Annotated in this window: 210 protein-coding genes (1 of these 210 cut by a window edge); 113 read left to right on the top strand and 97 right to left on the bottom strand. The window is 59.9% G+C overall.

What is annotated here, in order from left to right:
- The 3 genes in view from ACZ5FP_RS23975 to ACZ5FP_RS23965 are tightly spaced (at most 34 nt apart) and all read left to right on the top strand, a layout consistent with a single transcriptional unit that may run on beyond the window.
- A protein-coding gene (locus tag ACZ5FP_RS23975) for an SDR family NAD(P)-dependent oxidoreductase (protein ID WP_464664554.1) crosses the window boundary here: on the top strand, positions 1–149 show its 3' portion. 655 nt of this gene lie to the left of the window's left edge; 149 of the gene's 804 nt are visible here — the last part of the coding sequence; its start codon lies off the left edge, out of view; it ends in the stop codon at positions 147–149.
- Positions 142–999 (top strand): PCC domain-containing protein, encoded by an 858-nt coding sequence (locus tag ACZ5FP_RS23970; protein ID WP_464664553.1) that lies wholly within the window; start codon positions 142–144, stop codon positions 997–999. Before ACZ5FP_RS23975 ends, ACZ5FP_RS23970 begins: the two co-directional genes overlap by 8 nt.
- A 34-nt stretch (positions 1,000–1,033) precedes the next feature.
- Positions 1,034–1,801 carry an SDR family NAD(P)-dependent oxidoreductase gene (locus tag ACZ5FP_RS23965; protein WP_464664552.1) on the top strand — a complete coding sequence of 256 codons (768 nt, stop codon included), beginning with the start codon at positions 1,034–1,036 and terminating at the stop codon, positions 1,799–1,801.
- Between the two features lie 12 nt (positions 1,802–1,813).
- Here ACZ5FP_RS23965 and ACZ5FP_RS23960 read toward each other — a convergent pair whose 3' ends face one another.
- Complete coding sequence (locus ACZ5FP_RS23960) at positions 1,814–2,860, bottom strand: LacI family transcriptional regulator (RefSeq protein WP_223614869.1); 1,047 nt, start codon at positions 2,858–2,860, stop codon at positions 1,814–1,816.
- 350 nt (positions 2,861–3,210) lie between these two features.
- Between ACZ5FP_RS23960 and ACZ5FP_RS23955 the strand changes: the two genes are divergently transcribed.
- From ACZ5FP_RS23955 to ACZ5FP_RS23930, 6 genes are all read left to right on the top strand, one after another.
- On the top strand, positions 3,211–4,455 hold the full coding sequence (locus tag ACZ5FP_RS23955; protein WP_464664551.1) for an ABC transporter substrate-binding protein: 1,245 nt from the start codon (positions 3,211–3,213) through the stop codon (positions 4,453–4,455).
- Between the two features lie 75 nt (positions 4,456–4,530).
- The gene (locus ACZ5FP_RS23950; RefSeq protein WP_464664550.1) at positions 4,531–5,424 is read left to right on the top strand and encodes a carbohydrate ABC transporter permease; all 894 of its coding nucleotides are present in this window, start codon (positions 4,531–4,533) and stop codon (positions 5,422–5,424) included.
- 2 nt (positions 5,425–5,426) lie between these two features.
- Positions 5,427–6,323, top strand: coding sequence for a carbohydrate ABC transporter permease (locus tag ACZ5FP_RS23945; protein ID WP_403182564.1), 897 nt, complete (start codon positions 5,427–5,429; stop codon positions 6,321–6,323).
- A 50-nt stretch (positions 6,324–6,373) separates the two neighbouring features.
- Positions 6,374–7,474, top strand: a complete 1,101-nt coding sequence (locus ACZ5FP_RS23940; RefSeq protein ID WP_464664549.1) for an ABC transporter ATP-binding protein — start codon at positions 6,374–6,376, stop codon at positions 7,472–7,474.
- Between the two features lie 22 nt (positions 7,475–7,496).
- Complete coding sequence (locus ACZ5FP_RS23935) at positions 7,497–8,243, top strand: sugar phosphate isomerase/epimerase family protein (protein WP_464664548.1); 747 nt, start codon at positions 7,497–7,499, stop codon at positions 8,241–8,243.
- Positions 8,244–8,257: 14 nt separating this feature from the next.
- Positions 8,258–9,397 carry a Gfo/Idh/MocA family protein gene (locus ACZ5FP_RS23930; protein ID WP_464664547.1) on the top strand — a complete coding sequence of 380 codons (1,140 nt, stop codon included), beginning with the start codon at positions 8,258–8,260 and terminating at the stop codon, positions 9,395–9,397.
- A 58-nt stretch (positions 9,398–9,455) separates the two neighbouring features.
- On the opposite strand, the gene soxR is transcribed toward ACZ5FP_RS23930, so the two are convergent.
- Entirely contained in the window at positions 9,456–9,926 is a 471-nt protein-coding gene (gene soxR / locus ACZ5FP_RS23925; protein ID WP_464664546.1) for a redox-sensitive transcriptional activator SoxR, read from the bottom strand.
- A gap of 149 nt (positions 9,927–10,075) precedes the next feature.
- Here soxR and ggt point away from each other — a divergent pair, with 149 nt between their 5' ends.
- Complete coding sequence (gene ggt, locus ACZ5FP_RS23920) at positions 10,076–11,821, top strand: gamma-glutamyltransferase (RefSeq protein ID WP_464664545.1); 1,746 nt, start codon at positions 10,076–10,078, stop codon at positions 11,819–11,821.
- 39 nt (positions 11,822–11,860) lie between these two features.
- Here the strand turns inward: ggt and ACZ5FP_RS23915 are convergent, their stop codons facing one another.
- Both ACZ5FP_RS23915 and ACZ5FP_RS23910 read right to left on the bottom strand, forming a co-directional pair.
- Entirely contained in the window at positions 11,861–13,036 is a 1,176-nt protein-coding gene (locus ACZ5FP_RS23915; RefSeq protein WP_464664544.1) for an aminotransferase, read from the bottom strand.
- 11 nt (positions 13,037–13,047) lie between these two features.
- A complete protein-coding gene (locus tag ACZ5FP_RS23910; RefSeq protein WP_464664543.1) occupies positions 13,048–14,094 on the bottom strand; it encodes a LysR substrate-binding domain-containing protein in 1,047 nt (348 codons plus the stop codon).
- Positions 14,095–14,317: 223 nt separating this feature from the next.
- On the opposite strand from ACZ5FP_RS23910, the gene speB reads away from it, so the two are divergent.
- From speB to ACZ5FP_RS23860, 10 genes are all read left to right on the top strand, one after another.
- Positions 14,318–15,382, top strand: coding sequence for an agmatinase (gene speB / locus ACZ5FP_RS23905; RefSeq protein WP_464664542.1), 1,065 nt, complete (start codon positions 14,318–14,320; stop codon positions 15,380–15,382).
- Between the two features lie 76 nt (positions 15,383–15,458).
- Positions 15,459–16,268, top strand: a complete 810-nt coding sequence (locus tag ACZ5FP_RS23900; protein ID WP_464664541.1) for a transporter substrate-binding domain-containing protein — start codon at positions 15,459–15,461, stop codon at positions 16,266–16,268.
- A gap of 3 nt (positions 16,269–16,271) precedes the next feature.
- On the top strand, positions 16,272–16,940 hold the full coding sequence (locus tag ACZ5FP_RS23895; protein WP_162800200.1) for an amino acid ABC transporter permease: 669 nt from the start codon (positions 16,272–16,274) through the stop codon (positions 16,938–16,940).
- Positions 16,937–17,584 (top strand): amino acid ABC transporter permease, encoded by a 648-nt coding sequence (locus ACZ5FP_RS23890; RefSeq protein WP_464664540.1) that lies wholly within the window; start codon positions 16,937–16,939, stop codon positions 17,582–17,584. Before ACZ5FP_RS23895 ends, ACZ5FP_RS23890 begins: the two co-directional genes overlap by 4 nt.
- Positions 17,585–17,661: 77 nt before the next feature.
- Positions 17,662–18,741 (top strand): ABC transporter substrate-binding protein, encoded by a 1,080-nt coding sequence (locus tag ACZ5FP_RS23885; RefSeq protein ID WP_464664856.1) that lies wholly within the window; start codon positions 17,662–17,664, stop codon positions 18,739–18,741.
- A gap of 129 nt (positions 18,742–18,870) precedes the next feature.
- Complete coding sequence (locus tag ACZ5FP_RS23880) at positions 18,871–19,908, top strand: ABC transporter ATP-binding protein (RefSeq protein ID WP_464664539.1); 1,038 nt, start codon at positions 18,871–18,873, stop codon at positions 19,906–19,908.
- Positions 19,905–20,759 carry an ABC transporter permease gene (locus ACZ5FP_RS23875; protein ID WP_464664538.1) on the top strand — a complete coding sequence of 285 codons (855 nt, stop codon included), beginning with the start codon at positions 19,905–19,907 and terminating at the stop codon, positions 20,757–20,759. The genes ACZ5FP_RS23880 and ACZ5FP_RS23875 overlap by 4 nt, the downstream gene beginning before the upstream one ends.
- Positions 20,756–21,556: an ABC transporter permease gene (locus ACZ5FP_RS23870; protein ID WP_464664537.1), complete on the top strand. Its 801-nt coding sequence runs from the start codon at positions 20,756–20,758 to the stop codon at positions 21,554–21,556. Before ACZ5FP_RS23875 ends, ACZ5FP_RS23870 begins: the two co-directional genes overlap by 4 nt.
- The gene (locus ACZ5FP_RS23865; protein ID WP_464664536.1) at positions 21,553–22,332 is read left to right on the top strand and encodes a carbon-nitrogen hydrolase family protein; all 780 of its coding nucleotides are present in this window, start codon (positions 21,553–21,555) and stop codon (positions 22,330–22,332) included. The genes ACZ5FP_RS23870 and ACZ5FP_RS23865 overlap by 4 nt, the downstream gene beginning before the upstream one ends.
- Positions 22,329–23,453 carry an NAD(P)/FAD-dependent oxidoreductase gene (locus ACZ5FP_RS23860; RefSeq protein ID WP_464664535.1) on the top strand — a complete coding sequence of 375 codons (1,125 nt, stop codon included), beginning with the start codon at positions 22,329–22,331 and terminating at the stop codon, positions 23,451–23,453. Before ACZ5FP_RS23865 ends, ACZ5FP_RS23860 begins: the two co-directional genes overlap by 4 nt.
- Here the strand turns inward: ACZ5FP_RS23860 and ACZ5FP_RS23855 are convergent.
- Entirely contained in the window at positions 23,435–24,346 is a 912-nt protein-coding gene (locus ACZ5FP_RS23855) for a LysR family transcriptional regulator (protein ID WP_223614849.1), read from the bottom strand. The two genes, ACZ5FP_RS23860 and ACZ5FP_RS23855, sit on opposite strands and share 19 nt — an antisense overlap.
- Positions 24,347–24,649: 303 nt before the next feature.
- On the opposite strand from ACZ5FP_RS23855, the gene ACZ5FP_RS23850 reads away from it, so the two are divergent.
- The 8 genes from ACZ5FP_RS23850 (at position 24,650) to ACZ5FP_RS23815 (ending at position 31,593) form a co-directional block, all read left to right on the top strand.
- On the top strand, positions 24,650–25,855 hold the full coding sequence (locus ACZ5FP_RS23850; protein WP_464664534.1) for an ABC transporter substrate-binding protein: 1,206 nt from the start codon (positions 24,650–24,652) through the stop codon (positions 25,853–25,855).
- A gap of 83 nt (positions 25,856–25,938) precedes the next feature.
- Positions 25,939–26,682 (top strand): ABC transporter ATP-binding protein, encoded by a 744-nt coding sequence (locus ACZ5FP_RS23845; protein WP_223614942.1) that lies wholly within the window; start codon positions 25,939–25,941, stop codon positions 26,680–26,682.
- Positions 26,675–27,385, top strand: coding sequence for an ABC transporter ATP-binding protein (locus tag ACZ5FP_RS23840; protein WP_464664533.1), 711 nt, complete (start codon positions 26,675–26,677; stop codon positions 27,383–27,385). The genes ACZ5FP_RS23845 and ACZ5FP_RS23840 overlap by 8 nt, the downstream gene beginning before the upstream one ends.
- 3 nt (positions 27,386–27,388) lie before the next feature.
- Positions 27,389–28,276, top strand: coding sequence for a branched-chain amino acid ABC transporter permease (locus ACZ5FP_RS23835; RefSeq protein ID WP_223614846.1), 888 nt, complete (start codon positions 27,389–27,391; stop codon positions 28,274–28,276).
- Between the two features lies 1 nt (position 28,277).
- Positions 28,278–29,261: a branched-chain amino acid ABC transporter permease gene (locus tag ACZ5FP_RS23830; protein WP_346306040.1), complete on the top strand. Its 984-nt coding sequence runs from the start codon at positions 28,278–28,280 to the stop codon at positions 29,259–29,261.
- A 1-nt stretch (position 29,262) separates the two neighbouring features.
- Entirely contained in the window at positions 29,263–30,855 is a 1,593-nt protein-coding gene (locus ACZ5FP_RS23825; RefSeq protein WP_464664532.1) for a GMC family oxidoreductase, read from the top strand.
- A gap of 61 nt (positions 30,856–30,916) precedes the next feature.
- Positions 30,917–31,156: a FitA-like ribbon-helix-helix domain-containing protein gene (locus tag ACZ5FP_RS23820; protein WP_464664531.1), complete on the top strand. Its 240-nt coding sequence runs from the start codon at positions 30,917–30,919 to the stop codon at positions 31,154–31,156.
- A complete protein-coding gene (locus ACZ5FP_RS23815) occupies positions 31,156–31,593 on the top strand; it encodes a type II toxin-antitoxin system VapC family toxin (RefSeq protein WP_464664530.1) in 438 nt (145 codons plus the stop codon). Before ACZ5FP_RS23820 ends, ACZ5FP_RS23815 begins: the two co-directional genes overlap by 1 nt.
- A gap of 20 nt (positions 31,594–31,613) precedes the next feature.
- On the opposite strand, the gene ACZ5FP_RS23810 is transcribed toward ACZ5FP_RS23815, so the two are convergent.
- The 6 genes from ACZ5FP_RS23810 to ACZ5FP_RS23785 form a co-directional block, all read right to left on the bottom strand.
- Entirely contained in the window at positions 31,614–32,477 is an 864-nt protein-coding gene (locus tag ACZ5FP_RS23810) for an energy transducer TonB family protein (protein ID WP_464664529.1), read from the bottom strand.
- Complete coding sequence (gene exbD, locus ACZ5FP_RS23805) at positions 32,477–32,926, bottom strand: TonB system transport protein ExbD (RefSeq protein WP_223614843.1); 450 nt, start codon at positions 32,924–32,926, stop codon at positions 32,477–32,479. The genes ACZ5FP_RS23810 and exbD overlap by 1 nt, the downstream gene beginning before the upstream one ends.
- Positions 32,927–32,937: 11 nt before the next feature.
- Positions 32,938–33,801 carry a tonB-system energizer ExbB gene (gene exbB, locus ACZ5FP_RS23800; protein WP_464664855.1) on the bottom strand — a complete coding sequence of 288 codons (864 nt, stop codon included), beginning with the start codon at positions 33,799–33,801 and terminating at the stop codon, positions 32,938–32,940.
- A 294-nt stretch (positions 33,802–34,095) separates the two neighbouring features.
- Positions 34,096–35,190, bottom strand: coding sequence for a DUF2218 domain-containing protein (locus tag ACZ5FP_RS23795; protein ID WP_464664528.1), 1,095 nt, complete (start codon positions 35,188–35,190; stop codon positions 34,096–34,098).
- 156 nt (positions 35,191–35,346) lie between these two features.
- A complete protein-coding gene (locus ACZ5FP_RS23790) occupies positions 35,347–36,543 on the bottom strand; it encodes an RHE_PE00001 family protein (RefSeq protein ID WP_464664527.1) in 1,197 nt (398 codons plus the stop codon).
- Between the two features lie 74 nt (positions 36,544–36,617).
- The gene (locus ACZ5FP_RS23785) at positions 36,618–38,708 is read right to left on the bottom strand and encodes an FUSC family protein (protein ID WP_464664526.1); all 2,091 of its coding nucleotides are present in this window, start codon (positions 38,706–38,708) and stop codon (positions 36,618–36,620) included.
- Positions 38,709–38,922: 214 nt separating this feature from the next.
- On the opposite strand from ACZ5FP_RS23785, the gene ACZ5FP_RS23780 reads away from it, so the two are divergent.
- The 4 genes from ACZ5FP_RS23780 (at position 38,923) to ACZ5FP_RS23765 (ending at position 42,325) form a co-directional block, all read left to right on the top strand.
- Positions 38,923–39,624 (top strand): acid phosphatase, encoded by a 702-nt coding sequence (locus ACZ5FP_RS23780; RefSeq protein ID WP_105733456.1) that lies wholly within the window; start codon positions 38,923–38,925, stop codon positions 39,622–39,624.
- Between the two features lie 263 nt (positions 39,625–39,887).
- The gene (locus ACZ5FP_RS23775) at positions 39,888–40,235 is read left to right on the top strand and encodes a hypothetical protein (protein WP_464664525.1); all 348 of its coding nucleotides are present in this window, start codon (positions 39,888–39,890) and stop codon (positions 40,233–40,235) included.
- Between the two features lie 18 nt (positions 40,236–40,253).
- The gene (locus tag ACZ5FP_RS23770; RefSeq protein WP_464664524.1) at positions 40,254–41,687 is read left to right on the top strand and encodes a sensor histidine kinase; all 1,434 of its coding nucleotides are present in this window, start codon (positions 40,254–40,256) and stop codon (positions 41,685–41,687) included.
- Positions 41,684–42,325, top strand: coding sequence for a response regulator (locus ACZ5FP_RS23765; protein ID WP_464664523.1), 642 nt, complete (start codon positions 41,684–41,686; stop codon positions 42,323–42,325). The genes ACZ5FP_RS23770 and ACZ5FP_RS23765 overlap by 4 nt, the downstream gene beginning before the upstream one ends.
- 18 nt (positions 42,326–42,343) lie before the next feature.
- Here ACZ5FP_RS23765 and ACZ5FP_RS23760 read toward each other — a convergent pair whose 3' ends face one another.
- The 3 genes from ACZ5FP_RS23760 to ACZ5FP_RS23750 all read right to left on the bottom strand — a co-directional run bounded on the left by ACZ5FP_RS23760 (position 42,344) and on the right by ACZ5FP_RS23750 (position 46,003).
- On the bottom strand, positions 42,344–44,095 hold the full coding sequence (locus ACZ5FP_RS23760; protein WP_464664522.1) for a cation:proton antiporter domain-containing protein: 1,752 nt from the start codon (positions 44,093–44,095) through the stop codon (positions 42,344–42,346).
- A 192-nt stretch (positions 44,096–44,287) separates the two neighbouring features.
- Positions 44,288–45,214: an SDR family oxidoreductase gene (locus ACZ5FP_RS23755; protein ID WP_464664521.1), complete on the bottom strand. Its 927-nt coding sequence runs from the start codon at positions 45,212–45,214 to the stop codon at positions 44,288–44,290.
- 48 nt (positions 45,215–45,262) lie between these two features.
- Positions 45,263–46,003 (bottom strand): SDR family oxidoreductase, encoded by a 741-nt coding sequence (locus tag ACZ5FP_RS23750; RefSeq protein ID WP_464664520.1) that lies wholly within the window; start codon positions 46,001–46,003, stop codon positions 45,263–45,265.
- 113 nt (positions 46,004–46,116) lie between these two features.
- On the opposite strand from ACZ5FP_RS23750, the gene ACZ5FP_RS23745 reads away from it, so the two are divergent.
- Positions 46,117–47,007, top strand: coding sequence for a LysR family transcriptional regulator (locus ACZ5FP_RS23745; RefSeq protein WP_464664519.1), 891 nt, complete (start codon positions 46,117–46,119; stop codon positions 47,005–47,007).
- Here ACZ5FP_RS23745 and gloA2 read toward each other — a convergent pair.
- Both gloA2 and ACZ5FP_RS23735 read right to left on the bottom strand, forming a co-directional pair.
- On the bottom strand, positions 46,991–47,407 hold the full coding sequence (gene gloA2, locus ACZ5FP_RS23740; protein ID WP_464664518.1) for an SMU1112c/YaeR family gloxylase I-like metalloprotein: 417 nt from the start codon (positions 47,405–47,407) through the stop codon (positions 46,991–46,993). The genes ACZ5FP_RS23745 and gloA2 overlap by 17 nt on opposite strands.
- A gap of 55 nt (positions 47,408–47,462) precedes the next feature.
- Complete coding sequence (locus ACZ5FP_RS23735; RefSeq protein WP_223614829.1) at positions 47,463–48,143, bottom strand: outer membrane protein; 681 nt, start codon at positions 48,141–48,143, stop codon at positions 47,463–47,465.
- A 221-nt stretch (positions 48,144–48,364) separates the two neighbouring features.
- On the opposite strand from ACZ5FP_RS23735, the gene ACZ5FP_RS23730 reads away from it, so the two are divergent.
- The 3 genes from ACZ5FP_RS23730 (at position 48,365) to ACZ5FP_RS23720 (ending at position 52,922) form a co-directional block, all read left to right on the top strand.
- Positions 48,365–49,423 (top strand): histone deacetylase family protein, encoded by a 1,059-nt coding sequence (locus ACZ5FP_RS23730; protein ID WP_464664517.1) that lies wholly within the window; start codon positions 48,365–48,367, stop codon positions 49,421–49,423.
- Between the two features lie 288 nt (positions 49,424–49,711).
- Positions 49,712–52,426: an ABC transporter transmembrane domain-containing protein gene (locus tag ACZ5FP_RS23725; protein ID WP_464664516.1), complete on the top strand. Its 2,715-nt coding sequence runs from the start codon at positions 49,712–49,714 to the stop codon at positions 52,424–52,426.
- Between the two features lie 46 nt (positions 52,427–52,472).
- Complete coding sequence (locus ACZ5FP_RS23720; RefSeq protein WP_105733445.1) at positions 52,473–52,922, top strand: cyclic nucleotide-binding domain-containing protein; 450 nt, start codon at positions 52,473–52,475, stop codon at positions 52,920–52,922.
- 18 nt (positions 52,923–52,940) lie between these two features.
- Here the strand turns inward: ACZ5FP_RS23720 and ACZ5FP_RS23715 are convergent, their stop codons facing one another.
- On the bottom strand, positions 52,941–54,710 hold the full coding sequence (locus tag ACZ5FP_RS23715; protein WP_464664515.1) for a metallophosphoesterase: 1,770 nt from the start codon (positions 54,708–54,710) through the stop codon (positions 52,941–52,943).
- Positions 54,711–54,910: 200 nt separating this feature from the next.
- On the opposite strand from ACZ5FP_RS23715, the gene ACZ5FP_RS23710 reads away from it, so the two are divergent.
- On the top strand, positions 54,911–55,741 hold the full coding sequence (locus ACZ5FP_RS23710; protein WP_463013201.1) for an MBL fold metallo-hydrolase: 831 nt from the start codon (positions 54,911–54,913) through the stop codon (positions 55,739–55,741).
- Here the strand turns inward: ACZ5FP_RS23710 and ACZ5FP_RS23705 are convergent.
- Both ACZ5FP_RS23705 and ACZ5FP_RS23700 read right to left on the bottom strand, forming a co-directional pair.
- On the bottom strand, positions 55,738–56,508 hold the full coding sequence (locus ACZ5FP_RS23705; RefSeq protein ID WP_464664514.1) for a polysaccharide deacetylase family protein: 771 nt from the start codon (positions 56,506–56,508) through the stop codon (positions 55,738–55,740). The two genes, ACZ5FP_RS23710 and ACZ5FP_RS23705, sit on opposite strands and share 4 nt — an antisense overlap.
- Positions 56,505–57,596, bottom strand: a complete 1,092-nt coding sequence (locus ACZ5FP_RS23700; RefSeq protein WP_464664513.1) for a glycosyltransferase family 4 protein — start codon at positions 57,594–57,596, stop codon at positions 56,505–56,507. Before ACZ5FP_RS23700 ends, ACZ5FP_RS23705 begins: the two co-directional genes overlap by 4 nt.
- 265 nt (positions 57,597–57,861) lie before the next feature.
- On the opposite strand from ACZ5FP_RS23700, the gene ACZ5FP_RS23695 reads away from it, so the two are divergent.
- Positions 57,862–59,595, top strand: coding sequence for an adenylate/guanylate cyclase domain-containing protein (locus tag ACZ5FP_RS23695; protein ID WP_464664512.1), 1,734 nt, complete (start codon positions 57,862–57,864; stop codon positions 59,593–59,595).
- A 29-nt stretch (positions 59,596–59,624) separates the two neighbouring features.
- Here ACZ5FP_RS23695 and ACZ5FP_RS23690 read toward each other — a convergent pair whose 3' ends face one another.
- Complete coding sequence (locus ACZ5FP_RS23690; RefSeq protein ID WP_464664511.1) at positions 59,625–60,104, bottom strand: class I SAM-dependent methyltransferase; 480 nt, start codon at positions 60,102–60,104, stop codon at positions 59,625–59,627.
- Positions 60,105–60,427: 323 nt separating this feature from the next.
- Between ACZ5FP_RS23690 and ACZ5FP_RS23685 the strand changes: the two genes are divergently transcribed.
- Positions 60,428–60,946 (top strand): sigma-70 family RNA polymerase sigma factor, encoded by a 519-nt coding sequence (locus ACZ5FP_RS23685; protein ID WP_463013204.1) that lies wholly within the window; start codon positions 60,428–60,430, stop codon positions 60,944–60,946.
- Here ACZ5FP_RS23685 and fhuB read toward each other — a convergent pair.
- From fhuB to ACZ5FP_RS23650, 7 genes are all read right to left on the bottom strand, one after another.
- Entirely contained in the window at positions 60,933–62,930 is a 1,998-nt protein-coding gene (gene fhuB, locus ACZ5FP_RS23680) for a Fe(3+)-hydroxamate ABC transporter permease FhuB (protein WP_464664510.1), read from the bottom strand. The genes ACZ5FP_RS23685 and fhuB overlap by 14 nt on opposite strands.
- Positions 62,931–63,803, bottom strand: coding sequence for an ABC transporter substrate-binding protein (locus tag ACZ5FP_RS23675; RefSeq protein WP_464664509.1), 873 nt, complete (start codon positions 63,801–63,803; stop codon positions 62,931–62,933).
- Positions 63,804–63,817: 14 nt separating this feature from the next.
- A complete protein-coding gene (locus tag ACZ5FP_RS23670; RefSeq protein ID WP_464664508.1) occupies positions 63,818–64,597 on the bottom strand; it encodes an ATP-binding cassette domain-containing protein in 780 nt (259 codons plus the stop codon).
- A 13-nt stretch (positions 64,598–64,610) separates the two neighbouring features.
- On the bottom strand, positions 64,611–66,773 hold the full coding sequence (locus tag ACZ5FP_RS23665; protein WP_464664507.1) for a TonB-dependent siderophore receptor: 2,163 nt from the start codon (positions 66,771–66,773) through the stop codon (positions 64,611–64,613).
- 185 nt (positions 66,774–66,958) lie between these two features.
- The gene (locus ACZ5FP_RS23660; protein ID WP_464664506.1) at positions 66,959–68,146 is read right to left on the bottom strand and encodes a PLP-dependent transferase; all 1,188 of its coding nucleotides are present in this window, start codon (positions 68,144–68,146) and stop codon (positions 66,959–66,961) included.
- Positions 68,143–69,537, bottom strand: a complete 1,395-nt coding sequence (locus tag ACZ5FP_RS23655) for an MATE family efflux transporter (protein WP_464664505.1) — start codon at positions 69,535–69,537, stop codon at positions 68,143–68,145. The genes ACZ5FP_RS23660 and ACZ5FP_RS23655 overlap by 4 nt, the downstream gene beginning before the upstream one ends.
- A gap of 20 nt (positions 69,538–69,557) precedes the next feature.
- Positions 69,558–70,499 (bottom strand): GNAT family N-acetyltransferase, encoded by a 942-nt coding sequence (locus ACZ5FP_RS23650; protein ID WP_464664854.1) that lies wholly within the window; start codon positions 70,497–70,499, stop codon positions 69,558–69,560.
- Between the two features lie 260 nt (positions 70,500–70,759).
- On the opposite strand from ACZ5FP_RS23650, the gene ACZ5FP_RS23645 reads away from it, so the two are divergent.
- The 3 genes from ACZ5FP_RS23645 to ACZ5FP_RS23635 are packed head-to-tail and all read left to right on the top strand — an operon-like array spanning position 70,760 to position 76,372.
- Positions 70,760–70,966 (top strand): MbtH family NRPS accessory protein, encoded by a 207-nt coding sequence (locus tag ACZ5FP_RS23645; RefSeq protein ID WP_464664504.1) that lies wholly within the window; start codon positions 70,760–70,762, stop codon positions 70,964–70,966.
- A 39-nt stretch (positions 70,967–71,005) separates the two neighbouring features.
- The gene (locus tag ACZ5FP_RS23640; RefSeq protein ID WP_464664503.1) at positions 71,006–74,989 is read left to right on the top strand and encodes an amino acid adenylation domain-containing protein; all 3,984 of its coding nucleotides are present in this window, start codon (positions 71,006–71,008) and stop codon (positions 74,987–74,989) included.
- A gap of 36 nt (positions 74,990–75,025) precedes the next feature.
- Positions 75,026–76,372, top strand: coding sequence for a lysine N(6)-hydroxylase/L-ornithine N(5)-oxygenase family protein (locus ACZ5FP_RS23635; RefSeq protein WP_464664502.1), 1,347 nt, complete (start codon positions 75,026–75,028; stop codon positions 76,370–76,372).
- Here ACZ5FP_RS23635 and ACZ5FP_RS23630 read toward each other — a convergent pair.
- Positions 76,369–77,136: a 4'-phosphopantetheinyl transferase family protein gene (locus ACZ5FP_RS23630; RefSeq protein WP_464664501.1), complete on the bottom strand. Its 768-nt coding sequence runs from the start codon at positions 77,134–77,136 to the stop codon at positions 76,369–76,371. The two genes, ACZ5FP_RS23635 and ACZ5FP_RS23630, sit on opposite strands and share 4 nt — an antisense overlap.
- Before the next feature lie 27 nt (positions 77,137–77,163).
- Complete coding sequence (locus ACZ5FP_RS23625; RefSeq protein ID WP_464664500.1) at positions 77,164–78,063, bottom strand: alpha/beta hydrolase; 900 nt, start codon at positions 78,061–78,063, stop codon at positions 77,164–77,166.
- A 390-nt stretch (positions 78,064–78,453) separates the two neighbouring features.
- Here ACZ5FP_RS23625 and ACZ5FP_RS23620 point away from each other — a divergent pair, with 390 nt between their 5' ends.
- The 11 genes from ACZ5FP_RS23620 to ACZ5FP_RS23570 all read left to right on the top strand — a co-directional run bounded on the left by ACZ5FP_RS23620 (position 78,454) and on the right by ACZ5FP_RS23570 (position 91,368).
- Positions 78,454–78,726: a hypothetical protein gene (locus tag ACZ5FP_RS23620; protein ID WP_464664499.1), complete on the top strand. Its 273-nt coding sequence runs from the start codon at positions 78,454–78,456 to the stop codon at positions 78,724–78,726.
- A 505-nt stretch (positions 78,727–79,231) separates the two neighbouring features.
- Entirely contained in the window at positions 79,232–80,209 is a 978-nt protein-coding gene (locus ACZ5FP_RS23615) for a helix-turn-helix transcriptional regulator (RefSeq protein WP_464664498.1), read from the top strand.
- A gap of 114 nt (positions 80,210–80,323) precedes the next feature.
- Entirely contained in the window at positions 80,324–81,475 is a 1,152-nt protein-coding gene (locus ACZ5FP_RS23610) for a polysaccharide biosynthesis/export family protein (RefSeq protein ID WP_464664497.1), read from the top strand.
- A gap of 106 nt (positions 81,476–81,581) precedes the next feature.
- Complete coding sequence (locus tag ACZ5FP_RS23605; protein ID WP_464664496.1) at positions 81,582–82,445, top strand: FkbM family methyltransferase; 864 nt, start codon at positions 81,582–81,584, stop codon at positions 82,443–82,445.
- A gap of 48 nt (positions 82,446–82,493) precedes the next feature.
- A complete protein-coding gene (locus ACZ5FP_RS23600) occupies positions 82,494–83,822 on the top strand; it encodes a glycosyltransferase family 4 protein (RefSeq protein ID WP_464664495.1) in 1,329 nt (442 codons plus the stop codon).
- Positions 83,823–83,845: 23 nt separating this feature from the next.
- Positions 83,846–85,000 (top strand): hypothetical protein, encoded by a 1,155-nt coding sequence (locus tag ACZ5FP_RS23595; RefSeq protein WP_464664494.1) that lies wholly within the window; start codon positions 83,846–83,848, stop codon positions 84,998–85,000.
- A 147-nt stretch (positions 85,001–85,147) separates the two neighbouring features.
- Positions 85,148–85,852, top strand: a complete 705-nt coding sequence (locus tag ACZ5FP_RS23590; RefSeq protein ID WP_464664493.1) for an outer membrane protein — start codon at positions 85,148–85,150, stop codon at positions 85,850–85,852.
- 61 nt (positions 85,853–85,913) lie between these two features.
- Positions 85,914–87,095, top strand: a complete 1,182-nt coding sequence (locus ACZ5FP_RS23585) for a Hint domain-containing protein (RefSeq protein WP_464664492.1) — start codon at positions 85,914–85,916, stop codon at positions 87,093–87,095.
- Between the two features lie 211 nt (positions 87,096–87,306).
- The gene (locus ACZ5FP_RS23580) at positions 87,307–89,574 is read left to right on the top strand and encodes a glycosyltransferase family 4 protein (RefSeq protein ID WP_464664491.1); all 2,268 of its coding nucleotides are present in this window, start codon (positions 87,307–87,309) and stop codon (positions 89,572–89,574) included.
- The gene (locus ACZ5FP_RS23575) at positions 89,552–90,532 is read left to right on the top strand and encodes a hypothetical protein (protein WP_464664490.1); all 981 of its coding nucleotides are present in this window, start codon (positions 89,552–89,554) and stop codon (positions 90,530–90,532) included. The genes ACZ5FP_RS23580 and ACZ5FP_RS23575 overlap by 23 nt, the downstream gene beginning before the upstream one ends.
- A complete protein-coding gene (locus ACZ5FP_RS23570; protein WP_464664489.1) occupies positions 90,529–91,368 on the top strand; it encodes a tetratricopeptide repeat protein in 840 nt (279 codons plus the stop codon). The genes ACZ5FP_RS23575 and ACZ5FP_RS23570 overlap by 4 nt, the downstream gene beginning before the upstream one ends.
- 30 nt (positions 91,369–91,398) lie before the next feature.
- Here the strand turns inward: ACZ5FP_RS23570 and ACZ5FP_RS23565 are convergent, their stop codons facing one another.
- Positions 91,399–92,493: a KpsE/RkpR family capsule polysaccharide export protein gene (locus ACZ5FP_RS23565; protein ID WP_464664488.1), complete on the bottom strand. Its 1,095-nt coding sequence runs from the start codon at positions 92,491–92,493 to the stop codon at positions 91,399–91,401.
- Between the two features lie 328 nt (positions 92,494–92,821).
- On the opposite strand from ACZ5FP_RS23565, the gene ACZ5FP_RS23560 reads away from it, so the two are divergent.
- Both ACZ5FP_RS23560 and ACZ5FP_RS23555 read left to right on the top strand, forming a co-directional pair.
- On the top strand, positions 92,822–93,544 hold the full coding sequence (locus ACZ5FP_RS23560; RefSeq protein ID WP_464664487.1) for an ABC transporter permease: 723 nt from the start codon (positions 92,822–92,824) through the stop codon (positions 93,542–93,544).
- Between the two features lie 53 nt (positions 93,545–93,597).
- Positions 93,598–94,356: a class I SAM-dependent methyltransferase gene (locus ACZ5FP_RS23555; RefSeq protein WP_464664486.1), complete on the top strand. Its 759-nt coding sequence runs from the start codon at positions 93,598–93,600 to the stop codon at positions 94,354–94,356.
- A 17-nt stretch (positions 94,357–94,373) separates the two neighbouring features.
- Here the strand turns inward: ACZ5FP_RS23555 and ACZ5FP_RS23550 are convergent, their stop codons facing one another.
- Positions 94,374–95,120 carry an ABC transporter ATP-binding protein gene (locus tag ACZ5FP_RS23550; RefSeq protein WP_463013221.1) on the bottom strand — a complete coding sequence of 249 codons (747 nt, stop codon included), beginning with the start codon at positions 95,118–95,120 and terminating at the stop codon, positions 94,374–94,376.
- On the bottom strand, positions 95,117–96,319 hold the full coding sequence (locus ACZ5FP_RS23545) for a KpsE/RkpR family capsule polysaccharide export protein (RefSeq protein ID WP_464664485.1): 1,203 nt from the start codon (positions 96,317–96,319) through the stop codon (positions 95,117–95,119). The genes ACZ5FP_RS23550 and ACZ5FP_RS23545 overlap by 4 nt, the downstream gene beginning before the upstream one ends.
- A 477-nt stretch (positions 96,320–96,796) precedes the next feature.
- On the opposite strand from ACZ5FP_RS23545, the gene ACZ5FP_RS23540 reads away from it, so the two are divergent.
- The 5 genes from ACZ5FP_RS23540 (at position 96,797) to fae (ending at position 103,043) form a co-directional block, all read left to right on the top strand.
- The gene (locus tag ACZ5FP_RS23540) at positions 96,797–98,044 is read left to right on the top strand and encodes a capsular polysaccharide export protein, LipB/KpsS family (protein WP_464664484.1); all 1,248 of its coding nucleotides are present in this window, start codon (positions 96,797–96,799) and stop codon (positions 98,042–98,044) included.
- Positions 98,041–100,164: a capsular polysaccharide biosynthesis protein gene (locus ACZ5FP_RS23535; protein ID WP_464664483.1), complete on the top strand. Its 2,124-nt coding sequence runs from the start codon at positions 98,041–98,043 to the stop codon at positions 100,162–100,164. The genes ACZ5FP_RS23540 and ACZ5FP_RS23535 overlap by 4 nt, the downstream gene beginning before the upstream one ends.
- An 11-nt stretch (positions 100,165–100,175) precedes the next feature.
- Entirely contained in the window at positions 100,176–101,426 is a 1,251-nt protein-coding gene (locus ACZ5FP_RS23530) for a glycosyltransferase family 4 protein (protein ID WP_464664482.1), read from the top strand.
- A gap of 264 nt (positions 101,427–101,690) precedes the next feature.
- Entirely contained in the window at positions 101,691–102,488 is a 798-nt protein-coding gene (locus tag ACZ5FP_RS23525; RefSeq protein ID WP_464664481.1) for an FkbM family methyltransferase, read from the top strand.
- Between the two features lie 72 nt (positions 102,489–102,560).
- Entirely contained in the window at positions 102,561–103,043 is a 483-nt protein-coding gene (gene fae, locus ACZ5FP_RS23520) for a formaldehyde-activating enzyme (protein ID WP_223614787.1), read from the top strand.
- A 14-nt stretch (positions 103,044–103,057) separates the two neighbouring features.
- Here fae and ACZ5FP_RS23515 read toward each other — a convergent pair whose 3' ends face one another.
- From ACZ5FP_RS23515 to ACZ5FP_RS23500, 4 genes are all read right to left on the bottom strand, one after another.
- Positions 103,058–104,164, bottom strand: a complete 1,107-nt coding sequence (locus tag ACZ5FP_RS23515; protein ID WP_464664480.1) for a (5-formylfuran-3-yl)methyl phosphate synthase — start codon at positions 104,162–104,164, stop codon at positions 103,058–103,060.
- Positions 104,165–104,266: 102 nt separating this feature from the next.
- Positions 104,267–105,304, bottom strand: coding sequence for an L-threonine 3-dehydrogenase (tdh, locus tag ACZ5FP_RS23510; RefSeq protein WP_223614785.1), 1,038 nt, complete (start codon positions 105,302–105,304; stop codon positions 104,267–104,269).
- 10 nt (positions 105,305–105,314) lie between these two features.
- Entirely contained in the window at positions 105,315–106,505 is a 1,191-nt protein-coding gene (locus tag ACZ5FP_RS23505; protein WP_464664479.1) for a glycine C-acetyltransferase, read from the bottom strand.
- 79 nt (positions 106,506–106,584) lie between these two features.
- Positions 106,585–107,763 carry an ROK family protein gene (locus ACZ5FP_RS23500; protein ID WP_464664478.1) on the bottom strand — a complete coding sequence of 393 codons (1,179 nt, stop codon included), beginning with the start codon at positions 107,761–107,763 and terminating at the stop codon, positions 106,585–106,587.
- A 124-nt stretch (positions 107,764–107,887) separates the two neighbouring features.
- On the opposite strand from ACZ5FP_RS23500, the gene ACZ5FP_RS23495 reads away from it, so the two are divergent.
- The 3 genes from ACZ5FP_RS23495 to ACZ5FP_RS23485 are packed head-to-tail and all read left to right on the top strand — an operon-like array spanning position 107,888 to position 110,868.
- Positions 107,888–108,625 carry a glucosamine-6-phosphate deaminase gene (locus ACZ5FP_RS23495; protein WP_464664477.1) on the top strand — a complete coding sequence of 246 codons (738 nt, stop codon included), beginning with the start codon at positions 107,888–107,890 and terminating at the stop codon, positions 108,623–108,625.
- Positions 108,622–109,641 carry an amidohydrolase family protein gene (locus ACZ5FP_RS23490; protein ID WP_464664476.1) on the top strand — a complete coding sequence of 340 codons (1,020 nt, stop codon included), beginning with the start codon at positions 108,622–108,624 and terminating at the stop codon, positions 109,639–109,641. Before ACZ5FP_RS23495 ends, ACZ5FP_RS23490 begins: the two co-directional genes overlap by 4 nt.
- 30 nt (positions 109,642–109,671) lie before the next feature.
- A complete protein-coding gene (locus ACZ5FP_RS23485; RefSeq protein WP_464664475.1) occupies positions 109,672–110,868 on the top strand; it encodes an ABC transporter substrate-binding protein in 1,197 nt (398 codons plus the stop codon).
- Between the two features lie 4 nt (positions 110,869–110,872).
- Here ACZ5FP_RS23485 and ACZ5FP_RS23480 read toward each other — a convergent pair whose 3' ends face one another.
- Positions 110,873–112,723 (bottom strand): ABC transporter ATP-binding protein, encoded by a 1,851-nt coding sequence (locus tag ACZ5FP_RS23480; RefSeq protein WP_464664474.1) that lies wholly within the window; start codon positions 112,721–112,723, stop codon positions 110,873–110,875.
- A 40-nt stretch (positions 112,724–112,763) separates the two neighbouring features.
- Positions 112,764–113,975, bottom strand: coding sequence for an aminotransferase class V-fold PLP-dependent enzyme (locus ACZ5FP_RS23475; RefSeq protein WP_464664473.1), 1,212 nt, complete (start codon positions 113,973–113,975; stop codon positions 112,764–112,766).
- Between the two features lie 113 nt (positions 113,976–114,088).
- On the opposite strand from ACZ5FP_RS23475, the gene ACZ5FP_RS23470 reads away from it, so the two are divergent.
- Positions 114,089–114,922, top strand: a complete 834-nt coding sequence (locus tag ACZ5FP_RS23470) for an IclR family transcriptional regulator (RefSeq protein WP_374042759.1) — start codon at positions 114,089–114,091, stop codon at positions 114,920–114,922.
- Between the two features lie 2 nt (positions 114,923–114,924).
- Here ACZ5FP_RS23470 and ACZ5FP_RS23465 read toward each other — a convergent pair whose 3' ends face one another.
- The 7 genes from ACZ5FP_RS23465 to ACZ5FP_RS23435 form a co-directional block, all read right to left on the bottom strand.
- Positions 114,925–115,422 carry a RidA family protein gene (locus ACZ5FP_RS23465; RefSeq protein WP_288194274.1) on the bottom strand — a complete coding sequence of 166 codons (498 nt, stop codon included), beginning with the start codon at positions 115,420–115,422 and terminating at the stop codon, positions 114,925–114,927.
- 9 nt (positions 115,423–115,431) lie between these two features.
- Positions 115,432–116,643: an amidohydrolase/deacetylase family metallohydrolase gene (locus ACZ5FP_RS23460; protein ID WP_463013234.1), complete on the bottom strand. Its 1,212-nt coding sequence runs from the start codon at positions 116,641–116,643 to the stop codon at positions 115,432–115,434.
- Between the two features lie 2 nt (positions 116,644–116,645).
- Positions 116,646–117,515: an ABC transporter permease gene (locus tag ACZ5FP_RS23455; protein WP_105733398.1), complete on the bottom strand. Its 870-nt coding sequence runs from the start codon at positions 117,513–117,515 to the stop codon at positions 116,646–116,648.
- On the bottom strand, positions 117,515–118,456 hold the full coding sequence (locus ACZ5FP_RS23450; RefSeq protein ID WP_464664472.1) for an ABC transporter permease: 942 nt from the start codon (positions 118,454–118,456) through the stop codon (positions 117,515–117,517). The genes ACZ5FP_RS23455 and ACZ5FP_RS23450 overlap by 1 nt, the downstream gene beginning before the upstream one ends.
- 87 nt (positions 118,457–118,543) lie before the next feature.
- On the bottom strand, positions 118,544–120,073 hold the full coding sequence (locus tag ACZ5FP_RS23445; protein ID WP_464664471.1) for an ABC transporter substrate-binding protein: 1,530 nt from the start codon (positions 120,071–120,073) through the stop codon (positions 118,544–118,546).
- A gap of 143 nt (positions 120,074–120,216) precedes the next feature.
- The gene (gene rhaI / locus ACZ5FP_RS23440) at positions 120,217–121,509 is read right to left on the bottom strand and encodes an L-rhamnose catabolism isomerase (RefSeq protein ID WP_464664470.1); all 1,293 of its coding nucleotides are present in this window, start codon (positions 121,507–121,509) and stop codon (positions 120,217–120,219) included.
- Between the two features lie 22 nt (positions 121,510–121,531).
- Positions 121,532–123,622 (bottom strand): bifunctional rhamnulose-1-phosphate aldolase/short-chain dehydrogenase, encoded by a 2,091-nt coding sequence (locus tag ACZ5FP_RS23435; protein ID WP_464664846.1) that lies wholly within the window; start codon positions 123,620–123,622, stop codon positions 121,532–121,534.
- Positions 123,623–123,836: 214 nt separating this feature from the next.
- Here ACZ5FP_RS23435 and ACZ5FP_RS23430 point away from each other — a divergent pair, with 214 nt between their 5' ends.
- The 7 genes from ACZ5FP_RS23430 to ACZ5FP_RS23400 all read left to right on the top strand — a co-directional run bounded on the left by ACZ5FP_RS23430 (position 123,837) and on the right by ACZ5FP_RS23400 (position 130,974).
- Positions 123,837–124,649 (top strand): DeoR/GlpR family DNA-binding transcription regulator, encoded by an 813-nt coding sequence (locus ACZ5FP_RS23430; protein WP_464664845.1) that lies wholly within the window; start codon positions 123,837–123,839, stop codon positions 124,647–124,649.
- A 44-nt stretch (positions 124,650–124,693) separates the two neighbouring features.
- Positions 124,694–125,689, top strand: a complete 996-nt coding sequence (gene rhaS / locus ACZ5FP_RS23425) for a rhamnose ABC transporter substrate-binding protein (protein ID WP_105733393.1) — start codon at positions 124,694–124,696, stop codon at positions 125,687–125,689.
- A 68-nt stretch (positions 125,690–125,757) separates the two neighbouring features.
- A complete protein-coding gene (locus ACZ5FP_RS23420; protein WP_464664844.1) occupies positions 125,758–127,278 on the top strand; it encodes a sugar ABC transporter ATP-binding protein in 1,521 nt (506 codons plus the stop codon).
- 11 nt (positions 127,279–127,289) lie between these two features.
- Complete coding sequence (locus tag ACZ5FP_RS23415) at positions 127,290–128,288, top strand: ABC transporter permease (protein ID WP_464664853.1); 999 nt, start codon at positions 127,290–127,292, stop codon at positions 128,286–128,288.
- Positions 128,285–129,286, top strand: a complete 1,002-nt coding sequence (locus ACZ5FP_RS23410; protein WP_464664843.1) for an ABC transporter permease — start codon at positions 128,285–128,287, stop codon at positions 129,284–129,286. Before ACZ5FP_RS23415 ends, ACZ5FP_RS23410 begins: the two co-directional genes overlap by 4 nt.
- The gene (gene rhaM / locus ACZ5FP_RS23405) at positions 129,283–129,606 is read left to right on the top strand and encodes an L-rhamnose mutarotase (RefSeq protein WP_464664842.1); all 324 of its coding nucleotides are present in this window, start codon (positions 129,283–129,285) and stop codon (positions 129,604–129,606) included. The genes ACZ5FP_RS23410 and rhaM overlap by 4 nt, the downstream gene beginning before the upstream one ends.
- A 6-nt stretch (positions 129,607–129,612) precedes the next feature.
- Positions 129,613–130,974, top strand: coding sequence for an FGGY-family carbohydrate kinase (locus ACZ5FP_RS23400; RefSeq protein WP_464664841.1), 1,362 nt, complete (start codon positions 129,613–129,615; stop codon positions 130,972–130,974).
- 49 nt (positions 130,975–131,023) lie between these two features.
- Here the strand turns inward: ACZ5FP_RS23400 and ACZ5FP_RS23395 are convergent, their stop codons facing one another.
- Positions 131,024–132,349, bottom strand: coding sequence for a dicarboxylate/amino acid:cation symporter (locus ACZ5FP_RS23395; RefSeq protein ID WP_223614765.1), 1,326 nt, complete (start codon positions 132,347–132,349; stop codon positions 131,024–131,026).
- Positions 132,350–132,581: 232 nt separating this feature from the next.
- On the opposite strand from ACZ5FP_RS23395, the gene ACZ5FP_RS23390 reads away from it, so the two are divergent.
- Both ACZ5FP_RS23390 and ACZ5FP_RS23385 read left to right on the top strand, forming a co-directional pair.
- Positions 132,582–134,453, top strand: coding sequence for a sensor histidine kinase (locus ACZ5FP_RS23390; RefSeq protein ID WP_464664840.1), 1,872 nt, complete (start codon positions 132,582–132,584; stop codon positions 134,451–134,453).
- A 2-nt stretch (positions 134,454–134,455) separates the two neighbouring features.
- Positions 134,456–135,820: a sigma-54-dependent transcriptional regulator gene (locus tag ACZ5FP_RS23385; protein ID WP_464664839.1), complete on the top strand. Its 1,365-nt coding sequence runs from the start codon at positions 134,456–134,458 to the stop codon at positions 135,818–135,820.
- On the opposite strand, the gene ACZ5FP_RS23380 is transcribed toward ACZ5FP_RS23385, so the two are convergent.
- Entirely contained in the window at positions 135,789–136,940 is a 1,152-nt protein-coding gene (locus ACZ5FP_RS23380; protein ID WP_464664838.1) for a LacI family DNA-binding transcriptional regulator, read from the bottom strand. The genes ACZ5FP_RS23385 and ACZ5FP_RS23380 overlap by 32 nt on opposite strands.
- A gap of 176 nt (positions 136,941–137,116) precedes the next feature.
- On the opposite strand from ACZ5FP_RS23380, the gene ACZ5FP_RS23375 reads away from it, so the two are divergent.
- From ACZ5FP_RS23375 to ACZ5FP_RS23345, 7 genes are all read left to right on the top strand, one after another.
- On the top strand, positions 137,117–138,097 hold the full coding sequence (locus tag ACZ5FP_RS23375; protein ID WP_403182079.1) for an ABC transporter substrate-binding protein: 981 nt from the start codon (positions 137,117–137,119) through the stop codon (positions 138,095–138,097).
- A gap of 103 nt (positions 138,098–138,200) precedes the next feature.
- On the top strand, positions 138,201–139,739 hold the full coding sequence (locus ACZ5FP_RS23370) for a sugar ABC transporter ATP-binding protein (RefSeq protein ID WP_464664837.1): 1,539 nt from the start codon (positions 138,201–138,203) through the stop codon (positions 139,737–139,739).
- The gene (locus ACZ5FP_RS23365; RefSeq protein ID WP_464664836.1) at positions 139,736–140,737 is read left to right on the top strand and encodes an ABC transporter permease; all 1,002 of its coding nucleotides are present in this window, start codon (positions 139,736–139,738) and stop codon (positions 140,735–140,737) included. Before ACZ5FP_RS23370 ends, ACZ5FP_RS23365 begins: the two co-directional genes overlap by 4 nt.
- Positions 140,734–141,711, top strand: coding sequence for an ABC transporter permease (locus ACZ5FP_RS23360; RefSeq protein WP_464664835.1), 978 nt, complete (start codon positions 140,734–140,736; stop codon positions 141,709–141,711). The genes ACZ5FP_RS23365 and ACZ5FP_RS23360 overlap by 4 nt, the downstream gene beginning before the upstream one ends.
- A 2-nt stretch (positions 141,712–141,713) precedes the next feature.
- Complete coding sequence (locus ACZ5FP_RS23355; RefSeq protein WP_464664834.1) at positions 141,714–142,736, top strand: aldose epimerase family protein; 1,023 nt, start codon at positions 141,714–141,716, stop codon at positions 142,734–142,736.
- 340 nt (positions 142,737–143,076) lie between these two features.
- Complete coding sequence (locus tag ACZ5FP_RS23350) at positions 143,077–144,393, top strand: NAD(P)H-dependent oxidoreductase (RefSeq protein ID WP_464664833.1); 1,317 nt, start codon at positions 143,077–143,079, stop codon at positions 144,391–144,393.
- Positions 144,394–144,636: 243 nt separating this feature from the next.
- Positions 144,637–144,996 carry a hypothetical protein gene (locus ACZ5FP_RS23345; protein ID WP_464664832.1) on the top strand — a complete coding sequence of 120 codons (360 nt, stop codon included), beginning with the start codon at positions 144,637–144,639 and terminating at the stop codon, positions 144,994–144,996.
- A 12-nt stretch (positions 144,997–145,008) separates the two neighbouring features.
- Here the strand turns inward: ACZ5FP_RS23345 and kynA are convergent, their stop codons facing one another.
- Genes kynA through ACZ5FP_RS23330 form a run of 3 tightly spaced genes read right to left on the bottom strand, consistent with a single transcriptional unit; the run spans position 145,009 to position 147,846 of the window.
- A complete protein-coding gene (kynA, locus tag ACZ5FP_RS23340; RefSeq protein WP_288192070.1) occupies positions 145,009–145,848 on the bottom strand; it encodes a tryptophan 2,3-dioxygenase in 840 nt (279 codons plus the stop codon).
- A complete protein-coding gene (gene kynU / locus ACZ5FP_RS23335) occupies positions 145,845–147,080 on the bottom strand; it encodes a kynureninase (protein ID WP_464664831.1) in 1,236 nt (411 codons plus the stop codon). The genes kynA and kynU overlap by 4 nt, the downstream gene beginning before the upstream one ends.
- Positions 147,081–147,102: 22 nt before the next feature.
- Positions 147,103–147,846: a GntR family transcriptional regulator gene (locus tag ACZ5FP_RS23330; RefSeq protein WP_464664830.1), complete on the bottom strand. Its 744-nt coding sequence runs from the start codon at positions 147,844–147,846 to the stop codon at positions 147,103–147,105.
- Between the two features lie 117 nt (positions 147,847–147,963).
- Between ACZ5FP_RS23330 and ACZ5FP_RS23325 the strand changes: the two genes are divergently transcribed.
- The 4 genes from ACZ5FP_RS23325 to ACZ5FP_RS23310 all read left to right on the top strand — a co-directional run bounded on the left by ACZ5FP_RS23325 (position 147,964) and on the right by ACZ5FP_RS23310 (position 151,659).
- On the top strand, positions 147,964–148,938 hold the full coding sequence (locus tag ACZ5FP_RS23325; protein WP_464664829.1) for an ABC transporter substrate-binding protein: 975 nt from the start codon (positions 147,964–147,966) through the stop codon (positions 148,936–148,938).
- A gap of 110 nt (positions 148,939–149,048) precedes the next feature.
- Positions 149,049–149,831, top strand: coding sequence for an ABC transporter ATP-binding protein (locus tag ACZ5FP_RS23320; RefSeq protein WP_464664852.1), 783 nt, complete (start codon positions 149,049–149,051; stop codon positions 149,829–149,831).
- Positions 149,832–149,836: 5 nt separating this feature from the next.
- The gene (locus ACZ5FP_RS23315) at positions 149,837–150,751 is read left to right on the top strand and encodes an ABC transporter permease (protein WP_464664828.1); all 915 of its coding nucleotides are present in this window, start codon (positions 149,837–149,839) and stop codon (positions 150,749–150,751) included.
- Between the two features lie 83 nt (positions 150,752–150,834).
- Entirely contained in the window at positions 150,835–151,659 is an 825-nt protein-coding gene (locus ACZ5FP_RS23310; protein ID WP_464664827.1) for an alpha/beta hydrolase, read from the top strand.
- An 89-nt stretch (positions 151,660–151,748) separates the two neighbouring features.
- On the opposite strand, the gene ACZ5FP_RS23305 is transcribed toward ACZ5FP_RS23310, so the two are convergent.
- The gene (locus ACZ5FP_RS23305; protein ID WP_105733374.1) at positions 151,749–152,015 is read right to left on the bottom strand and encodes a helix-turn-helix domain-containing protein; all 267 of its coding nucleotides are present in this window, start codon (positions 152,013–152,015) and stop codon (positions 151,749–151,751) included.
- Between the two features lie 265 nt (positions 152,016–152,280).
- Here ACZ5FP_RS23305 and ACZ5FP_RS23300 point away from each other — a divergent pair, with 265 nt between their 5' ends.
- Positions 152,281–152,466, top strand: coding sequence for a hypothetical protein (locus ACZ5FP_RS23300; RefSeq protein ID WP_464664826.1), 186 nt, complete (start codon positions 152,281–152,283; stop codon positions 152,464–152,466).
- A gap of 412 nt (positions 152,467–152,878) precedes the next feature.
- Positions 152,879–153,511, top strand: coding sequence for an outer membrane protein (locus ACZ5FP_RS23295; protein ID WP_346305360.1), 633 nt, complete (start codon positions 152,879–152,881; stop codon positions 153,509–153,511).
- Positions 153,512–153,766: 255 nt separating this feature from the next.
- Here the strand turns inward: ACZ5FP_RS23295 and ACZ5FP_RS23290 are convergent, their stop codons facing one another.
- The 5 genes from ACZ5FP_RS23290 to ACZ5FP_RS23270 all read right to left on the bottom strand — a co-directional run bounded on the left by ACZ5FP_RS23290 (position 153,767) and on the right by ACZ5FP_RS23270 (position 158,612).
- Positions 153,767–154,966 (bottom strand): ABC transporter permease, encoded by a 1,200-nt coding sequence (locus tag ACZ5FP_RS23290; protein WP_464664825.1) that lies wholly within the window; start codon positions 154,964–154,966, stop codon positions 153,767–153,769.
- A gap of 2 nt (positions 154,967–154,968) precedes the next feature.
- Positions 154,969–155,688: an ABC transporter ATP-binding protein gene (locus ACZ5FP_RS23285; RefSeq protein WP_464664824.1), complete on the bottom strand. Its 720-nt coding sequence runs from the start codon at positions 155,686–155,688 to the stop codon at positions 154,969–154,971.
- Complete coding sequence (locus ACZ5FP_RS23280; RefSeq protein WP_464664823.1) at positions 155,685–156,893, bottom strand: efflux RND transporter periplasmic adaptor subunit; 1,209 nt, start codon at positions 156,891–156,893, stop codon at positions 155,685–155,687. Before ACZ5FP_RS23280 ends, ACZ5FP_RS23285 begins: the two co-directional genes overlap by 4 nt.
- Before the next feature lie 329 nt (positions 156,894–157,222).
- The gene (locus ACZ5FP_RS23275) at positions 157,223–157,864 is read right to left on the bottom strand and encodes a 3-oxoacid CoA-transferase subunit B (protein WP_463012673.1); all 642 of its coding nucleotides are present in this window, start codon (positions 157,862–157,864) and stop codon (positions 157,223–157,225) included.
- A 1-nt stretch (position 157,865) separates the two neighbouring features.
- On the bottom strand, positions 157,866–158,612 hold the full coding sequence (locus ACZ5FP_RS23270) for a CoA transferase subunit A (protein WP_464664822.1): 747 nt from the start codon (positions 158,610–158,612) through the stop codon (positions 157,866–157,868).
- An 82-nt stretch (positions 158,613–158,694) separates the two neighbouring features.
- Here ACZ5FP_RS23270 and ACZ5FP_RS23265 point away from each other — a divergent pair, with 82 nt between their 5' ends.
- Positions 158,695–159,282, top strand: coding sequence for a LuxR C-terminal-related transcriptional regulator (locus ACZ5FP_RS23265; RefSeq protein ID WP_464664821.1), 588 nt, complete (start codon positions 158,695–158,697; stop codon positions 159,280–159,282).
- Here ACZ5FP_RS23265 and ACZ5FP_RS23260 read toward each other — a convergent pair whose 3' ends face one another.
- On the bottom strand, positions 159,283–159,831 hold the full coding sequence (locus ACZ5FP_RS23260) for a cupin domain-containing protein (protein ID WP_223614742.1): 549 nt from the start codon (positions 159,829–159,831) through the stop codon (positions 159,283–159,285).
- A 150-nt stretch (positions 159,832–159,981) separates the two neighbouring features.
- Between ACZ5FP_RS23260 and aptA the strand changes: the two genes are divergently transcribed.
- Positions 159,982–161,310, top strand: coding sequence for an omega-aminotransferase AptA (gene aptA / locus ACZ5FP_RS23255; RefSeq protein ID WP_464664820.1), 1,329 nt, complete (start codon positions 159,982–159,984; stop codon positions 161,308–161,310).
- Here the strand turns inward: aptA and ACZ5FP_RS23250 are convergent.
- A complete protein-coding gene (locus tag ACZ5FP_RS23250) occupies positions 161,307–162,521 on the bottom strand; it encodes an ROK family protein (protein ID WP_464664819.1) in 1,215 nt (404 codons plus the stop codon). The genes aptA and ACZ5FP_RS23250 overlap by 4 nt on opposite strands.
- A gap of 222 nt (positions 162,522–162,743) precedes the next feature.
- Here ACZ5FP_RS23250 and ACZ5FP_RS23245 point away from each other — a divergent pair, with 222 nt between their 5' ends.
- The 6 genes from ACZ5FP_RS23245 (at position 162,744) to ACZ5FP_RS23220 (ending at position 168,818) form a co-directional block, all read left to right on the top strand.
- The gene (locus ACZ5FP_RS23245; protein WP_464664818.1) at positions 162,744–163,982 is read left to right on the top strand and encodes an extracellular solute-binding protein; all 1,239 of its coding nucleotides are present in this window, start codon (positions 162,744–162,746) and stop codon (positions 163,980–163,982) included.
- Between the two features lie 77 nt (positions 163,983–164,059).
- A complete protein-coding gene (locus ACZ5FP_RS23240; protein ID WP_464664817.1) occupies positions 164,060–164,941 on the top strand; it encodes a carbohydrate ABC transporter permease in 882 nt (293 codons plus the stop codon).
- On the top strand, positions 164,941–165,786 hold the full coding sequence (locus ACZ5FP_RS23235) for a carbohydrate ABC transporter permease (protein WP_464664816.1): 846 nt from the start codon (positions 164,941–164,943) through the stop codon (positions 165,784–165,786). Before ACZ5FP_RS23240 ends, ACZ5FP_RS23235 begins: the two co-directional genes overlap by 1 nt.
- Positions 165,783–166,805 (top strand): SIS domain-containing protein, encoded by a 1,023-nt coding sequence (locus ACZ5FP_RS23230; protein ID WP_464664815.1) that lies wholly within the window; start codon positions 165,783–165,785, stop codon positions 166,803–166,805. Before ACZ5FP_RS23235 ends, ACZ5FP_RS23230 begins: the two co-directional genes overlap by 4 nt.
- Before the next feature lie 4 nt (positions 166,806–166,809).
- Positions 166,810–167,745, top strand: coding sequence for a PfkB family carbohydrate kinase (locus ACZ5FP_RS23225; RefSeq protein ID WP_464664814.1), 936 nt, complete (start codon positions 166,810–166,812; stop codon positions 167,743–167,745).
- Entirely contained in the window at positions 167,742–168,818 is a 1,077-nt protein-coding gene (locus tag ACZ5FP_RS23220; RefSeq protein WP_464664813.1) for an ABC transporter ATP-binding protein, read from the top strand. The genes ACZ5FP_RS23225 and ACZ5FP_RS23220 overlap by 4 nt, the downstream gene beginning before the upstream one ends.
- Here ACZ5FP_RS23220 and ACZ5FP_RS23215 read toward each other — a convergent pair.
- The 13 genes from ACZ5FP_RS23215 to ACZ5FP_RS23155 form a co-directional block, all read right to left on the bottom strand.
- Positions 168,815–169,717: an AraC family transcriptional regulator gene (locus ACZ5FP_RS23215; protein ID WP_105733355.1), complete on the bottom strand. Its 903-nt coding sequence runs from the start codon at positions 169,715–169,717 to the stop codon at positions 168,815–168,817. The genes ACZ5FP_RS23220 and ACZ5FP_RS23215 overlap by 4 nt on opposite strands.
- A 136-nt stretch (positions 169,718–169,853) precedes the next feature.
- Entirely contained in the window at positions 169,854–170,780 is a 927-nt protein-coding gene (locus ACZ5FP_RS23210) for an ABC transporter ATP-binding protein (protein ID WP_464664812.1), read from the bottom strand.
- Positions 170,777–171,592, bottom strand: coding sequence for an ABC transporter ATP-binding protein (locus ACZ5FP_RS23205; RefSeq protein WP_464664811.1), 816 nt, complete (start codon positions 171,590–171,592; stop codon positions 170,777–170,779). The genes ACZ5FP_RS23210 and ACZ5FP_RS23205 overlap by 4 nt, the downstream gene beginning before the upstream one ends.
- Positions 171,589–172,467, bottom strand: coding sequence for an ABC transporter permease (locus ACZ5FP_RS23200; protein ID WP_223614936.1), 879 nt, complete (start codon positions 172,465–172,467; stop codon positions 171,589–171,591). The genes ACZ5FP_RS23205 and ACZ5FP_RS23200 overlap by 4 nt, the downstream gene beginning before the upstream one ends.
- A gap of 15 nt (positions 172,468–172,482) precedes the next feature.
- Positions 172,483–173,460, bottom strand: a complete 978-nt coding sequence (locus tag ACZ5FP_RS23195) for an ABC transporter permease (RefSeq protein WP_464664810.1) — start codon at positions 173,458–173,460, stop codon at positions 172,483–172,485.
- Positions 173,461–173,515: 55 nt separating this feature from the next.
- Positions 173,516–175,168 carry an ABC transporter substrate-binding protein gene (locus ACZ5FP_RS23190; protein ID WP_464664809.1) on the bottom strand — a complete coding sequence of 551 codons (1,653 nt, stop codon included), beginning with the start codon at positions 175,166–175,168 and terminating at the stop codon, positions 173,516–173,518.
- Positions 175,169–175,201: 33 nt separating this feature from the next.
- On the bottom strand, positions 175,202–176,227 hold the full coding sequence (locus ACZ5FP_RS23185) for a glycoside hydrolase family 3 N-terminal domain-containing protein (protein WP_464664808.1): 1,026 nt from the start codon (positions 176,225–176,227) through the stop codon (positions 175,202–175,204).
- A gap of 38 nt (positions 176,228–176,265) precedes the next feature.
- Complete coding sequence (locus ACZ5FP_RS23180) at positions 176,266–176,745, bottom strand: GNAT family N-acetyltransferase (RefSeq protein ID WP_464664807.1); 480 nt, start codon at positions 176,743–176,745, stop codon at positions 176,266–176,268.
- A 251-nt stretch (positions 176,746–176,996) separates the two neighbouring features.
- Positions 176,997–177,368: a YbaN family protein gene (locus ACZ5FP_RS23175; protein ID WP_464664806.1), complete on the bottom strand. Its 372-nt coding sequence runs from the start codon at positions 177,366–177,368 to the stop codon at positions 176,997–176,999.
- A 95-nt stretch (positions 177,369–177,463) separates the two neighbouring features.
- Positions 177,464–177,889 carry a hypothetical protein gene (locus tag ACZ5FP_RS23170; protein WP_223614728.1) on the bottom strand — a complete coding sequence of 142 codons (426 nt, stop codon included), beginning with the start codon at positions 177,887–177,889 and terminating at the stop codon, positions 177,464–177,466.
- A gap of 166 nt (positions 177,890–178,055) precedes the next feature.
- A complete protein-coding gene (locus ACZ5FP_RS23165; RefSeq protein WP_464664805.1) occupies positions 178,056–178,754 on the bottom strand; it encodes a hypothetical protein in 699 nt (232 codons plus the stop codon).
- 414 nt (positions 178,755–179,168) lie between these two features.
- A complete protein-coding gene (locus ACZ5FP_RS23160; RefSeq protein ID WP_464664804.1) occupies positions 179,169–180,215 on the bottom strand; it encodes a glutamine synthetase beta-grasp domain-containing protein in 1,047 nt (348 codons plus the stop codon).
- A gap of 364 nt (positions 180,216–180,579) precedes the next feature.
- A complete protein-coding gene (locus tag ACZ5FP_RS23155) occupies positions 180,580–180,834 on the bottom strand; it encodes a hypothetical protein (RefSeq protein ID WP_223614725.1) in 255 nt (84 codons plus the stop codon).
- A gap of 238 nt (positions 180,835–181,072) precedes the next feature.
- On the opposite strand from ACZ5FP_RS23155, the gene ACZ5FP_RS23150 reads away from it, so the two are divergent.
- From ACZ5FP_RS23150 to ACZ5FP_RS23140, 3 genes are all read left to right on the top strand, one after another.
- Positions 181,073–181,630, top strand: a complete 558-nt coding sequence (locus ACZ5FP_RS23150) for a TetR/AcrR family transcriptional regulator (protein WP_223614724.1) — start codon at positions 181,073–181,075, stop codon at positions 181,628–181,630.
- Between the two features lie 297 nt (positions 181,631–181,927).
- A complete protein-coding gene (locus tag ACZ5FP_RS23145) occupies positions 181,928–182,860 on the top strand; it encodes a helix-turn-helix domain-containing protein (protein WP_223614723.1) in 933 nt (310 codons plus the stop codon).
- Positions 182,861–183,453: 593 nt separating this feature from the next.
- Positions 183,454–184,542 carry a porin gene (locus ACZ5FP_RS23140; protein ID WP_464664803.1) on the top strand — a complete coding sequence of 363 codons (1,089 nt, stop codon included), beginning with the start codon at positions 183,454–183,456 and terminating at the stop codon, positions 184,540–184,542.
- 81 nt (positions 184,543–184,623) lie between these two features.
- On the opposite strand, the gene ACZ5FP_RS23135 is transcribed toward ACZ5FP_RS23140, so the two are convergent.
- The 3 genes from ACZ5FP_RS23135 to ACZ5FP_RS23125 are packed head-to-tail and all read right to left on the bottom strand — an operon-like array spanning position 184,624 to position 189,937.
- Positions 184,624–187,713, bottom strand: a complete 3,090-nt coding sequence (locus ACZ5FP_RS23135; protein ID WP_464664802.1) for an efflux RND transporter permease subunit — start codon at positions 187,711–187,713, stop codon at positions 184,624–184,626.
- Positions 187,710–188,795 (bottom strand): efflux RND transporter periplasmic adaptor subunit, encoded by a 1,086-nt coding sequence (locus ACZ5FP_RS23130; RefSeq protein ID WP_464664801.1) that lies wholly within the window; start codon positions 188,793–188,795, stop codon positions 187,710–187,712. Before ACZ5FP_RS23130 ends, ACZ5FP_RS23135 begins: the two co-directional genes overlap by 4 nt.
- Positions 188,792–189,937, bottom strand: coding sequence for an efflux RND transporter periplasmic adaptor subunit (locus ACZ5FP_RS23125; protein ID WP_464664800.1), 1,146 nt, complete (start codon positions 189,935–189,937; stop codon positions 188,792–188,794). Before ACZ5FP_RS23125 ends, ACZ5FP_RS23130 begins: the two co-directional genes overlap by 4 nt.
- Before the next feature lie 103 nt (positions 189,938–190,040).
- Here ACZ5FP_RS23125 and ACZ5FP_RS23120 point away from each other — a divergent pair, with 103 nt between their 5' ends.
- The gene (locus tag ACZ5FP_RS23120) at positions 190,041–190,700 is read left to right on the top strand and encodes a TetR/AcrR family transcriptional regulator (RefSeq protein WP_464664799.1); all 660 of its coding nucleotides are present in this window, start codon (positions 190,041–190,043) and stop codon (positions 190,698–190,700) included.
- A 32-nt stretch (positions 190,701–190,732) separates the two neighbouring features.
- Here ACZ5FP_RS23120 and ACZ5FP_RS23115 read toward each other — a convergent pair whose 3' ends face one another.
- The 6 genes from ACZ5FP_RS23115 to ACZ5FP_RS23090 all read right to left on the bottom strand — a co-directional run bounded on the left by ACZ5FP_RS23115 (position 190,733) and on the right by ACZ5FP_RS23090 (position 196,603).
- Positions 190,733–191,707 (bottom strand): beta-ketoacyl-ACP synthase III, encoded by a 975-nt coding sequence (locus ACZ5FP_RS23115; RefSeq protein ID WP_464664798.1) that lies wholly within the window; start codon positions 191,705–191,707, stop codon positions 190,733–190,735.
- On the bottom strand, positions 191,704–192,984 hold the full coding sequence (locus ACZ5FP_RS23110; protein ID WP_464664797.1) for an adenosylmethionine--8-amino-7-oxononanoate transaminase: 1,281 nt from the start codon (positions 192,982–192,984) through the stop codon (positions 191,704–191,706). The genes ACZ5FP_RS23115 and ACZ5FP_RS23110 overlap by 4 nt, the downstream gene beginning before the upstream one ends.
- Entirely contained in the window at positions 192,981–193,619 is a 639-nt protein-coding gene (gene bioD, locus ACZ5FP_RS23105; protein WP_464664796.1) for a dethiobiotin synthase, read from the bottom strand. The genes ACZ5FP_RS23110 and bioD overlap by 4 nt, the downstream gene beginning before the upstream one ends.
- Positions 193,616–194,761: an 8-amino-7-oxononanoate synthase gene (locus ACZ5FP_RS23100; protein WP_464664795.1), complete on the bottom strand. Its 1,146-nt coding sequence runs from the start codon at positions 194,759–194,761 to the stop codon at positions 193,616–193,618. The genes bioD and ACZ5FP_RS23100 overlap by 4 nt, the downstream gene beginning before the upstream one ends.
- Positions 194,758–195,762: a biotin synthase BioB gene (bioB, locus tag ACZ5FP_RS23095; RefSeq protein WP_464664794.1), complete on the bottom strand. Its 1,005-nt coding sequence runs from the start codon at positions 195,760–195,762 to the stop codon at positions 194,758–194,760. Before bioB ends, ACZ5FP_RS23100 begins: the two co-directional genes overlap by 4 nt.
- Positions 195,763–195,934: 172 nt before the next feature.
- Positions 195,935–196,603, bottom strand: a complete 669-nt coding sequence (locus tag ACZ5FP_RS23090; protein ID WP_464664793.1) for a GntR family transcriptional regulator — start codon at positions 196,601–196,603, stop codon at positions 195,935–195,937.
- 292 nt (positions 196,604–196,895) lie between these two features.
- Here ACZ5FP_RS23090 and ACZ5FP_RS23085 point away from each other — a divergent pair, with 292 nt between their 5' ends.
- The 3 genes from ACZ5FP_RS23085 (at position 196,896) to ACZ5FP_RS23075 (ending at position 198,973) form a co-directional block, all read left to right on the top strand.
- Positions 196,896–197,972, top strand: coding sequence for a porin (locus ACZ5FP_RS23085; RefSeq protein WP_464664792.1), 1,077 nt, complete (start codon positions 196,896–196,898; stop codon positions 197,970–197,972).
- Positions 197,973–198,134: 162 nt separating this feature from the next.
- Positions 198,135–198,629, top strand: coding sequence for a hypothetical protein (locus ACZ5FP_RS23080; RefSeq protein ID WP_464664791.1), 495 nt, complete (start codon positions 198,135–198,137; stop codon positions 198,627–198,629).
- Positions 198,605–198,973, top strand: coding sequence for a sensor histidine kinase (locus ACZ5FP_RS23075; protein WP_464664790.1), 369 nt, complete (start codon positions 198,605–198,607; stop codon positions 198,971–198,973). The genes ACZ5FP_RS23080 and ACZ5FP_RS23075 overlap by 25 nt, the downstream gene beginning before the upstream one ends.
- A 71-nt stretch (positions 198,974–199,044) precedes the next feature.
- Here the strand turns inward: ACZ5FP_RS23075 and ACZ5FP_RS23070 are convergent, their stop codons facing one another.
- The 15 genes from ACZ5FP_RS23070 to ACZ5FP_RS23000 form a co-directional block, all read right to left on the bottom strand.
- The gene (locus tag ACZ5FP_RS23070; protein WP_223614705.1) at positions 199,045–201,195 is read right to left on the bottom strand and encodes a carboxy terminal-processing peptidase; all 2,151 of its coding nucleotides are present in this window, start codon (positions 201,193–201,195) and stop codon (positions 199,045–199,047) included.
- Positions 201,196–201,390: 195 nt separating this feature from the next.
- Complete coding sequence (locus ACZ5FP_RS23065) at positions 201,391–202,290, bottom strand: ribokinase (RefSeq protein ID WP_464664789.1); 900 nt, start codon at positions 202,288–202,290, stop codon at positions 201,391–201,393.
- 18 nt (positions 202,291–202,308) lie between these two features.
- The gene (locus ACZ5FP_RS23060) at positions 202,309–202,956 is read right to left on the bottom strand and encodes a TenA family protein (protein ID WP_464664788.1); all 648 of its coding nucleotides are present in this window, start codon (positions 202,954–202,956) and stop codon (positions 202,309–202,311) included.
- A gap of 4 nt (positions 202,957–202,960) precedes the next feature.
- The gene (locus tag ACZ5FP_RS23055) at positions 202,961–203,803 is read right to left on the bottom strand and encodes a BtpA/SgcQ family protein (RefSeq protein WP_464664787.1); all 843 of its coding nucleotides are present in this window, start codon (positions 203,801–203,803) and stop codon (positions 202,961–202,963) included.
- A gap of 53 nt (positions 203,804–203,856) precedes the next feature.
- Positions 203,857–204,621: a glutamine amidotransferase gene (locus tag ACZ5FP_RS23050; RefSeq protein ID WP_346307996.1), complete on the bottom strand. Its 765-nt coding sequence runs from the start codon at positions 204,619–204,621 to the stop codon at positions 203,857–203,859.
- Between the two features lie 42 nt (positions 204,622–204,663).
- Positions 204,664–205,686 carry a phosphotriesterase family protein gene (locus ACZ5FP_RS23045; protein ID WP_464664851.1) on the bottom strand — a complete coding sequence of 341 codons (1,023 nt, stop codon included), beginning with the start codon at positions 205,684–205,686 and terminating at the stop codon, positions 204,664–204,666.
- A gap of 50 nt (positions 205,687–205,736) precedes the next feature.
- Positions 205,737–206,741 carry an ABC transporter permease gene (locus ACZ5FP_RS23040; protein ID WP_223614700.1) on the bottom strand — a complete coding sequence of 335 codons (1,005 nt, stop codon included), beginning with the start codon at positions 206,739–206,741 and terminating at the stop codon, positions 205,737–205,739.
- Positions 206,738–207,553 carry an ATP-binding cassette domain-containing protein gene (locus ACZ5FP_RS23035; RefSeq protein WP_464664786.1) on the bottom strand — a complete coding sequence of 272 codons (816 nt, stop codon included), beginning with the start codon at positions 207,551–207,553 and terminating at the stop codon, positions 206,738–206,740. Before ACZ5FP_RS23035 ends, ACZ5FP_RS23040 begins: the two co-directional genes overlap by 4 nt.
- Positions 207,550–208,503 (bottom strand): ABC transporter substrate-binding protein, encoded by a 954-nt coding sequence (locus ACZ5FP_RS23030; RefSeq protein WP_346306291.1) that lies wholly within the window; start codon positions 208,501–208,503, stop codon positions 207,550–207,552. The genes ACZ5FP_RS23035 and ACZ5FP_RS23030 overlap by 4 nt, the downstream gene beginning before the upstream one ends.
- 39 nt (positions 208,504–208,542) lie before the next feature.
- A complete protein-coding gene (locus tag ACZ5FP_RS23025) occupies positions 208,543–209,565 on the bottom strand; it encodes a LacI family DNA-binding transcriptional regulator (RefSeq protein WP_346306290.1) in 1,023 nt (340 codons plus the stop codon).
- A 185-nt stretch (positions 209,566–209,750) separates the two neighbouring features.
- Entirely contained in the window at positions 209,751–210,248 is a 498-nt protein-coding gene (locus tag ACZ5FP_RS23020) for a GAF domain-containing protein (RefSeq protein ID WP_403181894.1), read from the bottom strand.
- 179 nt (positions 210,249–210,427) lie between these two features.
- Positions 210,428–211,600 carry an ABC transporter permease gene (locus ACZ5FP_RS23015; RefSeq protein WP_464664785.1) on the bottom strand — a complete coding sequence of 391 codons (1,173 nt, stop codon included), beginning with the start codon at positions 211,598–211,600 and terminating at the stop codon, positions 210,428–210,430.
- Positions 211,601–211,794: 194 nt separating this feature from the next.
- Positions 211,795–212,814: an ABC transporter substrate-binding protein gene (locus tag ACZ5FP_RS23010; protein ID WP_464664784.1), complete on the bottom strand. Its 1,020-nt coding sequence runs from the start codon at positions 212,812–212,814 to the stop codon at positions 211,795–211,797.
- Positions 212,815–212,857: 43 nt separating this feature from the next.
- Entirely contained in the window at positions 212,858–213,724 is an 867-nt protein-coding gene (locus tag ACZ5FP_RS23005; protein WP_223614693.1) for an ABC transporter permease, read from the bottom strand.
- Positions 213,725–213,738: 14 nt separating this feature from the next.
- Positions 213,739–214,515 carry an ABC transporter ATP-binding protein gene (locus ACZ5FP_RS23000; protein ID WP_105733316.1) on the bottom strand — a complete coding sequence of 259 codons (777 nt, stop codon included), beginning with the start codon at positions 214,513–214,515 and terminating at the stop codon, positions 213,739–213,741.
- Between the two features lie 115 nt (positions 214,516–214,630).
- On the opposite strand from ACZ5FP_RS23000, the gene ACZ5FP_RS22995 reads away from it, so the two are divergent.
- Genes ACZ5FP_RS22995 through ACZ5FP_RS22980 form a run of 4 tightly spaced genes read left to right on the top strand, consistent with a single transcriptional unit; the run spans position 214,631 to position 218,184 of the window.
- The gene (locus ACZ5FP_RS22995) at positions 214,631–215,296 is read left to right on the top strand and encodes a response regulator transcription factor (protein ID WP_464664783.1); all 666 of its coding nucleotides are present in this window, start codon (positions 214,631–214,633) and stop codon (positions 215,294–215,296) included.
- Positions 215,283–216,674: a sensor histidine kinase gene (locus ACZ5FP_RS22990; RefSeq protein ID WP_464664782.1), complete on the top strand. Its 1,392-nt coding sequence runs from the start codon at positions 215,283–215,285 to the stop codon at positions 216,672–216,674. Before ACZ5FP_RS22995 ends, ACZ5FP_RS22990 begins: the two co-directional genes overlap by 14 nt.
- Positions 216,675–216,692: 18 nt before the next feature.
- Entirely contained in the window at positions 216,693–217,229 is a 537-nt protein-coding gene (locus tag ACZ5FP_RS22985) for a DUF1003 domain-containing protein (protein ID WP_464664781.1), read from the top strand.
- Between the two features lie 19 nt (positions 217,230–217,248).
- On the top strand, positions 217,249–218,184 hold the full coding sequence (locus ACZ5FP_RS22980) for an alpha/beta hydrolase (protein WP_464664850.1): 936 nt from the start codon (positions 217,249–217,251) through the stop codon (positions 218,182–218,184).
- A gap of 22 nt (positions 218,185–218,206) precedes the next feature.
- On the opposite strand, the gene ACZ5FP_RS22975 is transcribed toward ACZ5FP_RS22980, so the two are convergent.
- Together ACZ5FP_RS22975 and ACZ5FP_RS22970 are read right to left on the bottom strand one after the other, a co-directional pair.
- Entirely contained in the window at positions 218,207–220,507 is a 2,301-nt protein-coding gene (locus ACZ5FP_RS22975; RefSeq protein WP_464664780.1) for an FdhF/YdeP family oxidoreductase, read from the bottom strand.
- Between the two features lie 260 nt (positions 220,508–220,767).
- Positions 220,768–221,286, bottom strand: coding sequence for a DUF992 domain-containing protein (locus tag ACZ5FP_RS22970; protein ID WP_223614686.1), 519 nt, complete (start codon positions 221,284–221,286; stop codon positions 220,768–220,770).
- Positions 221,287–221,587: 301 nt separating this feature from the next.
- Between ACZ5FP_RS22970 and ACZ5FP_RS22965 the strand changes: the two genes are divergently transcribed.
- From ACZ5FP_RS22965 to ACZ5FP_RS22930, 8 genes are all read left to right on the top strand, one after another.
- Positions 221,588–222,496, top strand: coding sequence for a LysR family transcriptional regulator (locus ACZ5FP_RS22965; protein WP_288192119.1), 909 nt, complete (start codon positions 221,588–221,590; stop codon positions 222,494–222,496).
- Between the two features lie 184 nt (positions 222,497–222,680).
- Positions 222,681–223,625 carry an ABC transporter permease gene (locus tag ACZ5FP_RS22960; RefSeq protein ID WP_464664779.1) on the top strand — a complete coding sequence of 315 codons (945 nt, stop codon included), beginning with the start codon at positions 222,681–222,683 and terminating at the stop codon, positions 223,623–223,625.
- Entirely contained in the window at positions 223,622–224,440 is an 819-nt protein-coding gene (locus tag ACZ5FP_RS22955) for an ABC transporter permease (protein ID WP_464664778.1), read from the top strand. The genes ACZ5FP_RS22960 and ACZ5FP_RS22955 overlap by 4 nt, the downstream gene beginning before the upstream one ends.
- A complete protein-coding gene (locus ACZ5FP_RS22950) occupies positions 224,437–226,068 on the top strand; it encodes an ABC transporter ATP-binding protein (protein ID WP_464664777.1) in 1,632 nt (543 codons plus the stop codon). The genes ACZ5FP_RS22955 and ACZ5FP_RS22950 overlap by 4 nt, the downstream gene beginning before the upstream one ends.
- A 22-nt stretch (positions 226,069–226,090) precedes the next feature.
- On the top strand, positions 226,091–227,635 hold the full coding sequence (locus ACZ5FP_RS22945; protein WP_464664776.1) for an ABC transporter substrate-binding protein: 1,545 nt from the start codon (positions 226,091–226,093) through the stop codon (positions 227,633–227,635).
- A 57-nt stretch (positions 227,636–227,692) separates the two neighbouring features.
- Entirely contained in the window at positions 227,693–229,144 is a 1,452-nt protein-coding gene (locus ACZ5FP_RS22940) for a M20 family metallopeptidase (protein WP_464664775.1), read from the top strand.
- Positions 229,145–229,326: 182 nt separating this feature from the next.
- Positions 229,327–229,956 (top strand): DedA family protein, encoded by a 630-nt coding sequence (locus ACZ5FP_RS22935; protein ID WP_464664774.1) that lies wholly within the window; start codon positions 229,327–229,329, stop codon positions 229,954–229,956.
- Positions 229,957–230,022: 66 nt separating this feature from the next.
- A complete protein-coding gene (locus ACZ5FP_RS22930) occupies positions 230,023–230,685 on the top strand; it encodes a GntR family transcriptional regulator (protein WP_464664773.1) in 663 nt (220 codons plus the stop codon).
- Position 230,686 lies beyond the last annotated feature (1 nt).

The following is a 230,686-nucleotide window of genomic DNA, read 5'->3' as shown; positions in this document are numbered from 1 at the left end:
ATCGCCTTGTTCCGCTGGGGCAGATGGGCAGTGCGTTCGATGTGGCCAATGCCGCCGTCTTTCTTGCCTCGGACGAAGCAAAATTCATCACGGGTGTCTGCCTGCCCGTCGATGGCGGACAGAGCTGTTCGGCGGTGGTCGGTGCCTGAGCGCCGGTTGCAGCAACCCGGCCCGGCGGCGGCGGAACGGTTCGAGAGTTTCCTCGGCACCGGGCGTACATTCAGCTTCGAGCTCCAGCCGGGTCTCAGTCTCAACGACGCCATTGCCATCCCGCTTGCCGCCGCCAATCTGCGCGCCGCATCGCTTGTCATCGAAGGCGGCGCCTTTGCTCCGTTCCATTATCTCATGCCGGCACTCTCGACCGATGGTCTTCATGCGGCATGGTACAGCGACACCTTCGCACCGGCAGGCGAAACCGTAATGGAACGGGGCAATGTCACGTTCGGCGAGCGCGACGGCGCAGCCTTCATCCATTGCCACGCCACCTGGATCGAACCGGATGGCAGGCGTTGCGCCGGCCACATCCTGCCGCACGAGACAATCGTCAGCCGGCCGATCCGCGCCACGGTGTGGGGTGTCGAGACCATCCGCATGGTGTCGGAGCCGGATGCAGAAACGGCATTCACCATTTTCCATCCCGTGCCGGTCAGCGCACCTGCGGCCGATGACGCCGGTCCGCGGACAGTCATCGCCCGTGTCTGCCCGAACGAAGACATCACCGGCGCGCTGGAAGCGATCTGCCGCAAGCACGGTATTGCCGGGGCGCATCTGCGCGGCGGCGTCGGCAGCCTGATCGGCGCCCGATACGCCGATGGCCGCCGCGTCGAGGATATCGCAACGGAAGTGTTCATCACCGGCGGGTTTGTTTCGGCAGATACCAGCAGGACCCGCATAGAGATCACCATGGTCGATACCAGAGGCGGCATCACCCGCGGCGATCTGGTGCGCGGCGACAATCCCGTCTGCATCACCTTTGAACTGTGTCTGGAAGAGGCCTGACCACCTCTTCTTCCGCAACAGAGAGGACCACGTCATGACGACATTCGATAGCGGCGAGCGCACCGCCCTTGTCACCGGCGGCGCATCGGGGATAGGCCTTGCGACGGTCCATGCCCTGGCCGGCGACGGCTGGAAGATTGTCGTTGCTGATCGCGACGTGAAGGAAACGGTGAAGGCAGACCTCGGCAAGGCCCATCCCGGCCGCATCCGCTTTGCCCAGCTCGATGTCACCGACGAGCACGCGGTCGAGGCACTCATGGCGGAGACGGAAGCAGGGTTTGGTCCGATCAGGGGGATTGTCTGTTCGGCGGGAATCGGCCGCGATACGCCGTTCTTCGATACCACGGCGGACATGTTCCGGCAGATCCATGAGATCAACGTCATCGGCACATTTCTGGTCACGCAGGCCGGTGCGCGCATCATGGCGGCAAGCGGCGGCGGCGCCATCGTCAATCTCGCCTCGATCTCCGGCATGCGCGGCAATATCGGGCGGGCGGCCTACGGTGCGTCAAAGGGGGCGATCATCAATCTGACCCAAGTGATGGCGGTCGAGCTTGCGCCCTACAACATCCGTGTCAATGCCATTGCGCCCGGCCCGGTCGAGACACCCCTGGCCGCCGCCGTGCATACGCCTGAAATACGCGAGGGCTGGAGCAAAACAGTGCCGCAGCGGCGTTACGGCCAGCCGGAGGAAATCGCCAGCACGATCGCCTTTCTTCTCGACGAAAACCGTTCAAGCTATGTGACGGGCCAAACGCTTGCCGTCGACGGCGGCTTCACGGCCGGTGGCCTCATCGGCTAGCAAACCGCTGGCTTACTCGGCCTCCGGATAGCTCAGGCTCTGCAACTGCGTCGGGTCCGCTCCTTCGATGCGCCGCAACACGGCCCGGGCAAGTTCGCGCCCGGCATGCCGCACATCTTCGTTAAACACAATGATTTCCGGGCGGAACCATTGCAGGAAATGCGTCGTCTGCTTCGACACCAGATCGATGTCCCGGCCAAGTTTCATGCCCGTTGCCTCGATACCCGCGACAACAGCGACGGTCAGGCCGCCGGTACAGCAGATGATGCCATCCGGCGGATTGGGCTGGCGCATGAACATTTCCGTCCGGTTGCGCACATCGTCCAATGAAATGCTGCCGTTCCAATGGTCGAGCATAACGGGCACTGCCCCGCTTTCCTGCAGGCCCCGCCTGAAACCATCGTCGAGATGCCAGTAATAGGTATGGGCCGGGCCCGGCCCCGCAACCATGGCGATCCGGCGGCGCCCGCGCTCAACCAGGCTTTTCACCGCCGCATAGGCATAGGCTTCGTTGTCGAAATCGTGGAAGGGATGCTCGATACCCATTCGCGTCCGCCCGTGCGTGGCGAAGGGAAAGTGATGATCTGTCAGATAACGCACGCGCGGATCGGACGGCTGGGTCTGGGACATGATGATCCCGTCAGCCGATCCGGTTTCAATGATGTAACGGATGGGCTGCATCGGATCGTTCTCGGGCGAGTATGGCGTCACGATGAGATGGTATGGCGTTTCAGCCAGGACTTCGGAAATACCGTAGACGAGATTGGAGGTCAGCCCCATGATCTCGCTCTGCGCGTTGAGCACCAGACTGATCACATTCGTCTTGCCGGTCCGCAGGCGCACACCCGCGCGATTGGGCCTGTAGCCGATCTGCTTGGCGATCAACTGCACCCGGGTCTTGGTTGCCTGTCCGATTTCCGGCGCATCCTTGAGCGCGCGTGAAACGGTCGTCACCCCGAGCCCGGCCATGAACGCGATGGTTTTCAGCGTCGGCCTCTCGCCGTCCGCGAGCGCCGCCACTTTTTCCCCGTCGTCAGGGTGATGCTGCTTGTCGTTCATGTCAATTCAACCGGTTAACCGAATTATTCTCCCTGTATGGACCCGCCAAGAGCGTTCTTCAAGATACCTTCCTCCAGTTTCTGTATCGTTTCAGGTTTTTCATATTTCCAAGTTGTTGCAATGCACCACAGGCTCAACCGCCGGACCGGTCCTCGCCCTGCTTTGCATAAAAGTCGATAGGCTGTAGACGGGAATTCTTGACATTAACCTCGTAACTAATTGTTTTTATTGCACACGAAGGAGGGTCCTGTGGATTATATCGATGATCGAAAAAAATCAGAGACGCATGATTGCCTCATTCAAAATTTTCAATTACCGTACCTGTAACGTTTCAGATTTGGGAGGATACGATGCGTTACCGGACATCTCTGGCCATATTGGCTGCATCCACATTGTTATGGACAACCGGCATTGCCGGCGCCGTGGACCTGGAGGTCACCCATTGGTGGACATCGGGCGGCGAGGCAGCTGCGGCCAAGGTGCTTGCCGAATCCTTCGACAAACAGGGCGGTGACAAATGGGTTGATGGCGCGATTGCCGGCAGCGGCTCGACCGCCACCCCGATCATCGTCAGCCGCATTCTTGGCGGCAACCCGATGGGCGCAACCCAGCTCAATACCGGCCGCGATGCGGAAGACCTGGTCAAGGCCGGCATGATGACCGACCTTTCCGATCTTGCCGCCAAGGAAGGCTGGGCCGCTTTCATCCGCCCGGCAAAGCTGCTCGACGCCTGTAAATATGACGGGAAGATTTATTGCGTACCGGTCAACATCCATTCCTGGCAGTGGATGTGGATCAATCCCAATACCTTCAAGGATGCGGGTCTGCCCGTTCCGGCGAACTGGCAGGAATTTGTCGCGGCGGCGCCCAAGCTGAAGGAAAAGGGTATCATCCCGCTAGCCACTGGCGATGCCTGGCAGGTCACCGGCATTTTCAACGTCATGATCCCCTCGCTCGGCGGCAAGGATCTGTTCCTGAAGGTCTATCAGGACAAGAATGCCGAAGCCGCCGCCGGTCCGGAAATGAAGGCGGTGTGGGAAGCGTACGCACAGGCCCGCAGCCTGGTCGATCCCGGCTATGTCGGCCGCTCCTGGAACGAGGCAACCACGCTCGTCATGACCGGCAAGGCCGGGGCACAGGTGATGGGCGACTGGGCTCAGGGTGAGTTCGGCGTGGCGAAAAAGGTCGCCGGAACCGATTATGACTGCCTGCCCGGGCTGGGCGGCAACGCCATTCTCGATACGGGCGGCGATGCCTTCTACTTCCCCAAGAACCAGAACCCCGAGGTGACCAAGGCGCAGCTGAAGCTGGCGAGCCTGCTTCTTTCCAGGGAAACGCAGGTTGCCTTCAATCTGGCCAAGGGCTCGCTGCCGGTGCGCGGCGATGTCGATCTCGAAGCCGCCAATGCCTGCATGAAAAAAGGCATCGAGATTCTGAAAAAGCCGGAAAACATCCTGCCGTCGCTGAACCAGAACCTGACCGCGGACACCAAGGGGCAGATCGAGGATCTGACCAAGGAGTTCTTCGCCGACGCCCACATGTCCGTCGATGATGCGCAGGCGCGCTTCGTCGCTATCATCAAGCAAGCCCAGTAGAACCGACCTTCCTCCAGGCACCCCGCCGGTCGCGCAAGCGATTGGCGGCCGTGCCAAGAGTTGACGGAGAACGCCATGAGTTCCACCGCGCGTCCCAACACATTGTTCAAGAACCTGAACGCCAAGGTTGCGGCCCTGCCGATGATCGCAACCGTTCTGGTGGTCTTCATCGGCTGCACGCTGTGGACTGTCGTTTATTCCTTCACCGCGTCGCGGGCATTGCCGGAGCTGACATTCGTCGGGTTCGACCAGTATACCCGCCTCTTCAACACGCCGCGCTGGAATATCTCCGCTGTCAACCTTGCGATCTTCGGCGTCTTCCTGCTGTTCTTTTCATCGGTCATCGGCTTCATTCTCGCGGCGCTGATGGACCAGAAAATCCGCTTCGAGAACACGTTCCGCACCATCTTTCTCTATCCCTACGCCCTCTCGTTCATTGTCACGGGGCTGGTCTGGCAATGGATACTCACGCCGACCTACGGCATCCAGCGGGTGGTGCGGGATCTCGGCTTTGAAAACTTCACCTTCTCGATTCTGAACGACCAGCGCTATGCCATCTATGCCATCGTCATTGCCGGCCTCTGGCATGGTACGGGCCTTGTCATGGCGCTGATGCTGGCAGGCCTGCGCAACATCGACGAGGAAATCTGGAAGGCCGCGCGGGTTGACGGCATCCCGATCTGGAAAACCTATCTCTTCATCATCATTCCGATGATGCGCCCCGTCTTCATCACCACCATTGTCCTTATCGCCGCCGGTATTGTCCGCGTCTACGACCTCGTCGTCGCCCTGACCGATGGCGGTCCCGGCAATGCCAGCGAAGTACCGGCCAAATATGTCTACGAATTCATGTTCCGCCGCGCCAATCTCGGACAGGGCCTTGCCGCGTCCACCATCATGCTGACCACCGTTCTCATCGTCCTCATTCCCTGGGTTTTGATGGAATTCCGCGAGGGCAAACGCAAATGACCATGGCAAGCCAGACCGCCGCCGAACCGCGCGGCAAACGTCCCACGACGACCTTCGCGCCGTCGACAATCATGATCTATGGCGTCCTGCTGGTGGCCGCGATCTACTACCTGCTGCCGCTCTACGTGATGATCGTCACTTCGCTGAAGGGCATGCCGGAAATCCGTCTCGGCAATATCTTCTCGCCGCCCGTGGAAATCACCTTCCAGTCGTGGAGCACGGCTTGGGACAGCGCCTGTACCGGCCTCTACTGCGAGGGCCTGAAGGTCGGCTTCATGAACTCGGTGAAGATCACCATACCGAGCGTCATCGCTTCGATCCTCATCGCATCGGTCAATGGCTATGCGCTGGCCAACTGGCGCTTCAAAGGTTCGGAGGTGTTTTTCAGCATCCTCCTGTTCGGCGCCTTCATTCCCTATCAGGTGATGCTGTATCCGCTCGTGATCATCACCCGCAATCTTGGCATCTTCGGAACGCTGACCGGCGTCATCGTGATCCACACCATCTTCGGCATGCCGATCCTGACCCTGCTGTTCCGCAACTACTTCGCCTCGCTGCCGGCGGAACTCTTCAAGGCGGCCCGCGTCGACGGGGCGGGTTTCTGGCGCATCTTCTTCCAGATCATGGTGCCGATGTCCGCGCCGATCTTCGTCGTCGCGATCATCCTGCAGGTCACCGGCATCTGGAATGACTTCCTCTTCGGTGTCGTCTTTGCCGGCACGAAAAACGTGCCGATGACGGTGCAGCTCAACAACATCGTCAACTCGACGCAGGGCGTCAAGGAATACAACGTCAACATGGCAGCCACCATCCTCACCGGCCTGGTGCCGCTGCTCGTCTACTTCTTCTCAGGCAAATATTTCGTCAGGGGCATTGCCGCTGGCGCCGTCAAAGGATGATCGCGGATGCAGCCAATCTTTCTACAACAGTTTCACGGGAGCGGATCGGTATGACCCAGCAGAGCCCCAGCGTTTCGATCAAGGATCTTTCGCTCAATTACGGTTCGGTGAGCGTGCTCAAGGAGCTCAATATCGACGTTGCCGATGGCGAGTTTCTCGTGCTGCTCGGACCATCGGGCTGCGGAAAATCGACCTTGCTCAACTGCATCGCTGGATTGCTTGAGATCTCGGACGGGCAGATTTTCATCAAGGACAAGAACGTCACGTGGAAGGAGCCGAAAGATCGCGGCATCGGCATGGTGTTCCAGTCCTATGCGCTCTATCCGCAGATGACGGTCGAGAAAAACCTTTCCTTCGGCTTGCGGGTAGCGGGCCTGCCCAAGGCGGAGATCGACAAGCGGATCGCCAATGCTGCTGATATTCTGCAGATCGGGCCGCTCCTGCAACGCAAGCCCGGCGCGCTTTCCGGCGGCCAGCGCCAGCGCGTCGCCATCGGCCGTGCCCTGGTGCGCGACGTCGACGTATTCCTGTTCGACGAGCCCCTGTCCAATCTGGATGCCAAGCTGCGCTCGGAGCTGCGTGTCGAGATCAAACGCCTGCACCAGAAGCTCGCCAATACGATGATTTACGTCACCCACGACCAGATCGAGGCCCTGACGCTGGCGGACCGTATCGCCGTCATGAAGGGCGGATTGATCCAGCAGCTGGACGAACCGCTCACCATCTACAACAAGCCGCGCAACCTGTTCGTCGCCAGTTTCATCGGCTCGCCGTCGATGAATTTCCTCAAGGGCGAGATTGCAGAGAAGGACGGCAAACCCGTCTTCCGCATCGCCGACCTCGATATCTCCCTGGAAAACTACGTGGCACAAGAATCTCTGCAGATCGGGCGGTCCGTCATTTTCGGCCTGCGTCCCGAGCACATCACACTCGGCGATCAGCCCGGCCCGGCAGGCCGCTCATGCAAGGCGACCGTCGATCTCGACGAGCCCATGGGCGCCGACAGCCTTGTCTGGCTGAAAGTCGCCGGCAAAGCCGTGTCGGTGCGCGTGGATTCCGGCCGCCGCTACCAGAACGGCGAAACCGTGCACCTCACCTTCGATCCAGCCCTCGCCTCGCTTTTTGACTCCCAGACTGAAGACCGCATCTGACAAACCTTATGGAGTACTGACCGTGACTGACTTTTCCTACCAGCTCTACAGTTCCCGCAACTTTCCCCCGCTCGATAGAATTCTTCCGATCCTGCAGAAGAATGGTTATGCGCAGGTGGAAGGTTATGGCGGGCTTTACGCGGATGCAGCGGCAACCCGGACCGCGCTCGATGCCCATGGCCTCACCATGGCATCCGGCCATTTCAGCATCGATCTTCTGGAAAACGAGCCGAACAAGGTGCTCGATATTGCCGGAACACTGGGCATGAAGGCCATCTATTGCCCGCATCTGGCCGTCGAGCAACGCCCCTCGGACGCGTCCGGCTGGTCGGATTTCGGCAAGCGGCTCGAAGCGGCGCATACCACCTACAGCAAGGCTGGATATATTTTCGGCTGGCACAACCATGATTTCGAGTTCAAGGCACTGCCTGACGGCTCGATCCCGCAGAAGCTCATCCTCGATGCCGCGCCGAGCATTTCCTGGGAGGCGGACATCGCCTGGATCATCCGCGGCGGCGCGGACCCGTTCCAGTGGATCGGGGATTACGGCTCCCGCATCAGCGCCGTTCACGTCAAGGACATCGCACCGGCTGGCGAAAACACCAATGAAGACGGCTGGGCGGATGTCGGTTACGGCACAGTCGACTGGAAAGCACTCTTTGCAGCGCTGAAGGGCACATCGGCCCGGTATTTCGTCATGGAACACGACAACCCGTCGGATGACGAACGGTTTGCCCGCCGTTCCGTCGCCACGGTCAAGGCATTCTGAAGAAAGACAGCATCATGGCAAAAACACTTGGTATTGGCATCATCGGCGCCGGCAACATTTCCGCCACCTATCTGAGGCTCGGCCCCCTGTTCAAGGGCATCGAAATCCGTGCCGTCGCTGACCTCAACAAGAAGGCGGCGGAAGCGCGCGCCAAGGAATTCGGCATCGAGGCACGCAGCATCGACAAGCTGCTTGCAAGCGATGACATCGACCTTATCGTCAACCTGACGGTGCCGGACGCGCACTTTGCCGTCTCGCACCAGATCCTGTCGGCCGGCAAGCATCTCTATTCGGAGAAGCCGCTGACCCTGTCGCTCAAGGATGGCCTTGAGTTGCAAAAACTCGCCAGCAAGAAGGGGTTGAAGGCCGGCTGCGCGCCGGACACCTATCTGGGCGGTGCGCATCAGCTGGCGCGCAAAGCGGTGGATGACGGCCAGATCGGCACGATCACATCGGGAACCGCCCATGTCATGAGCCACGGCATGGAGCACTGGCATCCCAATCCGGACTTTTTCTTCCGTCCGGGCGGCGGCCCGATCCTTGACCTCGGCCCGTACTACATCGCCAATCTCATCAACCTGATCGGACCGGTGAAGCGGGTGGCCGCCCTGACATCGATGGCTACACCGACCCGCACCATCACCAGCGAACCGCGCCGGGGTGAAACCATCGCGGTGACGACACCGACCACCATTCAGGCCCTGCTTGAATTTGCCAGCGGCGCGTCCATCACCCTGTCGGCAAGCTGGGATGTCTGGGCGCATCATCATCCGAACATGGAGCTCTACGGCACGGATGGCTCGCTGTTCCTGCCCGATCCGAATTTCTTCGGCGGCGATGTCAAACTGGCCAAGCCGGGCAAGAAGGCGAAATCACTGAAAAGCTGGGCGCATCCTTTCGGCATTCCCAACCAGAAGCATTCCGTCGGCATGATGGCCAATTACCGCACGGCCGGGCTGGCGGACATGGCGGCAGCGATTCTCGAGGGCCGCGATATCCGCTGCTCCATCGACCGGGCGCTGCACGGTGTCGATGTCATGGTTTCGATCCTGCGCTCCGGCGAAGAAAGGAAGTTCATCGACATCAAGACCAGCTGTACCCGCCCCGAAGCACTTGGGATCAAGGAAGCCAAATCCCTGCTGAGGAAGAAATAAGCCTCCCAAGGCTGTTCACCCCCTCTGCCCCGTGCGGCAGAGGGGCCCGGCCCGTGCTTTAATCGGCGCTTGGTGCTGGATCGAGCAATCGCGGTCCTGGTCCCTGCTCGGACAGCTCATCCCAGGGGTTGCGTAAGGGGCATTCCTGCATTGACAGGCAACCACACCCAATACAGCAGTTCAACTGATCGCGCAGGCCGATCAGTTTGTTGATCCGGTCATCCAGATCCGCCTTCCAGCCTGCCGAGAGCCGCCGCCAGTCCGCCGGCGTCGGAGCCCGTCCCTGCGGCAGGGTCGACAGGGCTTCGGCAATCGATGCCAGCGGTATGCCCGTCCGTTGCGCCACCTTGATGATGGCAACACGCCGCAGAACCTCGCGCGAGTAACGGCGCTGGTTGCCACGGTTGCGTTCGCTGTGGATAAGGCCCTTGCTCTCGTAGAAATGCAGCGTCGAAACCGCCACGCCGCTGCGTGCCGCCACTTCCCCCACCGTCAACTGCCTGTGCCGCTCACTTGGTTTGATTGTCATCCGCTCAATCCATACCTTAACATTACTTCAGGTTTATAGCGGCCTCCGCAAACTTTGTAAAACTTGCGTACAAGTCGCTTTCATACTGGACATCACATGCGGGAGAGGTTCCTCTAGCCGTTCCCGAGATTGCCAGCAGGAGGAAAAGTATGCAGACCCGTTTCACAACGGTGGTTTCTTTCACCGTTTCCCTCGCCTTGAGCACAATCCCCATCACCACAGCCTTTGCAGCATCGCCTGAACCGGCAAAAGCCGAGCATGGCATGGTCGTATCAGCCCAGCATCTGGCAACGGAAGTCGGCGTTGACGTTTTGAAAAGTGGCGGCAATGCCGTGGACGCGGCGGTAGCGGTTGGTTATGCGCTCGCTGTGCTTTACCCTACGGCAGGCAATATTGGCGGTGGCGGATTCATGACGATTCGCCTCAAGGACGGTAAGACCACCTTTCTCGATTTTCGCGAGCGCGCTCCGCTGGCGTCCACCAAAACCATGTATCTCGATGACAAGAGCAATATCGTCAAAGGTCTAAGCCTCGACGGATATCTGGCGGTTGGCGTGCCGGGAACCGTTGCAGGATTCGAACTGGCGCGTGAGAAGTACGGCACCAAAAAACGCGAGGAATTGCTGGGACCGGCGATCCGTCTTGCGCGGGATGGTTTCGAGCTGGTTCAGGGCGATATCAATTCGTTTAAGGCCGGCAACAAGCGGCTTGCCAAGGATCCGGCTGCTGCCGCGATTTTTCTGAAGCCTGACGGCAAACCCTATGCGGTTGGCGAAACGCTCGTCCAGACCGATCTTGCCGCGACCCTGTCCGGCATCTCCGACAAGGGGCCTGATTCCTTCTACAAGGGCACTACTGCCGATGCCATTGCAAAAGCCAGCCAGGACAAGGGCGGCATTCTCACCAAGCAGGATTTCGAGCAGTATTCGGTGCGCGAGCTGGAGCCGGTGAAGTGCAATTATCGTGGTTATGACATCGTGTCGTCGCCGCCCCCAAGCTCCGGCGGCGTCATCATCTGCGAAATCCTCAACGTGCTCGAGGGCTATCCGCTGTCCTATCTCGGTTATGGCTCCGCCGAAACCGTGCATGCCATGGTCGAGGCCATGCGCTACGCCTATGTCGACCGCAACTCAGCACTTGGCGACCCGGATTTCGTCAACAATCCAGTCTCAAAATTGCTCGACAAGGCCTATGCCAAGGAAATTCGCGAGAAGATCAGCCCGTTCAAGGCCGGTGTATCGAAAGAGCTGATGCCGAAAGGCCTCGGCGAGAGCACGGAAACAACGCACTATTCGATCATCGACAATGACGGCAATGCGGTTGCCGTCACCTATACGTTGAACGGCTCCTTCGGCGCGGGTGTCGTGGCGCCTGGGACCGGCGTGCTTCTTAACAATGAAATGGACGACTTCACCTCCAAGCCCGGCGTTCCCAATCTGTACGGGCTGGTACAGGGCGAAGCCAACGCCATCGCGCCGAAGAAGACGCCGCTCTCCTCGATGAGCCCGACGATCATTTCCAAGGATGGCAAGCCATTCATGGTGATCGGCAGCCCCGGCGGTTCGCGCATCATCACCATCACGCTGGAAGCGATCCTCAACGTCATCGATCATGGCATGAACATCCAGGAAGCCATTGATGCACCGCGCGTCCATCATCAGTGGCTGCCCGACAAGGTTTACATGGAGCCCTATGCCCTCTCGGCAGATACGCGCAAGGTATTGAGCGATATGGGCCACACCGTCCAGATCGACAAGAATTGGTCGATCTGGGGCCAGGCCGCAGGCATCCTCGTCGGCGGCGCGAGCCTTTCCGACATCGAAAAGGGTGACGGCGCGCGGTATAACGGCGCCATCGACAGCCGCGCCAGCTCAGGCGAAGCAAAAGGCTACTGAAACTCCAGGGGCTGGCAACGATGTTGCCAGCCCCTGTTGTCAGATGCTGAAATCGACCATGCGGCCACGCAGCTGCCGAATAGTTGCGGCATCTGCATTGGCAAAGGCAAAGCGCAGGAACTGCGTGTGTCCGGCGCCGAAATATTCACCGGGAATGGCCAGTATGCCCGCCTGTCTGGCCAATTGCTCGGCCACTTCGACTGAGGTCTTGCCCGGGAAGGGATGGCGGACAAACGCGAAGTAGGCACCGACGGCTTCGAGCTTCCAGCCGCCAAGACCGGACATGGTCTCACGCAGGGCCTGGGCACGGGTTTCGATTTCCAGCCGGTTGGCGGCGCGCCAGTCGCTCAATGCGGGAAGCGCATGCGCTACGGCAATCTGCGGTGCGCGCGGCGCGCAGATCTGCAGATTGTCCATGATCTTGGCAATTTCCGTGACAACGGTTTCACCCGCCGTTACCGCCCCCAGCCGGTGTCCCGGAATGCAGAAGGATTTGGAAAAGCTGTAGAGCTGGATGAGGTTGTCTTCCCAGCCGCTTTCATTGAAAAGACCATGCGGTGCGCCGGAGCCATCGGCCAGAAAGTCGCGGTAGGTTTCGTCCAGAATGAGCCAGATGCCATGCTTCCTGCAAACCTCGAAAATTGCGCGGAGCCGGTCAGGTGAATAGACCGCGCCGGTCGGATTGTTCGGGGTGACCAGCGCCAGGGCACGCACGCCCGGCACCAGCGCTTTTTCAACCGCCTCCACTGTCGGCACGAAACCGTCTGCCGCACCGCAGGCGACAAACCCCGTCGTGATACCAAGCATCGACAGCGTGGTTTCATGGTTGAAGTAAAAGGGATCGGTGACAAGCACCGTTTCGCCCGCGGCGGCCACGACCATGGCGGCACAGATGAAGGCCTGGTTGCAGCCTGATGTGATGTGGATGTTCCGGCCGTTGATTCCAGCGCCATAAAGCGCCGACACATGCGCGGCATAGGCATCGCGCAGAACCGTCTCGCCCTCGATCGGCCCGTAATTGGCATAAGCAACCGAAGACGCCGCTTCGCCGAGCCAGCGCAGCATGTCCGGATGGGGCGGATAGCCCGGAACCGCCTGCGACAGGTCGATCAAGGGGCCATGTCCGCCGGCATAGGCCCGGCCCCAGGCCTGCACGGCCGGAATGGGCGGAGGAGACAGGCGGGTGACGAGCGGGTTCAGCACAGCAGCAGTCATGGATGATCGTCCTATCGGGTATCGGCCTTGGCACGCCGCTTCTGCGTGCGGTCAGGCCTTTTGGCTCGTGTTGTGGGAATGGATGGCGGCGCCGCCGCGCGCTCGGGCGCACTGATCTTGCCATTGCGCCGCCGGATGATCCGGCGGGCCGAGGTCTGCGGTTCCGTGATGGTATCGGTTTCCAGCGATGCGAAGAACCAGTCGATGAAAACCTTGACGATGGGCGCATTGCGCACCTCGTTGCGGCAGGCGACATGGAATGCGTCATTGGCGGGCACGGTCAGGTCGAAGGGAACGATGAGTTCGCCCTTGGCGATCAGGTTGCTCGCGGTAATCGTATCGCCAAGCGAAACGCCCTGCCCGTAAAGCGCAGCCTCCGTCGAGAGCCGCGCATCGCTCATGAAATGCTGGGCGCCGCGCGCAAGATCCGTGGCATCAGCTGCTGCCAGCCAGGTGTTCCATTCGCGCCCGTCATCGCCATGCAGGAGCACATGGTTGCGCAGGTCGCGGACCGAGCGCAGCGGGCGGCTGTTGAGCAGCGTCGGGCTGGCCACCGGAAAAAGCTTCAGCGTGCTCCACAAACGCGACCAGCAGTCCGACCATTTGCCATCCCCGTAGAGCACGCAGACATCCACATCGGGCGACTGGAGATAATGCGCCTCGTTGGTGGCAATCAGTGTCAGCCGGATATCGGGATATTGTTCGGTGAACTGGTTCATGCGGGGAATGAGCCAGAGCGACAGTAGTGCCGGCACGCAGGTCACCGTCAATTCGCCCTTGGTCGTGGGGCGTTTCATCAGGGCCGTTGCCGTCGCAATATCCTCGAATGCCTTGGAAATGGTCGGCAGCAGCAGCGCGCCCTGCGCCGTCAGTTTCAGCCGCTGCGCACCGCGCTCGAACAGTTGCACATCGAGCGTTGCTTCCAATGCCTTGATCTGGTGGCTGATGGCACCGTGGGTCACGTTGAGTTCGCGGGCAGCGGCAGTCACGGAACCGTGCCGCGCCGTCGCTTCGAAGGCGCGCAGGGGATTCAATGGAGGCAACCGGCCAAGCGTCATGGGAGACTCCAATAGACATCAAATTCGGATTTGTCATGTGAGATTTTCTCACACTAATCCCTACAACAATGTCAATTGCTTTTCCATCGCCTTTGCATCGATAATATGGCCAACGAAGGCGAAAAGCCCAGGGGAACTGACAGAAGCGGATCACATCGGACAACCCTTGCAAGGGCAATCCCTCCCGCGTTTCCCCCGAGCTTTCAGAGAACGGGATAGTGTCATGACATCGTGGGATGAGAAGAAGCTGAGCGATCTGCGGGCTAAGTATGGCGAAAGCCATGGCGGCGAACTGTTCGATCCAACCTTCCGCAAGGTTGCGGACAAGATTTTCTCCAAGAGCGGCACGCGGCTTGCACCCTATGCGGGCATTCCGACATTCCTCACCGCGCCCTATATGCCGGTCGATGCAGCGACACCGGATTTCGGCAATCTGCAGGTGGCCATTGTCGGCGTCCCGATGGACCTTGGCGTGACCAACCGTCCCGGCTCGCGCTTCGGTCCGCGCGCCGTGCGCACCATCGAACGCATCGGACCGTACAACCATGTGCTCGGCTGCGCGCCCGTTTTTGACCTGCGCGTTGCCGATATCGGCGACGTTCCCTTTGCCAGCCGCTACCGGCTGGAACAGAGCCATGACGATATCGAGCGCCGGTTCAACCAGATCGTCGACGCCGGCGTGGTGCCGCTTGCCGTCGGCGGCGACCATTCGATCACCCATCCTATTCTCAAGGCCGTCGGCAAGAAGCGTCCGGTCGGCATGATCCATATCGATGCCCACTGCGATACGGGCGGCGCCTTCGACCAGACGAAGTTCCATCATGGCGGGCCATTCCGCAATGCGGTGCTCGACGGGGTCCTCGATCCGACCCGCACGGTCCAGATCGGGATTCGCGGCGCGGCGGAATATCTGTGGGAATTCTCGTACGAATCCGGCATGACCGTCATCCATGCGGAAGAGGTAACCGGCCTTGGCATGCCCGCCATCATCGAGAAGGCCCGCAAGATCGTCGGCGACGGTCCGACCTATCTGTCGTTCGACATCGACAGCGTCGATCCGAGCTTTGCGCCGGGCACCGGCACGCCCGAGGTGGGCGGCCTGACCACCCGCGAAGTGCTCGAACTGATCCGCGGCCTCAAGGGCATCAACCTGGTGGGCGGCGACGTGGTGGAAGTGGCACCGCAATATGATGCGACCACCAACACCGCCCATGCCGGCGCGCAGGTGCTGTTCGAAATCCTGAGCCTGATGGTGTTCAGCCCGTTCGTTGCAGGAAAACGCGACTGACACGTATCAATAGACCTGACAAACGGTGCGGCGATATCATTCCGCACCGTCACATAATAACAAGAAGGGGACTGCCATGACATTCAAAACCACGCTCAAATCATCCTTTGCCGCGCTTCTGCTGCTGGGTGGTGCAACCATCGCCATGTCGGCAACGGCGGCGCGCGCCGACGCCATCGACGACATCACTAAAGCCGGCGTTATCAATGTCGGTGTCTTTGCCGACTTCCCGCCCTTCTCGTCGGCAAGCGCCGACATGACCCTGAAGGGTTATGATATCGACGTGGCCCAGGCTCTTGCCAACGCATTGAAGGTCAAGCTCAAGACTGTCAGCGTTACCGGCCAGAACCGCATTCCCTACCTCACGGAACATCGCGTCGACCTGCTGATGAGCGTCGGCTACAGCAAGGAACGCGAACAGGTCCTCGATTTCGCCGCGCCTTACGCTCCGTACTACATCGCGGTGATCGGGCCGAAGGCGCTTGAGATCAAGAACAAGGACGATCTCGCCGGAAAGAGCATTGCCGTCAATCGCGGCACGCTGGAAGACACATCCCTGACTGCGGCGGCACCGGCTTCAGCCGACGTAAAGCGCTTCGACAATTACAACGCCGTCATCCAGGCCTTCATCTCCGGCCAGACGCAGCTCATGGTGGTCGGCAACGATGTGGGCGCGCAGGTGCTCGCGCGGCAGGAAGCCCTTGCGCCGGAACAGAAATTCCAGCTTCTGACGTCTCCCTCGCATATTGCCCTGAACAAGAAAGAGGACCGTCTCAAGCAGGCCGTCAACGATGCCGTCGCGAAGATGCTGGCGGATGGCTCGCTCAACAAGAGTTCCGAGGCCTGGCTGAAGACACCGCTCAATCCTGCCAATCTCAAGGATTGACCTGTGGGCTATGCGCTCGATTTCGGCTGGTTGAACGATGCGCTCGGCATGATTGCCAGCGGTGCGGCCATGACGGTCTTTCTGATCGTCGTGACCTCAGTCGCTGGCACATTGCTCAGCATCTTCGGCGCCATCGGGCGCCGCAGCCGCCATGCGATCCTGCGCAAGCTGGTTGCCGGATACGTCGAGCTCATCCGCAACACACCGTTTCTGGTGCAGCTGTTCTTCATCTTTTTCGGCCTGCCGCGCCTCGGCATCCGCCTTGACCCCGTTGCGGCAGCGATCCTTGCCATGACCCTGAACATGGCGGCCTACAGCACAGAGATCGTTGGCGCCGGACTGGATGCCGTTCACAAGGGGCAGACCGAAGCGGCGAAGGCGCTTGGCCTTCGCCCGAGGATCATCTTCATCAAGATCGTACTGCCTCAGGCGCTAAAGGTTATCTTCCCTGCCCTGACCAGCCAGATCGTTATCATGATGCTGGAATCCGCCGTCGTTTCGCAGATCGCCGTGCGGGAGTTGACCTACGAGGCCGACATGCTTCAGGCGCGCACCTTCCGCGCTTTCGAAACCTATTTCATCGTGACCCTGGTCTATCTCGGGCTCAGTATCGCCCTGCGCAGGCTGCTCTATGCGGCCGGACGCCGATCGATTGCCGGAGGCATGGCATGATCGAGTTCACCTTCTGGGACATAGCGCGCAATCTGCTGCTGGCGGCCCGCTGGACAGTATTGCTTTCCATCGTCGCTTTTACCGGTGGTGCCATCGTCGGCGTGGCTATCCTTCTGGCACGTATCTCGAAACGCAACTGGCTGCGCCGCAGCGCCCAATATTACATCGGCCTGTTTCAGGGAACGCCGCTGCTGATGCAGCTGTTTCTGCTGTTCTTCGGCCTGCCGCTGCTCGGCTTCCGTATCGAAGCCTGGACGGCCGCAGTGCTGGGTCTGACGCTTTGCGCCAGTGCGTTCCTCGCCGAAATCTGGCGGGGCGGCGTGCAATCGCTGCCAGACGGACAGTGGGACGCCGGCAGCAGCCTTGGCCTGCATTATTTCGCGCAGCTGCGGCTGGTCATCCTGCCGCAGGCCTTTGCCATAACACGGGCACCGACGGTCGGTTTTCTCGTGCAGTTGATCAAGAGCACGGCTTTGACGTCGATCATCGGATTTGAGGAACTGGTCAGGACGTCGAACGCCATCAACAATGCAACTTTCGAACCTTTCACCGTCTATGGGCTGGTGGCATTGATCTATTTTGTTCTGTGCTATCCGCTGACGCGCTACACTAAGAAACTGGAACTTCGTACCGCACAGCGCTAGAGCGCGCGCAGTGTTGGTAAAAGAGTGGGAATCAGCCAGAAACTGGCCAACAAGAAGGAGATCGGACTATGGATACAATGATCAAAACAGCCGTCAACCGGCGTACCGTGCTGGCTGCCGGGGCTTTGGGCACCGCAATGCTTGCCATGCCGTCCGTGCTGCGCGCACAGGACAAGTCCCTGAAAATCGGCGTCTATGGCGGCTACTTCAAGAATTCGTTCGACAAGAACATTTTCCCCGAATTCACCAAGGCAACCGGCATTGCCGTTGAATCCGTCGCAGAACCGACGGGCGAAGCCTGGCTGGTTCAGCTTGAACAGGCTGCCAAGGCCGGTGCTGCCCCTGCCGATATTTCGATGATGTCGCAGGTTGCCATGATCAAGGGCCAGTCGACCGAACTCTGGACGCCGCTTGACACGGCGAAACTGCCCAACGCGAAGAACCTGCTCGACCGTTTCATCAACAAATATCCCGATGGGCGCATCGCCGGTATCGGCGCGGTGGCATGGTATATCACGCTCGTGACCAACACCGATGTCTACAAGGAAGCGCCGACATCCTGGCAGGCCTTCTGGGATCCGGCAAACGCCGACAAACTCGGCCTGCTTGCCCTCGTTTCCAACTCGTTCCTTCTGGAAGTGACGGCAAAAACCTTCTTCGGCGGCACCAATGCCCTCGATACGGAGGAAGGCATCCTCAAGGTCTTCGACAAGCTGGCCGAAGTGAAGCCGAATGTCCGGCTATGGTACCGCGACGAAGCGCAGTTCGAACAGGCGCTGAAATCAGGTGAAATCCCGATGGGCCAGTATTATCACGACGTTACCGGCCTGGCAGCGTCCGAGGGGCATCCTGTCCGCTCCACCTTCCCGAAGGAAGGCGGCATCCAGGATTCAGGCTGCTGGGCGGTGTCACGCGCATCAAAGAAGATCGACGAAGCGCATATCTTCATCGATTACATGAGCCAGCCAGCCATTCAGGCAACCCTGTCCCGCAAGGTGGGCACGGCTCCGACGGTCAAGCGCGAACTGCTCGACCTGAATGAAAAGGAGTTCGCGGCTGTATCGTCGGATATCGAACCGATCCTGCCGCGCTACGACCTGCTGACGACCAAGGCCGACTTCCTCAACCAGAAATGGACCGAGCTGATCGTTGGCTGATCGCGTTTGCCGCCGGTTGCGGATAGGCTTTCCGGAACCGGCGGCAGCCTGCCGGATTGTACAAAGGTGAAACCCGGCCTATTGCGAACCGGGTTTCTTTTTAACGATGACGAATGAAACGAGGGCTCGATGTCCGGACTGGTATTGAACGGTGTGACCAAGCAATTTGGTACATTTACCGCCGTGGAGAATGTGCAGCTTTCCGTGCCGCACGGCACGTTTGTATGCATGCTCGGGCCATCGGGCTGCGGCAAGACCACGCTCCTGCGGATGATTGCCGGGCTCGACGACCCGACCGGCGGCTCCATCCTGCTCGACGGCGAAGACATCACCAAGGTCCCGACCCACAAGCGCAATCTGGGCATGGTGTTCCAGTCGCTGGCCCTGTTCCCGCATTTGAGCGTGGGCGAGAACATCGCCTACCCCCTGCGCATTCGCGGCAAAGGCCGCGAAGACCAGAAAAAGCGCGTCGATGAACTGCTGGCCCTGATCCACCTGCCCGGCTACGGCGACCGGCCCGTTTCGAAACTGTCCGGCGGCCAGCGCCAGCGCGTGGCCATCGCCCGCGCTTTGGCGCTTTCGCCCAAACTGTTCCTGCTGGACGAGCCGCTCTCGGCGCTCGATGCAAAGCTGCGTGAAGCGATGCAGGTGGAACTGCGGCAGCTGCAGCAGAAGCTCGGCATCACCACCATCGTGGTGACGCACGACCAGCGCGAAGCCATGACCATGGCCGATACGGTGGTGGTCATGAATGGCGGACACATACGCCAGGCCGCCTCGCCGATCGAAATCTACCGCAAGCCCGCCGATACGTTTGTCGCCGACTTCATCGGCTCGACAAATCTCATCGAAACGACGGCCGACAGTTCGGGCGCCGCCACCATCTTCGGGCACAGCGTGCCCGGTCTGGTCCTGCCTGCAGGACTGCAGAAAGCAACGATTTCCGTGCGGCCGGAAGATGTGCACCTGACAGCGCCGGGCAACGGCGCCATCAACGGCACCGTGACCTTCGTGCGCGATCTTGGCGGCACGATCGAAACCTTCGTGGAAGCGGGTGGCAAGCAGATCGTCGCCGTCTCGACGCCGCGTGCCCGGCCTGAGGTGACAGCCGGACAACAGGTCGGCATCGTGCTCGCCCCCGATGTCTGCGTGGTGCTGAAACAATGAAGCGCGAAGCCCCCCAATCCATAGCCGATTACGGGCCGCTGTTTTTCCCCGCGGGCATGCTGCTGGTGTTTTTCGTGGTGCCGTTCGGCACCATGATCGCTGTGAGTTTCTTCCAGCGCCAGCAGGGCGGCTTCTATACGCCTGCCTTCGTCTTCTCCAATTACGAGCGCTTTCTCAGCGTCTTCTTCGGCGGCGTTCTCGGCTTCTCGCTGATGCTGGCCATCACCGTCGCCATCTGCTGCGTCGTTCTTGCCCTGCCCTTCACCTATCTCCTGTCCAAGCTGCCGCGCCGGTTGCAGGTGATCTGGCTCGTGGCCTTGCTCTCCGTACTGTCGCTGTCGGAAGTCATCATCGGCTTTGCCTGGTCCACACTGTTTTCGCGCACGGCCGGGATCACCAACATTCTTGTCCAACTGGGGTTGATGAAACAGGCCGTCGCCCTGTCGCCGAGCTTTGGCGCTGTGCTGACGGGCATGGTCTATCAGGCGCTGCCCTATACGGTGCTTGTCCTTTACCCCGCCCTTGTCCGGCTCGATCCCACCCTGATGGAGGCGGCGCGGACATTGGGTTCGTCGCCGGTGCGCGCCTTCTTCAACGTGCTTGTGCCGGCGCTGCGCAACACGATCATGGCGACGCTGATAATGGTGTTCATCTTCGCGCTGGGTTCGTATCTGCTGCCGCAGATTCTTGGCAGGCCGCAGCACTGGACGCTCTCCGTCCTCATCACCGATCAGGCGATCTACCAGTCCAACATGCCGTTTGCGGCGGCCATGGCCGTGTTTCTGGTGCTTGTGACGCTTGGTCTGGTGGCCCTGACATTGCTGATCGGACGCAAGGGAGAAAAGGCATGATGACCACCCTCAGACGCCTTTATTTCTTCCTCGTCGGGCTGTTTCTCGCCCTTCCGCTGATCGTGGTTGCCGGCGTGTCGGTCAACGCGAAGCAGACGCTTGCCTTTCCGCCGCAGGGCTTTTCGCTGGCCTGGTACGGCGAAATCTTCCTCAATCCGGAATGGCGCAGTGCTCTCATTGCCTCGGTCGTCCTCGCCACCACATCAGCGGCTTTGGCCGTGCTGATTGCGCTGCCGCTTGCATGGTTCCTGTGGCGGCGCATTGCACCGTGGGCGAACATCTTTCAGGTCCTCGGCATTGCGCCGTTCACGCTGCCGCCGGTCATCACCGCGCTCGGCCTTCTGACATTCTGGGCCACCACCGGCTTCTATGGCCAGCCATGGACCGCCGTGATCGGCCACGCGATCTTCTTCGTCACCCTGCCGCTGGTGACGCTATCGCTCGGCTTTTCATCCATCGACCGCTCCTTCGTCGAGGCTGCGGCCACCATGGGCGCGAGCGATCGCACCATTTTCCGCACGGTCATCCTGCCGCTGATCCTGCCCTATCTGGTTTCCGGCTACGCCTTCGCTTTCGTCTTGTCGCTCAACGAGTATATCGTTGCCTACATGACCGTCGGCTTTACGCTGGAAACGCTCCCCATCAAGATTTTCAATGCACTGCGCTACGGCTATACGCCGACCATGGCCTCGGTGACCATTCTCTTCGTCGCCACCGCCGCCGTGATCTTCTCGCTGGTTGCAAAATTCGGCGACCTGCCCAAGCTGCTTGGTGCCATGGCCACGGACGACAAATGATGCGGATGGCAGCACTCCAGATGCAGGCGGTTTGCGGCGATGTCAGCGCCAATCTGGCACGCATCGGGCAAGCCGCGAAAGCTGCCGCCAAAGCCGGTGCCGACCTGCTTGTCGCCCCGGAACTCGCCCTGACCGGTTACGGTGCGGGAGAGACGATCACGGGATTGGCAGAGCCGGCCAATGGCGAACAGATCGATCGGCTGCAGGCCATATCCAAGGCCAACGCCATAGCCATCATCGCGGGCTTTGCCGAACGCGATGGCGATCACATTTACAATAGTGCGGCCTTTGTCTGCGGCGATACCCAGCCTGCCATCTACAGGAAATCGCATCTCTATGGCGATTATGAGCGGGCCCTGTTTACCCCGGCAAAACCGGCCAGCTGCATTGTCCCGCTTGCCGGGCTGAAGCTGGGCATGCTGATCTGCTACGATGTAGAATTTCCGGAGAATGTCCGCCGCCTGGCGCAGGCGGGCGCACAGATGATCCTCGTGCCGACGGCGCTTCCCGCGGGCCCATCCGGAGAATTCATCGCCGCGCACATGATTCAGGTACGCGCGTTCGAAAACCAGATATTTGTCGCCTATGTCAATCACGCCGGCAGCGACGAACGCTTCACTTTTGCCGGCCTCTCCCGTATAGCCGCGCCGGATGGCAGCCTCGTCGCTGCCTGCACGGATGCCAATGAACACCTGGTTTTTGCCGACATCGACCGGCACGCCTTTGCAGCATCGATTGACAGCAATCCCTATCTGAAAGACCTGACGCGGATATGACCGACATCATCGACACCGACATTCTCATCATCGGCGCCGGCATTGCCGGCGTTGGCGTAGCCGCCGAGCTTGCCCATACGCACAAGGTCATCATACTCGAACGGGAGAGCCAGCCGGCCTACCATTCGACGGGACGCTCAGTTGCCATATTCCTCCCCAATTACGGCAACGATGTCATTCGTGCGCTCAATCATTTCAGCGCGCCCATGTTCATGCAGCGTGACACGAACCTGTTTCCCGAACCGCTGCTGACACCCCGTGGTGCCCTCACCATCGCCGATGAAACCGGCATTGCAAGCTGCGAAGACATGATCAAAAACGGCGTCAATGTCGAGGAGATCAGCGTAGACCGGGCCGTGGAAATGGTGCCGATCCTCAACCGCGATCATATCAAGGCTGTCTGCTATCAGGCTGAAGCGCAGGACATCGACGTGAATGCCCTGCATCAGGGCTGGCTGCGCAAGGCGACGGGCCTCGGCGCCGAACTTCGCACGTCATGCGAAGTCATCCGCGCGAGCCGGGTGAACGGCTTTTGGCTGGTCGAGACGCCGGGTCAGACATTCCGCGCCCCTACGGTCATCAACGCTTCCGGCGCATGGGCCGACGTCATAGCAGGCATTTTCGGCGGCAAGCCGCTTGGGTTTACCCCCTTGCGCCGCTCGGTCGCCGTGCTGCCCGCGCCGGAGGGATACGACACCCGCAGCTGGCCGGTGGTCGACGATGCCAATGAGAGCTGGTACCTCAAGCCTGACGGCGGACGATTGTTCGTCTCGCCCGGTGATGAAACCCCGGTGGAACCGCATGACGCCTATGTGGACGACATGATCCTCGCCGAAGGCCTCTACCGCTATGAACAGGCGGTCACGATACCGGTCAACCGTGTCGAACGGAGTTGGGCCGGTCTGCGCACCTTCGCGCCGGACCGTACACCCGTTACGGGATTCGACGCGGAACTCGACGGGTTCTTCTGGCTCGCCGGACAGGGCGGATATGGTATCCAGACTGCTCCGGCGCTATCGCAGCTTGCTGCCAAGCTCATCCGCCAGCAATCCTTGCCGGATGGTCTGGCAAACATCGCCCCGCGCCTGTCTGCTGCCCGCTTTCAATCAAGCAGGGGATAGCCGCCAAAAATCGCCGTCTGGCTGCCAACCTCCGAGCGGATGAAATCGCTGAGCACGCGGATGCGCGGCGTGTTGACGATATCCTCATGGCAGATCAGCCAGTAATCGCGATTGAGGTGCATTTCCTTTGGCAGCACCGGCACCAGTTCCGGATAATTGTAGGCAATGAAGTAGGGCAGGATGCAAAGGCCGAAACCCGAGCGGGCAGCGCTCAACTGGGCAAAAATGCTTGAGCTCTGGTAGGCCGGCCGCAGACCGGGAAGAATCTCGCGCATATAGTCGAGCCCGGGCGTGAAAATCATATCCTCGATATAGCCAATGAAGCGGTGAGCGGAGAGATCAGCGCGTTGCCGGATCGCCGGATGCCGGGCGAGATAGTCTTTCGCCCCATAGATGAACAAGCGGTAGGGCATCAGTTTTTCCTGATGATAGGGGCCCGTGCGTGTCGGATTCAGCGTGATCGACAAATCCGCCTCGCGGCGCGACAGCGAGACAATCTGCTGGATCGTCACCATTTCCACGGAAAGACTGGGGTAGGACTGCGCCATGATGGGCAGGCGGTTCGCCAGAAAGAAATTGGCTATCCCCTCCAGAATGCTCAAGCGCACGACACCGCTGAGCGAGACCGTTCCGCCGGAGGCTTCATTCTGAAAGCGCTCGGCTTCGCGCTCCATGATTTCAGCCGATTCAATCAGCTTCTCGCCAAGTGCCGTCAGAATGTATCCACGCGGATTCCGCTCGAAAAGACGCGCCGAAAGTGCCTCCTCCAGCCTGTCGATCCGCCGGGAGACGGTGACGTGATTGGTGCGCAGGCGACGCGCTGCCGTCGTGAGCTGACCGGTCCGCGCCACCGCCAGGAAATATTGCAGATCGTCCCATGTGTATTGCCGCAAGGCGCACCCATATGTACGTATTTGTACCTATTCTGTGCGAAAATAGGTGTTTGTGTACTTATTTGTCAATGCTACAGTTTTTTCAACGAATGGTTGCCTGCTACGAGAAACGGGACAATCATAGGGGCAAGAATTATCCGGCAGAGAGGAATGGCTGACCGGATTGAGGAGGAGAACCGAACCGATTGGGCGCAGACATCTCTGCGTCATGGCTTTGGGTCATTTTCAGCCGAGACGATCAAGTCCGCGACGGTCCATCATACGATGATTCTGTGAGCGGCGTTTCTTTGGGAGGAGAACAGAATGAAATTATTGGCAATTGCAACCGCTGCCCTGATGGCTGCAACCGTTATGCCCGCTGCGAGTGCAGGCATTTCGGACGGCAAAGTCAAGATCGGCATCCTGAACGATCAATCCGGTGTCTATGCGGATTTCGGCGGAAAGTGGTCGTTCGAAGCGGCGAAGATGGCCGCCGAAGACTTTGGCGGCAAGGTTCTCGACGCGCCGATCGAGGTCATCACCGCCGACCATCAGAACAAGCCGGACATTGCCTCCAATATCGCCCGCCAGTGGTATGACACGGAGCAGGTCGATGCGATCATGGAATTGACCACCTCGTCCGTCGCGCTCGCCGTGCAGGGCATCTCCAAGGAAAAGAAGAAGATCGATCTTGTGACCGGTGCGGCCACGGCCGAACTGACCGGCAAGCAGTGCTCGCCCTATGGTTTCCATTGGGCCTATGACACCCACGCTCTCGCTGTCGGCACCGGCGGTGCGCTCGTCAAGCAGGGTGGCGATACCTGGTTCTTCCTCACCGCCGACTATGCCTTCGGCTATTCCCTGGAAGAACAGACGACCAAATATGTGACGTCGAAGGGCGGTAAAGTGGTCGGCTCCGTGCGTCATCCGCTGGCAACAGCCGACTATTCCTCGTTCCTGCTGCAGGCGCAGTCATCCGGTGCCAAGGTGATCGGTCTGGCCAATGCCGGTCTCGACACCGCCAATGCCATCAAGCAGGCCGCTGAATTTGGCATCGTATCGGGCGGCCAGCGTCTGGCAGCCCTGCTCTTCACCCTGGCGGAAGTGCACGGCCTCGGCCTTGAAGCAGCCCAGGGCCTGACCCTGACGGAAAGCTTCTACTGGGATCGCGACGACCAGTCCCGCGAGTTCGGGCGCAGGTTCTTCAAGCGCACCGGCCGCATGCCGAACATGATCCAGGCCGCGACCTATTCCGGGGTCACGCAGTATCTGAAAGCCATTCAGAAAGCCGGCACCGATGACACGGAAAAAGTTGCCGCTGCCATGCATGAAATGCCTGTCGATGACGTCTTCGGACGTGGCGCCAAGGTCGGTGCCAACGGCCGCCTGATCAGCGATGTCTATCTGATGGAAGTCAAGAAGCCATCGGAAAGCAAGGAGCCATGGGACTATTACAAGGTTCTGGCCACGGTTCCGGGCGATGAGGCCTATATAAAGCCAGCCGAAAGCGGCTGCGATCTGGCCAAGTAGTCCGGATGACAGCTTCGTTGAGCAGTACGGCATTCGGGGGAGGACATACTTCCCCCGGCAGCGCCGGTAACGCCGGAGCCCGGGTGGTTCTCTCCGCCCGCGGCCTGCGCCGGGATTTTGGCGGCTTCATCGCCGTCAATAATGTGGATCTGGATATCCATCATGCGAAAGTCCACGCACTGATCGGCCCCAACGGCGCGGGAAAGACCACGGTTTTCAATCTCCTTACCAAGTTTCTGCAGCCGTCGAGCGGCACGATCACCCTGCTCGATCAGGACATCACCAGAACCGACCCGGCGAAAGTCGCCCGTATGGGGCTGGTTCGCTCGTTCCAGATTTCTGCGGTTTTCCCGCATCTCACCGTTCTCGACAATGTGCGCGTGGCCCTGCAACGCCCGGCCGGCCTGTCGACGCAGTTCTGGCTGCCGACCAGCGCCCTCAACCGGCTGAATGATCGGGCCATGGAACTGATTACGGCCGTCGGATTGCACGACGCCCACAATAAACTGGCCGCTGACCTCTCCTATGGCCGCAAGCGCGTGCTGGAGATCGCCACAACGCTGGCGCTCGATCCCAAGGTCCTGCTTCTGGATGAACCCATGGCGGGCATGGGCCACGAGGACGTGCACATCGTTGCCGAGATCATTCGCGAGGTGGCCCGCGACCGGGCAATCCTGATGGTCGAACACAATCTGAAGGTCGTTGCCGATCTTTGCGACCAGGTCACCGTCCTGCAGCGCGGCGAGATTCTCATCTCCGGCGACTACCAGACGGTCAGCCAGGATGAACGGGTGCGCGTTGCCTATATGGGGACCGAACATGAGTGATCCAAAACCCCTCCTCGCCGTCCGCGATCTCCATGCCTGGTATGGCGAAGGCCACGCGCTGCATGGCGTCCATCTCGATATCCATGAGGGCGAAACCGTCACCCTGCTTGGCCGCAACGGCGTCGGCAAGACCACGACCCTGCGTTCGATCATGGGCATTATCCGCAAGCGCACCGGCAGCATCGCCTTTGACGGCAGGGATATGATGCGCGTTCCCCTGCACCGCACGGCCCATGCCGGCATCGGTTTCGTGCCGGAAGAGCGCGGCATCTTCGCGACGCTCTCCGTCGATGAGAATCTCAACCTGCCCCCCATCGTTGCCAAGGGCGGCATGTCGATACCGGAGATCTATGATCTTTTTCCCAATCTGAAAGAGCGGCGCAACAGTCCCGGAACCAAACTTTCCGGCGGCGAGCAGCAGATGCTGGCCATTGCCCGCATCCTGCGCACCGGGGTCAAACTGCTGCTGCTTGACGAGCCGACCGAAGGCCTTGCCCCGGTCATCGTGCAGCGCATCGGCGAAGTGCTGGTGACGCTAAAGCAGCGCGGCATGACCATTCTGCTGGTCGAGCAGAATTTCCGTTTCGCCAGCAAGGTCGCGGATCGCTTCTACGTGGTGGATCACGGCAAGATCATCGATAATTTCCACGTCCGGGAACTGCCGGAACGCATGTCCATGCTCAACGAAGCGCTGGGAGTCTGACCCATGACCATGATCTTCGGCGTTCCCCTGCAGGCCTTCCTCGGACAGTTGCTGATCGGCCTCATCAACGGTTCCTTCTACGCCATGCTCAGCCTTGGCCTGGCGATCATCTTCGGCCTCTTGCGCGTGATCAATTTCGCCCATGGCGCGCAGTATATGCTGGGTGCCTTTGTCGGGTATCTCCTGCTTGCCCAGCTCGGCATCGGCTACTGGCCCGCCTTGATCCTTGCGCCCGTCATCGTCGGCGTCGCCGGTGCGATCGTCGAACGCGTCGCACTCTCGCGTCTCTATAATCTCGATCATCTCTATGGCCTGCTCTTCACTTTCGGGCTTGCGCTGGTGATCGAAGGGACCTTCCGCTATTACTACGGTGCGGCGGGACAACCCTATGCGGTGCCCGCCGCTCTCACCGGCAGCTATAATCTCGGCTTCATGGTCCTGCCGAAATACCGTGCCTGGGTGGTGCTGGCATCCCTTGCCATCTGTCTTGCCACCTGGCTTCTGATCGAGAAAACCCGGTTGGGTTCCTATCTGCGCGCGGCGACGGAAAATCCGACACTTGTTAGGGCCTTCGGCATCAACGTGCCGATATTGCTGACCTTTACCTATGGCCTCGGCGCCGCGCTTGCCGGGCTTGCGGGCATCATGGCGGCACCGATCTATCAGGTGAGCCCGCTCATGGGCACCAACCTGATCATTGTCGTGTTCGCCGTGGTGGTTGTCGGCGGCATGGGTTCTATTCTCGGCGCCATCGTCACCGGTTACATGCTCGGTATTTTCGAGGGCCTGACCAAGGTGTTCTACCCCGAGGCCTCCAATATCGTGATCTTCGTCATCATGGCGATCGTTCTGCTTGTCCGTCCGGCAGGCCTGTTCGGAAAGGAGGTCTGACATGACCGATACGACAGTTTCCCCAGGCCAGAAAAGCAGGTTTCTCAATCTTGAAATGCTGCTGATCCTTATCGGCGTCGCAGCGCTCATTCTCGCGCCCTTCCATTTCTACCCGGTCTTCCTGATGAAGGTGCTGTGTTTCGGGCTGTTCGCCTGCGCCTTCAATCTGCTTCTCGGCTATACCGGCATACTCTCTTTCGGCCATGCGGCATTCTTTGGCGGAGCCGCCTATTTTACCGCCCATTCCGTCAAGGAATGGGGCTTTCCGCCGGAGCTCGGCATCCTGCTCGGCGTCTTCGGCGCAACGATCCTTGGACTGATCATCGGTTTCTTCGCCATCCGGCGTCAGGGTATCTATTCGACGATGATCACCCTCGCCCTGTCGCAGATGTTCTTTTTCTTCTGCCTGCAGGCATCCTTCACCAAGGGCGAAGACGGCATTCAGGGTGTGCCGCGCGGCAAGCTCCTCGGCTTCATCGATCTGAACGATCCGCTCAACATGTATTTCTTCGTGCTGGCCGTTTTCCTCATCGGTGTCTTCATCATCTGGCGCATCATCAATTCGCCCTTCGGCATGATCCTCAAATCCGTCCGGGAAAACGAGAACCGCGCCATTTCGCTCGGTTATTCCGTTGCCCGCTACAAGCTTGCGGCCTTCGTCATGTCGGCAGCGCTCACCGGCCTTGCCGGCGGCTTGAAGGCGATTGTCTTTCAGTTTGCAACGCTGACCGATGTCAGCTGGCAGATGTCCGGCGAGGTCGTGCTCATGACCCTGCTTGGCGGCATCGGCACGCTGGTCGGCCCGATCGTCGGGGCCGGATTCATCACGGCGCTGGAAAACTATCTCGCCACGTCGGAATTTCCGGTCACGGTGATCACCGGCATCATTTTCATGGTCTGCGTCCTCGTCTTCCGCCGCGGCATTATCGGCGAGCTCTACGCCTCGCGGTTCGGCAAGAAACTCGAGAGCAGCTCCGGGCACTGACATGACAGCCAGCTATGACTACATCATCGTCGGGGCAGGCACGGCAGGCTGCACCTTGGCCAACAGGCTGTCGGAAGACCGGAACGTGTCGGTCCTCCTGCTCGAGGCCGGCGGCAAGGACAATTACCCCTGGATTCACATTCCGGTGGGGTATCTCTACTGCATCTCCAATCCGCGGACGGACTGGTGCTTTTCGACCGAGGCTGAACCTGGCCTCAACGGCCGCGTCCTCAACTATCCGCGCGGCAAGGTGCTTGGCGGCTGCTCGTCGATCAACGGCATGATCTATATGCGCGGGCAGGCGCGCGACTACGATCTGTGGCGGCAGGATGGTTGTGCCGGATGGGGCTGGGATGACGTCCTGCCCTATTTCCGCAAGTCGGAAGATTACTATCTCGGCAGCGATGAATTTCACGGGTCGGGCGGCGAATGGCGCGTGGAGGAAGCGCGCCTGCACTGGGATATTCTCGATGCGTTCAGGGATGCTGCCGAAGCGGCGGGGATCCCGCGCACCGACGATTTCAATCGCGGCGACAATGAAGGAAGCTCCTATTTCAAGGTCAACCAGAAACGCGGCATCCGCTGGAACACGGCAAAGGCGTTTCTTCGCCCGGCAATGAAACGGGCGAACCTGACGGTGGAAACGGGAGCCCATGTCCGCAAGCTCGTTATCGACGGCCTGACAGCCGGGGGCGTGGAGATCGAACAGGCGGGAACCATCCGCACGATCCACTGCCGCCGCGAGGTGATCCTGGCGGCAGGCGCCGTCGGCTCGCCGCAGATTCTTGAATTGTCCGGCATCGGCCGCGGCGACGTTCTGCAGAACGCCGGAATCACTCCGGTTCTTGAACGGCGCTCGGTCGGTGAAAACCTGCAGGATCACCTGCAACTGCGCTGCGCCTATAAGGTGACGGGCATTACGACGCTCAACGAAAAGGCCAACCGACTTTTGGGCAAGGCATCGATTGCCCTGGAATACCTCATCAACCAGTCCGGCCCGATGTCGATGGCCCCAAGCCAGCTGGGGGTCTTCACCCGCTCCGATCCGTCTTTTGCGACGGCGAACCTGCAATATCACGTGCAGCCGCTATCCCTGGAAAAGTTTGGCGAAAACGTCCACCCCTTCCCAGCCTTTACCGCCAGCGTCTGCAATCTGCGGCCGGAAAGCCGTGGTTCCGTTCACATCAAATCACCGGATTACCGGGCCCATCCGGCCATCCGGCCGAATTACCTGACAACGGACAGCGACCGCCGTGTCGCGGCGGATTCAATCCGCATCACCCGCAACATCGTGGCGCAAAAGCCGCTGCAGCGCTACAGGCCGGAAGAATTCAAGCCGGGGCCGCACTATCAGAGCGAGGCGGAGCTGATCGAGGCGGCAGGCGCCATCGGCACGACGATCTTTCATCCCGTCGGCACCTGCCGCATGGGCGCCGATCAGGAATCCGTGGTCGATCCCCAGTTGCGCGTGCGGGGCATAAAAGGATTGCGCATCGCCGACGCATCCATCATGCCGACCATCACGTCGGGCAATACCAACGCGCCGACGATTATGATTGCGGAAAAGGCGGCGGAAATGATCGCCCGCACCTGAAAGCCAATCTGCTTGAACCGCTGTGATCTCTTTGCTATCATTGAGATCAATGGAGGTACGCATGGCCGGAAACCTGCACGTCAGAAATCTCGATGATGATCTCATTGTAAAGCTCAAGTTGCGCGCAGCGCGCCACGGCCGCTCAACGGAAGCGGAACACCGCGAAATTCTGCGCCAGGCTTTGGCGACCGAGATCGAGCCTTCCTTTGATGATCTTGCTGTCCAGTTGCGCAAACTGACGATGAACCGGAAGCAAACGCCTTCGGAAGAACTGCTCCGCGAAGGACGCGACGAGCGTTGATGGAAACCCTGATCATCGATGCCAGCATCGCCGTCAAATGGGTCATTCAAGAGGAAGGGACGGAGCAGGCGCTGAGACTGCGCGGCCGCTATCATTTCGCGGCGCCTGACCTTCTCGTCGCCGAGTGCGCCAACATTCTGTGGAAGAAAGTGCAGCGAACCGAGCTGACGCTGGAAGAGGCCCAATTGGCCAGCCGGCTGCTGCAACAGGCAGACATTGAACTGATCGGCATGCGCGGGCTTCTGGAAGAGGCGACAAGGCTGGCAATTCTGCTTGGCCACCCTGCCTATGACTGCATTTATCTCGCGCTTGCGAAACAACGGCAATGCGTGTTTGTCACTGCAGATGAAAGACTACTTCGCATCGTCCAGCAGAAGGCAGTGGGCACAACCTTCCCGCGATGCATGACGCCCCTTCAGGTTAGTGAGCGCACCTGAATTCATCGTCATTCTCAGGATCATTGAATGGAAATGGGGATGGACAGGGATTGACTCCCGCCCTGAAAATCATCCGGCGCCGAGGGGACGGGCGACGCACGGCGGACCAGATCGAGGACATACTGGTCAAGCCCCGGATTTCCAGAACTGCCGACGATCCTCGAAGCAATGATATTGCCATCGCGCGTGACCGTAAACGCCACGCTCGCCCTGCCGGAACCATGACCGCCGCCACGGGCACGGCGGGAATAACGTGCCAGATAGGAGTTGATCTTGTCTTTCCAGCTGCGGGCAGCACTGGCAGAACTGGCCCGTGACACGCTTGGCTGCTGCCTGGCTTCCACAACGGTATCGCTCTTCACGTCCGTGACCTGTGTCTTCACCGGTTTGCGCACAACCTTCTTCGGCATGTCCTTTTTAGGCACATCCGGCTTTTTCTGTTCGGGGCGGACAATAGGCAACGGCACTTCCGCCTTCGGCAGTTCAACCGTTTTTTCCGGCTGCGGCTCCTCCGGGACCACCTGCTCTTCCGGCACCGGCTGTTCGACAGGCTGCGGCTCAGGTTCGGGTTCGATCGGCTTTTCCGGCGGCATGTCGGGCGCCTTGGCCTCCTGTTGGACAGGCTCCGGTGTGATCTTCTCCGGCTCGACCGGCGGCAGCTCGGCAACGGCTTCCGGAATGACGGGAGCCGGCAGCGGCTCCATATCGATCATCACAGCAGCGGCAATATCTCCAGCCTCCGCTTCCGGCTGATACCTGTATCCGTACCATCCCGCACCGGCATGCAAGCCGGCCATCACAATGCCGGCGGCGGACCACAGGCCTATTTCGCGCCAGTTCAGCTGAAACCGTCCCGCCCCGCGTGCTGCTGGCTCGCCCGACATCACTGCGCACTTCCAGCGGGCACCGACGGGGCACTTTCGAGTCCGACGAGGGCGATCTTGAGATAGCCATTGTCACGCAGGGTGTTCATCAGATCCATCAGCGCGCCATAGTCCACGGCCCGGTCGGCACGCAGGAACACACGCGTTTCCTTGTCGCCCTGCGTCTTCTGGTCAAGGAAGGCGCCCAGCGTTTCCTTCGTCACCGTGTCATTGACGATCGCGATGGTATGATCGTCCTTCAGTGTGAGATAGAGGGGCTGGTCTGGTCGGGTGGCTGGCGCCGCCGTCGACGCCGGCAGGTCGACATTGATATCGACGGTGGCGAGTGGTGCCGCCACCATGAAAATAATCAGCAGAACCAGCATGACGTCGATGAATGGCGTCACGTTGATTTCGTGGTTTTCCTGCAATTCGTCGTCGGAAACATTGTGCCTGATACCGCCGGCCATGATCTCTACCTCTACTCCGCCGCAGCGGCACGGGGCTGATGCACCGGCGGCACCAGCGCAAAATCCACGTCGCGGCTGACAAGCCGTTCAACACCCGCCGAGGCATCCGCCAGCAACTGGCGGTAGCCGGTGATGGATCGGGCAAACACGTTGTAGATGACGACTGCGGGGATCGCGGCGACAAGACCGATGGCCGTTGCAAGCAAGGCTTCGGCGATGCCCGGCGCGACAATGGCAAGATTGGTCGTCTGCGATTCCGAAATGCCGATGAAGGAATTCATGATCCCCCATACCGTGCCGAAGAGACCGACGAACGGTGCCGTTGAGCCGATGGTCGCCAGCACGCCCGTGCCCCGGCTCATGCGGCGGCCGGCCTGCGCCTCGATGCGCGACAGGCGGGAGGAAACACGCTCCTTCAAACCATCAGCACCCGCATAACTCAGCGCTTCCTGCGACAGGCGCACTTCCTCGCGTGCGGCATTGACCAGCTGAGCCCCCGGTCCGCCGCGGCCTTCCAGTGCCTGTTCGGCATCGCGCAGGGTGCGCGCACCGCCGATAGCGTTGAGGGCGCGATAGGCGCGGACCCTCGCCCCGGCCAGTTCCAGCGTCTTGGCCAGCCAGACAGTCCAGGTCACGAGCGACGCGAAGGCCAGTCCGATCATCACCCCCTTCACCACCCAGTCCGCCGCCATGAACATGCCCCAGGGGGACAAGTTGTGCGGGAGGGTTGCCTTGGTGACGGCGGCCGGTGCGGACGGCGCCGGAGCAGCCTGGAGAACAGGCGCAGGCGCCGCTTGAGGTGCCGGGGCGGCTTCAACCGGGCTTTGCTGGATGGTCTGAGGCTGCGCCGCCTGCGGCGCGCCTTCTTGCGCCATCACTGGAGAAGCCAGCAACAACAGGACCGGAAGGACGACCGTTCCTGCTCTGATACGCCCTGAAACATTCCGCTTCACTGGAAATCCGCCTGTGCTTTTGCGCATGACTTTTATCTTTCGCTTCTTCCGCCATCTCAGCCATCGGGCCGGAAAACTCTGCCGGCTCTCAGCGGGTCCGATGCGTGGCATTTGATCTGGTGGAGCGGCTGTAATATTGTTGAGTATAATAATCAACAATTAACTTCTGCAACCCCAAGTTTTATGGCAAGGGCATTTTTGGGCATTTTGCGCGTCTCAATCGTCCCGCCTGGCGTTGTCGCCGTCAAAACCGCGCCGCCAGTAGGCCACAACAAGATGCTTGGAGCGCTCATGTTTTCGCTCCTTGCGCAGATGCGCCCGGATTTGCTTGAAATCGGCGAACTCACAGCCGGCCCAGACAAAGGTGTCGGGGGAAATGACGGAGGAGTCGAGGCCTTCAACGATCCCGGCAAGCCCGCCGGTCGTCCCGGCGGGTGCGCCATCGCGATACACCCAGCGAACATCGAGTGTTGCTGCGGATTGCAGAGGCTGCCTGTCAGCGGGGCTGTCGATTTCAAGAATGACGGTTGCCTCGGCCTCCGCAGGCAGTGTTTCCAGAATCCGGCCGATTGCAGGTAGCGCCGTTTCGTCGCCAACCAGGAGATATCGCCGCGCGTCTTCCACGCCACCACCACCGGGGCCTGTCATTCCGACAATGCCGCCCGGTTTGGCATTCAAGGCCCATGTCGATCCCGGCGTATCGTTGCCGGGATGAACGACCATGTCGATGTCGACTTCGCCGCGCTCAATGTCGATGGTGCGGATGGTATAGACGCGGGCGGTCAGCGCATCGTCCCCCTCCGGCCAGACCGGACGGCCATCGCGCCCCATGGTCGGCCAAACCGGCTTTCGGCCTTCCGGCGCGAACAGCAGCCGGATATGCAGGCCGCCAATCGCAAACCGGGCAAGATTGGAACCGCGCAAGCGGATGCGCCGCATATGGGGCGTGAGGTCGCGGGCGTTCACCACCCGCATCTCGCGAAAATAAGGCAGTTCGGCGCTGTCCAGACCATCGCCCACCCATGACAGTTGCGGTTTCTCCGTGCCGGCGAAGCCCAGAAGACTATCGGCCAGCACCATGCGGACATAGGCCAGCGATGTTTCATCATCGGCCTCGACATCGAGAGACAGGATATCGCCGGCAATTGTCAGATGCGCCTTGCCATAGGGCGTTTCAATGCGCCCCTCCGCGTCATCACGTTCGACGCGCGCATGCTCGGAAAAGACGTTGCAGAGCTTGTCCAGCATGTCCTGCGGCGCCTGGAGTTTAACCGTAGCGGAGCTGCTCAGAACGGTCGGCATGGCAGACATGGGTATTCTCCTGGCATTGCGCTTCCGCCGTCCATCCATTGCGGATGACCATGCGGGGCCGCCGGGACCATATTAAAATATGAATAATTGAGTCAAGTATTAAAGCGAAAATTTCCGCGGCATGAAGGCAAGCCTGCCTGCCCCCTTCAGGGATCGTCAGACGATACCCCAGGCACGGTAGCGGCCCCGCCCGGTCATCTCCCGCACACCCAACTCGGCAATGAGATTGAGCGCGCCCCGCGGCGTCACTTTCAGCTCCTTGGCAATCAGCGCCGTTGAAACCATCGGCCGTGACAGAATGAGATCGATCATGCCGGGCAGGCTGGAGGTCGAGCGGCGGTCCTTCAGCTTGCGTTCCATCTGGACGCGGGCGAGGCTCAACCGGTCGATCTCTTTCAGACTGGCAATGGCCGATGATTGCGCGGCTTCCAGAAAGGCCGTGAGCCGCGTGTTGCGGTCACGGGCGCGGCGGCGATCGCGCGGTATCGCGCGCAACCCGGCATTGAAGACCGCCAGATGCGCCCGCGTCTTCATGCGCTCGCGCAACATGGAGGCGACCAGCATGGGGCCAAGCCAATGCTGGTGCTGCAGTGGCTCGATTTCCTCCCACGCATCCCAGAGCAGAGCCGCAGCCAGCATGGGCGGCAGATCGCGGGAGCGATCCATGACCGCAAACCACTCCTCCATCCTGCCGTCTTCATCCCAGTCCGGATCGTAAATCAGAGAATCCCCATCCGGCGTCAGATGACCGGGAGAGATTGCTTCCGCTCTGGCCGGCGGCGTGTCACGCGTTTCCTTGGGCTGCTTCAGCAGGCGTTCCGAACGGTCGAGCAGCGCGTCCAGCCTTGCCAGTTCTTCCTCGAAAGCGCTTTCCGCTTCTGACCCTGGCTCGGGGGCAGCCTCGATATCGAACCCGCGCACCGGTTCGCTGATAATCGGCGCGAGAAGCGCATCGCTACCCCAGCGACCGCGCAGGCTGGCAATGCCCTTCGGGCTCAGTGCCCATTGTGCGGGACTGGAGGCGATCTGACGCCGGGTTCGCAGAATTGCGTGCGCCCGGGTCAATTCATGGGTTGGCGTCCTGATATCCATGCGGGCGTCATGCAGGACAAGGTCCTCCACATGAACAAGTTCACCCGCCAGCCACAGCGCATTGCAGGCTTCCATGAAATGCGACCGGGCAATCCAGCCTTCGTTTTCGCGCAACAAGCCGTCTTTGGACTGGCGGCTGCCCAGCGCACCGAAATCGCCCTTGCGCGCCACCCGTTCATCCAGCCGTGCAAGTGCATCTTCCGCGGCGACAACCGGGCGAAGCAGGTCTTTCAGGGAATAGTTCGTAGAATCATAAGCCATTGAAATCATGATAGGGGAATAGTGAAAGTGAAGCTATTGCCCGAGATGGAAAACGGCGTCCATCGATCCGGACATCAAAGAATGCCGAAGCGGAAGGCGCCCTTTTTATCCCCGCTCGACCGGGCGCGCGCGCCGAGAACCAGAGAGGGATGGTCCTCGATCATGACGGCGATGAGCCGCAGCGACGCTGCGGCCTGCAGGGCCAGCGGGCGCGCCGACATCCCGGGAATGTCCGCTGCCATTGACCGGGCGGATGCGACATAGCCTGCGACGGCTCCGGTATCCTGCGTCTGCAAGCTTATCATTTTCGCCAATTGCGCGAGGTTTTCCGAAACGCGATCGGCAATATCGTGCTCCAGTCGCCCCCATGACAACAGCCGCCGCAACCGGATGATTTCCGCCCCGAGGGTGACCGATGACAGGGCGTCGTCCAGCAGGGTCTCCCCCGCCTCCCGCATGGTCCTGAGAATCGGCATCAACTGGTTGATGCGGTCATAGGCAAGGCTGTTGAATGCGGACGGGCTCGGGACCCGGTCACGCAGACAGAGCCGGACAATATCCGTTCGCAACGCGCCCATCATCCGGTTCACCGTCACCTGCGGCCGCTTCGGCAGAACAACAATGAAGACGAGAAGTCCGATGAGGATGCCGACCAGAACCGACAGCGAGGTTTCCATGAAAACCTGCGGTTCAAACACCATCGCCTCATGCGGTTTGAGGAAGACGATGAAATTGATGGCGAAAGCGGTTGCCGGCCCGACATGGCGCGGATCCGCCATCAGCAGCGCCGCCGGTACGAGGATGGGAACGATGAATAGGGCAAACCAGAACAGACCGGGGAAAGACGGCAGGATCAACTGCCCCAAAACAAAGGCAAACGGAACGGCGTATAACGTGCCCTTGAAAAATCCCCAGCTCGTCTGCAGCGGGTTGGGCATGGATGCGAACAGGCTGCACACCACTGCGACGATAATCGCCGCCGCCGCCGCATCCGCATGCCGGCTTTCCATCCAGTAGGCCGTCATCAGGGCTGTCGCGACAACAGCGCGAACCGCATTCACCAGGGCCGTGCTGTGATCCCGGTAGACCGGCAATGCCGGCGGCTTCCTGCTGCCGGCCATATATTGCGAGCGGCTGCGCAATGCCGAAAGACCGTTCAACGTTGCCTTGAGCCCGTCGAGAAACTCACCCAGCAGCGTCAAACGGGCCATCATGCCGATGCTGTCGTCGCCCCACGGCCTGCCTTTCAGCTCCGCAATTTCGGCTGCGATGATATCCACCCTGCCGAGCCACGGCTCAACGGCGTCAACCTTGAAGTCGCGTGCCATGTCATCGAGCAATACCCCGAGTTTGTCACGCAGGCTGCTCCATGTCCCGTCGGACGAGACCCGATGCGCGACAAGGATGTTCACAATCGACAAGCATGACATGAGATGCCCCACCGTATGGCGGGAATGGCGGCCATGCGTGACAAGGCTGGGGGCTTCCAGCCGTGCGTGAGCCCGCATGGCGGCAAGGGCCTGCGTGTCCGCGATCAGCTTCCTGTGCGCCGTCTTCAGGTGCCCGGCATCGCGCCCGGCAATCGCATCGCTGGTATAGCGCGCCAGATCGGCGATGCAGTTTTCCAGGCCTTCCACCAGCGCCGTTCGTGCAAGCTGCGGTTGAAAAAAGCGGCTGGCCACACCGGCACAGACGATGCCGAGCATAATCTCGGTGCAGCGCGCATAGGCAAATTCGGCCAGGAGATGCGGATGGCCAAACGCCGGGAGTGCGATAATGACGGCGGTATAGCCCGCAAGAGCCGCACCGTAGGATTCCGGGTTCCGCAACATCGAGGCCGCGTAGGTGCACAGTGCCACCCACAGGGCGATCGACGCCACAAACAGCCATCGCATATCACCTGTCGCGGCGGTGATGGCCATCGCCGCCAAAGCCCCGATCAGTGTTCCGGCCAGACGAAACAATCCCTTGCTGATGACCATGCCGGCGATCGGTTGCGACACGATAAAGACAGTCATCATTGCCCATTGCGGCTGCTGCAGGTTCAACGCAAAGGCTGCCGTGAGGGCAAAAAGCGCCGCGACATTCGTTCTCAGCGCAAATACCCAGGCCGTCCGGCCGGGCCATGCGGGATGTTGCATGATGGTGTGGATGGATTGAAACATGGCGTCCGATCTGGCAGCTCCCCGCCCTCAATATATTTCACAGGCAGGTGGCACAACGGAAAGACGCCTCAGGACCGTGCGTCTTCTTGCCACCTCGGCTTCATCACAACCTTTGCCGTGCAAGACCGCCTTCAATGACCCCATTGTGTCACAAACGTGACATCCAACGAGCGCATGATCCAATGGCGACCATCACCCTAACGAGGACCATTTTATGCGTAGATTGCTCAGTCTGCTGACAGCGTTTGCTTTTGTTGGCCTTACCGCCGCCTATGCCGGCGAGGTCAAGCCTTTCAGCGATAGTAAGGAAATCGACCTCCTGACCATTTTGCCCCCGCCTCCCGCCAATGATTCGGCACAGACCAAGGCAGAAATCGGCGAAGTTCTTACCTTGCAAGTGACGCGGACACCGGAAATGGTTGCCCGCGCCCAGGCCGATGCCGAGGAAAATGTCTGGCGTTTCGCCGACGTTCTGGGTCCGGATTTCAACAAGGACAAATTGCCGAAGCTTGCTGCCTTTTTCGACCGGGTTGTTGAAACCGAAGGCGCTGTCGTTGATCCGGCAAAGGATGTTTTCAAGCGTCCGCGTCCGCATCAGCTGAGCGAACTCGTGAAGCCGGCCGTCAAGCCGTCCAATTCCGGTGCATGGCCCTCCGGTCACACGACCGTTGGCACGCTGATGGGCATCGTTCTGTCCAACATGGTTCCGGAAAAGAAGGCTGAAATCATGGCCCGCGCCTGGGAATACGGCAACAACCGCATCGTTGGCGGCATTCACTACCGTTCCGACGTGGAAATGGGCCGCATTTCCGGCAGCGTCATTGCCGCGACAATCATGAAGCATGATGACTTCAAGGCCGAATACGAGCCTGCGAAGGCTGAACTGCGCGCTGCCTTGGGTCTCGGCGGCGCCTGATAGCATCTGCGCCGGCCATTTCCCCGACAATGCCCGCCATGCGTGTTCTTCGCGCATGGCGGGTTTAACCGTCTACGACTTTGGTCGTACGTGCGAGCCTGACCTTCGCCCGATGCAGGAACGACGGAACAGGGTTACTTTCCGGCCCAGCGCTTCACGAAAGCGTGATAACTGGAAGAGACAGCTATGTTCAGACCAAACCAGATGTGGCTCGCACCGCAGGTTGAACCCGATGTTCCTGGCCACGCATCAACGACGGCCGCATGATCATGCGTTATCAGATACAGTTGCTTTCCGTTGAATATTTTGCCCTGTCGCTTCTGCTTGGCCTCGTGCTGATACCCCTTCTCTCGTCTGATTTCTGGAACGCCTTGCGCGATAAAGTGATGATCCTGTTGAATTTTGCAGGCGGATGGAGAAAGGGGACAGCCGCGCGACAGGATGAATCCGCCAATCAGACGGAACCGGCGTCAATGCGCACCCATCCGTCCTATCGATTGCCTGAGGGTCAACGCGCAACGCCGAAGCCCCGTTACAAGAGCAAGGGTGGCATTCGCTCCGCCGAGTGGTATGGAACAAGGAACCGGCCAGTGAGACGTCGGCTTAAATAACCGGCGAGGAATGAAAACGTGAGTTTTTTGCATGCTCTTCGTTTGCGTGGTCTGTTCGTCAAACTGGTGTTGATGTTCATGATCGTCGGCTTCGGCGCGCTTTTTCTCGTCAGTATCCTCATGAGCCAGTTTTCCTCCGGCCGCTACGAGAGCAGCATCCGCAGCTTCTTCAATGGCCTCGATCAACAGCAACTGACCGCTCTGGCGTCGGGAACAGATCCGCGCGACAAGGAAGCCTGCACCGTTCTGGCCAGCAAGATATTCTGGAATGTGGTTCGATCCGGCGTCACGCGGGTATCCGATTTCGGCATCATGTTTTCGTTTTTTCACAGCGGCCGGATGCAGGTCCGGATCATTGATGACAACGGCATGGTGTGTGCCACCCAGCCGGACGCGACGCCCCTGCTCGGCAAGGCGCTGAGCGCGGCGGTGCATGCCGAACAGCCGAATTTCATTCAAAGGGACAATGACGACTGGGCCATGGTCAAGCGGGTAGCACTGCCGCTGGCCAACAACACCCAGGCGTTGATCGGGCTTCATTACTGGTCGCAATGGGAGCTTTACGACGAAGTGCTCGATGCCACCGTTTATGACTATATCCGCACATTCATCCTGATCAATTCGATGGGGGCCAGCGTTGCGGCGTTGTTCGTCTGGCGGCTGTTCCGGCGAATCAAGCGGGCGACAAACGCCGCGGACCAATGGGCCGCAGGCGATCTGCGGGCCCGCATCAAGGACGGTTCAAGGGATGAATTCGGGCGGCTGATGCAACGCTTCAACAGCATGGCGGATGCAATATCCAAGAGCTTTGATACGCAGAAGGCGCTGGCCATATCGGTGGAACGCAACCGCATCGCGCGCGACCTGCACGATACCGCCAAACAGCGCAGTTTTGTGCTGGGTCTGAAGCTCACCGAACTGGAATATGAGGCGCAGGGGCACGCGCCGCTGCTGCCGACGGTGGAATCGGCCCGGCGTCTGGCCGATCATTTGCAGCAGGACCTGGAGAACGTCGTTTCCGGCTTCAACCTGCCCGCGATTGCCGATTACGGCCTGTATGAAACATTGTTGCGCAGTGTCCGCGATCTGCTGGCGGGATCAGGCGTGCAATGGTCGATCAATTGGCCCGAAGGCGCCCGTTCCGCTTTTGACGGCGTCCCGGAAATAGCCCAGGAATTGCTCATGATCACCCACGAAGCCGTGGCAAACGCCCTGCGCCATGCGCAGTGCCGCACCATTCGCATCGACTGCAATCCCGGCGCCCGCTGGCACTGGAGTATTACCGATGACGGCCAGGGTTTCGATATCGGCAAGGCTCCTTTTGGCATGGGATTGTCGAACATGCGCTGGCGTGCAAACACATTGCCCGGCGGCATTATAACAATCCAATCGGAAGCAACCGGCACATCCGTCGATGTGTCGTTCAAGCTACCCGTGGCAGGGCAATCATGAGCACAACAATAGTCATTGCCGATGATCATGCCGTGGTACGCGAAGGCATTCGCGGGCTGCTGCGCATCGATCCCGGTTTCACCGTCCTTGCGGAGGCCGAAAACGGTGAGACCGCCATATCGATGGTGCGCGAACACCGCCCCGACGTTCTCCTGCTGGATCTGATGATGCCGGGAATGGGCGACGCTGCGGAAGCCATGATCGGCCTCATCCGCAAGGCGAGCCCCGAAACCCACATCATGATTTTGACATCCAGTGACGACGACCGGCTGGCTTTCAAAGCCATTGAGGCCGGGGCCCATTCCTTCCTGCTGAAATCCATGCGCGGCGAACATTTGATGAATGCGATTCATGCGGCCAGCAAGGGGACGCCGACACTGCACCCCCTCGTGGCACAGCGCCTGCTGAACTCCATCCGCAATCCGCAGCCGCGCCAGTTCGAGGATCTCACGGCCCGCGAGCTTGAAGTTCTGCGCTGCCTGGCCGAAGGCGGCAGCAATGCAAGGATCGCCGCCCAGCTCAACATCACCGAAAAGACGGTGAAGGCCCATCTGGGAAGCATCATGTCAAAGCTGGACCTGACCGACCGCACCCAGGCGGTCGCCCTCGCCTGGCGCGCCGGCCTGATGAAGCAATAACGCGAACGGAAACCCGGCTCAGGCGGCGCCGGATGTCCGGTCCGGATTGCGCCGCAAGGTGTTCATTTCCGCTCTTTCCCGCGCCATGTTGCTGACCGCCGCCCGCAGGGTCGGATGCCGCGACATGAAGACGTTGAAATCACGGCGATCAAGCACAAGAAACTCGCAGAAATCGATGGCGACGACATCCGCCGTGCGCCGTCCGCCGCTCAGCAGCGCCATTTCCCCGAAGAATGCTCCGGGCTCCAGCCGCACCGGTTCGCTGTCGAGCTGGACCTCCACCACGCCTGACGCAATGAAATACATTCCATCACCGCGATCGCCGATCCGGATGATCCGTTCGCCGGGCGATGCGGATTTGGGTTTGAACAGCAGCAGGAGTTCCTCCTGCGCGTGCTCATCCACTTGCGCAAACAACGGGAAAGTGTCGATCAGCTGCTGCATCTTGAGCTGGTGCTGCCGGTTGCGCTCCTCATTGATCGCCCGGATATCGCCGAGTTCACGCGCCAGCGCTTCCTCCCGGCTTTTGCCGTAGCCGGCAAAAAATACCGGCCACCGGCGATGGATGCTGTTCTCCACCCCCTCGGCGGCCAGAAACACCAGCGGATTGATGGTGATCGAGAGGATTGCCCCGGCCAGAATGATATCCTGGCCCTCCCTTGGCAGCAGGCCGAGCGTTACACCGAGACCGGCGAGAATGAACGAGAATTCGCCGATCTGCGCCAGGCTGGCCGCGACCGTCAGGCCCATGCCCACGGGGAAACGCAGCAAAAGCACGATGCAGAAGGCAATCAGCGACTTGCCGAAAATAATCAGCGCGAGCGCACCCAGCACGGCCATGGGTTCGCGCAGCAGGATGGACGGGTCGAACAGCATGCCCACGGAAATGAAGAACAGCACCGAGAATGCATTCTGCAGCGGCAGCGAGTCCGCCGCCGCCCTGTGACTGAGATTCGACTCACTCATCACGACGCCGGCAAAGAATGCTCCAAGCGCAAAGGACACGCCAAAGATCTCCGTCGCTCCGAACGCAATACCGAGGGCAATGGCAAGAACCGAGAGGGTGAACAACTCCTGCGATCCCGTCCGCGCCACCAGGGTCAGCAGCCACGGCACAACCTTCGGGCCCAGGAAGATCGCCATGACGGCGAAGGCCCCGACCTTGAGCAGCGTGATCGCAATGGTCAGCACCAGCGGCATTCCGCCCGCAGCGGCCTGTCCGGCCACACCGCCGGCATGCGCACCCAGAATTTCTGCGAGGGCCGGCAGGAGCACCAGCGCCAGCACCATCGCCAGATCTTCCACGATGAGCCAGCCGACGGCGACGCGCCCGTTGGCGGAGTTGACGAGATTGCGCTCTTCCAGCGCCTTCAGGAGCACAACCGTGCTGGCGACCGAAAGGCTCAGGCCCAAAACCAGCCCGGCACCGATCCCCCATCCCCACAGCGAGGCCAGGCCGACACCAAGCACGGTCGCCAGCACGATCTGTGCAACCGCACCGGGCACAGCGATACCGCGGACAGCCAGCAATTCGGAGGCGGAGAAATGCAGGCCGACACCGAACATCAGAAGGATGACACCCATCTCGGCAAGCTGCGACGCAAGCGCAGCGTCGGCGATAAAGCCCGGGGTAATGGGCCCCATCAAAATTCCGGCGACGAGATAACCGACCAGCGGCGGCAGACGCAGTCGATCCGCGAGATAGCCGCACACGGCCGCAAAAACAAAACTGACCGCCACAGTGGCAATTAAGGAAACTTCGTGATGCACGTCCGCCCTTCGGTTCTTATGAGTTCCCACTCCGTCCAGGCACGGTTGGCCCGGCTCCAACCCATACAAGCTAGATTGCTCCGAACATAGCCCAATTTCGCACTGGACAGACCAAAGATCGGCGGTTCGGGCAAGCTGGAATCGTCTGGCAACGTCCGCGTGGTGTCTGGCCGGGCCGCGGCGAAAGGATGCCTACCGGATCGAACGGGGCGGACGACCCTGCGCGCCCTTCGGCTTCAGCAGGTCTTCAAGACCAATGCGCCGGAACATCTCGGCGCGGACGCGGTCCGCAACGCCGTTGACGATCTCGGCGCCATCCTGCGACGGATCGATATGCGTGCGGAACGGGCGGGTTCCGAACGGCATGCCAATCACATCGACAATCGCCGTGGCGACGGCACCGGCATCCGCGTCGGCGGGCTCCAGCGCAGCGAGGCCTTGCAGGGCCTGTTCCGAAACACCGGCATAGGGCCCTTCATTGTACTCGGCCGCCCGTTCCCTGTCAGCGGGCGAACCGGAATGGGCAAAGTGATTGGTGCCCTTGGTGAAGGCGCCGGGAACGATGATCGCCGTTTCAATGCCCCAGCGGCTGAGTTCCGCCGCATAGGATACGGCGAGCGAATCCATTGCCGCCTTGGCAGCGAAATAGGGCGACAGGTATGGCGGCGTGCCGCCACGGGTGCTGGACGAGGAAACCCAGACAACCAACCCCTTTTCCTGCCTGCGCAGATGGGGGAGTGCCGCCCGGTTGACCCGCTGCGTCGACAGCACGTTGATGTCATAGAGTTCGGCGAACTGTTCCGGTGTGAATGCCTCGGCGGGACCGAAAGACATATGACCGGCATTATGTATGACCACGTCGAGACGGCCCGCCTCGGCAATGATTTTGGCTATACCGGCTTCCACGGATACGTCGGAAGCAACGTCCAGTTCCACCGAACGCAGATCAACGCCATGTTCAGCGGCGAAGGCGGCTGCCTCGGCGACCTGCGGCGCGTTGCGCCCCTCTGTCGCCCGCATTCCTGCGTAAACCGTATGGCCTGCCTTTGCCAGGGCACGGGCCGTGAGAGCACCAAAACCGCTGGACGCACCGGTGACGACGATAATTTGCTTGTTCATGATCATGATCCTTCTTGTTTCGTGATGGTTGTCTGCAGGAGATACAGGTCAGGCGACGCCGCCATTGGCGCGCAGGATCTGGCCATTGATCCAGCCGGCGTCCGGGCCGGCAAGGAAGGCAACGACGCTGGCGATATCGTCCGGCTGGCCCAACCGCTCGAGCGGCGGCATCTTGGCAAACTGCGCGACAAGCTCGTCGCTCTTGCCATTCAGGAACAGGTCGGTGGCGATCGGTCCGGGAGCCACGGCATTGACGGTGATGTTGCGGCCGCGCAGTTCCTTGGCAAAGACGTGGGTGAACGCTTCGACGGCAGCCTTGGTGCCGTTGTAAACGGCGTAACCCGGCATGTTCAGCGCGAGGGTAGTGCTGGAGAAATTGACGATCCGGCCACCATCATTCAACCGCCTGGCGGCTTCGCGCAGGGTATTGAACGTTCCCTTGACGTTGATGCCGAAATGGCGGTCAAACTCCGCATCGCTGGTTTCGGCGAGCGGAAGCGTCTTGAGAATGCCGGCATTGTTGACCAGCACATCGACACTGCCGAACGCGGCTTCGGCCGCATCGAACATGCGCGCAACCGCCTGCGCATCGCTGACGTCGGCCTTGGCGGTCAAAGCCCTGCCGCCGCTCGCTTCGATCCGGCGAGCCAGTTCTTCAGCTGGCGCAGCTTCGCCGGAATAATTGATGACGACCGTGAAATCATCCGACGCCAGGCGCCGGGCGATGGCTGCACCGATACCGCGCGATGCGCCGGTGACGATTGCGATCTTCTTTTTGGTTTGTGTCATGGTCTTTCTCCTTCATGCCTGCGCCGCAGCGCTGTTGATGAAGGCACCATGCATCATTTATTTTTCGGGATAATCATGCAATAATTGACATCACTATTCGAGATTTGAGAACAATGGACACATTGGATGCCATGCGGGTTTTTGCCCGCGTCGTCGAGCGCCGCAGTTTCACGCTGGCGGCGGAAGATATCGGCTTGCCGCGTTCGACCGTGACCAATGCGGTGCAACAGCTGGAAGCGCGGCTGGGCACCGGCCTGTTGCAACGGACCACCCGGCATGTCAGCCCGACGCTGGATGGCGAGGCCTATTACCAGCGGTGTCTCGCCATTCTGGCTGATATCGAGGACGCCGAAGGTGCGTTTGCCGGAGCAAAACCGAAAGGGCCGCTGCGGGTGGATGTGCACGGAACGCTGGCCCGGCACTTCCTTCTGCCCGGACTGCCGGCATTCCTGCAGACCTATCCCGGGATACAGTTTTATATGAGTGAAGGGGATCGCCTCGTTGATCTCGTGCGCGAGGGTGTCGATTGCGTGCTGCGCGTCGGCGATCTCGCCGACAGCGATATGATCGCCAGGCGCGTGGGCATGCTCGACGAGATCACGCTGGCCTCACCCGGCTACATCGAGCGGTTCGGCATGCCGGAGCATCCGGATGAACTCACCGGGCATCAGATGGTTGGCTTTCGTTCAACCGCGACAGGCACGATCCTGCCGCTCGAGTTCCTGGTGGAAGGCACCATTCGCACCATCACCCTGCCCGCACCCGTCTGGGTCAACGCGGCTGAGAGCTACGTCACGACCGCAAGGCTTGGGCTGGGGCTGATCCAGATCCCGCGCTATCACGCCGAAGCCGACCTGGCCGCAGGCACGCTCGTCCACGTTCTGTCTGATTTCCCGCTCTCACCGACCCCGGTTTCCCTGCTCTATCCGCGCAACCGCCAGCTTTCGCCAAGGGTGCGCGTGTTCATTGACTGGATATCACAGAGGTTTACGCACCTTCCCTGACTACCGGGTCCTGCCCCTGACCAACCTCATAAACTTCTATGGGAAGTCCATCCGGATCGGCGAAGAAGGCGAATGCGCGCTTGGTATAGGGATCAATCCGCACCGGTTCGGTTGCAACGCCCCGCGCGTGCAGCCAGGCCAGTGTGTCCTCAACGGAGGTGACGGCAAAAGCCAGATGCCGCAGCCCGCAGGCTTCGGGGCGCGACGGACGTGCGGGAGAATGCGGAAAATGAAACAGTTCGATCTGGGTATCGCCGGATCTCAGGTCGCACTTCCATGACTGGCTGTCCGGGCGCCAGTTTTCAGCGATGATCCCGTAGCCAAGCTTCTCGGTATAAAACTGCTTCGAGCGGTCGTAGTCACTGCAAATGACGGCAACGTGATGAAAGCGCGAGAACATTGGTTTCCTATCTGCTGTCCCGGAAAGCGGTGGCAAACCGGTATGCCAGTGCGGATCACCAGGTGTTGAAGCGAACACCCGCCCGGATCTGATGGGTTTTGATGCCATCGTCGCGGATGGTCACATCGCCATTCTGATACAGGTCCTTGCCGCCGATATCCGCATAGCGATAGCCCAGATCCAGCTTGAGGCGCGGGGTTATATCAACCGCAATACCGGCCATGAGCGCCCATTCAAAGCGGTTTGTGCCACCGGATTTAAGCCGCGCATCGACGGGCCCCTGATAGTCGTAATTGACATTGGCAAAGCCGATGCCGCCGCCCACATAGGGTGTAATTCCGTAGTAATTGCCAAGGTCGACATAGGCGTTCGCCATGGCTTCCCACAGATCCGTCGTCGTTTCATAGTAGTTGCTGTCGCGCTGACTGTAACCGACGGTTGCGTCCGCACGCAGGTAGTTATTGAACTGATAGCCCACGCCGATGAAGGGCGAGAAGCCCCGCTTCAACTCATATTCGCTCGGCGTACTGCCGCCGGGATAATCAACATGAGCCTTAACCGTTGACGAAAAATTGTAGGCAACGTCGCCGCGGAGATACCAGCCTGATGCAGTCTCAACCGGCATATACGGCGCCCGTTCCGGAAAAGTCGCCGGACCAAGATCAGCCGCAAGAACATGGCTGCCAAGCAGAGAGAAGAAGGAGGCAGCAGAAAGGAACGTTTTCGTATAACGCATTATCTATCCCCAAGGTGAATAACTCTGGGGACCCCGCCCCTTATCACTACCTTAGGATGAGCCCGTTAAGTTCCGGTTAAGCATGATCAGTAAAAGCAAAGCCCCGTGAAATACCAATCAGGGCGGGGCTGGTTCGGTTGCGGCAAGACTTCCCGGATTGCATTGCCTGCGGCAGCGAATAAGCTTTCGCTACGACTCACCGCGACAAAGCGACGGAACGCATGAAACTGTTCTTTGACAGCCGGCAGATGGCCCATCAACCCAAGCAATACATGATCAATGGCAGGATCACCGACCCGCTTGAGAACTCGGCACGCGCCCATACCCTGATCGATGCTCTCGCCGAACTTGGATTGGCGCAGGAAGAGCCGGGCGATGCGGGGCTCGATCCCATCCTTGCCGTCCATGCCGATCACTACGTCGCATTCCTGCAAACCGCCTATGACAGGTTCATGCAACTGCCCAACCACGGGCCGGAGGTTTTGCCCAATGTGAATTCCTATCAGGGCGCCGGCCGGGATTTCGGCGTGCGCGCACGTCCGCGCCCGACAGGCATTCTGGGTCAGGCGGGCTGGTACATCAACGGCCTGTCCTGCGCGATGATGGAGCACACCTACCCGGCTGCCTATGCCTCGGCCCAGACGGCCATTGCCGCCGCCGATGCCGTCCTGAATGGCGCGCGCCAATCATTCGCCCTTTGCCGCCCGCCCGGCCATCACGCCTATGCGGACCGCGCCGCGGGTTTCTGCTATTTCAACAATGCAGCCATTGTCGCCCAGCATCTGCGCAAGCGCCATGATCGCGTTGCCATCATCGATTTCGACACCCATCACGGCGATGGCACCCAGGCCATTTTCTACACCCGTGACGACGTGTTCTTCGGCTCCACCCACACCGATCCATCCAACTACTATCCGCACTACAGCGGCTATGCCGACGAAACGGGAGCAGGCGCGGGCCAGGGTGCCAATCTCAACCTGCCTCTGTCCGAAGGCAGCGGCGACGCGGCATTTATCGACGCCAACCGTCGGCTGGCCGCCGCCGTGGCGGCGCATGGATCGACGGCGCTGGTGTTATCGGCGGGCTGGGACGCCCACCACGACGACCCGCTCTCACGCTTGAAGGTGACCACGGACGCCTATGCGGAAATCGGCGCTCTGTGGGGGGCTGTCAATCTGCCTGCGGTTATCGTGCAGGAGGGCGGCTATTCGCTGAGCGCCGTTGCCGAAGCGGCTCCCCGTTTCATGGCTGCTTATCGGGCATCGCGGAGCGAGGCGTAAACGAAGACATTTCCGCCGTGCTGAGCGGGAACTGAAAAACGTCCGTGCTCCAGCCCCCGGATATCCATACAATTGGGCGTGACCATATAGCGTTCGGCTACCCTGTGTTGTAAACTGAACAGTTGAAAGGTTCGGGGGATTCCTGCCAATCCCGGAAGATATAGACACTACCATCCATTTTTGCCCTCCACGTCATTGCACCGAACGGTTTCAAAAGGAGGCTCTCACCGGAATACAACCTATTCGAATTGTTCAGAATTCAGCTTATTTGACAGCTTACGGTTACCCATGGAAAAAAGTTTAACGCGCTATATCTGGTCGAACACGCGGTTCCAGCAAATATGGATATTGATGGTCGTTGCGGCCTCGATGATCCCGTATTTCCTGTCGTTCGATTTGCCGAAACAGATTGTCAACGGCCCCATACAGGGCACGGGATTCGAAGTGGAAGGCGCAACGCAGACCTTCATGCGCATCCAGTATACGCTGCCCTATTTCGGCAAGGTGATGTTCTTCAAAGGGCTCCAGCTGACGCGCTTCGAAATGCTGATGGCGCTGAGCCTTGTGTTTCTGCTGCTTGTGGTGATCAACGGCCTCTTCAAGCTCTACATCAACACCTATAAGGGCCGGCTCGGCGAGCGCATGTTGCGCCGCATTCGCTTTGAATTGATCGATCGCGTTCTGCGGTTTCCCCCGAGCCAGTTCAAAAGGGTGAAATCGGCCGAAATTGCAACGATGATCAAGGATGAGGTGGAGCCGATGGGCGGTTTCACCGGCGATGCGTTCGTTCAGCCGGCCCTCCTCGGCGGACAGGCCATCACGGCGCTTGTTTTCATCATTCTGCAAAATTTCTGGCTTGGCATGATTGCCGCCGGGATTGTTGCGGTGCAGGGCGTCGTCATTCCGCGCATGCGCAAACGATTGCTGGATCTCGGGCGGCAGCGTCAGCTGACGGCACGCGAACTTTCGGGCCGTGTCGGTGAGATCGTCGATGGTATCGGCACCATTCATGGCAACGACACGTCCAATTATGAGCGCGCGGATATTGCGGCACGTCTGGGGCTGATCTTCTCCATCCGCTACGATCTTTACCAGTGGAAATTCCTGGTCAAGTTCATCAACAACTTCCTCGCACAGATCACGCCCTTCCTGTTCTATTCCATTGGCGGCGTTCTCGCGCTGCAGGGCCGGCTGGATATCGGCCAGCTGGTTGCGGTCATCAATGCCTACAAGGATTTGCCCGGACCGCTGAAGGAACTGATCGACTGGGATCAGTCGCGCCAGGACGTGCAGGTGAAATATGCGCAGGTCGTCGAGCAGTTCAATGTCGATATGCTTGTCGATCCGCATATCCAGGCGGTTGTGTGCGAACCGGTGGGAAAACTGGAACATTCGCTGAATGCGGTGAACCTCACCCTCTCCGACGATAGCGGCGCACGCCTTGTCGAGCACGTCTCGCTTGAGATCAAGCTGGGCGAGACGGTGGCCATCGTCGGTGCAAGCGGCGGCGGCGGCGAGGCGATAGCGGAAGCCTTCGGCCGCCTGATCTGGCCTGACTCGGGCCGCATCACCATTGACGGCACCGATATTCTCGAGCTGCCAGAATCGATCACCGGGCGGCGTATCGCCTATGCCGCCTCCGATGCCTATTTCTTCCACGGAACGCTGCGCGACAACCTTCTCTATGGCCTCAAGCATGCGCCCCTGACCAAGGTCGAATATGACGGGACCAAGTCCGCCAAATACAAATGGAACATCAACGAAGCGCGGCTTGCCGGCAACCCGGACCTTGATCTCAACAGCGACTGGGTCGACTACCAATCTGCCGGTGTCACGGGACCGCAGGATCTTTTCACGGTCGTGCGGCCGGTGCTCGAAGCGGTCATGATCTCGCAGGACATTGTCGATCTGGCGCTTCGCTCGCAGGTGGACACAGCAACCCATTCCGACCTGACAAGCCGCATCGTCGAACTGCGGCAGGCCCTGCGCAAAACCCTCCAGGATGAAAACCTTGACGGGCTGGTCGTCCCGTTTGAACCGAAGGTCTACAATCCGCAGGCAACCATCGGTGAAAATCTCCTCTTCGGCACGGTGAAGCGGCCGATGATGACCAATCTTCGACTTGCCGCCCATCCCTATTTCCGCGCGATCCTGCGCGAGAGCGGCCTCAATGTCGATCTGTACAAGATGGGTCTGGAAATTGCGGCGAACGCCATCGAACTGTTCGAGGACCTGCCGCCGGACCATCCGTTCTTCCAGCAGCTGACCTTTATGACGGCGGACGATATTCCGGCCTATCAATTGCTGTTGCAAAAGCTGCAGGGCCGCGATTTTGACGCCGCCTCGCCCGACGAACGATCGAATATCATCCGTCTGAGTTTTGCTTACATCGAGCCGCGGCACCGCTTCGGTCTGTTGACCGATGAACTCATGGCAAAAATTGTCGAGGCACGGCTTCGCTTCCACAAGAATTTGCCGGATGATCTCAAGGCCGTCATTGAACGCTACGATCCCAAGAAGTTCATTACTTCGGCTAACCTGATGGACAATGTTCTGTTCGGAAGGATCGGATACGCGCAGGCCGATGGACCGGATCGAATTCGCGTCATCCTGCGCAATCTCTTTGACGAACTCGGGCTTTACGACAGCGTCTTGTCCATCGGCCTTGATTTCGATGTCGGATCAGGCGGCAAACGCATCACCAATGTGCAAAGGCAGAAGCTGAATGTCGCCAGGGCCCTGCTCAAGCGGTCCGATTATGTGATTTTCAATCGCCCGCTGCCTGCACTCGACCAGCGTGTCCAGGATCAGATCACGCGCAATATTATGCAGGATCTGCATGAGGAAGGTCACGCGCCCGCGATTATCTGGGTGCTGGCTAATTCTTCACTGGCAAACCTGTTCGATCGTGTCCTTGTATTCGATCGCGGGGCCTTGGTCGAAGATGGAACACACGCGACTCTTTTGGAGAAAAACGGTATATTCAAAGAGCTGGTATCGTAATACTCTATGTCTGGGTAGAGTGGCACTTGTGGGGTATTGGACGTTCATGCTTCTGAAAGACGAAGTCGAAATGTTGCGGCGGATTCCGCTGTTTTCCGGTGTGGCGCCAGCGAAGCTCAAGCTTCTGGCCTTCACGTCCGATCGCGTCAGCTATCGCGCCGATCAGGCTTTGTTCCGGCAAGGCGACATGGGCGATGCCGCCTACGTTATTCTGTCGGGTACGGCCGAGGTCAGCGTCGATACGCCCAACGGACAGATCAAGGTCGCTGAAGTCGAGCACGATTCCATCGTCGGCGAGATCGCGATCCTTTGCGACGTCCTGCGCACGGCCACGGTTACGGCCTCAACCCCGCTTGAAGCCCTGCGCATCAGCAAGGAGCATTTTCTCAAGCTGCTGAGCGACTATCCCGAGATGACCATCGAAATCATGCGGGTTCTGGCCAGCCGGCTGAGCCATACGACAGCGGAGCTCTCGGAAGAGCGCAGCAAGCACTGACCGGCATTTTTCAAATTATCAGACTTTTTCGATGCTGCCGGTGGCAAGATCGACCCTGAAATGGCGCGACGGCAATCCTGAGAGATAGCAGCCCATCATGCGCACAATCCGGGCAAACAGCGCCTGCGCGCCGCCCATTTCCATTGCATCGGACACGGCAAAAACATCGATCAGGATGTGATAGATGGCCAGTCTTCCCGCTGGTATGCGATCGAGCGCCATTTCGCTGCCCATTCTGAGGCGGTACCAGTCGCCCAGAAATTCCTGCACCGTGATCCCGTCGAAAGACTTGAGGGTAACCTCCCGGCCCGCCAGCAAGGCATCCAGCCTGGCTTTGGTCTCGGCACGCCCGCGCTCGGCATGGACAAGGATGATGGTCGCATCCATATCCACCGGTTGGTCCAACAGGCTGAGTGTGAGCAGGTCACCAAGGGTGAGCAGCGGCAGAACCCGCGCCATGTCTTTGGGCCACTCGCGCCGTAGGTACCGGTGCACCACCAGCTGATCGACGTGCTCGGAGATGAAGGCTCCGTAATCCGCGGCATCGAGCATCTTTCCGATCTTCTTACCGGTCAGATCGATTTCGGTCCGGTACAGGGCGTTCAGGCGCGGATCGATCGCCTGTCGGTCAATCCCGACGGTTTCAACTTTAAGGGTCTGCGCCTCGAAGGTGACGACCTTGAACGCGGGCGGAAATGCCACCAGCGACGGCACACCGATATTGATCAGCCAGGACGCATCCTGCGCAACCCTCGCGGTATCATTGACATGCAGGTGGCCGCTGAAATGTATCCTCATCCCGGCATCCATCATCGCGGCGGCAACATCGGGCAGCGGCATCCGCTTGACCGAACCCGTGTTGCCGATGACCTGCCTTTCATCGTCATGCGTGCCATCCAGGATATCCAGCATCGGGTAGTGCGAGAATGTAAGCAGCTTCTTACCTTCCAGCTCCGCCCGCCTCGTGACATTCTTGATCCATTCGATGACAAACCGCTTGTGCCGCAGCATGGCATTCCAGCCGGCATTGGTGCTGTCGATGAACGCGCCGGAACTGCCGCGCTCGAAATCGCCGTCACGCGGTTCGAAAACATTGGCGTCGATCATCAACAGCCAGAGGCCCGCCACCGGCTCGACAAGATAGGATGCATCCATCAGGTGGTATTCGTTGGTGCCGTCTGCCGAGCGCACCGGATAGAGCCGCTGTTCCGGCGCATCGTCCGGCCCGAAGGGCGTTTCCCAGTGCAGATCGCCCGCGCGGCGAAAGAACCCGAGATCCGGCAGAGCCCGCAATCCCTCGGGATAGCCTGCGCAGAACATCTTGTCCGTTACGACCATCCCGTCCGCATCCTCGTCAATGAATGCGCTGTCACTGGCGACGATGGTGTACGTGCCGTCGGGATTGAGCAGGCGCTTGGCATGATGCCGCCCTTCGGGGCCGAATATGTCGTGGTTTCCCGGAGTAGCGGTAAAGACCAGCCCATGCGCCTCGGTGTAGCCATCCAGCAAATGCCGAAGTGCGTTCAGCGTCGCAACCTGCCCGTCATCGGAATAGTCCCCGAGCAGGACGACCTGCTTGATTCCCCGCTGCACGACCTCGTCAAGGGCCGTGCGCAGGGCAAAATAGCTTTCGTTGAAAACCCGGGTGGAGCGCACCGTATCCGTCAGGCGCCGCGCTGTCATGCGCCGGCCACCGGCCTCTACCCCAGCAAAATCATAATCGCCGTAAAGATCATGAAAATGGGCATCTGCGATGATGGCGACAGGCGGAAATGCGGATGAGGACATGAATCAGACGTTCCGATGATTTTATACATTTGTATCAGCGATTGTCATAAAGCTTAAAAAACAAATCGCTATCGCCTACATATGCTGAATGGCAGACTTTTATTGCGCACTTAGCCAATAAAACAAAATCCAAGCCTCGCATAACGTCTGCAGTTTGGTTACGATGACCAAAAAAACGGGGAATTGGGTGTGAGAAACGTATGAGTGAAGAGATATTTCGGGTGAAATTCTGGGGAACGCGTGGCAGCGTACCAGTTTCCGGCCCCGAATTTGAACGCTATGGCGGAAACACGTCATGTATCGAAGTGCGTTGCGGTGAACATAGAATGATCTTTGACGGGGGCTCCGGCCTGCGTCAGGCGGGTGATGCCCTGTCGGTGCAAGGCGTCGACCAGATCGATATTATTTTCACCCACAGCCATTATGATCACATTATCGGCCTGCCGTATTTTGCCCCCCTCTACAATCCGATGATGAATGTACGGCTCTGGTCCGGCCACCTCGCGGGGATCATGACCACCCGGGAAATGGTCCGCCAGTTCATGCGGCCGCCCTGGTTCCCCGTCGAGCCGGATATTTGCAAGGCAAGTCTCGGCTTTCGTGATTTCCGCTCCGGCGATGTGCTGACACCGCGCGAGGGCGTCACCATCCGGACGGACAGCCTGAACCATCCCGGCGGCTGTATCGGCTATCGCATCGAATGGGCAGGCAAGGTGCTCGCGCTCATTTACGACACGGAACACGAAGCCGGTATCCTCGACCCGGCCGTGCTGCGCCTGATCGATGGCGCCGATCTCGTCGTCTACGACTGTACCTACACGGAAGACGAGATGCCGCGGCGCTTTGGCTATGGCCATTCCACATGGCAGCACGGTGTCAAGCTGGCGGCGGCCGGCAAGATCGGCAAACTAGCGCTCTTCCATCACGCGCCCTCGCGCACCGATGACGAGATCGACGCATTCGAGACATTGGCCAGAGAGCGCTTTAGCGGGACATTTGCCGCCCGTGACGGCCAGGTCATCGATCTCTAACCCCCTGGCTTCTGGCTCTTCATCAGATCAGTAACAGAGAGCCAGCGCCCGCCCGGTGTTCGTGCAACGACCTGAAAGAGCTTGGTCAGGAATACCCAAGCCGACTCGTCGTGAACAAGATGATGGGTCAGAATCCCGATTGGCTCACCGCTTCCGTCAAACCGCAGCCGCAGCTGTTCCACGATGGCGCCGACCAGTTCCGCGTGGTCGCGGCAGCCTCGCGTGCCATGCCAATCCATCAGATCGACATGGGTGTTGATCTGCGGCACCGAAGTTTCCACCGGCTTGGCCGGGCCAAACACGGAGAGCGCCTTGAACCCGCACGCTTTGAGATAGGGCAGGAGTGCCGCATCAATCCGGTTCCAGGGCGGCACAAGAACGGGCACAAACCGATCAGGATACAGTCTGGCGAGCAGCACGCATCCCTCGCGCAATTGCCGCAGCACCAACTCCTGAGGCCGGTCAGGGCCAAGCTCCTGCTTCTTCCGGTCCTTCGGCGCATGGTTTTCATGCGACCAGCCGTGAACCGCAACGCAGATCCGGCGCTCCGCCGCAAGGCGCTCCGCCAGCGCCTCGCCGGTATGGGCTGGTATCACCGCGAGCGTCACCGGCACGTCAAAATCGTTGGCCAGGCCGATGAGGCGGTCCAGCGCGGCGGTCGGCTCGACCGCGTCGTCATCGCGCAACCAGAATTTTGCACTGCGGCTGGCATGGATCCAGCGCGCGAGTTCCGCCTGCAGAGGCTGCCAGATTGGGTCTTCCGTCATCGGCTCCGTCCCATGAATTGTGTCAGCACAGCATCCAGTTGTCGTACCGCATTCTCCAGCGACCGCTCCTCCAGAACAAACCGCCGCGCCCGCGCTCCCATGGACTGCCGCAGATCATTGTCATCCAAAAGGCTGGCGATGGCGGCGGCGTAAGCCGGCACATCATCGTCCCGCGTCAGGAAACCGGTCACACCATCCTCGACCACTTCGGGAACGCCAGCCGTTGCCTGCGCAACAACCGGCAAACCCGCTGCCTGTGCCTCAAGATAGGCGATGCCGTAGGCTTCGCCGCAACCGGGCCAGACATAGGTACCACCCTGACGCAACAACGCGGCAATGTCACCGGCGTTCCGCTGTCCGAGCCACTGGATGCGGTCACCGAAAGCGTCAAACAGCGCCTGCACGTCATTGCGGGCCGGACCGTCGCCGACAATCGTCAGAGTCCAGGGCCGTCCGACAATCCGTGACAGAGCCTTGGCCAGCATTTCATAGCTGCGAAACTTGTCACCCGGCCGCATCATCGCCACGGTGACCAGCCGATGCGGATTATGCCCGATGCCGCTTTCACGAAAAGGCGCGGTATCGATAAACGGTTGCAACCGGGCAAGGCGCGCGCCGGGAATATTGCTTGCGAGCCCATCCATGTCGCGCTGCGTAAAACACAGGTTGACCGCTGCCGCGCGCACCGCCTCCGCCACGAGAATTTGCGTCCCGGCCCAGCCAAGCGCATTGCGGCGCGGCGAATAGGATGCTTCCGCGGTGATGTAGGGAATATCCATCGCCGCCGCCATGACGGGACCGATCAGGTCCGGCGCCTTGTAATAGGGGTGATAACAGAACCAGAGATCGGGTTTTCGTCCGGTCTGCCAGAGGCCTGTGAGGCGCTCAACCTCGGCGCGCGCCGCCGCGGCAATGGGTTCGCGCTCTTTGATTGCGGGCGATGCGCTGAAGCTGCGCAGCTCCGACACGACTTCGACCTGGTGTCTGGCTTTGCGCAGCGCTGACATGAGCAGCCGAGCCATCTCACGATCGCCCGACGGCGTCGCGTGATTGGGTGATTTCAAGGGCGCGTAAAAGGCAACCTGCATGCGCACGCAATCCAGTATTTCACAATCGTTTCAACCATTTCGGCGAACGCTTGCCGATTCCGGCAAATCTATAGCCGGTTCCTGACGTCTGACACTAACAATCTTTTGATCTGTACCGCCATGATTGTTTGTCAAAAAGCCATCATTGCGCTTGATCGCTCGCCTCCCGCTCGCCAAATCAGATGGGCTCGCATAAGCTTTGCACGGCGACGGAGGACAGGGGAAACCATATGGCTGACAAGATGCGGGAATTGATGCGGTATTCATGACGATAACAACGATAGCACCCATGCTTTCCGAGCGGTCCCTGCGCAGGGCGCGGCTGGTATCGGGCTTGATCATGCTCACATTCCTGACCTTGCATCTGACCAATCATGCGCTCAACCTCATCTCGCTTGCCGCCGCCGAGGAAGGACGCCGCTGGTTTCTCGCCATCTGGCGCAATCCCGTCGGCACCACCCTTTTCTACGGCGCTGCGGTCACGCATGTCATGCTCGCGATGCGGTCACTCTACCTGCGACGGACGTTCTACATGCCGGTGGGTGAAGCGCTGCAGATCATTCTGGGGCTGGTAATCCCGCTGCTCATCATCGACCACGTGGTCGGCACGCGCATCCGCCATGAGCTATCCAACTACTACGACAGCTACGAAGCGATCATACGCGGTTTCTGGATCACCTCGCCCTTCAACGGCGTCAAGCAGACCCTCGCCCTGATCGTCATCTGGTGCCACGGCTGCATCGGCATCCATTTCTGGCTGCGCTACCGGCAATGGTATCAAAGCGCTGCACCGGTGCTGTTGACCGTCGCCATCCTGTTGCCGGTGCTCGCCCTGCTTGGTTTTGCCAATACCGGCCGGACCATCGCCAACATGTCGCCCGCCTCGGGCTACGGCGAGTTTCCTTCATCGGGCTATCAGGGTCACAAGAACTTCAATGCCACGCGCTACGCCTCCCCGGCCGAACGCGCCGAGGTCAAGCAAGACGAGTTTCTGATCAAGACCGGATTGTATGGCGCCTTTGGCGGCGGGCTGGCGCTGGTTGTCGCCTTGCGAATCCGCCGCCGCTGGCGCGAGCGCGCGACCCAGATTGAAATCCGCTATGCCGATGGCGAAAGCGTGCGCGTTCCCCTCGGGTTCAGCGTCCTTGAAGCCAGCCGCCTCGGCGGCATACCGCATTACGCGGTCTGCGGCGGCAAAGGCCGGTGTTCAACCTGCCGTGTCCAGGTTCTGGAGGGCGCCGAGACGCTGCCTCCGCCCGAACCGATCGAGCAGACCACCCTCACCCGCATCGGGGCGGATTATGGCGTGCGTCTCGCCTGCCAGTTGCATCCAACCGCCAATATCAGTGTTGCACCGCTTCTTGTACCCAGCCTTGAAAGCATCGTACCGGCAGGCAGCCAGCAGGCGAGCCCCGGACGGGAACGCGAAATCGCCATCCTGTTTTGCGATATCCGCAGCTTCACCATGCTGACGGAAGCCCGGCTGCCCTATGACATCGTTTTCCTGCTCAACCGGTACTTCGCGATCGTCGGCCAGGCCGTCGAGCGTTCGGGGGGACGGCTCGACAAATTCATCGGCGATGGGGCAATGGCGCTGTTTGGCCTGACGGGTTCTGCCGCCGACGGTTGCAAGAACGCGTTGAAGGCGGCTGCCATCATCGTCAAGGAAATCGAACGGCTGAACGATGAACTGGCGGGTGAGCTGAGCATGCCCCTGCGCGTTGCCATCGGCATTCACACCGGTCCGGCCATTGTCGGCGCGATGGGGTACGGGGCGGTGAAGAGCCTGACCGCGATTGGCGACACCGTCAATGTCGCCAGCCGGCTGGAAGCCGTCGCGAAGGAATTCGACGTAACCCTCGTGGTTTCAGAACCGGTCGTCGCCCTCGCCGCTTCCGATACCGCGGGGCTTGAGGTCAGGGATGTCGCCATTCGCGGGCGGGCGCTTCCGCTTCGGGTCTACATTGTTCCGCAGGAAAGCAGCATTCGTTTCGGGTAAAGCGTGCGGCGCATGCCCTTTGGCGCGGATCAGCGGCGGCGATAAAGGAAGTAACGTCCCGGCTTGACGCTGGCAGGCAAGGGAAGCAGTTCAAGCGCGGGATGATCCAGCGCCAGGCCACTGGCGACGATACCGTGACGGGCCAGTAGTCCAGCGGCCAGCTGCGGCAGCCATGTCTGAGTAATGGCATCCTGCTCCGGATAGCCCGTGCCGATGTCCGCATGCACCAGTGCCGCGTCGATGCCGAGAAAGCTTTGCGCGGTTTCCCTGATTTCCCCGATAATCATGTTTTCCGGATCGGGCGTGGAAGCCTTGTAGGCATGGGATGCCCGATCAAACGCAATGATCCGCCGATCCGGAAACCGCTCGCGCAAATGATCGTAGGTGCGGCCATTGCCGAGACCCAGCTCCAGCACCGGCCCCGGCAATTCCCTGACCGTGTCGCTGATATGGTTGAGAACATCGCGCTGGGCCGTCACGCGGCGGATGAAGCTGTCAAGACGGCTCATGATGATCGGGTATCCACTGTCAATTCACTACAGGCTTGGCTTAGCAGGCCGCCGCAGCCGGGTCGACCGCGCCAGGCGACATATCCGGTAGATTCTTTTTGATCGCTTCGGGCGGAACCACCCTCGAATCCCCCGCTTGCCGCCGCCTCGAAGGCGCCTCCACAAATCGCATTTTCTTTAACTTGACTCTTTTTCTCAAGTTCTTGTATAGCTGCACTCGCGATAGTTGCAAAGCTGGATATTTCAAAATTTGAAATATTTCTGGCCGTATCTCATGTTGCCATGAGCGGCAATACAATCCTATGCAAAAAAGAATAAAGATCATGCCAAAAGAAAAGAGTCTTCATGATGAAAATGTTCTTATTGATGCACTGGTTAAATATAAAAATAAACTGATATCTATTGCCGAAAGTGTATTGCACTCCCATGCACAAGCGGAAGATATATTTCATGACGCCATCGTCAAAGCTTGCACCATGCAGACAAATTGCATTCATTGTCCGGTCGGATATGCCTGCCGCATGGTCTATAATCTTGCGCTCGATGAGGCGCGGAAGCGGCAATACGAGAAGAAGAATCTCATGCCGATGGACGGCGTGGATTCCGTGCCGGCGCCGTGCGTCAACGCGCTTGATTGCATCGTGATGACAGAGGCGCTCAACCGGGTCATGGCCTCATTGAACGATCTGCCCAAGCGCACCCACGACGCGTTCATCCGCCACCGCATCGAAGGTGTTCCGCAGAAGGACATTGCGGAAGAACTGGGCGTCTCGCGCACCCTGGTGAACTTCATGATCAAGGATGCCCACCGCTACTGCGAGCAATCACTCAAAGTCGCTTAGCCGCCTTGCGCGGGCGCAGGAGCAGCAGCGCAAACACCGGACCGCCCAGAAGCGTCGCGATCAATCCCGTCGGCAATTGCCACGGGAAATACGCCGTGCGGCCGATGAAATCCGCGACCGCCATCAACAACGCGCCAAACAGAGCCGTACCGAGAAGATGCGGAAATCCGCGTGTCAGTCCGATGCGCTGGGCAAGGTGCGACGCCATCAGACCGACAAAGCTTAACGGCCCGACGACGAGCGTCGCGACAGCCGTCAACAGGGCGGCAAAACCGAGGATAAGGATGCGGAATGTCCTGACATTGACGCCATGGGAATGGGCGGACATTTCGCCCAGCGCAAAATGCTGCAAGGGCCGCAGGAAGACCGGCACCACCGCCATTGCCGCTACAGCGCAGGCCAGCGAGATGACCGCCGCGGGGCCGGTGACACTGTAGGTCGATCCCGTCATCCAGCTGATCAGCGACATGGCGCGCGGATCGCCCGATGCCAGGATGACTGAAATTAGCGCCGTCAGGAACGCACTCAGCGAGACGCCGATAATGAGGAACTGGTTGCCCGACTGCGCTTTGCGCCAGCTCATGGCAAACAGCGCCACAAGCACGGCGGATGCGCCGAGAAAACCGCCCAGCAACCTGCTGATATAATCGGGTTGCGCCACGACAAACAGGACGCACAGCAGCCCAAAGGCCGTACCCGCGCTGACGCCGAGCACCTCGGGGCTGGCAATGGAATTGCCGGTCAGCCGTTGCAGCAGGCTGCCGGCAAGCGCCAGCATTGTTCCGGCAGACAGCGCCGCAATCAGCCGGGGCAGCCGCCACGGCAGCAGGGAGTCCAATGTGGCGCCGGTATGAATGGCCCAGGCCGTGTCGATGCCGCGGCCGACAAAGATGGCGGCAATGCAGGCAAGCAGCAGCAGACCGGCAAGAGCGGTCAGGATCAGCGCCGGATGCCGGCTCCTGCGCACCGGCGATGCGGCAGCTGTCGGCTGCCCCGCGGCCTTGCGGCGCAACATGACGATCAGCAATGCCGGCACCCCGATCAACGCCGTCACGGCGCCGGTCGGCAGCAGGATGCCGGTCATGGCCGCCTGCATCTGCAGCAGCTGGTCGATCAGGACAAGCAGTCCCGCACCGACAAGGGGCGCGACGATCAGCCGGTCCTTGATGCGCCGCGCGCCGATCGCTCTGGCAATGGCCGGCGAGGCGAGGCCGAGGAAGCCGATGATGCCGACCACGCTCACGGTGAATGTCGTCAATGCGACGGCAACGATGAGCGTGAGGGCACGCGTGGTTTGAAGCTTCATGCCGAGCCCCTGCGCCGCGTCGCCAAGGGTCAGCACATTCAGTTGCCGGGCGAGAAGAAACGCCAGAAACGTGAAGCAAGCGATTTTTGGCAGGAGTGCGCTCACATCGCGCCAGTCGTTCTGATTGAGCGAACCGCCGCCCCAGACGAACAGGCCGGCGAGATAATGATTGTTCATCAGCACCAGAATGGTCGTGATTGCGGTGCAGTAAAGCCCCATGACGAGACCCGCCAGGATGACGGTGACAGGCTGGAACTGGAAACGCCACGCCACAGCGAAGACGACGGCCATGGCCGCGAACCCGCCAATGGCCGTGGTGAGGTCCCGGCTCCAGCCAAGCAAGGCCGGAAACCACAGGATCGCCACGCCAAGCGCCAGTTGCGCCCCGGCCTCGATACCCAGCGTCGAGGGCGATGCCAGCGGATTGCGCAGCACATGCTGGAAAAGCGTGCCGGACAGCCCGAGGGCAAAGCCGCAGATGACGGACATGGCCAGACGCGGCAGCAGGCTGTAGTGCAGGAGAACCGCCTCACCGTCGCTTGCCAGCGGAGGCAGGAAAACGGCATCAAGACCGAGCTTGCCGATCGTCGGCCACAGATTGAAAGCAGCAACGCCGAGCGCAACCAGCCACAGGGCACCTGTCCAGATCAGACGTTGAGATGACGACGTACGCAACATCTAGACTTTTACCTCCGCCAGAAGACGGGCGAAGCGGGAGACCGACGGCAAGGCGCCGAACATCAGCACACTGGCCATGCGCTCGGCATGGCCCCTTTGAACAAAGGGCATGGCCTGCCATAGAGGACTTCCCGCCAAGCCGGCCAGAACATCCGGCGGAACCGGATCCATGTAGAAAATGCGGCTGTCGCCAATGGCAATGAGATCGGCAAGCCCGGCATCGCTGAAACCCCATTCATTGGTTCGCCTCGTCCAGGCATTTTGCAGGTCGAGCCGGTCGAGAACGTCCTGAAAGATACCGCCAGGGCCATAAACCCGAATGTTGCGGGCGTCCAAAAACGTCATGATGGCCAGTTTCTGCTCGGCGAGACGCCGGGTTGCCGCCTTTGCCGCCAGCAGGTCCCGCTCGGTGCGGTCAATCAGGGCCTGCGCTTCCTGCGGCTGCCCGATAATCTGCCCAAGCTCCAGCGTTGCAGCAACGATGTGCGGATATGGCGAAGATCCGAGTGCATGGATGGGAAAGGATTTAACCGGCGCGATTGTCTCGAGCTGCGGCCTGATCCATTCGAGATAGGGTGTCGAAATGATCAGATCGGGCTGCAGCAGCTGCAGCATTTCCATATTGATCTCATAGTTCGAACCGACATTGGCAATGCCCGGCGGCAGGGGCGGCTCCATGACCCAGTCGTACCAGCCCTGTGTGTCGATCAGGCCAACGGGCGGCGTGCCGAATTCGATCAGCGTCTGCGCCAAACCGTAGTCCAGCGAAATGATGCGCGGCGTCGCAGCCCTGGCAGCACGCGCGAGCAGCGGCGATGCGAACAGAAGGCCTGAGCCGAACAGAAAATCGCGGCGGCGCAGCGCGGCCATCATCAGAATCCCGATCCTTAGAGAACGTAGCTTATGGGCGACTGTGTTTCCGGATGGCGGAAAATACCCATGCGGACCCCGTAAATGGCGTTGAGCTTGTCGGCCGTGATCAGCGCATCGGTCTCGTCATGGGCCACAAGCCTGCCGCCCGACAGGGCGATCAGCCGGTCGCAGAAGCGCGCGGCCATGTTGATATCGTGCAGGACAATCAGGACCGAGCGATCATGCTCATGCGCCAGCATGCGTATGAGGCTCATCACTTCGATCTGGTGGTTGATATCGAGCGCCGAGATCGGCTCATCCAGCAGAAGACATTCCGTATCCTGCGCAATGAGCATGGCGAGAAAGGCGCGTTGCCGTTCGCCGCCGGACAGCGTGTCCACGATACGGTCGGCAAACGGTGTCAGTCCCGTCAACTCCAGGGCTTCGGACACTTTGGTGCGGTCGGTGAGCGAGAAGCGGCCAAGCGCCCCGTGCCAGGGATAACGGCCGAGCGAAACCACTTCCCTGACCGTCATGCCATCGGTGTCCGGCGTCTGCTGCGGCAGATAGGCAACCTTCTTGGCATAGTCCTTGGGGCGGAACGAGGCGAGCGGCTGGCCGTGATAGTCAGCCTGCCCCCGCGTCGGCGCCTGGAACCGGGCCAGGATTTTCAGCAGCGTCGACTTGCCTGAACCGTTGTGGCCCAGAATGCCGACCACTTCCCCTTTCGGAACGTCCAGTGTCAGCGGATGAAGCAGCGTTCTTCCGTCGATATCGAAACTGACACCACTGAGGGAAAAGGACGTTCCGTTCATTTGATATTTGACCTTAGAATTTGACCGACAAGGTACCCTTGATTGTCCGGCCTTCGCCGTAGATACACATCGGTGCATTGTCATAGTCGGTAGAGCAGGTGGAATAGTAGCCCTTGTCAAAGAGATTGCTGACCTTGAGCGCGCCCTTCCATCCATTCTTCTCATAACTGACGGCCGCATCGACCAGCGTATAGTCAGGAACGTTCACCTGCTTGCCACTGGCACCGCTGCCAACGGAACTGCCGACATAGCGGATACCGGAGCCGATGTTCAGCCCCTGAAGCAGGCCGGAGTCAAAGGTGTACTTGGCCCAGAGCGAGGCCTGGTTCTTGGGCACCATCGGCGTGCGGTTGCCGACTTCGGGCAGAGAACTGGCCGTGATTTCAGCGTCGAGGTAGGTGTAGCTGCCTGTCAGGCTGACATTGTGGAAGAGGTCAACGGTGGATTCGAACTCAAAGCCACGATGGCGCACTTCTTCGATCTGGCGATATGCACCGTCGCTGACAAAGGCCAGCACATTGGTTTTCGTGATGTCGAACAAGGCAGCGGTGAAATGCGCCGGCATGAAATCGGGATCATACTTGACGCCGACCTCGTATTGCCGCGCCTTTGACGGCGCATAAGGGGAACCGGTCAGGGCATCCTGGCCGATATTGGTCACGAACGACGTGGAGTAGCTCGCATAGGGTGTGATGCCATTGTCGAAGAGATAGCCGAGGCCGACGTTGCCGGTGAAGGCATTGTCCGATGTATCCGTTCTCGTATTGCTCAGGCGGTCATCCGTCTTTTCCTCGAACCAGGACTGGCGCCCGCCGAGATTGAGCAGCCAGCGATCGTTGATCTTGGTCTGTGTCTGCGCATAGATGCCAACCTGGTCGGTCGTGGTCTTCCGGTCGACAATCGTTCCCGGCATCGGCACATCGATGCCATAGACCGGGTTCTCGAAATTGAGACCGGGTCCGGGTGCATATCCGTTGTGGCCATCAACCGTGTAACGGCTGTAGTCGACGCCCATCAACAGCGTGTTCTTGATATGATCGGACTGGTAGTCGTACTGCGCACTGTTGTCGACGCTGAAGATGGTCGCCGTTTCATCGACCGTGAAGGCGGCTCTGCCCAGGGTCTGCTCATCCAGCATCTGGGTGTAATAGAGGTGCCGGTAATCCGTGTCCTGCGACGTGTAGCGAAGGTTCTGGCGAACCGTCCACGCATCGTTGAAACGATGCTCGAAGGAATAGCCGATCGAGCCATGATTGGCGTTGAAGCGGTCAAAATCCGGATCCGACGTTGTGAAGCTGCGCGAGAACTTCGGCAGATTGGGATGAAGCGGGCTCGCAACAGGCAGGAACGTATTGGGCGGAAGCTTATCCCACTGATAGTTGGCAAAGACCGTCAGAGAGGTATCGGCGCTGGGCGACCAGGTGATCGCCGGTGCGATGAACACACGGTTGTTCTTGGAAAAATCAATCGCCTCATGTCCCTCGCGGAACAGACCCGTCAGGCGGTAGGTCCACACGCCTTCCTTGTCCAGCGGACCGCCGGCATCGAGACCGACTTCATAGGTGTTGTGCGAGCCGTAGCCGGCATAGGCACTGTACAGCGGGTCCTTGGTTGGCCGCTTGGTTGTCAGGTTCACCAGACCATCGGCACCGTTCTGACCATAGAGTACCGAGGCCGCCCCCTTGATGATCTCAATACGCTCAAGTCCGTAGGGCTCGGCCTTGAAGCCGGAGAAATCAATCGTCCGCTGCGGCAGCCCGTCGCGAGACACCGCATAAGGGCCGACGTCGAAACCACGGATCATGAATTGATTATAGCGCTCGTCAACACCCCAGGGCGAGCTGGTCACCCCCGCCGTATAGGCCAGCGCATCCTCGATTCGCTGCGACGGACGGTCATCCAGCTGCTCGCGCGTGATAATGGAAACAGAACGCGGAACTTCGCGCAGCGGCGTGCTCGTCTTTGTTCCTGTCAAGGTGCTGTTGGCGAGATAACCATTGCCGGGGCCGGTGGCATCGTCGCCGCTGTTGATGACAATCGGATTGAGCTCGATGGTCGGCGCCTGCTGCGCATAGGCGAGATTGGCAGTCATGAGCGTTGCCAGCGATGTGGTCATCAGCAGACGTTTGTGCGAACGCTGCTTGCGCCCGGCTGAATTGACCCCGTTCCAAATCATCGTCCTGCAACCCCGCATGACCAAACCCCCGTTAAAACCCTGAGACTATTCGATATTTAATATGAGTATTATTCTCATATTCAAAACATGACTACATTTGTCATGTTGTCAGAGTCAAGGCGCGTTCGACGAAATGTCCGTCTTTTTCACCCGCCTTGACCAACTTTGTTTTGCCTGTGTCCTGCCTACAACCTGGCGGCGTGGAGGGCCTGCTGGATGTCGTTCCAGATGACCTCGGGCTCCTCCAGACCGACAGCGAAACGGATGGTCTGCGGATTGACGCCAAAGCGTACGAAGGAGGTCATCCGGTCAGGAATCTGCAAGGCGGCTTTGGCAGGAACCACCAGCGTTTCCGGTCCGCCCCAGCTGACGCCAAGGCGGATATGGCGCAAGGCGTTGACAAAGCGCGCAACATCGATGTCCGGGTTCAGATCGAAGGCAAAGAGGCCGGAAAAGCCCGTCAGCGTCTTCTTGCCCGGATGATCCGAAAAAGCGGGATGGCGGACAAGCGCGATATCGTTGTGCTGCTGCAGGTGCTTGGCGAGGACGAGCCCGTTGTGCATGTGTTCCTTGAGCCGCACTTTCAGCGTACGCATGCCGCGCAGCAGCAGCCACGCTTCGAACGGCGAGAGTTTTGCGCCGATATAGGGATAGGTCGAGCTGTTGATCTTGGCGATCAGGTCACGCGGCCCGACGACAACGCCCGCGACCGTATCGCTGTGGCCGCCGAGATATTTCGAAGCGGCGTGGATGACGATGTCGACGCCGTGATGGATCGGCTTCTGGAAGAGAGGCGTCGCCCAGGAATTGTCGATGACAGTCGTCACGCCATATTCCTTGGCCATGGACGTCAGGGCTTCGATGTCCTGCAGTTCGAAAACCATCGATGTCGGATTTTCCAGATAGAGCAGCTTCGCACCGGGCAACGCCGCGCGCACCTCGTCGTGGTTGGACGGATCGACGAAATCCACCGTGACGCCAAACCGGGCAAGCAGCTTCACGAACAGCCGGTAGATGTCGTTGTAAAGATGCTGGACGGCAACCACGCGGTCACCGGACTCGACGAGGCTGAGAATGGTCGCGGTGATTGCGGCCGTACCGCTGGAGAAGCCGCGTCCGTCTTCCGCACCTTCCAGGCGGGCGGTCAGCAGTTCGAATTCGCGCACCGTCGGGTTGTCGCCGCGCGAATAGATGTAATTGCGCGCACGCCCGGCAAACACATCTTCCATGGCTTCATAAGTGTCGTAGGTGAAGAGCGACGTCTGGAAAATCGGCGGCGACACCGCATTGAAGGCGGCCGCATCGACCGGCGAAAACAGGTCGTCCGGCATTTCCATTGGATCGAATTCATGGGGTGGCATGGATTTGTTCATGATGCCCTCTCAGACACGGTGTTGTTGAAGGTTGCGACGGGAAGATCGGTATCGGCGCGCAGCGTGGTGAAAAGAATGACGGCGGACAGAAGTGCGGTCAGCGTTGGAGCCAGGAACAGGCTGGCAAGAAGGCCGTCAAAGCCGAGGAAATGCGGCAGGACAAACAGCAGTGGCAGGAGGAAATAGCCGTTCTGCGCGATGCTGATCGTGGCGGCGAGCCGCGCCCTGCCCTGTGCCTGCAGGAGCACGACAAGGATTTGCCGCATGCCGAAAAAGATGAAGGGAACATGGGTGACGATGATGGTCAGCGTGGCGATCCGGGCGATCTCCGGATCATCGGTGAAAATGGCTGCAATGGGATAGCGCAGAAGAACGGCGCCAAGCCCGTAGGCCACGGAAAAAGCCGAGGTCAGCATCAGGAGCAGGTTCGATGCCGCCAGCAATCGCGGCGTCTTCCCCGCGCCCCAGGCGAAGCTCAGGACCGCCTGGCCGCCCAGCGACAGACCGACGATGGGAAGCATGCCCAGAGTGAGAACCCGCAGCGCGATACCGACACCGGCGATGCCGCTGTCGCCGCGATAGAACCCGGCATAGGTAAACAGCACGGCGAAACTGATGCTGCTCAGCATGCTGGTCAGCGTCGTCGGCAGGCCGATGGAGAATACCGGTTTCAATATATCCGCCCGGAACGCGGCAAAGCGCGCCGACAGGTGCAGTGTGCCCATGCGCTTGCGGAAATACAGCGCGTATGCCGCAATCGCCGCGATCTGGGACAGGATGGTTGCCATGGCGGCGCCCGCAAGCCCGAAGCCAAACCCGAAGATCATGATCGGATCGAGAATGATATTCAGGGCAAAACACCCGAGCAGCGTCCACATACTGAAACGCGTATTGCCTTCCGAGATGGCGATGAAATCCGACACTATCTGGAGCATCGTCAACGTCACCGAAAAGGCGACGATGATCAGATAGTGTTCGGCAAGCGGCATGATCGCTTCGCTGGCACCGAACAGGCCGAGCAGTTCACGCCGGAAGACAAGGATGCCTGTGGTGAGCACGATACCGAGCGGCACGGTCAGAACCATGAGTGTCGATGCCGTCACATTGGCGCGCTGCGGGTTGGCGCTGCCCAGGGCACGCCCGACGGCGGTCGCCACACCGACGCCGAGCCCCTCGCCGATGGCGCCGATCATCATCAGGATCGGCAGGACAACCGTGATGGCGGCAATTTCATGGGCGCCGATCATGCCGACAAACACCATGTTGATCGTGTGATGCACCGCATTGATCGACAGGCCCGCCACGGCCGGCAGGCCGAGCCGGAAGATCAGGCGCGTCAGCGCCGGATCGTTGAGATCGTCGGGCGCAAAATAGGCGCGCCTTGGCTTCACTTGCCCGATTTCCTCGGGATTCATGGTGCCGGCACCCAAAGCCTGTCGTCGAAAAAGCGTTCGCGCAGCAGCATGACCAGCATGGCCCTTTTATGCGGGAAATCGAAGTGCTTCACCTTGGAAAAGCCCGAGCGGTCGAGATTGCGGATCTGCTGCTCATGGCTGGCGCGCGGCTCGCCGACAATGCGCTGGGTGCGCGGATCATCGAGAAACATGAAATGCATCAGCGACGGCAGCCACGCCGTGATCCACTGCTTGCCGCGATAGGCCGGCTCGCCGATGGCCACATGCCAGCCACGGTCGTAATCCTGCGCGTCGTAATAGGGTCCAAGCCGGTTTTCCCTAGCCCAATAGACCTCGAAATAGCCGAACGGCACGCCGTTGAAACAGCCGATCAGCGCCAGGACATGCGGATCATGCAGCCGCTCCTCGAGAATGGCCGCGTGCTTCTCCCTGTCGCCACCGTCTTCCCAGATCACATTGACCTGCTCGTCATTCATCCAGCGATGGAAATGCCCAAGATCCGTTTGCGGATCCGCAGCCCGGAACGAAAGCACCTGATCGAGCCAGGGAATGTAGCGTTCGTAGACAACGCCGACCGGCTTGCGCGGGCGTTTGGGATGATACTGGCCATTGGTCATGACGTGCACCTGCGGGTGCGGCCAGGCGGGATTGGCAATCCATGGCATCGACCATTGCCAGAATTCCCTGGTATCGACGGTCAACGAATTGCCGCTGTGCGTCCCCAGCGGAAAATCCGATGGCTGCACATTGTCGACTTCAACCAGACTGATATTGCGCGACTGCGCCGACAGAAATTCGATGGCCGAAGCCAGAACCGAAACGGTTTCGTCGGCATTCAAATCCGGCAACCGAACGCGGACACTTCCAGCCCTTGGCTCGACATCTGCGAGATAGCGTCCGGCCACGGTCGAAATCAGCATCTGACCCGGCGTTTTCATTTCGGCGGATTTCAGGAAGCACGACAGACCTGAAGCTGGAAGCGGCGAAACATTGGCTTCTTGGGAGATATTGGAAACAAGGGTCATGGTGCGCTCCGCAGCTTGCTCGCTGGCAAGTTTTGACAAGATGGTTGCTACAGAGACGGTCGGCACACCGCTCGATTTAGCCAAAACTTTGAAAAATTTTTCTCCCGTTCCGCTTAAATCGGGCGCGGGTTCATCCGTCTCTTGGTCATGTCTTTATTCTGCAAGGAGCCCGCATGATGTCGAATGCCGAGACGTCGCCTGAGACCTGGAGCATCGTTCGCGATCAGGAACACCGCTATTCCGTCTGGTCCAATGACAAGGCTCTGCCCGTCGGCTGGAGCAAGGAAAGCTTCAGCGGCACCCGCGAGGAATGCCTGGTTGAAATCAAGAAAATCTGGGTTGATCCGCGGCCGCTTGCCCTACGGCAGGCCGTGGCGTGATTGCCGGCTATCCCTTTCAGACAACAGATCGGTGACACCATGAACAAACTCTTCGCTCAACCCGAACCCAATGAACCGGTTGCCGTGGACGGCATCGCCAGCGGTGCGGCCGAAAGCTTTCCGCTGACGCTGGCGCAAAAGCGCATCTGGTCGCTCGAGCAGATCGGCAACGCAACGGTTTTTCCCTTCCAGGTGCTTTCCCTGCATTGGGAGAAGGGCATTACACTTGATCAGGTGCAGGGCGCCCTCGACCGGCTGGCGCAGCGGCACAGCGCCTTGCGCACGCGCTTTCGCCGCTTTGCCGGCGGCCGTATTGAGCAGTTTTCCGTTCCGGGCGACGTTCCCTCCAATGAGATTGTTGGTAGTGACAGCAATCCTCTGAGCGCGACAGAAGCCGAAACGGAAAAGGCGGGCTTCGTTGCCCGCCCCTTCGATCTCCTGAACGGTGTTTCCGCCCGCTATCAATTGATTGCCGGAAATAACGGCCAACTGATCTCGACAATCGTGCTGCACCCCATCGTCTGCGATGAGGCAGCGCTTGCCATTCTGCGCAGCGATCTCATCGCGCTCGCCGAGGGCAGGGAATTGCCCGTGCTTCCCGGCGACAGCCTGCAGCGCGGCATGCGCGAAGAAGAAGCGCTGGAAACGCCGCAATTTGCGGCAGCCCTTGCCCATTGGCGCGATCTGATTGGCGAGGAGTACAATGCGACAACCCTGCCCACACGCTTCAATGCTGCCGGATATGCCGGTGCTGCGCGCAAGCGCGTGCCATTCACACTCGATGCGAAGCTTTGGACCGGCATCCAGTCCTATGCAACGCTGAAAGGGTTGAAGATTGAAGAGCTGCTTGCCGCCGCCTTTGCTGTTCTCCTGGCCCGCTACAGCGGCACCTATTCGCTGCAGTACGGAACTCTGCTTGGATCCACGAGCCAGGAGAGCATAGCGCGCAGCGAGCAAATCCTGCCGCTGAAGCTTGAACTGACGTCGCGCACGGCCTTCCTGGATGTTTGCAAAGCGCTTGCATCGGCGGTAGCCACAGGAACGGAATATCTCGTTCCGTTCGAGCGTCTCGTGCAGGAAATCCAGACGCATGAGGAACGGGAACAGGACGCGATCGTCAAATCCCTGTTCGAATTCCGTCAGCCGCCCCGGCATTCCACATTGGCGCAAGACCATGTGCCGGCCGTCGCGCCGCGCTCGGATGCGGAACTGGCACTGGTGCTGACCCCGAAGGCGGACGGCGCGCTCGCCGGCCTGTTCGACTATGCGGAAGACATCTATGAGCCGGCACTGATCGAGCGCGCCGCCATTCATTTCCAGCGCGTTCTCTCCCAGGCCATTGCCGGGGAACAGGTCCGCATCAAGGATATCGACCTCATCGCCGAGGATGAACTCGATGTTCTCTCGGCTCCCTATGAGGATGACACTATCAACGACGACCGGGCGGTGCATGAACATATCGCCGCCCATGCCCAGCGCACGCCTGACAAGACCGCCATCATCTTTGCTGACGAAGTCTGGAGCCACGCCAAGCTTGACCGCAGCGCCAACCGGCTGGCGCACCGGCTGATCAAGCTCGGCATCGGTGCCGACATCAGTGTGGCGATTGCCGTCAAGCGTTCTCCCGAAGCCATCGTCGGCATTCTCGCCACGCTCAAGGCGGGCGGCGCCTATATCCCCGTCGAGCCGGATCATCCCACCAGCCGCAACCACCACATTCTGCGCGATGGCGGCGTGAAGGTCATCCTCACCCACAGCTGGCTGCTTGACCGCATTCCGGAGGGTCTTGATGCGGTCATCCTCGAACTCGACAAACTCGACCTGTCGGAGGAGCCGGACAGCGTCCCCGACGTCAAGGTCCACAAGGACCAGCTCGCCTACATCATGTACACATCCGGTTCGACCGGCCTGCCAAAAGGCGTTGCCGTCGAACATGGCCCCTTGACCCATCACATGCAGAACACCTCGCGCGTCTACGGCATGAGCGCTGAATCGCGCGAACTGCCGTTCCTGCCTTTCAGCTCCGATGGCGGACACGAACGCTGGATGAACCCGCTGATGGAAGGCGGCAGCATCATTCTGCCGGACCAGCCCCTGTGGACCCCGGAGGAAACACTGACCGCCATGCGCAAGCACGGCGCCAACAATGCCAGTATTCCCACCACCTATCTGCAGCAGTTGGCGGAATGGGCCGATCTCACCGACAGCGCGCCGCCGATGCGGCTCTATTCCTTCGGCGGCGAAGGACTTGCCCAGCAGACCTTCGATCTCCTGTCCACGGCTTTGAAGTCCGAATGGCTGATCAACGGGTACGGCCCGACCGAGACCATCATGACCCCGATGGTCTGGAAAGTACGTGCCGGGCAGAAATTCGAAGGCACCTATGCACCGATCGGCCGTGCTGTCGGCAATCGCCGCGTCTATGTCCTCGATCCCGACCTCAACCCCTGCCCCATCGGCGTGACGGGCGAGCTTTACATTGCCGGTGAAGGCATGGCCCGCGGCTATATCGGCAAAGCCGATACGACAGCCGACCGTTTCATTCCCGACCCGTTTTCCAAGGAGGGCGGCCGCCTCTATCGCTCCGGCGACCTGACCCGCTGGCGCGAAGACGGCACGGTCGAGTTTGTCGGCCGCGTTGACCATCAGGTCAAGCTGCGCGGCTACCGCATCGAGCTCGGCGAGATCGAAGCGGCGCTGCTCCAGCTCGACGGTGTCGGCGAGGCGCTCGTGGTCCTGCGGGACGACGAAGCCACCAGGCAGAAGATGCTGGTGGCCTATGTCGTACCGAAACAGGGTTTCGAGCTCGATGTGACGCAGATGCACGCGGCGCTGGAACGCATGCTTCCCGCCTACATGGTGCCTTCGGCCATTGTTCCGCTGAAAGCTATGCCGATCAATCCCAACAGCAAGCTCGACCGGTTCGCCCTGCCCGCGCCAACACCCATGAAGCGCAACATTGTCGAACCGGAAAACGCCGTCGAGGCAGAAATCCGCGATATCTGGCAGGACATCCTGAAAACCAGCCCGATCAGCGTTGAGGACAATTTCTTCGCCATCGGCGGCAATTCCCTTGGCGCCATTCGCATCCTCACCGCCCTGCGGCAGCGCAAACCGCAGAACCGCACGACGATTGCCGATCTCTTCAACAATCCGACGATCCGCTCGTTCGCGCAGGTCGTCGAAAACGGCAACAGCGAGGCGGGCAGCGAAGTGATTGTGCTGCGCGCATCGGGAACCAAGCCCGTGCTCTATTGCTTCCCCGGCCTTCTCGTCAGCACGCGCGAATATGTCAAGCTGGTCGACTATCTCGGCGCCGATCAGCCCGCTACCGGCTTCATCTGCTATTCACTCTCCGAACAGAAGGAAATCGGCTCATCCGTCGACGATATCATCCAAGGCTATGTGGATTACATCCGCCGCGAGAGCAAAGGCCAGCCCTGCTATTTCCTCGGCTGGTCGTGGGGTGGACTGCTCGCCTATGAAACCGCGCGCAAGCTCGGCGACGAGATCGATCTGCGGCTGATCACCATGGTCGACGTCTGCGATCTCGGCACTGAGTTCGCCATTGGTGCCAAGCCGCGCTTCAAGCCGGGCGAACGCGACCAGTTGCACGCGACCGTGCAGGAGTGGTTGTCGCGCACCGCCATGCGCGCCGAATGGGACCGCCTGCTCAACGTCATGGACGAGGATACCTATGAGCAGTTCCTGCGCTTTGTCGGCGATGAGAAAGACGAGCTGCCGACGGATGGTCCGGACATCAGCAGCCGCGAACACACGTTCTGGATCCTCATCGACAACGCCCTGATTTTCAGGCGTCACGAACTGAAGCCGCATGACGTGCCGATCCATTCCTGGGCGGCCGACGACAGCCTGAATCGGGGTCTCAACCTGATCGACTGGCGGCGCTACTCTCCCCGGGCCAATCCGGCGGAAATCATCTCTGGCACCAACCATCTGCACGTAATCGGATCACAGGCATTCCACAGCCGCCTCTCCCACCGGCTGGACGAGGCCCGATAGGGCCCTTTGGAATCAAGATCACGGAAAGGAATTCTGATGACTGCCATGTTTGTGAACAATGATCATACGCGCCAGCCGAACGAGACCCTCGATCTGGCGGGTATCGGTGTCGGACCTTCCAACCTGAGCCTTGCGGCACTGCTCGACAGCGTCGGCGGCCTCAAGGCGCATTTCTACGAACGCCGGACAAATTTCGACTGGCATCCCGGCATGATGCTGCCCGATGTCGAATTGCAATCGTCCTATCTGAAGGACCTGGTCACACCCGTCATGCCGACCAATCCATGGTCGTTCGTGTCCTATCTCGTGGCCCATAAGCGCCTCTATGCGTTCCTCAACGCCCATTACGATGCCGTGCCGCGCCGGGAGTTTGCGCAATATCTCGCCTGGGTCGCCGGACAGCTCGACAATGTCTCGTTTGACGCTGCCGTGCGCGAGGTCAAACACGACAAGGACAGGTTCGTGGTGCAGCTCGACAACGGCAGTGTGGCGGCAAAGAACATCGTGCTGGGAACAGGAACCACGCCCTTTGTCCCTTCATGGGCGACACCGTTCCTCGGCGAACGCTGCTTCCACAATTCCGAAGCAAAATTCCGGCTGCCGGACCTCAATGCAGCCCGCATCGCGGTGATCGGCGGCGGCCAGAGCGGCGGCGAAGTGGTTGAATCCCTGCTCAACTCCAAAGCCAATCTGAAAGAGCTCAACTGGTTCAGCCGCCGGCACAATTTCGAACCGATCAACGACACCGCTTTTTCCAATCAGGTGTTCTCGCCGGAATATGTCTATGCCTACCTCAACCTCAACAATGACCAGAAGCTCGAAGCATTGAAAGCTTCGATCCTGACCAGCGACGGCCTTTCCCTGTCGACGATCAATGCGATCTACCGCCGGCTTTACAGTCTGCGCTATCTGGAAGGCCGCAGCATCGAGGCAAAGCTTTCGCCCAATCGCGATGTGATTCAGGTGGAAGCGGACAAGGACGGCTATCGGCTGATCGTGCGCAACCGCTTTGACGGCGGTGTCGAGGTTGCCCATGCCGATGCCATCATTCTTGCCACAGGTTACCAGTTCAAACTGCCCGAGGCCCTCTCCGGGTTGCAGGACCGTATCCAGTTCGACCGTCACAGCCGCCCCGCCCTCAATGACGAATACTGTCTCAACTGGAGCGGTCCGAAGCAGAACCGCATCTTTGCCCAGAACGCCGGGCGCTACAGCCATGGCATCGCCGATTCACAACTGAGCCTGATGGCATGGCGCAGCGCCCACATCATCAACACGCTTACAGGTCACGAGCACTTCGATCTGGAGCCGCATGACTCGCAGGTCAACTGGCTGTCGAGCGGGCACGAGACCGTCGGCCAGTCCATCGCCGTAGATTATTAGAACCGGAAAATCGGATCGGGCAGGCTCTGCTGGCGGAATTCCAGTTCTGTCCGATCCGATTGCGCGCAAACCGCAATCATGTGCCCGCTTGGGGACAGAAGCAGCCGGTGGCACCAGTAGCCCCGATCTCCAGGCAGATCATGGTCCACGCGGATTGCCCGGCTTACCGGATCAACCCGCACAGTCAGCCGATGCGGCTCGACAGCCAGCCCGTGGCCTGTCGCCTTCAAAAAGCTCTCCTTGAGTGTCCAGAAAGCGAGCAGCAGCGCCTGACGTTCGGCGCCTTGAAGCATGGATAACATCGCAGACTCAGCGGCGGAGCAGATGAGTTGCGCCGCCCCGGCCTCAAGTGTCGCCGAGCGCATCTCGGCATCCACGCCAACAGCCGTACATGCGCGGCTGACTGCAAGCACCGCCAGACCATTGGTATTGCTGAGATTGAATGCCAGCGCCGTTTCGCCGGCAAGATACGGTTTGCCGTGTTCGCCGGCAGCGATGTTCAAGTCCTCCGCCGCGGCTCCGGTGTAGAGCGACAGGACGCTGCGCTGGAGGTAACGCCCTGCCATGAACCCGATGGCATCCCGGTCGAACCTGAACGCAGCCGCCCGCTCCTGTTCGGGCAGCGTGAGTGCCGACCTGACCTTTGCCCAATCCGTTTGGGCTTCAGTAAAGGCCCACCACCAGATATCAATCGCAGCAGGATGCCCAAGGGTCCGGGCCGGGCTGGCCTCCGGCAAATCCGTGAGACGATCGTATGGCAGCATCGGGCCTCTCCCTTCCCCCGGCTGTGTTCAACCGTCCTGGCGCGGCTTTACAACGGCGAAGGCAGCCTGAATGGCACGATTGACCGCCACCGGCAGCAGAGACATGTGGTTTTCACCGGCGTGAATCTCGAACTGCGTCCGGACCGGCCGGTCAGGCAGGGCGTTCAACCGGCGCATGAGTTCGACGGAATGAACATCATTCAATGTGATTTTCTTCTGTGCCAGCCGGTCAGCCTCGTCGGCCGCACCGCGCTGGAATGGTGCCAGCTTGTCCGTCTCGTACTCGCCGCAGGAGAGATAAAGCGCCGCCCCCGGCCGTGTCGCATGCGCTGCTTCGAAGTGGGGAAGAAAGGCATTGATCGCACAATTTTCCCAATAAATCGACGCACTCGCCGCAATCCATGTTGTGAAGGCCGATGGGCGGGTGAAGAGACTGTAGAGTACGAAGAGGCCGCCGAAGGAATGACCGAAGATCGCCTGGCGATTGCGATCAATGGGAATGTCCGCTTCGATCATCGGCTTGACCTGATCTTCGATGAACGTCAGGAACTCCCCGGCCCCGCCGGTCCTGACTTCAGGGCTGTTTTCATAGAAGGGCGGATAGACCTGTCCGGGGGGTGGCCCGAGATCCCAGGAGCGTCGCAAGGGATCATAGGCGCCGTCCACGGGATAGCCGATGGTGACAATCACGCCATAAGCCACATTGGTGCCGCTGGGATAACTCGCCTGCGCCCGCATCGCGTCGACGGCGGTACCGATCACCACATTGCCATCGGTCATGTAAAGCACCGGCCATCCATCGCTTGGCGGCTCCCCGCCGGGGCGGTAGACGAAAACGCGGTACACCAGGCCATTCTGGTTCGAGACCACGTCATGAAAGGTGGTGTTGCCAATCATGGCCGGTGATGAATTGGAGAATGCTGTCATTGGTCCGTATCTTGTGAAGGGAAGGAGAACCCTTCCGCCATCGGAGCAGCTTGCATAGCGCAAATCCGGCTACCCTGTTATTAAACATGACTATAATGGTCAATATTTATTATCCGCTGGCGCTGGAAGGACCGTTGCGACGCAGCGCCAAGCGCTGGAATTCATCATCGCCAAACGGGTGCGGGACCATAGGCTCTCGGCCTGCAGGAAAGCTGCGCTAACCATATATTCCATTTCCCCTGGAACAATTATGGAAAGCCCCTTGCAGCAACGCAGTTAATTTCCGATGTTTACTCAGATACCGGAATTCTCTCTCTTCATATGTATAAGTAAATTACATATTGATCGTTCTTTTTGCCTTGGAGTTATCAAAGAAGTGAGAAGAAATATATGAATGCACACGAAAAGCTAATCGAATCCATGGCAAAGGCTATCCACGCCCAGAAATATACTGGAAACCAGAGCTGGGACAGCATTCCGGATTTTGTCCGTCAGACATACCGGGAATATGCCAAGGCGGCCATTCCGATCGTGTATAATGTCTTGCGTGATCCAACCAACGAAATGATCGATGCCGCCAACCGAGCGCGCCCATCCGTCACGTCAAGAACGATTCAGGCGGCTGTCGATGCATCGCCCCTCAATCCGAACGGTAAAATATAGCGTATTTTCCGCTGGAATCGGTACCGTGGGGGGCCGCTGCCCCGTCAAGGACACCCATAATTTTGTCGTGAAGTGCCTTCGGGTGATCGCAGTGCGATCCCCCGGGTTGGTTCGCCGCGGCGTTTCATCCATACAAGGTGCCCTCCGCCCCCGGGCGTGCGTGATTTGGCATCACGCGTGTAAATTATACACATCACGACAAACATATATAATAAACGTCAATTTATTCTCGCTTACGTCAATATATATATTGAAAAAAGTGTTCAAAAATCTCACGACTTGAACAATTGTTTTGTATTGTACGGGGTACGTAAACTTGTATTTAAATTTTGAATTAATCAGAATAAGTGAAAAACTTGTTATGACAATTTCTTTAGTTGCTATTTCTGTAAAACTTCTCGTAGTCTGAACTTCCTTGAACGTCTAAAGTTGATCTTGAACTTCCGTTGTAGAAGTTGCTTGAGGTATTTGGGTTTTTTGGGGGGAGTGAATGTATAAGAATCCGATGGAACGTTCTGAATACAGATCTCTTCCGAGCTCAAGCGGCGACATATCCGGCAATGTTGAAAAGATGGACGGGAATTGGCGCTGGTCGGGCTTCCCCGATGAACAGGGACGTTATGGCTTCAAACGCCAGGTGTGTCCATTACATCAGACATCCATCGTTTATGGTGAAACAAGCGGCCGATTGGAAGTTGCGTCCAATGGTATTGGTGCAACGTTAAGCTTTGTATTCGTGCTCAAGGGCGCGGTTGATCTCATCGATACCAAGAACCGCAAGATACAGAATATTCCGGCGGGAACCGCCACCGGCGTGTTCGACCGCCCGGGGGTCAAGGCGAAACTTTATCCGGCCAGCTCCTGGGTGAGTTATCTTGTGCCCGTACCCACATTGCGTGAACACTTCGAACGCCTGATGCGGCGCCCGTACTTTCAGGAGCTCGCATTTTCGCCCCTGCATGATTTCCGCACCGGCAGCGCTTCCGCGCTGTACCAGACGCTTTGCTACGTGAGCGAGGATATAGCGGCGGCAGCGGGTTCAGGCCGTGATGTCCTGGCGGGCGTGTATGAACGATTGCTGCTCGCCAAGCTGTTCATGACCAGGCCTGACAACGTCAGCGCCCTGAGCAACCAGTCCTCCCGGAGAATTTCACCGCGCTATCTGCAGAACGCCGAAGCATTCATGCGTGAGAACATTCACAATTCGATCACGCTCGATGAAATTGCGGCGGCGGCAGGCTGCAGTTCCCGCGCCCTGCAGCGTATGTTCAAGGAATATCGCGATACCAGCCCCATGCACATTCTGTGCGCGTACCGATTGTCGGCGGCGCATGATGCAATCGTCAGCGGCAGTGCGCGCAATGTCACCGACCTGGCCATGCATCTGCAGTTTTCAAATCCGGGACGTTTCTCGTCGCTGTATCGGAATGCCTATGGAATGAGCCCGTCGGCAATGATGCGATTTCACGAAAAGAGCACGTAAGACATGCTGAAGAGGCAAGCTGGACCTTCACTGCCAAGCATCGTGATGCCGCTCTATCCCTTTCATCGGTATTTGGAGCCGAGACGATCCGCATCGGCGGGGCTGGTTCTCACCATGATGTCTGCAATTGCCCTTTCCGGCTGCGCACTTCCCGGTTCGGGTCCTTCAACCGCGCAGATCGTCGAGCAGCGGAAAACGGAAACGCGCACCAACTACGCCATGGTCGACGTGAACGACGCCGTGCTTTCCTATGCGGCGACGCGGCCGCGCGAAAGCCTCGTCAATCGCTTTGGCGCCGGGCCGCGCACAAGCGACCTGCGCATTGCAGTCGGCGATGTGGTTGGCGTCAACCTGTGGGAAGCGCCGCCCGGCAGCCTGTTCGGCAGCAACATCACCGCAGCAGGCTTTCAACAATCCTCCGGCGGATCGACAGTCATTCCGCCGCAAACCGTTTCGGGCGATCGCACGATCGCCGTGCCCTATGCCGGACGCATTGCCGTTGCCGGGCGGACTCCCTCCGAAGTGGAGCGCCAGATCGCTGCGGCCCTTGACGGCAAGGCCGTCCAGCCCCAGGCGCTTGTCACCATTCAGCGCAGCACGGCCAATTCCGTCACCGTTACCGGTGAAGTTGCCTCCGGCGCGCGGATTTCCCTTTCGGGTGCTGGCGAACGCATACTGGATGCCATCGCTTCGGCGGGCGGTATCCGGGCAGCAGCCAGCGAGAGCATCATCCGGTTGACGCGCAATGGCGTGACTGCCCGTATTCCGTTCGACGTGCTTATCGAAAATCCGGCGGAAAACATACGCCTGAAATCCGGGGATCTCATCACCGTCGTGCGCGAACCGCGCACCATTCTTGTGTTGGGTGCGGCTGGACGCAATGCCGAAATTCCGTTTGAAGCATCCCGGATTTCCATGGCCGACGCGCTGGCCAAGGCGGCCGGCCTGAACGACAACCGCGCTGATGCCAATGGCGTCTTCGTCCTGCGCTACGAACTCGCCTCCGTTGCCAGACGCTTTCTTCCCGCCGGCAACCCGCTTCTCAACTCCGGCGAATATATCCCCGTGGTGTACCGCTTCAACATGAAGAACACGAGCACGATGCTGGCAATGCAACGATTCGAAATGCAGCCGCGCGACGTCATTTACATTGCCAATGCATCAGGGGCCGAATGGCAGAAGGTCATGGCAATCTTTCAGGGTGTCGCATCCCCTGCTCTGTCCGCCACCTCGATCGGCATAAGCGCGGCTGCGGCAACGAAATGAAACTGGCAAGAAAGTAACGTCTGATCCGCCGAAATGCGGAGACTTGAACAACGAGACCATTACCGCCCTATGCTTCCCTTGGGAGCAGCTGCCGTGAGAGTAAACAATGCCATCCCAATCGTTGCTTCACCTCCATGAGATTGCAAGCTTCAAGCGCCCGGATCTGGAGTTGGCCGTTCAAAACCTCGCACGCAGCGCCTATCTCGGCGACTACACAGCGGTTGCGCGCATTCTGGGCCGCTACAAATTCTATATCGACACCCGGGATCGCGGTTTTGGATCACACCTTCTCCTGGACGGGTACTGGGAAATCTGGCTGACCCAGTTTTGTGCCCGGAACGTACGCGCCGGCATGGTCGCCGTCGATGTGGGGGCAAATTTCGGTTACTATTCGGTCCTGCTGGCGGAGCTTGTCGGTGCGTCGGGGCAGTTGCTTGCGATCGAACCCAACCCCCATGCCATGGATTTTCTCAGGCGCAGCATCGATCTCAACGGTTTTCTGCGTCGTACCCGCCTCGAACAAATCGCACTCAACGATACCAACGACAAGCTTGTCTCCCTCTACATCCCTCACAATGAGCCCAAAAACGCGGCAGTGGTGGAGCCCGGCTTCGTCGCGGATGCTGTCTCGGGATCTCTCGTCAATGTTCGCACGGCGACGCTCGATCAGCTGTGTCAGTCCTACGCGCGGGTGGACTTCATAAAAATCGATGCGGAAGGCGCGGAGGAACATATTTTTGATGCGATGCAAGAAACCATAAAACGCCATAAGCCCATGATTGTCATGGAGTTTAATGCGCTCCGGTATGCAAACAGCGTTGAATTCATTCGCCGGTTGACGGCGGTCTACGGCACGTTGCGGCACCTCGATTTCAAGGGGCAGACACATGTTGTGACCGCTGACGAACTGGCGAATGAAAATATCGGCGAAGATTGGCTTTTAGTCATTTCCGCCGGCGATCCATATTGAGAATCCAGTCGCAATCGAACCCGCTACGCTTCGAAAGAACACGTCCTCATGGTCAAGACAGTTTTCTACGACGGCCTGAATATCTCACTCAAAAAGGGCACAGGCATTGCAACATATGTGCGGGGTCTTATTCAGACAGCGCAAAACATAGGCCTTACAACAGGGGTCGTTCATTCGATCCAGGGCAATCTGCCCAAGGCCCCACTGCTGAGGGAAGTCGCACTGTTTGACGATAGCGCGGCATACACACTCAGCAAAATGGCCAATACGCGCAGGTGGATCCGCCGGCGCATTGCAGCACCATTTGGCGTGAAACCGGCACTGATTCCATTGACGGGAACGGTTATTGTAAAATCGCAACAATCCAATCTTGGTGGTGCTGATCTCCTTTATGCGAGCAATGATGTTTTCCAGCTGGCGCGCAAACACTTCAAACTATATGGCGACAGCCTGAAGTTAAATTTTGATCAGAAGCCCGATCTTTGGCATTGCACCTATCCCATGCCGATAAAGGTTCGCGGCGCGCTGAACATCTGCACAATACACGATCTTGTTCCACTGCGTTTGCCATACCTGACCGAAGACAATAAGCGGTATCATTACAACTTGCTGCGGCATATCGCGAAATCGGCCGACCATATCGTTACTGTGTCCGAGCAATCACGCAGGGATATCATCAGCATTCTCGATATCGAGGAAGACCGGGTTACGAATACCTATCAATCCGTCCATATACCGCTTAGCGTTCGCAGCAAATCGGACGACGTCGCCGCCGATGAAATCGCTGGAATTTTCAATCTTACCTGGAAAAAATACTTTTTGTTTTTTGGTGCGTTTGAACCGAAAAAGAACCTGTCCCGCCTCATCGAGGCTTATCTGTCCGCCAAACTTGACTTGCCCCTCATTATTGTTGGAGCGCCCGGCTGGCAAGGTGATCAAACGCAGCAACTGATCGATGACGAACGGTTCCGGTTTTACTCCAGAACTCAGGACAGGATCATACCGGGGCGCCAGATTCATCGTTTTGATTTCGTCTCCTATCCATTGCTCGTGAGCCTGATCCGCGGTGCGAGAGCGGTCCTGTTTCCATCGCTTTATGAAGGTTTTGGGCTGCCAATCCTGGAATCCATGCAACTCGGAACCCCAGTCCTTACGTCCACCGAAGGGTCGGTTCCGGAGGTGGCAGGGAATGCAGCCCTCATGGTGGATCCCTATGACACCGACGCGCTGCGTAAAAACATCAGGGCCCTTGCGTGTGATACCGACCTTTGCAATCATCTTTCCCTGGCTGGTCCAAAGCAGGCAGAACGCTTTTCTCCAGAGCGCTATCAACAAGCTGTTGGATCGCTTTACGATCGTCTCTTCAATGGCACATAGCCTATAGGGAGTGAACGAAATCGATGACGCTCTTGGTTGCGTTTGGAACACCGGGACATATGTCAACTTGGGGTATTACAGCGCTTCAGGCCATCGTGCGCGAGGCCTATCCAGATTACTGTTTCTTCCCCATTGAAACCCTGCCCGATCTAAAAAACGCCTGGAGCACTAGAACGAGTGACACCGTCATCGTGTTCGCACATCATCCCGATGCCGCTCTCTGTGACTTCTTTCTTCGATCCAAAACGCCTTGCATTGTCTTTAGCGAAGATGTGCTGGACTCCGTGTTTTATCTTGTTCAGCATTTGAGCCGACAGGACAGTGGAATTACCCAGGCTGTATCAGCAAGTATTGCTTGTCTTTCGCAAATGAAATCGCACCCATTGCTCGTTTCAATTGAACGTCAACGATTTGGCGCGACGCAAATTCATCTTGTTCTCGCTTACATCTGCCGAAAATTGGGAATATGCCTGACGACGACGGCGATGGCCCGGTGTTTGAAGCTGCTGGGAGCCGATGCCGGTGGGTTGATTACCCGCATCGATCAGATACCAACCCTTGAAGAATCTGCCGCGAAAATGAATCACTTCTATGCCGCTCCCGGCGTTGGCCGCGACGCCATCGCCGATGATCTGCGGGAAATAGCGCTCAAGGTTCTCGAGCCATTCAACGGCAAAATATTGAGGGATCGGGTGTCCTCGCTTGTCTGGCCACAGGAAAGCTTCCTGCTTGCCGACAAGGGAGGCGAGCCAGCGACAGGTGAAATCGACCTCGTGGGACAGGCCCGCTGCCTCGTCTATGGTCCCTACTTCCATCTTCCGGCCGGCGAGTGGAACGTCCGGTTTTTCCTGGATATTGATCAGAATATCTACGGACAGATTTTTACGATCGAAATCTACAGCGAGGACATACTGGGTAAAATCCGCGTTCGCCCGTCCGGAACAGGGTCGTTCGCAGCGGAAACGACCTTCCGGGTTGAACGGCCTAAAATACCGATTGAAATTCGCCTCTTTACAGAAACAGGCTCCATCGAGGGCTCAATCGCGCACTGGCACGTCGAATTAAGTCCGGTCCATAGCGAGATTGGCACTCCCGAAGATTACCAGTCCGGTTCGGATCCGCAGCCCGAACAGGATGCGGTCGCAATGAAACTGGAATCCGTTAACCATCAGGACTGAAGCGATATTTCCCATTGCAATACAAAACGCGACAAACACAGACATCTGGCGACTATATTTAGATAAACCAATGTAATTAAAGTATATATCGTAATTATAATCTATGGCAATCTTCACCTCGAAGTTGGTCTTTTGAAGGTGAAAGTTATGCAGAAACTTGGTGCTATCGGTCTATTCTTTGCAGCCGCAGTTTTATCGGGCAATGCTTATGCCGCCGATGCCGTCACTGATACAGCTCCGCCGGAAGCAGTGTTCACGGCACCGGCTTTTACCTGGACGGGTTTTTATGCCGGTGTGAACGCCGGCTATGCATTTTCTGGAAATGACCGCGTTGGATTTCGCGAAGGCGGCAATTTCCTCGGCAGCATCGGCACCCTGGAGGATAACGGCTTTCTCGGCGGCGCCCAGATCGGTTACAACTATCAGATCAACAATTTCGTTCTCGGCCTGGAAGCGGATTTCCAGGGCGGCGACATCAGCGACAGCATTTCCGGTCCGCTTGGCCGCGTGAACTTCGATGCCCACTCAAAGATCGACTGGTTCGGCACCGTTCGTCCGCGCCTCGGATATGCATTTGACCGCACGATGATTTACGGAACGGGCGGCCTGGCCTACGGCAATGTCAAATACTCGATTTCCGACAGCATCGGCAACGCCGCCAGCGAGAGCAAGACCCGGGCCGGCTGGGTCGCGGGCGCCGGTATCGAACATGCCTTCACAGACCACCTCACAGCCAAACTCGAATACCAATACATCAATCTCGGCACGCATACGGTCGGGAATGACTTTATTTCGACAGACGCAACGTCTGATTTCCACAGCGTGCGCGTCGGCCTGAACTACAAGTTCTGATCCGCCCCACTCTGGGAATGCAAGCAACGAACACCGAGCTCTTAACAGAGAGGGATTTGTCATGACTTTGCTAAACGTTCAACTTGTATCCAACACCAACCAGACCATCAATTCCAGCAACGCCAGTAACGGCGACACGGTGAATTTGGGCCTGGTTTCAAACGGCATCCTCACTGTGGATGGCGTCAATGTCACGCTGACCAATGTCGCGGGTGCCGGTGTTGTCACCAGCACGACGATCAATCTCGTGAACAACGCCAATCTTACGGTCAATACGGCACTTCTCAGTGTAACGGCAGGTTCAACATTCCATTACAATATTGGCGCGGGTACCAATCTGACAATCCTCGCCGCTCCCATTGCTGCCAGCCTGTTGAACGGCACCACAATCGACTTCGCTACCGCCGGCGGCACCGGACATTTCACATACAACCCAGGAACCGTAAACCTCAATCTCAGCACTCCGCCAAGTATCATCAATGTGGACAATGGTGACAAGGTAACGGTCGTCAACGCGGCCAGCGTGCAGCTCAGCGGAAATACGCTTACATTCTACGGCCCTCTTGGTGTCTTGCAACCTCTTGCATCTTACCAGATTCCAGCAGGGGCAACCTACCAGTTCACCAGCAGTGACAACACTGTCACGTTCCTTACTCCGTGCTTCGTTCGCGGAACGCTCATCGCAACACCTGGCGGCGAAGTCGCCGTCGAATTCCTGAAGATTGGCGACATTGTTCTCACCGTGAACAATGGTGCAGTCCCGATCAAGTGGATAGGAAGCCGGAAGCTCGATCCGAAGGCCATGGATAAACCTCGCGACGAGTTACCCATTCGAATCCGCGCCGGAGCAATATCGGAAAACCAGCCGTCAAGAGACCTCTTCGTCTCTCCTGATCATTGCATGTTTATCGAAGGCTCGCTCATTCCTGCAAAACTGCTGATCAACGGCACAACAATTTTGCAGGAGATCATTCTCAGTCCAATTGACTATTTCCACCTCGAACTCGAAGAGCATGACGTGATCTGGGCGGAAGGCGCACAGGCCGAGAGCTATCTCGACCTCGGCAACAAGAGCGCGTTCCTTGAGCCAGGCGTTCTCCAGTTCACATCCCCCAAGGCGAAACAGGCGAAGGCTTGCTATCCCTTGGCTTACTGGGGCCCCGCCGTTGATCAAGCACGCGCATTGATCGCCGAACGTGAAACCGCTCTTGGCTACACCACGGATGAAGCAAAAGCGTCTTGATATAAAAACATAAACACAGATTGCAGCGATATACGTCGCTGCAATCTGTAATATTAACCACGCATGACAATAATATACTTTCGATATATAATATATTTCATTTACAACTCTATTTTTCATTATGGAATAAGCTTCAAACGCACTTGGAGAGCAGTGAATGCGCAGTGAATTATTTACTTCACCTTATTCGCTCGATGTAGATATAGACGATATGAGAGGTTTGCTTGCCAGGTTTGCAGGCAAGCGCATTTTCTTTGATGGCGTGTTCAAGGGTGACTACAGCCTGGCCATCGTCAATCGTTTCCTGGCACAAGCACTGATTGCATCAGGCGTTGAAATCGTCTGCTACACGCACGAATCCGATTGGCAAACCGATTCCCGCCTGAATGCCATGCCGGAGGTCAAGCGCCGGCTGCTTGCCCATTATCCAGCCGGCGAAACATTCGATATTCACCTGCGCAATACCTGGCCGCCGGCGACCCATGACATGCTTGGACGCTTCAACGCCTATGTCAATTTTGCCTGGGAAGAGCTGGAAGTACCGCAATATCTTGTCTCGCGTTTCAACCGCGATCTCGATCTCTTGATGGTAACGTCCAATTTCGTCAAACAAGCCTTCGTACAATCCGGATTGACCATTCCTGTCGAAGTTGTCGGCAACGGGACGGACCATATCCAGGCCCATGCGGGACTTGCCGCGGAATCGCCGCTGCCGCCGCATGGCAAGGCACGGATTCTGCACGTGTCATCCTGCTTCCCGCGCAAGGGCGTGGATGCGCTTGTCGAGGCCTACGCCAGGACATTCAAACAGGATGAGCCGGTTGAGCTCGTCATCAAAACCTTTCCCAATCCAGACAATATCCTCAAATCCGTCATGGCCCGCTTCGAAGAGCAGCTGAAACAGGCGCCACCCGTCATTCTGATCGAGGATTATTGCGATCCCGAGCAATTGCTTGCGCTGTACCGGACCGCATCGCTTGTCGTTGCGCCGAGCAGGGGCGAAGGGTTCGGCCTGCCCCTGGCGGAGGCAATGCGCCTGGGAATCCCCGTCGTAACCACCGGCTACAGCGGCCAGGTGGATTTCTGCACCCCTTCCACCGCATGGCTGGTTGACTACCACATGGCGCCGTCGCTGGCTCATGTATCGGGTTCATTGAGCTTGTGGGCCGAGCCTTCCACCCTGCATCTTGGCGCGCAAATGCGCGCAGCGCTCTACAATGAGGAGGAGGCGCGCATGCGCAGCAAAAATGCGCAACGTTTTCTGGACGCGCATACCGGATGGAATTCGGTGGCTGCCAGGGTTCTTGCGGCCATCGCCAAACCGGTAAAACTGATCGTCTCCCCCAAGCGGCCGTGGACTGTCGACCTCGTTTCGTCGTGGCAACAGCAGTGTGGCCTTGCGACCTATGCCGGGCACCTATTTTCCACCCCGGCACTGGCCGGCCGTTTCTCGCATATCTATGCGCGCCGCATTCTCGATGATGCCTTGCCGGACAGCGCAGCCGCCAGGACGGCCGAAACCGCTGATATCACATCGCGGCCGTGGGGCTATGATCTTACCTCGCTCATGCGGTTCATTGCGGAAATCGAGGAGGCAAAGGGCGACGTCCTGTGGATGCAGCATCATCCCGGCCACTTCTCAACATCAGACATGGAACTGCTGTTGAAAACCCTGCTGCAGATCAACCACAAGCTGCGCGTGATAACCATGCACAGCGTGAAGGAAACGCTGCGCGGCGGCAATCTGGACTGGACGAAGAGCTTCGATATCGTGTTTGTCCATTCGGCAGAGGACGCGGGGCTCCTGGCCAAGGCGGGACATCCCAACGCCATTGTTGTTCCCCACGGGGTGCGCGAGGCGACGGGCGGGGGTGCGCAACCCGATCCATCCGCGTTCACCATCGGTTCGTTCGGCTTTTTGATGCCGCACAAGAACATCGACATATTGGTGCAGGGATTTGCAAAGGCGCGGCTTTTCGAACCGCGACTGCGCCTCAAACTGCTCAATTGCGTGGTTCCGAACGATGAATCCCGGGCGTCCAGGGTGCTGATCGAGAATCTCCTGACCCATTTTGACCTGCATGACGTTGCAACAGCCCGCTTTGATTTCATCGACGAGAATGAGCTGAGCGACGAGCTGGCCCAATGCAACCTGCTGGCCTTTCTCTATGGCGCCTCGACCGAGACGGCGACCGGCGCCGCGCGGATTGCCATGACGGCGGATCGTCCCCTCCTGTGCTCCCGTTCATCGGTGTTGCGGGACATGTGGCCCATCAGCCATGTCGTGCGCTCGGTGGACGTGGATTGCGTTGCCGAAGCTCTTGTCAGTCTCGCCCAGAACCCGGACCTTCTGGGTTTGCGTGACGCCGACCGCCGGCAGGCGGCGGAATGGAACTCCTATCCGCGCGTGGCTGCGCGGCACGTTGTGATGATCGAACAGATGTTGGGACGCAAACATGACAATCGCCGAGCTGCATAAGATACCGCTGCAAGCCCTGCCCAAGGATGTCTTTTCCTTGCCGGCCGACGCTTTTGTCGACGCTTGGGCCGCTGCCTTCAACCTGGCCGAAACGGATCTGAGCGCGGACGACCGGCATGATCTGGCGCAGGCCATTCGCAATGGAACCAACAGGATGAAAGTCATCGACGCCCTTCGGTCCGTTGCCCCCGAGACCACCGAGAAGATTGGCGACTTCTCGGCACAGGTCATACGCCGACCCGCCGATCAGTTCGCGCTGCTTGAAAATTTTGCCCGTTTTGCGCCTGACAGCGACGTGGCATTTCTGCGGTACGGTTTTTCCAAGATTCTCGGGCGCGAGCCCACCGACAAGGAGCGGCTCGCATTCGAGTTCGACCTGCGGCGGGGCACGATGGCGCGCGAGGAGGTCGTCAAGACGATTGTTGGAATTGCCCGCCGCGAAGGCCGGGTGTCGCTTTGGGATACGCTGGCGGAATCGGGCCAGGCGCAAGGCGTGCAGGACGACAGCAGTGCGGCGCGGAGCATGCCGGCTGGCCTCTCCTATGATTTGAATGGTCAGGAGACGCTGATTTTCGTGCGCGAGGTACCGGGGTCCGGCTGGATGATCGGGCCGGACCTGTTGCGCCAGCCGGTCAATGTTGTCGACAATGGATGGAAGGTCAGCCCTGGCTGGCTGCTCGTCGGGCCGAAGCGCAGCTTTCAGACGGGGTCGTGGCGTATCCAGATCGATCTGGTGCAGGAAATGAATGCCAAGCTGGCCATACAGCTGGTTGCCAATTCCGGCCTCGATATTCTTCAGGAAGTGACGATAGCAGGCTCTTTCTCCGGCAATCTTTCAACCGAGATCCGTGCCGAACACCGCTTCGTTGAACTGCGTGTAAAGATTGTCGATACACACAGCGAGACGTCGTGGGTACGGCTGCGCGATCTATCGATGGTTCGCGAGGCACAGTCATGATCCGCCTGCCATTCTCGGGGCAAGCAGCCAAGCGCCAGCCGAAACCGGCAGACAACGGTGCTGCGGTTGAGACACAGCTGTCCGCCGGGGCACAGGCGGATGCCGCCCGCAATCGCGGTGACTGGCAAAGCGCAGTCACCTTTTACCGGCGCGCCATTGCCGATAGCCCGGCACGCACAGACTTGCTTGTGCAGCTTGGCCACGCCGAAAAGGAACTCGGGAACCACGATCGCGCAGAAACGGCCTACCGCAAATATCAGGGCCTGCATCCCCGCAATGTCGATATTCACGTTCAGCTCGGCCACCTCTTCAATCGCAAGGGCGACTTGAAGGCGGCGTTCGTCTGGTATGAAAAAGCTCTTCAGCTTGCCCCCGATGACCGGGAAATCGCCCGCCACGTCAATATCGCGCGCAACGGTTCCAGCCGCCCCGGCCTCGACCAGAGCCGCCGCGATGCCATGCGGCTCGTGGAGGAAAACAAATGGTCACAGGCCCGCGCCGCCCTGCGTGCACTGGTCGTCGACAATGGCCAGACCGACATGATTGCCGTCTTCGCCAATGTCACGAAGGAAGACGGAGATTTCGACGCGGCGCTGAAGCTCTATGACCAGTACCGCGATTATGCCAATGCCTTCAACCCTGACAGCCTGGAAGATGTGGAGGTTCAGCTCGGGCATCTGCACAAGATTGCCGGCGACTATCGAACAGCGCTCACCCACTACATCAGGGCGCGGAACCATCACTTCAAACGTTCCGGCTACGTTGACGCAACCTCATCGCATGAGCGCGAAATTCAAGCCTGCATCAGCGAGATATACACCTGCTTCTCCGCGTGAACGATGGCAGGCGGTTCAGCCCAATACACCCTAGTTGCTGTGATCCCGGATTGCGGTGAGCAGCAGCCAGGCGAGCAGATAGCCGATGGACGTCACCAGCAGAACAATCGTGATGTTCCGTATGGCCGTCGGCAGTTCCGCCTTGTCAGGACGATTGGCAGGCACGACAACCTCCAGATAAAGCTGCTGCCGCCGGGCATCCGCCCTTGCTGTCTTCAGCGAATCGAGCGCGGACAGGAGTGCCTTGTTGGAAAATTCCCGCTGCAGGATCAGCCCTTCATAATCCGCAATTCTGGGGGCGATGGAGCTGTCCGTTCCCGCAACTTTTTGCTGCTCGAGTTTCAGTTGCTCTTCCAGGGCGCTGATACGGCTGGTGATGAAAGGGATCGAACTGGAATCCGGCGCCGTTTCCCGCGTTTCGGCAAGACTGGCGCGCGAAGCGGCCAGCTCGGCGCTCAGCCGGCTCATCAGTTCAACCAGCGATACGGAGTTCTGCCCCGGATCGATCATCAATTCCCTGTTGCGGAAAAGCGTGATCGCCTTCTGCGCATCGATCATGCGCTGCTCGGCATTGCCCACCTCGGTGGTGGCGAAGCGAATGGCATCGCCGCGCGCCCGCTCATTCATTTTCAGAAGCCGCTCGCTGCCGAGTTCAAGCAGCTTCTGGTTCATCTCATAGGCATCGTCCGGCCGGAACGCCGATGTCCGGAGAACCGTGATGCCGGTTGTGTCGTTGTGAATGACCTGCACCCGCTGCGAGAAATACCGGTAGAGCTCTTCGAACAGGCCGGTTTGCCACGGTGCCGGGAAGCGCGCAAAAACATCCGCCTCCGGACGATCGAAATAGGTGCGGATGGGCAGGTCGTCACTCATCCGCTGCAAGGCGTCGCGGGACCGGATATATTCCTGCGCGGAGAATGTGTCGTCCTGGGATCGGGTAATGCCGCTGTTCTGCAGCAGGTTGCCGAAACTTGACGACGAGGGTGGTGCCGAGACACGCACGACAAAGGACGATTGCGAAACATAAATCGGCGCCGCGATAAATGCGTAGTAGACGCTGACCAGCAGAACGGGAAGCACGATGACGACCAAGGGCAGCCGTATCTGCCAGAGCCTGGCAAACACGCCCCATTTCCTTCCCCTTGAGGACGGAACAAAAGAATTATGCGCCAGACTATTTATGATTCTAATCCTTTGCAGCAAAGAAATTGAATATTGCACGCCTCATTTCATTCAAACTGAAACAAAAAGAGTATATGTCTAAAATATATGGCTTGTGAAGTATTTAGATCGCTCTTGCACCGATGAAAAGAACGTATAAAGTTTCATTTGACGTTCAGTGGATATAACTTGAAGAAGACATTCAATGAAAGCTGTCTTGCCTCAATACAACACGAGATCCCGCTTTTTTACTGGCCTGCGCGCGCAGGGGCGTGTTTTGGGCGCATTGGTCATGCGGGAGATGATAACCCGCTATGGACGCGAAAACATCGGCTTCCTCTGGCTGATACTTGAACCGATGATTCTGACATGCGGCGTCATGTTGATGTGGACCCTGATGCGTCATGAAGCGCACGGGCTGACAGTCATTGCCTTCGTTCTGAGCGGCTATATGCCCCTGACCCTGTGGCGGCACGTGTCGTCCTACATGGTGAGCTGCATCCGTCAAAATCTGCCTTTGATGTATCACCGGCAGATCGGCCTGGCCGATGCGCTGATGTCCCGGGCTTTGCTGGAGATCGGCGGAACCACTTTCGCCCTGCTGGTTGTCTATCACGGCGCCTATCTGGCAGGATTTATCGAACCGTTTGCCGATCTTGGCCTCGTCCTGGCCGGCTGGCTGTTCATGGCATGGTTTGCCTTTTCCGTCGGGCTCGTTCTGGCAGCGCTGGCGGAAATATTTGAGGTTGTTGAAAAGCTGGTCGCGCCGCTTCAGTATCTGATGCTGCCTATCTCCGGCATGTTCTTCATGGTGTCCTGGCTGCCCCACGAAGCCCAGAAACTGGCGCTCTACGTGCCGACAGTGCATTGTTACGAGATGTTCCGGGCCGGTACCTTCGGCAATACGATCAAGCCCTTTTATGATGTCTCATACGTTTTTTCGGCTTGTCTGCTCACAAATGCCGTGGGCTTTTACCTCATTGAACGCGTCAAAGGACACGTCAAGTTTGAATGAGAGCAAAGGCTGCCGTTTACCAAACACTCGGACCAGCAACAGCGGAGGATCCCATGCGCGATACAAGTGAAGATTGGGAAAAACTGGCGCAAGACAATGCCTATTGGGCGGTTCTGACCGAGGACGAATTCAAATCAAAGAAACTGACCAAAAAACATCTGCAGACGTTTTTTGCGCGGGGCCGCGCCGATGTAGCGAACCTCCGGGCAAAGATCAAAAGTCTTATTCCCGGTTTTTCGACGCCAACGGAATCCGTCATCGATTTTGGCTGCGGCGTCGGCAGGCTGCTCATTCCATTGGCCGAGCAGGCCAAGAACGCCATCGGCATCGACATATCGGAGACAATGCGCTCCATCACCCTGCAGAACGTTGCCCGTCATGGCCTTGATAACGTCCGATGTGTTGAAAGTGCTGAAACGCTCGTCAAGGAAGGCGTCAAAGTCGATTGGCTGAACAGCTACATCGTGTTGCAGCACATCGAGCCGCGTCGCGGCTATTTCATCATCAACGATCTGTTGCAATGTGTGAAAAGCGGGGGGATCGCCTCACTGCACATCCCGCTGTTCAAGACGGCGAACAAGGCCGAGTATTACAATGACCGGGTCATGTATTTTCGCAATGACTACTACAAGAACGAAACAGTCTTTGTTGACCGGGATAATTACAGCCATCCGGACATACAGATGTATGACTATGATGCGAATACGGTTTTGGCTCTGTTCCACAAGAACCAGATGACGAATGTCCATCTTCTCCACGATCAGTCGGCAACGGGTATTCATGCCTATTACTTCATCGCCAGGCGCGATTGAACGACCGCCTGCACAATCTATAGCGAAGCGTAAATACTGAACGCAAACTTGACGTCGTCGAAGACCCGGCCCCTTCCGCTTTTCAGGACAAGCGCCGATTTGCACTGGTCGGCGATCATATCAAGGGTATGGCCAACGATGATCATCGCCCGATCCCTGCGCTTCACAAACAGCTCGTCAAATGACCGGCGCTGAAAGCGCTGGTCGCCAACCGCGATGACTTCATCGATCAGGTAGCAGTCGAAATCGATCGCAAGGGACAGGCCGAACGAGAGGCGCGCGCGCATTCCGGATGAATAGGTTTTAATCGGCATCTGCAGATATTTGCCGAGATCGCTGAAGGTCTCGACGCTGTCGCGTATCTCATCGAGCGGCCTGTCATAGATGCGTGACAGAAACCGCATGCAGTCATATCCGGTCATCGATCCGCCAAAACCACCGCTCAAGGCGATGGGCCATGAAAGCGACATGGACCGTACGACCCGGCCGGCCGTTGGTTTTTCAATGCCCGCGATCAACCGGACCAGCGTGGATTTGCCCGCACCATTGTGGCCGAGTATCGCGATCTTCTCCCCGGGGCGCACTTCGAAAGTGATATCGTCAAGCACGCGCCGGGTTCCGCCATGGACCGGATATTCCTTGACCAGGTTATACACGCCGATGGTGCCGTCTTTCGGCAATCCGTCGGGTGACGGGATGTTCGCGGTGAATGCAGGCGGAGCACCACCGGGATGGGTGAACGTCAGTGTGTCCGAATTGCTCATGTCTCTGCGTGCTCGTAAATCTGGTTGAGCATGAAACGGACGATCCAGAATGCGGCAAAGCACATCACGAAGGTCAGCAGGATCGACCACAGACGCCTTGGATACAAGGCATGGTCAGGGCGGTTGGGATTGACGATCCGCTCGAGATAAAGCTGCTGCCGTTGCGCCTCGATCTTTGCATTCTCGAGCGACGTCGATGACGATTCCAGCATCCGCATGCCGAGTTCGCGCTGCAGGAGCAATTGCTCATACTGAGCAATCAATGGCGCCATGGAAGTATCTCCGCCAACAACCCGGGCCCGCTCCATGCTGATCTGCGTCTCCATGGCATCGATGCTGCTGCGAAGCGACTGTATCCGCGGGCTTTGCGGCGCCTGCTGGATCAGCGCCGTATATTGGGCCTTGTTCTTCGCCACCTCGTCCGACAACTTCGCAATCATGTCGAGCATGACCGCCGACTGCTTGCCAGGGTCGATCATAGCAACCTTGTTGCGGAATTCCGTCAGCGACTTCTGCACCTCCGCCATCCGGTTTTCGCTGTCGGCAACCTCGAGCTTGGCGTAGCGTATGGCGTCCTGGCGCGCCCGCTCATTGAGCTGGTTGATCAGCGCTTCTGCGCCGTCGAGCAGCACTTCCGTCAGTTTTTGCGCGTCCTCAGGCCGTGCCGCGCGCACTTCAAGGGTGGTGATGCCGCCGCCCGAATCCGTACCGACTTTCATGATTTTGAGATAGTGCTTGTAAAGCGCCTCTTCCGTCGCATCGCCCCAGATGCGGGGAAAGCGCGTCAGAAAATCGATGTCGGGCCGGGACAGTATCGCGCGCAGATCGGTTTTCGCTTCCAGTGTGGCAACGGCGGCGCGCGATTCAATATATTCCATCACAACATAGCTGTCGTCCTGGGCGCGAACGAAGCCTGTACTTTGCAAAAATCCGCTGAGCAGGCCCGCTGCATTTCTGTTTGGGCTGCGCACCACAAAGCGCGTTTCCGATACATATTGGGGCGAGGCAATGACCCCGTAATACACCGTGGCAAGCGTCGTCGGGAGAATGACCATCAGGATAAGCAGCACATGCCGGCGCAACAGCGCCATCAGGCGTATCGTCCAATGGTCTTTGCGCGCTTTCTCAGCTTCGGACTGGCTGAGATCAACCAGCGTCAGGTAGTCGATGAATTCGTCGTTGGGACTAAGCCGCGTCATGCCAAGACATGCCCGGTTGTCGCTGCATCGGGTTCAGAATGTTTGCCGGATAATGCCAAACTCATATTCATCTCCGCCAGCGGCCTGATGCCATCCACTACAACGCCAAGATATAATTAAAATAAATATTCTGCAATTACAACTGAATACAACTATTGATATAATCAAATATGATAAAATACAAATGTTCATCAACAACAATGAAAAGACAAATACACATCTTATTGTCGTAAATATACTTGTTCTGGCGGAATTAGTATAGCGCCGCAAAAATCCGAATGAAATAACTACCTGAAATTGCGTTTGTTTTGGGTTCTGCCGACATAACGTCAATGCGGAGCCGATTGCGAAGGGGCTTGACGACCTGTGGAGGAGAAATCCGGGCAATCTGGCACAATCGTTCCTTTTCCGATCCGCGGACGGGCAAACCGTTGCATCTCCTCGCAAAAGCCTCTTGTCCTGTTGCTTCAGGGCCCCGTGGGCCCATTTTTTCGCATCCTCTCCGGTACATTCGAAACACAGGGCTTTGATGTCCTCAAGATCAACTTCAACGGCGGAGACTGGCTGTTTTCGCATGGTCCAGGCACGCTCAACTTCTGCGGTTCCATGGATGCCTGGTCGGATTGGCTGGACGCGTTCATACGCAGCAGGCGGCCGGAGGCAATCATCCTGTTCGGCGACAGCCGGCCCTACCACCGCCAGGCGATCATGGTTGCGCTGCGCGCCGGCGTGCCCGTCTCCTGCTTTGAGGAAGGCTATATCCGCCCCAATTTCATTACCTGCGAATGGGATGGCAACAATGCGCTGTCGCCCCTTCGCAGGCCCCAGCCGGCGCGGCCTGCATCGTCGCCGCTCCCGATAGAACAGGTCAAGGGCAACCTTTTCCGCGCCATGACCCTGTTTGCCGTCCGCTACTACCTGGCAAAGACGGCTGGCGCCGTGTTCTTTCGCGGCAACGTCCATCATCGCAGCCGGGGTATTCTGTCGGAAGCTGTTCTCTGGACGCGGAATTTCTGCCGGAAAATACGCCACTATCCCGCGAACAACGCGATGATGCTCAATCTGATCGAGAATCTGGAGAACCAGTATTTCGTCATTGCATTGCAGGTGCACGACGATCAGCAGCTGCTGCGGCATGGCCGCGGCTGGACAATGGAAAAGCTCATCACCGAAAGCATCCGCTCATTCCGGCGGCATGCCGCGCCGGCGCACCATCTGGTGATCAAGGTGCATCCGATGGACCGCGGCCACAAGAGCTACCGGCCATTTGCCATGGAACTGGCACGGATCGCCGGCTGCGCGGAGCGGGTCCATGTCGTCGATGATGGCTCCATCGGCTTGCTGATACGGCACTCCCTGGGGCTGATAACGGTCAACAGCACCTCGGGATTGCTGGCCCTGAACCACGGCAAACCCGTGCTTTCCCTCGGCGAAGCAATCTACAACAAGCGCGATCTGGTTTGGGGCCGCCGACATGGCGGCGAGCCGGGTGACACCGCTGGAATGGATGGCTTCTGGACATCGCCGGTTCCGCCGCGCCGCGACGCCGTCAAGGCATTCAATGCGCGCATGCACGAGGAAAGCCTCGTCAACGGCAGTTTCTACCTGCGCAACCTGACCGAAGCCACAAGCAAACGCGTCGTGCAACGCATCCAGCGGGACCTGAAGATGATTGCGGTCAATATTCCCGCGCTGTCGCCCGACATTCCGAACGGAACGCCATGAGTTTCGCCCGATCACTCCCCCTTCAGGCAACAGGCCCGGCAAACGCTGGCGCGACTGCAATTGGAGCGGCAGAGCAGGCGAATTGGCTGCCGCCGCAGGGCGCCGCGCTGCTGGCATTCCTGCCGACGAGGCTGCGGTTTCCCCTCATTGGACCAGCGCTCGGCACCACCGCGATAAGGTCGGCGGAAATGGCCTGGAACCGCGCCGACGGTGTTGTCGGTTGGGGTGAAAAGCCGCTTGCCCGGCTGGGAAAGGGGTTGGCCGCTATGCGCGGCATTCCCTATTGGTCGCTGGAAGACGGCTTTCTCCGGTCGGTTGGGCTTGGCAAGGCAGGGGCACCGCCGGTGTCGATGGTGGCGGACGATCTCGGCATCTATTTCAATGCCGCCAGGCCATCGCGCCTGGAAGAATTGCTGCAGTGGGGTGCCGACAAGCCGGATCTCGCCCGCGCCCGCACGCTGCACGCCATGATCGTTGAACACCGGCTGACGAAGTACAATCACTTCCCGGACCGTCCGGTCGCCCTGCCCGCAACCCATGGCCGGCGGATCCTGCTCATCGATCAGGTGGCCGGTGATCATTCGGTGAGGGGAGCGGGTGCCGATGACCACGCGTTCCGGCATATGGCCAATGAAGCCTGCGCCGTGCCCGGGGCAACCGTTCTGGTCAAAAGCCATCCGGATAGTGTTGCCGGTTATGCCAGGGGGTATCTCAGCCAGCTCGCGGGAAGGCGCAATATCCGCTTTATCGACGAGAACGTATCGCCGCATGCCTTGCTCGATGTCGTCGATGAAGTCTGGACGGTATCCAGCCAGTTCGGTTTCGACGCGCTGTTGCGGTCAATCCCCGTCACGACGTTTGGCGTTCCGTTTTATGCCGGCTGGGGTCTGACACGGGACTGGGCCGACGGCCCGGTTGCCAATGCCGCTTTGAACCGCCGCACACACCGGGTGAGTCTCGATGCTTTTGTCGCGGCAACATTGCTTCAGTACGCCCTCTATGTCGACCCCGTGACAAGGCGGCAAACCACGGCCGAAAAGGCCATCGACCGGCTTGTCGCCTGGCGGCACCACGCGCTGGAACGGCGCGGCAACTATCTCTGCGCCGGCTTCTCGCGCCATAAGCGGCCGACAATCCGGCGTCTGCTGCAGGGACCCTGGTCCAGCGTCAGTTTCTGCGGTGAGGTGCCGACGAAAAAACAGCTGGCACAGGCCGACTGTCTCGTGCGCTGGGGTCAGAATGCCGACGAACCCCATCGGGGGAATGCCCTCCCAGCACCGTTGCCGGTTCTGCGCATCGAAGATGGTTTCATCCGGTCTGCGGGGCTCGGCGCCAACCTGACGCCCGCCTCCTCGCTTTGTATCGACCGGGAGGCGCTTTATTACGATGCCACCCGCGAAAGCGGTCTGGAGAGGCTGCTGCGCACAGCATCGTTCGGCCCGCTGCTGCTCGCCCGGGCGGCCCGCCTGCGCCAGCGGATCATTCAATACGGGATCAGCAAATACAATCTCGACGTCACCCCATCGCCCGACTACCGCACGCTCGCCGCCGGCCGCCGCATCGTCACCGTTGCCGGACAGGTGCCGGACGATGCCTCCCTGCGGCTTGGCCTCACCGGCGGCATCTCCAACCTCCAATTGCTGCAGATGGTGCGCACGCGCCGCCCGGATGCCTTCGTGGTGTACAAGGAACATCCCGATCTGCTGGCGGGAAAGCGGCAGGGCCTTTGCGATGCCGCTGCACTTGGCAAGCTGGCCGACCTTGCCGTCGGCAATGTCGCGCTCGACACCCTGCTTGATGCGAGTGACGAGGTGCATGTCGCCACGTCGCAGCTGGGCTTCGAAGCCCTGATCCGGCAACGGCCGGTGTGGTGCTACGGATTGCCGTTTTATGCGGGCTGGGGCCTGACCCATGACGCCGTCACGCCGCTTCGCCCGCGCCGCACACTGTCGCTCGATGCGCTCATGGCAGGCGTTCTCATTCTCTATCCCCGCTATCTCTCCGGGAACACCGGTCTGCCCTGCGAGGTGGAAGACGTTATCGATGAAATTCACGCAACGCGACACAACAAGACCGGCGTGTTGCGCCGGTCATTACGCCGGATTGGGTGGGCACGATGAATGCAATAGCCATGGACATCTCCCGCCTGATCGGACGCGCGCATTATTCGACGCCAACGGGGATTGATCGCTTTGAACTGCAATACGCCCATTGGGCCAGGGAACGCAGTTCGCTTTTTGTCGAAATGGGGCGGAACAAGCCGATTGCGATCAATGAGGGCCGTGCAGCGGGATTGATAACCGACCTGAGTGCGCGCTGGTCCGGCACGGCGCTGAGCCCGAGGCAGTCTGCCGAGCTGGAAGAGATCTATGCGGCCATCGATGGACGGATCTCCTGGTGTGATATCAGGCCCGCCCCGGCCGGATCAAAGCCGGCAAAGGTGAAACAATGGGGTCTGGTCGCCGGAAAGGCCCTGCGGACCCTGTTTCCGGCCGGGCCGATGGCGCGCAACACCCCTTTCGTCCATGTCTCCCATACGAACCTCGACAGGCCTGCCGCCTTTTCATGGCTTGACGGAAAGCGCCGCAGCGGCGTTTTCTACGTCCACGACCTCATCCCCGTCACCCATCCCGAATTTGTCCGCAGGAAGGAGCCCCAGCGCCACCTGCAACGGATGGAGACTGTGCTGCGGCATGCCGGTCTTATCCTGTGCAATTCCCAGACAACGGCGCGTTCGCTGCGGTCATTTGCCGACGAACGCGGACGCGTGGCACCGCCCATGGCGATTCTGCCTCCGGGCATCGAGAACAGCTTTCGCCAGGTCCGCCGCGCGGGCATGCCCCGCACCCAAAACCCCTATTTCGTCATTGTCGGAACCATTGAACCGCGCAAGAACCACATCCTGCTCCTGCAATTGTGGCGCTGGCTCGTCGAGCGCGATGGCGACAGCGCGCCGCGCCTGGTGATCGCGGGCAAGCGCGGCTGGGAAAACGCGCAGGTCTTTGCCACGTTGGACCGGTGCCCCCAGCTGCGCAACATGGTGCTCGAAGTGCCGGATCTGGGCGATGCCGCATTGGCCGATCTGATGTCCGGTGCCGCCGCCCTGCTCGCCCCCTCCTTCGTCGAGGGATATGGCATGCCGGTTGCCGAAGCCATGGCGACGGGAACGCCTGTCATCGCGTCGGACATTCCGTCCCATAAGGAAATTGTCGGCGACCAGGCAACGCTGCTCGATCCCTGTGACGGCCTTGGCTGGCGGGCGGCAATCGAAGCGCATGCCGGCGAGTACCGAAGTAAATCACGACACACTCCACAAGATTGGAGTGGACATTTTGAAGTATTGGATGAATTGTTAGCAAATGCCGTGCAAGTTGTACGGTAATAGCACGAATTTCTCCTGATGTATCTGATACACTCCAATGAATGTGAAGGCGTCATGACGAGTTACAATGACATTATGAGTTGCTACAAATTTATTCTTGGACGCGACGCAAATGCTGAAGAGATAAATGCAATTTCCGAGAATTTACTCGATATCTCGGATATCCCGTTCGGGGAACATCGAAGAATGTTCCTGTCATCCGATGAATTTCACCATAGACACGCAGAAGTTATCTTCGGCAATTTTGTTCGAAAGAGCATCGAAGTGCTCTATGAAACAAAGCAAAAATTCAAGATTTATCTGGATTTGCGCCAATACCACATGACATTTGGCATCTTTAGCGGCCAATATGAGAAGTTTGATATCGACATCATAAAGGCCGTGACGCCGGACAACGGCGTATTTTTCGATGTCGGCGGCAATGTCGGATATTACTCGCTGTCCGTGGCAAGCAAACCCAATTTCTCCGGCAAGGTTGTTGCTTTCGAGCCGCTCCCGCATCTGTGGAACCTGTTCAATAAATCCATCTCGGAAAACAAGCTTTCGAAAACCGTCAAAGTTCACAAACTGGCGCTTGCCGATGCTCCGGGCATCATGGAGCTCAACACTGCCGAACACACGGTCAATGCGGGCGCAACCAGCCTGATTGCCGGCTCCGGAAACACCACGTCCGAGCGCAGCACGAAGGTTGAAACGTTGGACCGCATCGCAAAAGGCCTCAAGCCGGATTCGATAAAGGTCGACATTGAAGGCGCCGAAGAATTGTTCTTCGCCGGGGCTGCCGAAACCATTACGGCATCGAAGCCGACAATGCTGGTCGAGGTCAACCGCGAGGTCCTCGCGACGCTGTCGAAAACCACTCCGGGCCGTATATTCGACCGGCTGTCCGGCTGGGGCTACGAGGTCTGGGAAGTTCTTGAAGACACGATCAGACAATTGCCGACAGGCCCTGCAACCGACACGGCTTTTCCCGCCGGACGGGTCGCCAATATCCTTGCCGTCCATTCCGACCGCAGACAGGATGTCGCGCATCGGCTGAAAGCGCTCGATCTGACACTCTGACGGGCCGCAGAATACAATTCTTTCCCCGCTTCCGCATCTTGGGCTATAGCTGCGCGAGATGGAGGAATCGGCATGCAGATCATCAACAGAGTCATGGTGGGCGAATCCCTGGTCGGCGAAGGCAATGAGGTTGCCCATATCGACCTGTTGATCGGCCCGCGCGGCAGCGCGGTGGAAACCGCGTTCTGCAACGCCCTGACCAACAACAAGGACGGTTTCACCTCGGTTCTGGCCGTGATCGAGCCGAACCTGCCCTGCAAGCCCAATACGGTGATGTACAACAAGGTCACGATCCGCGGATCCGGCCAGGCCATGCAGCTGTTCGGGCCGGCGCAATCGGGTATTGCCAAGGCAGTGCGCGATTGCGTGGCGGAAGGCGTGATCCCGCTCGAGGAAGCCGACAACCTGTTTATCTGTGTCGGTGTTTTCATTCACTGGCAGGCGCGCGACGACAGCAGGATACACGATTACAACTACCAGGCGACAAAAGAGGCCATTCAGCGCGCGGTTACCGGACGGCCGACGGCCGCGGAGATACTCGGCCTGAAATCATAACCGCCGCCCGATGATCAGTGATCGCGCCTGCGATGCGATACGGGTGCGTTGGCAGGCAGGACCGGCGCGATCTGTGTCTCGCGCCTGCGCTCGATCTCGACGCCCACGCCCCCCGGCCCCAGTTCCAGCTTTTCCGCCCGCACCACCACGCGGGTGACACGCGGATTCTCGAGGATGAACGCGGCGATGCGCTCGGCCAGCGTTTCCGACAGCTCGATATGGCCGCGCGCGACGATGGCGCGAATACCGTCCATGATCAGATCATAGGACACGATGTGGCGCATGTCCTCGGGATTGCGGGTTACCCGCAGGACATCGGCGGTGACGTCGAAACGCATCTTCTGGGCAATGCCGTGCTCGAAACTGTACGCGCCGATATGGACGGGCAGGACGAAATCACGGACGAAAATCTTGTCCGTCCCAAGCCCTTCTTCGGCCGGATCGGGGAAATAGCCGCGCGCTGCCAGCAATTGATAATCGACGCCGGGCGCAAGACTGTCCCGCCGCTCTGGAGGAATGAGCTCGCGGATTTGCGAAGCCGCCTCAACGTTGATCGTGCCCGCATGGGCATTCTCGAAAAATGCCTGCCTGAAACCCAGAATATCCAGCTGAAAACTGAGAAGGCGCGGAATATCCGGCGTTTCAAGCGCACCGGCGATGCCGACCAGGATCGAAAGCGCGTGGCACTCCCGGACATAGGCATCGATTCGGGCGAGCGACACATGGTTCAACAGCCGCGATCCGTTGCTCGTATCCAGCATGATCACGGCAAAGCCCTGGGACGACAGGCTGGACACGTCGGGCAACGCGCTCATCAGGTCCACATGAACGACCGCCATCCACTTTGCCGGAGCGGGCAAGCCGGGGAGGGCGTGAAGCGGCGTGGACGTTTCGACCGGAATGCCGATGAACCCAAGTCCTGCACCCGCCAGTTCCCCGGCACGGGATGCGAGCGCCGCCTCTGGCAATGTTGCGGACAGCACGGCCTTGCCGCGCGCGGCTTTTGCATAGGGCTGCAACGCTTGCAGATCAGATGCCGGTACATCGATGATGTCGGCGCCGCACTGAAGGACGATGTCCGCCTCTTCAGGGCTGCGGACAATGGCAAGCATCTTGGTCATGGGCAAAAACCTCCGGATGCACCATGAACTACATGTATCGGCGCATGTCCGCGCCGATCATGACGCCATGAAATGGCGTCATTGCGAAACAGGGCACCTATTTCAGTGCCAGCTCAGAACAACCTTGCCCGAGCTTCCGGAGCGCATGGCGTCGAAGCCCGCCTGGAAATCATCGATCGGCAACCGATGGGTGATGATCCGGCTCAGATCAAGCCCCCCTTGCACGAAGGCAATCATCTTGTACCAGGTCTCGAACATTTCCCGGCCGTAAATGCCCTTCAGGTTGAGCATCTTGAAAATGACCTTGTTCCAGTCGATCTCGAAGCCGGTCGGCGCGATGCCGAGAATGGCAATCTTGCCGCCATTGTTCATCTTGTCGATCATGTCGCGGAAGGCCGGCGCGGCGCCGGACATTTCGAGGCCGACGTCAAACCCTTCGGTCATGCCGATCTGGCGCATGACATCTGCAAGGTTTTCCTTCGACGCATCGACCACGTGATCGATGCCCAGCTGCTTGGCAAGCGCAAGGCGGGACGGGTTGATGTCGGTGATGACGACCTTGCGGGCGCCCGAGCGCTTGGCAACCAGCGCACCCATGATGCCGATGGGCCCGGCGCCCGTGACCAGCACGTCCTCGCCCACCAGATCGAAACTCAGCGCGGTGTGAACCGCATTACCGAACGGATCGAAAATCGCGGCAATCTCGTCGGAAATATCGTCGGGAATCGGCACGACATTGTATTCCGGAATGCACACATATTCACCAAACGAGCCGGGACGATGCACACCGACACCCAGCGTGTTGCGGCAGAGATGCCCCCTGCCCGCCCGGCAGTTGCGGCAGGTGCCGCAGACAATATGCCCCTCGCCGGAAACCCGCTGCCCGACCTTGTATTTGGTGACCGCCGAGCCGATGTCGGCAATCTCGCCGCAGAACTCATGCCCGACAACCATCGGTACGGGAATCGTCGCCTGCGCCCACTGATCCCAATTGTAGATGTGAACGTCAGTGCCGCAGATCGCAGATTTTTTCACGCGGATCAGCACATCGTTGGGACCGGGCTCCGGCACGGGAACATGCTCCATCCAGATGCCGGGTTCCGCCTTGGCCTTTACCAGTGCCTTCATCATGTTCGACATGGTGTTTTTCCTATTTGATGATGCCGAGATCACGCCCGACTTCGGCAAAGACGTCTATAGCGCGGGCGACATCTTCCGTGGTGTGGGCAGCAGACATTTGGGTGCGGATGCGCGCCTGGCCTTTCGGCACGACCGGGAAGGCAAAACCGATGACATAGACGCCCTTGTCCAGCATGCGCGCCGCCATTTCCTGCGCCAACGATGCGTCGCCCAGCATGACGGGGATGATCGGATGATCGGCACCGGCAAGGGTGAAGCCAAGCTTGCTCATATCCTTGCGGAAATGCGCGGCATTGGCGCTGAGGCGCGCCCGCAGGTCGGCACCCCGGTCGATCAGGTCGAAGACCTTCAGCGAGGCTGCCGCGATGACCGGCGCCAGCGTGTTGGAGAACAGATAGGGCCGCGACCGCTGGCGCAGCCAGTCGATCACTTCGGCCTTCCCCGAGGTGTAGCCGCCCGATGCGCCGCCCAGCGCCTTACCCAGTGTGCCGGTGATGATATCCACCCGGCCTTCGACGCCGCAATGGTCGGCGGAACCACGGCCATGCCTGCCGACAAAGCCGACCGCATGGCTGTCGTCGACCATGACCATGGCGCCGTATTTTTCGGCGAGATCGCACACACCCCCGAGATTGGCGATAATGCCGTCCATGGAAAAGACGCCGTCGGTGGCGATCAGCTTGAACCGGCTGCCTTCGGCTTTCTTCAGTTCTTCCTCCAGCGCCGCCATATCGTTGTTGGCATAGCGGAAGCGCTTTGCCTTCGACAGGCGCACGCCGTCAATGATCGAAGCATGGTTCAGCGCATCGGAAATGATCGCATCCTCTTCGCCCAAAAGGGTCTCGAACAGGCCGCCATTGGCATCGAAGCAGCTGGAATAGAGGATCGTGTCTTCCAGCCCGAGAAAACTGGAGATGCGCGACTCAAGCTGCTTGTGCTCTTCCTGCGTGCCGCAGATGAAACGGACCGAAGCCATGCCATAGCCGTAACGGTCGAGTGCGGCTTTTCCGGCTTCCGCCAGCTCCGCATTGTCGGCAAGACCGAGATAATTGTTGGCGCAGAAATTCAGGACCCTGGCACCGCCGGAGACCTCGATTTGTCCGGCCTGCTTGGAGGTGATGACACGTTCGGACTTGTAAAGCCCGGACTCCTTCAAGCCTTTCAGCTCGCTCGTGAGGTGATCGATGAATTGCTGGGTCATGATCGGTATGGTGTCCTGCTGTGTTCTTCCGGCGGGGCCGTGGCGTTGGTGCAATCGGATATTCGCAGGCTGTGTCATCTCACGATCGGATGAATGTCTCAAGCCCCAGATTGAACAGCGGCCGGACGGCACCGAGAATGGCGAACTCCTCGCTTGATTTGTCCGCGATCAGAACCGGCAGTTCCAGCGTTCCGATCAGGCCTTCCGCCTGGAAAGCCTGCTCGAACGCCTGCCAGACATCCGCATTGGCAATGAATGGTCCTGTCACGATAACCCGCTTGGGAAAAAGCAGGCGGCAGACATTGGCGAGGGATCGCGCCATGAGCTCGACCCCGGTGCGCATATCTTCCATGTCGAGCAGGGGCCGCCGGGCCATTTGCCCGGCCAGCACTTCCTCGTTCTCGGACAGGGACGGCCATCGTTCGAGCATCCGGGGCAGCAGCGCCCACAGAGACGCTGCTGTTTCAAGACAGCCATGATTGCCGCAGCCGCAGGGGCGGTCTTCCAGCAGGTTGAAACGCCAATGGCCGATTTCGCCGAACGGTCCGCCCGCACGGATGAACGGATCGCCATTCACGCTGTAGGCCAGGCCGATGCCCCAGCCCCAGTGCAGGAGCAATGTATTGTCGGTGCCGTAAACCGGGTCCTGCAGCATGCGGGCATTGAGTTCGGCATCGAGGTGCCGGCAGACCAGAACCTCCGGGGTGACCGGCGCCAGCGCCGCCGCCAGGTCAAAATCGCGGATCTTCGGCCAGCGCGAGGTGAGCAGCCAGGTGCGGCTTTCGACATCGACAACGCCGGATACGGACACGGATGTCCCGATATGCTGCATTCCCGCCGGACACTTGTCCGCCAGAAGCGTGACCAGATCCTGCATGGCGGCCGTCATCTGGCCGCAGTCGGCGTCGGCCCGCATATCGAGACTGAAGCGTTCCAGCGTCCGGCCGCCGAAATCCACCAGCGTGCCGCGCAGGGAACGGCTCGACACGTGAATGACCGTTGCGGCGAAACGCTGCGTGTTGAGGCCGATCCGGATGGCGGGGCGGCCCCGCCCGCTTTTTTCGCCGGCCGTTTCCACCAGCAGGCCGCGCGCGATCAGGTCCCCCACCACTTTTGACGTGGTGGTCGAGGTCATGTCGAGCGCTTCGGCAATGCCGGGGCGGGAATGCTGGCCGCCGTCGGAGACAAGCGCCACGACCCGGGCGCAGTCACGCTGGTGGGCATCGTCATAATGCGTCTCGTCAACGGTCAGAATCATGCGGGAACGCCCTCGTTCTTATTTTTGAATAATATTATTCTAAAATACCTTGCAGTGCCATGGACAGCTATGCTTACAATGGCGGCCACGGTGAAAAGCATATGCAAGAAGGTTGGTAAAGCCCATGGTCGATACGCGTATTTTATCTGACAAGCAGGTCCTTGGCGCGACCGGCGCTGCGCTTGGCGCGGCGGCGATCCGCCAGGCGATTGCGCAAAAGGGCAAGGCGTCGATCATTGTCGCCACGGGCGCCAGCCAGTTCGAACTCCTGCAAAATCTCGTTGCGGCGGAGGACATCGACTGGTCACGGGTCACGGCGTTCCATCTTGATGAATATGTCGGCATGGACATCACCCACCCCGCCAGCTTCCGCAAATATCTGCAGGAGCGGTTCGTTGCGCCGCTCGGTGGCAATGTAACGTTTCATCCGGTCAATGCCGAGGGCAATCCGCAGGCCGAAGCAAAGCGACTCAGCGCGGTGATCGCCGAACACGATATCGATGTCTGCTTTGCCGGTATCGGCGAAAACTGCCATCTGGCCTTCAACGATCCGCCCGCCGATTTCGATACGGAAGAGCCCTATATCGTGGTGACGCTGGATGAGGCATGCCGCAGGCAGCAGATGGGTGAAGGCTGGTTCCCGTCGCTGGACGCCGTGCCTGAGCAGGCCATTTCGATGAGCATCCGGGAAATCCTCAAAAGCCGCCTCATCATCCTTTCCGTGCCCGACGCGCGCAAGGCACAGGCCGTCAAGGACGCACTGGAAGGTCCGGTCGACCCACGTCATCCCGCCTCGATCATCCAGACCCATCCGCAGACAATCCTGCTGCTCGATCCGGACTCGGCGTCGAAACTGTCATGATCACATCGGGCCTCGTCGATATCCAGGTCAACGGGTTTGCCGGGGTGGATTTCAACGCCGCCAGCGTGACACCGGAGGCGTTGGACCGCGCCTTGGAGGCCATGCTGGCAACGGGCGTCACCACATGCCTGCCGACGATCATCACCGCCTATCCCGATGAACTGGAAGCACGCTTTACCGCGCTCGACCGCTGCGTCAACGCCAGCCGTCTGGGTCCGCTGATGTGTCCGGGATACCATCTGGAGGGGCCGTTTCTCAATCCGGCACAGGGCTTTTCCGGGTGCCATCCCGCACAGGCCATGACATCGGCTGATCCCGCCCTGGTCACGCGTCTGCAAGACGCGATCAAGCGGCCGATTCTTCTCGTGACCGTCGCGCCTGAGATATCCGGCGGCCTCGATTTCATCCGGGCCATGGCGGCACGGGATATTCTGGTTGCAATCGGCCATTCCGCTGCGGATTTCGCCATGGTGGAGGCCGCGGCGCTGGCCGGGGCGAGCCTGTCGACGCATCTCGGCAACGGCCTGCCGCAGATCATGCCCAAGCTCGACAATCCGCTCTTTGCCCAGCTTGGCGAAGACCGGCTGCTGGCGACCTTCATTGCCGATGGTATTCATCTTCCACCCAAGGCGCTGAAATCGCTGATGCGGGCCAAGGGTTTCGAACGCTGCGCCCTGGTGACCGACGCTGTCGCCGCAGCCGCCGTTCCCGCAGGCACCTATGATTTCGCCGGCATGCGTATCGAGCGCACCGCAGACGGCACCGTGCGCCTGCCCGGAACGACGGGGCTGGCCGGATCGTCCCTTTGTCTCGATGACGGGGTGCGCAACCTTGTCCGTTGGGGCATCGCGTCCTTCGAACAGGCCGTTGAAATGGCATCGACGCGATTGCTGGTTGCACTGGCACCGGCCCTGCGCGCCCGCAACATCACCCTGCCGCATGCGGAAATCGACTGGTCGGACAGCATGGCCATCCGCAGCGTCCGCATTGGCGACGAGATCAGAAACTGCAACTGAAACATCCAAGAACAATAAAGGGGAATGCAAATGGGAAATGACCAGTTTCGAATGAGCCGCCGGGTGCTGCTCGGCGGCATGACCGCATCGGCAATGGCGGGCGCGATGCCCGCCTGGGCCAAGACACCCGCCCTGCCCTCCGCGCCTGTCGTGATCACCGTGATGGACGTGGGCGGTGCGCTGGCGCTGATCCAGCCCGCATTCGAGGAATATGCCAAGACCTATCCGGAACGGGCATCGCGGATCATCTTCACCAAGGCGCCGGTGACGGAGCTCGCCGGCAAGCTCAAGGCGCAGCAGAGCGCTGGCCGCATCGATATCGATATCGTTCTGACCGGCAGCGACGGATTGGCGGCCGGGCTTGCCAATGAAACATGGCTGAAAATCCTGCCGGATTTCGCCGACAAGTTTCCGGGGATCGAGGAAAACTACGAACCCGCCGCGCTCGCCCTGCACAAGGCGCAGGGCGACGGCTACGGCGTCGTCGTCAATTATTACCCCTCGGGCCCGCTGATCGAATATGATCCGGAACGGGTCAAGAAGGTCCCGACCAGCGCGGAAGAACTTCTGGCCTATGCCAAGGAAAACCCCGGGCGCTTCATGTATGCCCGCCCGACCAATTCCGGTCCCGGCCGCACCTTCATGATGGGGCTGCCCTATATTCTCGGCGACAAAGACCCGCAGGACCCGATCAATGGCTGGGACAAGACCTGGACCTATCTCGCCGATCTCGGCCAGTACATCGATTATTATCCGGCTGGAACCGGCGCGACGATGAAGGAATTCGGCGAAGGATCGCGCGACATCATCATCAGCACCACCGGCTGGGACATCAATCCGCGCGCGCTCGGCATCGTGCCCGAAACGGCAAAGATCGGCACCCTCAAGGGTTTCCACTGGGTTTCCGACGCCTTCTTCATGTGCATGCCCAAGGGCATCGCCGACGACAAGGCGGCTGTCGTCCTCGACCTGATGGCCTTCCTGCTCACCCCCAAGGCGCAGGCCTATTCCTATGACGAGGGCTATCTCTATCCGGGTCCGGCAGTGAAGAACGTGCCGCTGTCCATGGCACCGCAGCACAGCCAGGACGTGATCAAGCAGTTCGGCCGGGAGGAATATGCCGGGCTGATCGCCAACAACCCGATCGAACTGCCGCTGAAGCCGGACAAGATGGTCATCGCCTTCCGCAAATGGGACGAACTGGTCGGTTCCAAGAAAGCGAAGTAAGGGCTTACTGCACCTGAACCAGGTGCCCCGCCGAGACTTCATTGTATTGCCGCACAGGCACGATGAAGTCCGGCGTGCGCACCGGGCTCTTGATCTCGTCATTGGAGACCGGCCGCTTGATGCCACGCCGCGACGGATCGGGCACCGGCACGGCTGAAATGAGCTTGCGCGTATAGGGATGCTGCGGGTTCTCGAAGATGGCTTCGCGCGATCCGATCTCGACGATCTCACCGAGATACATCACCGCGATGCGATGGCTGACCCGTTCCACCACGGCGATATCGTGCGAGATGAAGAGATAGGCAAGGTTGAGGCTCGCCTGCAGATCGAGCAAAAGGTTGATGACCTGCGCCTTGATCGACACGTCCAGCGCCGAGACGGATTCATCGGCGACGATCAGTTTCGGATCGAGTGCGAGTGCGCGGGCAATGCACACGCGCTGCCTTTGACCGCCGGAAAATTCATGCGGATAGCGGCTTGCCATATCCGCCGTCAGCCCGACCCGTTCCAGAAGATCGGCAACACGCTCCTTTGCCTGCGCGCGCGTTCCAAGCTTGTGTTCGAGATAGGGTTCGGCAATCGCAGCGCCGACGGTGATGCGCGGGTTGAGACTGGCGAACGGGTCCTGAAAGATCATCTGCATGGTGCGGCGCATATCGCGCAGCCGCTTCGGCTCCATGGTCAGCACGTCTTCCCCGTTCAGCAGCACCTCGCCGCTGAGCGGCTGCACCAGACGCATGATCGAGCGTCCGGTCGTCGACTTGCCGCAACCGGATTCACCGACGAGCGACAGGGTCTCGCCCGGCTGCAGGGTGAAGGACAGATTCTCCACCGCATGCACGCGGCCTTCCAGTTGTCCGAACATCCCCGAGTGAATATTGAAGCGGGTGGTGAGGTTCTTCACCTCGAGCAGTGGCTTTACCTGCGATTTGACGGTGTCGGCGGCCTCGACAGGCACATCCGACGTGCCGGTTGCCCGGTCCACCACCGGAAACCGCAACGGACGCTTGTGTCCCTTCATCGAGCCGAGAATGGGAACAGCGGAAAGAAGCGAGCGGGTATAGGGATGCTGCGGACGGGCAAAGATGTCCTCGGTCCTGCCGGTTTCCACCGCCTCGCCATTATACATGACGACGGTGCGGTCAGCGATCTCGGCAACCACGCCCATATCGTGGGTGATGAAGAGGACGGATGTGCCCTCCTCTTCCTGCAGCAGCTTGATCAGATCGAGAATCTGGCCCTGGATCGTCACGTCTAGCGCCGTCGTCGGCTCATCCGCGATCAGCAGCTTCGGCTTGCTGGCCAGCGCCATGGCAATCATCACGCGCTGGCGCATGCCGCCGGAGAAGCGGTGCGGATATTCGTCGAAGCGCGATTGCGCGGCGGGAATGCGCACCTTCTCCAGAAGCCGGATCGTTTCGGCCTTGGCCTCCGCCCGCGACATGGCGGAATGGCAGAGCAGGGCTTCGCTGATCTGCTGGCCCACGGTGAACAGCGGATTGAGCGAGGTCATCGGCTCCTGAAAGATCATGGCGACGTCATTGCCGCGCACCGCCCGCATCTGGCTCTCGGGAAGCGCAAGAATGTCCTTGCCGTCCAGCATGATGCGGCCTTCGATTCGGCTCTTGTCCTTCTGCAACAGCCGCATGATGGACAGCGATGTCACGCTCTTGCCCGAACCGGATTCGCCGACGATGGCCACCGTCTCCCCCGGCGCCACGTCGAACGAGACATTGCGCACAACCGGCCGCCATCTGCCGTCGGACTGGAAGGATGTCGTCAGATTGGCGACCGACAGGACCGGCGCGGGGGCATTGCCCCTGTTGCCGGGATGGGAAGGCTGACGATTGTCCATGAGTACAAATCCTTTCCGTTGGCAGGTGGCGATGCGCCGGTCAGTCGGGCCAGCGCATGAGACCGGCCATGCGGCGCGCATAGCGGTTTTCAACCGGGGTCGAGATGATCGCGTTGGACGCACGCGCCTTGCCAAGCTCTTCCGTCAGACGGCTGGCCACAATGGTTTCTTCTCCCGGATGCAGATTGCACGGGTCCATATAGAAATAGCCGTGTTCGACCTCGTGGTCCCGGACGATCACCGGGCGCGCGCCCTGTGCCAGTGCATCGGCGAGATCCCAGGCGGAGATATGGGCGGCCTGCGGTTCGATGGTGACGCGCAGGCGGTCGAGCGGATTGTGTGTCGGGTCGGGCTCGATGACTGCCGTGACGCCCGGCTTGCCCGCAAGCGTCTGCTGCCAGAGGTTGAGATAGCCGGTTTCCCGCTCGCGGATACCCGCATGGTCGCGCTTTTCCCAGGCTTCCAGCGCAGCGATGATTCCAAGGATGCTCTCCTTGCCCACTTTCATGCCGCGGCCAATGCCCATATTCTGCAGGAAGGTGTTGCGGACGAAATCCTTGGCGCCGGCGACGATGCCGCCGGTCGGACCGCCCAAAAACTTGTGCGCGGAATAGAGCGCGATGTCGGCCCCCTGCTCCAGAAAGATCTTCAGATCATATTCGGACGCCGCATCGACGATGACTGGCACGCCGCGGGCGTGGCAGACTTCGGCAAATTTCTGCAGGGCAACGAGGCCGTACTGAACCGTGTGATGCGAGACAACAAAGACGGCTGCGGCGGTGCGCTCGTTGATTGCCCCATCGAGATGATAGGGGTAGCAGGATGTCGCCTGACCGACCAGAACGGCCTTGGCACCGGCGAGCCGGATACCCTGATCGACCGGCGCGCCATAGCTGACCACGTGGCCCATCTGGATGATGACTTCGTCCTTCAATCCCGTGGTGTCGGGCAGGCGTTCGATGGCGGCAAGATCGTTCCCCGTCATGGCCGCAGCCACCGCGAGGCTGATGCCGGCGGAGCAGGACGCCGTGACAAAGCCGGCCTCGCCGCCGGTCAGCCGGGCAATCACCGGGCTCGCCTTCTTCTGCAGGTCGTTGACCTCGACGAACTGCGGCAGGATTGCCGTCATGGCGGCGACCGCTTGCGGAACCACGATCGACGCCCCCAGCGAGGTCATCGTGCCGGACACGTTGATAACGGGTCGCAACCCGAGCGTTTCGCGAATATCGTCGGGGTTGTGAGAGTCTGTCATGCTAATCTCCTCGAAATGTTGCCGCTTGCAACACATTCCATTTTCTAGGCATATATGCCATTATAATGTAATAAACTGTTTGAACATCAATCGAGCCTGCCAGGAGCCTGAACGTGGACGCAAAGACATCAGACATGGGCGCTGCCCCCGGTCTTGAGACAACCGAACAACCGGAAGCGACGGGCCGCCGTTCCCGTGTCAGCGGCATCGACCGCGCCTTGCAGGTTCTGGACTATCTCTACGAAACCGGCAGCCCGGCCGGTGTCTACGGCATTGCCAAGGCCATCGGTGCGCCGCTGTCGACGGTCTACGTCATCATTGACGATCTGGTTGAGAAGAACCTTCTCTCCCGCAACAATGACGGCTCCGTCTGGCTGGGCGCACGGCTTTACCACTACGGTCTCGCCTATGCCCGCTCGCTGGATTTTCTCGACGTCGCCAACCACGAAATGCACAATCTCAGCCGCGTATCGGGTGAAACGGTGCAGGTTTGCGGCCGCGACGGCGATCACATGATGGTTCTGGCCATGGCCGATGGTCCCGGCCATTTCCATGTCACGTCGCGCGTCGGTACGCGCGTACCGCTGAACTGGACCGCATCCGGCCGCCTGCTTGTCGGCCATCTGCCCGAAGCCGAACGGCTGGATCTGTTCAAGCGCTGCGCCAAATCCTCGCCCACTGGCCGCGCCGTCATCGAACCGGCAGCGCTGTCGAAAGCCGCTGCCGAGGCGCTGCAATCGCGCATTTCCATCCAGGCGGGCGAATCCGACTACGCCGTCGCCTGTGTTGCCTCGCCCGTATGCGACGACAAGGGCACCTGCGTTGCCACCATCTCCATCGTTCTGCCCGAGCAGAAGATTGCCGATGACCCCGAGCGCTACACGGCCGAGGTCAAGGCATCTGCCGAACGGATCGAAACGGTGATGGGCTGGCGCAGTCATTCCTGATCCTAGTCCCTCAAGGCGATGATCGCCTCGATCTCCACGGTGATGTTGCCCGGTAGCGAGCCGAAGCCCACGGCCGAGCGGGCATGCTGCCCCGCATCGCCGAACACGTCGATCAGCAGATCGGAGCATCCGTTGATAACAAGCGGATGATCGGCAAAGTCAGGCACGGCATTGACCATGCCGAGCAGCTTGACCACCTGCTTGACACGGCCAAGATCGCCCAGGGCGGAATGCAGGACCGCCAGCAGGTTGATGCCGGTCAGCCGGGCATGGGCGTAGGCGTCCTCGACGCTGACGTTATCGCCCACCTTGCCCGTATGCATGAAGCCGTCATCCTCGCGCGGGCCCTGGCCCGAGAGGTACAGCATGTTGCCTTCCTGGATGTGGGTAACGAAATTGGCAATCGGACGCGGTGCCGGCGGCAGCACGATGCCCAGCGCCTTCAGCCTGGTGTAAGGAGATGTGCCGGCGTCGACAGCCGGACTGGATGAAGGATTCACGCGAGCTCCTTAGCGGTATGAATGGGTATGGCGGTGATTGACCAGCTCGGGCTTCACCGGTTGATAGCGGCTCGCCGCGATGGTTTCGGTGCCCAGAACCACCATGCGCGGTTCGAACAGTTTGTGCAGCGTCGCTTCATAGCCCAGCGAATCGATGACGCTGAGATCTGAATCAACCAGTTCAAAGATGGTGAACTCGGCCGGCTTGCCGACGGAGAGGAGATTGTCGGTCGGCAGGCCGATGGCCGATGCCGGCGAGAGCGTCACGGCCTCGACGACTTTGTCGAACGGCATGCCGACGCTCAGCAGCTTCGACATCGTCGTTCCCAGATCCCACACGGAATAGTTCAGGCTGTGCAGGTGGATGTCGGTCGAGATGGAGAAAGGCAGCAGGCCGCGGCTGATGGCGACTTCCGCCACGCGGAACGAGAACGATGCGCCGCCATGGCCGATATCGAGCCGGATGCCTTCACCGGCGCAGCGTTCCGCCAGTTCGAACAGATCCTCGTCTTCGATGATGCTGGCGCCGACCTTGCCGTTGAAGCAATGGGTGATGATGTCGCCCGGTCCCAGAATCTCCAGCACTTCGTCATAGAGCGCAGGCGGTTCGCCCACATGCACCATCATCGGCAGCTTGAGAATTTTTGCCACCTTCTTGCCGACCTTGACCGGAGTCACGCCCCAGGAGCCGGTGATGACATGGCTGGCACGCACCTTCAGGCCGACAATGTGGTCGCGGTTTTCGTTGACGCAGGCGACCGTGCGGTCGAGATCGATGGAGCGGATATCGCTGAGTTCGCTGACGCGGTTGCAGGCGACAAGGCCAATCGAGCCGAGATTGAGGAAAGCCTTGATGCGTTCCTTTGCCGGTTCGATGATATATTCGCGCAGGCCGTGGAAATTCGCTTCACCTGCCGAGCCCGCATCGACGATGGTCGTCACGCCGCGCTCGACACCGCAGATTTGCGGGCGAACCGAGATATCGGTTCCGCCATGCCAGACATGGGCATGCAGGTCGGTCCAGCCGGGCGAAATCCAGGCGCCCTTCATGTCAATGCGCCTGGCATCGCCGGCGACGTTCAGGGAGGGGCCGAATTCGGCGATTTTTCCATCCGCACCGATCAGGATATCAATGGTGCCGGAGGGTGTATTGGGGCCAAAGGCAACCGGCTTGACATTGGTCAGCAGCAAACGGCCGTCGGTTGCGGAGGGGGCGGGCATGATCAGAGATCCTTTCTGAGGCGGGGGTCTAGGAGGTCGCGGAAGCCATCGCCGACCATTTGCAGCGAGAGAACGGAGAGCACGATGGCAATGCCGGGAAACAGGGTCATCCAGTCGGCCTGACCGACATATTGCCGGCCGGCGGCAATCATCGTGCCCCAGGTCGGCACTTCAGGGCTGACGCCAAGCCCGAGGAACGACAGGCCGGCTTCCGCCAGCATGGCATGGGCAAACAGGAACGTTCCCTGGACGAGGATGGGCGAGAGCAGATTGCGCAGGATATGGCGCGTCAGGATATGCGGCGTCGAAATGCCAAGCGCATGGGCGGCTTCCACATAGGGCAGTTCGCGGATGACCAGTGTCGAGGCCCGCACCACGCGGGCAAGCCGCGGCGCGTAGACGATGCTGAGCGCGATGATCACCGTCGTCAGCGACGGACCGAGCGCCGCAACCAGCGCAATGGCAAGCAGGATATCGGGGAATGCCATCATCGCATCGATCAGCCGGGTGATCGGCGCATCAAGCTTGTGGAAGAAACCGGCGAGAATACCGAGGGTCACGCCAATAAGCGAGGCGAGCACCACCACGGCAAAACCAACGAGCAGCGACAGCCGGGCGGAATAGATCGTGCGCGAAAACACGTCGCGTCCGAATTCGTCCGTGCCGAATATCCATTGGGCGCTCGGCGGCTTCAGCCGGTTGACGATCGACAGCTTGTTCGGCGCATAGGGGGCGATGAGCGGCGCGAGAATGGCAAGCGTGATGAAGATTGCCAGAACGATCAGGCCGAACAGGACGGTCTTGCGGCGCAGGAGAACGCGCAGGAATTTGCTGCGCTCGCTGGCGGGAACGGGTGAAACGATATCGGTCATCAGTAGCGCACCCTTGGATCAACGACGAGGTAAAGCATGTCGATGGCGAAATTGATGAGGACGTAGAGCCCGGCGATGATGAGGAGTGCGCCCTGAATAACCGGGTAATCGCGGCGCAGCACGGCCGAGACGACGAGATTGCCGACACCGGGCAGGCCGAACACCGTCTCCGTCACCACCGCACCGGAGATCAGCACGGCGGCCGTCAGGCCGACGACGGTGATGATCGGAATCAGCGCATTCTTGAAGGCGTGCTTGAGCACGACACTGCGTTCGACAACGCCCTTGGCCCGGGCGGTGCGGATGTAGTCATCCCCCAGCACATCCAGCATCGAAGCGCGGGTAAACCGCATGATCAGTGCCGATGAAACGATTCCCAGCGCAAAAGCCGGCAAAACGAGATGATACAGCCGCTCGCCCAGCGTCGTGTCCGGTCCGCCATAACCCGAGACCGGGAAGATGCCGAAGCGGACGGCAAACACCTGCATCAGGATCAGGCCGAGCCAGAAGCTGGGAATGCTGGCCGCCAGCATGGCAAGCGCCGTTGCGGCCTGATCGAAGACCGATCCGCGCCGGTACGCGGCATAGACCCCGATGGGGATCGCAATGACACTGGCAATCAGGATCGAGAAAACCGTGAGGAAAAATGTCGGCTCGGCGCGCTGCGCCAATGCCGTCAGCACTGGCTGGTCGAGAAAGATCGACCGTCCGAGATCGCCCTGCAGCAACTGGCCGATGAAATAGACGTACTGGACGAGGATGGAGCGGTCGAGCCCGAGGGTTGCCCGCAACTGCGCGATATCGGCAGCGGTCGCTTCCGGTCCGAGCATGACGGCCGCCGGATCGCCGGGCGTGACACGGACGATGATGAACACGATGGTCACCACCAGAAACATCACGACAATCATGCCGATAAAGCGTTGGAAGATGTAACGGAGCATGGGCCGGTTGGATCCTGCTGCGGGAGCTACGATACGAAGGGACCGGCGGCAGGCGGCTTGCGGCCGCCCGCGCCCGAACGCTTCAGATTACTGCTTGAGCGACACGTTCCAGAAATAGGGCCAAGGCGCCGGAGTAAAGTGCTCCAGCTTGGGCGATTTGGCCGACAGCGCGTTGAAATCGCCGATCTTGATGATCGGCGCTTCCGCGTAGATCACCTTCTGAACGTCCGCCCACAGCGCGATACGCTTCTTCGGGTCCGTTTCGGCATTGAAGGCATCCACCGCCACCTTGCGGGCCGGTGTATCCCAATTGCCCGGCGCACTGGTCGACAGGGCGCCGATCAGCGCGGGTTCCGGCAGAAACGGGCTGTGGCTGATATAGATATCCCAGAGTGCCGGGTCGGCGCGGCGCTGCGTCAGTGTTGCCCAGTCGACCACCTGCAGATCGACATTGATCCCGGCGGCCTTCAGATATTCCGCTGCGACCTGTGCCATCTTGTAGTGGAACTCATACTGGCGGCTGGTGAGAATGCGCACCGGCTTGCCGTCGTAATTGGCTTGCTTCAGAAGCGTCGCGGCCTTTTCGGGATCGCCGATATTATAGCCATCCTTGACGCCCGCATCGCTCGCCCAGCTATAGGATGCCGGATAGAACGATCCATTGAGCGCATAGAAGTCCTTGCTGCCGAAAGCGGCGGCCAGCATGTCTTCCACGTTGAGCGCAGCGCGGATCGCCAGGCGCATATCCTGGTTCTTGGTCAGGCCCTGCGCCGTGTTCAGCACGAAGACCGGCCAGCCGAAGGGCTTCAGCAGCACCGGCTCGGTGACCTTCTGGCCCTTCAGGCGGTCATAGGCCTCGACGGGCAGACTGTCGGCATAGTCGAACTGGCCGGAAATCGCGCCTTCGACCCGGGTATTGGCATCAGGGACAGGAACGAAACGGATTTCGTCGAGATATTGATGACGGGCGCCGCCATAGCCATTCTCGCGCCCTTCCGGAGACTTGTAGCCGTCAAAGCGCACGAGCTGGATATACTGGTCGGCCTTGCGCTCCTTCAGCTTGTAGGGGCCCGTGCCGACCGGGTCGGTCATCGGGTTCTGCTGCTTTTCACTTGGGAGGATGATCGCCGCGGCATTGTTGAACGCCAGCAGCGACAGCAGCGGTGCATGCGGGGCATTGAGCGTGATGCGGACGGTCGAGGCATCCACCGCGTCAATGGATGTGATCAGAGGCGCGACCTGCTTGCCGCGCGAGGCGATCTGGGTCCAGCGCTTCAGCGAAGCCACGACATCGGCGGAATCCATGTCGGTGCCGTCATGGAACTTGACGCCGGTGCGCAGCTTGATCGTGTAGATTTTGCCATCCGCCGAAATCTCCGGCAGGCTTGCCGCCAGCAGCGGGGTCGGGTTCCAGTTTTCATCGAAGGTGTAGAGTGTCTCGAAAATGTGCTGGGAAACAATGCCGACCAGATCGGCCGTCGATGCCATGGCGTCAAGTGTCGGCGGCTCGCCGATGGTCGCGACATTGATGACGCCGCCCTTGGTCTGGGCAAAGGCCGCAGGGCTGAGGGCAACCAGCGCCGAACCCAACAGGAGTGCGAGTTTCAGTGATTTCATGACAGTTCCCTTTGTTATTCTATTATTATGTTATATAATGTTTTATAGTAGAATAAGACCAAATGTATCAGGCGCTGTCAAACAAAAAAGAAAAGGCAGCGCGAGGGGCGCTGCCTTGATCATGCAACCGGCCGGCAATCCGTTCAGATAATGCCGCCGCTGCCGCCCGTGCTGGCCGGCCGGATTTTTCCGACCTTTTGCCGATAGCCGCTGGCCCGGTAGGCGGCGATGGGATCGATGGCGCCCCCCGCCCGGCGGCGGGCTTCGGCCAGTATCGGCTCGACATCCGTTCGGTAGGCGCGCTTCAGCGCATCCGATGCCATCAGCGCGTCATTGCCGTCCTGATAGCCGTCCAGAGCCGCCCGGTCGACCAGCAGGGCCTGCGCATAGGCGCGGCGGATTTCATTGGCACTCGAGATCAGGCTTTCAATAGGATCGGTCACATTGTGCGACTGATCGATCATATGCGCGGGATGGAAATTCTCGACGCCGCGCGCCTCCGCATCGACCAGTTCGTTGAAAACCAGGAACAGCCGGTACGGATCGATGGAACCCGCATCCAGATCGTCATCGCCATATTTCGAATCGTTGAAGTGGAAGCCGCCCAGTTTCTTGAACTGGATCAGCCGCGACACGATCATCTCGATATTGGTGTTCGGCGCGTGATGGCCGAGATCAACCAGGCAGAAGGCTTTCGGCCCCAGCGTCTGGGCGATCAGATAGTTGCTGCCCCAGTCCTGCACCACGGTCGAATAGAAGGCGGGCTCGAACATCTTGTGTTCGGAGAAAATGCGCCAGTCGTCAGGCAGCGCCTTGTAGACCTGCGCCATGGCATCGAGATAGCGCTCGAACGACCGGGCAAAATGGCTCTGGCCGGGAAAATTCGATCCATCGCCGATCCACACCGTCAGGGCCTTCGAGCCGATGGCGTCGCCGATTTCGATGCACTCGATATTGTGCGCGATGGCCTGCTTGCGCGTCGCCGCATCCGCATGGCTGAGCGAGCCGTATTTGTAGGAATGCGCCTGATCCGGCGCATCGGAAAAGGTGTTGGAATTCATCGCGTCGAAGCCGAGGCCGAGCGCCTCCGCATGGGCTTTGAGCTGTTTCGGGTCCGCCTTGTCCCAGGGGATGTGCAGCGAGACGGTCGGCGTCGCGCGGCTCAGCTGGTGGATGACTGCGCAGTCATCGAGCTTGTCGAAAATGCCGCGCGGCTCACCCTGCCCCGGAAACCGGGCAAAGCGCGTACCGCCGGTACCGACGCCCCATGAGGGAACCGCGACGAAGAAATCAGCCACCTTGGCGGTGATCGCCTCGATATCGATGTTGCGGCGGGCAAGATGCGCGCCCAGCGCCTCGAAATCGCTGTTATGCGCCGCACCGCGCTTGTCGTTCTCGGATGCGATCAGATCGCCGGAAATATGCTGTTCAGCCATGTTGTCCTCCCCCGGACTGCCTTTATCGCGTGAAGCTCTGCACGTTGCCAGCGTCAACATTGATGATATTGCCCGTTGATTTGGCGGACGCATCGGAGGCAAGGAAATAGATCGCCTCGGCAATGTCTTCCGGCAGCACGTTGAGCTTGAGCAGCGACCGCTTGCGGTAATGCTCTTCCAGCTCATCCACCTGCAGGTTGGACGAGGCGGCACGCTGTTCGCGCCATTCGCCGTTCCAGATTTTCGAGCCGCGCAGCACGGCATCGGGATTGACGGTGTTGACGCGGATACCGGCTTCCGCCCCCTCCAGCGCGAGGCAGCGGGCGAGATGGATTTCCGCCGCCTTGGCAGCACAGTACGCGCTGGCATTGGGCGAGGCGGCAAGCCCGTTCTTCGATGCGACGAAGACCACGTTGCCGCCGATCTTCTGGCGCCGGAACAGGCGGAAGGCTTCGCGCGATACGAGGAAATAGCCTGTCGCCAGTATGTCCATGTTGCGGTTCCACATGGCAAGCTCGGTTACCTCTACCGGGGCGGACGAGGCGATGCCGGCATTGGAAACGAGAATATCGATGCCGCCGAATTCGATCGAGGCCTCGGCGAAGCTGGCGATCACTGCAGCCTCATCCGTCACATTGAGCTGCACGCCGCGCACCGCATCGGCGCTGTACCGCCCGGCAAAATCCTGATGGGCGGCCTTCAGGGCCTCCGCATCGATATCCGCAAGGACGACACAGGCGCCCTGCCCGAGCAGCCGTTCCGCCGTGGCACGGCCGATGCCGCCGGCACCGCCCGTGACAAAAGCCACGCGGCCCGCCAGGGATTTCGGCTTCGGCATGCGCTGCAGCTTGGCTTCCTCGAGCAGCCAGTATTCGATATCGAAGGCCTCCTGTTCCGGCAGTCCCTGATAGTCCGAGACAGACGATGCACCGCGCATCACATTGATGGCGTTGACATAGAATTCCCCGGCAATGCGGGCCGTTGCCTTGTCCTTGGCAAAGGACAGCATGCCGACACCGGGAATGAGGAAGATGACCGGGTTGGGATCGCGCATGGCAGGCGAGTTGTCATGTTTGCACGCGTTGTAATAGCGGGCATAGTCGGTGCGGTAGGCTTCCAGCGCCGCATCGAGCGCTTCGACAGCGGCGTCCGGATTGGCCGCATCGACATCCAGCACCAGCGGGCGAATTTTCGTGCGCAGGAAATGATCGGGGCAGCTGGTCCCGAGCGCCGCCAGAGGATGCAGGTTGCGGGAATTGACGAATTCCCGCACCGCCGGCTGATCGTCGAAATGGCCGAGCTTGCGTTCGGCTACACCGATCTTGCCGCGGATTTCCGGCATCAGCCGCGCGGCGATGGCGCGGCGCGCCGATGCGTCGAGGCTCGCCGTTGCTTCCCCGCCGAATGCGGGTTTGCCCGCCGTCTTGGCGTCGAACCAGACAATCGCCCTGTTGATGATATCGAGAGTCAGCTCGTAGCATTCCTTGGCGTCATCGGCCCATGTGAACAGGCCATGGCTTTCCAGCACGACACCCTTTGAATTCGGATGCGCCGCCGCATAGGCGCCAAGATCGAGGCCGAGCTGAAAGCCCGGACGGCGCCAGGGCAGCCAGCCTATTTCGTCGCCAAAGACCTCTTTGGTCAGTTCACGCGAATTCTTTGATGCGGCAATGGCGATGATCGCATCGGGGTGCATGTGATCCACATGCCTGAACGGCACGAAACCGTGCAGGGGCGTATCGATCGATGCGGCGCGGCCGTTGAGATTGAAGGTGCAATGGGGCAGGAAGCCCACCATGCGGTCTTCGTCCGCAACACCTTTGTAGATGGACTTCAGCGATTCCAGCTTTTCCATATAAAGCGTGGCGAAACCGTCGAGCTTGATCGTGCCGACATCGCCGCCCGATCCCTTCACCCACAGCACCTCCACCGGCTTGCCCGTAAGCGGATCGGTTTCCGAAACCTTGGCCGAGGTATTGCCGCCGCCGTAATTGGTGATGCGCTTGTCGGCACCCAGCAGATTGGAGCGGTAAAGCAGCTTGCCGGGCTCATCCAGCGCGGCAGCCTTTTGATCATCCCAACGATTATCCAGAAGTTGGACCTTGTTCGCCATGCTTGCCTCCCGAAGACGATCTGATGGCCTGACAACACGCCGCAGCCATGTGAATTTTCTCTAGCTATGAAGCAGGGAGTGATTTGCTGTCAATCATAAATGATCAAATTCAATCATAAAATTGCAATTGTGCAGTGCAGTATGAATAATTTTGACTGAAGTTGATTGACAGCACCGTGTTATTTGCGCAATGTTCGCAGCAGTGGAGGGAAAAATGCACGAACGTGAGCGCCAACGAATTATCCTGAGTGCCGTTCAGGAAAAGCCGTTCATCACCATTCAGGACATTGCCGAACTGACGGAAGCGTCGGAAGCAACGATCCGTCGTGACATCGCCTCCATGCACGTCCACGGCAAGTTGCGCCGGGTGCGCGGCGGCGCGGAAGCCATTCACCCGCCGCAGCAGACCGCGCTTGCCGGCCGGCCATTCCGCGTCTCGGAAGCCGAGAACATCGACAAGAAGCGGGCGATTGCCCGTGAAGCCGTGGGCCTGTGCAACGAGGGCGACGCCATCATCCTCAACGGTGGCACCACGACATTCCAGATGGTGCATTATCTCGCCACGCGCCGCCTGCAGATCATGACCAATTCCTTCGCCATCGCCGAACATCTGGTGAAGAACTCCAAGAGCACGGTCATTATTCCCGGCGGCATGATCTATCGCGAGCAGAGCATGATCCTCTCGCCGTTCGACAATGACGTGACCCGCAATTTCTATGGCAAGCGCATGTTCATGGGCGCCGTCGGGGTCGGTCCGTTCGGCGCGATGGAATCGGACCCGCTGATCATTCAGGGCGAGCAGAAGCTGATCAATCAGGCGGATGAACTGGTGCTGCTGGTGGATTCCAGCAAGTTCGAGCGCCGGTCGAGCCTGATCCTGTGCCCGTTGCAGCGGGTTGCAACAATCATCACCGATGACGGCATTGCGGATGCCGACCGGAAGATGGTGGAGGATGCCGGGGTTGAGCTCATCGTCGCAAAGGTGGGAGCTCAGGACAAGTCAAGGGATTCCGCTTCGATCGCATAAAAACCAGGCGCCGAAGCGGCGTATTTCAATCTAGGGAGGATGAAATGAAACTGTTGAAGACACTCGCACTGGGATCGGCCTTGGCCCTTGCCATGCTCGCATCGCATGCACAGGCGGAAACGATCAAGATCGGTCTCGTCGCCAAATCACTCGGCAACGGCTTCTTTGAAGCAGCCAACAAGGGCGCGCAGGAAGCAGCCAAGGAGTTGGGCGGCGTCGAAGTCATCTATACCGGACCGACATCGACGACGGCCGAAGGCCAGATCGAGGTCATCAATGCGCTGATCGCGCAGAACGTCAATGCCATCGCCATTTCCGCCAACGACCCGGACGCTGTCGTACCGGCTCTGAAGAAGGCCATGGCGCGCGGCATCAAGGTCATCTCGTGGGATTCCGCCGTGGCCAAGGACGGCCGCATCGTCCACCTCAACCCGTCGTCGAACGAGCTGATCGGCAAGATGTGCCTGCAGCTTGCCGCTGCCCATCTGCCTGATGGCAAGGGCGACTTCGCCATCCTCTCGGCCACGACCACATCGACAAACCAGAACACCTGGATTGCCGAGATGAAAAAGCAGCTGCCGAACTTTCCCGGCCTCAACCTTGTGACGACAGTCTATGGCGATGACCTCGCCGACAAGAGCTACCGCGAAGCGCAGGGCCTCCTGACCTCGCAGCCGAATGTGAAGGTCATTGTCGCGCCGACCACGGTTGGCGTATTGGCGGCATCCCAGGCAGTATCCGATGCCAAGAAGATCGGCACGGTTTACGTGACCGGCCTCGGTCTGCCGTCGGAGATGGCCGGCGCCATCAAATCAGGCGCCACCAAGGAATTCGCCATCTGGAATCCGATCGATCTCGGCTACTCCGCCACGCAGATCGCCTATCATCTCGTCAAGGGTGATACCGACGGCAAACCCGGCAGCGACATCAGCGCCGGCCGCATGGGCAAGATCAAGATCGGCGACAATGGCGAAGCGGCCATGGCTGATCCCTTCGTCTATGACGCGAAGAACATCGATCAGTTCTCCAAGATTTTCTGATCCGGCAATCGCGCCGCAAAGCCCGGCAGGCCTTCTGCCGGGCATTTTTTAACCCTTCGGTATTGCCCATGATGACCGCAGCCCTTGCTGACTCACCCCTCGCAACCCCCATTCTGGAAATGCGGGCCATCTCCAAGACCTTTCCGGGTGTGAAAGCCCTGAATGACGTCAACATCGCCCTGTTTCCCGGCGAGGTGACGGCGCTCATCGGCGAGAACGGTGCGGGCAAATCCACGCTCGTCAAGATTCTGACCGGCATCTACCCGTCCGACGAAGGCGAGATCCATATCGACGGCAAGCCCGTCACCTTCGGCAATGCGCAGGATGCCATCGATCACGGCGTGACCGCCATCCATCAGGAAACGGTGCTGTTTGACGAACTCTCGGTTGCCGAGAACATTTTCATCGGTCATGCGCCGAAGACATCGCTGGGTCTGGTCAACTGGAAGGGCGTCAACGCCAGGGCGCTGGCCCTTCTCCATTCGCTCGAAAGCAATATCGATCCGCGCACGCGGCTGAAGGACCTGTCCATCGCCCAGCGCCATCTTGTTGCCATTGCCCGCGCCCTGTCGGTCGATGCGCGTATCGTCATCATGGACGAGCCGACCGCCGCCCTGTCGCGCAAGGAGGTGGACGACCTCTTCCAGATCGTCAAGCGGCTGAAGGCGCAGGGCAAGGCCATTCTCTTCATCAGCCACAAGTTCGACGAGGTCTACGAGATCGCCGACAATTACGCCGTGTTCCGCGACGGCAAGGCCGTGGGCAGCGGGGTTCTCGCCGAGATCAGCCAGAACGACATTGTCCGCCTCATGGTCGGCCGTTCCATCGAGCACGCCTTTCCGAAAGTCGACATCCCACTCGGCGAAACGGTGCTCAAAGTCGAGAACTATAGCCATCCCACCGAATTCCGCGACATTTCCTTTGCCCTCAGGAAGGGTGAAATCCTCGGCATCTACGGGCTGGTCGGTGCGGGCCGCTCGGAAATCTGCCAGTCCCTGTTCGGCGTGACCTGGCCGTCCGGCGGCAGGCTGGAGCTGGACGGCAAGGAGATCCAGATCCGCTCGCCCGGCGATGCAATCCATGCGGGCATCGTCTATGTGCCGGAGGAGCGCGGCCGCCACGGTGCCGTGCTGCAACTGCCGATCTACCAGAACATTTCATTGCCGTCGCTTGGACGGACATCCCGTTCGGGTTTCCTGCGCGCCGCCGAAGAACTGGCGCTGGCGCGAAAATACGCCGAACGCTTCGACCTCAGGGCCGCCGCACTCTCGGTGCCGGTCGGCACGCTCTCCGGCGGCAACCAGCAGAAAGTCGTCATCGGCAAGTGGCTCGCCACACAACCGAAAATCCTCATTCTGGATGAACCGACCAAGGGCATTGATATCGGCTCGAAGGCGGCGGTCCACGCCTTCATCAGCGAACTTGCCGGCGAAGGCCTCAGCATCATCATGGTATCGTCGGAACTGCCGGAAATCCTTGGCATGTCGGACCGCGTGCTGGTGATGCGCGAAGGCCTGTCCGCCGGTCTCTTCGAGCGCGCCGACATGAGCGCCGAGACGCTGGTTCGCGCCGCAACGGGCAACGCGTGAGGATCGGGATGATCAAGCAACTGTTCAAGTTTCGCGAAATGCTGCTGGTGGTGATCATCGCCGTGCTGCTCGGCGTTTTCTCTTCCCGCTCGCCCGGCTTTGCCAGCCCGTCGAACCTCTCGAATATTTTCAACGACACGTCGATCCTGATCATTCTGGCCCTCGGGCAGATGACCGTCATCCTGACGAAATCGATCGACCTTTCCGTCGCGGCCAATGTGGCCTTTACCGGCATGGCCGTCGCCATGCTCAACGCCGCGCATCCCGGCCTGCCGCTGGCACTGATCGTTCTCATCGCGCTTGGCATCGGTGCGGTCCTCGGGGCGATCAACGGCCTGTTCGTCTGGAAGCTCGGCATTCCCTCGATTGTCGTCACGCTCGGCACGCTCACCATCTATCGCGGCATGGCCTTCGTGCTTTCCGGCGGCGGCTGGGTCAATGCCCACCAGATGACCGAGCCTTTCCTGCAGACACCGCGCCAGCTCTTTCTCGGCCTGCCCGTGCTCGGCTGGACGGCCATCGTCATCGTCGCCATCATCTATATCGTCATGTCGCGCACCTTCCTCGGCCGGGCAATCTACGCCTCCGGCGGCAACCCGACGGCAGCGGTCTATGCCGGTATCGATGTCGGGCGCACGCGCTTTTTCGCCTTTGTCATATCGGGCACGCTCGCCGGGCTCTGCGGCTACCTCTGGGTATCGCGCTATGCGGTGGCCTATGTGGATATCGCCGCAGGCTTCGAACTCGACAGCGTCGCCGCCTGCGTCATCGGCGGCATCTCGACCCTTGGCGGCATCGGCTCGGTGGCCGGAGCGGTGCTGGGCTCGCTGTTTCTCGGCGTCATCAAGAATGCCCTGCCGGTCATCAACATTTCGCCGTTCTCGCAAATGGCAATTTCGGGCGGCGTGATCATCGCCGCCGTGATCTTCAATGCGCGGCAGGAACGGCGGCGCGGCCGCATCATCCTGCGTGACCGCGGGGCATCGGAAACAATCGAGGGTATCGCATGAGTGTGGTCAGCGAAAAACGTCATATCCCGGACCGGCTCGGCACCTCCGCAACGCGGCTGTTTGCCAGCTGGGAAGCGCTGCTGCTGGTTGTCGCGATCCTGATCTTCATCGCCAACTCTTTTGCGTCCCCCTACTTCCTCAACGCATGGAACCTGTCCGACGCCACGTTCAACTTCACCGAGAAGGCGATGGTGGCCTTCGCCATGGCGCTCCTGATCATCGCCGGTGAAATCGACCTGTCCGTCGCGGCGATCATTGCGCTTGCCTCGACGGCCATGGGCGCTGCGGCCCAGATGGGCGTGGGCACGCCGGGCCTTGTTGCCATCGGCCTTGGGGTCGGCATCGGCTGCGGCGTGGTCAACGGCATTCTCGTCGCCGGGCTGCGCCTGCCGTCGATTGTCGTGACCATCGGCACGATGAGCCTGTTTCGCGGCATCGCCTATATCGTCCTCGGCGACAAGGCCTATGGCGGCTATCCCGCCTCCTTCGCCTATTTCGGCCAGGGCTATGTCTTCTGGGTCATTTCGTTTGAATTCGCCCTGTTCGCCGCCCTGGCCATTCTCTTTGCCATTCTCCTGCATGCGACCAATTTCGGCCGGCGCGTCTATGCCATCGGCAACAACGAGTTTGCCGCGCGTTTCTCCGGCATCCGCGTCGAGCGCATCAAGTTCACGCTGTTCCTGATGACCGGGCTGATGTCGGGCATCGCCGCGGTCTGCCTCACGTCACGCCTCGGCTCGACACGGCCGTCCATCGCGCAAGGGTGGGAACTCGAAATCGTCACCATGGTGGTTCTCGGTGGCATCTCCATCCTCGGCGGCTCGGGAACCATCGGCGGCGTGGTCATCGCCGCCTTTGTCATGGGACTGGTGACATTCGGCCTCGGGCTGCTCAACGTGCCGGGCATCGTCATGTCGATCTTCATCGGCCTGCTCCTGATCATCACCATCACCCTGCCGATCATCATCCGCCGCTTCAGGCACAGGAAACACGCATGAGCACCCAAGAGACCTATGCGTTCAAGATGACCCTCCATCCGGGCATGGAAGACGAATACCGCCGGCGGCACGATGCCATCTGGCCGGAACTTGCCGATCTCCTGCACGACGCGGGCGTGCAGAATTATTCGATCCACCTTGATCGTGACACCCACACGCTGTTCGGTGTCCTGACCCGCCCGAAGGAACACGGGATGGCTGATCTTCCCGATCATCCCGTGATGAAGAAATGGTGGGCGCACATGGCCGATATCATGGTGACGAACCCCGACAATTCACCGGTGCAGTCCGATCTGGTCTGCCTGTTCCACATGGCTTGAGCTGGCATGACCAAGCCGCGCCATATCGCTGTCATCGACGTCGGCAAGACCAACGCCAAAGTCGTCGTCGTTGATGCGGCGAGCGGCGTGGAACTTGCAGCGCGCAGCACGCCCAACGGCGTGGTCACCGGCGGCCCCTATCCCCATTATGACGTCGACGCACTCTGGACGTTTTTTCTGGCCTCCCTGACGGAGCTCGCTGCAACGCCCGGTTTCGACGCGATATCCGTCACCGCCCATGGCGCAGCGGCAGCCTTGCTCGGCGACGACGGCCTGGCCATGCCCGTCATCGACTATGAACACAGCTATCCCGATGCAGTACGCCGCGCCTATGCGGACCTGCGGCCGGACTTTGCCGAGACCGCCTCGCCCTATCTGGCGGGCGGACTGAATGTCGGCGCGCAAATCCATTACCAGAAGACGCAGTTTCCCGAACGGTTCCGGGATGTCAGAACCATCCTGACCTATGCGCAATACTGGGTATGGCGGCTGACCGGTATTGCGGTCAATGAAGTGACGTCGCTCGGCTGCCATACGGATCTGTGGAATCCGCGGGAAGGTGATTATTCCGGCCTTGTCGACACGCTGGACCTGCGCCCGTTGCTGCCGCCGATCCGTAGGGCATTCGATCATATCGGCGATTTGCTGCCCCCTCTTCAGCATCAGCTGGGCGTCAGGAAATCTGTGCCGGTCTTTTGCGGCATTCACGATTCCAATGCATCGCTGCTGCCGCATCTGATGACGCGCAGCTCGCCATTTTCCGTGGTCTCCACGGGCACGTGGGTTGTGCTGTTTGCCGTGGGCGGGCAGCTGGATCAGCTCGATCAGGAGCGTGACACGCTTGCCAATGTCGACGCCTACGGCAAGCCGGTGCCCTCGGCCCGGTTCATGGGCGGCCGGGAGTTTGACCTTTTGACCGGCGGCAATGCCGCCGCGCCCGATACCGCAACGCTCGACCGCGTCATCCGCGATCACATCATGCTGCTGCCCAGTCTTGTCAGGGGAACGGGCCCCTTTCCGCACCGGGAGGCCGTATGGCCGAACTGCGAGGCCCGGACACCGGCCGAACGCACAGCCGCAGCCTCGCTCTATGCCGCGCTGATGACTCATGTCAGCCTCGGGCTGATCGGGGCGGCAGGCACCACGATTGTCGAAGGTCCCTTCGCCCGCAATACGGTGTATCTGTCTGCACTGCGCAGCCTGACAGGGCGTGACGTGGCCGCCCTGCCCGGCTCAACCGGAACCAGCCTTGGCGCGGCCCTTCTGGCGGGCGCGACAATCCCCGTGCAGGCAAAGACCGGAAATGTACAGCCGCTCGATGCCGCATTCGACACATATGAGGCGATATGGCGGGACCACCTCGCATGAAAAAGGCGGGCTGAAAAGCCCGCCTTTCCCTTTCAGTCGTTACCGGCTGTCAGCCGGCATAGGCAAGGGCTTCGTCTTCGCTGACGCCGCCATGCAGGGCGCGGTCAAGCTGCCCCTTGTCCAGTTCGCCTTCCCAGCGGGCGACAACGATCGTTGCCACCGCATTGCCGACAAGGTTGGTCAGGGCACGGCATTCCGACATGAAGCGATCGATGCCGAGGATCAGCGCCATGCCGGCGACCGGCACGGCCGGAACCACGGACAGCGTTGCCGCCAGCGTGATGAAGCCGGCACCGGTGATACCGGCAGCGCCCTTGGAGCTGAGCATGGCCACCAGCAGCAGCAGAACCTGATCCGTCAGTGTCAGCGGCGTGTTGGTTGCCTGGGCAATGAACAGCGCAGCCAATGTCATGTAGATATTGGTGCCGTCCAGGTTGAAGGAATAACCGGTTGGGATGACGAGGCCGACGACGGACTTCTTGCAGCCCGCCTTTTCCATTTTCGCCATCAGCGTCGGCAGGGCGGCTTCGGAGGAGCTGGTGCCGAGAACGAGCAGCAGTTCTTCCTTGATGTAACGGATCAGGGCGAAAATCGAGAAGCCGTTGTAGCGGGCGACGGCGCCGAGGATGATCACCACGAAGAGGATCGAGGTCAGGTAGAAGGTTCCGATGAGGAACAGCAGGTTGGCGACCGATGAAATGCCGTACTTGCCGATGGTGAACGCCATGGCACCGAAGGCACCGATGGGAGCAGCCTTCATCAGAATGGCGACCAGCTTGAACACCGGTGCCGACAGCACATGCAGGAAGTTGGTGACCGGCGCGGCGCGCTCGCCGACCATGGCCAGCGATACACCGAACAGAACCGAGAAGAACAGCACCTGAAGAATGTCGCCGGAAGCAAAGGCACCGACGATGGTCGTCGGAATGATGTTCTGCAGGAAGCCGATGACGCTCTGTTCATGCGCCTGCTGCGTGTAGGTGGCGACCGAGGCCGGATCGAGCGTTGCCGGATTGATGTTCATGCCGGCACCGGGCTGCACGACATTCGCAACGATAAGGCCGACGATCAGCGCCAGTGTCGAGAAGGTGAGGAAGTAGATCATCGCCTTGCCAGCGACGCGGCCGACTTTCTGCAGATCGCTCATGCCGGCGATGCCGGTCGTCACGGTCAGGAAAATGACCGGAGCAATGATCATCTTCACCAGCTTGATGAAGGCATCGCCGAGCGGCTTCATGCTGGTGCCGACATCGGGATAATAGTGGCCAAGCGCGATGCCGATGGTGATGGCAACGATGACCTGGAAATACAGATGGGTGTAGATAGGTTTCTTGACGCGCGGCTGCGGTGCTGCGCTGATGGTCACAGGACTCATGTCTTCCTCCATGGTGCGAGCCGCGTCTGGCAGAAACCCTGTCAGCCTCCCGGGCCCTTCTTGTTCTCGAGAACAACGCATGCGTTCTCTGGAAAGGCATAAGCAAGCACCGTGCCAATCTTGATTTATTTGATAATATATTGATTTTATTGCATATTATTTTTATCCTTCGGGCGCGGGATATAAAAACGTGCGGAATTTCGCACAAACAGATTGTCAATCGTGCGGATATATGCACAAATCAGCCATGGACCGCCCCCTGCCAAACGATGCCGATATGCTGCCCCGGATCGGGGGATTCAGCACCATGGGCAAAATCGTCTATGGCGCCCTGGCCGTTTTCATCATCCTCGGCGCCCTGCTGGCCGCCAATGATTACGGCCGCAACCGTGCCTATGTCGCGCTGGAAACCCGGGCCAGAAGCGCGGCTGAACTCAATGCCGTCCTGCTGCGGACCGTGCTGGAGAAGCAACGCTCCCTGCCCTTCGTCCTCTCGCAGGACCGCGACCTCATCAGCGCGCTCTCATCCCGCAGCGAAAGCATGCTGCATCTTGTCGACCGCAAGCTGGAAAGCCTGATCGAAGGCACGCACGCGTCGGTCATCTATCTCCTCGATGCGAAGGGCACGGCCCTGTCGGCCAGCAACTGGCAGGAACCGACCAGCTTTGTCGGCGTCGACTACAGTTTCCGCCCCTATTATCTGCGCGCACTCGCCAATGGCAGCGCCGAGCACTATGCGCTCGGCACGATCAGCAAACGGCCGGGCCTGTATATTTCGCGGCGCATCGACGGTCCGAACGGCCTGCTTGGCGTGATTGTCGTCAAGGTCGAGTTCGATGAACTGGAGGCCGACTGGCGCCGGAGCAGCGACCCGTCCTATGTCCTTGATCCGCGCGGCATCGTGCTGATCACCAGCTTTCCCGAATGGCGCTTCATGGCGCAGGCACCGATCCCGGCCGAACAGCTCGGCCCGATCCGGGAAAGCCTGCAGTTCGGCAATGCGCCGCTCGAACCTTTGAGCGTCGCGCCCGCCTTGACAACCGCGACGCCGGACAGGGTAACCGCCCAATTGCCGGGTTCCAGCCAGGACGCGGAATATGTCCGGGTCCGCGTTCCCGTGCCGACAACCAGCTGGACGCTGCAATTGCTGACCCCGGCCGGCGCGGCGGTGAGCGAAGCCATCCGTGCCGCGCAGCTCGCCGCGCTGGCGGTCATTGCGCCTGTCCTCGGGTTCACCGCCTTTTTCCTGCATCGCCGCGGCCTGGCGCTGCAGCGCCTGCAGGAGCAGGAACTGGCGCGCCGCGAGCTGGAGCGCCGTGTGGCGGAACGCACCGAAGCGCTGAGCACCGCGCATGCCGAACTGGTGATGCAGGCGGAGGAGCGGCAGAAAACCGAAAACAAGCTGCAGACCGTGCAGCAGGAACTGGTGCAGGCCAACCGCCTTGCCATTCTCGGGCAGGTGACGGCGGGCGTTGCGCATGAGATCAACCAGCCCGTGGCGGCCATCCGCGCCTATGCCGACAATGCCGGGACGTTTCTGGCGCGCAATCAGGTCGAACCGGCCAGGGAAAACCTGTCGGCCATCGCGGGCCTCACCGAACGCATCGGCAGCATCACCGATGAACTGCGCACCTTCTCGCGCAAGGGCACCGGCGATGCCGGTCCGGCTGACGTCAGCGACGTCATCGAAGGCGCGCTGCTGCTGCTCGGCAGCCGCTTCCGTCAGACCGTCGGCAAGATCACGACCGAGACGCCGCCGGCCGGGCTGAAGGTGCATGGCAACCGCATCCGGCTCGAACAGGTGCTGATCAATCTGATGCAGAACGCGCTGGAGGCAACCGAAGGCGGGCCATCCAGCCGGATCAGCGTCGGCTACGCCGTCGCCGATGACGAGGTGCAGCTGACCGTGGCCGATAACGGCCCCGGCATTCCCGATGACATCATGCAGGCGCTGTTTACCCCCTTCAATACCTCCAAGGACCGCGGGCTCGGGCTTGGCCTGGTCATCTGTCATGACATCGTCGCCGAGTATGGCGGACGCATCGAAGTGGACAGCAGCAGCGCCGGAACCCGATTCACCGTCCACCTCAAAAGGGTTGCCTGACCATGGGATTCCAGCCGCAAATCGCCTTTGTCGACGATGATGACGACCTGCGCAACGCCAACAGGCAGACGCTGGAACTTGCCGGGTTCAGCGTGATTCCGTTCGCCGATGCCATGAGTGCCCTGCGCTTCCTGACACCGGAATTCGCCGGCGTCGTCGTCAGCGATGTCCGCATGCCGCATGTGGACGGGCTGGAATTTTTCCGGCGCCTGCGCGCGATGGACGCGGATCTGCCCGTCATCCTGATCACCGGGCATGGCGATATCGAAATGGCCGTCGAGGCCATGCAGGAAGGCGCCTACGATTTCATCGCCAAACCCTATCCGGCCGAGCGCCTCGTCCAAAGCATCCGGCGCGCCGCAGACAAGCGCCAGCTTGTCATGGAAAACCGCCAGCTGCGGCAATTCATGGAGGCCTCCGACGAAACGGTGCCGCTGATCGGCCAGACACCCGTGATGCAGAATCTGCGCAAGACACTGCGTCATGTGGCCAATGCCGATGTGGATGTGCTGATCGCCGGCGAGACCGGCAGCGGCAAGGACGTGGCCGCCGGTCTCCTGCATGAATGGAGCCGCCGCAGGCAGGGTAATTTCGTTGCGCTCAACTGCGGCGCCCTGCCGGAATCGGTGATTGAAAGCGAGCTGTTCGGCCACGAGGCCGGAGCCTTCACCGGCGCGCAGAACAAGCGTATCGGGCGGATCGAACATGCCAGCGGCGGCACCTTGTTCCTCGACGAGATCGAAAGCATGCCCTTGGCCACCCAGGTCAAACTGCTGCGCGTTCTGGAAATGCGGGAAATCACGCCGCTTGGCACCAATGAGCACAGGCCCGTGGACCTGCGCGTCGTCGCCGCCGCCAAGGTGGATCTCGGCAGCCCCGAACAGCGGGCGAATTTCCGCGAGGATCTGTTCTACCGTCTCAATGTCGTCACGGTCTCGATCCCCCCCTTGCGCGAGCGCAAGGAGGATATTCCGCTGCTGTTCACGCATTTCCTGCACCGCGCCGCCATCCGCTTCAAGACGGAACCGCAGGACATAAACGCTGCAATGCGCGCGCGGCTGATGGATCATGACTGGCCCGGCAATGTGCGCGAACTCGCGCATTTCGCCGAGCGGGTTGCGCTGGGTCTGGATGAAATGACCAGTGAACACACGCCGTCGCAGACCAGCACGCTCACCCTGCCCGAAGCCATGGAACGCCATGAGGCAAGACTCATCCGCGAGGCCCTGACGGGCAACAATGGCGATGTGAGGACGACAATCGAGGCCCTGGGCATTCCACGCAAGACATTCTACGACAAGCTGCAGCGCCACGGCATCGACCGGGCTGATTATGTCAAAGGAAAGTCACCCCCGGACCAGATCTAGCACTGTTCACCCCGGCGTGCGCCGCCACCGAGAGACGCTCGACCAGCGGGCATTCGAGCTTGGTGATGGGGTAGCGCGTTCCGCTCCCCGGGGCATAGCTGTCGAGCTGTTCGATGGCCCAGCGGCCCATGGCCCGGTGCGGCAGGACGGATGTGGTCAATTGCGGGTGCAGGTGCCGTGATATTTCTTCATCGTCATAGCCGATGACTGAAATATCCTCCGGGATGCGGATGCCCGCTTCCTTCAGCGCTTCGTAGCAGCCGATGGCGGTCCGGTCATTCTGACAGAAAATGGCAGTGGGCCTGTCCTTCAGCGCCAGCAGCGTTTTCGTCGCCTTGTAGCCCGCGCTTGCCGACCAGTCGCCCTCGATCACCAGTTCCGGATCGAAGGGGATATCGGCGGTCGCCAGCGCCCGGCGATAGCCGCGCAGCCGGTCCTTCGCCGCCTCCATCCACGGCTCGCCGGTGATGATGCCGATGCGCCGGTGGCCGTGCTGGATCAGGTGGCGGGTCGAGTGCTGGCCGCCGGCAATCTCGCTCGGAACGACCGCCGGAAAAGCATAGTCGGCGGTATAGCAGTTGAGGAGCACCAGCGGGATATCGAGATTGTAGAGATAGTCCGGCAACGTCACCTCGCGGGTAAAGATCGCCATATAGATCAGCGCGGAAATCCCCTGCTCGCGCAGGGCGCGGATGGTGCGCGGCTCCATCTCGGGGTCATTCAATGTCTGGGCAACCAGAATGATGTTGCCCGCATTCCACGAGGCCTGCCGCGCGCCCTCAATGGCAACGACTGCTTCGGGACTGGTTGCCAGCTGGTCGACCACGAAGCCGATCTTGCCGTCGACCGCAGGCGCATAGGCATCATGGCTGTCCAGGTGGGCAAAGTTGGGCGCGGCATAGCCGAGCGAGCGGGCAGCCTCGATCACGCGTTCGCGCGTCTCCGCCGCCAGCTTGATGCCCGGCGTCTTGTTGAGCACGAAGGAAACCGTTGCCTGCGAACAGCCGGCAATGCGCGCGATATCGGTCATCGTCACGCGCTTGTTGACGCGTTTGCGCCGGGCCGTGACCCGGACGGGCTTTTTCTTTTCAGTGGTCACATCATCCACTGTGTCATTCATTCGAAAACAGCCCTTTGCCACATGCAAGCACGGCTGAATCAATCAAACCGCGTGGGAATGATTATGCAGCGAAACACCGGCTAATCAACATAAATAATTATTGACTAATTTTTATAAATGAAGATGATCAGACCAGTGGAATTTCCACGCTCTGAATTTCTGGGAGGAAAATTCGTATGTCCATCACCCGTCGTACCCTATTGCTCACCTCGGCCGCCGGCCTCGTCGCCGCCATGGCTGCAGGCAGTGTTTTCGCCGCGTCGCCGCCGCTGAAGAAGAAAGACACCTACAAGGTCGGCTTCGCTCAGACGGAAAGCAACAATCCGTGGCGTCTGGCCCAGACGGCCAGCATGCAGGAAGAGGCCAAGAAGCGCGGCTGGCAGCTTGTCTACACGGATGCGGCAAGCTCCGCGGCCAAGCAGGTCGCCGACGTCAATTCGATGATCGCACAGGGCGTCGACCTGATTTTCCTTGCCCCGCGCGAGGAAAAGCCGCTGATTCCGGCGATCAAGGCCGCCAAGAGCGCCGGCATTCCGGTTATCCTGCTTGACCGCAGCGTCGATCCGTCCCTCGCCAAGGCCGGCGACGACTATGTGACTTTCATCGGCTCCAACTTCATCGAAGAGGGCCAGCGCATCGGCGAATGGCTGGTGGCCAATGCCAAGGGTAAGACCAAGATCATCGAACTGGAAGGCACGACAGGCTCGTCGCCGGCCAACGACCGCAAGAAGGGCTTTGACGACGTCATCGCTAAGCATTCGGATTTCTCGATTGTTGCCTCGCAGACCGGCGATTTTGCCCGTGACAAGGGCCGCCAGGTCGCCGAAACCCTGCTGCAAGCGCATCCCGACGCCAATGTCATCTACGCCCACAATGACGAAATGGCGATCGGCGCGATTTCCGCCATTGAGGCGGCAGGCAAGGTGCCCGGCAAGGACATCCTCGTCCTGTCGATCGATGGCGGCAAGGAAGCGGTCCAGGCCGTGGTCGACGGCAAGATTGCCGCGGTGGTCGAATGCAATCCGCGCTTTGGCCCCAAGGCCTACGATACGGCAGCCGCCTATGCCGCCGGGGAGAAAATCGCCCCGAAGATCATCAATCCGGACCAGTTCTACGATGCCGGCAATGCGGCAAAATTGTTGAGCTCCGCCTATTGATATCTGATCAAGCCAGCGCTTCCATGGAGCGCTGGCTTTTTCATGTCTGGTGCAACCCTGCATCCAGGCAAAAGCTCCGGATGATTTCAGAAACGGCTTTGCAATGGACACCGATATTCTTCTGTCGATGACAGGCATCGACAAGCGCTTTGCGGGTATCCCTGCCCTTTCCGCCGCCTCGTTCACCGTGGCCCGCGGCGAGGTGCATGCGCTGATCGGCCAGAACGGCGCGGGAAAATCGACGCTCATCAAGGTGCTGACCGGCTATCACCGGCGGGATGCGGGCGACGTGACGTTCGACGGCAAGCCGTTTGAAGTCGCCTCGCCGCAGCAGGCGCAGGCGAACGGCATCAGCACCATCTATCAGGAAATCAATCTGGTGCCCTACCGTTCCCTGACGGAGAACATCTGCCTTGGACGGGAGAAACGCCGCTTCGGCCTGCTCGACTGGGCCAGCATGCACCGGGAGGCTGAAAACCTGTTGCGGCGCTTCAATATCCGCGCCGACGTCCGCCGCCCCCTGATGGAATTCAACACGGCAACCCAGCAGATGGTGGCCATTGCCCGCGCCATCGGCTTTTCCGCCAAGCTCGTCATCATGGATGAGCCGACCTCCTCGCTCGACGAGCGCGAAGTCGGCGTCCTCTTCAACGTCATCCGCCAGTTGAAACAGGACGGCGTTTCCGTGGTGTTCGTCAGCCACAAGCTGGATGAACTCTATGCGGTGTGCGACCGTGTGACGATCATGCGCGACGGCCGGACGATCAGGACCGCACGCATGGATGGAATTGAAAAGATCGAGCTCGTCTCGTCCATGCTGGGGCGCAGCATTGAAAAGACCGAGGGCCACGCCACCGCCTTTACCGCGCGCGATGAAAAGAACATCGGCAAGGTCCTGCTGTCCGCCGACAATCTCGCCGTGGGGCAGATCGTCCAGGATGTCTCCTTCACCATCCGCAGCGGCGAGATCGCCGGCTTTGCCGGACTGCTCGGCGCGGGCCGCACCGAAACGGCGCGGCTGGTCTTCGGCATCGACCGCCCGAAGGCGGGCGCCATGACCTATGGCGACAAGACGTTCGAACCCCGGCGGCCCTCCGACGCCATCGCCGCAGGCATGGGTTTCTGCACCGAAGACCGCAAGAGCGAAGGCATCGTGCCGGATATGAGCGTCGCCGAAAACATGATGCTGGCGCTGATGCCGAAACTCGCCAAATCCGGTGTTATCGACGAGAAGGCGCAGCAGGAGATCGTGAAACGTTTCATCAAGCAGCTTGGCATCAAATGCTCCGGACCGGAGCAGAAGGTGCGCGAGCTTTCCGGCGGCAATCAGCAGAAAGTCCTGCTTGGCCGCTGGCTGGCGATGAATCCGCGCCTGCTCATTCTCGACGAACCGACACGCGGCATCGATGTCGGCGCCAAGGGCGAAATCCAGTCGCTGATCAAATCGCTGGCGGACCAGGGACTGGCTGTGTTGATGATCTCCTCCGAGCTGGAAGAGGTCATCGAGGGCGCCGACCGGGTGTTCGTCCTGCGCGACGGCATCAGCGTCGCCGAATTCGGCCGCGCCGCCGCCACCGAAGACGCGCTCATGGGCGCCATGGCCCATGGCAATGCGCCCGCTGTCGAGGAGGCCCTGATATGACCGGCACACCCCAAATGGCGCGCACGACAGCCCGGCGTTTCGATCCCTTCGATTTCCTCGCGCGCTACGGCACGCTGATCGCGCTGCTGCTGCTGATCCTGTTCAATCTGGCGTTCACCCGCAATTTTGCAACGATACAGACGCTGAATGTGAACCTCACCCAGGTCTGCACCATCGTCATCGTCGCGGTCGGGATGACGCTGGTCATTGCCACCGGCGGCATCGACCTCTCCGTCGGGTCGCTCATGGCCATCTCCGGCGCTCTGGCGCCGATGATCTTCCTCGGCAAGATCATGCCCATCGGCAATATCTATCTCGCCGTTGCCGCTGCCATGCTCGTTTCCATCGCCGTTGCCGGGCTGTTCGGCCTGTTCAATGGCTGGCTCATCTCCGCCTTCCGCATCCAGCCCATCGTTGCCACGCTTGTTTTGTTCATTGCCGGGCGCGGCATCGCGCAAGTCATGACCAACGGCAATCTGCAGACATTCCGCGTGCCGCAGTTCCAGTTCATCGGGCTTGGCCGAGTGCTCGGCATTCCGGTGCAGGTGATCCTGATGCTGCTGATCGTCCTCGCCGCCGCATGGATGCTGAAACGGACGGTGTTTGGCCGCCAGATCATCGCCATCGGCGGCAATGAGCGGGCGGCAGAACTGTCCGGCATTGCCGTCGCCAGGGTCAAGCTGCTGGTCTACGCCATCAGCGGCCTGTGCGCCGGGCTCGCCGGGCTAGTCGTCATCGCCATCAACTCCTCCAGCGATGCCAATCTGGTCGGACTCGGCATGGAGCTTGACGCCATCGCCGCGGTCGCCGTCGGCGGCACGCTGCTGAGCGGCGGCAAGGCCACCATCATCGGCACGCTGATCGGCGCCATGACGATCCAGCTGGTGCGCTACACGCTGCTCGCCAATGGCGTGCCCGATGCCGCCGCACTGGTGGTCAAGGCGGGGATCATCATCCTGGCCGTCTGGATCCAGCAGCAAGGCAGGGCGCACGCATGACCCGGACACGATGGATATCCCTGCTCGGCAGGTACGGCGTGGTGGTCGCGCTGCTGCTGCTCGTCCTGTTCGGCTGGCTGCGCTACGATTATTTCCTCGGCTTTTTCAACATATCGAGCGTGCTGCGCTACAATTCGATGTTCGCGCTGGTGGCGCTTGGCATGTGCTTCGTCATCATGACCGGCGGCATCGACCTCTCCGTGGGGTCGACCGCAGCGCTCGGCAGCGTGGTCGCCGCGCTCTTCAGCCCGCAGGGCGCATGGATCGGGCTTGGTGCCGGCGTCGGTGCCGGGCTCTGCGTCGGTCTCGTCAATGCCGCGCTGGTAACCCGGCTGAAGATCATGCCGTTCATCGCCACACTCGCAACCATGCTGGCGGCCAGCGGCACCGCCCTGCTGCTCGCCGACAACCAGTCGGTTTCGGTCTCCTATGACAGCGGCTTTACCAGCATCGGCCAGGACAACTTTTTCGGCTTCCCCATCCCGGCATGGATAGCGCTTGCCGCCTATGTCGCCGGCTGGATCATCCTCAACTTCACCAGCACCGGACGCGGCGTGCTGGCCGTCGGCGGTAATGAGGATGCGACGCGCATGATGGGCCTGCCGGTCAGCCGGATCAAGTTTCTGGTTTACCTTGCGAGCGGCGGGCTTGCCGGCCTGGCCGGCGTCATCCTCGCCTCGCAGTTCGGCGCGGGCCAGCCGATTGAGGGCGTCGGCTGGGAGCTCTTCGCCATTGCCGCCGTGGTCGTCGGCGGCACCCTTTTGACCGGCGGCGTCGGTTCGGTCGGGGCAACGCTGGCGGGCGTGCTGCTCCTCGGCATTCTCTTCAACGTTCTCAATTTCGAGAACGGCAAAGGCTGGATTTCGCTCTCCGCCTACTGGCAGTCGGTCATTCGCGGCCTGTTTCTGCTCATCGTCGTTGTCCTGCAGGCGAAGCTCGCCGCGCGCGGCAATGCAGCCGTGCGGGACCACTGAGCGTGCGCGCGCTGCTCGGCCCCCAGCCCTTCGGAATGTTCGCCGGGGAACCGGTGTTCCAGGCGACGATCCAGTCGCCATCCGGTGCGCTGGCGCATGTGCTGAACTGGGGCGCTGTTATCCGCGACCTGCACATCCCCCTGGCGGATGGCACGCCGCAACGGGTGGTGCTCGGCTTCGACCACTTCGATCCCTATCCCGTCCAGTCGCCCTATTTCGGCGCGCTGGTCGGGCGCTACGCCAACAGGATCGCCCATGGCCGCTTTACCCTTGACGGCAGGGAACACCAGCTCGACCGTAATGAAGGCGGGAAACAGACCCTGCATGGCGGCGCGATGGGGACGTCGCAGCGCCTGTGGACCATCGCCGACTGGAGCGCCTCGTCAGTCACGCTCGCCTTGCGGCTGCCCGACGGCGATCAGGGTTTCCCGGGGGCAATGGAGGTGCGCTGCACCTACCGTTTCACCGCGGATTCGACGCTGTGCATGGACATCACAGCGACCACCGATGCGACGACGGTCGCCGGTTTTGCCCAGCACAGCTATTTCAATCTCGACGCGTCCGACGATATCCGCAGCCACCGGCTGCAGATTTTCGCCGACAGCTATACGCCGGTCGCCGACGACCTCATTCCGACCGGCGACATCCTGCCGGTCGACGCAACACCTTTCGAATTTCGCGCGTCGCGCCTGATCGGCGCGCACCCGTCCGCGGCCTATGACCACAATTTTGTGCTGAGCGGTGCACTCAGGGACGGCCTGCGCCATGCCGCGTCGCTTGCCGCCGACAATGGCCTTGAACTGCAGGTTCATACGAGCGAACCCGGCCTGCAATTCTACGACGGCCGGATGATCGCCCCCGGACTGACCGGCCTTGGCGGCAGACGCTACGGGCCGCATGCGGGCCTGTGCCTGGAAGCCCAGCACTTTCCCGACAGCCCCAACCAGCCGCATTTCCCCGGCACCGTGCTGCGGCCCGGCGAGACCTACCGGCAGCAGACGGAATTCCGCTTCCTGCAGATCTAGAGCGGTTTGCGGCCATATTGGATCAGTTCTGTTTCCCGGATGGCGAGACAATCCACGCGGAAGGTAGCAAGGCCGATGTTTATCCATCGGACGAAGCTGCCTGACAAAGTGGGTGTCCGCCAGCCGGAAACCCGAAGGGCCGGGTGAATTTGGCCCAATTCCTGCGGGTTTTGACTTCGTCCGATGGAGAACATCGGTCTCGTCAAACCCCTTGACCTTGTCCGCAAATTCCCGCCGGCAGAACGATTCAATATGGCCGCAAACCGCTCTAGCCTGTTGCCAAGCGCCCGCTCCCGTCCTATGCCGGAACGCAAAGCAGCCGGATGAGGAGCGTTTTGGTATGGCGAGCAATGTGGCATTGACGGGATTGGCGCGGGACATGCAGGCGCGGGCGGATGCGGGCCGTCCGATCCGCATCGGGCTGATCGGCTCGGGCGAGATGGGCACGGACATCGTCACGCGGGTGGCGCATATGCCCGGCGTCGAGATCGGCGCGATTTCCGAACTGAACCTGCCCAATGCACTGAAAGCCGTCGATATCGCCTATCAGGAGCCGGGCCATGCGCAGGAAGTGACCACCGCCTCGGCCCTGACCGCGGCGATGGAGGGCGGCCGGATCGCCGTCACCGACAATGCCGACCTCATCCTCGAAAATGACCTGATCGACGTGGTGATCGATGCGACGGGCGTTCCGGCGGTCGGGGCCGAGATCGGCCTCAGAGCCATGGAGCACGGCAAGCACCTCGTCATGATGAATGTCGAGGCGGATGTGACCATCGGGGCGTATCTGAAAAGCGAGGCGGACCGCCTCGGCGTCACCTATTCGCTGGGGGCGGGCGACGAGCCGTCCTCCTGCATGGAACTGATCGAGTTCGTCTCGGCCATGGGCCATCCGATCGTGGCCGCCGGCAAGGGCAAGAACAATCCGCTCAACATCGACGCCATTCCCGACGATTACGCGGAAGAGGCGGCACGGCGCCACATGAATGTGCGCATGCTGGTGGAATTCGTCGACGGCTCGAAGACCATGGTGGAAATGGCGGCGATCGCCAATGCGACGGGGCTGGTGCCCGACAAGGCGGGCATGCACGGCCCCGCCGCCACGCTGGACCAGCTCAACAAGACGCTGATCCCGCAAAGGGATGGCGGGCTGTTGTCGCGCGTCGGTGTGGTCGACTATTCCATCGGCAAGGGCGTGGCGCCGGGCGTGTTCGTGGTCGCCGACATGTCGCATCCGCGCATTTCGGAGCGGATGGAGGATCTGAAGATGGGCAAGGGCCCGTATTTCACCTTCCACCGGCCCTATCACCTGACCTCGCTGGAAGTGCCGCTGACCTGCGCGCGCGTCGTGCTCTACGGCAAGGCGGACATGGTGCCTTTGGCCAAGCCGGTGGCGGAAGTCTGCGCGGTGGCGAAGAAGGACCTGAAGGTCGGCGACACGCTCGATGCGATCGGCGAATACTGCTACCGCGCCTGGATCATGACGGCGCCGGAGGCACGCGCCGCCGGAGCCATTCCCTGCGGCCTGTTGCAGGGCGGCACGGTGACGGCGCCCATCGCCAAGGGTGCACTCATCACCAGCGCCAATGCCGCCCCCATCCCCGGCTCGAAGATCGTCGAGCTCAGACAGCGGCAGGACAAGCTCGTCTATGGCTGATTCGCGTCAAGCCGATTGACGCCACATTTGCGCCGTTCTGCCCCGGAGGGCGGGACGGCTTTTTATTTCGGCCATGGAACAAAATAACTTTATCATTAGAAAACAAAGACTTGATGAATGTGCGGGCGATAAAAACCGCCCGCAAATAAACCTGTATAAAACCTGCATCTCCTTGAAAAAGCCGTGTCAAGTGCCAATATTAATAAATGGTTAACGACTGAGTCTTTGGTGCAGGAGAATGAAGTGCCAGCGTATCAAGTCAAATTTGCCTATCTGACCAAATACAAACAGACACGTCATCTGTTTCATCAGCTTGTCATTGCCGAAGACGAGGCCACGGCGCTTACCGAAGGCCGCAAGATGATGAACAGGCGCTCCCCCAATGCCCGAATCATGCATGAGTCCTGCGTGCTGCGCCCTGACAGCCAGGACGTCGAAAGCGCCACCGCCCAGGGCTGGGTGCTCAACGACAACTGGTGGTCACGGCCGATCAAGCCGGACGACGATCTGGCAGCCATTGCCAGGCACGGTTTTGCGCACAGCAACCACATTCACGCCAAATCGGCGATGGACTGCGTCGCCATCGACAAATACGCCGCCTGATGCAATGCGGACCTAAAGTTCGGTCCGCATGCTCCACAATTCCGGAAACAGCACGACATCGAGCATCTTGCGCAGGTAATTGACGCCGGATGTTCCGCCCGTGCCGGTCTTGAAGCCGATGATGCGTTCCACCGTGGTGACATGATTGAACCGCCATCGGCGGAAGTAATCCTCGAAATCCACCAGCTTTTCCGCCAGTTCATACAGCGGCCAGTGGGTCTCCGGCGAGCGGTAGACCACCAGCCAGGCATCGCGCACGCTGTCATTGGCCTCATAGGGCAGCGCGCAATCCCGCTCCAGCACCGCCGCGTCGATGGCAAAGCCCTTGCGGGCCAGCAGACGGATCGACTGGTCGTAAATGCTGGGCGCACGCAGGATACCCTCCAGCCACGCATGAATATCGGGTCTGTGCGCATGCGGGCGCATCATGGCGGCATTCTTGTTGCCGGCCAGAAATTCGATGGCGCGGTACTGGAACGACTGGAAACCCGATGACATGCCGAGCGCCTCGCGGAAGGTCGTGTACTCGCTCGGCGTCATGGTCCGGAGCACGTCCCAGGCGGAGTTCAGCTGGTCGAGAATGCGCGAGACGCGGCTGAGCATCTTGAACGACGGCGCAAGATCGTCTTTGGCAATGTGTTCGCAGACCGACATCAACTCATGGATGACCAGCCGCATCCAGATTTCCGACGCCTGGTGCTGCACGATGAACAGCATCTCGTCATGGGCGTCGGAGAGCGGGGCCTGTGCCGTCAATATCTTGTCGAGACGCAGGTAGTCGCCATAGGACATGCGCCCGTCGAAGGACATCTGCGCGCCTTCCGTCTCCGGATTGTAGGGTGTGCGGCTCATGTGACGGCCTCCCTCACCTTGTATTTCGGCGCATCCCAGGCCCGTGTCGACAGAATGTCCCGCAGGATGGCAACCGCTTCGGACACTTCGGCAAAGCTGAGATAAAGCGGCGTAAAGCCGAAGCGGATGATATCGGGCGCGCGGAAATCGCCGATGACGCCGCGGGCGATCAGCGCCTGCATGATGGCATAGCCATAGTCGCAGGAATAGGAAACCTGGCTGCCGCGCTGATCGGGGTTGCGCGGCGTGACCAGCGTCAGGCCGAATTCGCCGGCAAAACCGTCGACTTCCTGAATGAAGAAATCGCACAGCGCCACGGACTTGGCCCGCAGCGCATCCATGTCCACGTCGTCCCAGAGCGCCAGCGCCTCATCCATCGCCACCATGCCAAGCACGGAGGGCGTGCCGCACAGATACTGGTCAATGCTGTTCGACGGTGCATAGGATGATTCGAAGGCGAAGGGCGCGCGATGCCCGAACCAGCCGGACAGCGGCTGGCGAAAGCCGCCGTGATGGCGCGGATTGACATAGAGAAACGCCGGGGCGCCGGGACCGCCATTGAGATATTTATAGCCGCAGCCGATGGCAAAATCCGCGTCCGCTCCCGAGAGATCAATCGCCATGGCACCGGCGGAATGGGCGAGATCCCAGATGACGAGAATGCCCTTGTCATGCGCCGCTTTGGTGATCGCGGCCATGTCGTGCCGATAGCCCGTGCGATAGTTCACATGGGTCAGCATGAGAACCGCGACATCGTCCGCCAGCATCGCCGGGATATCGGCAGGCTTGTCAGCCAGCACAAGCCGGTGGCCCTGACCGATCTGCCTGGCGACACCCTCGGCGATATAGAGATCGGTCGGAAAATTCTCCCGTTCCGAGACAATCTTGCTGCGGCCCGGATTGAGGCTGAGCGCGGCGGACAGCACCTTGAACAGATTGATGGAGGTGCTGTCGGCCGACACGACGGTGCCCTCCTGCGCCCCGATCAGGCGGCCGATCCGGCCGCCGACCTTTTGCGGCAGATGCACCCAGCCCGCCGTATTCCAGCTGCGGATGAGCTGATTGCCCCATTCCTCGCTGATGGTGTGGGCCACGCGGGCTTTCACCGTCTTCGGCAGGGCGCCCAGTGAATTGCCATCGAGGTAAATCACCCCATCCGGCAGATCGAACCGCTCGCGGAAATGGCGCAGGGTATCCGTCTCGTCCGAATGTGTTGCATTGATCCGTGTCATCGTCACTCTTCTCTTTGATCTGTCAGGCGGCCGTATCAAAACCGGCGATGCCGCTGGCTTTGGCAAGTTTCAGAAAGGCGTCCTTGGCAAGCCGCACATGGTCGAGCATCAGGACCGCCGCCCTGGCCTTGTCGCGGGCGAGCGCCGCTTCCATCAGGGCCGTGTGGGCATCGATCCCCAGCGCTTCACGCGACAGGTTGCCGAGCGACTTGTCGCTGTTTTCCTGCGCGACACGGGTCAGGTGATCGATCCGCAGGATGATGTGGCGGCGATAGCGGTGCAGCTGGGCATGCAGCTGCTGGGCAAAGTTGAGCAGCCACTTGGATGACGCCCCGGCGATGAGCGCCATGTGAAATTCGGTGTGGGCGACATCCCAGACATCGATTGCCTCGAACTGCGAAAAGGAATTGGGCACTTCGCAGGTCGACAGCCGGTAGTGCGCCCCGACGAGATTGGCCTCCCAGTCCCGGTCGCCGTTCTCGATGGAACTGACGAGGAGCTCGGTTTCGATGACGGACCGCGCCGCTTCGAGATCCTGCAGTTCCTCCAGGGTGACGATGGCCACGCGAAAGCCCTTGTTGGCCTCGGTGGTTACAAAGCTCTCCGCCTGCAGCCGGTTCAGCGCCTCCCGGACCGGCGTGGCACTGCTGCCGAGTTCCGCGGCGAGCGTGCGCAACCGCAGGGATTGTCCTGGTTGCAGGTCGCCGTTCAGGATGCGCGAGCGCAACGCTGTATAGAGGTTTTCCGACTTGATGCTTTCGGCCATTGCGTTCCCTCGGCCTTTGCCATTTTCTGTTTGTATATCATTTCACGTTTGTTATATTATTTTCAAGCCTGAGGAGGCGAGGCCAATAAAAAGCCAACAAAAAATGGAGAACAATCGATGATCGGTGCAAAATACGTCGTGCGGACAGCGCTTGCTGCAGCACTGGGAATGGGGCTTGGGCTCAGCGCAGCCTATGCGGAAACGAAGATCGGCATTGCGCAGTTCGGCAAGCATCCGCAGCTGGACGAGACCGTCACCGCCTTCAAGGCCGAACTGGTCAAGCTCGGCATTGCCGATGCGGTTTTCGATGAGCTGCAGGTGAATTTCGATGCAACGCTCATCCCGCAAATGGTGACGAAACTGGCTTCGGCTAATCCGAAACTGATCCTCGCCGTCACCACGCCGGTGGCACAGGGTGCCCGCCAGATCGTCGGCAACACCGGCACGCCGGTTGTTTTCGCCGCCGTGACCGATCCGGTCGTCGCCAAGCTGACACCCTCCTGGGAAGCCGGCGACAAGAACATGACCGGTGCGTCCGACCTGCAGGACGTCAACTCCGTCGTCAAGTTCATCAAGCAGCTGCTGCCGGATGCCAAGCGTCTCGCCTATCTCTACAATCCGGGTGAAGACAATGACGTTGCCGTGCTGAAGCTGGTCAAGGAAGCTGCCGCAGCGCAGGGCCTGACCGTCGTGGAAGTCGGTCTCGACAATACCAATGACATCCCGATGCGCGTGAGCTCGCTCGCCGGCAAGGCCGATGTCATTTACGTACCGGCCTCGAACCTGGTGCAGCCGGCCGTTCCCGCCGTTGCCGCCGCAGCGCTCAGCATCAATATCCCGATCGTCAATGCCTCGGCCCAGGCCGCGCGTGACGGCCTTGTCGCCGCTGCCTTCGAAGTGTCCTACACCAAGGTTGGCCAGAACGCCGCCAAGCTTGCTGCCGAGATCATTGCCGGAAAGTCCGCTGCCAGCCTCGCACCGATCAAGCCGTCCTATGCGGATCACGCGGCGCTGATCAACGAGAAGGTCCTGGAGAAAACCGGGCATAAAGCCCCGGACTCCCTCAAGGATTGCGGCTGTTTCGTCAAATAAGCCTTCTCCTATCGTCTGCAAACATATAGTTCCTGCGCCATCACAGGCGCAGGAACTTTTGACACGGGGCGCTTCGTCCTGGTTTGAGGGGCTCAAACATGACTACCAACATGCTTGCCGTAACGGGCGGCACAAAGATTTTCTATCGCGGCACACTGGATGAACGCCGGGCGCTTGATGGCTTGAACATCGCGCTCAAACCGGCCGACTTCTGCATCGTCATCGGCAGCAATGGCGCGGGCAAGTCCAGTTTTCTCAACGCCGTTTCCGGCAAACTGCCGCTCGATGCCGGACGGATCACGATTGACGGCCAGGATGTCACCAAGCTGAACGCGCATCGCCGTGCCCAGTTCATTGCCCGCGTGTTCCAGGACCCGATGATCGGCACCGCGCCGACCATGACCATCGGCGAGAACATGCTGCTGGCCGAATTGCGCGGCAAGCCGCGCGGCTTTTCCTACGGGCTGACCGCGCCGCGCAAGGCCAAATATCGCCAACAGCTCGCCGAGCTCAATCTCGGCCTGGAAAACCGGCTGGACATGCCGGTCGGGCTTTTGTCCGGCGGCCAGCGCCAGTCGCTGTCGCTGGTGATGGCGGTGTCGACCCGGCCCAAACTGCTGCTGCTCGACGAGCATACGGCCGCGCTCGATCCGCGCACCGCCAAGCTGGTGATGGACACCACCGTGCGCGCCGTCGAGGAACTGAAGCTGACCACGCTGATGGTCACGCACAATATGGAACATGCGATCAAGTACGGCAACAAGATCGTCATGATGGATGCAGGCAAGGTTCTGCTTGAGATCGGACAGGAGGAGAAACGCGGCATTACCGTACCTGACCTCATTGACCGGTTTCACACCAAATCCGACGCCATCGCATTGCAGGGGAGTTGAGCAGCATGCTGGACATTCTTACCAGTTTCTACGGTCTCATTCCCGTCACGATAGCGCAGAGCCTGATCGTCGCCTTCGTGGTGCTCGGCGTGATGCTGCCGTTCCGCATCCTGAATTTCCCGGATCTGACATCGGAAGGCGCCTTCCCGCTCGGCGGCTGCGTCTGCGGCACGCTGATCAGCATTGGCGTCAATCCGTTTCTGGCCTGCGGCGTCGCACTTGTCTGCGGCTTTCTCGCCGGCTGCACCACGGCATTCATCCATTTGCGCTTCAAGATCAACACGCTGCTCGCCGGCATCCTGGTCATGACGATGCTCTACAGCATCAACCTGCGCATCATGGGCCGCACCAACATTCCGCTCTTCACCTATGACACGGTCTTCACCATTCTTGCCGGCCCGTCGGCCAACGTTCCCTGGGTGAAAATCCTGATCGTCGGCGCGCTGATTGCCCTGGTTGTCGGCCTGATGCTGTATTTCTTCATGTCGGAAAAGGGCACGTCGATGCGCGCCGTCGGCGCGAGCCCTGACATGGCAGAAGCACAGGGCATCAATGTCGGCATCGCCACCATCATGGGCGTCGGCGTTGCCAGTGCGCTTTCTGCAACCGGCGGCAGCATCATGGTGCAGACGCAAGGTTTCGTCGACGTCAACATGGGCTTCGGCATCCTGATCAACGGCCTTGCGGCGCTGATCATCGGCGAAGCGATCACCGGACGGCAAACCATCCTGCGCCAGGTCATGGCGCCGGTGGTCGGTTCGATCGTCTATTACCAACTGATTTCCTTCTGCCTGACGCTTGGTCTGGCCCCGGCCGATCTGAAATTCGCCACCGGCGCATTCGTTCTGCTGATGCTGGCCTTGCCCAACCTGCGCAAATCGGGTTCCGGTACGCAGATTCGCGAAAAGATACGGGAATAGACAACCCGCAGGACGAACCAGGCATTTTGCGCCGGGTTCGTCCTCTGGTAGTCTTGGGCAACGGCATCGATGGGGGAACCGTCATGAGCGCGAAATTCGACTGGGACGCCGCCTATTCCAATGGCGCCTACATCCCCGGGGGAAATGATTTTCCACCGAAATGGAAGGCGCTTGCCGCGGACTTTCGGACGGAAATGACGACCGCCGGCCGGCTGAAGGCCGATATCGGCTACGGTCCGCATGAACGCAATGTCCTCGATCTCTTCATGCCGCGCGGCGAGGCGAAGGGCCTCGTCGTGTTCGTGCACGGCGGATTCTGGATGAGTTTCGACAAGTCGGCATGGTCGCATCTGGCAAAGGGGCCGCTCGCGCACGGGTTTGCCGTCGCCATCCCATCCTACGTGCTGTGCCCGCAGGCCCGCATCAGCGACATCACCGTGCAGATTGGCACCGCCATTACCCATGCCGCGGCAGAAGTCCCCGGACCGGTTCACCTGACGGGCCATTCGGCGGGCGGGCATCTCGTCGCGCGGATGGTGTCATCCACCTCGCCGCTCGGGCAGCCGATTCGCCATCGCATCCGCAAAACGGTGCCCATATCGGCGCTCGGCGACCTGCGCCCCCTGATGAAGACGCGGATGAATGAAACGTTTCATCTCGATGCTGTCGAGGCGCGGCTGGAGAGCCCTGCCCTGCTCGAACCGCAGGAAGGCATTGATGTGACAGCCTGGGTCGGCGGCGCGGAACGGCCGGAATTCGTGCGCCAGAGCACACTGCTGGCCAATATCTGGTCAGGCTTCGAGTGTCAGGCGGATGTGGTGGAAGAGCCGGGAAAGCATCATTTCGATGTGATTGACGGTCTGGCCGACGGCGAGCACCCGCTGACGCGTACGCTGCTCTGCCTGTAGTCAGGGAATCACCAGAATCAAAAGACTGCCAGAGTTGGGATTTGGCTCTGGCAGTCTTTTGGATTTTTTGATTTAAAAAATCAATTATTTCATGCGCTTAAACGTTTTGAGACGTCAGGCGTCATGGCATTTGCCGGCAGCCCGAGGGCATGGGCAATGCGTTCCAATTTCGTCGGGTCGGAATTCTGCCCGCTTTCAATTGTATCAATTTCAAGGGTTGTAAGACCGCACGCAACGGCCAAATCCTCTACGGAATATCCGAATTGTTCGCGGAACGCCCTAACAATGTTTGTACCATTGGCTATCGCCGTGGAAATGGCTTCTGGCAATGAATAGTCGCCGACGGTTGTGCTCATCGCTTTGCTCCTAACGTGAATGGTTGGTTAACAAATCGGAAGGCAGAACTTATACGTCCATCGTCTTCGATCAAGCCTTTTATCAGCGATCACCAAAAACGTGATCGCAAAGCTCCATCCGAACATGCCTTATTTAGGCACCAGATGTCAGTAGAATACTGTAATTCGCGGAATGTTAACTCGACCAATTCCTAAAGAATATCAGTGGATTGTTACGCCACTGTGTCACTTGTGACAGGCTATATATAGGAAAGATGCGGCGGAAATGAACCATCACCCCCTGAAATATTTCAAACCGGTATTTTTGACGCTGGCCGCAGGCCTTCCCCTGCTGACGGGATGCGCAGGCGGTGTCTATTACGATGCGTTCCGGTATGACGCGACCTGCGTCGACACGGATTCGCGCCATCCGGAGCGGGGTCCGGTCTGCGTGGTGGAAAAGACCCGCTAAGCCCTTCCGGGGATAACAGCCCCGCCGGACCGGCATACCGGCAAACAGCGGCTGACGCGCCGAATGCCGTTTTTGCTTAAGAAACCGTAAACAAAAACGCTATAAATTATTGAAATATATAATAAAATTTCTCATTTTCCCAAACTGTGCAATGTGGATGCAATCTTCAATTGCAAAATAAACCATGTCTTCCGGCGCAATAGGTATTGCCGGAAGTGGGGTGGTCGATTGCAGGGGTTTTGCGTCAGTTTCGGTGGCCATTTCATGGATCGGGCGATCATCGCGCCGGAAGACATCTGTACCAGAGCGTGATCAACCCAAGTGTATCAGGCTCTCAGGAGTTGAACCCGCGCATCAACATGTCGCCGGACAGTTCGGTGGATCATGCGCTTGTATGTTTGGAGTAATGCGAATGTCCTCTCAGAGAAAGACTGTCTTGCTCGCCGGCGCCTTTGCGCTGGCAGCCTTATCAACCGGGACGGCGATGGCCGCCGATCTCTACAATTCCGCACCGGCCTATCGTGATCCGCCCGCCTCCCAGTGGAGCGGCGCGTATATCGGCGCCCATGGCGGAACCGCCTTTACCAAGTTTCCCAACCCCTTCGCCGACAGAAACGGCTGGAGCGGCGGCATCCAGGGCGGCTACAACTACCAGATGGGACCGGCTGTCCTCGGCGCCGAAGTGGAGGGCTCCTATCTCGGCGGTGCCGAGCACAAGGTCCTTGGCGGCAAGGTCGAAGAAAAATGGCGCGCCGCCGCCAAGGCCAAGGCGGGCCTGACCTTCAACCAGACGCTTGTCTTCGGAACGGCCGGCGTGGCCATGACCAAATTCGATTCAGGCGACAAGGTGCGCGACACCAGCGGCTGGAAGACCGGTTATCTCGTCGGCGCCGGCGTTGAACAGGCCTTTGCCGGCGGCCTGTCGGCCAAGATTGAATACAACTACATCCACACGCCCAATGTGAAGGCAACGTCGGCTCTCGGCCGCAGCGAGACCGACATTGGCAGTCATGAGCTTAAAGCCGGTCTCAACTACCGGTTCTGACGACGACGCATGATCCCGGTGGTGCAAAGGCCGCCGGGATCGTGTCCGACCGCATTCCGCAGCGACCCGTGGATTTCAGTCCCGTCCACGCGCTTGCGGTGTAGAAGTGCCTATCCATCATGGGCACTGTTCGGAGAGAGAATGGTCAAGGCACTTGCAGGGATCCCGCCCATCAGTCCCTGCCGCCAAGACTGTTTTCTCTCCGTTCTGTTTAGGGGTCTTTCCTGCTCAAACAGGACACAGGGCTACCGGCGCTTACTCATAGCGCAGTGCGTCGATGGGATTCATCCGCGCGGCACGGCGCGCCGGGAAATAGCCGAACACCACGCCGATCAGGGCGGAAAAGCCGAAGGCGATGAGGACGATCGACGGATCGAAGACGAACGGTACCCCCATCAATGTCACCGCGGTAAAGGCAAGCGACAGGCCGATCACCGTGCCGATCAGGCCGCCGAACAGGCAAAGCACGATGGCCTCGACCAGAAACTGTGTCAGCACCTGCCCTTCCGTGGCGCCGATGGCCAGGCGCACGCCGATCTCGCGGGTGCGCTCGGTGACGGAGACCAGCATGATGTTCATGATGCCGATGCCACCGACCAGCAGGCTGACGGCAGCGATGGACGACAGGAGCCCGGTCAGGATCACGGTGGTCATGGAAACGATGCCGAGAATCTGGCTGAGATCGGTCACCTCGAAATCCCGGTCGCCCGACTGGCGGATTTTACGGCGCTCCTTGAACAGGTCCTCAAGCGCCGTCTTGACCGGTGCCGTTGCCCCATCCCTGGCCGAAACCGTTATCAGGGACACGTCGGTCGACCCGGCGATGCGCCGCTGGAACATGCGGAATGGAATGAGGACCATATTGTCCTGATCCTGTCCGTCGATTGCCTTGCCCTTGGAGACCAGCGTACCGATGACTTCGCAGGAAATGCGGTTGACGCGGATGCGCTCGCCGTCCGGAATGCTGTTGCCGAACAGAACCCTTTGCACCGTCGCACCGATGATGCAGACGGAGCGGCCGCTGCGTTCCTCCGATTCCAGAAAATTGCGGCCTGTGGCGAGCTGCCAGTTCATGGTGGTGAAGTAATCGTTGGTGGAACCGACGATCGATGCCGTCCGGCTGTTGCCCTCGCGGATGGCGGTGCCCGAGACTTGGCCGAGCGGTGCCACAGCGGCCACGCCCGGCACTTGGTCGCGGATCGCATCGACATCCCGGATGTCGAATGTGCGTGGCGGCAGGGTCGACCGGCGCTCCGGATTGCCGGGCGACACGAACAGCAGATTGGTGCCGAGCTTGGAGATTTCGCCGGTCACCCTCTGGCGCGTGCCATTGCCGACGGTGACCATCGCGATCACCGCGCCGACGCCGATGACAATGCCCAGCATCGTCAGGAAGGAGCGCATCATGTTGCGCGACATGGAGTGCAGTGCCAGCCGGAACGCTTCAAGCAGCATGGTCATATATCCTGTCTGCGTTCGTCGCTTTGGATGTGACCATCGACAAAGCGGATGATGCGCTTGGCATAGGCGGCGATATCCGGCTCGTGCGTGACCATGATCACGGTGATGCCGCTGTCGCGGTTAAAGCCGGAGATCAGTTCCATGATCTCGACACTCGTCTTCGTGTCGAGATTGCCGGTCGGCTCGTCGGCGAGCAGCACCTGCGGGTTGGTGACGATGGCGCGGGCAATCGCTACACGCTGCTGCTGGCCGCCCGACAATTCCGAAGGGACATGATTGGCGCGTGCCGCCAGCCCCACCTGCCGCAATGCTTCCAGTGCGCGCTTGCGCCGCTCCGCAGCGCCCATGCCGCGATAGATGAGGGGCAGCTCCACATTCTCCACGGCGGATGTGCGGCGCAGGAGATTGAACCCCTGGAAGACGAATCCCAGCAATTCGCGCCGCAGCGTCGTCTGCTGATGCCGGTCGAGCTGGTCGAGGCCGGTGCCGCCGAACAGATACTGCCCGGTGCTTGGCCGGTCGAGACAGCCGATCAGGTTCATCGCCGTCGACTTGCCGGAACCCGACGGCCCCATGATGGCAACGAAATCGCCCCGTTCGATGGCAAAGTCCACCCCGGCCAGGGCGTGGACCGCCGCCTCGCCTGCTCCATAACTCTTGGTGATCCGGCGGAATTCGATCAGCGGCACGGCTTTTTGCACGGACTGGATGGTCATTTGGGCGGCGCGCTCGCTGCCACGATGACCTCATCGCCTTCCTTGACGCCGCCCGAGAGCACGATGGTGTTGCGTCCGTCCGTCGCCCCGGCGCGCACCTCGATTTTTTCCGGCTTGCCGGCACGAAGCACCCAGACGGACCGCTGCACGCCGGCTTCCTTCTTCACCGTGTCGGGGATACTTGCCGTCTGCTCGGGGCTTTCGGCTGCCTCGGTTTTCGCCGGCGCGTTGGGCGGCGCAAAACGCAGGGCGGCATTCGGCACCAGCAGGGCATCCTTGACCTCCCTGACCTTGACATAGGCTGTCGCCGTCATGCCGGGACGCAGGGCAAGGTCGTCATTCTCGACGGCCAGCATCGCCTTGTAGGTCACGACATTCGATACGGTTTCCGGCTGGAACCGGATATTGACGATCTTCGCCGGGAATGTCCGGTCCGGATAGGCATCGACGTTGAAGGTCGCGTCCTGCTGCGGCTTGACCAGACCGACATCGGCTTCGTCGACATTGACCTGCAGCTGCATCTTCTTCAGGTTGCCGGCGAGTTTGAACAGCACGGGCGCCTGGAAGGCGGCAGCCACCGTTGCCCCCGGATCGACCGAGCGGCTGAGCACCACGCCGTCGATCGGCGAAACGATCTTGGATTTGCGCAGGGAGGTCTCGTTGACCTGCAGTTCCGCTTCCGAAACGGCTACTTCCGCATTGGCAACGTCGAGCGCGGCGACGGCCGAGTCATATTCCGACTTGGCCACATCCAGCTCGCGCACCGATGAAACCTTGCTGTCCTGCAGCGATGTCATGCGCTCGAACGCGTTCTTCTTGGCCTCAAGCGTCGCCTGCGACTGCACGACCCGCGCACGCGATGCCAGAAGTTTTGACTTCGAGCTTTCGATGTTGGTCCTGATCGTGTCGATATCCAGCGTTGCCAGCACGTCGCCCTTGGCGACAAAACTGTTGTAGTCGACCAGAACGGTGCGCACGGTGCCGGAGAGCTCGCTGGACACATCCACCTGTTCGGTCGGCTGAACGGTTCCGGTCGCCGATACGGTGATGGAAAGCGTGCCCCTGGTCAGCGGCTTCTGGGTGTAGTCATAGTGGGTCCCGCGCGAAAACCAGCTCACCGCCGCCAAAGCCAGGATGACGAGAAGCCCGCCGCCAAACAGAAAGGGATGCCTGCGAAAGACGTTCCGCCGGCTCTTATTGTCCACAATGGAAGCCAGAGTCTTGCTCAGATCGGGTTGGTTTGTTGAGGAATCCACGCCGTTACGCCATTCGCTTGATCGGTTGCATGATACGCCAAAGCGCTTCGGGTGAGATAAGCGCACAAAAAACAGACTTCAATGCGATGGCCTTTTTACTATTGACCGCCCGGGGGCGGTCGTCATTCATCCTGGCCCCGATCATCGCAGGACGAGATTGCGTCAGCATTGCAGACCAATTGCCGATAAAACGGGGGGAAAATGGCCGCGCGCCCGCCGAAAAGCAGCGAGCCGGCAGAGGATCACACTCTGCCGGCTCGCATGACAGGTAAAATATCTTACAGGGCGACGTCGAATGCCGCCTGTGTCTTTGCCTTGATTTCATCGACCGTCACGCCGGGCGCTATCTCGATGAGCGTCATCTTCGGTTCGCCGCGCCGCTCGATCGTGAAGACGCCAAGATCGGTGATGACGAGATCGGTGACGCGCTGTCCCGTGAGCGGAAGCGTGCATTCTTCCAGAAGCTTGGCCTCGCCCTTGGCCTCATGCTCCATGACAACGACGACCTTCTTGACACCGGCCACCAGGTCCATGGCGCCGCCCATGCCCTTGACCATCTTGCCCGGAACCATCCAGTTGGCCAGATCGCCATTGCGCGCCACCTGCATGGCACCAAGGATCGACAGGTCGATGTGCCCGCCGCGGATCATGCCGAAACTGTCGGCACCGGAGAAATAGCTGGTCGTCGGCAGTTCGGTGATGGTCTGCTTGCCCGCATTGATGAGGTCGGCATCCTCCTCGCCCTCATAGGGGAACGGGCCCATGCCGAGCATGCCGTTCTCGCTCTGCAGCTGGACGCTCATGCCGGTCGGGATGTAGTTGGCGACAAGGGTTGGAATACCGATGCCGAGATTGACGTAGAAACCGTCCTGCAGTTCTTTTGCGGCCCGTTCGGCCATCTGATCACGTGTCCAGGCCATCTCAGTTCACCTCGTTTGCAGCGACAAGACGCGGACGGGTCGTCCGTTGTTCGATATGTTTGACAGGGTTCGGCACATGCACGATGCGCTTGACGAAAATGCCCGGCGTATGGATATGGTCGCCGTCGATCTTGCCCGCATCCACAAGGTTTTCCACTTCGGCAATCGTCACCTTGGCGGCTGTCGCCATGATCGGATTGAAATTGCGGGCGGTCTTTCGGTAGACGAGATTGCCTTCGGTATCGCCCTTGAAGGCGTGAACGATGGACAGGTCGGCAAACAGGCCGCGTTCCATCACATAGGACTCGCCGTCGAATTCGCGCACGTCCTTGCCGTCGGCAATGATGGTGCCGACGCCGGTCTTGGTGAAGAACGCCGGAATACCCGCACCACCGGCGCGGATGCGCTCGGCCAGCGTGCCCTGCGGATTGAATTCCAGCTCCAGTTCGCCGGAAAGATACTGCTGGGCGAACAGTTTGTTCTCGCCGACATAGGACGAGATCATCTTGCGGATCTGCCTGGTTTCCAGAAGCACGCCAAGACCGATACCGTCAACGCCCGCATTGTTGGAGATGACCGTCAGATTCTTCACGCCGGAATCGCGGATCGCATAGATCAGGGCTTCCGGAATGCCGCACAGGCCAAAGCCTCCCGCCATGATCGTCATGCCGTCAAACAGCACGCCATCCAGCGCATCGCTTACATTTGATCGTACTTTTTTCAAGAACACTCTCCCATTGTTCTGCATCCTCTGCGGCAGGGTCTGAACGCTGCCATTGCCGCAACGGTATGGCTTGTCTTGATGGCACAGGTAGTCGTATTAATACTGCATGACCACACCCGAGTTTCCTATCTCCGACATTGCCGTTTCAGGAAGCGCAAAACGCTTCGTGCTGACCGACATGCCGGTGCCGATGGTCTATGCGACACACCGTATCATACGCGATTGCAATTTCGAATTCGCCGAGACCTTCGGCTATGAACGCGGCGAACTGATCGACCAGAGCTTCAGCCGCCTCTATCCCAAGATCACCGACTTCGTGCGTACAGGAGAAATGTGGCGAACGAATTTCGCCGGCGGGCGCGTCTATTACGACGAGCGGGTGATGCGGCGGCGCGACGGCGCCAGCTTCTGGTGCCGGGTGCGCGGACGCAGCGGCAACCACGCCGATCCCTTTGCCGAAGCGCTCTACTGCTTCGAGCCGATGAACCGGACGGTGGCAGGCAATGCCAGCCTCATTTCCGACAGGCAGAAACAGGTGCTGACGCTTGTTTCCCAAGGCAAGACCAATGCGCAGATTGCCCTGGAAATCGGCCTGTCGAAACGCACCATCGAGGCGCACCGCGCCCGCATCATGCGCGCGTTCGGGCTGCACAACAGCGCCGAACTCATCGCCTGGTTTTCATCCCTGCGCTGATCAGAATGTCGGCGGCGTGCAAGCGCTGACGACCTCGCAGGGATTGGGGCCGACACAGCGGAAGCGGTGCGGCTGGCGGCTTTCGAAATAATAGGCATCCCCCGGGCCGAGAATGCGCCGCTGGTCGTCGACGGTCACTTCAATCCGCCCGCTGATGACGACACCGCCCTCCTCCCCTTCATGCACCAGCATGACCCGGCCCGTATCGCCGCCGGGTTCATAGCGCTCTTTCAGGATCTGCAGGGCACGGCCGAACAGGTTCTCGCCGATTTGCAGATAGGAGATGTTGCCCTTGCCGATTTCGACCAGCTCACCCGCCTCGTAGAACACCTTCTGCTTGCGGTCCGGTTCAAGGGCGAAGAATTCGGACAGGCCGATGGGAATGCCATCAAGAATGCGCTTGAGCGCACCCACCGAGGGATTGGTCTGATTGGACTCGATCAGCGAGATGGTGGAGTTGGTCACGCCCGCCCGTTTGGCCAGTTCGCGCTGCGACAGGTTGTGCCTTTGCCGCAGGAAACGCAGACGCCCGCCCAGATCAATTTGCATCGGATGCCCCTCCGGCTGTTCTACATGTTCGATATAATGAATTTATGAATGACGTATTTAGTAAAATCAATGCTTTATGTGAAGATAGAAAAGGACTTGTTGGTGAATAGAAAGCATGGCTCCCTGTGATGAGAAGAGGAGTCGCCCCACATGCTCATGAGCAATACACCATCACTCGAAAATTATTGGATGCCGTTCACGGCGAACCGGCAGTTCAAGGCAGCGCCGCGCCTGCTCGCCTCCGCCAAGGGCATGTACTACACCGATGTCGATGGCGGACAGGTGCTGGATGGCACGGCTGGCCTCTGGTGTGTCAATGCCGGGCATGGGCGCGAAAAGATCGCCGACGCCGTGGGGCGCCAGTTGATCACCATGGACTACGCGCCGTCGTTCCAGATGGGCCACCCCCTCGCCTTCGACTTTGCCGAAAAACTTGCGGCGCACGCCCCGGGCGGCAAGAAGGCCGGCCTGACAAAAGTATTCTTCACCGGCTCCGGCTCGGAATCCGTCGATACCGCGCTGAAGATCGCCATCGCCTATCAGCGCGCCATCGGACAGGGCACGCGCACCCGGGTCATCGGCCGTGAGCGCGGCTATCACGGTGTCGGCTTCGGCGGCATTTCCGTCGGCGGCCTCGTCAACAACCGCCGCGTCTTTCCGCTCCTGCCAGGCACCGACCATATCCGCCACACGCACGATCCCGTCCGCAACGCCTTCGTCAAAGGCCTGCCTGAACACGGCGCGGATCTGGCCGACGATCTGGAGCGGCTGGTTGCGCTGCACGGCGCCGAAACCATCGCCGCGGTCATCGTCGAACCGGTTGCCGGGTCAACCGGGGTTCTCCTGCCGCCGAAGGGCTATCTCGAGCGTTTGCGCGCGCTCAGCCAGAAACATGGCATCCTGCTGATTTTCGATGAAGTCATCACCGGCTTCGGCCGCCTCGGCACCCCGTTTGCCGTGGACTACTTCGGCGTGGTGCCCGATCTCGTCACCACCGCCAAGGGCCTGACCAACGGTGCGGTCCCCATGGGCGCGGTGTTTGCCAGCGAAACCATTTACGACGCGCTGATGCATGGCCCCGAGAGCCAGATCGAGCTTTTCCACGGCTATACCTATTCCGGGCATCCCGTCGCCTGCGCCGCCGGTCTGGCCACGCTGGAAGTCTACGAGGAGGAAGGGCTTCTGACCCGCGCCGCTGATGTGGCAGAGCACTGGCAGGATGCGATCCACAGCCTCAAGGGCCTGCCCGGCATTGTCGACATCCGCACCATCGGCCTGGTTGCCGGCATAGAACTCGCCTCGCGTCCCGATGCTGTGGGTGCTCGCGGCTATGATGTCTTCACCGACTGCTTCAAGAAAGGCCTGCTGGTGCGCGTGACCGGCGATATCATCGCCCTGTCGCCACCACTGATCGTCGAGAAGGAACAGATCGACACCATCGTGTCGATGCTGGGTGAAGCCATCAAAAACGCCGCCTAAGGCGTTTTCAAAATTGCCGAGAAACGCGGGTCAAAGGCCCGCGCGATCGGCTCCGCTGCCGCTCCCAAGGCGACTGACCAAGGATCAGCGAGCCCTGCCTGAAGGCGGGGCTCGGGGTAGCGGAGAGCCCGGTCCGCTATCGACGGCATCAAGGGCCCCATCCGCTCAATCAGGCGGTCAATCAGCGCTTTGGGCGCGCCGCCGCACAGAATGGTGGTCTGCGGATCGAAGATCGATTCCAGCATCTGAACGGTGCGGCGCAACCGGTCCGCCGCGTTGTCGATCCAGCGCTCCACGTCGGGACCACCATTGACCACCGCATCGGTGACCAGCGCGAAAAGCCGGGGGTCCGAAGGGTCGATACCCAGCACGTTGCACAGCGAGGCCATGGACGTGTAGTGCTCCAGCGGCTCGACATCCGCATCGTCGCCGGGAGCCAGCGCCAGCATCATGCCGATCTCGCCGGCATTGGAGTAGGCCCCGCCATAGATCTCGCCATTGAGGATCAGTCCGGCGCCAAGACCATAGCCGAGATAGATACACACGACATGGTCAAGGCCATGGGCGGCGCCCAGCAGCCTTTCCGCCGTTGCCGCCGCCGAGGCATCGTTCTGCAGGGCAACTTCAAGGCCGGTGCCTTCCGCTATCCGCTCGGCCAGCGGAAAGTTCTGCCAGGCTGTCATCATCCATGGATCGTCATAGAGCTCATTGATGCCGAAGGGGCCGGGCATGGCAAGGCCGAGGCCGACGAGCTTTCTCGCCGCATGCGGGAATTGCGCTGTCAGCGTTTCACAGGCCTTTTTGACGATATCGAGAATGACAAGAACCCCTTCCGCCGGGCCGCCGGAGGGCAATTTGGATTCCGTCTGCACCAGCACGTCGCCAACCAGGTTGACGATGACGGTGCGCGTGACATGCCGGTCGATCTGCAAGCCGACGGCGAAAGCGCCATCGGGCACCAGATGATACGGTGTGGCAGGCTGGCCCCGGCCCTTGCGGACACTGGCCTGCGACTGCACGAGCCCGTCGCGGGCCAGTTCCTCGATGATGTTGGACACGGTTTGCGGGGTCAGTCCGGTGGCACGGGCAAGGTCAGCGCGGGACAAGGCGCCATTGACCCGCAGCGCATCGATCATGATGCGACGGTTGTGCGCGCTCGCACCACCCAGATTGGTTCCGCTCTTGGCCCGGATCGATTTTCTCGCGTCCATTCCGCCCCCTCTTGACACCAGATCAATATTGATCAAGAAATAAGTCAAAACAATTGATTTAATCAAAAGACCGCAAGAGTCTTGGGGAACGTGAGCACTGGCTGGACGTAGGCACGTCGCGGACAGTCCTGAATGACAAAAGCTCCCGCGCATAATGACCACCAACCGGCACCCGTTCATCACGGACAGGTTCCGGGCCACAAGAGCCAAATAGGAGGTACCATGTTGAAATCCATCCAGACCGCGCTGCTTGGCGCAACACTTCTGGGAGCAGCGCTTGCCTCTCCCGCCCATGCAGAAACCAAGATCAACGCGCTTTTCATGGCGCAGGCTGCCTATAGCGAAGCCGATGTCCGCGCGATGAGCGAGGCCTTCACCAAGGCCAATCCGGATGTCACCGTCAACCTCGAATTCGTGCCCTATGAAGGCCTGCACGACAAGACCGTCCTGGCCCAGGGCTCGGGCGGCGGTTACGACGTGGTTCTGTTCGATGTGATCTGGCCGGCGGAATACGCCACCAACAAGGTGCTGCTTGACGTCTCGGACAAGATTACCGGCGACATGAAGACCGGCGTGCTTCCCGGTGCATGGACCACGGTGGAGTATCAGGGCAAGCGCTATGGCATGCCATGGATTCTCGACACGAAGTACCTGTTCTACAATAAGGAAATCCTCGAAAAGGCCGGCATCAAGAACCCGCCGAAGACCTGGGCGGAACTGACCGCGCAGGCCAAGACCATCAAGGACAAAGGCCTCCTGGCAACACCGATCGCCTGGAGCTGGTCGCAGGCGGAAGCCGCGATCTGCGATTACGCCACGCTGGTCAGTGCCTATGGCGGCAGCTTCATCAAGGACGGCAAGCCCGTCTTCCAGTCGGGCGGCGGCCTCGATGCCCTCAACTACATGGTCGACAGCTACAAGTCCGGCCTGACCAACCCCAACTCCAAGGAATTCCTGGAGGAGGACGTGCGCCGCGTATTCCAGAACGGCGAAGCCGCCTTCGCGCTCAACTGGACCTACATGTACAACATGGCCAATGATCCGAAGGACAGCAAGGTTGCCGGCAAGGTCGGCGTTGTTCCCGCTCCGGGTATCGATGGCAAGAGCGCCGTCTCCGCCGTCAACGGCTCGATGGGCCTCGGCATCACCTCCACCAGCAAGCATCCCGATGAGGCCTGGAAGTATATTGCGTTCATGACCTCGCAGCAGACACAGAACCAGTATGCCAAGCTGAGCCTGCCGATCTGGACATCATCCTATGCGGATCCCGCGGTCTCAAAGGGCCAGGAAGAGCTGATTGCTGCCGCCAAGCAGAGCCTTGCGGTGATGTATCCGCGACCGACGACGCCAAAATATCAGGAGCTGTCGACCGCCCTGCAGCAGGCAGTGCAGGAATCGCTGCTCGGCCAGGCCAAGCCGGAAGATGCGCTCAAGACAGCCGCCGCAAACAGCGGCCTGTGATGCAACCATACGGGCGGCGGATGTGCACCGCCGCCCGTATCTTTCTCAATGATTGATAGTGTGGCAGGCTGCTTTTCATGACGAGCAATTGGATTACGACACGCGCGTGGCTCCTGATGCTGCCACTTCTCATCGTCATGATTGCGATTATCGGCTGGCCGCTGGTCGATACCGTGCGCCTTTCCTTCACCGATGCCAAACTGGTCGGCACGGCTGGCAGCTTCGTTGGCCTCGACAACTACGTGAAAATGCTGTCCGGCTCGAATTTTCAGCGGACCCTCGTTACCACCACGCTGTTCGCCGTGCTTTCGGTCGCAGCCGAAATGGTGATCGGCGTTCTCGCCGCGCTACTCCTGAACCAGCAGTTCTATGGCCGCTCCGTCTTGCGGGCGCTGATGATCCTGCCATGGGCCCTCCCCACGGTGGTCAATGCCACCCTGTGGCGGCTGATCTACAACCCGGAATATGGCGCGCTTAACGCGGCGCTCACGCAGATCGGCCTTCTCGACACCTATCGCTCGTGGCTCGGCGAGCCCGGCACGGCGCTGACCGCCCTCATCGTTGCCGACTGCTGGAAGAATTTTCCGCTGGTGGCGCTGATCGCGCTCGCCGCGCTGCAGGCCGTGCCGCGCGATATCACCGCAGCGTCGATGGTGGACGGTGCCGGCGCCTGGTCCCGGTTCCGTTTCGTCATCATGCCCTATCTCGCCGGCCCGCTGATGGTTGCGCTGGTCCTGCGCACCATCGAAGCATTCAAGGTCTTTGACCTTATCTGGGTGATGACGCGCGGCGGCCCGGCCAACAGCACCCGCACGCTGTCCATCCTCGTGTATCAGGAAGCCTTCTCATTTCAGCGCGCAGGGTCCGGAGCATCGCTTGCCCTGATCGTCACGCTTCTCGTCACCGTTCTTGCCGTCGCCTATGCCGCCTTGATCCGCAAAAGCGCAGGAGCCTCCTGATGGAACGCCGCAGCATGACAGCCACGATCCTTGTCCATGCCGCAGCGCTCCTGCTGGCAGCGGTCATCCTTGCGCCGGTGGTCTGGCTGTTCATCATGAGCATTTCGTCGACCACCGACCTCATCACCAAGCCGCTGCGCTGGTGGCCCGAAACCATCGACCTCTCACGCTATGGTGTTCTCCTGTCGAGCGTCGCCAACAGCGCCGGGGAGGCATTCGTCGCCTCGCTTTTCAACAGTCTCAAAGTGGCGGGCATGGCAACAGCGGCGGCACTTGTTGTCGCCATACCCTCGGCCTGGGCGGTATCGCGCACGCCAAGCGTCGGCTGGTCCCTCTATGCGGTCATCGCCACCTATATGCTGCCACCGGTCGCTCTCGCCGTTCCGCTCTATATGGCGCTGTCGGCCCTCGGTCTTCTCAACAACGTTTTCGGACTGGCCCTGGTGTATCTGACCATCCTTGCGCCCTTCACCACATGGCTGATGAAATCCGGCTTCGATTCCATTCCGCGCGAAATCGAAAGCGCCGCGACGGTCGATGGTGCGCGGCTTGACCAGATCCTGCGCCTGATTACCCTGCCATTGGCCGCACCGGTCATGGCAACGGCGGCGCTCTTTGCCTTCCTGCTCGCCTGGGATGAATTCTTCTATGCCTTGCTGTTCACCTCCGACCAGCGGGCCAAGACCCTCACCGTCGCCATCGCCGATCTTGCAGGCGGCCGGGTCTCCGATTACGGACTGATCGCCACAGCGGGTGTGCTGGCCGCCCTGCCGCCGCTGATCATCGGTCTGTTCATGCAGCGTGCCCTGATTTCGGGTCTGACCAATGGCGGCGTCAAGGGATGAGCATGACATCTGACCAGAACCGCCCCGCCGGCCTTGTGGCGATCGAAAAGGAAATGGCGCGGCAGAATGCCGATGCAATCGCGTCCTTCGAAGCGGCAAAGCCGCTTGCCACAACAATCGCCCAATCGCTGCGCAAGACCGGACGCCTTCTGCTGCTCGGCATGGGCGGCTCCCACGCGGTCAATCGGGCCGTCGAGCCGCTCTATCGCAGCCTGGGGATCGATGCGGTGGCGCTGCCCCTGTCGGAACAGCTCGGGCAGCCGGTGCCGATAAGCGGCAAGACAGTGCTTGTAACGTCCCAGTCCGGCGAAAGCGCCGAAGTGCTGCGCTGGTTTGCCGAAGCGGGCGTGGCGCCCGATACGTTCGGCCTGACGCTCGAAGGCGGATCGACGCTGGCCCGCACCGTGCCCTCGCTCGTGGGTGCCGGCGGCACCGAAAACGCCTTTGCCGCCACCCGCAGCCTGACCGTCAGTTTTGCGCTGCATCTTGCTGTTCTGACAGCGCTGGGCGACGATCCCTCGGCAGCGCTCGAGCGCCTTCAACGCGGTGACACGGCGCAGATTGATGCGGCCGTCAAAACACTCTCCGATGTTTCCTCGGTGGTTACATCGGGGCGCCGTCTGCAGGGCGTCGCCGAAGCCATTGCGCTCGGCCTCACCGAACTGTCGCGCATCCCCTGCTTCTCGCTGGAAGGCGGGCAACTGCGGCACGGGCCGATGGAAATGCTCGGGCCAAAGGTCGGCGTGGTGCTGTTCCGCGGCAAGGATGCCACCGCCGGACTGGTTGCCGGAATGGCCGTGTCCGCGTGCGAAGCAGGATCGCCTGTAGTGGTGTTCGACGCCTCGGGCGAAAAGCCGATTGATGGCGTTACCACCGTCAATGCTGGTGAAGCCGCCGGGATCGCCGCCATTTTCGCGTTGCTGCCCGCCGCGCAGCATTTCATGATCGCCTTTGCCGGCGAACGGGTCGCCGATGTCGGAACGCCCGTGCGCTCCACCAAGATTACGCGGAGCGAATAGGATCATGCGTCCGCTTGCCGTCATTGGAAACGTGAATGTGGACCTGATCCTCGGCCCCGCCGACCCCTGGCCGACGCCCGGCACGGAGATCATGGTCGATTACGACGAACTGCGTGTCGGCGGTTCGGCCGGCAATTCGGCTTTGACCTGGGAAGGGCTCGGCATCGACTTCCAGATCGCCGCCAATGTCGGCAGCGACCAGTTCGGCCAATGGCTGCGCGAGGAATTCGGCGTGCGCGGCCAGCGCTGGCCTGTCGCCCCGATGGGAACCACCCTGTCCGTCGGTATTACCCATCCCAATGGCGAGCGCACGTTCTTCACGACGCGCGGCCATCTCGGCGCCCTATCCTGGCCGGATGTGCTCGCCATGCTGGACACGCACCGGTTGCGCGGCGGTCATGTCCTCCTGTGCGGTTCATTCCTGACCGATGCGCTCGTTGCGGACTATGACGCGCTGTTTGACTGGGCCGATGCCAACGATATCCGCGTCGCGCTCGATACCGGCTGGCCAGCCGACGGCTGGAGCGACGCCAACCGTGCGGCGACCCGCCGATGGCTGTCGCGCTGTCACTGCGCCCTGTTCAACGAGGTGGAAACAACGCGGCTTGCCAACAGCATCGAGCCAGCAGACGCGGCGCGCACGCTGAAGGCGCTGATGCCGGAAAATGCCATCGTCGTGGTCAAATGCGGATCGGACGGTGCCCTGGCCATCGGCCCGGACAATCAGCTGGTGACGACCGATGCACCGATGGTGTCCGTTGCCGACACGATCGGCGCCGGCGATGTTTTCAATGCGGCCTTCCTGGCCGCCCTTGCGCGGGAAATGCCCCTGCAACACTGCATCGCCGCCGGTGTCCATGTGGCGTCCAAAGCCATCTCGACCGTACCCCGCCGCTATGACAGCCATGACCTCGACACCACGCCGGAGAATGCGCAATGAGCGCCCTTGAACTCATCGACATCAGGAAACGCTACGGCGTCATCGAAACCCTGAGAGGTATTGACCTGTCGCTTGCCAGCGGCGAGTTCCTGGTGCTGCTCGGCTCCTCCGGCTGCGGCAAGTCCACGCTCCTCAACATCATTGCGGGGCTGGCGGAAGCAACGGAAGGCGACGTGCGCATCGGCGACCGCTCCGTGACCGGCGTACATCCGAAGGACCGGGACATCGCCATGGTGTTCCAGTCCTACGCGCTCTATCCGAACATGTCGGTGGCGCGCAACATCGGCTTCGGGCTGGAAATGCGCAAGGTTCCGGCGGCCGAACGCACGGACGCCGTGCGCAAGACCGCAAAAATCCTGCAGATCGAAAACCTGCTTGAACGCAAGCCTTCCGAACTTTCCGGCGGCCAGCGTCAGCGCGTCGCCATCGGCCGGGCTCTGGTGCGCGATCCGCAAATTTTCCTGTTCGACGAGCCGCTGTCGAACCTCGATGCGAAACTGCGCATGGAAATGCGCACCGAACTGAAGCGCCTGCACCTGATGCTGGGGACGACGATTGTCTATGTCACCCATGACCAGATCGAAGCGATGACGCTGGCAACCCGCATCGCCGTGATGCGCGACGGCCAGATCGAGCAATTGGCAACGCCTGATGAGATCTACAACCGCCCGGCCACCCGTTATGTCGCCAGCTTCGTCGGCTCGCCGCCGATGAACATGCTGGAGGCCACGGTCGCCGAGGGTATCGCCCATATTGACGGATCGCTGAGCGGCTTTGCGCTTCCCGCCGATATCCGGGAAAAGGCCGGTCAGGCACGCGATGTCGTCATCGGCATCCGCCCCGAAAGCCTGAGCCTTGCTCCGGCTGGCGATGCGGCGCTTGGCATCGATGCCATGGTCGAGGTGGTGGAGCTGACCGGCCCCGAACTGGTGGTCACATCAACCATCGGCAGCCAGCGCCTGACCGCCAGCCTGCCGCCGAAATCGGCGGTGACAGCCGGGATGGCCCAGCGCTTTGCCATCGATGCCGGTGCCCTGCACATTTTCGACAAGGCGACCAGTAGGCGGCTCTAGCCTTCCAGCAGATAGTCCGGCATGTCCTTCAGCCGGGCGATATCGCGCAGCGGCGGCTGGCCGAACAGGCGCGCATATTCGCGGCTGAACTGCGACGGGCTGTCATAACCCACCGCATGGCCCGCCGTTGCCGCGTCCAGCGACTGGCTGAGGATGAGCCGCCGCGCTTCCTGCAGCCGCAGTTGCTTCTGGTATTGCAGCGGGCTCATCGACGTCACCGCCTTGAAATGCTGATGGAAGGAGGACGGGCTCATATTGGCTTCGGAGGCCACATGCTCGATGCGCAGCGTCTTGCGGAAATTGCGCTTGATCAGTCCGATGGCCTTGTTCACCTGATGCAGGCGGCTTTCCGACTGGGCGATCTGGCGCAGGCGGCCGGACTGTTCGCCCGTCAGGAGCCGGTAGAGCAGTTCACGCTCGGTCAACGGCGCCAGCATGGAAATGTCCTTCGGCGTATCGAGAAGGCGGACAAGCCGCACGACATTGTCGAGTAGGTCCGGCCCCATCGGATTGAGCGACATGCCGCGGTCGGGCAGCTGGTTGCTGAAACTTTCCTTCGGCGCTTCCAGCAGCAATGCGCTGAGCATGGTGGGATCAAGGTCAAGGCGCAGCGACAGATACGGCTCGTCTTCCGACGCTTCGATGACATGACCCACAATCGGCAGATCAACGGAAACGGTCAGATAGGTCGCCTTGTCGTAATAATACACCTCGTCACCCAGCATGGTGCGCTTGCGGCCCTGGGCGATCACACAGACCGCCGGTTCATGCACCACATGGTTCGGCTCGGTCGGCGCCGTGGCACGGGCGAGGTTCAGGCGCGGAATATCCGTCGAAAACAGCCCATCGGCACCCGTGTGCTTTTCGATCAATTGTGCAAGCTCGGTAATTTTGTCCACGGCAGCTCTCCTCGGGTAATGCCCACCCTATCTAGGTGTCATCACGCGCGCGAACCAGAGCCGAACCGCCAGCTTTGATCCGCTTTGGAGGATTGTGCAATCATCCGGCAGTTTTGGTCAATCGCGACGGCGCGCTCTACGCCGCCCTGCCGCTTGCGATCTGGCGGATGAAATGGCCGGGCTCGATAGCGACGATGCGATCCTGCGGCACCGCTGATAAGCGTCGGACTTCGTCGACATCGGCCGCCTTCAATTGCGCCTTCGGATCATCGAACCGCATCTGCGGATCGGGCACCGCCGATAGGAGAAGCCGGGTGTAGGGATGCTGCGGGTTGTCGATGACCTTGTTGACATTGCCCCATTCGACGATCTGTCCGGCATACATGACGACAATGTCCTCGGCGACGTAGCGGGCAGTGGCGATGTCATGGGTGATATAAAGCAGCGCAAGCTTCATGTCCCGCTTCATCTCGTTGAGCAGGTTGAGCACGCCGAGACGCACCGACACATCGAGCATCGAGGTCGGCTCGTCCGCCACGATCACTTCGGCGCCGACCGCCAGCGTGCGGGCGATGTTGACGCGCTGGCGCTGTCCACCCGACAGTTCATGCGGGTGTTTGCGCGCGACGATTTTCGGGTCGAGCTTGACCCGGGTCAGCAGTTCCTCGATGGCAGCATCGAGCTGTTTTCCCTTGAGGTCACGCCGGTGCAGCTGCAGCGGGCGGCGCAGGTGATAGTCGATGGTATGGGCCGGATTGAGCGAGGAAAACGGATCCTGGAAGATCATCTGCACCGAGCGGCGATAGGCGGCGAGCGCCTTGGCGTTGTCGGTCGCGACAGGTTTGCCCTTGAACAGCAGCTGGCCTTCGCTTGGCATGTATTCCCGCATCACCAGCCGGGCACAGGTGGTCTTGCCGCTGCCGGATTCGCCGACAAGCGCAAGGGTCCGGCCGGTATGCAGCTCGAAGGAAACCGACTGCGCCGCATTCACCTTGAACGGCGCCGTGCCAAAGGACTTCGACACGCGGTCGAGCGCAAGGATAGCGGTTTGCGGATCGCTCATATCGATACCTTCTCCATCACCGGTTCTCCGTGCAGCGACGGGAAGGAAGCCCAGAGCTTTTTGGTGTAGTCGTGCTGCGGCGCGCCAAAAATGTTTTCCGCGGTGTTCTGCTCCACGAGCCTGCCCGCCAGCATGATGCCGATGCGGTCGCAGAACTGCACCATCAGGCCGAGATCATGGGTGATGAACAGCACGGAAAAGCCGAAGGTGCGGCGCAGTTCGTTGATGCGCTGCAGGATTTCGCGCTGCACCACCACATCGAGCGCGGTGGTCGGCTCGTCCATCACGACGATCTTCGGATTGAGCGCGAGACAAATGGCAATGACGATACGCTGGCGCATACCACCGGAAAACTGGTGCGGATAATCCTTCATCCGATCCGGCGGAATATCGACAAGACGCAGCATTTCCGCCGTCCGCTCGCGCGCCTGCGCCCGGTTCATCTTCTGGTGCGTGCGCAGCACGTCATAAAACTGTTCCTGGACGCGCAGCACGGGATTGAGCGAATTCATGGCGCTCTGGAACACCATGGCCACTTCGCGCCAGCGGAAATCCCGCAGCTGTGCCGGGTTGAGATCGAGCACATCCCTGTCCTTGAGGAGTATCCGGCCGGAGCGGATCAATGCCGGCGGCTTGTGCAGCCGGCTGATGGCAAAGGCGATGGTGCTCTTGCCGCAACCGGATTCTCCGGCAAGACCGAAGACTTCGCCGCGGGCGACGTCGAAGCTGACATCGTCCACAGCGCGGAAATCCGTGCTGTCGCCGATATAGTCGATGGTGAGGTTTTTCACCTGAAGCAGCGGTGCGGTCACAGGCGGCCCTCCCCGGAGCGGATCAGTGCCGACCAGCGGCTCATGCTGTTTCCCGTGCGAAGGCGCGGATTGGCGATCTCATCGACGGCAAAGTTCAGCAGCGACAGGCCGATCCCCAGCAGCGCGAGAGCAAAACACGGGGTCAGGATATCCCACCAGGCGCCGACGGACAGGGCTGACGCTTTTTGCGCGTTGTACAGCATCATGCCCCAGGACACGGTCTTGGGATCGCCAAGACCAAGGAACTCCAGCGTTGCTTCCGTGATGATCGCAAAAATCACGCTACCGATGAAGTTGATGCCGACGATGGAAATCAGATTGGGGAAGATTTCAAAGGTCATGATGCGCCAGCGCGGCTCACCCATCATTTCGGCCGATTTGACGAAATCCTTCTGCTTGACCGACAGGGTTTCCGCGCGGGTGACGCGCGCGCCCCAGGCCCAGGACGTGCAGCCGAGGATGATGGCAATGACCAGCGGGCTGGCCTGACCGATAAAGGAGGCAAGCACCAGCAGTAGCGGCAGGTTGGGCACCACCAGCACCATATTGGTGAAGAAGCTGATGACTTCATCCGTCTTGCCGCCGCGATACCCGGCAATGATGCCGAGCGCCGTGCCCAGCACCGTAATCAGGAGCCCGGCGCCGAAACCGACGGCAAGCGATGTCCGCGCCCCGTAGATCAGCCGCGCAAAAACATCCTGGCCGATGCGCGTGGTGCCGAGCCAATGCTCGGCCGATGGCGGCTGATGCGGCCGGCCGACGCGCGCTGCCGGGTTATACTCTGTCAGCAGCGGTGCCGCGAGGGCGATCAGGACGATGATCAGAAGAATGATCATGCCGACCAGGGCTTTGCGGTTGCGGACAAGTCCGGCGATGAGAGGTTGCATGGCTCATGTCCTCCGCAGGCGCGGATCGAGCAGCACATAGCTGATATCCACGATGAAATTGGCGACAAGCATGGCGATGGTCATGATCAGGAGCTGGCCCTGAATGACGGGATAGTCGCGGGCGAGAATGGCCTGATAGAGGATATTGCCGAGGCCGGGATAATTGAACACGACTTCGGTCACCAGCGAACCGCCGAGCACGGTGCCGATGGCGATGGCAAGACTGCTGACCGTCGGCAGCAGCGCATTGCGCGCCGCATACCATATCATCACCCGGCTGTCGGAAAGCCCCTTGGCCCGCCCCATGACAATGTAATCCTCACCAAGAAGATTGATCATGTTGTTGCGCATGGTGACGGCAAAGCCGCCGGTCAGCACCGTACACAGGGTCAGCATCGGCAGGATGCCGTGATAGAGCACGCTGAGGATATAGTTCAGGGAGAACGCCGGATCGAGCGCCGGATCGGCGGAATAGCCGGTCGGGAACCAGTTGAGCGTGAAGCCGAAGAAGAAAAGCACGATCAGCGACGTAACCACCGCCGGGACGGAGGTGGCGAAGATCGCGCCGACGGACACGACGACGTCGAAGACACTGCCGCGCCGCCAGGCGGCTAGAATGCCGAGGAATGTCCCAAGCGTGAAACTGATCAGCGTGGCGGTTCCCATCAGCGCCACGGTCCAGATCAGGGCGTGGCCGAGAACCTCCGTCACCGGCAGCGGGAAATATTTGATCGACCGGCCAAGATCGCCAGTGAAAATGCTCTTGAGATAGGTGAGGTACTGCTGCCAGAGCGGCCCATCGACGAAGCCGAACGTCAGCTTCAGCGACGCGAGATTTTCCGCCGACAGTTCCGTGCCGGTGCTGGAAAACATGATCTGGATCGGATCCCCCGGCATCAGGCGCGGCAGGAAGAAATTGATCGTGGCAGCCGCAATGAAGGCAGCCAGATAGAATCCGAGGCGTCGAAGCAAAAAGGCCATATGCATCTCCCATCGCGGCGGGGACAGGTTTCACCCGTCCCCGCCTGTGCGATGCCTATTTGACCGGCTCGAGCGCCAGGAGGTGGATGAGACGCGCCGGGTTGTTGCGGGTGATCGACGGATTGACGAAGGGGTGCTCCTTTGTCGACCAGCCGGTGAACCGCTTGGTGTTGTACTGATACCAGTTCGGATTGTTGAACACTGGCATCATCGGCAGGTTTTCCGCAACAATGCGCTGGGCCTTGTTCATCACGGTCTTCTGTTCAGCCGGATCAGCGGTCCGCGTGAAATCCACCATCAGCTTGGCAAGATCAGGGTTGAACCAGCGCTGCGCGGTAAAGCGGGTCTTGCCCTTGTCCTGCTCGTTATAGGCGCGCTGATAGGGATAATAGGGCGAGGCCGCCGCCGGCAGGCTGTTGATGGCCATGTCGAAATTGCCATTGATCAGGTTACCCGACCAGACGGCTTCTTCCGGCGTGGCGATCTTCACGTCGAGCCCGGCCGCCTGCATGCCTTCGATGGCGATCTGCACCGTGTCGATCCAGTCCGTCCAGGCATTGGGCACGATCAGCGAGAACGACAGCTTGGTGCCATCGGGGTTGTCACGGAAGCCGTCGCCGTCCTTGTCCACATAGCCCGCCTCGTCGAGCAGGGCCTTGGCCGCGTCCGTGTCATATTTGCCGTATTTGCCGAAGTCGGTGAGCACAGACGGATCGGACCAGTTCTTGTACAGTTCGCCCATGCCCGAGGGATCGTCGTTCAGCGTGGGATAGCCGTAACCGGCCACGTCGATCATGCCCTTGCGGTCCAGCGCCATGCTGACCGCGCGGCGGAATTTCACGTCGTTGAAGGCCTTGCGGTTGTTGGCATTGGCCGTTTCCAGATTGAACAGGAAAGCAACCATGCTGCCCGGCGTGTACCAGTAGTGGAAGTTCTTCGGGTCCTTTGCCACATAGGTGTTCTCGATGTCCGGCAGGAACGACACACCCCAATCGAGCGTACCATTGGCGGTTGCGGTCAGGATCTGGTTGTTATCGGCCAATTGCGGGAAGCGCATGCAGTCGATCTTGAGGTCCTTGGCATCCCAATAGTTCGGATTGCGGCACTGGTCGTAGGTCTGGCCGGTGAACCGGGCAATCTCGGTCATCGGGCCGCTGCCGACCGGATTCTCGTTGGCGAAAGTCACCGGATCGGCAATGTCCTTCCAGACATGTTCCGGAATGATCGGAACCTGCACCAGCTGGTCGGCGGCCAGCGAGCTTGGATTGACCAGCGTGAACCGAACGGTCTGCGCATCGACAACCTCGACGCCGCTGATGAATTTCCAGATGCTGACGAAATCCAGCGCCGGGAACTTCTGCAGATAGTCATAGGTGAATTTGACGTCGGCCGAGGTCAGCGGCTTGCCATCCGACCATTTCATGTCCGGCCGCAGCTTGAACTCGATGCTCTTCAGATCGTCCGCCAGCTTGAAACTTTCGGCGAGGCGATAATTCGGCTTGTTGTTGTCGAAGCGGTTGAAGACGACGAGCGGCTCATAAATGAAATCAAGCGTGCTCTGACGGGCCGACGTCTGGTTGAACGGATTGAAATTGCGCACCCAGGTGGTGGCCGGCTCGATGTTGACGGTCAGCACTGTCTGCGCCATGGCAGGCGCAGACAGGAGCATCATTGCAGAAGCTGCTGCAAACAGACGGTTTCTCGACATGCGTATTCCCCTGTTTTTATTGATTAAAGACGATCAGCTGACCAGTGCACCGGCAAACATGTCTTCCACTTCCGCATGCACCGCCTTGACATCGACTTTCAGCGATCCAAGCCGGGCATTGGCGGCGGCGATACGGCGGGCGGCGTCTGCGGTCAGCGGGCGGGATGCCTTCGCCGCCGCTTCGCTGTCCGCGAGGTCGCCATGGCTGTGCAGCGCAATATCGAAGCCCGCGTCGAGAACCTGCGCGACGCGTTCCGGCATGGTGCCGGTCAGAGAATTCATGAAAATGCAGTCGGAGATGAGGACGCCGTCATACCCCAGGTCCTTGCGGATGACATCCAGCATGACGGGAGAGACGGAAGCGGGCTGCTCCTTGTCATAGGCCGAATAGACCACATGCGCCACCATCGCCCAGGGCGTATCCTTGAGATCGATGAACGGCTTGAAATCCGTGGCAAGGAGGGTTTCCTTGCTCGCATCGACGACCGGCCGCTCCTTGTGGGAATCCAGCGTGGCGCGGCCGTGGCCCGGGATGTGCTTCATGACCGGCATGTTGCCCGTCTCCAGCAGACCGTCGATGACCTCGCGGCCGAGCAGCGTCACGAGTTCCGGATCAGCCCCGAATGACCGGGCGCCGATGACGTCGCTTGTGGTATCGAACACCAGATCGAGCACCGGCGAGCAGCCGCTGGAAAGACCAAGCTCGGTCATCATGGTGCCCATGGCACGGGAAGAGAGCCGCAGCGCCTTTCGCGCCAGCTCAAGATCATGCCGGGCGAGACGGGCAAACTCGCCAAAACTGCGGAACAGCGGCCACGGACCGGCGTCGAGATGCTGAACGCGGCCGCCCTCCTGGTCGGTGAAGACCGGCGCATCGGCACGCCCGACAGCCTCGCGGAAACTTTCGATCAATGCCTTGACCTGCTCGGGCTCACGCTGGTTGCGGCGGCCGACAAAGAGGCCGAGCGGGTTGGTCTCGCGAAACAGCGCGATCTCATCGGATGACAGGACCGGGTTGGGAATGCCGACGAACAGGGCGAGAGGCAATTGGCTGGACACTGTATTCACTCCATGGGAACTGTGATGGGGGATAGGCTTCAGGTTCGCTTGGCGCGCAACATGCCCTGATAGATGCCTTTGTTTTCGGACGGGATTTCGATGGCGCCGACGGCCTTCACGTAGAAGTCCACCGGACCGGCATCACCGATGAACGCATAGGCATGGCCGAGCGTTTTCATGGTTTGCAAGGCGGCTGAAAAGAGGGCAAGGCCGAAGCCCTTCCCCTGCTTGTCGGGATGGACGCCCGTCGGGCCGAAAAAGCCGCGCGCTATCGCGTCGTAGCAGGCAAATCCTGCAAGCGCGCCATCCTCGATGGCGATGAGACAGGCCGAGGGCTGGCGGGTGATGGCAACCGTGACTTCGCTGGCCCAATTGGCGCTGAAATGTTCGCGGACCCAGTCCGTGACCAGTTGCGCCTCGGGCGCAAGCACCGGACGGATGGTCACAGCAACGCCGTCAGCCTTGGTCTTCAGTTCGGCCAGCTTGTCGGTGTACAAGCTTACAAGTAAATCAGACACCGCTGCTCCTCATCCAAATAATTCCACTGTAATGGAATATATCCCCTTTTAATGTAATAGAGTTGGATTTTTGTGCGCGCTTGTCAACTGTTTTTCGGGGCGGCATCTCTCCCGCGCGCCCGCTGTCCACCCGATTCCTGCAACTTCCGGGTTTGCGCGATCCCGCTTATCCGCAGGACGGAACCTCCCTGCATCACCGACGGGACGTCAATGGCCTTGAATGGGCGTTTCGATTCGCACGAGGTCGCCCGTCATTTTCCGGTCGGGCGGGAAACGACATAAACGGCGCAGGCGATGAAGAACAACATGACGGCACCGCCGAGAAGCGGCGTCGGCCGGGCAAAATACCAGAAGGAGCCATAACCGAACGCCATGCCGCCGCAGGCGATCCATTTCACCCGGAGCGGGATGGCGCCATGGTGCTGCCACTGCACCAGAGTCGGGCCGAAGACCGGGTGTCCCAGCAGCCATTTCTCGAAACGCGGCGAAGAACGGCCGAAACACCAGGCAGCGATGATCAGGAAAATGGTGGTGGGCATGACCGGAAGGAGCGCGCCGACAAAGCCGAGCGCCACCATCACCCAGCCAAGCGCGAAGTAAAACGCGCGTCGCGTTCCGTTCATCCTGCCCGCTCCTTCGCTAACCCCTGGCGATACGAGAAGCGGTTTATCCGGTGGCGATGCGGTTGTCAGCCGGCAACCGCATCAACCCCATTGCTTCAGAGACCAAAATGCCCCTTCAGGCCGGGAACCGACGCAACAATCTTGTCGACCAGCTGCGGATCGGCGGATTGCTTGGCATGGGCGATCACGGCGGTACCCGCCTGCTGAATCTGCTCCACCGTCAAGCCGCTGGCCTTGAGCGCCGCCATGCCATTGACCAGCGCGCCGACTTTTTCACCCGCCGCGCCGCTGAGAAACCCGGTTATGCTGGAGATGAGCCCGCCCGACTGATTGCCGGCAGCCATGACGTCGAAACTCTGCGCCAGCTGGGCCGCGCCTGGCATCTTGGCAAAGAGGCTGGCTGCCTGTTCCGGAGCTTCATGCTGGAGCACGGACAGCACGGTTCCAGCCGCCTTTTCCGCTGCCTGCGGATCGAGATTGGCTTGGGTGGCTATGGTGTTCACCAGATCCTGGATCGGCATGGCATTCTCCTGTTTGCGAGCGCAGAGCCGGATATTATACCGCCTCTATGAGCGTTGGATGACGCCAGAAAAGCCACGACGTTGCAAGCAGAAACGCCCGGACAGGCAATTGGCCGTCCGGGCGTTTCTGGAATTCAATCGCGGCCTGCCAAATGGCAGGTTGTTCCTATTCAGACTTCAGGCGGGTGTTGCAAGCACTCCAGTATTGCGGCCATGTCTGGCCGGCGACCTTGTTGGCAGCCTTTGCCTTCTGCCACTCATCGCCGCATTCGCGAATGCGGGAACGGAATGCGATTTCACCGGCAGACAAAGGTTTGCCGTTGGCGGCAGTTTCGGTGGCTGCGCCCGCTTTGCCGGCGGTCGCCTTGGCCGGCGCGGCGGCCGGTTCCGGCGGCGTTGCCGCATCGGACTTGTCTGCCTTGAGGCTGTCGCTGCACGCCGACAGGAATTGCGGCCACTTCTGGTCCTTCAATGTACCGGCGGTTTTGGCTGCCTGATACTGGGTGCTGCATTCCTTGGTCACGGCTTTGGCCGACATGGCTCCGGCTGCTGCCGGCGCTGCTGCCATTGCCGGCGTCTTGGCCGGCTTGGTGGCATCCTGGGCCTGCTTGACCGCCGGTGCCGTGGCCGCAGGAGCCGGTGCCGCAGCATCGGTCTTCAGGCTCGCACTGCAGGTCGACAGGAACTGCGGCCATTTCTGGCCATTGAGCGTACCGGCCTGCTTGGCCGCATTGTACTTCGTGCTGCACTCCTTGGTGACAGACTGGGCAGCGGTGCTCGCTGCGGATGCAGGGAGGGCAAATAGTGTCAATCCGGCGCCGACAATCACCGATGCGGCGAGCGTATGTGTCAGAAACTGGTTCATCTTCACATGTTCCTTGCGATCTGGTTCGCGTTTCCCCCGGGCACGCACCATGCGTTCCGGTTTAACAATGCCTTGATGCCTCCCGTCCCTGGGGAGTGAAGCGCATTTTCAACGCACCACTCGAAGTCATCAAGTGGAATCTGCACGTCGATTGTGGCTGAAAATGTCTCGCTTCCAGGAATATTTGCAGGTGAATTGCGCATCAGCGTGACCCGGCATGATTGATCCATGGCATTGCAAACACAGCATGATCTTCTCACTTACTGATTGCAAGTGAGTTCATATTCTACCGGAGGTATGGCAAAGGGTTGGCTGTGAACAGGCCTGCAGCCGGCTTCGGATCTCGATCGATTGGCATCGCTCATCCGAGGGGAGCGGCATGGCGCGGGAAAACCCGCGCCATGCCGGAACAACTTAAGCGACGGCAGCGAGCCTGTCTTCGACCGGCTCCGGAACCGATGCGATCGTGCGCAGAATCTGCGACGCGATCTGGTAGGGATCGCCCTGGGAATTCGGACGGCGATCTTCGAGGTAGCCCCGGTAGCCATTGGCGACAAAGCTGTGCGGCACGCGGATCGACGCACCGCGATCGGCGACGCCATAGCTGAACTGATGGATGGACTGGGTCTCGTGCTTGCCGGTCAGGCGCAGATGGTTGTCCGGTCCGTAGACGGCAATATGCTCATCGCAGGCGGTTTCGAACGCAGCCATGACCTGTTCGAAATAATCCTTGCCGCCGACTTCGCGCATATAGTCCGTCGAGAAGTTGGCATGCATGCCGGAACCATTCCAATCGGTATCACCGAGCGGCTTGCAATGGTATTCGACGTCGATACCGTACTTTTCGCACAGACGCTGCAGGAGATAGCGCGCCATCCAGATTTCGTCAGCGGCCTTCTTGGAGCCCTTGCCGAAAATCTGGAATTCCCACTGTCCCTTGGCCACTTCGGCATTGATGCCTTCGTGATTCAGACCGGCAGCAAGGCAGATATCGAGATGTTCTTCGACGATCTTGCGGGCGACATCGCCGACATTGCTGTAGCCGACGCCCGTATAATAGGGGCCCTGGGGTGCCGGAAAACCGGCCTCGGGGAAGCCGAGCGGGCGGCCGTTCTTGTAGAGGAAATATTCCTGTTCGAACCCGAACCATGCGCCTTCATCGTCATTGATGCTTGCACGCGTATTGGAAGGATGCGGTGTCTTGCCATCGGGCATCATCACTTCGCACATCACGAGAACGCCATTCTTGCGCTCGCTGTCCGGATAGACGGCAACCGGCTTCAAAACACAGTCCGAACTTCTGCCCTCGGCCTGCATCGTCGAACTTCCGTCAAAGTTCCAGAGAGGCAGCTGTTCCAGTTTGGGGAAAGCATCGAATTCCTTGACCTGCGTCTTGCCGCGAAGGTTGGGGACCGGCGTGTAACCGTCGAGCCAGATGTATTCGAGTTTGTATTTTGTCATTATGGCTTCTCTCATAGGTAGTTGTGCGTGCTGATCCTTTTTGCGGGTGCTGCGCCCAATCGTGCGCCATCACCTGCGGATACACTAGCCAAAGCAATTTGCGTGCCACTTTCGACGGAGGCTTAATTGCGGCTCCGCCCGGAGGCGTAAAAACAGCAAATGATCGCTTGCCAGCAAACAAAACCGGGCCGCCAAGACAGACAGCCGCGCTCAACAATTGCACATTGTCTGCCGATATTTTGTGCAACTGCGAAAATCCTGTGCAGCATCGCTTGCTGCAAAACAAAACCGGCAGCTCCCATGGGAACTGCCGGCGATCATTTGCATTGGCAATCCGTGGACTGCCCGAACTCCAACCCGAACGCTAAACGGACCCTTCGCAGCAGGCCGAGCGAACGCGCGCGCCCATGGCAAGCAGGCTCTTGGATACTGCGGGTTGATCCACCGTAAACGGGCGCTGCCAATTGTTGGATGCGACAGCCTCGATATTTTTTCGCGCCACAGATTTCATAAGGAGTTCAAGCTCGCTGCGGGTCACATGGTCAGCGCGCATGACGGCGTTGATCATGGGATCTGATAAAGCTTCAGCAAGGGTAAGATCGGCATATGTCTGTGGCATGATGCTCTCCTTCTGCGCGGCAATGGCGCCGCAATAACGAATAGAATGGTAAATCAGTACTTTTGTAAGGCGTCGGCCCGAACACCAATTTGAAAAATTGACATGAGAACCAAATGCGTGTTACCGGTAAGTAACAACCCATAGTTACTGGACGGTAACATCTATGTCAAGCGCGCCTACGCAGGAAATTTCGAAACCTCACGATACTGTTATATCAGGGGAATCCGACGGCAGCCGAATGCCGCCGCGCGCCCGCATCGTGGCCAGTGCCATCGAGCTGTTTCGCCAGCAAGGCATCAAGGGCGTTGGTGTCGACGCGATTGCCGAGGCCGCCGATTCCAACAAGATGACGCTGTATCGCCACTTCGGATCCAAGGACGATCTGATCTGCGAGTGCCTCAAACAGGTTTCCGCACGGCGCGAACAGATCTGGCGCGATCTGGAAACGGCCTTTCCGGATGATCCGCTGGCGCAGATACGCGGCTGGATTCATGAAGCCGCCGAATGCGTGTTCAGTGACCCGCGCGGCTGCGACCTGGCCAATGCAGCCATTGAACTCAAGGAAGCGAATCACCCCGCTTTCAAAGTGATCGTCGATGCCAAGAAAGTGCACAAGCAGCGCCTGATCGATCTTTGCCGCATGGCAGGGGTCACACAGGCTGAACAATTGGCGGATGCGCTTGTGCTGCTTGTCGAGGGGGCCCGCGTGTGCGGCCAAAGTGCTGGCGTGGAAGGCCCTCAGCAACAGTTGAAGCGGGCGTGCGACGCCATGATTGCCGCCTATTCCGCCAAGTAACGGCTATGGACGCCCTGTCTTTACCGTCCCAAACCTGACCATCCCGCCGAGACCAGTCGCGCAACAGGCAAGACCGCTTGCGCGGGGTGAAGGCAATTTCTGCACCCGGGGAAGCCAGACCACACGCAAGGCGTGCCGTTTGATTCACGCACTTGTTATCAGCGTTCATCGCAGGAGCATGTACATTGCGTGATCAGGACAGGGCTCCCCGACACCCGCCGAACCAACTGCCCGCAAAGGGCAAAACGACACTGGTGCAAATCCAGACGGAGTGGCAATCGAATGGGAATAGCCTTCATGAACGACCGGATGCCCGAAACCCTTCCCTTCATAAGTCATGAAACACGTTCCGAGTGGCTGCTGCAGCGGGTCGCGATCCTGCGTCAGCATCCCAATTTCAGCGAAGCAGCGGCGGACTATGCGGACGACGCCGTTGGAATTTTTGAGGGCCGCTACATGGCCAACAAGGTCATGGCGAATGTCGCCCGGCAAGTCATCTGCATGTCGATTCTCGCACTGCATTTCACGCGCGACAATGGACATCACGGCGCAACCATTTCCAGCATCCAGAACATAACGTCGAGCCTGAAGCTCTGCAGCAAGAACACCACCTCGGCGACAATCGATCTTCTGGAGAATATCGGGCTCGTCAGCCGCGTGCTCGACGAAACCGACCACCGGAACCATCTGATCCAGCCGACGGACAAGCTGATATCCGGCATGCGCAGGATTGTCGGCGTTGCGATCGCAGCGGCCGACAAATTGTTTCCTTCGAGACATTACAAGCAATTGATCGACGGCACGGACGGCTTCCTCGAACGCTATTTCGCCTCCAGCCTGCATTCGCTGCTCAATGTCAGCACCATGATTTCCAACCTGCACAGTTCCCAACTCTTCGCCATCAGCGATGGCGGCGGAGTCCTGCTCTGCAAGCTGATGACAATGAAGGAGCAGCAACCGGCAGACCGGGAGAATATCGTCAGCTTTCCCTATGATGAAATCGGCAATCTTTTCGGCGTGTCACGCACCCATATTCGCCGGCTTATGAAACGGGCCGAAGCGGAAGGGCTGGTGCGCTTGCTCGAAGACGGCGGCCGGCAGATCGAGATATTGCCGACCCTCAATGATGTCTTCGAAAACATGGTCGCCGCCCATATAGCCCGCGCCCAATTCGACATTCATCTTGCCAACGGGGATTACGATCTGTTGCCCATAGATCGCAACGCCTGAAGACCTTCGCTTGTGGAAAGCGCACGCGCCGCGCCATCCGATCTCGACCATCATGCTCAAAAGAAATGACCCTGCCCCTTGGAAAGGCAGGGTCGTTGAGCATTGACTGGAGATCAATTGAACTCATTTGCCTTCCTGTTCAACGCAGTCTTGCCGCGTGAACGAGAATTTGCCGGTTCACGTTGCATCCGATTTTCCAGGCAGTCAAAGGATAAAACTGGTGGCTTTTTGCTACCAACTTTGCGCCGCCAAATTGCGCCGGATGCGGCTTTCCCGCGACATTTGCGGAAAATTGCGGTTTTCGTGAACGGGATTCGTCGGTGTCCTCTGGCAGGACCCGGACCTTACAAAGATTTGATTTGCAACGAAAAACAGTAAGCCGGCTGGGCGTTTCGCGCAGCCGGAAAGACAAGGCCGACACGCCATGACGGCATTTTGCGTCTCGGCGACTGGTGCAAATTGGCAACATTGCGTCTGGTAGCAATATACCACCAGTTATGTCCTTTGACCAAAAGGGTACCCAAGTAAGACATAAGTGAGGCACTGCGAATTTGGCTTGCCCCTAGAACAATGATCCTTCACTGGAGATCGACATGAATATCAAAACTCTTCTTCTCGGCTCTGCCGCTGCACTTGTTGCAGTATCGGGAGCCCGCGCTGCAGATGCAGTTGTTGTCGCTGAACCAGAAGCCGTCGAGTACGTCAAAGTGTGTGACGCATATGGTGCCGGCTTCTTCTATATCCCGGGCACCGAGACATGCCTGAAGATCGGCGGTTACATGCGCTACGATGCCGGCGGTGGTGACGACCCCTACAAGGGCGGACACATGGGCGGCCAGAACGACACCTATTACAAGCGTGCCCGTGCCGAGGTGCGTTTTGATGCCCGGACGGAAACCGAACTTGGCACATTGCGCTCCTACATCCAGACGCGTTTCCAGTATACCGATGGCAATCAGGATGGCGCGTCCATTCCGCAGGCCTTTATCGAACTGGGCGGCTTCCGCGTCGGCGTGGCCGACGAAATCTTCGGCTCGTGGGTCGGATATGCCGGTAACATCATCAATGACGACGTGATCCAGTACAACAGCTTTGCCAGCAACCAGATAAGCTACACATATAACGCCGGGAATGGCTTCTCGGCGATCATCGCCGCCGAGCAGGGCGAAGTGGATCAGGGTTACGATTACCGCATCGATGACTACATGCCCCACGTGCTCGTGGGCGCCAAGTACGAACAGGGCTGGGGAACGATCTCCGGTATCGCCGGTTATGACTCCGCCGTGGAAGAATGGGGCTTCAAGGCTCGTCTGGATGTCAAGTTCACCGATACGGTTTCCGCCTGGGTGATGGGCGCCTACCAGACCAACTATGACGACCAGTCCTTCAACACCAATGTCAACTGCAACTGGTTCGGCACATGGGAAGGCGACTACGCCATCTGGGGCGGCCTGGCTGCCAAGGTTACCGACAAGGCAACCGTCAATGCGCAGGTTGCTTACGAAGAACAGGGCACGATTGCCGCTGCTTTGAACGTTGCTTACGAGCTCGTTCCCGGCTTCACGATCACACCGGAACTCAACTACACGAAGTTTGACGGCGCGCGTAAGGACTACTCCCTTGCCCACGGCGGCAACGACGATGCCTTCGGTGGTATCATCCGCTTCCAGCGCAATTTCTAGTCATCGCTAAAGCTGATTGTCCGGGGCCGCAAGGCCCCGGTTTTTTATGGGCGGAAAGCTGGCTCCGCCCGCTTCAACCAATCATGCATTCGCGCTTGCCGGTTCCTGATGCCCCGCGGGCGGAACCGTGTTGTCAGGCGCCTTGATGCGGAACCATGCAATGTAGAGTGCGGGCAGGAACAGAAGCGTCAGCACCGTACCCACGATAATGCCGCCCATCATGGCATAGGCCATCGGCCCCCAGAATATTTCCCGGGCAATCGGGATCAGCGCAAGGCTGGCCGCGGCTGCCGTCAGCATGATCGGCCGCATGCGATGCTCCGTCGCTTCGACCACCGCACTCCACGGATCCTTGCCTTCCCGCCGGAGATCCTCGATCTGGACGACAAGGATCACGGAATTGCGGATCAGAATGCCGATCAACGCCAGGACGCCCAGCAAAGCCACGAAGCCAAGCGGGGAATTGCTGGAGAGCAGCGCGGCAACGACGCCGATGATGGCCAGCGGCGCTACCGCAAAGACCAGGAACAGCCGCTGGAAGCTTTGCAGCTGGATCATCAAAAGAGTCACCATGGCAAACAGCATGAGCGGAGCAACGGCTGCGATGGGCGCCTGGGCCTTGCCGCTTTCTTCCACAGCACCGCCCACGACAACACCGTAACCCGGCGGCAGCTTGCCCGCGAACTCAGCGACCTTGGGCGCCAGCTGCGTCACCACTGTTGCGGGCTGAAGGTCGCCGACGATACCCGCCTTGAGCGTTATGGTGGGTTGGCGCGCGCGACGCCATACCACCGACTGCTCCAACTCGTAGCGGAAGTTTGCAACGGCCGCAGCCGGCACGGACTGGCCGTTGCTGGTCGTCAGCTGGATGTTGCGAAGCTGGTCGATCGAGCCGCGTTCATCGGCGCGGGCGCGCACGACCACATTGATCAGATAGATCGAATCCCTGACCTGCGTGATCGTCGAACCGCCGACAACGGCATTGAGCGACGAGGCAATCGATTCCGAGGTGATCCCGAGCTGACGCGCCTTGTCCTGCAGCACGTCGACCTTGATGACGCGGGAGGGTTCGTTCCAATCGAAGGTGATGTCGCCGATGGATGGATTGCCGGCAACCAGATTGGCCATATCGTGAGCATAGTCGCGCACCTTCTGCACATCCGGCCCGCTGACACGGTACTGGACCGGGCGGCCGACCGGTGGTCCGATATCCAGCAGATGGACAAAGGCGTCGGTGCTTGGAAACTCGTTCTTCAGCCATGCCTGCAACGTCGTCCGCAGCCGGTCGCGTGCCTCCAGGCTCTTCGTCACGATCACCGTCTGCCCGAAGAACGGATTTGACGGCTGCACGTCGAATGACAGGAGGAAGCGGATGGCACCCTGCCCGACATAGGAACTCCAATGATCGATATCGGCGTTGCCAGCCAGTTGCTCCGCCTCGAACTTGTCCATCTGCGCCTTGGTTTCAAGGATCGAGGCATTCTGCGGCAGGTTCCAGTCGACAATCAGCTCATGACGGTCGGAGTTGGGAAAGAACTGCTGCTGGACGTGACCCATTCCGTACAGGGAAACCGCGAAAATCACGACGGTCGCGGCGATGGTCACCCAGCGGAACCGCATGCAGAGCAGGAGAATACGCTGGAACCACAGGGTAAACCGGCCGGGGTTCTCGTGCTTGTTCTTCATGGTCTTCGGCAGCAGCGTCACGCCGAGCAGCGGCGTGAAGATGACTGCCACGATCCACGAAACAACCAGCGATACGGCGATCACGACGAACAGCGTGTAGGTGAATTCACCCGCCGCACTGCTGTTGAGGCCGACGGGAATGAAGCCGGATACCGTCACCAGCGTGCCTGTCAGCATCGGAAAGGCCGTGTGCGTGTATACATAGGTGGCGGCCTTGCGCAGATTGTCCCCTGCCTCAAGCCGCGCCACCATCATCTCGACCGCGATCATCGCATCATCGACGAGCAAGCCCAGCGCGATGATCAGCGCGCCCAGTGAAATACGCTGGAGCGAGATGCCCATATATTCCATCACCATGAAGGTGATCGCCAGGACAAGCGGTATGGCCAGCGCAACCACGAAACCGGCACGCATGCCCAGGCTGACAAAGCTGACCGCCAGCACGATGGCGACGGCCTCAAACAGCGCGCGCGTGAAGCCGGATACCGCCTCCTCGACGATTTGCGGCTGGTCCGAAACCAGATTGACGCCAACGCCCACAGGCAGATCCGCCGTAATCTGCTGCATCTGCGCCTTGAGGTGTTCGCCAAACTTCAAGAGGTTGCCGTTCGGCTTCATGCCGATGGCAAGACCGATGGCTTCCTTGCCGTTCACGCGGAACAGGCTGGTCGGCGGATCGACATAACCGCGGGTAACCCGCGCGACATCGCTCAACCGGAAGAAGCGGTCATTGACGCGAAGGTTGATGGCCTGCAGGCTCTTCTCCGACACGAACTGGCCGTTCACCCGGATCATCACCCGTTCAGGGCCGGTTTCGATGACGCCCGACGGGGTGATTGCATTCTGCGCCTGCAGGGTGCTGATGATGGCCTGCTGGTCCAATCCCAGGGCCGCAACCTGTTTGGGCGAGAATTCCAGATAGATCGCCTCGTCCTGCGCACCCACGAGCTCGACCTTGCCGACATCGGGAACCGTCAGGATTTTCCGCCTGACGTCTTCGACGTAATCGCGCAGTTGCCGCCGGCTCAGCCCGTCGGAGGTAAAGCCGTAGACATTGCCATAGACATCGCCGAACTGGTCATTGAAGAACGGCCCGACGACCCCTTGCGGAAACTGCGGGGAAATATCCCGGATCATGTTGCGGACGCGGATCCAGGTCTGCGTGACGGCATCGCCGCGCACCGTATCCTTGAGATTGAGAAAAATCGTCGTCGATCCCGGCGAACTGACACTGCGGGTATAGTCCAGCGTATCGAGTTCCTCGAGCTTCTTTTCAATCCGCTCGGTGACCTGTGTCGTCGTGTCCTCGACCGAGGCTCCCGGCCATTGGGCCGAGATCACCATGGTCTTGATGGTGAAGTTCGGGTCTTCCTCGCGGCCGAGATTGAGATAGGAGAAAATCCCGGCAATCGTGAAAACGATCATGAAATACCAGACGAGAGAGCGGTGATCGAGCGCCCATTCCGAGAGGTTGAACTTCTTCATAGCGGATTCCCGTCAGTCATCTTGATTTTCTGGCCTTCGACCAGGCTATGCGCCCCGGCCGTGGCGATCCGTTCACCGTCGGTCAGTCCGGACACGACAATGGCGTCCGCATTGGTGCGGTCTTCCAGCTTGACTTCCCTGGCCGAAACCGCCGCCTGCTTTTCATCGATCAGCCACACGAACGTCTTGCCATCCTTGTCGAGGATTGCCGTTGCCGGAATGCGGATGCGCGGATCCGCTGCGGTGGTGAGATAAGCTGTCACCGTGGTCCCCAAGCGGAACCCTTCCGGCGGCTGCTGCAGCGTGATGCGGGTTCGGCGCGTGCGCGTGGCTTCATCCGCCTGCGGTGCGATTTCCCTGACAACACCTGCCGTCTGTATTGTCGGATCGGTCTGCAGGGAGACACCGAACCTGCTTCCCGCCTCGATCGCGCCAGCCACCGTTTCGGGAATATCGACCACCGCCTCACGGACATCAGGGCGTGCAACGACGGCCACCAGCTGGCCGGCCGTCACGGTCTGTCCGACATCGGCCTGCAGGGACGTCACCACGCCGTCGAAATCGGACCGCAACACCGCATAGCCGAGTTCTTCGCGCGCCTTCGTCAGATCAGCTTCTGACCTTACAACCGAGGCGACGGCGGCTTCATAGGCCTGCTGCGCCTGATCGACGACAGCCTCCGTCGCCGAATTCTGGCTGAGGAGCGCCTTCTGCCGGTCGGCCGTCGACGCGGCGTTGGCAAGCTGTGCCTTGGTGGACGACAGGTTCGCCTGCGCCGCCTGCACCGCCAGTTCCAGCGCGAGCGGATCGATTGCCGCGATCTCCTGCCCGTTCGAAACCTGGTCTCCGACGGACACATCGCGGCGCACGATGCGCCCGAGGGTGCGGAAGCCGAGCTGGGTTTCAAAACGCGGTTCTATCTTGCCGGCAAATCCCCGGACCTGCAGGGTTTGCGATTTGACGACAGTCGACAGAACCGGACGCACGACATCCGGCTGCTTGGCCTCGCCTTCCTTCTGGCAGGCACTGAGAGCAACACCCAGACTGACAAGGCTTGCGCCATAAACGAGAACACGCCTCATGACGGATCACCACTCTTGATTGCTACAATCTCGGTTGGCCGCAACCGGGTTCCGCCTGTCGTCACCACCTGTTCGCCGGCCTGCAATCCGCCGCCGATCGCCACAGACAGCGACTCGTACGCCGTCACGGTCACGTCGCGCAGGCCGACGGCGTTTGTTTGCGGATCGACGACCCAAACGGCCGGCTTGCCATTGTCCGAGGTCAAGACCGACGATGGCAGAACAGCCGCCTTGACGGCCGGCAATTTGACCGTTCCGATCACCACGGAACCAAGAGCCATCTGAGGCGTGGGGTTTTGCACCGCGACCTTGACCCGCACGGTGCCGGAGGCATCGTCCACCGTCGGAGAGACTTCGCGGATAATGCCTGTGGCCGTTATGGCGGGGTTGTCGAACAGAACAATCTGGATCTGCTGATCGCCGATACTGCGCGTGACCAGTCCCTCATAGACATTGAAAATCGCGTCGCGCGGACCATCCACCGCCACCGTGAACGCAGTCGATGCGATCTGCGTCACCTGCCCCACCTCGATATTGCGCGCGGTAACCACGCCGGAAGCGTCGGCTTTCAACTCGGTATAGGACAGAGTTTCGCGCGATGTCTGCAATTGCGCCCTGGCTGCATCGAGCGAACCCTGTGCCGTGCGCTGGGCTTCCTCGGCGCTGTCATAGGCGCTCCGCGTGGTGAACCCCTGCGCGAGCAGCGCTTTTTGCCGGTCGAAGGCGGAGGTGGTCTGACGTAACTGCGCCTCGGCGGAACGGACCGCCGCATCGGACGCGGCAACGTCGGCCTGCTGCTGGGTCGGGTCGATACGCGCCAGCACGTCGCCGGCAGCGACATGGTCACCCACATCCACAAGCCGTTCGGTCACCTTCCCGCTCACCCGGAACGAAAGATTGCTGTCGATCTTCGCCCGTATTTCACCGGTTACCGAAACACTCTGCGCATAATCCGTGAACACGATCTTGGCGACATTCACCTGGGCCGGAGGCTTCTGTTCAGCCGCTTTTTTCGGCTGGCAACCGGCCAGCAGGGCAAGCCCCAAAATCATCACCAGCAGCCTGGGCACGGCAGACACATCATACCGTTGCCGCTGGCGCTCAACCACAAATCCGGAGGAGAAAAAGTCAGGCCGCATCATTCAACCAATCCATGAAAAGGTGTGACGGGTATATTATTGACTGATCGTTCAGTCAATGTATAATGTTGTCCAAGTCGACTTCAAGGCTCCATTGGATGAAATCATGGCCGAAATAAAAAATGCGTCAAGCACAACCGGGCCGGACACCGCCCCCGGCGTGCGGGCGCGCCGCAAGGCACAGCGCCCGCAGGAGATCCTGCATGCGGCTTTCGACGAGTTCGTCGAGCGCGGCTATACCGCCACGCGCATCGAAGATGTGGCCCGGCGGGCGGGCGTTACCAAAGGCACGATCTATCTGTATTTCCAGAACAAGGAAGAGTTGTTTCACGATGTCGTGCGCAAGCTCTCGCAGCCGATTTTCAACGAAGAGCAGTTCCTGAGCGAGCATCAGAACCGCCCGCCGCATGAGCTCATCCGGCTTTTCCTCGATACGGTTTACGAGCACATGACCGTCAATCCCTACTCGCGGGAAATCCTGCGTTTTCTGATTTCCGACGGCCGGAGCTTTCCCGAACTGACAATGGCTCACTACAATGAGTTTGTCCTGCCCATGCTGACCATGTTTCAGAACCTCATTGAAAAGGGCGTCCGGGAAGGTGTTTTCCGGCCGGGAGCCGCGACCAGCGAGAGCAGCCATATCCTGCTCAGCCCGGCACTGACATTGACGATCGACAAGCTCCTGGACTGCCAGACCAACCTGCCGCAACTCGACGACTATGTGAACGCGCATTACGACATGATCATGCGCAACATTCAGAAATAGCGCCGCTCAAGGCGGCTCATTCGGACACCTGTCTAGATGCCCCAGACAACGGCGCCGCCGGTCAGGCCCGCACCGGCAGCCGTCAGCAACAGCCGTTCACCCCGCATGAATCGCCGGTCACGCTGCGCCAGCGATAGGGACAGCGGAATGGTGGCTGCCGAAGAATTGCCATAGGCCGCTATGGTGCGGACCGTCCGCGCGGCATCGATGCCAAGATTGCCGCTGACGAGATCAAAAATACGCGCATTGGCCTGATGCGGCACGAACCGGCTGACGTCCTGCGGGCCAATACGCGCATCCGCCATTGCCCGTTCGGCGCAGCGCGTCATCATGTGCACGGCCTGCGCAAACATTTCCTTGCCGTCACGCATGGTCATCAGGCAGTCCGCCGCCGCCATGTCCGGCGAGAAAGGCGTCTTTGAACCGCCGGCGGGAATGGAGATCAAATCATAATGGCTGCCATCGGCGGCCAAATCCACACCGAGCAGGCCCGTACCCGGCTCCGCCGATGGCGCCAGAACGACAGCACCTGCCGCATCGGCAAAGAGGACGGCACTGGCCCGTTCCGCCGGGTTGATGCGGCGGCTTAAGATGTTGGCGGCAACCACGAGAACCGGCCGCTTCTGCGTGCGCACGAAGCCGTCTGCCAGCGTCAGCGCATAGAGGAAACCCGAGCAGGCGCCGGCAAGATCCACGGCACCCGAATTGACGAGCTTGAGCCGATGCGCAAGCAGCGGCGCCGACGGTGGCAGGAGATGGTCGGGCGTTGACGTGGCCAGCAGCGTCAAGGCGATATCGGCCGGTTGCAGCCCGGCGTCATCAAGTGCCGACTGCCCGGCCTTTGCGGCGAGATCGGTGAGCAGCTCGCCATTCCTTGCCCAGTACCGGGTGCGGATACCCGTTCTTCGCTCGATCCAGCCGGGCTCGAGCCCAAGGTTGACCTCTATCTCCGCGTTGTCCACGCGGCGCTCCGGAACGTAATGGCCCAAACCAATGATACGGCTCATCGCCTGCCTGCCGCAAACAGGTCCGCTGCCTCATCAATCGCGTCATAGGCACGATCAAGATCGCCCTCCTCCACGCAATAGGGCGGCATCAGATAGATGATATTGCCAAGCGGGCGGATTAGCAGGTTTCGGGAACGGAAGAACGCGCGCAGCTTTGGTCCGGCATCCGACAGATAACCCGACGCAGGAACGTCCAGATCAAGCGCTGCGATCGTACCCGTCTGCCGCACATTGCTGAATCGGTTATCTGCGGCAAACCGTTTGAGTTTCCCGCGATGCATGGCTTCCAGCGCTTGAATACGCGCCTCGACAGGCTCGTTTTCCCACACGGCAAGGTTTGCGAGGGCCGCTGCACAGGCAATCGGGTTTGCGGTGTAGGAACTCGAATGAAAGAACATCCGGCTGCGGTCTGTCGACAGATGCGCATCAAAAACCGGCGCCGTGCACAGCGTGGCGGCCAGCGGCAAGGCACCGCCCGTCAAGCCCTTTGACGTGCACAATATGTCCGGCGCGATGCCAGCCTGATTGCAGGCAAAGAGCGTCCCCGTACGCCCCCAGCCCGTCATGACCTCGTCGGCGATGAGCAACGTGCCATGCCGCTCGGCAATCCGCTTCAGTTCGGCCAGCACAAAGGCCGGGTACATCCGCATGCCCCCTGCCCCAAGCACCAAAGGCTCGACCAGCAATGCCGCGACCTGACCGCTCCGGCACAGCCTTTCAAATTCATCGAGCGTGGCCTGTTCGTGGCCGGGCGAGGGAAACGGCAAACGGTCGACGCTGAACAAAAGCGACTGGTAGGCCGCGTTGAAGACGCCGCGCTCCCCCGCCGACATGGTTCCAATCGTGTCGCCGTGATAGCCGTCCTCCATGACGACAATGCGCGAGCGCGGCGCACCGGCATTATGGAAGAAGCCGAGCGCCATCTTCAGCGCAACTTCCACGCAGGTCGACCCGCTGTCCGAATAGAACACATGGGTGAGGCCCGCAGGTGCCACGGCCAGCAGGCCGCGCGCCAGCTTTTCCGCCGGTTCATGGGTGAATTCGGCAAAGATGATCTGGTCGTAACTGTCGCAGGCGGTGCGGATCGCCTCCATGATCAGTGGGTGCCGGTGCCCGTGCGTGATGACCCACCAGGAGGAAATCGCATCAAGGATGGCATTGCCTTCCGCATCGAACAGCCAGGCTCCCTCCGTTCCGACAATGCGTTTCATCGCGGGTTCAAGCGCGTGCTGTGTGAACGGATGCCAGACCGGCGAGGATACGAGGGAGCCGGTCATGCGGTTACCGTCCGGAAATGTGCCATGTCGAAATGATCGCGAAAGGCTTGACGCAGCGCTTCGGGTGTCACGGCTGCAAGCAGTGGCAGTCGCCCGAGGCAACGGACCCGTCCCAGTTCGCCGATGATATGCTGGGTATCCGCAACTTCATCGCCAATAAAGACGACACCGAAGACCGGCACCGAGCGCTGCCGCAAGGCTTCCAGCGACAGTAATGTATGGTTGATCGTTCCAAGTCCGGTGCGGGCGCACAGTATGACCGGCATCCGCCAGCGGGAGAAGACATCGGCAAACACCACGGTTTCCGTCAGCGGAACCATGACACCGCCGGCACCCTCGATAATCAGGGGCGACGCGATCGAGGGCGGGACCAGCAATTCCGGTTGTATCTCGACATTGTCCAGCCGGGCCGCGCGATGTGGAGAGGCAGGCGCGCGCAGGCGCCATGCCTCGGGAATGATCCTTCCGGCCGGTATCCCGCCGAGACGCATGACAGCCTCGCTGTCCGTTTCCCCCTCAAGACCGGCCTGGACCGGTTTCCAGTAACAAGCGCCGAGCGCATCGGCCAACGCGGCGGAAAAGACTGTCTTGCCGATATTGGTATCTGTTCCTGTCACGACAAAACGCTGTGTCATGCGGCCTCCTCGGCAAGGGTTATTTTCAGACAATCCAGCATCCGGGAAATCGCTGTCTCATCGACATTCAACGTGATCGCAATCCTCAATCGCGCAGTGCCTTCGGGTACCGTCGGCGGGCGGATCGCACGGATGTCGAACCCTTCCGCGCGCATGCGTTCGGCGACACGCAATGCGCGGATCGTACCGCCGATCATGATGGGCAGTATGTGCGAGCCGCTGCTGCCCATGCCGGTTGTTTCTGCCAGATATGACCGGGCAAATGTCGAAAGGCGCTGCAGGTCCAGCCGGCGCCGGGGTTCCTCGGCAAGCATTTTCAGCGCCTCGCGCACCCCCGCGGCCATGAGCGGGGACGGGGCGGTGGAATAGATGAAGGAACGGGCGCGGTTCACGAGGTAATCACAGACGACCGCATTTGCCCCCAGGAGCGCACCGGATACCCCCAGCGCCTTGCCGCATGTATGCAGGAGGACAACATTGTCGCGCCGCTCGAGCCCGGTCGCGAGACCACGGCCATTGTCGCCGAACACGCCGGTGGCGTGCGCTTCATCGATGACAAGAAAGCTGTCATAACGGTCCGCGAGCGCCGCAAGTTCAGCAAGCGGCGCGCGGTCCCCATCCATGGAGTAGAGGCTTTCCACTGCGATCCAGGCATGGCCGCTGCCGCCCGCCTTGCGCCACTTGGCCAATTCATTTTCGAAGCTCCCGACATCATTGTGCCGTGCCGCCACCGCCTGCGCGCGGCTCGCGGCAATGCCTTCATGCGCACTTGCATGGATCAGCGCATCGTGGACGATGAGATCGCCGCGCTGCGGCAGGGTTGAGAATAGCGCGGCGTTGGCCGCGTAACCAGTCGAAAAGTACAGCATCTGCTGTGAGCCGAATAAGGCCGCCGCCTCTTCTTCCAGCAATGCATGTTCCGCATGATTTCCGCGCAAGAGACGCGAGCCGCCCGATCCGGCCGGGACGCCGCGCTCCATCGCGGCGGCGATGGCGCTTCTGATGCGCTGCGAATGGGCAAACCCGAGATAGTCGTTGGAGGTAAAATCGATCCCGCCATTCGGCATGAGGAAACGTCGCCTTCCCCTCCGTTCCAGCCCGGCCAGGGTTTTGCCGTAACCGGCGAGAAAGCCGGACATCACTGCGACGCACCCAGCGGCATAGCCTTCAGCCCCAACCGGCGGAACAAGGCCGCATCGTGGTCCTCGCCGGGGTTTTCGGTGGTGAGCAACGTATCGCCGACAAAGATCGAATTGGCGCCGGCAAGGAAACACAAGGCCTGCATCTCGTCGCTCATGTCCGAGCGGCCGGCGGAGAGACGAACATGGGTCTTGGGCATCAGGATACGGGCAAGGGCAATGGCGCGGACAAATTCGATGGGGTCCACCGGGGCAGCGTCGGCCAGCTTCGATCCTGGAATGGGGATCAGCATGTTGATCGGCACGCTCTCGGGCGGCACGGGCAGGTTCGCCAGTGTAACCAGCATGGCGATATGATCGTCGACCGTCTCGCCCATGCCAAGGATGCCGCCCGAGCAAACCTTGATCCCGGCATCGCGCACATGCGCCAGCGTTTCGAGGCGATCGGCAAAGCTGCGGGTGCTGATGATCGCGCTGTAGAAACGCTCCGACGTATCGATGTTGTGATTGTAATAGTCGAGACCGGCGTCGGCGAGCCTTGCGGCCTGTTCCGGCGAGAGCATGCCCAGCGTCATGCAGGTTTCCATACCAAGCGCGCGGACACCTTCGACCATGGCAACGATCATGCCGATGTCGCGGTCCTTGGGGCCTCGCCATGCCGCACCCATGCAATATCGCGTTGCGCCGCTGTCACGTGCCTTGCGCGCTTCCGCGACAACCTTTTCGACCTGCAGGAGCTTTGAGGCCTTGAGCCCGGTGGGATAATGCGCCGACTGACTGCAATAGCCGCAATCTTCAGGACATCCGCCTGTTTTGATCGACAGCAGCTTGCTCAACTGGACGGCATTGGGATCGAAGCACCGCCTGTGCACCGTCTGCGCTTCGAACAGCAGATCATTGAATGGCAAATTATAGATTTTTTTGGCTTCATCAACGCTCCATCGCTCCTCCACATCATTAGTGGACGTAAAATCTCCTGGCTTCTGCGGGGAAACTTTCAACATTTGCGTGCGGCCTCGTATGCTCTGCGCCATCTGATGGCTTATTATAGATAGAATCATAAATTATCTATAATTTTATAAGGCACACACAAAAATGCAACCGTCATGAACGGCCGGCACAAGCGGAAGTGCTTATCTGCTCAAAAATCGAAACGCAGGCGACGTACTGTCCTGGTCAGCCGACGATGGCGAAAACGTCGCGGGTCGAACCAGTCGGGCTTTTGACCGGCTTTTGCCCGATCCACTGCACATGCCGCTCAAGGACTGCAACGGCATTTTCGATATTGCCCTGGCGCAGGAAACCCAGGATCGCCCTGTGATCGTGGTCGGTTCGAACTTCCCACTCCGATCGCCACGCGGAAAACAGAAAGCGCGCGCTCACCGAATGAAGGTCATCGATGGCCGCCAGGAGACGCGGCATCGCGCATGGCGTGAGAATCAGGCGATGGAAACGCCGGTTGGCCTCTTCCCAGGAGCGCACGTCGCGGGAGTTATCGCCGGCAACGGTGGCCTGTTCGGCCTCTTCCAGAATGGACGATGTCAGGTGCGGCGCAGCGTGGCGGAGCGCCAGCCCCTCAAGCTCGGCGCGCATCAAAGCGACTTCGCGCACCTCGGCCAGGTCAAACGACGCAACGCGCACGCCCCGGCGCGGCTCACTCACGGCAAGGCCCTGTGCTTCGAGCTTGCGGAGGGCTTCCCTGACCGGGACATGACTTGCGCCGAATTCTTCCGCCACATGATCCTGCCGCAGCTTTGCGCCCGGCTCCAATTGGCCGGTCACAATCCTGTCCGCAAGGATGCGGCTAATGCGATTGGCGATGGTGTCTTCGTTGGCTGCGGTCATGGTTCATAGTTATTTTGCTTCATATCCCCTGTCGAGCCCGCGGCCACGTTTTACCGGCGCAATCAATCAGTTCTCATCGCAAATGAGCGGCTTCTGACTGTTGCAGGAATAGCACACGGGTCAAGGCAAGACGTGGTTTTTACAAGAAACCAGCTTGGCTTACTCGTCCACACCGGTTGCGTGATAAAACCGTTACAAATCTCCACTACGGACGGTACAGACAGCGATTTCATCTGTTCGTTGCAAGGCAATGCGGCTGAGCAACCCATTCAATAGAGTGTGGAGATCCCCCATGACAATCAAGAGCTTCCTTCTCGGCTCGGCTGCAGCGCTCGTTGCAGCAACCGGTGCACGCGCTGCCGACGCAGTCGTCGTTGCCGAACCAGAAGCCGTTGAATATGTTCGCGTTTGCGACACCTACGGCAAAGGCTTTTTCTATATCCCCGGCACGGAAACCTGCCTGAAAATCGGCGGTTATCTGCGTTATGACGCCAAGGGCGGCGATAATGTCTACAAGGGCGGAGAATTCGGAACCTGGCAGAAGAAGACGCGCGCCACGCTCCGTTTCGATGCCCGCACGGAAACCGAACTCGGCACGTTGCGCTCCTATATCGAGACGCGTTTCCAGTATAATAATGGTGCCAATGATACGTCCATACCGAATGCCTATATCGAACTCGGTGGCTTTCGTATCGGCGTGGCCGATGAAATCTTCGGCTCGTTCACCGGTTATGCCGGCAATATCATCAACGACGACGTGATCAACTATCAGTCGGACCACAGCAACCAGGTCAGCTATACGTTCAATGCGGGCAATGGCTTCTCCGCCATGATCGGCGCCGAACAGGGCGAAAGCGTCGGCAACAACTACTACAGCTACGACTATCGTATCGACGACTACATGCCTCACGTGCTGGCCGGCGCAAAGTACGAACAGTCCTGGGGCAAGATTTCCGGCATCGTCGGCTACGACTCCAAGGCCGAGGAATGGGCCGGCAAGCTGCGTCTGGACGTGAAGTTCACCGACACGGTATCCGCATGGGTCATGGGCGGTTACCAGACCAACTATGATGATGCACCGCTCGGCCGCCGCAACTGGTTCGGCACCTGGGAAGGTGACTACGCCATCTGGGGTGGCCTGGCTGCCAAGGTTTCGGACAAGGCCACTATCAATGCACAGCTTGCCTATGAATCCGAAGGCACGCTGGCGGGTGCTTTGAACGTTGCCTATGAAATCGTTCCCGGCTTCACGATCACGCCTGAATTCAACTACACCAAGTTCGACGGTGCCCGTAAGGATTATTCGCTTGCCCATGGCGGCAACGACGATGCCTTCGGTGGCGCGATCCGCTTCCAGCGCAACTTCTAATACCAGATGCAAGAAATTTGGCGATGCTGACATTCAAGCAGCATCGCCAAGTGGCAAAGTTGATACGATCTCCAGTCAAATCCTTTGCACAGAACGGCGGGCCTTACGGGCTCGCCGTTTTTATTTCTGCCGGTTCGTCATCAGCTGTCGGTTGTTTGCGATGTGCGGACCCGTATTGACATCCTTCACGTCAGGTTTGCCGGTATCGAGCAAACCGCTCCATCCGCCGCCAAGCGCCTTGTTGAGGGCGATGTAATCGGCCGCGATTGCCACGCGGCTTTGCAGCAGGGCATCTTCTGGCGATTTTTCTGGACGCTCGCCCTCACCATAGCCGGGGTCATCCTTGTCGTGGTGGCAATCAGCACGATATTCGGACTGTCGCCGCCCAAGGGCGCCGCGCAGGACCTCATCGAGACGGCGATCCTGGATTCGGCCGCCACGGTATTGAAAGACTCGGGCACCGGCGCCCTGGCCAGGTTCGCCGCAGCGGCCGCATCCTTTCCGGCGAGCCGTACCAGTTCGACAAACAGCCCGTTGATCTCGTGGAGCTCGTCAACGCCATCGTGGAGGACGCCGCGTTTGAAGGGCAAGCGCACGGGGTTGTTCTCGCGGTCATCGGCGTCGATACCGCCGTGTCCCATGTCAATGGCGAATTGATTTACCGTGCCATCGAAAACGTCATTCGCAACGCCATCAAATACAGCGAACCGGGCGGCAAGGTTGTGATACGCACCGCCATCCTCGCCGGCGGGAAAGCGCTGCAGATCCGGGTGGAGGACACGCGGCCCGGCCTTCCCGACTCTCAGATGGAAGCAATCTTCAGGCCGTTTGTGCGGGCCGAAAGCACGGGCGATGCGCGCGCGGGAGTCGGCCTCGGCCTGGCCATCACCCGGCAGGCCATCGAGCTGCATGGCGGATCGGTCAGAGCCCACAAGGCGCAACCGAGAGGTCTCATCGTCGAGATCGTCGTGCCGCTCACATCGGACCGGCCGCAGAGGTAACCGGTTCGCCAAAGTGCTCCACCCGGGTTAACCGGGTGGAGCATATTATCCGGTCAAAGCCGGCGCAGTCTCTATTTGCCGTTGGTATTGGCCGGCTGCTGAACTGCAAGTTTCGGAATTCCCGCCAGCAAATCCGCTTCATCACCGAGAATATGCGCTGCTTCGTCGAGCAATACATCCTTGGCGCTCTTGCGGGCTTTCTCGATGGCTATGTCCGCGCTCAGGCTGCGCTCATTGGCCTGCAGGCCGTCATCCTGGGTCGACGCATCGGCTGAATCGTCGTCGTCTCCGGCGCCTGCCCCGTCATTCACCTTCTCGCGCGACTTGATGCGGCTGGCCTGCGCCGCCATCTCATTGCGGCGTTCGGTTTCATTGAGCGAGACAACCCGCTTTTCCCGCTGCGCTTTCAGGTCGGCCATATCTTCCACGAAGCGCTGGAAGTCCGGGTCCTTTTGCACCCGTGCATCGTGCAGGCTCTGCAGTTGCGGCAGCAATGCCTTCACATCGCCGATTGGCGTGTATTCCGCCGGTTTGACCTGCGCCCACGGCAACGCATTATCGTAGCTCGACTCGCCGAAACTCTTGGGATCGGAGAAGCCGGGCAGGGTGATATCCGGCGTCACGCCGCGCAACTGGGTCGTGCCGCCGTTCACCCGGAAGAACTGTGCAACCGTCATCTTCAGCTCGCCGAATTTCGGCTTGCTGTTGCGGGCGATCTGATCGAGGTTGACGACGGTCTGCACCGTGCCTTTGCCGAAACTGGGCTCACCGACAATGACGCCCCGGCCATAATCCTGTATCGCCGCCGCAAAAATCTCGGATGCGGATGCGGAACCACGATTGATCAGGACCGCAAGCGGGCCGGTCCAGGCGGGCGCGGGAAGATTGTCCTTCTCGACATTGACCTCGCCGCCGGCGTTGCGCTCCTGCACGATCGGCCCCTTGCCGACGAACAGGCCGGTCAAATCAATGGCCTCGGCCAGCGAACCGCCGCCATTGTTGCGCAGATCGATGAGAACGTTATCGATCTTGTCCTTCTTCAGTTCGGCCAGAAGCCTGGCCACGTCGCGGCTTGCACTCCGATAATTCTTGTCGCCCTTGCGGCGCGCTTCAAAATCCTCGTAGAAGGCCGGCAGCGTGATGACGCCGATCTTGCGCGTGGCATCACCATCCTTGATCGACAGGATCGTCTTCTTGGCTGCCTGCTTGTCGAGGCTGATCTTGTCACGCACGAGGCTGATCACCCGGTGCTTGCCGTCCGGACCGGCATCGGCGGGCAGGATATCCAGCCTGACAACGGAATCCTTCGCGCCGCGGATCATCTTGACGACTTCATCGAGGCGCGTACCGACCACTTCCTTTATCGGACCACGCTCGCCCTGGCCCACGCCGGTGATGCGATCGCCGACAGCCAGCTTGCCGGACAGTTGTGCAGGACCGCCGGCCATCAGCTCGCGAATGGTCGTGTAGTCTTCCCGCTCCTGCAGAACCGCGCCAATGCCAACCAGCGAAAGCTTCATCGAGATATCGAATTCGGCTGATGCCGTCGCTCCGAAATAATCCGTATGCGGTTCGATCGACGTGGTGTAGGCATCCATGAAAATCTGGAACACGTCGTCGCTCTTGTACTTGTAAGCGCGTTCCAGCGAGTTCTGATACCGCTTGTCGAGGGTGTCGCGGATGGCAGCGTCGGTCTTGCCTGCAAGCTTCAGGCGGAGCCAGTCATTCTTGACCCGCTTGCGCCAAAGCTCGTCGCTCTCCGCTTCGGATTTCGGCCAAGGCTCCTTGTCCCGGACAAAGGGATAATCTTCCTTCACACTGAAATCGAAATTCTGCTTGAGCAGCGAGCGGGCATAGGTGAGGCGTTCGACAACGCGCTGCTCATAGATGTTGAAAATGGAAAAAGGGATGCGCAGATCTTCCTGGTTGATCGCGTCATCGATCTTCGTGCTGTCGGCCATGAACTTGTCGATATCGGCCTGAACGAAGAGGAACCTGTCGGGATCGAGTGCCTTGAGAAAGCGGTCCATGATCTTGGCGGACAGGGCATCGTCAAGCGCAACGGGCTTGTAGTGATAGCGCGACAGAAACTCAGCGCTCAAGCGGGCGGCTTGCGCCTGCTGCTGCAGCGGCGCCAATACCGGCGGTGAACCTGCATCCAGTGCGTAAGCCGGAGGGGCAAACGCCAGAAACACACTGAGCAAACCATATTGTATACGCATTAAAGCTTCGATCCGATTTCGACGTTTCAGTTTCGCTGTTTAATGTTGGTGGAACAATTATGGTTTTTTGGCAACCAGACAGCGGATTATTCGTGCCGTCATCCCGATAAATTCTGTTTCAGCCCGCAGGTGCAGCCAAATTATCTGCCGCAAAAGCGGCGCTGACAATTCACAACGGCTTGAGGCCGCCGATTCTCAGGACGATGCCAGCAAGGCTTCCAGCTCCGACGCTGTCGGAAAGGCCGAATGGGTTCCGCGTCTGGATACGGTTATGGCGGCGCCCCGCACCGCATGCTCGATTGCCAGCCTGTCCAGGCGGCAATGGCGCCGGGCCGACGATGCGAGGGCCACGGACATGAACGTATCTCCGGCCCCCGTCGTATCAACCACAACGGAGGGTTGCGCCGGTACTGCGATGATCTCCTGTCCATTCGCAAGAATGGCGCCTTCGCGCCCCAGTGTCAGAACGACATCCCGGACACCGCGTTCCAGGAGATGGTTCGCGGCAGCATTTCCACTGGCTCCAGTCAACGCCAAGGCTTCACCCTGGTTGAGAAACACAATGTCCACCAGTGCCCAGAGATCCGAGAAATAGGGGCGCAAAGGCGACGGGTTGAACGCAGTCACCATCCGAAGACCCTTTGCCTGCTCAAGGATTTCACGTGTTGCCTGATGCGACAGGTTCCCCTGCAGGATCGCCAGATCACCCGGTTCAGCGGCGTGTAGCTTCACAGCAACATCGGCTGAACTCAGGTTCTGCGCGGCGTCCGTTGTTGTGACAATCGCATTTTCACCGTCGGGCAGCCGGAAGATGATGGAGGTATCGCTCGATTTTCCATCCAGCTCGACCAGTTCTGTCACGAGCGGCTCATTCTGCAAGCGCTGGCGGATCGCTGCCGCGCGCGCATCATTTCCAACCGGCGCGACCAGTGTCGTGGGCAGCCCGCACCGGGCCATGACCACAGCCTGGTTCGTTCCCTTGCCGCCCAGATCGTGCGCTCCAACCTCGCCGAGGATGGAGGCCCCGGAGGTTGGCAGGGCGTCCACGATAATCGTTTCATCGATGGTGACATTGCCGATTACATAGGCGCGCATCGGGAGGCCTTTGGAAAGTTAGAGGTATGGCGCGTCATGAAAATCGATTTCGAGCTGCATGGCATGGCCGAAAATGCTGCTAAGCCGGACACACGTCTGCTCGGAAAGACTCGGCCCCGCCAGATCAAGCTGATGCTTAAGCCACAATGCCTGTTCGGCAAACCCCTGGCTCACATGCAGATCAACCCACTCCTTGAGAAGCGGATCACTGATGCGATGCATCGAGGCCTCCTTTGACCACGTCCAGTACATCCACTCCGCCGCAAACATGGCGGCCACGATGTCGAGAAACCCGCCTTCGGCTGCAATGCAGAGCATCCCCGACCGGAAGGCCTCAACCGCTGGAATCGTAACGTCGAATGCGGCCGGATCGATTGCGCGGCGCGCGAAGGTGCGCTCGAAATAGACGATCTGCTCATTGGCAAGCGCGTCAAGCACGGCAATGAGCCAGCGCTTCTGCTCCATGGTTTGCGCCGTTGCCGCCGCATAGGCGAAGATGGAAATCGCCGTGTCGACAAAGGCGCCTTCATAGACGAGATAGCGGTCGAAGGCGCCCCTGCTCAGCGTGTCGTGCTTTATGTCCCTGACAAAACGATGATCCAGCATCGTTTGCAGAACAGTCGCATTTTCTCGAAGGATGCGGTCGGAGAGACTTTCGTTTTCCATCCTCTCAGTGCTCCAGCCCCGGTTCTGCAGCGGCGCGGAATGCCTTGACCCGCTCGATGTCCACCGGGTTCCACCACACCCCGCCCTGTTTCAACGAGGATGCAACGATGACACCGTTGGTCCGCTTGAGTATTTCGACGATGTTGTCGCTGTTGACACCCGATCCGACCAGAAGCGGCAGATGCGTTGCCGAGCCGATCTCCTCGATCTCCTCGATGGTGGCGACGTTGCCCGTGCGCTGGCCCGTGGCGATGACACCGTCGGCATCAAAGAAAGCGAGGTCGCGGGTCAGCTCTTCGATCGTCCGGTCCGCAACGATGGCGTGGCTGCCATGCTTCACATGGCTGTCGGCAAAGACCTTGATGTGCTCGGCGCGCAGCATCGACCGATAGCGCATTGCCTCGGCCGCCCTGCCTTCCATGAAGCCTTCATTCGCGACATAGGCATTGGCCCACTGATTGACGCGAATGAACTTGGCACCGCCGGCCATGGCAATGGCGAAAGCCGGAATGGGCGCATTGGCAAGCACATTGATCCCGAGCGGGATACCGATGGCCCGGGCAATGCGATCCGTGACAACGGACATGAACCCGGTTGTTTCGGGCCCGATATCGTCCGGCTTGCAAAAGGGGATATCGCCATGGTTTTCGATGACCAGACCATGCAATCCCCCTTCCACGCAGGCTTCCGCGTCGCGCATGCAGGCATCGTAAATCGTATCCATATCCGCCCCCCTGTAGCGGGGTGCCCCGGGGAAGGCCGGGCAATGGATCATTCCAATGAGCACCTTGTTGGTGCCGAATATCTCCTGCACCGCGTTGGAGCTACGATCCGATATTTCCTGCATGTCGTTCCCTTTCATAGGTTTTTTGAGATAGCGGCTTGCGCGCGTCGAGAAAATCAGCGCGTCAGCCAGGCCAGAATGTTCTTCCAGAGCTTGCCGTAACCTTCCCATTCGCAGAAGGCCGGGGAGAGCCAATGTGGCCCGATATCGGAGGTCCAGACGGCCGTGTTGCCCTTGCCATGGCGCCCGAGAACCAGCAGCGGATGGCCGCCCTGATCGTCCGGCAGCGTCGCAACCACTTCGACATCCGCGCCGTCACGAATTTCAACCTCATTGACCCCGAGAAGTACCGGCCATTCGCCGCCAAGACCAGCCATGACAGGATGATCCGGCATGACGATCTTCGCCGTCGTGCCTTCAGGAATTTCAACGCGGTCATCATAGGGAAGGCAGGTCACCGGAAGCACGTCTTCCACGGGGGTCCGCCGCCAGCGCGCCTTGCCATCGATACCCTGGAACGAGAAGTACCCGCCCACCATCAGCAACGCGCCGCCCTTTTCCACCCAGGCCTTGATCAGTTTCAGCCGGTTGGGAACGGTGCGCGAATGCAGCCAAACATCAGGCGGCAGCAGCAGCGAGTTCGCGCCGATATCCGACAGGATGATGACGTCATAGGCATCCAGCCCTGCCATGTCATAGGGGAATTTTTCGACCGCTTCATGCGCGGGCATGTAGGTCAGCTCGAACGCGCTGCCCGCGAGCGCCTTGACCAGCGGCTCTGCACCCAGATGAAACGTTACACTGCCGAACTGATCGAAACCTTTGTAGTGCGTGGCCGAACTGACCCAGCTTTCGCCAACGAGAAGGACTTTCTTTGTCATGGGATCACCAAACTTTCGTGAATATCAAAATAGGGGTTAGCTTCAGGCTCCAGCCTGAAAAACAGCGCGCGGATTGGCCCGCATCATCTGATCAAGAGCCGTTTCATCGAGGCCATGCCGCTTGAGGCGTGGCAGGAAATGGCGCAGCACATAGGCGTAGCCATTGCCGCCATAGCGGGTCAGCATCATCTTCAGAAACACGTCGTGCGACAGCAGAACCCGGTCGAGATAACCGGCCTCGGCCAGGTGCACGATGGCGCGGGCGGCTTCTTCGTCGCTCGGGCACTGCACCTGCTGATCCGCATAGAAGAAATCCATGCCTATCATGTCGTATTCAATGAAGGCACCGCGGGCCGCGAGTTCACTCTGATAGCTGAAATCATCGTGGGAGGGGTTCATGTGGCAAAGAACCGTGTGCCTGATATCGGCACCCTCCTGCGCCACGACGTCGAGCACGCGGTGGCCGAGCCTGAACCAGCCCGGGAGGTGCACCATGAGGGGAAGGCCCGTCCGCACCTGTGCCTGAGCCGCGCCGCGCAACGACTTCTCCTCCTCAGCGGTGAAATCCGACGAGACGCCGATTTCACCGATGAGCCCGATTTTGACGTCGGTGCCATCGACACCTTCCACCGCTTCCCGCACGATCTCGTTGGCGATATCGCCCACGGTCATATCAGCGACTTCGGCCGGATGGGAGGAACCGAGATAGTAGCCGGCCCCCATTACCACATTCAGGCCCGCGGCTTTGGCGATGCGCCGGAGAGCCAGCGGATTGCGGCCAATGCCCCGGCATGTCGGCTCCACCACGGTCTTGCCGCCGGCATTGGCAAAGGCGCGCAGTTCTGAAATCGCCAGCGGTTCGTCATCAAGCGTAATGTTGTGCTTGTTGACGAAGGGGTCCTGCTTGAGTTCGCCCAATATTTCCATGCAGACGAAGCCACCGGCAAGGTACTGCCGCTCCGGCGTTTTCGGCGCATGCCACCAGCAGCGGCAATCGTTGAGGATGTGCTCATGCATCAACGTGATGCCGAGCGCTTCGGCGGCGATGGGGCCATTGACCGTCATCACCTTGCCGGAGCGGATATGTGCTTCTGACAGATCGCTGTTCACAGGACTCACCTCTTCTTGCCGCTGCCGAAGCGGAAGTTAGCCGTGAATATCCGTGTGTTCAGCCAGATGGCGATCAGGATGATCGCACCGGTGACGATCTGAGTGAAGAATGGCGAGATGTGCATCAGGATCAGCCCGTTGCCGATCACCGCGATGGTCAGCGTGCCGAGAACCGTTCCGAGGATGGTGCCCCGGCCCCCCATGAGGGATGTGCCGCCGAGAACCACGGCCGCGATCACCTGGAGTTCAAAACCGACCGCTGCATTGGACGATCCGGACCCCAGTCGCGCTGCGATCAGCAACCCGGCCACGGCGCAGGCCACGCCGGAAATGAGATAGACCGAAGCGATGATCCACTTGGCAGGCATGCCGACCCGGCGCGCGGCTTCCGCATTGGAACCGACCGCTACGACCTGACGGCCATATTTGGTCGAAGTTATCGCCACATAGCCCAGAACGGCAACGACGGCGGCGATGATGGCCGGAACAGGGACCCCGCCAATGACGCCGCGACCCAGCGCGAAGAAACCCGGCGCATCCTGAATGGGGATCGAATAGCCCTGCGTCAGATAGAGTGCGAATCCCCGCAGGATGGAAAGACCGGCAAGCGTAACGATGAAGGCCGGAATCCCCTGGTAGGCGATGAACCAGCCCTGGACGAAACCAAGACCGCCGCCGAGCACGATCATTGCAACCACGACCAATGGCCAGGGATATCCCATCGCCATGACGACAGCCGCAACCGCATTGATAAGGGCGACTTGCGAGCCGACCGACAAATCGATGCCGCCGGTGATGATGACGAAGGTCATGGTGATCGCAACGATCAGCAGCGGAGCCGCCTGCCGCACGATATTGAGAATATTGCCAAGGGTCAGGAACGTATCGCTGCCGATCGAGAAAAAGACCATGCAGGCGACAAAAAACACGGCGATCGACAGAACCTGCGCGTGCTCGCCGAAAAAATCGGCAAGGCGCGATCCGTGACCGCGTTCGGTATAGACGGTCATTGCTTTGCTCCTTCGCCAACGATCAGTTTGACCAGATCCTCGAGATTGGTGCCGCCGATCTGGCGTTCTGCGACCTTCGTGCCTTCGTACATCACCGCAATGCGGTCGCAGACGCGGAAAAGGTCCTGAAGACGGTGCGTGATGAGGATGACCGAAACGCCATTGGCCTTCACGCGATTGATCAGGGAGAGAACCGCTTCGACTTCGGCCACGGCGAGTGCCGATGTCGGCTCATCCATGATCAGGACGTTCGGCTTGAACGACGCTGCCCGGGCAATCGCGATGGCTTGCCGCTGGCCGCCGGAGAGGTGGGCAACCTTGCTGGTCAGTTTGGGAATACGGATTTCCAGCGCATCCAGCATTTTGCGTGCTTCGGCCAGCATTGCCTTGCTGTCAAGGAACATGCCCTTGCTGAGCTCGCGCCCGAGAAAGAGATTGCCGACTACATCGATCTCATCGCAAAGGCTCAGATCCTGGAAGACCATTTCGATATGTCTGTTGCGCGCATCGCCCGGGCCGGTGAGATGAATGTCCTCGCCCTCGATGGACATGGTGCCGCCGTCCGGAATGTAGGTACCGGAAATGATCTTTGTCAGCGTCGACTTGCCCGCGGCATTGTCACCGACAAGCCCAAGGCATTCACCGGGATAAATGTCGAGATCAACACCACGCAACGCCTGGTGCGAGCCGAATGATTTGCGTATGCCGCGCAAGGAAATACGCGGTGCGGCATGTGCGTCGCCGGCAGATCCGGAGGGAATACCCCCTCCGGAACCGATGGCAGCAGATCTTTGCTGACCGACCTCGATCATTTGAAGACGGCCCTGTATGGGTCAACATTCGCCTTGGTGACGATGGTGACGGGAACAGCGATGTTCTTCTCGACGGTCTGGCCGGCCGCAACCTTCTGCAACGCATTCACGGCGGCGGCACCCATTGCCGACGGGTCCTGCTGGATAACCGCGGCAACGAATCCGGCATCGATGCCGGCAATGGCTTCCGCCGTCAGATCCCAGCCGAACACCTTGATGGTGCCCTGCTTGCCCTGGCTCTGCACGGCAGCGATGGCGCCCATAAGGGCAGGCTCGCCGGTTGCATAGATGGCTGTCAGGTCCGGGTTGCCGGTAATCAGGTTCTCGGCGGCCGCAAGCGCGTTGTCCTGCACATTCTGGCCGTCGACGACGCCGGCAACTGCAACACCGTCAACACCCTTGATCGTCTTTTCAAAGCCTTCCTGCCGGACATTCTGGATATAGGAGTTCAGCGCACCGACAACACCGATCTTGGCCTTGCCGCCCATATTGGCTTTGACGTAGTCAAGGAAGAACTTGCCCATGTCGGCACCGGCCTTGGCATTGTCGACGCCGATCTGGGCTTTCTGCGGACCTTCGGGAAGGATCGCGTCGATGGCGACAACGGGGATACCCGCGTCGGCGGCCTGCTTGACGGCGGGCATCAGGCCGTTGACGTCGATGGCGACGACCGCAAGACCCGATACCTTTTCCTGAATATAGGTCTCCACGGCACTGTTCTGCGCCGTCGGTTCATTGTTGGAATTGAAGATAACCAGCTTGACGCCGGCGGCGTCGGCTGCCTTCTGCGCGCCCTGGTTCATCTGGTTGAAGAAAAGCGCCTGCTGGTTGATCTGCACCAGCGCGATTGTCTTCTTTTCCTGTGCGATCGCAGTCGACGAGGCGGCGCAGCTCAATGCCGTGAAGCCAGCCAATGCAATCAATGTTCTCCTGCTCAAATTCAAAGTCATGTTCTCATCCTCTGTTGGTTTTCTTACCGTTCCATCTTGTTATTTCGCCGGCGGGGCAACGGAGTTCCGCACGACGATTTCGACTGGCAGCAGTTCTTCCGAAGCGGAAGGTTTCCACTCCTGCCAGTTTGTTTCCAGAAGCAGTTCGAGCGCCCGGCGCCCGAGTTGCCGGACCGGCTGACGAATGACGGTCAGCGGCGGTGCAAAGAGATGCAGCGGCCCGACATCATCGAAACCGATGATCGAAACATCGTCGGGAACCGACACATTCCGGTCCTTGAAGACTTCGATCAGGCCGATGGCGATTTCATCGGAGCTGGCAAAGATGGCCGTTGCCGCGTGCTGCTCTTCCAGATAGCGGACGGCGGCTTTACGCCCATAATCGATGGTGTATTCACCGGCGTAACGATCAACCTTCGCCGTATCGCCATGCTGTTCGCGCAGCGCGCGCATCAGGCCATCGAAACGGCGGCGCGCGCTGATCATGCGCTCGTCGCCGCCGATGAACAGAACATGGCTGTGCCCCTGTTGCGCCAGGTGAAGACCGGCGAGATAACCGCCATGATCATTGTCGCAGAACAGTTTAGGCGCTTTCGAACCCGGAACGTCTTCGTCGACGATGATGACCTTGCCCGAGCGGTTGATAAGGCCGGCAAGCGCACCGTCATCCGGGTGGTTGGTGATGAAGATCAGCCCGTCGACATGATTGCGTTCGATCAGCTGCAGGTATTCGATTTCACGCCCTGCCCGGTTGAGCGTCGCATGCAGCGAGACCGCCAGCTTGCGCTCGTCGGCTGCCTGCTCGACGGCGGCGACCAGGGTTGAAAAGAACGGGTTGGCAATTTCAGGAACAACCAGACCGATGGTGTCCGAACGCCCCATGCTCAAACGCCGCGCATGTGGATTGGGTATATAGTTCAGCGATTTGATTGCATCTTCGATGCGTTTCTTGGTGTGATACGGCAGATCAAGACTGCCATTGACCAGGCGCGATACTGTCGTAACCGACACGCCAGCTGCGGCGGCAACATCTTTCAGACTGGGCGTCGTCTTCTTGATCACAAGCGCTTTTCCCATTGTAAAGCGGTTTAGTAAATCGCTTTACAAGACAAACGCACTTCATGGTTCTTGTCAACCGGGATTCAGAATCGACAGAATAATCCTGTGAGATTCCCTGTCGGGGCCGATCCGAAAATCAGAAAATATGGAATTTTAACAACGTGTTGGCCGGCGCGAAAATTTATCGCTCAATCGTCCCAATTGCATGCGGCAACATAGATTGCGGCGAGTTTTTCCATGCCGAACTGATCGATGCTGTCAAACCGGCCGGGTATCGGACTGTCCAGATCGAGAACACCCAGAATGCGTCCCTCATGGAAAAGCGGCACGACAAGCTCCGAACGGGATGCGGCATCACAGGCAATATGTCCGGGAAAGGCGTGGACATCCTCGACGAGAATCGAGGTTCCCTGCGCAACAGCCGTTCCGCAGACGCCATTGCCAACGGCGATACGCACGCAGGCCGGCTTGCCCTGAAAGGGGCCGACAACGAGTTCGTCTTCGGAATAAAGGAAATAGAAGCCGGCCCAATTGAGATCGGGCACCATCTGGAAGATCAGCGCCGAGGTGTTGGCTGCATTGGCGATGGCATCGTTTTCATCAGCGAGAAGGCCGCTCAACTGAGCGCAGAGTTCGCGATAAAACTCGGTCTTGTCAGTGTGATTCATCGTCTTTGCCGCAAACATCGGACGCCTATCCTTTTCGTGCCAATCGTCGTGGCCGCCACCAGCCGCCTCTCCTGCGAGAACGGCTATCGTGACAGAGATACAGCGCGAATCTCACCTCTGCAACCGCACCGCTTCCGAGACGGCGGGAAGGCCTGCGCTTCCATGGCGAGCCAGGCACGAAGATGAACGGGCGGGTATCAGAAATTGATGGACGCGTAGAAGATGGCAAACACACCATCGAGGACGATGACGATGAAGATCGACTTGACCACCGATGCCGTCACGCGCAGACCCAGCGACTCCGCGCTTCCGCCAACCTTCATCCCTTCGACCGCGGCGATGGTACCGATGATCATGGCCATGAACGGAGCCTTGATCAGGCCCGCCAGGAAATACTGGACCGTGATCGCATCGCGCAGATTGGCGATATAGATGCCGGGTGATACGTCCGAATAAAGCCATAGCGCGACCGCCCCGCCCGCAAGCCCGGCAAAATCCGCAATAATCGTCAGAAGCGGCAGCGAAATGCTCAGTGCGACCAGACGGGGAAACACCAGAACGCTGATCGGATTGAGACCGATGACGTGCAGGGCATCGACTTCCTCGCGCATCTTCATCGACCCGAGTTCTGCCGTGATGGCGCTCCCTGAGCGCCCCGCGATCATGATCGCGGTCAACAGGACGCCGGTCTCGCGCAGCACCAGCACGCCGACGAGATTCACCGCATAGGTCTCGGCACCATAGGTGCTGAGCATATAGGCGCCCTGCTGTGCAACAATGGCACCCATAATGAATGAAATCAGCACCACGACCGGGATTGCCCCGACGCCAAGCCGATCAATCTGGTGAAAGAATGCCGGATACCGGATCGGGCTTCCCTTGCCGCCGCGCATCTGGGAACCGGTGACGACAGCGCCCAGCACATGCATGGATTTGATGAAATCATCGCCGAAATTGATCACTGTCCGGCCAATTGTATCGAGAAACTGAATTCCAAGATTTGGCTTGTGCAGCGGCGGGCTTGCATCGGCCGCAACAGATGCGGTTTTCCCGACGGCATCAAAAAGCGTTTCCCAGTGCTGCTTCAGCCCGCGTATCTCAACCTGTTTGCCGGCTGCTTCCAGCGCAACCCGCATGCGGTCGACCAGCCAAGCCCCCGCGGTGTCCAACGCGTCGACGCCCGACAGATCGATGACAGCATTGGAAAAATCCTTCCTATGCTCGATCTTGCGCATCTGTGCATTCACACGGCCGACATAGCGGGTAATCCAGGAGCCTGCCAGGACAACCATTGCCTGATCATTTTCGGTGTTGAAGCTGACGTTGAGCGGCTGGCCGGACATGCCGTGTTCGTGTGTCGCATCAACCATAGCCGAAATACTTTCGCTTTTTGCAGTCGCTGCTTTATCCCCCGGCTGGTCGATTCTGGCAAGCAAAACTCAAAACAAGCGCCCTGCGGGTCATCACGCGCCCTCGACCACCGGCAGCAAAAGCCGGCTGCTATCGATGATAACAGCCGGCTCATGCTCGCCATGTCAGAATACCCGGGAATGGCAGTCTTCCCTTAACTCCCGCTGCGCGCGTGAAGTTGCGGGATAAACAGGTCCGTCCAGCTTGCAGGCTTGACCTTGATCGTACCGGCCAGATGCATGAACTCGGCAAACTGCATGACACCGTTCGGCGTCGTCGAGAACTGTGAATCCTTGTCGTTGAGCATTTCAAGAACTTCCTCGACCGACACTTTCACCTTCGAACTCTTGGCGAAAATCTCAGCGGCAGCTTGCTTGTTGCCGGCGATGAAAGCGTTTGCTTCGTCCAGAGCCGCCAGGAACGCTTCCGTGGTTTTCGGATTGGCGTCGACGAACTTCTTCGGCGCAAAGGTCACATCAAGCGTGATATTGCCGATGACATCGACAGAATTGACAACCCGGTGCACCTTCGGGTCTTTCAACTCCAGATACGAGAACGGTGGCGAGGTGAAGTGGGCGGTGATCTCGGTCTGGCCGCTTGTCACCGCAGCCAGGGCTTCCGGATGCGGCAGGCTGACCGTCAGCGGGTCGAGCTTCGCATAATTCTCGCGTCCGAATTCGTGCGCCGCCATCATCTGCAGGACGACCGCCGACAGCGACGTCTTGATCCCCGGCAGGGCAATTTTGTCCTTGGGTGTCAGATCCTTCAGCGTCTTGATCTGGGGATTGTTCGAATTCAGCCACAGCGATGTGGCGCTGAGACCGCTGATGCCGACAACTTCGACATTCGGAATGCCCTTGGCCTTGGCCCAGAGGGTGACAAAGCCCGGCGCCCCGGTTCCGGCAAAGTCGAGCGAACCGGCCATCATCGCGTCATTGATGACGTTGCCGCCATCGAGCATAAGCCATGTCACCTTGACATCGCCCAGACCGGCTTTGGCGGCCTGCTTTTCCATCAGCTTCTGGTTTTCCATGACGATTAGCGGCAGATAGAGAATGCCGTATCCCTTGGAAATCCGCACTTCGCTGACTTCGGCGCGGGCGGCACCCGTTGCACCTGCCAATCCAAGGCCGATGCCGAGCACGGCAGCACAGAGCTGTTTCATCATTTTCATTGTAGTCCTCCCTTTATACATACCGGTTCCCGGCGGTTCAAACTCAGGCCTGCATTCCCCAGCGGCGAATGGTTTTCTTTTCAATCGTGGCAAAGATCAGGTTCTCGACGGCAAGGCCGATCAAAATAACCGTGAACAAGCCTGCAAAGACGTTGGCGGTTTCCAGCTGGTTGCGGTTCTCGAAGATGAACCAGCCGAGGCCGCCGGAGCCGGACGATACGCCAAACACCAGTTCAGCGGCGATCAGCGTGCGCCATGCGAAGGCCCAACCGACTTTCAAACCCGTCAGAATGGACGGAAAGGCGGCGGGTATCAGGATATGGCGGACGAGCTTGAGACCGCGCAGGCCGTAATTCAGGCCGACCATCCGCATCGTGTTGGAAACGGACCGGAAACCGGCATGGGTATTCAGGGCGATGGCCCACAGTACCGAGTGCACCAGCACGAAGATCACGCTTCCCTGCCCCAGGCCGAACCAGATCAGCGCCAACGGCAGCAATGCAATAGCCGGGAGCGGATTGAACATGGAGGTCAGCGTTTCCAGCAGATCGGCACCAATGCGCGACCCGATGGCGAGCGTGGTCAGGAGCGAGGCCAGCACGATGCCGATGCCATAGCCGATGAGCAGCGTTTTGATGGATGCCAGCGCCCTGGCCGGAATGGTTCCGTCGGCAATATTGGAACTGAAAGCCGCGAAGGTCTGGGAAAAGCTGGGAAACAGCAATGGATTGCCCAGCCAACGCCCGTAAATCTCCCAGGCGGCAGCAAGAACGAACAGGATAAAGGCTTTTCGCACCGCACCGATGCGATAGATGCGTTCAAAGGCAGAGAGCGTCTTCTCGACCTGCAGGAAATCCTTCTTGCCGTCGCCGCGTACAATCTCCGGACGTGTGTAGAGAACTTCAGTCATCGAATCTTCCAATCTCAACTGGCGAACAACATGTCGTTGATGCGGGTTTCGAGTGCCGCCTGCGTACCGGTTCCAAGCTCGCTGGGCGGTATGCTGTTCAGCTCGGCCTTCACCTGCCCCGGATGGGGTGAAAGGAGCAGAATGCGCGTGCCGATGCGGATGGCCTCCTCGATGGAGTGGGTCACGAACAGGACTGTAAAATGCGTATCGTCCCAGAGTTGCAGCAATTCATCCTGCATCTTGCGGCGCGTCAGCGCGTCGAGCGCAGCGAAGGGTTCATCCATCAGAAGCACATCGGGCTCCATGGCCATGCCGCGCGCGATGGCCACACGCTGTTTCATGCCGCCCGACAGCATATGGGGGTAGCTGTCGATGAATTTGGTCAGGCCAACCTTGTCGATGTAGCTGCGGGCGCGTTCACGTGCCTCTGCCGGCTTTGCACGCCCGCTGGCGGTGAGGGCGAAGACGACATTTTCACCAACCGTCTTCCACGGCAGAAGCTGGTCGAATTCCTGGAAGACCATCATCCGGTCAGGGCCGGGTTCGGTGACTTCCTTGCCCTTGAGCGTGATCTGCCCTTCGGTCGGCGTGAGATAGCCGCCGATAGCCTTGAGCAAGGTCGACTTGCCGCAGCCTGACGGCCCGAGAAGAACAAAGCGGTCGGATTGAAAAACCTGAAAATCGACGCGATGCGTGGCGGTCACCAGCGCATCCTCCGTCTTGTATTGCAGTGTGACGCCCTCGACGCTCAATAATGCGCCGCGAGCATCAAAGGACTGATGCAAAGTCATACTTCCTCCCAATGCGTCGTCTCTTTTGCACAACGCCGTAACGTTGACAAAACTCCCACCTCGACTGTACTTGCGGTAACTGACACATACCTGACTCACGTTTCGGGGGCACGATTTGCGCATTCTTGTCGTGGAAGACATGCCCGATATCGCCAAGGCGATTGCCCAGCGCTTTGAAAAAATCGGCCATGCCGTTGATTGCGAAACCGATGGCCGGACCGCCAGCGAAGTGCTGCGGGTGCAGGATTATGATCTCATCATCCTCGACATGATGCTGCCTGGCGCCGATGGTTTCGAGATTCTCAAAGGGCTGCGCGGCCGCAAGGACAAGACGCCCGTTCTGGTCCTGACCGCACGATCGGCGGTCGATGACCGCGTCGACGTCCTTGATCTCGGTGCTGACGATTATCTGACCAAGCCGTTCGATTTTCGCGAGCTGGAAGCGCGTGCCCGCGCGCTGCTGCGCCGGAGCGCCGGCATGTCCGATAATGCCCTGCGCTTCGGGGACCTCGTCATCGACCGGGCCGGGCGCACGGCCAGCGTTGCCGATACCCCTCTTGATCTGACCCGGCGTGAGTTGATTGTCCTTGAGATTCTGGCGGCACGGCCCAAGCGCTTCGTCTCCAAGGAGGAACTGGTGGAGCAGCTTTTCAACTTCGACCAGGAACCGAGCGCCAATGCCGTCGAGCAATATGTGACGCGGCTGCGGCGCAAGCTGGCGGATACTTCAATCGAAATTCGCACCTCGCGCGGGCTGGGCTATCAACTTGCAAGCAAATGATATCCGCTACTCCCTGCACATCCGGATCATCGTCTTCATTGCGCTCATTCTGGGTGTCGGCGCCATCGTCCTTGCTCTTGCCGCCTGGCAATATGCCGGCATTGCCGCGCGTGATGCCTATGACAAGCTTTTGATCGGCGGGACAATACAGGTTGCGGAAAACGTCTACATGCAGGGTGGGGTTGTAACCCTCGACCCGCCAGCGGCCGCATTTGCGACCCTGTCGGCCTATGATCTGGTCTTTTACCGGGTGACCGATCCGCGCGGCGTCGTTGTCGCCGGTTATGGCGATCTCGCGCCGAAAATGTCGTCGGAAAACATCCGCAAAGGCGTGGTCCTTGCCGACGACACCTATCAGGGGCAGCCGGTCCGCGTTGCGGCGATCGGCAAGCAGATTGATACCGGCTCCGGCACTGGCTGGGTGGAAATCGTCGTGGCACAAACCTTACGGGCGCGGGAGTCCCTCGCCTGGGATCTTGCCGGCAAGGCTGTCGGCATGATCGCGATCATGAGTCTTCTTGCCCTGATCGCCGGCGCCATTTCCGTGCGTATTGCTTTGAAGCCGCTGACGCGTATCGAACGGGAAATCGCAGCGCGCAAGCCCGACGATCTGCGCGCCATACGCGTTACGCCGCCCTATGAAATCCGGGCATTGGTCAGCGTCCTCGATGACTTCATGCGCCGGCTTGCCGATCGCATAGCGCTGATGCAGCGTTTTATCGCCGACGCGGCCCATCAGATGCGCACGCCTTTGGCCGAACTCAATGCACAGGTAGAAATCCTGTCGAACGATGCCGACCCGAGACTGCAGGATCAGATTCAGAAACTCGGCGCAAAAGTGAACGCGCTCGGCAATCTCACCGGCCAGCTTCTCGACCACGCCATGGTCATTCACCGTGCCGGCACCGTTGGCTTCACAACGATCGATCTGAATGCATTGGCGAAAACCACGCTGGCTCAGGCCGTCCCGCTGTCACTGGAACGGGAAGTGACAATCGCCTTCTTACCCTGCCCGGCAGAGCTTCATATCCAGGGCGATATGATCAGCATCCGCGAGGCGCTGACCAATCTGATCCAGAATGCCCTGATCCATGGCGCATCAACGCGCCTTTCTGTGGAGCTGGGCCGCGATGAAAGCAAGGCATGGATCAACGTGATTGACGACGGTCCCGGCATTTCGAGCGCAGAACAGGCACGGCTGCTTGAACCCTTCGAGGTCGGGTCCGGTCCCGCGCCCGGATCCGGCCTGGGTCTGGCGATTGCGGCGGAGGTTGCCAAGGCGGATGGCGGGGAACTCACCTTCCCCGCCGTCGAAAACGGTTTCTGCGTGCAACTGGCGTTGCCTGCACAGCGTTTGTTAGGCAGTGTCACCTCATGAGCCACAAGGAACGACGCGATGACACACACGGACACTGAACACAGAGGCCTTTGGGAAACCGAACGGGCGTTGCTGCATCATTTGCGAACGGTCCGCCGCCGGGACAGGGGTCTCAAGCCGGAAAAACCAGGCGACGGGCTGACCAGCGGCCAGAGAATTGCCGATCAGGTGGCTGCGACGATGGGCTCATGGAGTTTCATCATCATCCAGTCCACGATCCTGTTCTTCTGGATAATACTGAACGTCACCGCCTATATCCAGCATTGGGACCCCTACCCGTTCATTCTCCTCAATCTTGCGCTCTCTTTTCAGGCGGCCTATGCGGCGCCCTTCATCATGATGAGCCAGAACCGGCAGCAGGATATTGACCGGAAAGAAGCCGAGCATGATTACCGCATCAACATCAAAGCCGAGCTGGAAATCGAATTGCTGCACGAGAAGATGGAGCTGCTTCACCAGAAGATCGATCTTCTCAAGGACAAGGAAGTTCTGGCTTTAACGGAGTCGATCCAGAGGCTTTGCGACCAGGGTCAAGCACCAAAGGCTCAAACGTGAATTTGCAGGGAAGCAAATGATGGTGACCCGTCGAACGGTATTGGCTGCACTTGGTATCGCCGCATACCCGGCAAAACTCTTTGCCAGCACAGCCGACACGGTCATTCCGCTCTGGCCCGCAACGCCGCCCGGCGGCGGCGGTCCGGCAGGGCCGATCACTATCAGCGCCAAAGGGGCGGTCAGCAATATCGCAGCCCCGTCGATGGAGGTTTTCCAGCCGGCAAAGCCGAACGGCGCAGCGGTTCTCGTAGCGGCGGGTGGCGGCTACAAACGCATCGAAATGAAGAAGGAGGCTCTTTCGGCAGCCCGCTGGCTGACCGACCGGGGCTTTACCGTCTTCACCCTGACCTACAGGCTGCCCGGAGAAGGGTGGAATGCCGGTCCGCTGGCGCCGTTGCAGGATGCGCAACGTGCTTTGCGCTTGATCCGTCAGAACGCCAGCCGCTTCGAAGTCGATCCGGAACGCCTTGGCCTGCTCGGGTTTTCTGCCGGCGGGCATCTGCTTGGAATGGCGTCCGTCCGCTCGGCTTTCCATTCCTATGAGCGGATCGATGCGGCGGACGGCCTGTCTGCCCGGCCGTCGTTTTCAGCACTGATCTACCCCATCATTACGCTGGAGCCGCCCTACGACCACACCTCGACACGGCGCATCCTGATTGGCACGCATCCAAGCCCGGAACGGAGTGCGGACTGGTCGGTTCAAACCCATGTTCGCAGCGGGTGCCCTCCCATGTTCCTTGTTCAGGCGCAGGATGACCCCATTTCCGACCCGGCAAATACCCGCATCATGGCTGACGCCTGCAAGTGGGCGGGCGTACCCGTGGAACTGCACCAACTGGCCAGCGGTGGTCACGGTTTTGGCATGGGCGAGAAGGATACGCCGACCGGCGTGTGGCCGGACTATTTTTCTGCCTGGCTGACAACTGTCGCCTCAGCGGCGTCCACGCGCCGCTGACGTATCGCCCCCTGCCCGTCGATCACGCGGCGCGGGTGATCCGGATGGGAATCGACTTGAAAGACGGCGTTCCCGACTGCTGGTCATAATGGGACAGGGCCACCAGCGTGTTCAGTTCGGGATAGTATCCTGCGGCAGAGCCGCGGGGAATATTGTAGGCCACCGCAGTCAACCGCTTGACCCGGCGCGGCCGGTCATCAGGATCGGCGTGATCGCGCGCTGCTTCAACATCGAGCGTATCACCATCGGCCAAGCCGCGTTCGGCAAGGTCCTTGGCATTCAGAAAAATAACATCCCGCCGCCCGAACACGCCACGATACCGGTCATCCATGCCATAGATCGTCGTGTTGTACTGGTCATGGCTGCGGATTGTCGTCAGCGTCAGTACATTGGCTTCCAGAACACGCGGATCCTCGCTCAAGCCTTTCGCCACCAGGAAACAGGCTTTCTTGTTCGGTGTTTCCCATTCGCGATGCGAGGCGGGTACGCTCAGGCGAAACCCGCCCGGCTCCCGGATACGCGCGTTGAAATCCTTGAAGTCAGGGAAAACAACTTCAATCTTGTCGCGGATCCGGCTGTAATCCGCGATCATGGCGTCCCATTCAATGCCGTAACGGTCGCCCAAAGTCGCCTTTGCCATGCCCGCGATGATAGCGGGTTCCGACCGCAGATCGCCGCTGGGCGGATTGAGAAAGCCGCGCGAGGTATGCACCATCGACATGGAATCTTCAACCGTCACGGATTGCCGGCCCGTGGCCTGAACATCGGCGTCGGTGCGACCGAGAACGGGCAGGACGATGGTCGTCCTGGCCGTCAGCAGATGCGAACGGTTGAACTTGGTCGTCAGATGCACGGCAAGATCAAGTTTGCGCATCCCTGCAAACGTTGCATCGGGATCAGACATGGCGACAGCCAGATTCCCGCCGAGACAGACGAGCGCCTTGGACCTGCCGTCGATGATTGCCTCTATGGCTTCGATGGCATTGTGCCCCTTGGCGGCGGATGGCCGGAAACCGAACGCCCGCTCCATGCCGTCGATGAGGGCGGCATTGGGAATTTCGGTAATGCCGACCGTACGGTCGCCCTGCACGTTGGAATGACCGCGCAAGGGGCATATGCCTGCGCCTTCCCGGCCGATATTGCCGCGCAGCATCAGGAAGTTGGCAATCTGCTGAACGTTTGCCGTGCCATTCCGGTGCTGGGTGATGCCCATGCCGTAGCAAAGGATGACATTTTTCGATTTTGCATAGACATCGCCCGCACTTTCGATCGCGCTTCGGGTAAGGCCCGACATGATCTCGATGTCCTCCCAGCGCGTCGCGTCGATATCCTCTCTCAGGGCCTCGATGCCTGACGTATGTTCGGCAATAAAATCGCGGTCGAGGATTCCCTTTCCACCGCGTTCCAGATCGCGCCGGTCAAGCTCGAAAAGCCTTTTCATCATGCCCTTGAGCACAGCGACGTCGCCGCCAATGCGAACCTGATGATAAGCCGACGCAATATCCGTCGAACCGAGCGTGGCCATTTCGACCGGGCTTTGCGGCGAGGCAAAGCGTTCGAGCGCCCGCTCCTTCAGCGGGTTGAAAACGATGATGGGCGCACCGCGCCGCGCCACATCGCGTAAGGTCGCCATCATGCGCGGATGGTTGGTGCCGGGATTGTGGCCGAAGCTGAAGATGGCATCGGCATGATCAAAATCTTCCAGGGTGACGGTTCCCTTGCCAACGCCGATCGAGTGCGGCAGGCCCACGCTTGTCGCCTCGTGGCACATGTTCGAGCAGTCGGGAAAGTTGTTGGTCCCATAGGCCCTCACGAACAGCTGGAACAGGAACGCGGCCTCGTTCGAGGCTCTGCCGGAGGTATAAAACTCGGCCATATCGGGATCAGGCAAAGCATTCAATTCCGCTCCGATGAGCGCGAAAGCCCTGTCCCACTCAATGGGCACATAGGTGTCAGCCGCCGCATCGTAAATCAGCGGGTCGGTCAAACGGCCCTGATCTTCCAGATCATGATCCGACCAGTTCCACAATTCTGAAACCGTATGCGATGCAAAGAAGGTTGGCCCGATACGCTTGGCGGTCGATTCCCAAGTGACGGCCTTTGCACCGTTTTCGCAGAATTCGAAAGAAGAAGTGTGTTTCGGGTCCGGCCAGGCACAACCGGGACAATCAAACCCATCCGGCTGATTGGCTTTCAGCAGGGTCGCCGCTCCCTGGGCAACAATCTGCTGCCGGGCAAGACTCTCCGCCACTGCCTTCAATGCACCCCAACCGCCTGCCGGTGCATTGTAGCGTTCAATACCCTCCGGTCTCTTCCTGGGCATGTCGTACTCCTTGGAACCTGGTCAACGATGGACAGATCGGCCGTGTGTCATTGTAGCAGATAAGTGCGATGCCGCATGCTGTTCTTCCGATGATACGACGCTTTCCCGCGCGAAACCGGAAAGCGCCGGAATTTCATGATGGGCGGCGGGAGGCAGGTTTCAGCGGCTCCCCAAACGGAAATGGGCACCGCCGAAACCTGTTCGGCGGTGCCCACTCCAATGCAACCCTCGCACCGCGGCGCGAGGAAAACCAGCCGGTCTTAGTTGGCCGAGGCAAGCGTCATCGACGTGCCGGTGGCAGCAACGTTCAGACCGATCTGGCCCGTGACGCTGATTGCCTGCAGGTGAACGGAGCCTGCGGTACCACCGAACAGCACATTCGTGCCGATACCGGCGCCGAGTGTGGCTTCCGCTGTTGCACCGCGATAAACGCCGCTCAGCGAACCCTGGTGATAACCAGCGGTCGGTGCAAACACAGCCCAGACGAGGCGGCTGCGTGTTGTAAACCCGAGATCGACACCCAGCTTCTTGATCGCGCCGGTATAATGATCCGAACGCTCACGGCCGACTGTGGAACGGAAGACACAATCGACTTCCTTGGCCGAACCAAGCACGTAGCCGACGCCGCCATCGATATCGCAGGTGAGATAGCCGATCCTCACGCCGTTGCGCGCGTCTGGCTCCTGATAGGTCGCCGGCATATCGGCTGCAACAGCGACCGTTGCACCAGCAATTGCCAACGACGTGGTCGCAAGTGCCATAGCAAGTGTCTTCTTCATCATACTCTCCTTCTCAAATTGTGACCGGTGCACCGCAATCGATCCTCCAGCCCACAAATTCAGCAACAGGTTACAGAAGGTATCGCAGGGCGATCTCATTCGATATACCTGAAGCAACACATGTGAAGGCGTGCCGGAATGCGCAAGTGACAGACCATTCACAATTCGCCTCCCAATGGGACATTTTGAAGGCACGTGACGGATTGTTTACGCAAAATTAACAGTTTAGCTTCGACGGGGCTCGGCCTATTCCATCGAATCGAGACACAATCGCCCCGACCATGAGATCTGTGAGAACCCAATGAATGTCCGGCAGCTCGAAGTCCTGCGCACCCTGCTCGTTACCGGCTCCACAATTGCAACGGCGCGGGCGATGGGCCTGAGCCAGTCGGGCGTCAGCCGCCTGCTGCAGCAGCTCGAGGCCAACCTGTCGATGCAGCTGTTTGCACGGGACAAAGGCCGGCTGATCCCGACACCGGAGGCGGAAAAGCTCGCCTATGACGCCGAACTTGTCCTTGCCGGAATAGACCGCTTCACCAACCTTGCGCAGGACCTGCGCAGCGGGGCCGTCGGGCCGGAATCGGTGCGCATCGCCCTGCCCAACAGCCTTGCCGACCAGTTTACCCCGGATCTTCTTGCGGATTTCGACAGGGATTTTCCGCGGGTGCGCATAGAAACGTTCTTCGACACGTCGGGCGCCATCACCCGCCTGATCGAACAGCGCATCGTGGATTTCGGTTTCCTGCGCTATGAAGGACAGCAGAGCACCAGCGTCGAGCTTGAGGTGGTCGTGAGCGGCCGAAAGGTATGCGTCATTCCCGCAGAACACCCCCTTGCCGCCCTGGACATCGTCACACCCAAAGATTTACGCAATATTCCGTTGATCCTGACCGGCCGCAACAGGCCCACCCGCATGAAACTCGATGAGATTTTTCGCCAGGCCGGTGTGACGCAGACCGTCAAGATTGAAACGCACAGCAACAATTCCGCCTTTTCCTATGCCGCGCATGGGCTTGGGATAGCCATCATCAGCAGCTTCTTCGCGCACCTGACCAAGGATACAAGGATCGTCATACGGCCCTTCGATCCGCCGCTCACGCAGAGTTTCGGCCTTGCCAAGGCGGCTGGCGTTCCGCTGTCCATCGCTGCCGAAGCGCTCAGCAGACGGATGAAGCAAAGGCTTCTCAACGTCGAGGGCCCGCAAAACTGAACGGATGGCTTTCCGCCCTATATGGATGGTCCCGACATCCCGCAGCAAGTACCCGCTTGCATAGCACTATGACATTTACTCATAATATTGCGCATGGTTTTCACATATGCTCATAGTCCGGCACACAATGGCCAGATGACTGCGAGGAACTTCCGCGCAGCCAAAAGAGCAGAATGGGAACCACGTGATCAAATTTATACTCGGCCGAATGCTGATGGCTGTGCCCACGATTGTCATCGTGGCAGTGGCAGTGTTCACCCTTATCCGTCTCATCCCGGGCGATCCGGCAGCTCTCATGCTTGGGGATCTTGCCGAACCGCAGCAGATCGCCGCCTTGCGTTCCACGCTGGGGCTCGACCAGAGCATTCCGGTGCAGTTCATGATCTGGGTGGGGCATTTGTTCAACGGCGACTTCGGCAAGTCCATCGTCACCGGTGAACCCGTCCTGCTCCTCGTGCTCTCGCGTTTTTTCATCAGCGCGCAAATCGTTGTTCTGGCGGTTCTGATTGCAAGCGTGATCGCCGTCCCGGCCGGTGTTATCGCGGCATGGAAACAGAACAGCCTCACCGATCTGGCGCTGGTCGGCACGGCAACGGTTCTCCTGTCCATTCCCACATTCTGGCTCGGACTGCTGCTGCTGCTTTTCTTCGGGCTGAAACTCGGCTGGGTGCCGGTACTCGGCTACGTCTCGGTGACGACGGACTGGAAGGCCGGGCTTATCTACATGGCCCTGCCGGTTGCCACCCTCTTTATCCACGAGATGGGTGTGATCATCCGCATGGCCCGCGCATCCACGCTGGAAGTCTTGCGCCTTGACTACATCACCCATGCCCGCGCCAAGGGCCTGTCGGAACAGGCAGTTCTGTGGCGTCACGCCTTCAAGAACGCCTTCGGTCCGACCTGGACCATGATCGGCCTGATTCTTGGCAATCTGCTCGGCGGCATCGCCGTTATCGAAACCGTATTCTCCATACCGGGCCTCGGCCGCCTGCTCGTCGACAGTATTTTCCAGCGCGATTATCCCGTCATTCAGGGCTGTCTCCTGCTGGTTGCGGTTGCCTATGTTCTGGTCAACCTCGTCGTGGATCTTCTCTATCCACTCTTTGATCCACGGGTGGTGGCGGAATGAAAAAGCTTACATTCAACGGGGTGATCGGTGGCACCATCATCACCCTCCTCTTTATCGGCGCGGCCATCGGCATGCTCTGGACGCCGTTCGATCCGATGAAGCTCAGCTTTTCCGCGCGTCTGGCCGCACCGAGCGCAGCGCATCTTCTCGGCACCGACGAGTTCGGACGGGATGTCCTGAGCCGGCTAATGGTCGGGGCACAGGCCAGTGTCTGGATCGGCTTTGCTACAGTCTGTTTTGCCGTGTTCTTCGGCACCCTTATCGGCCTGATCAGCGGTTATGCACGCGGCTGGGTCGACGGCGTCATCATGGCGTTCAACAATGCCCTGCTGGCCTTTCCCGGTATTCTTCTCGCCCTCGGACTGCTCGCGGTTTTCGGCGCCAACCAGTACGGCATCATCTTCGCACTTGGGATCGCCTATACCCCGTCGATGGCGCGTATCGTGCGCGGTGCCGTCCTTTCCCTGCGCGAACGGGAATTCATCGAAGCCTCCAAGGTCATGGGCAACAGCGAAATCTATACGATTCTCCGCCACATCCTGCCCAATTGCCTGGCACCGATTACGGTTCTGGGGACATCCATGTTCGGCTGGGCGATCCTTTCGGAAAGTGCGCTGAGCTTCCTCGGCCTTGGCGTTCCGCCACCCGCACCCACCTGGGGCAACATGCTTGCCGCCGGCCGGCCGTTCATCGAACAGGCAGCCTGGCTCGGCTTCTTCCCCGGCCTTTGCATCGCGCTGACCCTTCTCGGCATCAACCTGCTTGGAGATGCCCTGCGTGATAAGCTCGATCCCCGCATGAGAGGTTTGAAATGAGCAATCAAAACGCGCTGCTCAGCGTTCGCGGGCTGACACTCGAAGTCATCCACAATGGCGGCGCCGTCGTCAAAGATGTGAGCTTCGATGTCTCCCCCGGAGAGATCGTCGGTATCGTCGGTGAATCCGGGTCGGGCAAGACGCTGGCGACACGGTCGATCATCGGACTGATTGCGCCGGGCATCCGGCATGCCAGCGGTTCGATCGTTTACAAGGGTCAGGATACGCTTCAGACCAGCGACCGCACGTTGCGGCGTTTGCGTGGCGGCGAAATCGGCGTCGTCTTTCAGGAACCGATGACCTCCCTCAATCCATCGATGACCATTGGCCGCCAGTTGGAAGAAGGCCTCATTCTCCACACCAAACAGACACCTGAGATGCGCCGGACCAACATCCTGCACATGCTGACCCGTGTCGGCCTGAAGGACCCGGCCGGCGCATTGACCGCCTATCCGCACGAATTTTCCGGCGGCATGCGCCAGCGCATCATGCTGGCCTCGGTCATGCTCCTGAAACCGGCCCTGCTGATTGCCGACGAGCCAACCACCGCGCTCGATGCCGTCGTACAGCGCGATGTCATGGAACTGATGGTGGAGCTGACCAAGGAGCAAGGGACCGCCGTCCTCCTGATCAGCCACGATCTGCCGATGGTTGCCCGCTACACCCATCGTTTTGTCGTGATGGAACGGGGTGTGGTGGTCGAGCAGGGGACGACGGAAGAAATCCTCTCAAGGCCAAAGCATCCCTATACGCGCAAGCTGCTGTCTTCCCTGCCGTTCCGCGGCGACGTGCGGGCCATCGACACGAGCGTCAGCCCGATCGTTTCAGCCCGCGACATCGTCGTTGATTATGCCGGACGCAAAAGCCTGTTCAAGAAAGGCATTGCCAAACGCGCCCTTCATGGCATCAGCATCGATATCCATCCGGGCGAGGTGGTGGCTTTGGTCGGCGGCTCGGGCTCGGGGAAGACCACGCTCGGCCGCACCATCGCCGGACTGGTCAAGGAAACCAGCGGCGAGATCCTGTTCCACGGCAAGCGCCGTGACAACGACTGGTTCAACTACCGCATGAACTGCCAGATGGTTTTTCAGGATCCCTATTCGTCGCTCGACCCGCGCATGACCATCATGGCACTTGTCGAGGAAGCGTTGCGACTTATTCCCGACCTGACAGCGGCGGAAAAAAAGCAGCGTGCTGCCGAAACACTCGAAGAGGTCGGCCTCGGCAAGGCCTTTGCCGATCGCTATCCGCACCAGCTCTCCGGCGGTCAGCGCCAGCGCGTTGCCATCGCCCGGGCGATCGCGCGCCGACCCAAATTCCTCATCGCCGACGAACCGGTATCGGCCCTGGACGTGACGGTGCGCGCGCAGGTTCTCGAGCTCTTTTCAAACCTGCAGAGGCGTTATGGCTTTTCCTGCCTGTTCATCAGCCACGATCTCGGCGTTGTCGAGCAGATCGCCGACCGGGTGATCGTCATGCAGGATGGCCGGATCATCGAGCAGGGCGACAGGAACACAATCTTCGATACCCCGAGGGAAGCCTATACGCGCAAACTGCTTTCAGCCATTCCCGCACTGGATCTCAACGACAATGGCGGCGTCAAACTCAAATGGCGGCTGGACGCCTGAACCTATGGAAAAAGAGTGGAACATGAAAAAGATACTTCTCGCAGGAACAATCCTGATGACGGCCGGCGGCCTTGCTCAGGCCCGTGACATCAATGTCGCGCAAAGCTCGGATATTCGCAGCAACGTCCCCGGCGTCAACCGCGACGGCAACACCGACTCCGTCATATTTCATCTGGTGGAAGGGCTGGTGGGCTATACGGAGAACGGCGATGTGAAGCCGCTTCTCGCCCAATCCGTCAATGTGTCGGCGGACGGTCTGACCTATACATTCCCGTTGCGCGACAATGTAAAGTTCCACAATGGCGACCCGCTGACCGCCGCCGATGTCGTGTGGAACTGGAACCGCTATATGGCAGAGGACACCAAGTGGACCTGCCGCGCCGATTTCGACGGCAGCCGAACCGTCAAGGTCACCGGCATCGAGGCCGTCGACGCCCATACCGTCGCCATGAAGATCGCATCGCCTTCGGCGGTGTTCCTCGGCCTGATGGCACGGCCGGAATGCGGCTACACCGGCATCATCAGCCCGAAGTCGGTGGCGGCCGACGGCAGTTTCGTCGCTCCCATCGGCACGGGGCCGTTCAAGTGGGGTGAATGGAAGCGCGGCGAATATGTCCGTCTGGCAAAGTTCGACCAGTATGTATCACCGCCGAACGACGGCAAGCCGGATGGCATGGTTGGTTCCAAGCGCCCCCTGGTGGACGGCGTAAAATTCACGGCGGTTCCCGATGCATCCACGGTCAAGGCAGGCCTGCTGTCAGGCGCGCTGGATGCGGCGGAAGTGCCCGCCGATCTCGTCCCCGAACTGAAGGACAATGGTGCGATCCAGCTGATCATGAAGCGCAACAACGGCAAGAACCTTCTCTACATCCAGACCCGCGATCCGGTGCTGAGCAAAGCAGGCGTTCGCCGCGCTATGGCCGCAGCCCTCGATCTCGACGATCTGGTCGGGGCCGTTTCCAACGGCACCGGCGCTGCGAATGCCTCCATGGTGTCGCTGGACTCGATCTACTATTCCGACGTGCAGAAGAAGCGGATTGCCCCCGATCTTGAAAAGGCCAAGAAAGAGCTCGCCGAATCCGGCTACAAGGGCGAAGTCATCAAGATCATTGCAAACAAGCGCGGCAATGTTCCGAGCTATCCCGTCGCCGTGGTTGCCCAGGCCATGATGCAGCAGGTTGGCCTCAACGTGCAGATCGAAGTTCTGGATTACGCCACCCAGGTCGACCGCCGCCGCAGCGGCAACTACCAGGTGATCTCGCAGTCGGTGACGCCGCGCCTCGATCCCGCGCTGATGTACAGTTTCTATGTCGGCAACAAGGACAAGAACGCCTCTCTCATGTGGGACAACGCCAAGGCGATCGCGCTGATGGATGCGGCCTACCGGGAAGCCGACCAAGGCAAGCGTCAGACCATCTTCGACCAGTTTCACGAGCTCATGCTGCAGGATGTGCCGGGTATTTTTCTCTATGACCTGATGGATCTCTGGGGTGCGTCGAAGAAGGTGCATGGCACGCCCGTATGGCAGTCGAATGCACGGGTTTGGGAAGTATCGCTCGACGATTAATTCGAAGGTTTGTTTGCGGGCGTTCGTGCCCGGACATTGAACAACCAAAGGGAAGACATGATGACCACCAAGCAAACTGTTGCAGCCATTGCTGCAACTGTCGACCGGTTGCAGCCTGAATTTGCTGCAATGAGCGACGCCATCTGGGACTATGCGGAGTTGAGTTTTTCGGAACACCAGTCTGCGCAGACGCAGATTGCCATGCTGGAGAAGCACGGCTTTCGCATCGAGCGGGAGATCGCCGATATCGAAACCGCCTTCATCGGCGAGTCCGGTCATGGCAAGCCGGTCATCGCCTTTCTCGGTGAATTCGACGCCCTTGCCGGATTGAGCCAGAAGGCGGGTATCGCCGTCGAGCAACCGGAGAAATCCGGGGGCACGGGGCATGGATGCGGGCACAATCTGCTCGGTACCGGCTCGATGCTGGCCGCAGTCGCCCTGGCGAAGCACCTGGCGGAGAACAACTTGCCGGGCACCATCCGCTATTACGGCTGTCCCGGCGAAGAGGGCGGCTCGGGAAAAACATTCATGGCCCGCGCCGGTGCCTTCGATGATGTGGACACCGCGCTGACATGGCACCCTGCGCCGTTCAACGGTGTGCGTTCCACCAACAATCTGGCGGTGCTGGAGATCTACTATCGTTTCAAGGGTGTGGCCGCGCACGCTTCCAATGGCGCCCATCTCGGCCGCAGCGCGCTCGATGCGCTGGAACTGATGAATGTCGGCGTCAATTTCCTGCGCGAGCACATGCCGCAGGATTGCCGTGTCCACTACGCCATCACGGACGCCGGCGGGAAAGCCGCCAACGTGGTTCAATCCCGCACCGAAGCGCTCTATCTCGTGCGCGCGCCGGAACTGCCTGTGGCGCTTGATCTGGCGGCGCGCGTTGACCGGATCGCCAAAGGCGCGGCGATGATGACGGATACGGAGGTCGAAATCGTGTTCGACCGGGCGGCAACAAACCTTCTGCCGAACATCACCCTCGAAAGTGCAATCCACGCCAATATGGTCGATCTTGGTCCGGTCCCGTTTGACGACAAGGATGTCACCTTTGCCCAGGAGATACAGAACACGCTGACACCGGAGGCCATCAAAAGCAGCGTCCGGCTCTATCAGATCAAGAAGGACGTGTTCCTCAACGGCAAGGTCGACGGTTCTAGCCCGCTGCATCTCGGGCTGCGCGACTTTGAAGGCGAATCGCATTTCCGCGCCGGTTCGACCGACGTCGGCGACGTCAGCTGGGTCACGCCGACCGCACAGTGCTGGGCACCCGCATGGGCCATCGGCACCGCCCCGCACACCTGGCAGGTGGTGGCGCAGGGCAAGAGCCCGGCAGCGCACAAGGCTTTTGCCCATGCGGCAAAGTCCCTGGCTTCGACCGGCCTTGATCTCATTCTCAATCCCGGCCTTCTGGCCCAGGCTAAAGCGGAGTGGCTGGAAAAAACCGAAGGACGCCCCTATCAATGCCCGATTCCGGCACATATCGGGCCGAAGATCGACCGTCCCTAGAACCCGGCCATCCATGGCTGTTTGGCGGGGACACTTCGTGGCCTCGTGTCACCGCCAGTACATTGCTCTGGAAGTTATGCTACAATTGCCGTAGAGGTTCTGGCGCAACAGGACCATCACAGGCCCGTGTTGGAGGAAAGACACTACACCGCCGACCTCGGCATAAAAGATCGTGAACTTGAATGCCTGCAGCCGATATAGCCGCCGAAGCGCCCGCAACCATCGCGACACTCCTGAGCTTTGGTCTCGTTGGTTTTGGGTCTCTGGCATTGCTTGAGAAGTTCATCCCGGTCATCCCCTCCTATGTCCTCTTCATGCTTCTGGGCATGACAGTGCCCGATGGCAGCGGCCTGGGTCTGGCGATTCTGGTCACGACAATCGGCTCCGCTGCCGGGGCATTGGGCTGGTTTGCCCTAGGATGGCTGCTCGGGCCGGAGCGAGCAAAGGCTATCGTCGCACGTTACGGCCGCTATGTTTTCCTCAAACCTGCCTTCTACGAGCGGTTGACCAATTCGTACCGCAGCAATCATTTCTGGGTAACGTTGACCGGACAGGTCATTCCCACCGTCCGTATTTACCTCGCGCTGCCGGCTGGCGTTCTGCGGCTGGATCCGCGCGCGTTCACCCTGGCCACAGCGGTCGGCACGTTCCTGTGGAACACGCCGTTTCTTTGCCTTGGCTATGCGCTGCGCGGAACCCCCTACGACCCCATTCATGTCGGCTTCTGGGCATCCGTCGTCTTGTTCATTGCCGAGGGCTCGATCATCCTGTTTTTCAGCCTTCGCCGAAAGCGCCGCACCAGCCAAAGTTAATATCTGGTCCCGATGCGCTCCGGCACAGGCTCGGTACAGACAACGACATGAGGGCAATATCGTACCATGCGTGACCATGCACACGCTTCCACCGTTGAAACCGTGGTCACTGCCATTACCGCGCGCGTCCGCTCAGGCAATCTGGCGCCAGGCCAGCGCCTGACGGAAAGCGAATTCACCCAGCGCCTCGGTGTATCGAGGTCGACGGTCCGGGAAGCCTTTCAGCGCCTGGCTTCCGACGGACTCCTCGCCTTCGAGCCCAATCGCGGGGTCACGGTCAGACAATTGTCGCGCAAGGGCGTGGATCAGCTGTTTCAGGTTCGCGGGGCGCTCGAGGTCTTGGCGGTTCGTTTGGCCGCTCCTGTCATCCTGGCAGAACCGGCAAAACTCCAGACCTTGCAGATGCAGCTGGACGATGCGGTTTCCGGCGGCGATATGCAGCGATTCTCGGATCTGAACCAAGAGTTTCACGGCTTGTTCGTGACACGCGCCGGCAATGCGCTTCTGGCGGAAACCCTGCGACGCCTCAACAACTCCATCTACTGGCTGCAGTTCCGCATGCTGGTTCACCGCCAGGAGGTGTTGAATTCCAATGCCCAGCATCAGGCGTTGGTGAGGGCCGTTCTTGACGGACAGGTGCAGCGCGCCGAGGCCATCATGCTCGACCATATCGAGGCGTCGCGCGCACTCATACAGTCGCTGACCGACGACCATTTCACCGCTGACTAGG

It is taken from the genome of Phyllobacterium sp. T2-21, from assembly GCF_055378485.1.
This window is presented reverse-complemented; position numbering and strand designations above follow the sequence as displayed.

Coding starts and splice junctions, on each gene's coding strand:
- ACZ5FP_RS23965 (WP_464664552.1), top strand. CDS start 1,034: ATGACGACATTCGATAGCGGCGAGCGCACCGCCCTTGTCACCGGCGGC.
- ACZ5FP_RS23960 (WP_223614869.1), bottom strand. CDS start 2,860: ATGAACGACAAGCAGCATCACCCTGACGACGGGGAAAAAGTGGCGGCG.
- ACZ5FP_RS23955 (WP_464664551.1), top strand. CDS start 3,211: ATGCGTTACCGGACATCTCTGGCCATATTGGCTGCATCCACATTGTTA.
- ACZ5FP_RS23950 (WP_464664550.1), top strand. CDS start 4,531: ATGAGTTCCACCGCGCGTCCCAACACATTGTTCAAGAACCTGAACGCC.
- ACZ5FP_RS23945 (WP_403182564.1), top strand. CDS start 5,427: ATGGCAAGCCAGACCGCCGCCGAACCGCGCGGCAAACGTCCCACGACG.
- ACZ5FP_RS23940 (WP_464664549.1), top strand. CDS start 6,374: ATGACCCAGCAGAGCCCCAGCGTTTCGATCAAGGATCTTTCGCTCAAT.
- ACZ5FP_RS23930 (WP_464664547.1), top strand. CDS start 8,258: ATGGCAAAAACACTTGGTATTGGCATCATCGGCGCCGGCAACATTTCC.
- soxR (WP_464664546.1), bottom strand. CDS start 9,926: ATGACAATCAAACCAAGTGAGCGGCACAGGCAGTTGACGGTGGGGGAA.
- ggt (WP_464664545.1), top strand. CDS start 10,076: ATGCAGACCCGTTTCACAACGGTGGTTTCTTTCACCGTTTCCCTCGCC.
- ACZ5FP_RS23915 (WP_464664544.1), bottom strand. CDS start 13,036: ATGACTGCTGCTGTGCTGAACCCGCTCGTCACCCGCCTGTCTCCTCCG.
- ACZ5FP_RS23910 (WP_464664543.1), bottom strand. CDS start 14,094: ATGACGCTTGGCCGGTTGCCTCCATTGAATCCCCTGCGCGCCTTCGAA.
- speB (WP_464664542.1), top strand. CDS start 14,318: ATGACATCGTGGGATGAGAAGAAGCTGAGCGATCTGCGGGCTAAGTAT.
- ACZ5FP_RS23900 (WP_464664541.1), top strand. CDS start 15,459: ATGACATTCAAAACCACGCTCAAATCATCCTTTGCCGCGCTTCTGCTG.
- ACZ5FP_RS23890 (WP_464664540.1), top strand. CDS start 16,937: ATGATCGAGTTCACCTTCTGGGACATAGCGCGCAATCTGCTGCTGGCG.
- ACZ5FP_RS23885 (WP_464664856.1), top strand. CDS start 17,662: ATGATCAAAACAGCCGTCAACCGGCGTACCGTGCTGGCTGCCGGGGCT.
- ACZ5FP_RS23880 (WP_464664539.1), top strand. CDS start 18,871: ATGTCCGGACTGGTATTGAACGGTGTGACCAAGCAATTTGGTACATTT.
- ACZ5FP_RS23875 (WP_464664538.1), top strand. CDS start 19,905: ATGAAGCGCGAAGCCCCCCAATCCATAGCCGATTACGGGCCGCTGTTT.
- ACZ5FP_RS23870 (WP_464664537.1), top strand. CDS start 20,756: ATGATGACCACCCTCAGACGCCTTTATTTCTTCCTCGTCGGGCTGTTT.
- ACZ5FP_RS23865 (WP_464664536.1), top strand. CDS start 21,553: ATGATGCGGATGGCAGCACTCCAGATGCAGGCGGTTTGCGGCGATGTC.
- ACZ5FP_RS23860 (WP_464664535.1), top strand. CDS start 22,329: ATGACCGACATCATCGACACCGACATTCTCATCATCGGCGCCGGCATT.
- ACZ5FP_RS23850 (WP_464664534.1), top strand. CDS start 24,650: ATGAAATTATTGGCAATTGCAACCGCTGCCCTGATGGCTGCAACCGTT.
- ACZ5FP_RS23840 (WP_464664533.1), top strand. CDS start 26,675: ATGAGTGATCCAAAACCCCTCCTCGCCGTCCGCGATCTCCATGCCTGG.
- ACZ5FP_RS23835 (WP_223614846.1), top strand. CDS start 27,389: ATGACCATGATCTTCGGCGTTCCCCTGCAGGCCTTCCTCGGACAGTTG.
- ACZ5FP_RS23830 (WP_346306040.1), top strand. CDS start 28,278: ATGACCGATACGACAGTTTCCCCAGGCCAGAAAAGCAGGTTTCTCAAT.
- ACZ5FP_RS23825 (WP_464664532.1), top strand. CDS start 29,263: ATGACAGCCAGCTATGACTACATCATCGTCGGGGCAGGCACGGCAGGC.
- ACZ5FP_RS23820 (WP_464664531.1), top strand. CDS start 30,917: ATGGCCGGAAACCTGCACGTCAGAAATCTCGATGATGATCTCATTGTA.
- ACZ5FP_RS23815 (WP_464664530.1), top strand. CDS start 31,156: ATGGAAACCCTGATCATCGATGCCAGCATCGCCGTCAAATGGGTCATT.
- ACZ5FP_RS23810 (WP_464664529.1), bottom strand. CDS start 32,477: ATGTCGGGCGAGCCAGCAGCACGCGGGGCGGGACGGTTTCAGCTGAAC.
- exbD (WP_223614843.1), bottom strand. CDS start 32,926: ATGGCCGGCGGTATCAGGCACAATGTTTCCGACGACGAATTGCAGGAA.
- exbB (WP_464664855.1), bottom strand. CDS start 33,801: ATGGCGCAAGAAGGCGCGCCGCAGGCGGCGCAGCCTCAGACCATCCAG.
- ACZ5FP_RS23795 (WP_464664528.1), bottom strand. CDS start 35,190: ATGTCTGCCATGCCGACCGTTCTGAGCAGCTCCGCTACGGTTAAACTC.
- ACZ5FP_RS23790 (WP_464664527.1), bottom strand. CDS start 36,543: ATGGCTTATGATTCTACGAACTATTCCCTGAAAGACCTGCTTCGCCCG.
- ACZ5FP_RS23785 (WP_464664526.1), bottom strand. CDS start 38,708: ATGTTTCAATCCATCCACACCATCATGCAACATCCCGCATGGCCCGGC.
- ACZ5FP_RS23780 (WP_105733456.1), top strand. CDS start 38,923: ATGCGTAGATTGCTCAGTCTGCTGACAGCGTTTGCTTTTGTTGGCCTT.
- ACZ5FP_RS23775 (WP_464664525.1), top strand. CDS start 39,888: ATGATCATGCGTTATCAGATACAGTTGCTTTCCGTTGAATATTTTGCC.
- ACZ5FP_RS23765 (WP_464664523.1), top strand. CDS start 41,684: ATGAGCACAACAATAGTCATTGCCGATGATCATGCCGTGGTACGCGAA.
- ACZ5FP_RS23755 (WP_464664521.1), bottom strand. CDS start 45,214: ATGAACAAGCAAATTATCGTCGTCACCGGTGCGTCCAGCGGTTTTGGT.
- ACZ5FP_RS23750 (WP_464664520.1), bottom strand. CDS start 46,003: ATGACACAAACCAAAAAGAAGATCGCAATCGTCACCGGCGCATCGCGC.
- ACZ5FP_RS23745 (WP_464664519.1), top strand. CDS start 46,117: ATGGACACATTGGATGCCATGCGGGTTTTTGCCCGCGTCGTCGAGCGC.
- gloA2 (WP_464664518.1), bottom strand. CDS start 47,407: ATGTTCTCGCGCTTTCATCACGTTGCCGTCATTTGCAGTGACTACGAC.
- ACZ5FP_RS23735 (WP_223614829.1), bottom strand. CDS start 48,143: ATGCGTTATACGAAAACGTTCCTTTCTGCTGCCTCCTTCTTCTCTCTG.
- ACZ5FP_RS23730 (WP_464664517.1), top strand. CDS start 48,365: ATGAAACTGTTCTTTGACAGCCGGCAGATGGCCCATCAACCCAAGCAA.
- ACZ5FP_RS23725 (WP_464664516.1), top strand. CDS start 49,712: ATGGAAAAAAGTTTAACGCGCTATATCTGGTCGAACACGCGGTTCCAG.
- ACZ5FP_RS23720 (WP_105733445.1), top strand. CDS start 52,473: ATGCTTCTGAAAGACGAAGTCGAAATGTTGCGGCGGATTCCGCTGTTT.
- ACZ5FP_RS23715 (WP_464664515.1), bottom strand. CDS start 54,710: ATGTCCTCATCCGCATTTCCGCCTGTCGCCATCATCGCAGATGCCCAT.
- ACZ5FP_RS23710 (WP_463013201.1), top strand. CDS start 54,911: ATGAGTGAAGAGATATTTCGGGTGAAATTCTGGGGAACGCGTGGCAGC.
- ACZ5FP_RS23705 (WP_464664514.1), bottom strand. CDS start 56,508: ATGACGGAAGACCCAATCTGGCAGCCTCTGCAGGCGGAACTCGCGCGC.
- ACZ5FP_RS23700 (WP_464664513.1), bottom strand. CDS start 57,596: ATGCAGGTTGCCTTTTACGCGCCCTTGAAATCACCCAATCACGCGACG.
- ACZ5FP_RS23695 (WP_464664512.1), top strand. CDS start 57,862: ATGACGATAACAACGATAGCACCCATGCTTTCCGAGCGGTCCCTGCGC.
- ACZ5FP_RS23690 (WP_464664511.1), bottom strand. CDS start 60,104: ATGAGCCGTCTTGACAGCTTCATCCGCCGCGTGACGGCCCAGCGCGAT.
- ACZ5FP_RS23685 (WP_463013204.1), top strand. CDS start 60,428: ATGCCAAAAGAAAAGAGTCTTCATGATGAAAATGTTCTTATTGATGCA.
- fhuB (WP_464664510.1), bottom strand. CDS start 62,930: ATGTTGCGTACGTCGTCATCTCAACGTCTGATCTGGACAGGTGCCCTG.
- ACZ5FP_RS23675 (WP_464664509.1), bottom strand. CDS start 63,803: ATGATGGCCGCGCTGCGCCGCCGCGATTTTCTGTTCGGCTCAGGCCTT.
- ACZ5FP_RS23670 (WP_464664508.1), bottom strand. CDS start 64,597: ATGAACGGAACGTCCTTTTCCCTCAGTGGTGTCAGTTTCGATATCGAC.
- ACZ5FP_RS23665 (WP_464664507.1), bottom strand. CDS start 66,773: ATGATTTGGAACGGGGTCAATTCAGCCGGGCGCAAGCAGCGTTCGCAC.
- ACZ5FP_RS23660 (WP_464664506.1), bottom strand. CDS start 68,146: ATGAACAAATCCATGCCACCCCATGAATTCGATCCAATGGAAATGCCG.
- ACZ5FP_RS23650 (WP_464664854.1), bottom strand. CDS start 70,499: ATGAAAACGCCGGGTCAGATGCTGATTTCGACCGTGGCCGGACGCTAT.
- ACZ5FP_RS23645 (WP_464664504.1), top strand. CDS start 70,760: ATGATGTCGAATGCCGAGACGTCGCCTGAGACCTGGAGCATCGTTCGC.
- ACZ5FP_RS23640 (WP_464664503.1), top strand. CDS start 71,006: ATGAACAAACTCTTCGCTCAACCCGAACCCAATGAACCGGTTGCCGTG.
- ACZ5FP_RS23635 (WP_464664502.1), top strand. CDS start 75,026: ATGACTGCCATGTTTGTGAACAATGATCATACGCGCCAGCCGAACGAG.
- ACZ5FP_RS23630 (WP_464664501.1), bottom strand. CDS start 77,136: ATGCTGCCATACGATCGTCTCACGGATTTGCCGGAGGCCAGCCCGGCC.
- ACZ5FP_RS23625 (WP_464664500.1), bottom strand. CDS start 78,063: ATGACAGCATTCTCCAATTCATCACCGGCCATGATTGGCAACACCACC.
- ACZ5FP_RS23620 (WP_464664499.1), top strand. CDS start 78,454: ATGAATGCACACGAAAAGCTAATCGAATCCATGGCAAAGGCTATCCAC.
- ACZ5FP_RS23615 (WP_464664498.1), top strand. CDS start 79,232: ATGGAACGTTCTGAATACAGATCTCTTCCGAGCTCAAGCGGCGACATA.
- ACZ5FP_RS23610 (WP_464664497.1), top strand. CDS start 80,324: ATGATGTCTGCAATTGCCCTTTCCGGCTGCGCACTTCCCGGTTCGGGT.
- ACZ5FP_RS23605 (WP_464664496.1), top strand. CDS start 81,582: ATGCCATCCCAATCGTTGCTTCACCTCCATGAGATTGCAAGCTTCAAG.
- ACZ5FP_RS23600 (WP_464664495.1), top strand. CDS start 82,494: ATGGTCAAGACAGTTTTCTACGACGGCCTGAATATCTCACTCAAAAAG.
- ACZ5FP_RS23595 (WP_464664494.1), top strand. CDS start 83,846: ATGACGCTCTTGGTTGCGTTTGGAACACCGGGACATATGTCAACTTGG.
- ACZ5FP_RS23590 (WP_464664493.1), top strand. CDS start 85,148: ATGCAGAAACTTGGTGCTATCGGTCTATTCTTTGCAGCCGCAGTTTTA.
- ACZ5FP_RS23585 (WP_464664492.1), top strand. CDS start 85,914: ATGACTTTGCTAAACGTTCAACTTGTATCCAACACCAACCAGACCATC.
- ACZ5FP_RS23580 (WP_464664491.1), top strand. CDS start 87,307: ATGAGAGGTTTGCTTGCCAGGTTTGCAGGCAAGCGCATTTTCTTTGAT.
- ACZ5FP_RS23575 (WP_464664490.1), top strand. CDS start 89,552: ATGACAATCGCCGAGCTGCATAAGATACCGCTGCAAGCCCTGCCCAAG.
- ACZ5FP_RS23570 (WP_464664489.1), top strand. CDS start 90,529: ATGATCCGCCTGCCATTCTCGGGGCAAGCAGCCAAGCGCCAGCCGAAA.
- ACZ5FP_RS23560 (WP_464664487.1), top strand. CDS start 92,822: ATGCGGGAGATGATAACCCGCTATGGACGCGAAAACATCGGCTTCCTC.
- ACZ5FP_RS23555 (WP_464664486.1), top strand. CDS start 93,598: ATGCGCGATACAAGTGAAGATTGGGAAAAACTGGCGCAAGACAATGCC.
- ACZ5FP_RS23550 (WP_463013221.1), bottom strand. CDS start 95,120: ATGAGCAATTCGGACACACTGACGTTCACCCATCCCGGTGGTGCTCCG.
- ACZ5FP_RS23545 (WP_464664485.1), bottom strand. CDS start 96,319: ATGACGCGGCTTAGTCCCAACGACGAATTCATCGACTACCTGACGCTG.
- ACZ5FP_RS23535 (WP_464664483.1), top strand. CDS start 98,041: ATGAGTTTCGCCCGATCACTCCCCCTTCAGGCAACAGGCCCGGCAAAC.
- ACZ5FP_RS23530 (WP_464664482.1), top strand. CDS start 100,176: ATGGACATCTCCCGCCTGATCGGACGCGCGCATTATTCGACGCCAACG.
- fae (WP_223614787.1), top strand. CDS start 102,561: ATGCAGATCATCAACAGAGTCATGGTGGGCGAATCCCTGGTCGGCGAA.
- ACZ5FP_RS23515 (WP_464664480.1), bottom strand. CDS start 104,164: ATGACCAAGATGCTTGCCATTGTCCGCAGCCCTGAAGAGGCGGACATC.
- tdh (WP_223614785.1), bottom strand. CDS start 105,304: ATGTCGAACATGATGAAGGCACTGGTAAAGGCCAAGGCGGAACCCGGC.
- ACZ5FP_RS23505 (WP_464664479.1), bottom strand. CDS start 106,505: ATGACCCAGCAATTCATCGATCACCTCACGAGCGAGCTGAAAGGCTTG.
- ACZ5FP_RS23500 (WP_464664478.1), bottom strand. CDS start 107,763: ATGATTCTGACCGTTGACGAGACGCATTATGACGATGCCCACCAGCGT.
- ACZ5FP_RS23495 (WP_464664477.1), top strand. CDS start 107,888: ATGGTCGATACGCGTATTTTATCTGACAAGCAGGTCCTTGGCGCGACC.
- ACZ5FP_RS23490 (WP_464664476.1), top strand. CDS start 108,622: ATGATCACATCGGGCCTCGTCGATATCCAGGTCAACGGGTTTGCCGGG.
- ACZ5FP_RS23485 (WP_464664475.1), top strand. CDS start 109,672: ATGGGAAATGACCAGTTTCGAATGAGCCGCCGGGTGCTGCTCGGCGGC.
- ACZ5FP_RS23480 (WP_464664474.1), bottom strand. CDS start 112,723: ATGGACAATCGTCAGCCTTCCCATCCCGGCAACAGGGGCAATGCCCCC.
- ACZ5FP_RS23475 (WP_464664473.1), bottom strand. CDS start 113,975: ATGACAGACTCTCACAACCCCGACGATATTCGCGAAACGCTCGGGTTG.
- ACZ5FP_RS23460 (WP_463013234.1), bottom strand. CDS start 116,643: ATGCCCGCCCCCTCCGCAACCGACGGCCGTTTGCTGCTGACCAATGTC.
- ACZ5FP_RS23455 (WP_105733398.1), bottom strand. CDS start 117,515: ATGACCGATATCGTTTCACCCGTTCCCGCCAGCGAGCGCAGCAAATTC.
- ACZ5FP_RS23450 (WP_464664472.1), bottom strand. CDS start 118,456: ATGCTCCGTTACATCTTCCAACGCTTTATCGGCATGATTGTCGTGATG.
- ACZ5FP_RS23445 (WP_464664471.1), bottom strand. CDS start 120,073: ATGAAATCACTGAAACTCGCACTCCTGTTGGGTTCGGCGCTGGTTGCC.
- rhaI (WP_464664470.1), bottom strand. CDS start 121,509: ATGGCTGAACAGCATATTTCCGGCGATCTGATCGCATCCGAGAACGAC.
- ACZ5FP_RS23435 (WP_464664846.1), bottom strand. CDS start 123,622: ATGGCGAACAAGGTCCAACTTCTGGATAATCGTTGGGATGATCAAAAG.
- ACZ5FP_RS23430 (WP_464664845.1), top strand. CDS start 123,837: ATGCACGAACGTGAGCGCCAACGAATTATCCTGAGTGCCGTTCAGGAA.
- rhaS (WP_105733393.1), top strand. CDS start 124,694: ATGAAACTGTTGAAGACACTCGCACTGGGATCGGCCTTGGCCCTTGCC.
- ACZ5FP_RS23420 (WP_464664844.1), top strand. CDS start 125,758: ATGATGACCGCAGCCCTTGCTGACTCACCCCTCGCAACCCCCATTCTG.
- ACZ5FP_RS23410 (WP_464664843.1), top strand. CDS start 128,285: ATGAGTGTGGTCAGCGAAAAACGTCATATCCCGGACCGGCTCGGCACC.
- rhaM (WP_464664842.1), top strand. CDS start 129,283: ATGAGCACCCAAGAGACCTATGCGTTCAAGATGACCCTCCATCCGGGC.
- ACZ5FP_RS23400 (WP_464664841.1), top strand. CDS start 129,613: ATGACCAAGCCGCGCCATATCGCTGTCATCGACGTCGGCAAGACCAAC.
- ACZ5FP_RS23395 (WP_223614765.1), bottom strand. CDS start 132,349: ATGAGTCCTGTGACCATCAGCGCAGCACCGCAGCCGCGCGTCAAGAAA.
- ACZ5FP_RS23390 (WP_464664840.1), top strand. CDS start 132,582: ATGCACAAATCAGCCATGGACCGCCCCCTGCCAAACGATGCCGATATG.
- ACZ5FP_RS23385 (WP_464664839.1), top strand. CDS start 134,456: ATGGGATTCCAGCCGCAAATCGCCTTTGTCGACGATGATGACGACCTG.
- ACZ5FP_RS23380 (WP_464664838.1), bottom strand. CDS start 136,940: ATGAATGACACAGTGGATGATGTGACCACTGAAAAGAAAAAGCCCGTC.
- ACZ5FP_RS23375 (WP_403182079.1), top strand. CDS start 137,117: ATGTCCATCACCCGTCGTACCCTATTGCTCACCTCGGCCGCCGGCCTC.
- ACZ5FP_RS23370 (WP_464664837.1), top strand. CDS start 138,201: ATGGACACCGATATTCTTCTGTCGATGACAGGCATCGACAAGCGCTTT.
- ACZ5FP_RS23365 (WP_464664836.1), top strand. CDS start 139,736: ATGACCGGCACACCCCAAATGGCGCGCACGACAGCCCGGCGTTTCGAT.
- ACZ5FP_RS23360 (WP_464664835.1), top strand. CDS start 140,734: ATGACCCGGACACGATGGATATCCCTGCTCGGCAGGTACGGCGTGGTG.
- ACZ5FP_RS23350 (WP_464664833.1), top strand. CDS start 143,077: ATGGCGAGCAATGTGGCATTGACGGGATTGGCGCGGGACATGCAGGCG.
- kynA (WP_288192070.1), bottom strand. CDS start 145,848: ATGAGCCGCACACCCTACAATCCGGAGACGGAAGGCGCGCAGATGTCC.
- kynU (WP_464664831.1), bottom strand. CDS start 147,080: ATGACACGGATCAATGCAACACATTCGGACGAGACGGATACCCTGCGC.
- ACZ5FP_RS23330 (WP_464664830.1), bottom strand. CDS start 147,846: ATGGCCGAAAGCATCAAGTCGGAAAACCTCTATACAGCGTTGCGCTCG.
- ACZ5FP_RS23325 (WP_464664829.1), top strand. CDS start 147,964: ATGATCGGTGCAAAATACGTCGTGCGGACAGCGCTTGCTGCAGCACTG.
- ACZ5FP_RS23320 (WP_464664852.1), top strand. CDS start 149,049: ATGCTTGCCGTAACGGGCGGCACAAAGATTTTCTATCGCGGCACACTG.
- ACZ5FP_RS23315 (WP_464664828.1), top strand. CDS start 149,837: ATGCTGGACATTCTTACCAGTTTCTACGGTCTCATTCCCGTCACGATA.
- ACZ5FP_RS23310 (WP_464664827.1), top strand. CDS start 150,835: ATGAGCGCGAAATTCGACTGGGACGCCGCCTATTCCAATGGCGCCTAC.
- ACZ5FP_RS23305 (WP_105733374.1), bottom strand. CDS start 152,015: ATGAGCACAACCGTCGGCGACTATTCATTGCCAGAAGCCATTTCCACG.
- ACZ5FP_RS23300 (WP_464664826.1), top strand. CDS start 152,281: ATGAACCATCACCCCCTGAAATATTTCAAACCGGTATTTTTGACGCTG.
- ACZ5FP_RS23295 (WP_346305360.1), top strand. CDS start 152,879: ATGTCCTCTCAGAGAAAGACTGTCTTGCTCGCCGGCGCCTTTGCGCTG.
- ACZ5FP_RS23290 (WP_464664825.1), bottom strand. CDS start 154,966: ATGCTGCTTGAAGCGTTCCGGCTGGCACTGCACTCCATGTCGCGCAAC.
- ACZ5FP_RS23285 (WP_464664824.1), bottom strand. CDS start 155,688: ATGACCATCCAGTCCGTGCAAAAAGCCGTGCCGCTGATCGAATTCCGC.
- ACZ5FP_RS23275 (WP_463012673.1), bottom strand. CDS start 157,864: ATGGCCTGGACACGTGATCAGATGGCCGAACGGGCCGCAAAAGAACTG.
- ACZ5FP_RS23270 (WP_464664822.1), bottom strand. CDS start 158,612: ATGCAGAACAATGGGAGAGTGTTCTTGAAAAAAGTACGATCAAATGTA.
- ACZ5FP_RS23265 (WP_464664821.1), top strand. CDS start 158,695: ATGACCACACCCGAGTTTCCTATCTCCGACATTGCCGTTTCAGGAAGC.
- ACZ5FP_RS23260 (WP_223614742.1), bottom strand. CDS start 159,831: ATGCAAATTGATCTGGGCGGGCGTCTGCGTTTCCTGCGGCAAAGGCAC.
- aptA (WP_464664820.1), top strand. CDS start 159,982: ATGCTCATGAGCAATACACCATCACTCGAAAATTATTGGATGCCGTTC.
- ACZ5FP_RS23250 (WP_464664819.1), bottom strand. CDS start 162,521: ATGGACGCGAGAAAATCGATCCGGGCCAAGAGCGGAACCAATCTGGGT.
- ACZ5FP_RS23245 (WP_464664818.1), top strand. CDS start 162,744: ATGTTGAAATCCATCCAGACCGCGCTGCTTGGCGCAACACTTCTGGGA.
- ACZ5FP_RS23240 (WP_464664817.1), top strand. CDS start 164,060: ATGACGAGCAATTGGATTACGACACGCGCGTGGCTCCTGATGCTGCCA.
- ACZ5FP_RS23235 (WP_464664816.1), top strand. CDS start 164,941: ATGGAACGCCGCAGCATGACAGCCACGATCCTTGTCCATGCCGCAGCG.
- ACZ5FP_RS23230 (WP_464664815.1), top strand. CDS start 165,783: ATGAGCATGACATCTGACCAGAACCGCCCCGCCGGCCTTGTGGCGATC.
- ACZ5FP_RS23225 (WP_464664814.1), top strand. CDS start 166,810: ATGCGTCCGCTTGCCGTCATTGGAAACGTGAATGTGGACCTGATCCTC.
- ACZ5FP_RS23220 (WP_464664813.1), top strand. CDS start 167,742: ATGAGCGCCCTTGAACTCATCGACATCAGGAAACGCTACGGCGTCATC.
- ACZ5FP_RS23210 (WP_464664812.1), bottom strand. CDS start 170,780: ATGAGCGATCCGCAAACCGCTATCCTTGCGCTCGACCGCGTGTCGAAG.
- ACZ5FP_RS23195 (WP_464664810.1), bottom strand. CDS start 173,460: ATGGCCTTTTTGCTTCGACGCCTCGGATTCTATCTGGCTGCCTTCATT.
- ACZ5FP_RS23190 (WP_464664809.1), bottom strand. CDS start 175,168: ATGTCGAGAAACCGTCTGTTTGCAGCAGCTTCTGCAATGATGCTCCTG.
- ACZ5FP_RS23175 (WP_464664806.1), bottom strand. CDS start 177,368: ATGAACGGAACGCGACGCGCGTTTTACTTCGCGCTTGGCTGGGTGATG.
- ACZ5FP_RS23170 (WP_223614728.1), bottom strand. CDS start 177,889: ATGCCGATCCAGGATCTGGTGAACACCATAGCCACCCAAGCCAATCTC.
- ACZ5FP_RS23165 (WP_464664805.1), bottom strand. CDS start 178,754: ATGAACCAGTTTCTGACACATACGCTCGCCGCATCGGTGATTGTCGGC.
- ACZ5FP_RS23160 (WP_464664804.1), bottom strand. CDS start 180,215: ATGACAAAATACAAACTCGAATACATCTGGCTCGACGGTTACACGCCG.
- ACZ5FP_RS23155 (WP_223614725.1), bottom strand. CDS start 180,834: ATGCCACAGACATATGCCGATCTTACCCTTGCTGAAGCTTTATCAGAT.
- ACZ5FP_RS23150 (WP_223614724.1), top strand. CDS start 181,073: ATGCCGCCGCGCGCCCGCATCGTGGCCAGTGCCATCGAGCTGTTTCGC.
- ACZ5FP_RS23145 (WP_223614723.1), top strand. CDS start 181,928: ATGAACGACCGGATGCCCGAAACCCTTCCCTTCATAAGTCATGAAACA.
- ACZ5FP_RS23140 (WP_464664803.1), top strand. CDS start 183,454: ATGAATATCAAAACTCTTCTTCTCGGCTCTGCCGCTGCACTTGTTGCA.
- ACZ5FP_RS23135 (WP_464664802.1), bottom strand. CDS start 187,713: ATGAAGAAGTTCAACCTCTCGGAATGGGCGCTCGATCACCGCTCTCTC.
- ACZ5FP_RS23130 (WP_464664801.1), bottom strand. CDS start 188,795: ATGAGGCGTGTTCTCGTTTATGGCGCAAGCCTTGTCAGTCTGGGTGTT.
- ACZ5FP_RS23125 (WP_464664800.1), bottom strand. CDS start 189,937: ATGATGCGGCCTGACTTTTTCTCCTCCGGATTTGTGGTTGAGCGCCAG.
- ACZ5FP_RS23120 (WP_464664799.1), top strand. CDS start 190,041: ATGGCCGAAATAAAAAATGCGTCAAGCACAACCGGGCCGGACACCGCC.
- ACZ5FP_RS23115 (WP_464664798.1), bottom strand. CDS start 191,707: ATGAGCCGTATCATTGGTTTGGGCCATTACGTTCCGGAGCGCCGCGTG.
- ACZ5FP_RS23110 (WP_464664797.1), bottom strand. CDS start 192,984: ATGACCGGCTCCCTCGTATCCTCGCCGGTCTGGCATCCGTTCACACAG.
- bioD (WP_464664796.1), bottom strand. CDS start 193,619: ATGACACAGCGTTTTGTCGTGACAGGAACAGATACCAATATCGGCAAG.
- bioB (WP_464664794.1), bottom strand. CDS start 195,762: ATGTTGAAAGTTTCCCCGCAGAAGCCAGGAGATTTTACGTCCACTAAT.
- ACZ5FP_RS23090 (WP_464664793.1), bottom strand. CDS start 196,603: ATGACCGCAGCCAACGAAGACACCATCGCCAATCGCATTAGCCGCATC.
- ACZ5FP_RS23085 (WP_464664792.1), top strand. CDS start 196,896: ATGACAATCAAGAGCTTCCTTCTCGGCTCGGCTGCAGCGCTCGTTGCA.
- ACZ5FP_RS23070 (WP_223614705.1), bottom strand. CDS start 201,195: ATGCGTATACAATATGGTTTGCTCAGTGTGTTTCTGGCGTTTGCCCCT.
- ACZ5FP_RS23065 (WP_464664789.1), bottom strand. CDS start 202,290: ATGCGCGCCTATGTAATCGGCAATGTCACCATCGATGAAACGATTATC.
- ACZ5FP_RS23060 (WP_464664788.1), bottom strand. CDS start 202,956: ATGGAAAACGAAAGTCTCTCCGACCGCATCCTTCGAGAAAATGCGACT.
- ACZ5FP_RS23055 (WP_464664787.1), bottom strand. CDS start 203,803: ATGCAGGAAATATCGGATCGTAGCTCCAACGCGGTGCAGGAGATATTC.
- ACZ5FP_RS23050 (WP_346307996.1), bottom strand. CDS start 204,621: ATGACAAAGAAAGTCCTTCTCGTTGGCGAAAGCTGGGTCAGTTCGGCC.
- ACZ5FP_RS23045 (WP_464664851.1), bottom strand. CDS start 205,686: ATGACGGTCAATGGCCCCATCGCCGCCGAAGCGCTCGGCATCACGTTG.
- ACZ5FP_RS23040 (WP_223614700.1), bottom strand. CDS start 206,741: ATGACCGTCTATACCGAACGCGGTCACGGATCGCGCCTTGCCGATTTT.
- ACZ5FP_RS23035 (WP_464664786.1), bottom strand. CDS start 207,553: ATGATCGAGGTCGGTCAGCAAAGATCTGCTGCCATCGGTTCCGGAGGG.
- ACZ5FP_RS23030 (WP_346306291.1), bottom strand. CDS start 208,503: ATGACTTTGAATTTGAGCAGGAGAACATTGATTGCATTGGCTGGCTTC.
- ACZ5FP_RS23020 (WP_403181894.1), bottom strand. CDS start 210,248: ATGTTTGCGGCAAAGACGATGAATCACACTGACAAGACCGAGTTTTAT.
- ACZ5FP_RS23015 (WP_464664785.1), bottom strand. CDS start 211,600: ATGGTTGATGCGACACACGAACACGGCATGTCCGGCCAGCCGCTCAAC.
- ACZ5FP_RS23010 (WP_464664784.1), bottom strand. CDS start 212,814: ATGAAAATGATGAAACAGCTCTGTGCTGCCGTGCTCGGCATCGGCCTT.
- ACZ5FP_RS23005 (WP_223614693.1), bottom strand. CDS start 213,724: ATGACTGAAGTTCTCTACACACGTCCGGAGATTGTACGCGGCGACGGC.
- ACZ5FP_RS23000 (WP_105733316.1), bottom strand. CDS start 214,515: ATGACTTTGCATCAGTCCTTTGATGCTCGCGGCGCATTATTGAGCGTC.
- ACZ5FP_RS22985 (WP_464664781.1), top strand. CDS start 216,693: ATGACACACACGGACACTGAACACAGAGGCCTTTGGGAAACCGAACGG.
- ACZ5FP_RS22980 (WP_464664850.1), top strand. CDS start 217,249: ATGGTGACCCGTCGAACGGTATTGGCTGCACTTGGTATCGCCGCATAC.
- ACZ5FP_RS22975 (WP_464664780.1), bottom strand. CDS start 220,507: ATGCCCAGGAAGAGACCGGAGGGTATTGAACGCTACAATGCACCGGCA.
- ACZ5FP_RS22970 (WP_223614686.1), bottom strand. CDS start 221,286: ATGAAGAAGACACTTGCTATGGCACTTGCGACCACGTCGTTGGCAATT.
- ACZ5FP_RS22965 (WP_288192119.1), top strand. CDS start 221,588: ATGAATGTCCGGCAGCTCGAAGTCCTGCGCACCCTGCTCGTTACCGGC.
- ACZ5FP_RS22955 (WP_464664778.1), top strand. CDS start 223,622: ATGAAAAAGCTTACATTCAACGGGGTGATCGGTGGCACCATCATCACC.
- ACZ5FP_RS22950 (WP_464664777.1), top strand. CDS start 224,437: ATGAGCAATCAAAACGCGCTGCTCAGCGTTCGCGGGCTGACACTCGAA.
- ACZ5FP_RS22945 (WP_464664776.1), top strand. CDS start 226,091: ATGAAAAAGATACTTCTCGCAGGAACAATCCTGATGACGGCCGGCGGC.
- ACZ5FP_RS22940 (WP_464664775.1), top strand. CDS start 227,693: ATGATGACCACCAAGCAAACTGTTGCAGCCATTGCTGCAACTGTCGAC.
- ACZ5FP_RS22935 (WP_464664774.1), top strand. CDS start 229,327: ATGCCTGCAGCCGATATAGCCGCCGAAGCGCCCGCAACCATCGCGACA.
- ACZ5FP_RS22930 (WP_464664773.1), top strand. CDS start 230,023: ATGCGTGACCATGCACACGCTTCCACCGTTGAAACCGTGGTCACTGCC.